Source organism: Ruegeria sp. H8 (assembly GCF_056532905.1).
On the sequence record NZ_JBQFNY010000002.1, the window covers coordinates 224,691 to 448,661 of the forward strand.

At 58.5% G+C, this 223,971-nt stretch carries 223 protein-coding genes, 8 tRNA genes and 1 other RNA gene (2 of these 232 running past the window's edge); 120 read left to right on the plus strand and 112 right to left on the minus strand.

Annotated features, from left to right (window positions below; translation table 11 throughout):
• The 7 genes from speA to ACR0A2_RS07510 all read right to left on the minus strand — a co-directional run.
• Positions 1-1,218, minus strand: the 5' portion of a protein-coding gene (gene speA, locus ACR0A2_RS07480) for a biosynthetic arginine decarboxylase (protein WP_480834614.1). 672 nt of this gene lie to the left of the window's left edge; the window shows 1,218 of its 1,890 coding nt (coding positions 1-1,218); its start codon is at positions 1,216-1,218; its stop codon lies off the left edge, out of view.
• Positions 1,219-1,319: 101 nt separating this feature from the next.
• On the minus strand, positions 1,320-2,405 hold the full coding sequence (locus tag ACR0A2_RS07485; protein WP_480834615.1) for a DUF1513 domain-containing protein: 1,086 nt from the start codon (positions 2,403-2,405) through the stop codon (positions 1,320-1,322).
• A 3-nt stretch (positions 2,406-2,408) separates the two neighbouring features.
• Positions 2,409-3,419: an imelysin family protein gene (locus ACR0A2_RS07490; RefSeq protein ID WP_480834616.1), complete on the minus strand. Its 1,011-nt coding sequence runs from the start codon at positions 3,417-3,419 to the stop codon at positions 2,409-2,411.
• A 3-nt stretch (positions 3,420-3,422) separates the two neighbouring features.
• A complete protein-coding gene (locus tag ACR0A2_RS07495) occupies positions 3,423-4,913 on the minus strand; it encodes a di-heme oxidoreductase family protein (RefSeq protein ID WP_480834842.1) in 1,491 nt (496 codons plus the stop codon).
• A gap of 16 nt (positions 4,914-4,929) precedes the next feature.
• A complete protein-coding gene (gene bfr, locus ACR0A2_RS07500) occupies positions 4,930-5,415 on the minus strand; it encodes a bacterioferritin (RefSeq protein WP_171725761.1) in 486 nt (161 codons plus the stop codon).
• Complete coding sequence (locus ACR0A2_RS07505) at positions 5,363-5,656, minus strand: (2Fe-2S)-binding protein (RefSeq protein ID WP_480834617.1); 294 nt, start codon at positions 5,654-5,656, stop codon at positions 5,363-5,365. The genes bfr and ACR0A2_RS07505 overlap by 53 nt, the downstream gene beginning before the upstream one ends.
• 86 nt (positions 5,657-5,742) lie before the next feature.
• Complete coding sequence (locus ACR0A2_RS07510; protein ID WP_480834618.1) at positions 5,743-7,014, minus strand: imelysin family protein; 1,272 nt, start codon at positions 7,012-7,014, stop codon at positions 5,743-5,745.
• Between the two features lie 249 nt (positions 7,015-7,263).
• On the opposite strand from ACR0A2_RS07510, the gene ACR0A2_RS07515 reads away from it, so the two are divergent.
• Together ACR0A2_RS07515 and ACR0A2_RS07520 are read left to right on the plus strand one after the other, a co-directional pair.
• Positions 7,264-7,821: a ZrgA family zinc uptake protein gene (locus ACR0A2_RS07515; RefSeq protein WP_480834619.1), complete on the plus strand. Its 558-nt coding sequence runs from the start codon at positions 7,264-7,266 to the stop codon at positions 7,819-7,821.
• 51 nt (positions 7,822-7,872) lie between these two features.
• A complete protein-coding gene (locus ACR0A2_RS07520; protein ID WP_480834620.1) occupies positions 7,873-8,046 on the plus strand; it encodes a hypothetical protein in 174 nt (57 codons plus the stop codon).
• Between the two features lie 253 nt (positions 8,047-8,299).
• Here the strand turns inward: ACR0A2_RS07520 and ACR0A2_RS07525 are convergent, their stop codons facing one another.
• Positions 8,300-9,250: a GlxA family transcriptional regulator gene (locus ACR0A2_RS07525; protein WP_171206193.1), complete on the minus strand. Its 951-nt coding sequence runs from the start codon at positions 9,248-9,250 to the stop codon at positions 8,300-8,302.
• 168 nt (positions 9,251-9,418) lie between these two features.
• Between ACR0A2_RS07525 and ACR0A2_RS07530 the strand changes: the two genes are divergently transcribed.
• From ACR0A2_RS07530 to ACR0A2_RS07545, 4 genes are read left to right on the plus strand one after another with little or no spacing between them, the layout of a single operon-like run.
• Positions 9,419-10,129: a GntR family transcriptional regulator gene (locus ACR0A2_RS07530; protein ID WP_480834621.1), complete on the plus strand. Its 711-nt coding sequence runs from the start codon at positions 9,419-9,421 to the stop codon at positions 10,127-10,129.
• A 7-nt stretch (positions 10,130-10,136) separates the two neighbouring features.
• Complete coding sequence (locus ACR0A2_RS07535) at positions 10,137-11,054, plus strand: dihydrodipicolinate synthase family protein (RefSeq protein ID WP_480834622.1); 918 nt, start codon at positions 10,137-10,139, stop codon at positions 11,052-11,054.
• A 5-nt stretch (positions 11,055-11,059) separates the two neighbouring features.
• Positions 11,060-12,556: an aldehyde dehydrogenase gene (locus tag ACR0A2_RS07540; protein WP_480834623.1), complete on the plus strand. Its 1,497-nt coding sequence runs from the start codon at positions 11,060-11,062 to the stop codon at positions 12,554-12,556.
• Complete coding sequence (locus ACR0A2_RS07545) at positions 12,553-13,893, plus strand: NAD(P)/FAD-dependent oxidoreductase (RefSeq protein WP_480834624.1); 1,341 nt, start codon at positions 12,553-12,555, stop codon at positions 13,891-13,893. Before ACR0A2_RS07540 ends, ACR0A2_RS07545 begins: the two co-directional genes overlap by 4 nt.
• Positions 13,894-13,903: 10 nt before the next feature.
• On the opposite strand, the gene ACR0A2_RS07550 is transcribed toward ACR0A2_RS07545, so the two are convergent.
• The 4 genes from ACR0A2_RS07550 to ACR0A2_RS07565 form a co-directional block, all read right to left on the minus strand.
• Positions 13,904-14,638, minus strand: a complete 735-nt coding sequence (locus ACR0A2_RS07550; protein ID WP_480834625.1) for an SDR family NAD(P)-dependent oxidoreductase — start codon at positions 14,636-14,638, stop codon at positions 13,904-13,906.
• The gene (locus tag ACR0A2_RS07555) at positions 14,635-15,366 is read right to left on the minus strand and encodes an SDR family NAD(P)-dependent oxidoreductase (protein WP_480834843.1); all 732 of its coding nucleotides are present in this window, start codon (positions 15,364-15,366) and stop codon (positions 14,635-14,637) included. The genes ACR0A2_RS07550 and ACR0A2_RS07555 overlap by 4 nt, the downstream gene beginning before the upstream one ends.
• A gap of 15 nt (positions 15,367-15,381) precedes the next feature.
• Positions 15,382-16,485, minus strand: coding sequence for a mandelate racemase/muconate lactonizing enzyme family protein (locus ACR0A2_RS07560; RefSeq protein WP_480834626.1), 1,104 nt, complete (start codon positions 16,483-16,485; stop codon positions 15,382-15,384).
• 72 nt (positions 16,486-16,557) lie between these two features.
• Positions 16,558-18,105, minus strand: coding sequence for a trimethylamine methyltransferase family protein (locus tag ACR0A2_RS07565; RefSeq protein WP_480834627.1), 1,548 nt, complete (start codon positions 18,103-18,105; stop codon positions 16,558-16,560).
• Between the two features lie 226 nt (positions 18,106-18,331).
• Between ACR0A2_RS07565 and ACR0A2_RS07570 the strand changes: the two genes are divergently transcribed.
• The 4 genes from ACR0A2_RS07570 (at position 18,332) to ACR0A2_RS07585 (ending at position 21,255) form a co-directional block, all read left to right on the plus strand.
• Positions 18,332-19,804, plus strand: coding sequence for a flavin-containing monooxygenase (locus tag ACR0A2_RS07570; RefSeq protein ID WP_480834628.1), 1,473 nt, complete (start codon positions 18,332-18,334; stop codon positions 19,802-19,804).
• Positions 19,805-20,791, plus strand: coding sequence for an alpha/beta fold hydrolase (locus ACR0A2_RS07575; RefSeq protein WP_480834629.1), 987 nt, complete (start codon positions 19,805-19,807; stop codon positions 20,789-20,791). It abuts the gene before it with no gap.
• Positions 20,792-20,863: 72 nt separating this feature from the next.
• Positions 20,864-20,940 (plus strand) — tRNA-Met (locus tag ACR0A2_RS07580).
• 78 nt (positions 20,941-21,018) lie between these two features.
• Positions 21,019-21,255: a hypothetical protein gene (locus ACR0A2_RS07585; protein WP_171168771.1), complete on the plus strand. Its 237-nt coding sequence runs from the start codon at positions 21,019-21,021 to the stop codon at positions 21,253-21,255.
• A gap of 561 nt (positions 21,256-21,816) precedes the next feature.
• Here the strand turns inward: ACR0A2_RS07585 and ACR0A2_RS07590 are convergent.
• The 3 genes from ACR0A2_RS07590 to ACR0A2_RS07600 form a co-directional block, all read right to left on the minus strand.
• The gene (locus ACR0A2_RS07590) at positions 21,817-22,434 is read right to left on the minus strand and encodes a DUF4329 domain-containing protein (RefSeq protein WP_152458876.1); all 618 of its coding nucleotides are present in this window, start codon (positions 22,432-22,434) and stop codon (positions 21,817-21,819) included.
• Positions 22,435-23,513: 1,079 nt separating this feature from the next.
• A complete protein-coding gene (locus tag ACR0A2_RS07595) occupies positions 23,514-24,833 on the minus strand; it encodes a hypothetical protein (protein WP_480834630.1) in 1,320 nt (439 codons plus the stop codon).
• A 344-nt stretch (positions 24,834-25,177) separates the two neighbouring features.
• Positions 25,178-25,483, minus strand: a complete 306-nt coding sequence (locus ACR0A2_RS07600) for a hypothetical protein (protein WP_480445962.1) — start codon at positions 25,481-25,483, stop codon at positions 25,178-25,180.
• 366 nt (positions 25,484-25,849) lie between these two features.
• On the opposite strand from ACR0A2_RS07600, the gene ACR0A2_RS07605 reads away from it, so the two are divergent.
• Complete coding sequence (locus ACR0A2_RS07605) at positions 25,850-27,565, plus strand: adenylate/guanylate cyclase domain-containing protein (protein WP_480834631.1); 1,716 nt, start codon at positions 25,850-25,852, stop codon at positions 27,563-27,565.
• Between the two features lie 324 nt (positions 27,566-27,889).
• Here ACR0A2_RS07605 and ACR0A2_RS07610 read toward each other — a convergent pair whose 3' ends face one another.
• From ACR0A2_RS07610 to ACR0A2_RS07625, 4 genes are all read right to left on the minus strand, one after another.
• Positions 27,890-28,159: an HlyU family transcriptional regulator gene (locus tag ACR0A2_RS07610; protein WP_152458872.1), complete on the minus strand. Its 270-nt coding sequence runs from the start codon at positions 28,157-28,159 to the stop codon at positions 27,890-27,892.
• 208 nt (positions 28,160-28,367) lie between these two features.
• The gene (locus ACR0A2_RS07615) at positions 28,368-29,642 is read right to left on the minus strand and encodes an O-antigen ligase domain-containing protein (protein ID WP_480834632.1); all 1,275 of its coding nucleotides are present in this window, start codon (positions 29,640-29,642) and stop codon (positions 28,368-28,370) included.
• A complete protein-coding gene (locus ACR0A2_RS07620; protein ID WP_480834633.1) occupies positions 29,642-31,123 on the minus strand; it encodes a GumC domain-containing protein in 1,482 nt (493 codons plus the stop codon). The genes ACR0A2_RS07615 and ACR0A2_RS07620 overlap by 1 nt, the downstream gene beginning before the upstream one ends.
• Before the next feature lie 114 nt (positions 31,124-31,237).
• On the minus strand, positions 31,238-31,852 hold the full coding sequence (locus ACR0A2_RS07625; protein ID WP_480834634.1) for a LuxR C-terminal-related transcriptional regulator: 615 nt from the start codon (positions 31,850-31,852) through the stop codon (positions 31,238-31,240).
• Between the two features lie 345 nt (positions 31,853-32,197).
• Here ACR0A2_RS07625 and ACR0A2_RS07630 point away from each other — a divergent pair, with 345 nt between their 5' ends.
• From ACR0A2_RS07630 to ACR0A2_RS07645, 4 genes are all read left to right on the plus strand, one after another.
• Positions 32,198-33,478 (plus strand): WecB/TagA/CpsF family glycosyltransferase, encoded by a 1,281-nt coding sequence (locus ACR0A2_RS07630; protein WP_480834635.1) that lies wholly within the window; start codon positions 32,198-32,200, stop codon positions 33,476-33,478.
• Positions 33,479-33,498: 20 nt separating this feature from the next.
• Entirely contained in the window at positions 33,499-34,380 is an 882-nt protein-coding gene (locus ACR0A2_RS07635; RefSeq protein ID WP_480834636.1) for a UTP--glucose-1-phosphate uridylyltransferase, read from the plus strand.
• Between the two features lie 101 nt (positions 34,381-34,481).
• Positions 34,482-34,988 carry a putative pterin-binding protein gene (locus ACR0A2_RS07640; RefSeq protein ID WP_480445946.1) on the plus strand — a complete coding sequence of 169 codons (507 nt, stop codon included), beginning with the start codon at positions 34,482-34,484 and terminating at the stop codon, positions 34,986-34,988.
• A gap of 45 nt (positions 34,989-35,033) precedes the next feature.
• On the plus strand, positions 35,034-37,571 hold the full coding sequence (locus ACR0A2_RS07645) for an ATP-binding protein (RefSeq protein ID WP_480834637.1): 2,538 nt from the start codon (positions 35,034-35,036) through the stop codon (positions 37,569-37,571).
• Between the two features lies 1 nt (position 37,572).
• On the opposite strand, the gene ACR0A2_RS07650 is transcribed toward ACR0A2_RS07645, so the two are convergent.
• The gene (locus tag ACR0A2_RS07650; protein ID WP_480834638.1) at positions 37,573-38,802 is read right to left on the minus strand and encodes a polysaccharide biosynthesis/export family protein; all 1,230 of its coding nucleotides are present in this window, start codon (positions 38,800-38,802) and stop codon (positions 37,573-37,575) included.
• Positions 38,803-38,997: 195 nt separating this feature from the next.
• Between ACR0A2_RS07650 and ACR0A2_RS07655 the strand changes: the two genes are divergently transcribed.
• The 13 genes from ACR0A2_RS07655 (at position 38,998) to ACR0A2_RS07715 (ending at position 52,737) form a co-directional block, all read left to right on the plus strand.
• The gene (locus ACR0A2_RS07655; RefSeq protein WP_480834639.1) at positions 38,998-40,236 is read left to right on the plus strand and encodes an oligosaccharide flippase family protein; all 1,239 of its coding nucleotides are present in this window, start codon (positions 38,998-39,000) and stop codon (positions 40,234-40,236) included.
• Complete coding sequence (locus tag ACR0A2_RS07660) at positions 40,233-41,147, plus strand: glycosyltransferase family 2 protein (protein WP_480834640.1); 915 nt, start codon at positions 40,233-40,235, stop codon at positions 41,145-41,147. The genes ACR0A2_RS07655 and ACR0A2_RS07660 overlap by 4 nt, the downstream gene beginning before the upstream one ends.
• Entirely contained in the window at positions 41,144-42,154 is a 1,011-nt protein-coding gene (locus tag ACR0A2_RS07665; protein ID WP_480834641.1) for a glycosyltransferase family 2 protein, read from the plus strand. Before ACR0A2_RS07660 ends, ACR0A2_RS07665 begins: the two co-directional genes overlap by 4 nt.
• A gap of 13 nt (positions 42,155-42,167) precedes the next feature.
• On the plus strand, positions 42,168-43,079 hold the full coding sequence (locus ACR0A2_RS07670; RefSeq protein WP_480834642.1) for a glycosyltransferase family 4 protein: 912 nt from the start codon (positions 42,168-42,170) through the stop codon (positions 43,077-43,079).
• Positions 43,080-44,204: 1,125 nt separating this feature from the next.
• Positions 44,205-44,735, plus strand: coding sequence for a hypothetical protein (locus ACR0A2_RS07675; RefSeq protein WP_480834643.1), 531 nt, complete (start codon positions 44,205-44,207; stop codon positions 44,733-44,735).
• Positions 44,735-45,451, plus strand: coding sequence for a hypothetical protein (locus ACR0A2_RS07680; protein ID WP_480834644.1), 717 nt, complete (start codon positions 44,735-44,737; stop codon positions 45,449-45,451). The genes ACR0A2_RS07675 and ACR0A2_RS07680 overlap by 1 nt, the downstream gene beginning before the upstream one ends.
• A 306-nt stretch (positions 45,452-45,757) precedes the next feature.
• Complete coding sequence (locus ACR0A2_RS07685; protein WP_480834645.1) at positions 45,758-46,096, plus strand: hypothetical protein; 339 nt, start codon at positions 45,758-45,760, stop codon at positions 46,094-46,096.
• 16 nt (positions 46,097-46,112) lie between these two features.
• Positions 46,113-46,808: a helix-turn-helix domain-containing protein gene (locus ACR0A2_RS07690; protein ID WP_480834646.1), complete on the plus strand. Its 696-nt coding sequence runs from the start codon at positions 46,113-46,115 to the stop codon at positions 46,806-46,808.
• A gap of 53 nt (positions 46,809-46,861) precedes the next feature.
• Positions 46,862-49,015, plus strand: a complete 2,154-nt coding sequence (locus tag ACR0A2_RS07695) for a DEAD/DEAH box helicase family protein (protein ID WP_480834647.1) — start codon at positions 46,862-46,864, stop codon at positions 49,013-49,015.
• 14 nt (positions 49,016-49,029) lie between these two features.
• Positions 49,030-49,302, plus strand: coding sequence for a hypothetical protein (locus tag ACR0A2_RS07700; protein WP_480834648.1), 273 nt, complete (start codon positions 49,030-49,032; stop codon positions 49,300-49,302).
• 14 nt (positions 49,303-49,316) lie between these two features.
• Positions 49,317-50,945 (plus strand): HsdM family class I SAM-dependent methyltransferase, encoded by a 1,629-nt coding sequence (locus ACR0A2_RS07705; protein WP_480834649.1) that lies wholly within the window; start codon positions 49,317-49,319, stop codon positions 50,943-50,945.
• Positions 50,945-52,132, plus strand: coding sequence for a restriction endonuclease subunit S (locus ACR0A2_RS07710; protein ID WP_480834650.1), 1,188 nt, complete (start codon positions 50,945-50,947; stop codon positions 52,130-52,132). Before ACR0A2_RS07705 ends, ACR0A2_RS07710 begins: the two co-directional genes overlap by 1 nt.
• Positions 52,129-52,737 carry a hypothetical protein gene (locus tag ACR0A2_RS07715; protein ID WP_480834651.1) on the plus strand — a complete coding sequence of 203 codons (609 nt, stop codon included), beginning with the start codon at positions 52,129-52,131 and terminating at the stop codon, positions 52,735-52,737. The genes ACR0A2_RS07710 and ACR0A2_RS07715 overlap by 4 nt, the downstream gene beginning before the upstream one ends.
• A 422-nt stretch (positions 52,738-53,159) precedes the next feature.
• Here ACR0A2_RS07715 and ACR0A2_RS07720 read toward each other — a convergent pair whose 3' ends face one another.
• The 3 genes from ACR0A2_RS07720 to ACR0A2_RS07730 form a co-directional block, all read right to left on the minus strand.
• Positions 53,160-53,342, minus strand: coding sequence for a hypothetical protein (locus ACR0A2_RS07720; RefSeq protein WP_480834652.1), 183 nt, complete (start codon positions 53,340-53,342; stop codon positions 53,160-53,162).
• Entirely contained in the window at positions 53,342-54,481 is a 1,140-nt protein-coding gene (locus ACR0A2_RS07725) for a hypothetical protein (protein ID WP_480834653.1), read from the minus strand. Before ACR0A2_RS07725 ends, ACR0A2_RS07720 begins: the two co-directional genes overlap by 1 nt.
• Positions 54,482-54,599: 118 nt before the next feature.
• A complete protein-coding gene (locus ACR0A2_RS07730) occupies positions 54,600-54,875 on the minus strand; it encodes a hypothetical protein (RefSeq protein ID WP_480834844.1) in 276 nt (91 codons plus the stop codon).
• Here ACR0A2_RS07730 and ACR0A2_RS07735 point away from each other — a divergent pair.
• Positions 54,792-55,076, plus strand: a complete 285-nt coding sequence (locus tag ACR0A2_RS07735; RefSeq protein WP_480834848.1) for a hypothetical protein — start codon at positions 54,792-54,794, stop codon at positions 55,074-55,076. The two genes, ACR0A2_RS07730 and ACR0A2_RS07735, sit on opposite strands and share 84 nt — an antisense overlap.
• A 426-nt stretch (positions 55,077-55,502) precedes the next feature.
• Here ACR0A2_RS07735 and ACR0A2_RS07740 read toward each other — a convergent pair whose 3' ends face one another.
• Together ACR0A2_RS07740 and ACR0A2_RS07745 are read right to left on the minus strand one after the other, a co-directional pair.
• Positions 55,503-56,510: a site-specific integrase gene (locus ACR0A2_RS07740; protein ID WP_480834654.1), complete on the minus strand. Its 1,008-nt coding sequence runs from the start codon at positions 56,508-56,510 to the stop codon at positions 55,503-55,505.
• Positions 56,511-56,622: 112 nt separating this feature from the next.
• Positions 56,623-56,697, minus strand: a tRNA-Thr gene (locus ACR0A2_RS07745).
• Between the two features lie 83 nt (positions 56,698-56,780).
• On the opposite strand from ACR0A2_RS07745, the gene ACR0A2_RS07750 reads away from it, so the two are divergent.
• The 16 genes from ACR0A2_RS07750 to ACR0A2_RS07825 all read left to right on the plus strand — a co-directional run bounded on the left by ACR0A2_RS07750 (position 56,781) and on the right by ACR0A2_RS07825 (position 66,118).
• Positions 56,781-56,936 (plus strand): hypothetical protein, encoded by a 156-nt coding sequence (locus ACR0A2_RS07750; RefSeq protein ID WP_170346170.1) that lies wholly within the window; start codon positions 56,781-56,783, stop codon positions 56,934-56,936.
• Between the two features lie 6 nt (positions 56,937-56,942).
• On the plus strand, positions 56,943-58,211 hold the full coding sequence (gene murA, locus ACR0A2_RS07755; protein WP_480445939.1) for a UDP-N-acetylglucosamine 1-carboxyvinyltransferase: 1,269 nt from the start codon (positions 56,943-56,945) through the stop codon (positions 58,209-58,211).
• Positions 58,208-58,684 (plus strand): DUF2948 family protein, encoded by a 477-nt coding sequence (locus ACR0A2_RS07760; RefSeq protein ID WP_152458869.1) that lies wholly within the window; start codon positions 58,208-58,210, stop codon positions 58,682-58,684. The genes murA and ACR0A2_RS07760 overlap by 4 nt, the downstream gene beginning before the upstream one ends.
• Positions 58,685-59,206 (plus strand): GNAT family N-acetyltransferase, encoded by a 522-nt coding sequence (locus ACR0A2_RS07765; protein ID WP_480445937.1) that lies wholly within the window; start codon positions 58,685-58,687, stop codon positions 59,204-59,206.
• 61 nt (positions 59,207-59,267) lie between these two features.
• Positions 59,268-60,569, plus strand: coding sequence for a histidinol dehydrogenase (gene hisD / locus ACR0A2_RS07770; protein WP_480834655.1), 1,302 nt, complete (start codon positions 59,268-59,270; stop codon positions 60,567-60,569).
• A 98-nt stretch (positions 60,570-60,667) separates the two neighbouring features.
• On the plus strand, positions 60,668-61,147 hold the full coding sequence (locus ACR0A2_RS07775) for a UPF0262 family protein (protein WP_480834656.1): 480 nt from the start codon (positions 60,668-60,670) through the stop codon (positions 61,145-61,147).
• Between the two features lie 3 nt (positions 61,148-61,150).
• A complete protein-coding gene (locus ACR0A2_RS07780) occupies positions 61,151-61,603 on the plus strand; it encodes an arsenate-mycothiol transferase ArsC (RefSeq protein WP_171118521.1) in 453 nt (150 codons plus the stop codon).
• A 2-nt stretch (positions 61,604-61,605) separates the two neighbouring features.
• Positions 61,606-62,004, plus strand: a complete 399-nt coding sequence (locus ACR0A2_RS07785; protein WP_480834657.1) for a ketosteroid isomerase-related protein — start codon at positions 61,606-61,608, stop codon at positions 62,002-62,004.
• Complete coding sequence (locus tag ACR0A2_RS07790; RefSeq protein ID WP_480834658.1) at positions 61,997-62,590, plus strand: GNAT family N-acetyltransferase; 594 nt, start codon at positions 61,997-61,999, stop codon at positions 62,588-62,590. Before ACR0A2_RS07785 ends, ACR0A2_RS07790 begins: the two co-directional genes overlap by 8 nt.
• A 63-nt stretch (positions 62,591-62,653) precedes the next feature.
• Positions 62,654-62,923 carry a DUF4242 domain-containing protein gene (locus ACR0A2_RS07795; protein ID WP_152458857.1) on the plus strand — a complete coding sequence of 90 codons (270 nt, stop codon included), beginning with the start codon at positions 62,654-62,656 and terminating at the stop codon, positions 62,921-62,923.
• A gap of 67 nt (positions 62,924-62,990) precedes the next feature.
• Complete coding sequence (locus ACR0A2_RS07800) at positions 62,991-63,866, plus strand: carbon-nitrogen hydrolase family protein (protein WP_480834659.1); 876 nt, start codon at positions 62,991-62,993, stop codon at positions 63,864-63,866.
• A 91-nt stretch (positions 63,867-63,957) separates the two neighbouring features.
• On the plus strand, positions 63,958-64,176 hold the full coding sequence (gene infA, locus ACR0A2_RS07805) for a translation initiation factor IF-1 (protein WP_005978431.1): 219 nt from the start codon (positions 63,958-63,960) through the stop codon (positions 64,174-64,176).
• 11 nt (positions 64,177-64,187) lie between these two features.
• Positions 64,188-64,766, plus strand: a complete 579-nt coding sequence (locus ACR0A2_RS07810; protein ID WP_480445929.1) for a Maf family protein — start codon at positions 64,188-64,190, stop codon at positions 64,764-64,766.
• Entirely contained in the window at positions 64,763-65,785 is a 1,023-nt protein-coding gene (locus tag ACR0A2_RS07815) for a ribonuclease E/G (protein ID WP_480834660.1), read from the plus strand. The genes ACR0A2_RS07810 and ACR0A2_RS07815 overlap by 4 nt, the downstream gene beginning before the upstream one ends.
• Positions 65,782-65,964, plus strand: coding sequence for a DNA gyrase inhibitor YacG (locus ACR0A2_RS07820; protein WP_480834661.1), 183 nt, complete (start codon positions 65,782-65,784; stop codon positions 65,962-65,964). The genes ACR0A2_RS07815 and ACR0A2_RS07820 overlap by 4 nt, the downstream gene beginning before the upstream one ends.
• A 79-nt stretch (positions 65,965-66,043) precedes the next feature.
• Positions 66,044-66,118 (plus strand) — tRNA-Phe (locus ACR0A2_RS07825).
• Positions 66,119-66,213: 95 nt separating this feature from the next.
• Here ACR0A2_RS07825 and ACR0A2_RS07830 read toward each other — a convergent pair.
• On the minus strand, positions 66,214-66,468 hold the full coding sequence (locus tag ACR0A2_RS07830; protein ID WP_480834662.1) for a hypothetical protein: 255 nt from the start codon (positions 66,466-66,468) through the stop codon (positions 66,214-66,216).
• A gap of 406 nt (positions 66,469-66,874) precedes the next feature.
• Here ACR0A2_RS07830 and ACR0A2_RS07835 point away from each other — a divergent pair, with 406 nt between their 5' ends.
• Positions 66,875-67,009, plus strand: a complete 135-nt coding sequence (locus ACR0A2_RS07835; RefSeq protein WP_480617888.1) for a hypothetical protein — start codon at positions 66,875-66,877, stop codon at positions 67,007-67,009.
• A 137-nt stretch (positions 67,010-67,146) separates the two neighbouring features.
• Here the strand turns inward: ACR0A2_RS07835 and ACR0A2_RS07840 are convergent, their stop codons facing one another.
• The 11 genes from ACR0A2_RS07840 to ACR0A2_RS07890 form a co-directional block, all read right to left on the minus strand.
• Positions 67,147-69,807: a molybdopterin-dependent oxidoreductase gene (locus tag ACR0A2_RS07840; protein WP_480617889.1), complete on the minus strand. Its 2,661-nt coding sequence runs from the start codon at positions 69,805-69,807 to the stop codon at positions 67,147-67,149.
• Entirely contained in the window at positions 69,807-70,139 is a 333-nt protein-coding gene (nirD, locus tag ACR0A2_RS07845; protein WP_170713628.1) for a nitrite reductase small subunit NirD, read from the minus strand. Before nirD ends, ACR0A2_RS07840 begins: the two co-directional genes overlap by 1 nt.
• Positions 70,136-72,571 carry a nitrite reductase large subunit NirB gene (gene nirB, locus ACR0A2_RS07850; RefSeq protein WP_480834663.1) on the minus strand — a complete coding sequence of 812 codons (2,436 nt, stop codon included), beginning with the start codon at positions 72,569-72,571 and terminating at the stop codon, positions 70,136-70,138. The genes nirD and nirB overlap by 4 nt, the downstream gene beginning before the upstream one ends.
• Before the next feature lie 4 nt (positions 72,572-72,575).
• Complete coding sequence (locus tag ACR0A2_RS07855; RefSeq protein ID WP_480834664.1) at positions 72,576-74,255, minus strand: ABC transporter ATP-binding protein; 1,680 nt, start codon at positions 74,253-74,255, stop codon at positions 72,576-72,578.
• A gap of 5 nt (positions 74,256-74,260) precedes the next feature.
• A complete protein-coding gene (locus tag ACR0A2_RS07860; protein ID WP_152458841.1) occupies positions 74,261-75,343 on the minus strand; it encodes an ABC transporter permease in 1,083 nt (360 codons plus the stop codon).
• 71 nt (positions 75,344-75,414) lie between these two features.
• Positions 75,415-76,779, minus strand: coding sequence for a CmpA/NrtA family ABC transporter substrate-binding protein (locus tag ACR0A2_RS07865; RefSeq protein ID WP_480834665.1), 1,365 nt, complete (start codon positions 76,777-76,779; stop codon positions 75,415-75,417).
• A 270-nt stretch (positions 76,780-77,049) separates the two neighbouring features.
• Entirely contained in the window at positions 77,050-78,219 is a 1,170-nt protein-coding gene (locus ACR0A2_RS07870) for an ABC transporter substrate-binding protein (protein WP_480834666.1), read from the minus strand.
• Positions 78,216-78,800, minus strand: a complete 585-nt coding sequence (locus tag ACR0A2_RS07875) for an ANTAR domain-containing response regulator (RefSeq protein WP_480834667.1) — start codon at positions 78,798-78,800, stop codon at positions 78,216-78,218. Before ACR0A2_RS07875 ends, ACR0A2_RS07870 begins: the two co-directional genes overlap by 4 nt.
• Positions 78,801-79,630: 830 nt before the next feature.
• A tRNA-Gln gene (locus ACR0A2_RS07880) sits at positions 79,631-79,705 on the minus strand.
• A 90-nt stretch (positions 79,706-79,795) separates the two neighbouring features.
• Entirely contained in the window at positions 79,796-80,785 is a 990-nt protein-coding gene (locus ACR0A2_RS07885; protein WP_480834668.1) for an NADPH:quinone reductase, read from the minus strand.
• A 96-nt stretch (positions 80,786-80,881) separates the two neighbouring features.
• On the minus strand, positions 80,882-81,343 hold the full coding sequence (locus tag ACR0A2_RS07890; protein WP_171205541.1) for an SH3 domain-containing protein: 462 nt from the start codon (positions 81,341-81,343) through the stop codon (positions 80,882-80,884).
• A gap of 198 nt (positions 81,344-81,541) precedes the next feature.
• Between ACR0A2_RS07890 and ACR0A2_RS07895 the strand changes: the two genes are divergently transcribed.
• From ACR0A2_RS07895 to ACR0A2_RS07920, 6 genes are all read left to right on the plus strand, one after another.
• Positions 81,542-82,528, plus strand: coding sequence for a 2-hydroxyacid dehydrogenase (locus ACR0A2_RS07895; protein WP_171167022.1), 987 nt, complete (start codon positions 81,542-81,544; stop codon positions 82,526-82,528).
• Positions 82,529-82,548: 20 nt separating this feature from the next.
• Positions 82,549-82,938: a GFA family protein gene (locus tag ACR0A2_RS07900; RefSeq protein WP_480834669.1), complete on the plus strand. Its 390-nt coding sequence runs from the start codon at positions 82,549-82,551 to the stop codon at positions 82,936-82,938.
• A gap of 110 nt (positions 82,939-83,048) precedes the next feature.
• The gene (gene ggt / locus ACR0A2_RS07905; RefSeq protein WP_480834670.1) at positions 83,049-84,836 is read left to right on the plus strand and encodes a gamma-glutamyltransferase; all 1,788 of its coding nucleotides are present in this window, start codon (positions 83,049-83,051) and stop codon (positions 84,834-84,836) included.
• Positions 84,837-84,929: 93 nt separating this feature from the next.
• Positions 84,930-86,339 (plus strand): FAD-binding oxidoreductase, encoded by a 1,410-nt coding sequence (locus tag ACR0A2_RS07910; protein ID WP_480834671.1) that lies wholly within the window; start codon positions 84,930-84,932, stop codon positions 86,337-86,339.
• Positions 86,340-86,426: 87 nt separating this feature from the next.
• Positions 86,427-86,705, plus strand: coding sequence for a hypothetical protein (locus ACR0A2_RS07915; RefSeq protein ID WP_480617896.1), 279 nt, complete (start codon positions 86,427-86,429; stop codon positions 86,703-86,705).
• Positions 86,706-86,847: 142 nt separating this feature from the next.
• Positions 86,848-89,355: a GcvT family protein gene (locus ACR0A2_RS07920; RefSeq protein WP_480834672.1), complete on the plus strand. Its 2,508-nt coding sequence runs from the start codon at positions 86,848-86,850 to the stop codon at positions 89,353-89,355.
• Between the two features lie 42 nt (positions 89,356-89,397).
• On the opposite strand, the gene ACR0A2_RS07925 is transcribed toward ACR0A2_RS07920, so the two are convergent.
• The 3 genes from ACR0A2_RS07925 to ACR0A2_RS07935 all read right to left on the minus strand — a co-directional run bounded on the left by ACR0A2_RS07925 (position 89,398) and on the right by ACR0A2_RS07935 (position 91,529).
• On the minus strand, positions 89,398-89,733 hold the full coding sequence (locus tag ACR0A2_RS07925; RefSeq protein ID WP_171329503.1) for a carboxymuconolactone decarboxylase family protein: 336 nt from the start codon (positions 89,731-89,733) through the stop codon (positions 89,398-89,400).
• Between the two features lie 72 nt (positions 89,734-89,805).
• On the minus strand, positions 89,806-90,459 hold the full coding sequence (locus tag ACR0A2_RS07930; RefSeq protein ID WP_480834673.1) for a DUF938 domain-containing protein: 654 nt from the start codon (positions 90,457-90,459) through the stop codon (positions 89,806-89,808).
• Positions 90,456-91,529: an NAD(P)/FAD-dependent oxidoreductase gene (locus tag ACR0A2_RS07935; RefSeq protein ID WP_480834674.1), complete on the minus strand. Its 1,074-nt coding sequence runs from the start codon at positions 91,527-91,529 to the stop codon at positions 90,456-90,458. Before ACR0A2_RS07935 ends, ACR0A2_RS07930 begins: the two co-directional genes overlap by 4 nt.
• Positions 91,530-91,691: 162 nt before the next feature.
• Here ACR0A2_RS07935 and ACR0A2_RS07940 point away from each other — a divergent pair, with 162 nt between their 5' ends.
• Both ACR0A2_RS07940 and ACR0A2_RS07945 read left to right on the plus strand, forming a co-directional pair.
• Complete coding sequence (locus tag ACR0A2_RS07940) at positions 91,692-92,120, plus strand: hypothetical protein (RefSeq protein ID WP_480834675.1); 429 nt, start codon at positions 91,692-91,694, stop codon at positions 92,118-92,120.
• Positions 92,117-93,349 (plus strand): HlyD family secretion protein, encoded by a 1,233-nt coding sequence (locus tag ACR0A2_RS07945; protein WP_171639030.1) that lies wholly within the window; start codon positions 92,117-92,119, stop codon positions 93,347-93,349. Before ACR0A2_RS07940 ends, ACR0A2_RS07945 begins: the two co-directional genes overlap by 4 nt.
• Positions 93,350-93,409: 60 nt before the next feature.
• Here the strand turns inward: ACR0A2_RS07945 and ACR0A2_RS07950 are convergent, their stop codons facing one another.
• The 7 genes from ACR0A2_RS07950 to ACR0A2_RS07980 form a co-directional block, all read right to left on the minus strand.
• Positions 93,410-94,555 carry an iron-containing alcohol dehydrogenase gene (locus tag ACR0A2_RS07950; protein WP_480834676.1) on the minus strand — a complete coding sequence of 382 codons (1,146 nt, stop codon included), beginning with the start codon at positions 94,553-94,555 and terminating at the stop codon, positions 93,410-93,412.
• Positions 94,556-94,622: 67 nt separating this feature from the next.
• Positions 94,623-96,005 carry an aldehyde dehydrogenase family protein gene (locus ACR0A2_RS07955; protein WP_480834677.1) on the minus strand — a complete coding sequence of 461 codons (1,383 nt, stop codon included), beginning with the start codon at positions 96,003-96,005 and terminating at the stop codon, positions 94,623-94,625.
• Positions 96,006-96,099: 94 nt separating this feature from the next.
• A complete protein-coding gene (locus tag ACR0A2_RS07960) occupies positions 96,100-97,452 on the minus strand; it encodes a glutamine synthetase family protein (protein ID WP_171231174.1) in 1,353 nt (450 codons plus the stop codon).
• 90 nt (positions 97,453-97,542) lie between these two features.
• The gene (locus ACR0A2_RS07965; protein WP_480834678.1) at positions 97,543-98,574 is read right to left on the minus strand and encodes a TRAP transporter substrate-binding protein; all 1,032 of its coding nucleotides are present in this window, start codon (positions 98,572-98,574) and stop codon (positions 97,543-97,545) included.
• 67 nt (positions 98,575-98,641) lie between these two features.
• A complete protein-coding gene (locus tag ACR0A2_RS07970; protein WP_480834679.1) occupies positions 98,642-99,967 on the minus strand; it encodes a TRAP transporter large permease in 1,326 nt (441 codons plus the stop codon).
• Complete coding sequence (locus ACR0A2_RS07975; protein WP_171114702.1) at positions 99,967-100,485, minus strand: TRAP transporter small permease subunit; 519 nt, start codon at positions 100,483-100,485, stop codon at positions 99,967-99,969. The genes ACR0A2_RS07970 and ACR0A2_RS07975 overlap by 1 nt, the downstream gene beginning before the upstream one ends.
• A gap of 16 nt (positions 100,486-100,501) precedes the next feature.
• On the minus strand, positions 100,502-101,287 hold the full coding sequence (locus ACR0A2_RS07980) for an N-formylglutamate amidohydrolase (RefSeq protein ID WP_480617902.1): 786 nt from the start codon (positions 101,285-101,287) through the stop codon (positions 100,502-100,504).
• Between the two features lie 103 nt (positions 101,288-101,390).
• Here ACR0A2_RS07980 and ACR0A2_RS07985 point away from each other — a divergent pair, with 103 nt between their 5' ends.
• The 6 genes from ACR0A2_RS07985 to ACR0A2_RS08010 all read left to right on the plus strand — a co-directional run bounded on the left by ACR0A2_RS07985 (position 101,391) and on the right by ACR0A2_RS08010 (position 108,268).
• Positions 101,391-102,263, plus strand: a complete 873-nt coding sequence (locus ACR0A2_RS07985) for a MurR/RpiR family transcriptional regulator (protein ID WP_480834680.1) — start codon at positions 101,391-101,393, stop codon at positions 102,261-102,263.
• Between the two features lie 93 nt (positions 102,264-102,356).
• Positions 102,357-102,430, plus strand: a tRNA-Gly gene (locus tag ACR0A2_RS07990).
• Between the two features lie 129 nt (positions 102,431-102,559).
• Positions 102,560-104,380 carry an ABC transporter transmembrane domain-containing protein gene (locus ACR0A2_RS07995; protein ID WP_171616118.1) on the plus strand — a complete coding sequence of 607 codons (1,821 nt, stop codon included), beginning with the start codon at positions 102,560-102,562 and terminating at the stop codon, positions 104,378-104,380.
• Positions 104,381-104,540: 160 nt separating this feature from the next.
• The gene (locus tag ACR0A2_RS08000) at positions 104,541-106,430 is read left to right on the plus strand and encodes an acyl-CoA synthetase (protein WP_480834681.1); all 1,890 of its coding nucleotides are present in this window, start codon (positions 104,541-104,543) and stop codon (positions 106,428-106,430) included.
• 12 nt (positions 106,431-106,442) lie between these two features.
• Positions 106,443-107,366: an alpha/beta hydrolase gene (locus tag ACR0A2_RS08005; RefSeq protein WP_480834682.1), complete on the plus strand. Its 924-nt coding sequence runs from the start codon at positions 106,443-106,445 to the stop codon at positions 107,364-107,366.
• Between the two features lie 98 nt (positions 107,367-107,464).
• The gene (locus ACR0A2_RS08010) at positions 107,465-108,268 is read left to right on the plus strand and encodes a class I SAM-dependent methyltransferase (protein ID WP_480834683.1); all 804 of its coding nucleotides are present in this window, start codon (positions 107,465-107,467) and stop codon (positions 108,266-108,268) included.
• Positions 108,269-108,291: 23 nt separating this feature from the next.
• On the opposite strand, the gene ACR0A2_RS08015 is transcribed toward ACR0A2_RS08010, so the two are convergent.
• The 14 genes from ACR0A2_RS08015 to ACR0A2_RS08080 form a co-directional block, all read right to left on the minus strand.
• Positions 108,292-109,128, minus strand: coding sequence for an alkaline phosphatase family protein (locus ACR0A2_RS08015; protein ID WP_171205343.1), 837 nt, complete (start codon positions 109,126-109,128; stop codon positions 108,292-108,294).
• 154 nt (positions 109,129-109,282) lie between these two features.
• Positions 109,283-110,920, minus strand: a complete 1,638-nt coding sequence (locus ACR0A2_RS08020; RefSeq protein ID WP_152458795.1) for an ABC transporter ATP-binding protein — start codon at positions 110,918-110,920, stop codon at positions 109,283-109,285.
• Complete coding sequence (locus ACR0A2_RS08025; RefSeq protein WP_152458793.1) at positions 110,917-111,732, minus strand: ABC transporter permease; 816 nt, start codon at positions 111,730-111,732, stop codon at positions 110,917-110,919. Before ACR0A2_RS08025 ends, ACR0A2_RS08020 begins: the two co-directional genes overlap by 4 nt.
• Positions 111,729-112,685, minus strand: coding sequence for an ABC transporter permease (locus tag ACR0A2_RS08030; protein WP_152458791.1), 957 nt, complete (start codon positions 112,683-112,685; stop codon positions 111,729-111,731). The genes ACR0A2_RS08025 and ACR0A2_RS08030 overlap by 4 nt, the downstream gene beginning before the upstream one ends.
• A 15-nt stretch (positions 112,686-112,700) precedes the next feature.
• Positions 112,701-114,287: an ABC transporter substrate-binding protein gene (locus tag ACR0A2_RS08035; protein ID WP_152458789.1), complete on the minus strand. Its 1,587-nt coding sequence runs from the start codon at positions 114,285-114,287 to the stop codon at positions 112,701-112,703.
• 237 nt (positions 114,288-114,524) lie between these two features.
• Complete coding sequence (locus ACR0A2_RS08040) at positions 114,525-115,628, minus strand: DUF4147 domain-containing protein (RefSeq protein WP_480834684.1); 1,104 nt, start codon at positions 115,626-115,628, stop codon at positions 114,525-114,527.
• Entirely contained in the window at positions 115,628-116,065 is a 438-nt protein-coding gene (gene dtd, locus ACR0A2_RS08045) for a D-aminoacyl-tRNA deacylase (protein ID WP_480834685.1), read from the minus strand. Before dtd ends, ACR0A2_RS08040 begins: the two co-directional genes overlap by 1 nt.
• A 42-nt stretch (positions 116,066-116,107) precedes the next feature.
• Positions 116,108-116,776 carry a nitroreductase gene (locus ACR0A2_RS08050; protein WP_480834686.1) on the minus strand — a complete coding sequence of 223 codons (669 nt, stop codon included), beginning with the start codon at positions 116,774-116,776 and terminating at the stop codon, positions 116,108-116,110.
• 101 nt (positions 116,777-116,877) lie between these two features.
• Positions 116,878-117,993: a TFIIB-type zinc ribbon-containing protein gene (locus ACR0A2_RS08055; RefSeq protein WP_480834687.1), complete on the minus strand. Its 1,116-nt coding sequence runs from the start codon at positions 117,991-117,993 to the stop codon at positions 116,878-116,880.
• Between the two features lie 147 nt (positions 117,994-118,140).
• Positions 118,141-119,289 carry an SPFH domain-containing protein gene (locus ACR0A2_RS08060; RefSeq protein ID WP_480445843.1) on the minus strand — a complete coding sequence of 383 codons (1,149 nt, stop codon included), beginning with the start codon at positions 119,287-119,289 and terminating at the stop codon, positions 118,141-118,143.
• 22 nt (positions 119,290-119,311) lie between these two features.
• Positions 119,312-120,232 carry a DUF2927 domain-containing protein gene (locus ACR0A2_RS08065; protein WP_480445841.1) on the minus strand — a complete coding sequence of 307 codons (921 nt, stop codon included), beginning with the start codon at positions 120,230-120,232 and terminating at the stop codon, positions 119,312-119,314.
• 49 nt (positions 120,233-120,281) lie between these two features.
• Complete coding sequence (locus ACR0A2_RS08070) at positions 120,282-121,472, minus strand: toxic anion resistance protein (RefSeq protein WP_171205351.1); 1,191 nt, start codon at positions 121,470-121,472, stop codon at positions 120,282-120,284.
• A gap of 29 nt (positions 121,473-121,501) precedes the next feature.
• Positions 121,502-122,416 (minus strand): 5-bromo-4-chloroindolyl phosphate hydrolysis family protein, encoded by a 915-nt coding sequence (locus ACR0A2_RS08075; protein ID WP_480834688.1) that lies wholly within the window; start codon positions 122,414-122,416, stop codon positions 121,502-121,504.
• Positions 122,417-122,591: 175 nt separating this feature from the next.
• Positions 122,592-123,407, minus strand: a complete 816-nt coding sequence (locus ACR0A2_RS08080; protein WP_171167082.1) for a pseudouridine synthase — start codon at positions 123,405-123,407, stop codon at positions 122,592-122,594.
• Between the two features lie 62 nt (positions 123,408-123,469).
• On the opposite strand from ACR0A2_RS08080, the gene ACR0A2_RS08085 reads away from it, so the two are divergent.
• Positions 123,470-123,934 carry a nucleoside deaminase gene (locus ACR0A2_RS08085; protein WP_480617914.1) on the plus strand — a complete coding sequence of 155 codons (465 nt, stop codon included), beginning with the start codon at positions 123,470-123,472 and terminating at the stop codon, positions 123,932-123,934.
• 15 nt (positions 123,935-123,949) lie between these two features.
• Here the strand turns inward: ACR0A2_RS08085 and ACR0A2_RS08090 are convergent, their stop codons facing one another.
• Positions 123,950-124,642, minus strand: coding sequence for a metal-dependent hydrolase (locus ACR0A2_RS08090; RefSeq protein WP_480834689.1), 693 nt, complete (start codon positions 124,640-124,642; stop codon positions 123,950-123,952).
• 60 nt (positions 124,643-124,702) lie between these two features.
• Between ACR0A2_RS08090 and ACR0A2_RS08095 the strand changes: the two genes are divergently transcribed.
• Positions 124,703-125,374, plus strand: coding sequence for a ceramidase domain-containing protein (locus tag ACR0A2_RS08095; RefSeq protein WP_480834690.1), 672 nt, complete (start codon positions 124,703-124,705; stop codon positions 125,372-125,374).
• Between the two features lie 71 nt (positions 125,375-125,445).
• Here the strand turns inward: ACR0A2_RS08095 and ACR0A2_RS08100 are convergent, their stop codons facing one another.
• Both ACR0A2_RS08100 and ACR0A2_RS08105 read right to left on the minus strand, forming a co-directional pair.
• Positions 125,446-126,009 carry a DUF4202 domain-containing protein gene (locus tag ACR0A2_RS08100; protein ID WP_171231191.1) on the minus strand — a complete coding sequence of 188 codons (564 nt, stop codon included), beginning with the start codon at positions 126,007-126,009 and terminating at the stop codon, positions 125,446-125,448.
• Positions 126,010-126,165: 156 nt separating this feature from the next.
• Positions 126,166-126,324, minus strand: coding sequence for a hypothetical protein (locus ACR0A2_RS08105; protein WP_171167089.1), 159 nt, complete (start codon positions 126,322-126,324; stop codon positions 126,166-126,168).
• Between the two features lie 228 nt (positions 126,325-126,552).
• Between ACR0A2_RS08105 and gatC the strand changes: the two genes are divergently transcribed.
• The 5 genes from gatC (at position 126,553) to rnpB (ending at position 130,259) form a co-directional block, all read left to right on the plus strand.
• On the plus strand, positions 126,553-126,840 hold the full coding sequence (gene gatC, locus ACR0A2_RS08110; RefSeq protein ID WP_171092525.1) for an Asp-tRNA(Asn)/Glu-tRNA(Gln) amidotransferase subunit GatC: 288 nt from the start codon (positions 126,553-126,555) through the stop codon (positions 126,838-126,840).
• Positions 126,841-126,843: 3 nt separating this feature from the next.
• Complete coding sequence (gene gatA / locus ACR0A2_RS08115) at positions 126,844-128,331, plus strand: Asp-tRNA(Asn)/Glu-tRNA(Gln) amidotransferase subunit GatA (RefSeq protein WP_171616090.1); 1,488 nt, start codon at positions 126,844-126,846, stop codon at positions 128,329-128,331.
• A 38-nt stretch (positions 128,332-128,369) separates the two neighbouring features.
• A complete protein-coding gene (locus tag ACR0A2_RS08120) occupies positions 128,370-129,074 on the plus strand; it encodes a hypothetical protein (RefSeq protein ID WP_480834691.1) in 705 nt (234 codons plus the stop codon).
• Complete coding sequence (locus tag ACR0A2_RS08125) at positions 129,025-129,735, plus strand: N-acetylmuramoyl-L-alanine amidase (RefSeq protein WP_480834692.1); 711 nt, start codon at positions 129,025-129,027, stop codon at positions 129,733-129,735. Before ACR0A2_RS08120 ends, ACR0A2_RS08125 begins: the two co-directional genes overlap by 50 nt.
• A 124-nt stretch (positions 129,736-129,859) precedes the next feature.
• An RNA gene (gene rnpB, locus ACR0A2_RS08130) (RNase P RNA component class A) lies at positions 129,860-130,259 on the plus strand.
• Between the two features lie 6 nt (positions 130,260-130,265).
• Here rnpB and ACR0A2_RS08135 read toward each other — a convergent pair.
• The 3 genes from ACR0A2_RS08135 to ACR0A2_RS08145 all read right to left on the minus strand — a co-directional run bounded on the left by ACR0A2_RS08135 (position 130,266) and on the right by ACR0A2_RS08145 (position 132,157).
• Complete coding sequence (locus ACR0A2_RS08135; RefSeq protein ID WP_152458759.1) at positions 130,266-130,598, minus strand: GYD domain-containing protein; 333 nt, start codon at positions 130,596-130,598, stop codon at positions 130,266-130,268.
• A 67-nt stretch (positions 130,599-130,665) separates the two neighbouring features.
• Positions 130,666-131,508 (minus strand): DUF2182 domain-containing protein, encoded by an 843-nt coding sequence (locus ACR0A2_RS08140; protein WP_480834693.1) that lies wholly within the window; start codon positions 131,506-131,508, stop codon positions 130,666-130,668.
• 13 nt (positions 131,509-131,521) lie between these two features.
• The gene (locus ACR0A2_RS08145) at positions 131,522-132,157 is read right to left on the minus strand and encodes a DUF1326 domain-containing protein (RefSeq protein ID WP_480445829.1); all 636 of its coding nucleotides are present in this window, start codon (positions 132,155-132,157) and stop codon (positions 131,522-131,524) included.
• 278 nt (positions 132,158-132,435) lie between these two features.
• Between ACR0A2_RS08145 and ACR0A2_RS08150 the strand changes: the two genes are divergently transcribed.
• Positions 132,436-133,143 (plus strand): DUF533 domain-containing protein, encoded by a 708-nt coding sequence (locus tag ACR0A2_RS08150; protein ID WP_152458755.1) that lies wholly within the window; start codon positions 132,436-132,438, stop codon positions 133,141-133,143.
• A gap of 127 nt (positions 133,144-133,270) precedes the next feature.
• Complete coding sequence (rpmG, locus tag ACR0A2_RS08155; RefSeq protein ID WP_037309480.1) at positions 133,271-133,438, plus strand: 50S ribosomal protein L33; 168 nt, start codon at positions 133,271-133,273, stop codon at positions 133,436-133,438.
• Between the two features lie 74 nt (positions 133,439-133,512).
• Here rpmG and ACR0A2_RS08160 read toward each other — a convergent pair whose 3' ends face one another.
• Positions 133,513-133,647, minus strand: a complete 135-nt coding sequence (locus tag ACR0A2_RS08160; RefSeq protein WP_256367471.1) for a hypothetical protein — start codon at positions 133,645-133,647, stop codon at positions 133,513-133,515.
• On the opposite strand from ACR0A2_RS08160, the gene ACR0A2_RS08165 reads away from it, so the two are divergent.
• Positions 133,646-134,152 carry a hypothetical protein gene (locus ACR0A2_RS08165; protein ID WP_480834694.1) on the plus strand — a complete coding sequence of 169 codons (507 nt, stop codon included), beginning with the start codon at positions 133,646-133,648 and terminating at the stop codon, positions 134,150-134,152. The genes ACR0A2_RS08160 and ACR0A2_RS08165 overlap by 2 nt on opposite strands.
• A gap of 136 nt (positions 134,153-134,288) precedes the next feature.
• Here the strand turns inward: ACR0A2_RS08165 and ACR0A2_RS08170 are convergent, their stop codons facing one another.
• A complete protein-coding gene (locus ACR0A2_RS08170; RefSeq protein WP_171114763.1) occupies positions 134,289-135,068 on the minus strand; it encodes a Bax inhibitor-1/YccA family protein in 780 nt (259 codons plus the stop codon).
• A 184-nt stretch (positions 135,069-135,252) separates the two neighbouring features.
• A complete protein-coding gene (locus ACR0A2_RS08175; protein ID WP_480834695.1) occupies positions 135,253-135,411 on the minus strand; it encodes a DUF1127 domain-containing protein in 159 nt (52 codons plus the stop codon).
• Positions 135,412-135,586: 175 nt separating this feature from the next.
• Here ACR0A2_RS08175 and ACR0A2_RS08180 point away from each other — a divergent pair, with 175 nt between their 5' ends.
• Positions 135,587-136,468, plus strand: a complete 882-nt coding sequence (locus tag ACR0A2_RS08180; protein WP_224853591.1) for a LysR family transcriptional regulator — start codon at positions 135,587-135,589, stop codon at positions 136,466-136,468.
• 6 nt (positions 136,469-136,474) lie between these two features.
• On the opposite strand, the gene ACR0A2_RS08185 is transcribed toward ACR0A2_RS08180, so the two are convergent.
• A complete protein-coding gene (locus ACR0A2_RS08185; protein ID WP_480834696.1) occupies positions 136,475-137,431 on the minus strand; it encodes an NADPH:quinone oxidoreductase family protein in 957 nt (318 codons plus the stop codon).
• A gap of 339 nt (positions 137,432-137,770) precedes the next feature.
• On the opposite strand from ACR0A2_RS08185, the gene ACR0A2_RS08190 reads away from it, so the two are divergent.
• The 3 genes from ACR0A2_RS08190 to ACR0A2_RS08200 all read left to right on the plus strand — a co-directional run bounded on the left by ACR0A2_RS08190 (position 137,771) and on the right by ACR0A2_RS08200 (position 140,423).
• The gene (locus tag ACR0A2_RS08190; protein WP_152458749.1) at positions 137,771-138,142 is read left to right on the plus strand and encodes a helix-turn-helix domain-containing protein; all 372 of its coding nucleotides are present in this window, start codon (positions 137,771-137,773) and stop codon (positions 138,140-138,142) included.
• A gap of 40 nt (positions 138,143-138,182) precedes the next feature.
• Positions 138,183-138,974, plus strand: a complete 792-nt coding sequence (gene hisN, locus ACR0A2_RS08195; RefSeq protein WP_480834697.1) for a histidinol-phosphatase — start codon at positions 138,183-138,185, stop codon at positions 138,972-138,974.
• A 114-nt stretch (positions 138,975-139,088) separates the two neighbouring features.
• A complete protein-coding gene (locus ACR0A2_RS08200; RefSeq protein ID WP_480834698.1) occupies positions 139,089-140,423 on the plus strand; it encodes an 8-oxoguanine deaminase in 1,335 nt (444 codons plus the stop codon).
• Here ACR0A2_RS08200 and guaD read toward each other — a convergent pair.
• A complete protein-coding gene (guaD, locus tag ACR0A2_RS08205; RefSeq protein ID WP_480834699.1) occupies positions 140,420-141,706 on the minus strand; it encodes a guanine deaminase in 1,287 nt (428 codons plus the stop codon). The genes ACR0A2_RS08200 and guaD overlap by 4 nt on opposite strands.
• Before the next feature lie 136 nt (positions 141,707-141,842).
• Between guaD and mgtE the strand changes: the two genes are divergently transcribed.
• Together mgtE and ACR0A2_RS08215 are read left to right on the plus strand one after the other, a co-directional pair.
• Entirely contained in the window at positions 141,843-143,237 is a 1,395-nt protein-coding gene (gene mgtE / locus ACR0A2_RS08210; RefSeq protein ID WP_480834700.1) for a magnesium transporter, read from the plus strand.
• Complete coding sequence (locus ACR0A2_RS08215; protein ID WP_171114779.1) at positions 143,234-143,791, plus strand: 5-formyltetrahydrofolate cyclo-ligase; 558 nt, start codon at positions 143,234-143,236, stop codon at positions 143,789-143,791. The genes mgtE and ACR0A2_RS08215 overlap by 4 nt, the downstream gene beginning before the upstream one ends.
• A 3-nt stretch (positions 143,792-143,794) precedes the next feature.
• Here ACR0A2_RS08215 and ACR0A2_RS08220 read toward each other — a convergent pair whose 3' ends face one another.
• On the minus strand, positions 143,795-144,022 hold the full coding sequence (locus ACR0A2_RS08220) for a putative hemolysin (protein WP_224853568.1): 228 nt from the start codon (positions 144,020-144,022) through the stop codon (positions 143,795-143,797).
• Positions 144,023-144,155: 133 nt separating this feature from the next.
• On the opposite strand from ACR0A2_RS08220, the gene ACR0A2_RS08225 reads away from it, so the two are divergent.
• From ACR0A2_RS08225 to ACR0A2_RS08235, 3 genes are all read left to right on the plus strand, one after another.
• Positions 144,156-144,971: a TIGR00282 family metallophosphoesterase gene (locus ACR0A2_RS08225; protein ID WP_171329562.1), complete on the plus strand. Its 816-nt coding sequence runs from the start codon at positions 144,156-144,158 to the stop codon at positions 144,969-144,971.
• 87 nt (positions 144,972-145,058) lie between these two features.
• Positions 145,059-146,837: an SLC13 family permease gene (locus ACR0A2_RS08230; protein WP_480834701.1), complete on the plus strand. Its 1,779-nt coding sequence runs from the start codon at positions 145,059-145,061 to the stop codon at positions 146,835-146,837.
• A 95-nt stretch (positions 146,838-146,932) separates the two neighbouring features.
• On the plus strand, positions 146,933-147,670 hold the full coding sequence (locus tag ACR0A2_RS08235) for a YbaY family lipoprotein (protein ID WP_480834702.1): 738 nt from the start codon (positions 146,933-146,935) through the stop codon (positions 147,668-147,670).
• 13 nt (positions 147,671-147,683) lie between these two features.
• On the opposite strand, the gene ACR0A2_RS08240 is transcribed toward ACR0A2_RS08235, so the two are convergent.
• From ACR0A2_RS08240 to ACR0A2_RS08255, 4 genes are all read right to left on the minus strand, one after another.
• A complete protein-coding gene (locus tag ACR0A2_RS08240) occupies positions 147,684-149,345 on the minus strand; it encodes an FAD-binding dehydrogenase (protein ID WP_480834703.1) in 1,662 nt (553 codons plus the stop codon).
• Between the two features lie 10 nt (positions 149,346-149,355).
• Positions 149,356-150,213 (minus strand): bile acid:sodium symporter family protein, encoded by an 858-nt coding sequence (locus ACR0A2_RS08245; protein WP_480834704.1) that lies wholly within the window; start codon positions 150,211-150,213, stop codon positions 149,356-149,358.
• A gap of 73 nt (positions 150,214-150,286) precedes the next feature.
• Positions 150,287-151,021, minus strand: coding sequence for a glutamine amidotransferase (locus ACR0A2_RS08250; RefSeq protein ID WP_480445811.1), 735 nt, complete (start codon positions 151,019-151,021; stop codon positions 150,287-150,289).
• Positions 151,022-151,037: 16 nt separating this feature from the next.
• Positions 151,038-152,810 (minus strand): SLC13 family permease, encoded by a 1,773-nt coding sequence (locus ACR0A2_RS08255; protein WP_480834705.1) that lies wholly within the window; start codon positions 152,808-152,810, stop codon positions 151,038-151,040.
• A gap of 110 nt (positions 152,811-152,920) precedes the next feature.
• Here ACR0A2_RS08255 and ACR0A2_RS08260 point away from each other — a divergent pair, with 110 nt between their 5' ends.
• Both ACR0A2_RS08260 and ACR0A2_RS08265 read left to right on the plus strand, forming a co-directional pair.
• The gene (locus ACR0A2_RS08260) at positions 152,921-153,661 is read left to right on the plus strand and encodes a YebC/PmpR family DNA-binding transcriptional regulator (protein WP_152458737.1); all 741 of its coding nucleotides are present in this window, start codon (positions 152,921-152,923) and stop codon (positions 153,659-153,661) included.
• Between the two features lie 148 nt (positions 153,662-153,809).
• Positions 153,810-155,087 (plus strand): permease, encoded by a 1,278-nt coding sequence (locus ACR0A2_RS08265; protein ID WP_171329570.1) that lies wholly within the window; start codon positions 153,810-153,812, stop codon positions 155,085-155,087.
• A gap of 11 nt (positions 155,088-155,098) precedes the next feature.
• Here the strand turns inward: ACR0A2_RS08265 and ACR0A2_RS08270 are convergent, their stop codons facing one another.
• Entirely contained in the window at positions 155,099-155,788 is a 690-nt protein-coding gene (locus ACR0A2_RS08270) for a nitroreductase family protein (RefSeq protein ID WP_480834706.1), read from the minus strand.
• Between the two features lie 34 nt (positions 155,789-155,822).
• Positions 155,823-156,716 carry a LysR family transcriptional regulator ArgP gene (locus tag ACR0A2_RS08275; RefSeq protein WP_480834707.1) on the minus strand — a complete coding sequence of 298 codons (894 nt, stop codon included), beginning with the start codon at positions 156,714-156,716 and terminating at the stop codon, positions 155,823-155,825.
• Positions 156,717-156,803: 87 nt separating this feature from the next.
• Here ACR0A2_RS08275 and ACR0A2_RS08280 point away from each other — a divergent pair, with 87 nt between their 5' ends.
• The 7 genes from ACR0A2_RS08280 to ACR0A2_RS08310 all read left to right on the plus strand — a co-directional run bounded on the left by ACR0A2_RS08280 (position 156,804) and on the right by ACR0A2_RS08310 (position 163,289).
• The gene (locus ACR0A2_RS08280) at positions 156,804-157,403 is read left to right on the plus strand and encodes a LysE/ArgO family amino acid transporter (RefSeq protein ID WP_171630864.1); all 600 of its coding nucleotides are present in this window, start codon (positions 156,804-156,806) and stop codon (positions 157,401-157,403) included.
• Positions 157,404-157,443: 40 nt separating this feature from the next.
• A complete protein-coding gene (locus tag ACR0A2_RS08285) occupies positions 157,444-158,352 on the plus strand; it encodes a DMT family transporter (RefSeq protein ID WP_171227849.1) in 909 nt (302 codons plus the stop codon).
• An 87-nt stretch (positions 158,353-158,439) separates the two neighbouring features.
• The gene (gene betI / locus ACR0A2_RS08290; RefSeq protein ID WP_480834708.1) at positions 158,440-159,012 is read left to right on the plus strand and encodes a choline-binding transcriptional repressor BetI; all 573 of its coding nucleotides are present in this window, start codon (positions 158,440-158,442) and stop codon (positions 159,010-159,012) included.
• Complete coding sequence (betC, locus tag ACR0A2_RS08295) at positions 159,009-160,517, plus strand: choline-sulfatase (RefSeq protein WP_171227851.1); 1,509 nt, start codon at positions 159,009-159,011, stop codon at positions 160,515-160,517. Before betI ends, betC begins: the two co-directional genes overlap by 4 nt.
• 70 nt (positions 160,518-160,587) lie before the next feature.
• Positions 160,588-162,246, plus strand: coding sequence for a choline dehydrogenase (gene betA, locus ACR0A2_RS08300; RefSeq protein WP_480834709.1), 1,659 nt, complete (start codon positions 160,588-160,590; stop codon positions 162,244-162,246).
• A gap of 55 nt (positions 162,247-162,301) precedes the next feature.
• The gene (locus ACR0A2_RS08305) at positions 162,302-162,949 is read left to right on the plus strand and encodes a thermonuclease family protein (protein ID WP_480834710.1); all 648 of its coding nucleotides are present in this window, start codon (positions 162,302-162,304) and stop codon (positions 162,947-162,949) included.
• Positions 162,950-163,049: 100 nt separating this feature from the next.
• On the plus strand, positions 163,050-163,289 hold the full coding sequence (locus ACR0A2_RS08310; RefSeq protein ID WP_152458727.1) for an HP1242/YdcH family protein: 240 nt from the start codon (positions 163,050-163,052) through the stop codon (positions 163,287-163,289).
• 81 nt (positions 163,290-163,370) lie between these two features.
• On the opposite strand, the gene ACR0A2_RS08315 is transcribed toward ACR0A2_RS08310, so the two are convergent.
• Both ACR0A2_RS08315 and ACR0A2_RS08320 read right to left on the minus strand, forming a co-directional pair.
• The gene (locus ACR0A2_RS08315; protein ID WP_480834711.1) at positions 163,371-164,771 is read right to left on the minus strand and encodes a helix-turn-helix domain-containing protein; all 1,401 of its coding nucleotides are present in this window, start codon (positions 164,769-164,771) and stop codon (positions 163,371-163,373) included.
• Positions 164,772-164,834: 63 nt separating this feature from the next.
• Positions 164,835-166,040: a multidrug effflux MFS transporter gene (locus tag ACR0A2_RS08320; protein ID WP_152458725.1), complete on the minus strand. Its 1,206-nt coding sequence runs from the start codon at positions 166,038-166,040 to the stop codon at positions 164,835-164,837.
• A 183-nt stretch (positions 166,041-166,223) separates the two neighbouring features.
• Here ACR0A2_RS08320 and ACR0A2_RS08325 point away from each other — a divergent pair, with 183 nt between their 5' ends.
• From ACR0A2_RS08325 to ACR0A2_RS08335, 3 genes are all read left to right on the plus strand, one after another.
• On the plus strand, positions 166,224-167,756 hold the full coding sequence (locus tag ACR0A2_RS08325) for an acyl-CoA carboxylase subunit beta (RefSeq protein WP_152458724.1): 1,533 nt from the start codon (positions 166,224-166,226) through the stop codon (positions 167,754-167,756).
• Between the two features lie 108 nt (positions 167,757-167,864).
• A complete protein-coding gene (locus ACR0A2_RS08330) occupies positions 167,865-168,350 on the plus strand; it encodes a DUF6497 family protein (protein WP_171114817.1) in 486 nt (161 codons plus the stop codon).
• A gap of 133 nt (positions 168,351-168,483) precedes the next feature.
• Entirely contained in the window at positions 168,484-168,837 is a 354-nt protein-coding gene (locus ACR0A2_RS08335) for a hypothetical protein (protein ID WP_152458722.1), read from the plus strand.
• An 86-nt stretch (positions 168,838-168,923) separates the two neighbouring features.
• Here the strand turns inward: ACR0A2_RS08335 and ACR0A2_RS08340 are convergent, their stop codons facing one another.
• The gene (locus tag ACR0A2_RS08340; protein WP_480834712.1) at positions 168,924-170,075 is read right to left on the minus strand and encodes a DcaP family trimeric outer membrane transporter; all 1,152 of its coding nucleotides are present in this window, start codon (positions 170,073-170,075) and stop codon (positions 168,924-168,926) included.
• Positions 170,076-170,725: 650 nt separating this feature from the next.
• On the opposite strand from ACR0A2_RS08340, the gene ACR0A2_RS08345 reads away from it, so the two are divergent.
• Together ACR0A2_RS08345 and ACR0A2_RS08350 are read left to right on the plus strand one after the other, a co-directional pair.
• Positions 170,726-170,929: a hypothetical protein gene (locus tag ACR0A2_RS08345; RefSeq protein ID WP_152458720.1), complete on the plus strand. Its 204-nt coding sequence runs from the start codon at positions 170,726-170,728 to the stop codon at positions 170,927-170,929.
• A 116-nt stretch (positions 170,930-171,045) separates the two neighbouring features.
• Positions 171,046-173,094: an acetyl-CoA carboxylase biotin carboxylase subunit gene (locus ACR0A2_RS08350; RefSeq protein ID WP_480834713.1), complete on the plus strand. Its 2,049-nt coding sequence runs from the start codon at positions 171,046-171,048 to the stop codon at positions 173,092-173,094.
• A 76-nt stretch (positions 173,095-173,170) separates the two neighbouring features.
• Here ACR0A2_RS08350 and ACR0A2_RS08355 read toward each other — a convergent pair whose 3' ends face one another.
• Entirely contained in the window at positions 173,171-173,617 is a 447-nt protein-coding gene (locus ACR0A2_RS08355) for a DUF4174 domain-containing protein (protein WP_152458718.1), read from the minus strand.
• A 168-nt stretch (positions 173,618-173,785) separates the two neighbouring features.
• On the opposite strand from ACR0A2_RS08355, the gene scpA reads away from it, so the two are divergent.
• The 6 genes from scpA (at position 173,786) to ACR0A2_RS08385 (ending at position 179,249) form a co-directional block, all read left to right on the plus strand.
• Positions 173,786-175,912 carry a methylmalonyl-CoA mutase gene (gene scpA / locus ACR0A2_RS08360; RefSeq protein ID WP_171227859.1) on the plus strand — a complete coding sequence of 709 codons (2,127 nt, stop codon included), beginning with the start codon at positions 173,786-173,788 and terminating at the stop codon, positions 175,910-175,912.
• Between the two features lie 105 nt (positions 175,913-176,017).
• Positions 176,018-176,620, plus strand: a complete 603-nt coding sequence (locus ACR0A2_RS08365; RefSeq protein WP_480834714.1) for a VOC family protein — start codon at positions 176,018-176,020, stop codon at positions 176,618-176,620.
• On the plus strand, positions 176,617-177,105 hold the full coding sequence (locus tag ACR0A2_RS08370; RefSeq protein WP_480834715.1) for an N-acetyltransferase family protein: 489 nt from the start codon (positions 176,617-176,619) through the stop codon (positions 177,103-177,105). Before ACR0A2_RS08365 ends, ACR0A2_RS08370 begins: the two co-directional genes overlap by 4 nt.
• 45 nt (positions 177,106-177,150) lie before the next feature.
• Entirely contained in the window at positions 177,151-177,831 is a 681-nt protein-coding gene (locus ACR0A2_RS08375; RefSeq protein ID WP_171114829.1) for a molecular chaperone DjiA, read from the plus strand.
• 4 nt (positions 177,832-177,835) lie between these two features.
• Positions 177,836-178,837: an endonuclease/exonuclease/phosphatase family protein gene (locus ACR0A2_RS08380; RefSeq protein ID WP_480834845.1), complete on the plus strand. Its 1,002-nt coding sequence runs from the start codon at positions 177,836-177,838 to the stop codon at positions 178,835-178,837.
• A gap of 37 nt (positions 178,838-178,874) precedes the next feature.
• A complete protein-coding gene (locus tag ACR0A2_RS08385; RefSeq protein WP_480834716.1) occupies positions 178,875-179,249 on the plus strand; it encodes a hypothetical protein in 375 nt (124 codons plus the stop codon).
• Between the two features lie 12 nt (positions 179,250-179,261).
• On the opposite strand, the gene ACR0A2_RS08390 is transcribed toward ACR0A2_RS08385, so the two are convergent.
• The 5 genes from ACR0A2_RS08390 to ACR0A2_RS08410 form a co-directional block, all read right to left on the minus strand.
• Complete coding sequence (locus tag ACR0A2_RS08390) at positions 179,262-180,806, minus strand: Ppx/GppA family phosphatase (protein WP_480834717.1); 1,545 nt, start codon at positions 180,804-180,806, stop codon at positions 179,262-179,264.
• 49 nt (positions 180,807-180,855) lie between these two features.
• Positions 180,856-181,545, minus strand: a complete 690-nt coding sequence (locus ACR0A2_RS08395) for a P-loop NTPase family protein (protein ID WP_480834718.1) — start codon at positions 181,543-181,545, stop codon at positions 180,856-180,858.
• Complete coding sequence (locus ACR0A2_RS08400) at positions 181,546-182,619, minus strand: AI-2E family transporter (RefSeq protein WP_171114837.1); 1,074 nt, start codon at positions 182,617-182,619, stop codon at positions 181,546-181,548.
• An 89-nt stretch (positions 182,620-182,708) separates the two neighbouring features.
• Positions 182,709-183,683, minus strand: coding sequence for an isopenicillin N synthase family dioxygenase (locus tag ACR0A2_RS08405; RefSeq protein ID WP_480834719.1), 975 nt, complete (start codon positions 183,681-183,683; stop codon positions 182,709-182,711).
• The gene (locus tag ACR0A2_RS08410) at positions 183,683-185,047 is read right to left on the minus strand and encodes an FAD-dependent oxidoreductase (RefSeq protein ID WP_437181693.1); all 1,365 of its coding nucleotides are present in this window, start codon (positions 185,045-185,047) and stop codon (positions 183,683-183,685) included. Before ACR0A2_RS08410 ends, ACR0A2_RS08405 begins: the two co-directional genes overlap by 1 nt.
• A gap of 190 nt (positions 185,048-185,237) precedes the next feature.
• Between ACR0A2_RS08410 and ACR0A2_RS08415 the strand changes: the two genes are divergently transcribed.
• Together ACR0A2_RS08415 and proS are read left to right on the plus strand one after the other, a co-directional pair.
• The gene (locus ACR0A2_RS08415) at positions 185,238-186,056 is read left to right on the plus strand and encodes a methyltransferase domain-containing protein (RefSeq protein WP_480834720.1); all 819 of its coding nucleotides are present in this window, start codon (positions 185,238-185,240) and stop codon (positions 186,054-186,056) included.
• Between the two features lie 71 nt (positions 186,057-186,127).
• On the plus strand, positions 186,128-187,468 hold the full coding sequence (proS, locus tag ACR0A2_RS08420) for a proline--tRNA ligase (RefSeq protein WP_171227868.1): 1,341 nt from the start codon (positions 186,128-186,130) through the stop codon (positions 187,466-187,468).
• 116 nt (positions 187,469-187,584) lie between these two features.
• Here proS and ACR0A2_RS08425 read toward each other — a convergent pair whose 3' ends face one another.
• Positions 187,585-187,944 carry a hypothetical protein gene (locus ACR0A2_RS08425; RefSeq protein ID WP_152458705.1) on the minus strand — a complete coding sequence of 120 codons (360 nt, stop codon included), beginning with the start codon at positions 187,942-187,944 and terminating at the stop codon, positions 187,585-187,587.
• Between the two features lie 17 nt (positions 187,945-187,961).
• A complete protein-coding gene (locus ACR0A2_RS08430) occupies positions 187,962-188,282 on the minus strand; it encodes a hypothetical protein (protein ID WP_480834721.1) in 321 nt (106 codons plus the stop codon).
• An 18-nt stretch (positions 188,283-188,300) separates the two neighbouring features.
• On the opposite strand from ACR0A2_RS08430, the gene ACR0A2_RS08435 reads away from it, so the two are divergent.
• Both ACR0A2_RS08435 and ACR0A2_RS08440 read left to right on the plus strand, forming a co-directional pair.
• Positions 188,301-189,596 carry a lipoprotein-releasing ABC transporter permease subunit gene (locus ACR0A2_RS08435; protein ID WP_171227870.1) on the plus strand — a complete coding sequence of 432 codons (1,296 nt, stop codon included), beginning with the start codon at positions 188,301-188,303 and terminating at the stop codon, positions 189,594-189,596.
• Positions 189,589-190,275 (plus strand): ABC transporter ATP-binding protein, encoded by a 687-nt coding sequence (locus ACR0A2_RS08440; protein WP_152458702.1) that lies wholly within the window; start codon positions 189,589-189,591, stop codon positions 190,273-190,275. Before ACR0A2_RS08435 ends, ACR0A2_RS08440 begins: the two co-directional genes overlap by 8 nt.
• Here the strand turns inward: ACR0A2_RS08440 and ACR0A2_RS08445 are convergent.
• A complete protein-coding gene (locus tag ACR0A2_RS08445) occupies positions 190,259-190,696 on the minus strand; it encodes a DMT family transporter (protein WP_170343675.1) in 438 nt (145 codons plus the stop codon). The genes ACR0A2_RS08440 and ACR0A2_RS08445 overlap by 17 nt on opposite strands.
• Positions 190,697-190,793: 97 nt before the next feature.
• Between ACR0A2_RS08445 and ACR0A2_RS08450 the strand changes: the two genes are divergently transcribed.
• Positions 190,794-191,201 (plus strand): c-type cytochrome, encoded by a 408-nt coding sequence (locus ACR0A2_RS08450; protein ID WP_480834722.1) that lies wholly within the window; start codon positions 190,794-190,796, stop codon positions 191,199-191,201.
• On the opposite strand, the gene ACR0A2_RS08455 is transcribed toward ACR0A2_RS08450, so the two are convergent.
• Positions 191,198-191,890, minus strand: a complete 693-nt coding sequence (locus ACR0A2_RS08455; protein WP_480834723.1) for a hypothetical protein — start codon at positions 191,888-191,890, stop codon at positions 191,198-191,200. The two genes, ACR0A2_RS08450 and ACR0A2_RS08455, sit on opposite strands and share 4 nt — an antisense overlap.
• 42 nt (positions 191,891-191,932) lie before the next feature.
• Positions 191,933-192,595, minus strand: coding sequence for a DNA-3-methyladenine glycosylase I (locus tag ACR0A2_RS08460; protein WP_480834724.1), 663 nt, complete (start codon positions 192,593-192,595; stop codon positions 191,933-191,935).
• A gap of 419 nt (positions 192,596-193,014) precedes the next feature.
• Here ACR0A2_RS08460 and ACR0A2_RS08465 point away from each other — a divergent pair, with 419 nt between their 5' ends.
• The 5 genes from ACR0A2_RS08465 (at position 193,015) to ACR0A2_RS08485 (ending at position 198,447) form a co-directional block, all read left to right on the plus strand.
• Positions 193,015-193,965: an ABC transporter substrate-binding protein gene (locus ACR0A2_RS08465; RefSeq protein ID WP_224853472.1), complete on the plus strand. Its 951-nt coding sequence runs from the start codon at positions 193,015-193,017 to the stop codon at positions 193,963-193,965.
• Between the two features lie 9 nt (positions 193,966-193,974).
• Positions 193,975-195,024 carry a quaternary amine ABC transporter ATP-binding protein gene (locus tag ACR0A2_RS08470; protein ID WP_480834725.1) on the plus strand — a complete coding sequence of 350 codons (1,050 nt, stop codon included), beginning with the start codon at positions 193,975-193,977 and terminating at the stop codon, positions 195,022-195,024.
• Positions 195,021-197,087: an ABC transporter permease gene (locus tag ACR0A2_RS08475; protein WP_480834726.1), complete on the plus strand. Its 2,067-nt coding sequence runs from the start codon at positions 195,021-195,023 to the stop codon at positions 197,085-197,087. The genes ACR0A2_RS08470 and ACR0A2_RS08475 overlap by 4 nt, the downstream gene beginning before the upstream one ends.
• 102 nt (positions 197,088-197,189) lie before the next feature.
• Positions 197,190-197,855 carry an NnrU family protein gene (locus ACR0A2_RS08480; protein ID WP_480834727.1) on the plus strand — a complete coding sequence of 222 codons (666 nt, stop codon included), beginning with the start codon at positions 197,190-197,192 and terminating at the stop codon, positions 197,853-197,855.
• A 70-nt stretch (positions 197,856-197,925) separates the two neighbouring features.
• Positions 197,926-198,447, plus strand: coding sequence for a DUF2478 domain-containing protein (locus ACR0A2_RS08485; RefSeq protein ID WP_480834728.1), 522 nt, complete (start codon positions 197,926-197,928; stop codon positions 198,445-198,447).
• An 81-nt stretch (positions 198,448-198,528) separates the two neighbouring features.
• Here the strand turns inward: ACR0A2_RS08485 and ACR0A2_RS08490 are convergent, their stop codons facing one another.
• Together ACR0A2_RS08490 and ACR0A2_RS08495 are read right to left on the minus strand one after the other, a co-directional pair.
• Positions 198,529-199,203, minus strand: a complete 675-nt coding sequence (locus ACR0A2_RS08490; protein WP_480834729.1) for a hypothetical protein — start codon at positions 199,201-199,203, stop codon at positions 198,529-198,531.
• A gap of 151 nt (positions 199,204-199,354) precedes the next feature.
• Positions 199,355-199,438: transfer RNA gene (locus tag ACR0A2_RS08495), tRNA-Tyr, on the minus strand.
• A gap of 116 nt (positions 199,439-199,554) precedes the next feature.
• Between ACR0A2_RS08495 and rlmB the strand changes: the two genes are divergently transcribed.
• The 4 genes from rlmB to ACR0A2_RS08515 all read left to right on the plus strand — a co-directional run bounded on the left by rlmB (position 199,555) and on the right by ACR0A2_RS08515 (position 201,846).
• Complete coding sequence (gene rlmB / locus ACR0A2_RS08500; RefSeq protein WP_170343685.1) at positions 199,555-200,325, plus strand: 23S rRNA (guanosine(2251)-2'-O)-methyltransferase RlmB; 771 nt, start codon at positions 199,555-199,557, stop codon at positions 200,323-200,325.
• A complete protein-coding gene (locus ACR0A2_RS08505; protein ID WP_253283489.1) occupies positions 200,309-200,623 on the plus strand; it encodes a hypothetical protein in 315 nt (104 codons plus the stop codon). Before rlmB ends, ACR0A2_RS08505 begins: the two co-directional genes overlap by 17 nt.
• 97 nt (positions 200,624-200,720) lie before the next feature.
• Entirely contained in the window at positions 200,721-201,179 is a 459-nt protein-coding gene (locus tag ACR0A2_RS08510) for a YHS domain-containing (seleno)protein (RefSeq protein ID WP_480834730.1), read from the plus strand.
• A 196-nt stretch (positions 201,180-201,375) separates the two neighbouring features.
• The gene (locus ACR0A2_RS08515) at positions 201,376-201,846 is read left to right on the plus strand and encodes a CoA-binding protein (RefSeq protein ID WP_152458690.1); all 471 of its coding nucleotides are present in this window, start codon (positions 201,376-201,378) and stop codon (positions 201,844-201,846) included.
• On the opposite strand, the gene ACR0A2_RS08520 is transcribed toward ACR0A2_RS08515, so the two are convergent.
• The 4 genes from ACR0A2_RS08520 to ACR0A2_RS08535 all read right to left on the minus strand — a co-directional run bounded on the left by ACR0A2_RS08520 (position 201,843) and on the right by ACR0A2_RS08535 (position 205,890).
• Positions 201,843-202,415, minus strand: coding sequence for a hypothetical protein (locus tag ACR0A2_RS08520; RefSeq protein WP_480834731.1), 573 nt, complete (start codon positions 202,413-202,415; stop codon positions 201,843-201,845). The genes ACR0A2_RS08515 and ACR0A2_RS08520 overlap by 4 nt on opposite strands.
• A 69-nt stretch (positions 202,416-202,484) precedes the next feature.
• Positions 202,485-202,802, minus strand: a complete 318-nt coding sequence (locus ACR0A2_RS08525) for a phosphoribosyl-ATP diphosphatase (protein ID WP_480834732.1) — start codon at positions 202,800-202,802, stop codon at positions 202,485-202,487.
• The gene (hisF, locus tag ACR0A2_RS08530) at positions 202,799-203,560 is read right to left on the minus strand and encodes an imidazole glycerol phosphate synthase subunit HisF (protein ID WP_152458687.1); all 762 of its coding nucleotides are present in this window, start codon (positions 203,558-203,560) and stop codon (positions 202,799-202,801) included. The genes ACR0A2_RS08525 and hisF overlap by 4 nt, the downstream gene beginning before the upstream one ends.
• A gap of 107 nt (positions 203,561-203,667) precedes the next feature.
• A complete protein-coding gene (locus tag ACR0A2_RS08535) occupies positions 203,668-205,890 on the minus strand; it encodes a fused MFS/spermidine synthase (protein ID WP_480834733.1) in 2,223 nt (740 codons plus the stop codon).
• 226 nt (positions 205,891-206,116) lie between these two features.
• On the opposite strand from ACR0A2_RS08535, the gene ACR0A2_RS08540 reads away from it, so the two are divergent.
• The gene (locus ACR0A2_RS08540; RefSeq protein WP_480834734.1) at positions 206,117-206,563 is read left to right on the plus strand and encodes a DUF302 domain-containing protein; all 447 of its coding nucleotides are present in this window, start codon (positions 206,117-206,119) and stop codon (positions 206,561-206,563) included.
• Positions 206,564-206,574: 11 nt separating this feature from the next.
• Here the strand turns inward: ACR0A2_RS08540 and ACR0A2_RS08545 are convergent, their stop codons facing one another.
• Together ACR0A2_RS08545 and hisA are read right to left on the minus strand one after the other, a co-directional pair.
• On the minus strand, positions 206,575-207,039 hold the full coding sequence (locus tag ACR0A2_RS08545; RefSeq protein ID WP_480834735.1) for a DUF2867 domain-containing protein: 465 nt from the start codon (positions 207,037-207,039) through the stop codon (positions 206,575-206,577).
• A 4-nt stretch (positions 207,040-207,043) separates the two neighbouring features.
• A complete protein-coding gene (hisA, locus tag ACR0A2_RS08550; protein WP_480445764.1) occupies positions 207,044-207,766 on the minus strand; it encodes a 1-(5-phosphoribosyl)-5-[(5-phosphoribosylamino)methylideneamino]imidazole-4-carboxamide isomerase in 723 nt (240 codons plus the stop codon).
• 134 nt (positions 207,767-207,900) lie between these two features.
• Between hisA and ACR0A2_RS08555 the strand changes: the two genes are divergently transcribed.
• Positions 207,901-208,302: a DUF2147 domain-containing protein gene (locus tag ACR0A2_RS08555; protein WP_152458683.1), complete on the plus strand. Its 402-nt coding sequence runs from the start codon at positions 207,901-207,903 to the stop codon at positions 208,300-208,302.
• Positions 208,303-208,305: 3 nt separating this feature from the next.
• On the opposite strand, the gene hisH is transcribed toward ACR0A2_RS08555, so the two are convergent.
• Positions 208,306-208,944: an imidazole glycerol phosphate synthase subunit HisH gene (gene hisH / locus ACR0A2_RS08560; RefSeq protein ID WP_480617961.1), complete on the minus strand. Its 639-nt coding sequence runs from the start codon at positions 208,942-208,944 to the stop codon at positions 208,306-208,308.
• Positions 208,945-209,532 carry an imidazoleglycerol-phosphate dehydratase HisB gene (gene hisB / locus ACR0A2_RS08565; RefSeq protein WP_480834736.1) on the minus strand — a complete coding sequence of 196 codons (588 nt, stop codon included), beginning with the start codon at positions 209,530-209,532 and terminating at the stop codon, positions 208,945-208,947.
• A 154-nt stretch (positions 209,533-209,686) separates the two neighbouring features.
• Here hisB and ACR0A2_RS08570 point away from each other — a divergent pair, with 154 nt between their 5' ends.
• Positions 209,687-209,926, plus strand: a complete 240-nt coding sequence (locus tag ACR0A2_RS08570; protein ID WP_170384414.1) for an Lrp/AsnC family transcriptional regulator — start codon at positions 209,687-209,689, stop codon at positions 209,924-209,926.
• Here ACR0A2_RS08570 and ACR0A2_RS08575 read toward each other — a convergent pair.
• The 3 genes from ACR0A2_RS08575 to ACR0A2_RS08585 all read right to left on the minus strand — a co-directional run bounded on the left by ACR0A2_RS08575 (position 209,923) and on the right by ACR0A2_RS08585 (position 211,047).
• Positions 209,923-210,783 carry a GNAT family N-acetyltransferase gene (locus ACR0A2_RS08575; RefSeq protein ID WP_480834737.1) on the minus strand — a complete coding sequence of 287 codons (861 nt, stop codon included), beginning with the start codon at positions 210,781-210,783 and terminating at the stop codon, positions 209,923-209,925. The two genes, ACR0A2_RS08570 and ACR0A2_RS08575, sit on opposite strands and share 4 nt — an antisense overlap.
• 81 nt (positions 210,784-210,864) lie before the next feature.
• A tRNA-Gly gene (locus ACR0A2_RS08580) sits at positions 210,865-210,939 on the minus strand.
• Between the two features lie 33 nt (positions 210,940-210,972).
• Positions 210,973-211,047: transfer RNA gene (locus tag ACR0A2_RS08585), tRNA-Gly, on the minus strand.
• Between the two features lie 150 nt (positions 211,048-211,197).
• Here ACR0A2_RS08585 and ACR0A2_RS08590 point away from each other — a divergent pair.
• The gene (locus tag ACR0A2_RS08590; RefSeq protein WP_171114892.1) at positions 211,198-211,350 is read left to right on the plus strand and encodes a hypothetical protein; all 153 of its coding nucleotides are present in this window, start codon (positions 211,198-211,200) and stop codon (positions 211,348-211,350) included.
• Between the two features lie 15 nt (positions 211,351-211,365).
• Here ACR0A2_RS08590 and ACR0A2_RS08595 read toward each other — a convergent pair whose 3' ends face one another.
• The 4 genes from ACR0A2_RS08595 to ACR0A2_RS08610 all read right to left on the minus strand — a co-directional run bounded on the left by ACR0A2_RS08595 (position 211,366) and on the right by ACR0A2_RS08610 (position 218,363).
• Positions 211,366-211,749 (minus strand): MAPEG family protein, encoded by a 384-nt coding sequence (locus tag ACR0A2_RS08595; protein ID WP_152458679.1) that lies wholly within the window; start codon positions 211,747-211,749, stop codon positions 211,366-211,368.
• Positions 211,750-211,828: 79 nt separating this feature from the next.
• A complete protein-coding gene (locus ACR0A2_RS08600) occupies positions 211,829-215,266 on the minus strand; it encodes a pyruvate carboxylase (protein WP_480834738.1) in 3,438 nt (1,145 codons plus the stop codon).
• Positions 215,267-215,426: 160 nt separating this feature from the next.
• Positions 215,427-216,548 (minus strand): alpha-hydroxy acid oxidase, encoded by a 1,122-nt coding sequence (locus ACR0A2_RS08605; RefSeq protein ID WP_480834739.1) that lies wholly within the window; start codon positions 216,546-216,548, stop codon positions 215,427-215,429.
• Between the two features lie 39 nt (positions 216,549-216,587).
• Positions 216,588-218,363 (minus strand): sensor domain-containing diguanylate cyclase, encoded by a 1,776-nt coding sequence (locus tag ACR0A2_RS08610; RefSeq protein ID WP_480834740.1) that lies wholly within the window; start codon positions 218,361-218,363, stop codon positions 216,588-216,590.
• A gap of 179 nt (positions 218,364-218,542) precedes the next feature.
• Here ACR0A2_RS08610 and ACR0A2_RS08615 point away from each other — a divergent pair, with 179 nt between their 5' ends.
• The gene (locus ACR0A2_RS08615) at positions 218,543-220,936 is read left to right on the plus strand and encodes an ATP-dependent helicase (RefSeq protein WP_480834741.1); all 2,394 of its coding nucleotides are present in this window, start codon (positions 218,543-218,545) and stop codon (positions 220,934-220,936) included.
• A 4-nt stretch (positions 220,937-220,940) separates the two neighbouring features.
• Here ACR0A2_RS08615 and ACR0A2_RS08620 read toward each other — a convergent pair whose 3' ends face one another.
• On the minus strand, positions 220,941-221,231 hold the full coding sequence (locus tag ACR0A2_RS08620) for a DUF1330 domain-containing protein (protein ID WP_480834742.1): 291 nt from the start codon (positions 221,229-221,231) through the stop codon (positions 220,941-220,943).
• A 373-nt stretch (positions 221,232-221,604) separates the two neighbouring features.
• On the minus strand, positions 221,605-221,829 hold the full coding sequence (locus ACR0A2_RS08625) for a DUF1127 domain-containing protein (RefSeq protein WP_480834743.1): 225 nt from the start codon (positions 221,827-221,829) through the stop codon (positions 221,605-221,607).
• 1,003 nt (positions 221,830-222,832) lie between these two features.
• Between ACR0A2_RS08625 and mraZ the strand changes: the two genes are divergently transcribed.
• Both mraZ and rsmH read left to right on the plus strand, forming a co-directional pair.
• Positions 222,833-223,300 carry a division/cell wall cluster transcriptional repressor MraZ gene (gene mraZ / locus ACR0A2_RS08630; RefSeq protein ID WP_480834744.1) on the plus strand — a complete coding sequence of 156 codons (468 nt, stop codon included), beginning with the start codon at positions 222,833-222,835 and terminating at the stop codon, positions 223,298-223,300.
• Between the two features lie 4 nt (positions 223,301-223,304).
• Positions 223,305-223,971, plus strand: the 5' portion of a protein-coding gene (gene rsmH / locus ACR0A2_RS08635) for a 16S rRNA (cytosine(1402)-N(4))-methyltransferase RsmH (RefSeq protein ID WP_480834846.1). It continues 329 nt past the right edge of the window; the window shows 667 of its 996 coding nt (coding positions 1-667); it begins with the start codon at positions 223,305-223,307; the stop codon falls past the right edge of the window.

Sequence of the window (223,971 nt, forward strand, 5' to 3'; positions counted from 1 at the left end):
GAACAGGGCGCGCAATTCGTTGCGATAGAAGGTGGCGTCGTTCCAGCATTCCTGAAGACGGTCTTTGCTGAGATAGCCGTGCACTGCGGCAAGGTCTGAAACCATGTGGTGATCGTCGGCTTCAACCTCGGGGCCGTTGGGCGCATCATAGAGCGTGCTTTCCAGCACGTTGAACACCAGCATCGACGACGTCGCCACCACCGCGCGGCCGCTTTCGGTGACCAGCGTCGGGTGGTCCACCGCGGCCTCGTCCATGGCATAGGCCACGGTTTCCACCACGTTGGCGCAGTATTCCTCGACAGTGTAGTTGATCGAGTTCTCGGCCGCCTTCTTCTCGCCTGTGTAGTCCACCCCCATACCACCGCCGAGGTCCAGATGGGTCAGCGGCACGCCCTCGCGCGTCAGTTCGGTGTAATAGCGGCAGGCCTCGCCCACCGCGCGGCGCACATCGTTGACGTCCTGCACCTGAGAACCCAGATGCGAATGCTGAAGCTTCAGGCAATGCAGTAGCCCCGCCTCTTTCAGCTTGTCGACTGTAGCGACAAGTTGATCGGTGTTCATGCCAAAGGCCGAGCGGTCGCCCGAGCTTTCCTCCCACTTGCCGCTGATCTGGTTGGTCAGTTTCACCCGCACGCCAATAAGCGGTTCGACCTCCAATTCCTTGTAGACCTCGATCACCGTGTCAGCCTCTTTCGGGCTTTCCAGAACGATCACCGTGTTGAACCCGATCTTGCGGGACAGGATGGCCAGCTGGATGAACTCGGCATCCTTGACGCCGTTGCAGACGATCAGCGCTTCGCTGGCCAGCCGATGTGCCAGCGCGATCACCAGTTCGGGTTTGGACCCGGCCTCGAGCCCATAGTTGTACTTCTTGCCGAATTCGACGATCCGGTCGACGACCTGGGCTTGCTGGTTCACCTTGATCGGGAACACACCGCGATAGCTGCCCCTGTAACCGACGCGGGCGATAGCTTCGCGGAAGCTTTCGTTCAGATGGGCGATCTCGTGTTCCAGATAGGAAGACACGCGCAGAACCATCGGGGCCTTGATGCCGCGGTCGTCCAGATCGCTGAGAATACCGGGCAGGCTGATCGCGCCAACCTCGGGAGCCAAGGGATTGCGCAGACCGATTTCGCCCTGCTCCGTCACCTCGATGAGGCCTTTGCCCCATTTTTCAACTCCGTAGATGGAATGCGGTGCGTCGGGCGTCTGTTTCAATCAAGTCGGTCCTTAACGTAGGGGTGCCAGTTTCGCGCCCGCCAATACGGCAGCTGTTTGATTCTTCCAAGCCTAAACTATGTGACGGAAAAATCCGAGTTTCATGCCGGTGGGGTGATCCGGACCAGATGATTGTCCCACTGGCACTTCGCGCGGGCCCGGATCTCGGGGTGTGCAGTGGCCAACGCGCCGAACACACCGGTTCCGGTGGTGAAAACCAAACCGTTCGGGCCCGATCCAAGCCCGCAGACATCCTCAAGCTCGAACGCATCGCTGAATGTGCCACTGGCCACGTCGAACCGATGCAGCGCATTGCTGCGTGAACAGGTGATGGCAACGGTTGCACCATCCGCCGAAAACGCGATGCTGCCCGCATAGCCTTGCAGCGTTCTTTGATCCTGCTCAGGCGCTGACAGAAGGTGCGGGGTTTCCCCTTGACGGTGCAGGCCCAGCAAGGGCGGATGTTCGGCCTTGCTGCCCTGCCACTGCATCGCAAAGCCCACCAGCCCGTCGCGACGGACCGCCAGATGGCGGATCGAGTTCTTGTGAAGCGCGGGCGTCAGCGACACCTGCTCCTGAACCAGGCCCGACAGGGAAAGGTAGGTCAGGTTGGGCTTCATCGTCGGCAGGTTCAGCTTCGTGCGCCCGGTTTCGGGATGGGTTTCGATCCCGCCATTGGCAATCACAAGCGTTTTCCCACCTGGCATCAACCGCATGTCATGCGGCCCGACGCCGCCGGAGGGGAATTCACCCAAGCGCGCAAAGGTTTCGGCGTCCCAGACGCCTATGATACCTTCTCCGGCTTCGAAATCGTTTTCGGTGGCAAAGAAAATCGCGCCATCGGCTGAAAAAGTACCGTGACCATAAAAATGCCGGCCTTCCGGCGCCGTCAGCCGCGCGATCGGTGATCCCGTCACGCAATCAATCACCACGGCAAAGGTGCCCGGACGGCGCGCAAAGGCCACGGCCTGTGGTTTGACCGGATGTGCCGCCGCCGCATGACCGCGCGCGGGCAGGGGCACGGAAAACAGGAGCGTTCCCTGTGCATCCAGCCCGGCCAGTCGATACGAACCATCCGGAAACAGCGCTGCGGCCAGAAACTCCGGCCTGCCCACCGAGGCCCATCCATGGATCGGAGGCAGTGAGGTTGCAGCCAGCCCTGCAAGAAAACGGCGGCGCGATGTCATGGGTCAGTCCCCGTCCAGAGAATTGAAGCCTGCGCTGATGCCCAGGGTCGGGCCAAGTTCAGTCGACGCAATGGCGCGAATATCGTGGATGGACTGTTGCAGGGCCTCGATACGGAACCGGGCCTGCGGATCCGAAACGCCCGCCAGCGCCGGGTCGTCAATGGCCTGGGCATTCTCGATGGCGCGCGCAAAGGCAGCATCTAGATCCGCGGCGATATCGGGATGATCAAAGGCCAACCGCGATGCAAGATCACGAAGGGCCACCAGTGAAAGTTCGACATGGCGCAAGGATCGCTTCGACCGCCACGCTTCGGCGCGGTTCGGGCGCGGGCGGTCGAACGTGCCCAACGGGCGACCAAGCCGAGTGTCGGCCGTGAATTCAAGACCCGTGGACAAAGCCTTGAACAGTTCCTGCATCGCTTCGTCCTGCGTTCGGTAGCGGCCGTTTTCACCGGGCCGGGTCAGGCCGGGGGCATAGCTTTGCCAGTCATCGGCCATCGCCCGCGCGTTGGCATCAATATCCGCCGCGATCGCCTGAATCAGCGCGCAGCGGTAATCTGCATTGCCCTGCTCTGCAAAGGCGGGATCGAACAGCATCCGTTCGAGCGCAAAGAACCCGCGCCCGGCTATGGATGTCTCGGCATAGGCTTCCGGGTCTTGCACGGCGTCATCCTCGGTTGCGATATGCTGGGACAGGGCTTTGGTGGTGAACCCTTTCGTGTCGGGCCAGAACGCCATGGCAAACGCACGATCATCGACCTCGGTCGGACCGAACCGCAGGTGACTGGCGGAAATCCAGCTGTCGAAGGCCGCGTCATAAGCCGCGCGCAACGCCGGTGAGGTCGGATCGCAATCCACCCGCGATGCACTGACCAGAGCCCCGGTCGTTTCCGGCAGCTTGTCGAACCTGGGCAAGATATGTGTCTCGGCAACGTCCATCAGGATGGGTGCGCGGTCCTGCGCCTGTGCGGCAAGCGGCATCATCAAAGCGGCAACATAGGTAAGAATACGCATGGGTCAGAGGCTCTCCAGGAAACGGATCAGGGCGTCGCGGTCAGTTTTCGGCATCGACACAACCGCATCGCGCGCGGCCTGGGCTTCGCCGCCGTGCCACAGGATCGCCTCGAGCAGATTGCGTGCCCGCCCGTCATGCAGAAACTGCGTGTGGCCCGAGACGCGTTCGGTCAGACCAATGCCCCACAAAGGTGGCGTCCGCCATTCGCGCCCCGTCGCGCGGGCCTCGGGGCGGTGATCGGCCAGACCTTCGCCCATGTCATGCAGCAGCAGGTCGGTATAAGGCCAGATCAGCTGAAAGCTGTGCTCGGGCCGATCTTCCAGCCGGTGCGTGACATGGGCCGGAGTATGACAGGATGCGCAGCCGATCGTGTGAAATACCTCTTTGCCGCGCAACACCTTGGGGTCGTCGACATCACGGCGGCCGGGCACGCCCAGATTGCGGCTGTAGAAATCCACCAGGTCCATGCCCTGCTGATCGATCTCGAACGCGCGGGTATCGGTGTCGCCATGCGGGGCCTCGACGCAGTTCACCTGCAAATCCGTGCAGTCCCCCTGAGGTGCCGGGTAAAGCGGGCTTGAAATACCGATATCCCCGGCAAAGGCTGCGGCGGATTGCTCCATGACCGTCGGCATGCCTGCCTTGTGCCCGAACCGGCCCATCATCGGGGCGCCGTATTCAACAGACCAGACGATGTTCGGACGGCCCGAGATGCCATCCCCGTCCATGTCATCGGGATCAGCCTGGGCCAGCAGGTCTTCGACCGGGATCGCCTCAAGCAGGCCAAGCCCGATCATCTGCGGTGCGACCCGCGGGCTCAGCATTGCATCCGGGTGCAGCGGGCCATAGCCCAGATCAGCGGCCCTGTAAGACGGGCGGCGCAGTGACGCGGTTTCGCCGTCAGAAAGTTCAACAGGGACTTCTTCGTAAGAGATATCCAGCCGATATTCCGCCGGATGTCCCGCAAGCGCGAAATCCTGCATCTGCCCGCCATAGTTGGGTTCGGGCCGGGTGGCGATGTAGTCTTCGATCCCGGCAGACCCGTCTTCCGGCGCACCGGGGATCGAGACCCGAAGGAACATCGAGACCGCATTGTCATCAGGGCCGTTGGGAGTGTGCCCCCGCCCATCCTTGATATGGCAACGCTGGCAGGATCGCGCGTTGTACAGCGGCCCCAACCCGTCAGAGGCCAAGGTGGATGATGGTGATGAAACCCAGATTTTCTTGAACAACCCGTTGCCGACCTTGAAATCCAGCTCCTGCTCGAAGCTCAGATTGCCCGAGGGTTGCGAAAACGCATCCGCGTCGTTGCGGACCCGGACAGTCGCCGCCCCGGCAGAGAGTTCTTCGAACGGCTGCGACACGCCATAATCCTGCGGGGGCGCGGTCACGGCCGCAATGCGGGCGCGTTCCTCGTCGGTGCGGGGGGTGAATTTCAGATGCAGGTCCCGCAGCTCGGCTGACAGGCAGGGGGTGGCCGCCAGGGCGACCACCGACAAGGCAAGAAGGCTATTCGCCTTCGTCCATTTTCGATGCGTTGAGTTGCGCATAATTGGCTTCGCCGATCCTTTCATACAGGTCGAGCTGCGTTTCGAGGAAGTCGATATGTCCCTCTTCATCGGACATCAACTCTTCGAACAGCGACATGGAGACAAAGTCGCCGGCCTCCCGACAATATTCGCGCGCTTCCTTGTAAAGTGCCCTGGCGTCGATCTCGGCCGCCAGGTCGCATTCCAGCGTTTCCTTCGGCGTCTGACCGATCCGCAACGGGTCCAGTTTCTGAAGGTTGGGGTGACCTTCCAAAAAGATGATCCGTTCGATCAGCTTGTCCGCGTGGCCCATCTCTTCGATGCTTTCCTCGCGGCTTTTCTTGGCCATATGGCCAAGGCCCCAGTCTTCTTGCAGGCGGTAATGCAGCCAGTATTGACTGACGGCAGTCAGCTCATGCCGCAGAGACTTGTTCAGATATTCGATGACCTTCGGATCGCCCTTCATCAGCCTTCTCCTGTGTTGCTCCGGCACGCAAAGTGCGGAGTTGCATGGGGACTTCCAGATTACTACTGGCCCGCATTGTGTCTAGGAACAGCGGCATGCACCCGCCGCAATCCGCCGATTTGCCAAGGGCATGGTAGATCTTGCCGGGGGTGATGATGGTCCGCGGATCCGCCGTGCGCATCCAGTCGATGGCCGCACGGATGTCGTGATCGGATATGTTGGTGCAGTGGCAGACAATCATTGGTCTTGGCTCGTTTCGCCGCCTTTACAGACGATCAGAAAGGGTTGCTCGGGCCGGAAAGAAACCCTCTCCGGCCCGCTTGGGAATCAATGGAAAACGGCGTCAGGGTTATCCAGGCTGTCTGACCCTTCAAACGCAACCCCGTCCAGCTCCAGTGCGGTTACGATGCGCTCGATCGTTTTGGTCTGATCGATCAGGCCGTTGACGCCGCCCATGATCAGGGCCTCACCGCCTTCATTGCCGCGCTCAAGCATCTGGTCATAGGCAAATCCCGCCTCGGCCGTTGTCTTGATCTTGCCCAGGGCCTGCATGGTGGCGGCCAGTTTCGCTTTCATCTCGGTATCCAGTGCCGGATCCGTGGCGATGACCAGATCGGCCAGAGATGCGCCCGAAACCGGGGTGCCATCGATGCGGGTATAGCTGCCCAGATAGACGTTCTGGATGCCCAACCCGTCATAGTAATGGCTGTTGTGGGTGTTGTCCGAAAAGCAGTCATGTTCTTCTTCGGGATCGTTCAGCATCAGGCCAAGGCGCATCCGTTCGCCGGCTTGCTCACCATACGAGAGAGAGCCCATGCCGGTCAGGATCGCGCTGATGCCTGCTGCTTCGTTCTGCATAAGGGCTGCGCGCGCCGCTCCGCCGTCTTTCCACTGATCCGCCATCCAGGCCAGATCGCTGACCAGCAGTTCGGTCGCAGCGCTCAGATATTGCGCACGACGGTCGCAATGGCCGCCGGTACAGTCCTCGCCCTGCGCATAATCGGTCGCTGGGCGGTTGCCGGCACCGGCGCCATGGCCGTTCATGTCCTGACCCCACAGAAGGAACTCGATGGCGTGATAGCCGGTTGCCACATTCGCCTCGATACCATCGGCTTCGTGCAGGGTGTCGCTCAGCAGTTCGGGGGTGATTTCGCTGGCATCAATGGTCTCGCCCGACAGTTGGAAGCTGGGGTTGGCGATGACGTTCAGCACGGCAAATTCGTTTTCGTCCGTCGCGCCGCCATAGGCCGCGTCGACATAGTCGATCAGACCTTCGTCCAAAGGCCAGGCGTTCACCTTGCCTTCCCAGTCATCAACGATGGCGTTGCCGAAGCGATAGACTTCCGTCTGCTGATAGGGGACACGCGCAGCAACCCAGGCCGCGCGCGCCGCGTTCAGCGTTGCGTCCGACGGATCGGCGATCAGTGCGTTGACCGCATCCTGCAATTTCCTGGCTGAAATCAGGCTGTCCTCAAATTTGGCTTCCGCAATATTGGCATAGGTGTTCAGTACATCTGCCTTGGTGGGGGCATCACCCGAGATTGCGGCGGTTGCCATGCAAAATGTAAGGGCGCTGGCAGTGGTGAATAACTTGGTCATAGGAGTTCGGTGCTTTCCTGTCAGAACTGTCGGATCGCGCGGGGATGTACCGCGGGTTTCGCGAAGAAATAACTGAGTGATTTAGTCGGCAATGTCAACCTGAGTTTTATTGTCGGATATAGCAAATGATGGTTGAATCCCACGCTTCTCCCCAAATCTGGCGAGCTCCGATCCGAGGGTTAACGTTGCGTGGCAGGTGATTCGCGGTAAAATCACTGTTGTGATTCTGTTAAAGGCGGTTTTTGGTTAATGAAGTGCTCTGTTCTGGCGTTGTCTCTTTTTCCGGCAGCTCTTGCCGCTCAGGCGACGCAGATCACGCCCACCCATCAACATGGGTCCGGTCAATTGGAAATCGTGTTTACGGACACGGAATTTACGCTGTCCCTTAAGGTTCCAAGCATTGACATAATCGGGTTCGAGACCCCGGTGGCAAGTGATGACGAGCGTACGCGTGTCGCCATCGCGATTTCCGAACTGTCCAAACCACTGGATCTGTTTGTCGTCCCGCCCGACGCCGTGTGCTTTACCGCATCTGCAAACGTGATCCTGACGCATGATATTCCGGGGCAGCAGGATAACGCGGGCGAGGGGGGCACGTCATTCGCAACAGGCGAACATTCGGAATTCCAGGCTGACTACGTTGTTCAATGTCAGGATATGGATGCGCTGACCACGATGGAATTTACGTATTTCCAGCGGTTCAGCGGGACAGAGAAGCTGAACGTTCGCGTCGGATCAGGCGCGGCGACCAGCGCCCATGAAATCACGCGCGCCGCGCCCAGTCTCGATATGACGCAATTCCGTTAGAGATGGTGCTTGAACGCCCGTTTGACGTATTGAAGCGCGCAGCCGAAGCAATTGAGCCAAGATTGCTTCGCCCATGCCTGGGGCTGCGCAGAAAACGAACGCGCTGGATTGAAGGCGGAAAAACTGCTCCTCAGTGCGGTCGTTGAATGCAGCAATGAGCGAAACCCAAAAATTATTTATTTTTCACAAGTGGTTATGGCCTTTGAGGTTGCCGGACTTCGCTGAATCAAAAGTCTCCAATTGAGGCAAAGATTAACGAATAAGGGCACAAGAATCGCATGTATGACAAGTTCTCGCAAAACTTATGCCAATATCCAAATCTATTGGTACATCATCCTGCCGATCTGTTGACTAGTCCGGTTTTAATGAGGGGGTATCTCGGCAGGGTTAGGGGGATGCCCGTTCAGGCCCGTTATGGGCCGACAAAGCGCGGCATCCCCTGCCGTATCGTTTTCGACAAGTCCACTAACCGATACTGTCAGTCGATCTTGTTGCGTTGCGCGTGCGGGGTGACGCCAAAGCTTGACCGGTAGACGCGCGAAAAATGGCCCGGGTTTTCAAAGCCGCAGGCCACGGCAACCTCGGTGACGGATGCTTCGGTCTGAAGCAACAGTTTCTGGGCGCGCTCCAGCCGCATTTCCATGAAGTATTTCTTGGGCGACGTGTTGAGGTATTTTCCAAACAGCCGCTCAAGCTGCCGGGTTGAAATGCCAAGCTCTTCTGCAATGAACGAGGGGGAAACCGGGGTTTCGATACTGTCCTGCATGATGGTGATCGCCTTGGCGAGGTGCGCATTGCGCATTCCGTTGCGTGATTGCAGGGAAACCCGTTGTTTGGCCGTGGCATTGCGTACCGCGTTGTAGACCATCTGATCCGCCACATCGATGGCCAGTTCCTCACCGTGATCGCGTTCGATCAGGTGCAGCATCAGATCCGCCGTTGCCGTTCCGCCGGATGCGGTAATGTGCTTTTCATCGGCCACGAACACGCTGCGCACCAGGTTGACCTCGGGAAAGGCTTCCATGAACGCGTCGTGATATTCCCAGTGGATCGCTGCCTGCATTCCGTCGAGAAAGCCAGCCTCGGCCAGCACCCATGCCCCCGAGCACAGGGCGCCGATTTTCGTGCCGCGCGCGCGTTCGCGGCGTAGGGTTGCAAGTAGGGGGCGGGTGACGTGGTCACGCATGTGAATGCCCGACAGAACAAACAGCTGATCACATTTGGCCAGGCCCTGAAGGCCGGAATGCACCAGCGTGATGGATCCGTTCGAGCACACGGCCTGCTCGCCATGTTCGGACACAAAGGACCAGCGGTACAGTTCTTCGCCGCTCACAAGATTGGCGATCCGCAAGGGTTCGACCGCGCATGAAAACGCTAGGTGCGAGAACTCCTCGACAAGGATGAAAGTGATGTGCCGCGTCTGAGGCATGAGCAGTACCGTTTGCAAGTTGGGACAAAGCCCAGAACATGAGTCTATTTCGCAGGCTCCTATGCTGCACGAATTTTTATTGTATACAAGTTGTATTTTTATGGAATACAAAACCGTGACCGCACGCGATTCGACCGCGTTCGCCGAACAGAAGGATGAGGCCAAAGCATGAAAGACGAAGCCAAGTCTCGTAAAAGCGCGCTGAGAGAGCACCTGAGAGTGTCCATCCTTACGCTGCGCCTGCGCCCGGGCGCCGATCTGGACGAGGCGCATTTGTCAGAGGAATTCGGCTTGTCGCGCACGCCGCTGCGCGAAGTGTTTCGACAGTTGGCTGGCGAAGGCTATCTGGATCTGCGGACAAACCGCAGCGCCCGGGTTTCCGAGATGTCCTACACCACCCTGCGCGACTTCTTCCTTGCCGCGCCGATGGTATACGGAGCGATTCTGCGTTTGGCGGCTTTGAATGCGTCGAACGCCCAGATCAATGATTTGAAAGAGGCCCAGCAGGCGTTCAAGGCGGCCCTTCGGTCCGGGTCCGGCGAGGACCGAGCCTTGGCCAACAATCGCTTTCATGACGTGACCGGCGAAATGTCCGGCAATGTCTACCTGCTGCCGTCGTTCAACCGGTTGCTGATCGATCACGCTCGGATCGGCATGACGTTTTACCGGCCACAGACCGGTGAAATGTCGGAAAACCTGTCGCTGGCCAGCCAACAGCATGATGCGATCATCGCAGCCATCGAGGCGCGCGATGAGGCGACGGCGGCCAAGCTGGCGGAAGATCACTGGAACCTGTCACGCGATCAGATCGAGATGTTCGTGATGCCTGACGCGCTGGATGTCCCGATGGGAATCCCGCCCCTTTCGAAACCTGCATGAGGACGGAATGAACCCGATTTTCAAGTTTGAGGGGATCTATACCCCTGTGGTCACGCCTTATCACGACGATGGCAGCGTGAATTGGGACGCCTTGTCCGACGTGATCGAATACCTGATCGAGAATGGCGTGCATGGCCTGATCTCGGGTGGTTCGACCGGCGAGAACTATGCCCAGACCGTCCACGAACGTGTCGAACTGGCCCGGTTCACGCATGAGCAGTTGAAGGGCCGGTTGCCATTGGTGGTTGGCACAGGCGCGATGCTGACGCCGGATTCGATTGCCCTTGCCGCCGGCGCGCGCGAAATCGGCGCCGATGCGATCCTGCTGGCCAGCCCGCCGTATTCGGTGCCGACTGATCGGGAAAACGCGCTGAATGCGCTGGCCATCGACAAGGCCGCCGATCTGCCTGTTATGCTGTACAACTACCCGCACCGCACCGGTACGATGATGGGCGAAGAGTTCCTTGACCGTGTGGGCCGCAGCCGCAACTTCTGCGGCATCAAGGAAAGCTCGGGCGATATCAACCGGGTGCATTTGCTGGCCCGCGACTATCCGCATATCCAGCTTGGCTGCGGCATGGATGATCAGGCGCTGGAATTCTTCGCCTGGGGTGCGCCGTTCTGGGTGTGCGGCGGGTCCAACTTCCTGCCTGCCGAACATGTGGCGCTGTATCAGGCCTGCGTGATCGAAGGGAATTTCAACAAAGGCCGCCGGATCATGTCCGCGATGATGCCGCTGATGCGGGTGCTGGAGCAGGGTGGCAAGTTCATCCAGACCATCAAGCATGGCGTCACCATGAACGGGATTGATGCCGGCGCCATGCGGCCTCCGTTGAAGGGCCTGAACAAGGACGACAAACGCGCGCTGGAACAGGTCACGCGCGTGCTGAAAAAGACAATCGCCGACATCGTGGCGGAAGGGTAAGAGACATGGATCTGCTGACACAGGACGAATACAAATCCATCGCCGCGGGCCTGACCCTGCCGACCGGGGCGTTCATCGACGGAGCATTCCGCCCGGCGATCTCGGGTGAGACGTTTGCAACCGTGAACCCGGCCACCGGCGCCAAGCTTGCCGATATCGCATCCTGCGGTGCGGCGGATGTGGATTTTGCAGTCGAAAAAGCGCGTGAGGCCTTCGACGATGGCCGCTGGTCGAAACTGCACCCGTCCGAGCGCAAGGACGTGCTGATCCGGTTGGCCAAGCTGATAACCCGCAATGCCCGCGAACTGGCGGTGATGGAAAGCCTCGACAGTGGCAAGACCATCTATGACTGTGAAACCGTGGACGTGCCCGAAACCATCCACTGCCTGAAATGGCATGCCGAGGCGATCGACAAGATCTACGATCAGGTCTCACCTGCCAGCGACGACCATATCGCCATGGTCCTGCGTGAGCCGATCGGGGTCGTGGGGCTGGTGCTGCCATGGAACTTCCCCCTGCTGATGCTGGCGTGGAAGATCGGGCCGGCACTGGCGGCGGGATGTTCAGTGGTTGTGAAACCCGCGGCTGAAACCACACTGACCGCGCTGCGTATGGCCGAACTGGCGATGGAGGCTGGCCTTCCCCGCGGCGTGCTGAACATCGTGCCGGGTGGCGGTGCCGACGTGGGCGAACCCATCGGGCGGCACATGGATATCGACATGGTGTCCTTCACCGGCTCGACGGTGACGGGCAAACGTTTCCTGACCTATTCGGCGGAAAGCAACGCCAAGGAAGTGGTGCTTGAGATGGGCGGCAAGAACCCTGCCATCGTCATGGACGACGCCGAAAACCTAGACCGGGTGGCGGCGCATGTGGTGAACGGTGCGTTCTGGAACATGGGCGAGAACTGCTCGGCCTCGTCGCGCCTGATCGTGCACAAAGACGTGAAAGCCGAACTGCTGGACCGCATCGCGCATCACGCCAAACAGTGGAACATCGGCGACCCGCTGGATCCTGAAACCCGCATGGGCGCGCTGGTCAGCGAAGGGCATTACAACAAGGTCTGCGGATATCTCGATCAGGCCCAGAACGTGGTGATAGGCGGCAAGGCCGATAAAGGCTTCGTCGAGGCCACCGTCGTCGAAGTGCCGGGCAATGACGCCGTGCTCGCCCGAGAGGAGATCTTCGGCCCGGTCCTGTCGGTGATCGAAGTGTCGGGCTTTGACGAGGCCATCAAGATCGCCAATGACACCGACTATGGCTTGTGTGCCTCGATCTTCACCGCCAACGCCAAACGGGCCATTCGCGGCGCGCGGGCGATCCGGGCGGGCACCGTGACCGTCAACAGCTTTGGCGAAGGCGACATCACCACGCCGTTTGGCGGGTTCAAGCAATCGGGCTTTGGCGGGCGCGACAACTCGATCCATGCGCATGATCAGTACACCCAGCTGAAAACCATCTGGATCGATCTTGCAGACGATGCCGACGAGGCCGTGGATTGACACGATACGAGACCAAAAGACTGCCGCGGCAGACCGGTCCGGCGGGCTGGAATGCCATCCTGCCGCCCCAGGAGCCTCTGCCGGTGCTCGAACAGGACCTGACCGCCGACATCACCATTGTCGGCGGAGGGTTTGCCGGGCTGACGGCGGCGCGGCGATTGCACCAACTGGACCCTTCGCTGAAGATCGCCCTGTTGGAAGCGGGCCGATTTGCCGATGGTTCGGCGGGGCGGAATTCGGGATTCATGATCGACCTGCCGCATGATCTGGCCTCGGACAATTACGCAGGCGATGAGCTGGAAGCGGATCGCGCCGCCATTGCCCTGAACCGCAAGGCCATCGCTTTCGCGACCGAGGTCGCCGCCGATTGCGACCTGCCACAGGAAATGTTCGACCCTTGCGGAAAATACAATGCTGCCGCCACACGGGCAGGAGACGCCCATAACCGCGCCTTCGCCGAGCATCTGACCAAACTGGGTGAGCCGCACACGCTGTATGACCAAAAGCAGATGCAAGAGATCACGGGCAGCCCGCATTATGTTTCGGGGCTGTTTGCGCCGGGGACGGTGATGATCCAGCCCGCAGCCTATGTACGGGCGTTGTCGGGTCAACTGGCTGGCCAAGTTAACGTATTCGAGAACTCACCAGTCGTCAGCTTTGAAAAGCAGGGCGCGGGCTGGGTGGTCAACACCGCCAAGGCCAAAGTCAGCACCGGGCGGATCGTTCTGGCCAACAATGGCCATCTGGAAAGCTTCGGATTTTACCAACGGCAATTGATGCATATCTGCCTCTACGCCTCGATCACGACCTCGCTGACCGAGGCACAGATCAAGACACTGGGCGGGCAACCGCGCTGGTCGGTCACCCCGGCGGATCCGATGGGCACCTCGGTCCGGCGTATTTCGGGCAGCTACGGGGATCGCATTCTGATCCGCACCGGATCCAGTTTTCACCCGACGATCGAAACCAGCCGGATGCGGTTGCGCAATGCCGGCTGGGTGCATGACCGGAAGTTCCGGGAACGCTTTCCGCATCTGTCGGATGTCCGGATGGAGCATCGCTGGGCCGGGATGCTATGCCTCAGCCGCAACGGATCCGCAGCGTTCGGCGAATTGGAAGACGGTGTGTTCTCTGCCTGCTGTCAGAATGGTCTGGGCATCGCCCGAGGCACCCTGCAAGGCATGGGCATCGCAGAGCTGGCGCTGCAAGGCGGATCAGAGATCGCGGATCACTTTCTGGCGCAGCCGGACCTTCCGCGATTGCCGCCCGAGCCTTTCGCCTCGCTTGGGGCGAACAGCTATCTGATCTGGAAAGAATGGCGGTCCGGCAAGGAATGACGTGTGGGCGTCAGGGCAAGCTCAGCTTGGCCATGCGCCCACCGTCCACCGTATAGACCTGCCCGGTGATGAAACCCGCATCCCCGGACGCCAGAAACGCGACGAGCGCGGCAACTTCTTCAGACCGCCCTGTTCGGGCCACCGGGTGGATCTTGGCGATGTCGCGACGGAATGCGGACGGGTCGGGCATGGATTCGATGAAATCCTCGTTCAACTCGGTATCGATCCAACCGGGCGCGACGGCGTTGCAGCGGATACCTTCGCCCCCGTGATCCACGGCGACGGCGCGGGTCAGGCCGTGCAACCCTGCCTTTGATGCGCAATAGGCGGCGTGACCGGGATTGCTGCCCAGGCCTTCGATGGATCCGGTGTTGACGATTGTGCCCTTTGTGTCGCGCAGATGCGGCAGCGCGGCTTTGATCATCAGGAACGGGGCGGTCAGGTTCACCGTCAGGTTGAGATGCCAGTCCTCAAGGCTCATTCCCTCGACCGAGGCTTCCTGCATCATGCCCGCGTTGTTGACCAGCACGTCCAGACGCCCGGCTTTCGCGATCACTTCGCCGACCACCTGTGCCGGGCTGTCGGGAAGGGTGAAATCTGCAGCGATGCCGTGAAATTCGGTGTCCTCACCACGTTGGGCGGTAAAGACCCGTGCGCCTTCGTCGTGCAAACGCCGGGCAATGGCCTTGCCGATGCCGCTGCGCCCGCCGGTGACCAGTGCCACCTTTCCGTCGAACCGTTTCATGATACCGGTTTTCCTCCGTTGACCTCGACGAGCGTGCCGCAAACATAACGCGACGCGTCCGAGACAAGGAACATGATGACATCGGCGATGTCATCGGGCTCGGCGATCCGGCCCAACGGCACGGTCCGGCCCAGTTCGGCCACGGCTGTATCGGGGTCAAAGCCGCGCTTTTCAAAGCCTGATCGCAGCATCGGGGTATTCACCTCGTTCGGGCAAACGGCGTTGATGCGGATACCCTGATGGGCGTGATCCATGCCCATGCACTGGGTCAGGGACGCGATGGCCGCCTTGGTCATGCAATAGACCGCATGATTGGGGCCGGGGCGCAGCCCCCAGCAGGACGCGGTGTTGACGATGGCCCCGCCGCCGGCGTCCGCCATGATCGGAATTGCCGCACGGCAAATGCGGAACGGGGCTTCGACATTGACACCCAGCGACAAGGACCAATCCGCATCAGACGTATCCGTGACCGACCCGCGCGTGATGACGCCCGCATTGTTGATCACGATGTCAAGCCCGCCCAATGCGGACGCCGCTGCGCCGGGCAGCTGGTCTGCATATTCGGGAACAAGCAGATCACCGGGCAGATGTGCCTCGGCCTCGATGGCATCGACAACCCGGTCGGCGACGGCGACCCGCGCCCCGGCGTTGCGCAGGCGTTGAACGATTGACGCCCCGATGCCGCCAGCCGCGCCAGTGACCAGAGCCGATTTTCCTTTCAGGTTCATAACGTCATCCATTTTTCAGAACGATGCGACAGGTGTGCCGAGCAGGCTTTCATCAGGAACCACGCCCAGCCCCGGCCCGGTTGGCAGCGCGATATGCCCGCCCTCGATCCGGATGCCGTTTTCAGGATCGTAGTTGCCTTCGATATATGGCGCAGCCAGCCAGACGCCTTCCAGCAGGTCGGGCCGAACGGTTGCACCGATATGGGTACATGCAGCGGCGATGATGTCCCCGCCCCAGCTGTCATCGCAGGTATGGGGCAGGTTGCTCGCCTCGCAGATGTCGCGGAAGGCGCGCATCGGATGCAGGCCGCCGATGCGGGTGACCTTCATGCCGAACCCGTCGACCAGACCGGTGCCCGCAGCCGAGATCACGGTGTTCAGGCTGGTGCTGTTTTCATCCATATAGATGCCATGCGTGACCTGAGGCCGGATCTTCCTGAGATCTTCGATTGTGTTGCAGGGCTGTTCCATGATGAAGGGGATTTCGGGGCACTCGCGGCTGACCCGCAGGGCGTCTCGTGTGGTCCAGCCCCGGTTGCCGTCAACGGCCAGAGGCATACCCGATCCTTTGACCACGTCCCAAACCTTTCGAATGGTTTCGATGTCGACCTCGACCGGGCGGCCTCCGACCTTGATTTGCAGACGCGGGTAGCCTTCGGCCATTTTCTCGGCAGCCAGTTTCGCGATGTCGTCGGGTGCACCGACGCCCGTGGCAAAATAGGACGGCACCTTGTCCGAAACCGCTCCGCCCAGTAAATCGGAAACCGGAACGCCCAAATGTTTGCCAAGCAGGTCGTGCACCGCAATGTCGATGGCGGCCTTGGCATAACCATGACCGTTCAACAGCCCATCCATCCGGCGATGCAAGGCCAGAGGCAGGACCTCTGTTCCGATCAGGCCCGGGGCCATTTCGACCAGAGCGGCGCGCGCCCCGGCGGCGTGCGCCTCGGCATAGGTCGGGCCAACCGGGCAGGTCTCGCCCCAGCCGATCAGACCGTTGTCCGACACGATTTTGACCAGCGTGGTGTCCAGCGCCCAGACCCGAGCGTTGGCCATGGTATAGGGCCCGTTTTTGACCGGCAGGTCGTGGCTGTAGATATGCAGTTCGGCGATCTTCATCTTGGCTTACGTGTCTTGACCGGAAAAAAGGGCCCACCCGGATGACGGGTGGGCAAGTACGGGGAGTGTGGATCAGTATGTTTGGTTCAACTCGTCCGCCGCCGGGATTTCCCTTTCGCGGCGGGCGATATAGTCCAGAAGGGCCTCGTTCTTGGCCTCGTCCAGCTTTGGTTCTTCATATTCGGCCAATAGTTTCTGTGCATGTTTCAGGGCGCGTTCGGTGATCTCAACTTCGCCTTCGGCGACCCATTGTTCGATCGAGTTGTTGTCGAACAGCTCCGGCATAAAGAACGCGGTTTGAAAGTTGTCCTGCGTGTGCGGATGACCCAGATAATGCCCGCCGGGCCCTACATCCGGAACCGCTGCCAGGGCCTGATCGAAATCGTGCCACTTTGGACCTTCCGCCATCCGGTAAGCCATCGCGCATTGTTCGGCGTCGACGATGAACTTGGCGACCGAACAATGCATGCCCGCCTCGTTCCAGCCTGCCGAATGCCAGATATAGTTGGCCCCGGCGTGAATGACCGCGCTGAGCGTCGTGGCGGATTCGTACCCGGCCTGTGCATCAAAGGTCTTGGCCCCACCCAGAGTGTTCGAAGTGCGCCACGGTACGTCGTAAAAGCGCGCCATCTGGCCGATCATGAAGTTCATAAGGCTAATCTCGGGCGTGCCCGCCATCGGCGCGCCGGATTTCATCGATACGGTCGACAGGTAATGTCCCCAGATCGCCGGGCAGCCCTTGCGGATCACCTGCGTATAGGCCAGTGCCGAAAGCGCCTCGGCGGTCAGCTGCGCCACGGTCGCGGGCACCGATGCCGGGGTGTTCGCGCCACCCAGAACGAAGGGCGAGCACAGAACCGGCTGATTGCGGCGGCAGAAGGCCCGCATCGCACCCAGCATGGTTTCGTCCCACACCAGAGGGCTGTTGCCGTTACAGTTGCCGGTGGTAACCGGATGATCGTCAATGAACCCTTCGCCGAACAGGATATCGCACATATCCATCACATCCTCGGCATTCCTGGGCGAGGTGGTCATGCCCATGAAGGTCTTGTCCGAGTATTTCATCGACGAATAGGTGATGCGCAGGTGCCGCTGGCTGATCGGGTGGTCGTAGGGTTCGACAATGTGATGGGCCGAGCTGTGCAGCGCCGGCATCATGTGCGACAGCTTGTGGAACATCGCCAGATCATCCAGCGTCGGGTTGCGGCGTACATCGTCCAGATCGCGCAGGAATGGCGCGCCGGTCATCGGCACGAAAATCGCGTGCTTGCCCCCCAGCGCCAGGTTCTTTTTCGGATCGCGCGCATGATAGGTGAACTGCGCCGGAATGGTCGAGATCAGCTCGCGCACCATATTGCGGTCCAGATAGACCAGTTCGCCGTCAACCTTGGCTCCGGCTTTTTTCCAGTCTTCCAGCGCGATGGGGTCGCGGAACTGAACGCCGACGTTTTCCAGAATGTCCATCGCCTCATTGTCGATGCGTTCGACCTGGGTTGCGTCCATGACTTCGCAAACGGGAATGCCTCGGGTCAGGCCCGGCAGCATGTCAAAATTTGGAGCGGTGCGTTGGGCTCGGCGGGCAGAACGTCCGCCGGAACGCGTGGCAGTGCGAGTGGTCAAGGGGCAATCCTCCAATTTTGAAACAAACTGACGGATTCGCGGTGCAACCACCTCTCTGATTGCGATATGTGCTTGCAATAAGCGACACGGGTCATTCCAAATAATTTTGTCCCTGCGTAACGAAAAGACGCCGGGTCATTGTTACCTGTGTGACCTACTTCACAGCCAGGCAAGTGCATACATCTGCAACAGATAAACGCAGGGTTGTTTCAGAAGGCACTCACTCATGCACCACAGAACACAGATGCTGATCGTCGGCGCCGGGTTTGCCGGGCTGACGATGGCGCTTGAGGCACGCAAGCGCGGCATCAAGGATATCGCGATTTTGGAGAAGGCCGATGATATCGGGGGGACATGGCGCGAAAATACCTATCCCGGTGTCGCCTGTGATGTGCCGTCGCATCTGTATTCCATGGCGACCCATCTCAACCCGCATTGGAGCCGCGCATATGCCGGTGGCGCGGAAATCCAAGCTTATCTGCAAAATGTCGCGCGTCGGGAAGGGTTGTATGACCTGTGCCATTTCCGGCAGGAGCTGAAATCGGCCAGGTGGGATGGAACGCGATGGCAAGTTGAAACGATGGATGGCCAGTACTGGTCGGCGCGGTTTCTGGTCTCGGCCATTGGTGCACTTCATTATCCCAGCATCCCGGATATCCCCGGCGCCGACAGTTTTTCGGGGCCCAGTTTCCACTCGGCCGAATGGAATCACGATGTCGATCTGACCGGCAAGCGCGTGGCGGTCGTTGGAACCGGCGCATCCGCCATTCAGTTTGTACCCGAGATCGCCAAGATTGCAGGCCACGTCACGATCTTTCAACGCAGTGCGCCTTACGTGATGCCGCGTCCGGATGGTCCGATTGCGCCCTGGGTGCGCAGCCTTTACGCCCGGTTTCCCATTTTGCCCCGCATTCGGCGCAAGCTGATATTCATGATCTTCGAATTTCGCCACCGCGTGTTTCGCGGTGAGGAACGCGCGGTGAATTTTGCCTTGAAAATGTGGCGAAAGGCATTGGAGCGCGCCATCACCGATCCGGCCGAACGGCGGATTCTGACCCCCGACTACCAGATCGGCTGCAAACGTATCCTGAGTTCGAACGATTGGTACCCGACCCTGGCCCGCGACAATTTCCGCGTTGTTCCGAAGGGCGTCGCTCGAATCGAAGGTGACACGGTCATCGCGGCGGATGGCACCCGGACCAAGGCGGATGTTTTGATCTGGGGCACCGGGTTTCACGTAACCGACGTGGTCGAGCGTCTGGACATTACCGGTACAGACGGGCTGACGCTGCGCTCTGCCTGGTCGGATGGCATGTGCGCGCATTTGGGTACCGCAGTTGCGGGTTTTCCAAATTTCTTCCTGCTTCTGGGGCCTCATACCGGGCTGGGGCACAACTCGGTCGTGCTGATGATCGAGGCCCAGGTTGGCCACATCGGCCGGGTCCTGAGCGAGATGCAGCGCGAAGGGCTGTCCGCAATCACTCCTGACGCCGCAAAACAGGCGGCGTTCACGCGGGAAATGCACAGCCGCCACGCGGACGGCGTCTGGCAGGCCGGAGGTTGTACATCCTGGTACATGGATGCGGAAGACCGAAACACGACCTTGTGGCCCGGCACCGTTGCCGAGTTTCAGAAACGCATGGCACAATCAGGGTTGGAGCAATACAGACCCGCCGCCCTTGGCAAGGGAGAAAACTGAATGACAACCGTTCTGATCGTAATCGCCGTTTTTGTTGCCTTCCTGTTTGTCATGAACCTGTGGACACGGAAGATTACCCGCCGCGGTCTTGAAACCGTGCCGCAGCTAGGTCAGATCACACCCGTTCGCGGCGGCAGCATCCACTATGTGGAAAAGGGAAACCCCGAGGCGCAGACCATCGTTATGATCCACGGCTTGGCCGGGCAGTTACAGCACTTTACCTATGCGCTGGTGGATCTTCTGGCCGACGATTACCACGTTATCGCGCTGGACCGGCCGGGATGCGGGTATTCAACGCGCGATACGGCCGAGCTGGCGCAATTGCCCCACCAGGCTGGCATGATTGCCGAGTTTCTGGACAAAAAAGGCGTGGACCGCGCCGTTCTGGTCGGCCATTCACTGGGGGGCGCGGTTTCACTGGCGATGGCACTGGATCATCCGGCTCGGGTCGCCGGTCTGGCGCTGCTGGCGCCGCTGACGCATAAACTGTCCGAAACCCCGGCGATCTTCAAACCGCTTGAGATCGGCTCCGAATGGATGCGCAGCCTGATCGGCAACACGCTCGCCGTTCCCCTTGCGTCCAAAACCGCGCCGCACACGTTAAGTGCCGCGTTTGACCCGGAAACCCCGCCTGATGACTTTCTGGACCGGGCAGGTGGCGCGCTTGGCCTGCGACCTTCCGCCTTTGTCACGGCCTCTCAGGACGTTGCCGGCGTCGATGCCAGTATCAACGCGCAGGTCGCGCGCTATCCGAATCTGACCGTCCCAGGGGGCATCTTGTATGGCCGCCAAGACGCGATACTGTCGCCGCCGCTGCACGGGCCGACAATGACCGAATTCGGGTTGAGTTACGAAGAGCTGGACGGGTTCGGCCACATGATTCCGATCACAGAGCCCGAAATCTGTGCCGCCTTCATCCGCAGGATGACCGAAGCGACCACATCCCCCCAGACATCCTTGCAGGACAAGCCATCAGAGCAGGCGTGAAAGAAATCTTGAGGTTGGTTGATTTCCCTCTTGACCCTCCCGGGCCCCTCGCTTAAATCGCCTCTCACTCAAGGCGGAGTAGCTCAGTTGGTTAGAGCAGCGGAATCATAATCCGCGTGTCGGGGGTTCAAGTCCCTCCTCCGCTACCAAATCTCTCAAGTCCAACATCTGATTTCAGAAGCAATTCATGTTCTGTCTTTAGGTTGCCCTGCCATCATTACCACCACTTGGGTTTTCAAAACCAATTGGAAGGAAAAATGATTCAAAATGGATCACTTAAGGAATCCAGTAGCGTAGTGCTCGGTGTGGATTATCAAGCTGCTGGTTTGGCGGTAGCGCTGGACAACGCGATTTTCCTCGACAACTGCAAGCTGCAAGACGTACACCTCCAAGCTTTAGAGGCCTCGGACGGCATAGAAAAAGCGTTGTACAGATCCACGGACGTGCTCCTCGACCAGATATGATCTTTCGATCTGGCAATCTATTGGGCAATGACAACTGATGAACGTCCACAACTGGTGAAGAACGGATAGAAGAAAGAGCCCGGACAGAGCCAAGGATAACTCGCGGCGATCTATGAATGAGCACAAGTTTTGTCGGCCCATTATCCGTGCGGCAGGACTTGTTGAAGTTTTTCATTGCTGAGATTGACGCAGCCGCTGCGAAATTTCACCTTGTCCGCGCTTTCCCTTTTCACCCAGCGGAACTGAACGTCCGAACTGTGCCGTTTGCGACTTGCTGCGCGAGGATGGAAGAAAATGTCGCAAAGGCAGTTAGTGGCTCATCCCGCCTTACACACAGCACTTCGGATGGGTGGGACGCCAACATAGCTTCAGTTTCCTCAACGATGGTGATTGGCCTTCAGTCTTCGCAAGAGCAAGAAGACCGAGTGTTGTCAGCGCAGGAAAACCCGAGGGGAAAAGAACCGTTCACGCGAGTGTCAACCGCTCTCTTCCTCGGATCCTCTTACTTGTAGTCTTCAGTATCGTAGCAAGGTAATGGTCTGGCAGGGTCTTTGCGCGAAACTAGTCACTTTCGTATTCGAGAAGATCTTCATAAGAGTAAACCGATGAGATTTCCCCTTCCAAACCCGGAACGAAACCAGGGTCTTTTGGCAAGCATCCGATATCGCAGATTTGTCTCACTTCCATTCGCTCCGTATCGACGTACCACAAACGTCCACCCGGAGTTGACACAAAGCCGTCGATGCCCTCGTCTTCATCGGCCTCAATGTCTGCAACGCTTGGAACTTCCGAACTATATTCCGGGTCGAACCTCCCGTGCGTGTGGTAAGATAAAACAAGCACCAAACCATTTTCTGCTTGATCCCAAACGCAGCTTTTGTTGTCGCCACGTTGAGCAGGAGTAGCAACAAGTTTCCCGGCCGGATCATATGCAAGGTAGCCGCAATACTCTGTGTTATTGTTGAAAGAAATACCCTGTAGGCTAGACAGTGTCGCTTTCGCTACGCTGATTTCTTCCTGTGATTGGGCCAGGGTGGCCGCGGGTGGCCAGAGTATCAAGACAACTAAGGTATAGCGAAGGCGGCGTGCGGCTTCACATTTGCCTTCTGCGAGACCAAGTTGACGAGCCGCAAAAAGAAGGCAAAGTCCTGACAACGCAATAATGCTAAACTCGATCATGTTTTGCTCCTTATTATGAACTTATTAAAGCAGCGCTAACGCTGTAGGGATAGCCTGAAGAAAGGTGCCAACTGCGACAAAGGCAATCCATCCATCGCTGTTGCATACTCTTGGACATCGTTTTGCGCCTTCCCTGTGTTTTCCAGTCCGCCTTATCGTTCGACACTAATCTATCTGCGTTGTCTTCGGTCGCTTAGGCCGCTGCGTGTACAGCGAATAAGCCGCTCTACCTGCCGCTATCAACGTTACCGTGGAACCAAACAACGTTAACAACGGCGACCTGTTTCAACCATAAATCTCAAGCCGTTCCGCTCCGTTAGTCTTTTCGAAAGAACCGGTGCAGCAGCATAGGCCAACAACACCCAACACAACCAATTGCTCGCAACCTGTGCGTTTCAGGGACAGCCAAACAAAAAACCGCTATGAAGGCGAATGCGAGCAGACAAACAAACGCGGCCACCCAAAAAACATCAAGTAAATCCTGCATCTAAGTTGCTCCAATTCTTTGCAAACGGAAGCACTATGCCGATGATCCGGTCTGTCGTGCTGCGCAAAGTGTTTGCAAGATTGATCCGATCAGCCAGCAGCGGCGTACACCTGTCACCCCGAACACTTGCCCCGCGCTTGCTCTTATCCCTCAGCAGCGCGGGTTTTTTCTTGCCTGCGGCGCTACGACACGGGGCCGGTTCAGGCCACAACGCTACATCCTTTTTACTACCACCCTTCGGGGGGCCCGCGTTGCTCTTGTCCCCTCTAGCTTGCTTGCAGCGCGGGTCTATTTCAGGCGTGATGTGAACTTGAAGTATTGAACTGTTTAGACAGCCAGCCCGTCGCTTAGGCCCTCTCCATTAATCACCAAGGTCTCTCTCGCCCAAAATATCTGGGTCTGGTATACCTCCGGCGTGACCCAGATTTTCTCGATTTCGGTTAAACAGTCTCAAAATCTCTTGGCCGGTTTTCGGTTCAAAGCGAAAGACCCCAGTTTTGAACAGCAGAATTACGCAGTTCATCCTTTGGCAAACCACCAGCACACAAGGAAATCACATCAAACTCACGCTCGCTAGATACCCGAAGTCAAATCACTCGTCATTGCCTGTGCTGGACCTAGTAAGCAGGCGTTCTCGGATGGTGCGCCAAGAGTCTGGAACAAGAAACGCAGTTCCGTTGGGAGTTAAATTGTAAATCCGGTACATTAACGCCCTGGGATTCCCTACTGATTTGCGAGCGACTAAATCGAATGCAGCTGGTTCATTGAGCGCTACGCCCTCGTCACCAACGTGAGGCACAGTCAAGAAGTTGTGCGCAATTTCGTGGGAAACTAAGGTGCCGAACGAATTGTCCATTGGAGGGTCCACATTCAGGGTAACACCCGCGATGCTCCCGTTTGGTCCAGATTGGGCACTTCCGCCAAGCGGCATTTCTCCGGGTTGTTGAGTGCGTATTGTCAGGACATGCTCGGCCCGATCCGGCCTGCCAGCAGCAGACTGCTCCTGGTTAAATGCGGCCAAGCGCTGCGCAACGGGAGTCCGATCAGGCCACGCGAAATCAATTGGTATCGGCTCAATTCGGTAGCGCAGCCCGGCTTCCTGATCCCCATCCAGAGGCGCCAAACCTGATCGAATGGGAAAAATTCGAGACAAGTCCTCCAGAGCCTGAAAGAGAATTTCCCATTTCTCTGCAGGAAAGGGAAAGATCTCAACGACAACAAGAATTCGCAGATCCTTCGTCGGATGAAACTGTGGTTGCCCAAGAGACTTTTCGCCGACAAGAGTACCGTTGCGATAAAGCCGCGCAGTAAAACGATGCCGTCCTGGCTTTGAGATTTCCCGACCGCGGATATAGAAGTTGATATTGTCGTCTTCGGCGAAACTCTTGGTATCATTTGAGAATACACCATCACCAATATCACCCGGAATAACTGTTGTCCCAGATGGGCCGGAAATCTCAAGTTCGGCGTAATCAATCCGGGCTGGATTGAAGGGCAACGAATGGATTGGAAGGGAATTCAGATCAAATCCGAGGGCTTTAGACGAATAGTCAGAGTCCGCGTCATCCAAAAGTTCTGATGCCATAACAACTACGGGTGGGCGGCGACCAACAAATATTCTTGCAAGAGTATCTTTACCCGCGACAAGCTCGTAACCGGGGATACCTTGAGTCACCTCAGAACCGAAATCTGACATATCCGCCGGAACTTGCGGCAATGGGGGCCCGCTCTCTTCACACGCCTTAAGAGCCCCCCTTTTTCGCTGAAGCAGTGACAGCGACTGCTTTCTAAATCGAAAAAGCGCAGACTTTTGTATTGGGTCAACAGTGTTTTGAATCTGAATATCGAGAAGTTCAATACTTTGCTCAAGCGTCTCAATTTCATCCCGAATACTTTGACAATGCGCAGACATGCGGCCACCTGAGGAGGTTAGTGTTGAGTAGAACCTGTTCAGAAAATTACTCTAGCACGAAAACCAAAAAAGAGACGAATCTGGCTGGTCGAGAAATGTACTTGCAGGAATAATTCGTTTGTTTGGCAAGTTTAACGCAATGAAAAATAAGTCAAAACAAAAACTTCCCGAAAGACAGGCCTTTGTAGCAGGCACAACGCGTGGAGCGTGACAAAGGTATTTTCTGTACGATCCGGATCCAAGGAGCAGGCATTAGAGGCAGGCTTTTGCTGCGGTTTCAAACTGTTTGCGGTTTTTCGAGCCAGAGAAACGAAAATCCGTTTAACTCCAGATTTGAATTTCCTTCAAATACCTAAAGAATGATTGATAAATCGGCCATTACGCCGCTTGAACGGCTTGGTGGCTTCTCCTGCTGCGAATTCAAACTCCTTTCCGACCGGCTTGCCAGATGCGTTGAGTTCGCGACGTTCTCGATTGCAGGCGCGGATGAACCCGTCGATGCAGATTGGCTTTGACAACTCTTTCCCTAGTTCCCCTGGCAGGGCGTGCCCGTTCTTGTCGATGCAAACCTTCCCATTGTTTTTGCAGGAGCCTCTCTCTTCGGTCGTCGAGCAACGGATGGCCGTCACCGTCAGGATCAGTTTGTCCAAGGTCTGATTTTGAAACTGCGCGTTTCAGCCGTTCGCTTTCATTCTTAAGCGGTTCCAGTTCCTTATATTGATCAACACCCATTCCACCGTTCTTGTTACTTCAGCGGTGGTGGGGCTGTTAAGCGCCGACAATCTGCCTGATTGCATCAAGACGGGACATGCCGTGCCCCAGATTCCTCAATGCAACCATGGACCAGATCAGTTGGGTAGGCTCAGTCAACTACGACAAACTATTCCAAACAGCGGCCGTTCAGAAAATTATAGATTGGAACAGGTTTGCCCACAAAGTGGCCGGTTGGCGTTTGTGCAGAGTCTCTAAAAATAAGATGTCTTTTCCATGCAACGCGTTATGCGTTACGAATAGACATGAACGGGAACCGCAGACTTTCCGCAGTACTCTCGGCCGATGTAGTAAACTACTCGGGTCAGATAAAGGCGGATGAGAACAGGACTCTCAGCGAACTCCGTGTCCTGCGTCGAGAGTTGTTCGATCCATTGGTAAGTGATCATCGCGGCAATATCGTGAAGAGGATGGGCGATGGATGGCTGGTCGAGTTCAGCTCGGTCTCGGACGCAGTGCGGTGCGCCCTCGATCTTCAAAGCCAAGTGTCAGCCCAGTCCTCGCTTAAACTGCGCGTGGGCGTTCATCTGGGAGATGTCGTATTTGACGAAGATGACATCTTCGGCGATGGGATCAACATATCCGCGCGGCTACAAGAGGCTTCCGACGAAGAGGCTGTGTTAATTTCAGATGTCGTCCATCGCAGCCTTGATGAGAGGCTCGCCGAGCAATTTCACCGCGCTGGTGAGCGGCAGTTCAAGAACGCCCCGTCACCAATTGAAGTATTCCAATGGTCGCCACCCGGTTCCGCCCCACCGCGAGTGACTCCAGCCAGTCATTCGAAGTCATTGCTGATCGGCGTTCTACCCTTTGACAATCTTTCTTCTGACCCCGATCAGGAATTCTTTGCCGATGGCATTACCGAAGAGATAATTACCACTCTGTCAAAACTCCCGAACTTACTGGTCGTCGCGCGCAACTCTACGTTCGTCTACAAGGGGCGTTCGGTAGACGTGAAACAAGTTGGACTGGAACAGGGCGTCGATCTTGTTCTCGAGGGAAGTGTCCGCCAAAGCGGTAGTCGTGTGCGAATTACCGCGCAGCTCATCGATGCGAAGTCCGGGATGCACATTTGGGCAGACCGGTTTGATCGCCTGATAGAAGACGTATTCGAGGTTCAGGATGAAATTGCCCTGAGAATTGCGACTGAACTTCAAGTCGAATTACTGGCGGGCGAGATGGCCCGTTTCAGAGGTTCGGGGACTAAACATCTGGATGCCTGGACTGCTCAGCTGCAAGCTGTGGAAGCCTCGCGCAGAATAACTAAGGAAGCACAGGCTGACGCTCGTCGGTTTGCTCAACAGGCAATTTCCCTGGATGCTGGCTACTCTGCGCCATATTGCACTTTGGGGTTCATTTGTACTGTCGAAGCAAGGCATGCCTTCGTAGCAGACCGAAATGCGGCGCTGGCAGAGGCGCGCGAGTGCGCTCGACGCGCTCTGGAGATAGACAGCTACAACCCAGAGGCTCACGCAATTGCGGGTTTCGCGGATGCAATCGACGGTAAACTGGAATCGGCTATCGAGAAGTTCAACAAAGCACTGCAACTAAATCCAAACCACGCTGATGTGGCTGCAAGGCTGTCGATTACATTGGCATTCAATGGGCAGGCAAAAGAAGCGATCCGCGTGGCGCGGCAAGCCATTACTCTCAACCCTCATTATCCGGGCTGGTATGCTGGCGTATTGGGTTTGGCACTTCGGCTCGACGGTCAATATGAGGAAGCCAAGAAGGCATTCACCGAATATGGTCAAAGAGTTGAAGGCTTTGGGCATCTCGACCTCGTTATCGTACATATGGAAACGGATAACGTTGAGGCCGCTCGCGATGAGGCGCGGAATGTGATGAAATACCGTCCTCAGTTTTCCATATCGGACTGGGCAAAAACTCAGCTTTTCTCTGATGCAGAACGTTTGGAGAAAGACTGCGCGTCTCTGCGTCTGGCCGGCTTGCCAGAATAAGTGCCGCGTGGATTTCCGGCAAAGCGATTTTTCCTGGAAAGTGACACCCAACGCATCGGCTATGGGTTCGAAGCTAAAGCCCGACAAATATGACCGATCTTCCGCTCTGGGGAAAAACCTGCATTCCAGTGTTTTACGCGATTGCCTGCTTTATGCGCTTTGCGATGGCAGCTAACAAAATAACAGGGCAGATAAACTGCTGCACGACGACTTCTTCGCCGAACAAAGTTTGACAAATGATAACCTATGGAATGCGTTCAGAATTATACGCATAAGCATGCTCATCGGTTCCGCTCGTAGATCAGGCTTCAAGCTAGGACCTCCCTAGCTGAAAATGCTGTCGCCTTGCTCATCAATGACCTGTTTCGCCTTTGCTATACTAAAGCTTTCGGCCTGTTCCCGACTGTCGAAGACATCCGCCCTGATCACCGTATGTGTCTTTCGATCTCCGTCGATGGTCTTTTCGATACGGGCCATCAGGCGAAATTTGCTGCCCTCGGCCATCAGGTCGGGGAATATCTCGAACCCTTTGTAAGAAACCGGATCCGGCTTGGACTTCTCAACGCCGCCGAAGAGTTTTGAGAAGAGGGACATCGGGTGGCTCCTTTCAACGTTGTTCAGGGCAGAGATTAGCGCCGCTCAAGGCCGGAGTGAAGGGCGTTGCACGGTCGGGTCACTGGTTCCAGGGTTCGGAAGCGCGCACCGTTCAGAGTCACAATGCCCCCAAAAAAGCGGCGAAGGATCCGCCCTTGAAAAGCAACGGCAAACACCGCGCTTGCGTTTCAACAAACCAGCCTACATGTCAGTTTCCCCGATTTACCGATTTGACCTCTCTGAGATGGCATCCGAGCATTAGGAGGCTTGGCCATAGCAAATAGGTCTGAATCTCAACGTTTTCTCCAAAAGTAAGGAGGACAATGGTAAGCAGTAGTCCCAGCGGAAGCTTGCCACGTTCACACTTTATTGCGTCCAGCGTGACGACCCAGAAATGAACTGACAAAGGCACAAGGAACGCTGTAAATCCCGTCAGCCCTTTGACGAATAACAGCCCGTACCAAGTGTGGTGACTGCCGATCGGCATGTATTCAACAAGATGTGCTCCGGGTCTGACTGTGCCATGCCCGAAAACCATTGCATCCGATTGCCACCGTTCATACGCAATGCGCTGCAGAGTTTCGCGCACGCGGGTACTGTCGGCGCGCGCGGATTTGAAGCTGTAGAGGGCTCTGTTCCCGAACTCGACAAAGGCGACACCCCAAACGGCAACGGCTGTTGTGACTGAAGACAATAAGACCCACCCCAAGCTGCGGGCGACAAGGGGCAAGAGGCGGGGTGACATTGAGCAGAACACCAATCCGACTAAACCCATACGGGACTTGGACATCAAGATCATCAGAACACCCGCAGCCACTCCGATGATCTTCCACCTGGCGTGTTTTTCCTCCAACGCAAACAAGACCAAGCAGACACCAAGCAGGGCGGCGAAAGGAGACCAGGGCGCAAAGAACTGCCAACGCGGCGTGCCGCTGGCTGGGTCAATTGTATAAAGGTAGACCGAGAAATATTCGGGTCCCGGACCGCCTACGGCTTTCAGCGGGGACGTAAACAAAAGGTGCGGTAGGCCCACATAGGGGGCGACAGCGAGCAACGGCAAAAGGCACAAGGTCCAGAGGCCCAGAACGCTTTGCCCTCTGACCAGAAGCTCGCGTCGGATTGGCAACACTGCTCCGGCAAGGGTGAACAACGGTATCAGCGCCCAGCCTTTGGCCCATCCGATGCTCGATTTGATCGTTTTGGTTGTGCCTAGGTTCCAATCCGCATGGCCTGCCCAAAGTGAGACCAGCATCACCAGCATGCCTGCGCTCCAGACCCAAACCACGGCAGGCACAGGGCCCGTTGCTTGCATATCCGAGCGGATCACCGGACCGAGATAGAGCGACAACCCAGCCATCGCAGCCAGTGTCCAACCCAGAACCGGGCCGACGACATAAAGCGCGCCAAGCCCGTAGAGTGGCCATGTCCAGATCAGTGTATGCCAGACGATTTTTTCGGCTGGGGTTTGAGGGGAGACGTGCATTATGCAGCGGCCTCTTTCTGGTCCTTCAACAGCTTTGAAATCAATGGGTTTCGGATCCAGGCCAGCGTCAAACCCATCAGCAGCATAAGGCTCGCAGCGATTCCGGCGGCAATCGATATTTTCTTGTTCGGTGAAGATGGGTGTGTCGGCAGCGAAGGATTCTCGAGCACTTGGATCAAGGGGTAGGAGGCATAGACATCGGTCTTTTTCGACTCGGATCGGGCTATGGCAGAGGCGAACACGGCTTCCGCCACGGCGAAATCTCTTTGCCGGTCTTCCAATTCGGCGGCGATGGGTGCGAGGTCTGACAAGCGCAGAGTATCCAGACGGACTTGTTCACGCAGCGTCGCAACATGCTTCTCCAACCCGGCACGCAAGGCGTCTTCGCGCACCAATTCACTTAGCAATTGGGCTCTTTGCCCTTCCGGCGCACGATCCAACCCGCCGAGTTGCTCGACCGCCAGACCAGTCACTTGCGACGCTCGTTGCAAAGCTACTGATCGCGCGCCTTCATAGTCGTTCTGAGCATTCACATAGATCGGGTGGCGTGCTCCGTAGGTCGCATCGGCTTGTGCCAGCTTTGCAGCCCCCACCGACACGTCCTCAAGCAAGGATAGGTACTGAGCATCGGCATAGAGCTTAAGCGTTGCCGCCGCTGCATCAGACGGCAGATCCAACGCGACCTGAAGCGCGGCGACACGTTCAGATTGCCGTGCGAGTTCGCTCTCCTGCGCACGCAATTGCTGCTTTGCACTGTCATTTGCCGCGACCTGCTCTTGGTATTGCGCGACTGATATCAGACCGCTTTGCGACTGCAGTTGCTTGATCTCGCGTCGCGTCGTCTGAATTGCACGGGTGTAGTCTTCAATCGCGCCCGTATTGCTGGCCTCGCGCGTGGCTATTTCGTCGGCGCGCAGGGCGTCAATCTCAGCGAAAAAGGCGACCACTAAGGCGTCACCATATTGCTGTGCATCAGCAGGAGAGGCCGCTTGAAGCTCGATATGAATCAGGCTGGTTTGATCAACCAGTTGTACCCGCGGCTTGCCGAACGCATCCCGATCAGCATCCACAGCCTTTGCAGCCGCATCGAGGATGCGATCTGCCGACAACAGACGTTTGTACGTCTCGGTTGGGCTGATCGACCCATTGGCAAAGGCTGAATTCGCGTAAGAGGACGCCTGACCGATATTGGCCAGATTGACCGATGCCGATGCGCCGGATCCGGGCAGGATAAGTGAGGCGTGGGAGGTGTATTTGACAGGCGCGGTTGCCAGATATCCGCTGATCGGGGCCCAGATGCAACTTGCCCCCAAAAGGAACAGCGCCACATAGCGCGGGAGGCGGCCCGCATCGCTGAGACGACCGCCTTTTACGATGCGACGCCACCCGGGCGATCTGAAGTTGGATCGGGATATGCGCGCCCAATTCAGAAATTGCGTGTCGTGCGTGGATTCAGAGGTGTTCGAAATCTGTTGCGGCATAGAAAAACCCTTTCTTGAAAGGGTGATACACCGCATCCCATCGCTGTTCAGTTGCCCAGCGGGCTAGGGGGTGAGGGGATTGGGAGCGCACCCTATCCCTTCGGATAACGAGGTTTAGAACAATCCAGCTTCGCGCGCCGCCAGGGCGGCCTGTGTTCGGTTGCTGACACCGACTTTACGATAGAGTGTTTTCATATGCAGTTTGATCGTCGGCTCGGACAGGTCCAGATCACGGGCGATTTCCTTGTTGGATTTGCCCTCAGTCAGCCCTTTCAGAACCTGCCGTTCGCGCTCGGTCAGCTTTTGGGCCATGGGATGTGAGTCTTCCGGCTGCTCTGCGTTCATGAACCCCGCAGGAAGGTACTGTTCCCCCATTGCCATAAAGCGGATCGCATTCACCAGGGATTTTGCCGGCAGAGTTTTGGGGACGAAACCAGCAGCCCCAAGTTCCAGCGCGCGTTGCGCCAGATCGCGCGAAGTATCGCCGGTAAACAAGGCCACGTGCTGGGCGCCGTCCAAGGCGATGCAGGTTTCAAGCCCGCTCAACCCGTTCATGCCGGGCATGTTGAGGTCCAGAAGGACCAGATCAAAAGCTCCGTCGTTCTCAATCAAAGATTTCGCGGCGGGAAAATCCGGCGCGGTCTTAACTTCGATCCCACCTGCGGCATCTATGAAGGCGACGAGCGTGTCCAAAATAAGCTCGTGGTCGTCAGCAATAAGAACTTTCATCTCAAATCTCCGTCTTCCCCCAACCACACTTGGATGCGTTAATAAATCATTGAACGCATGGCATGAAGCCTGCCTGAAGGACAGGTAAATATCCAATCGGATAGGTCATAGGGCCGTTTCCTCCACGCTATGTGCTGCGGGGTCGTTTGGATAGACCTATTCTCCGATCCCTCTCCGGATGCTCGCCTATCGGTTGCGCGATCACATTGGCAGTCTGATGACACAGATTGTTATCGTTGATCGGAGAGTTCCATGCAGTTCCTGTCAGTCCAAGATATGTATAAGGGCGCGCAGCCAGCACCCGGACCAACCCTTGAAAAAACCGCGATTTTGGGTTTACCAGTTGTGAATGCCCAATCCGGGCAGGTGATTTCAAAGCTGCTGGACGGGACGCGCCAGACGGTGTTTTTCCTGAATGCACATTGCGCAAACATCCGGGCCCGCAACCTTACCTACCGAGCAGCATTGGCCCGTGCAGATATAATCCTACCTGATGGAATTGGGGTAGAGGTCGCGGCAAAGTTGCAAGGTGTCCGGCTGACCGAGAACCTGAACGGCACCGATTTTGTTCCCAATCTCTTGAAACGGGCCGCACGTCTGGGGCAGTCGGTCTACCTGTTGGGGGGACGTCCTGGAACAGCGCAGGCAGCGGCGGCTCGGTTGCAGCATATGATGCCCGATTTGACCGTGGCTGGTGCGCGCGATGGTTACGAGGGGGCTGCGCGGGTTGACGAGGCGATCGTCGATATCAACCAGTCGGGCGCTGACATTCTGTTGGTTGCAATGGGCGTCCCGCTGCAAGAGCTGTGGATCACGCAAAACCGGCACCGACTAGACCCTCGCATCGCGTTGGGCGTGGGTGCTTTGTTCGACTTCCTTGCCGGCAATGTGCGCCGGGCACCGCGTATCGTTCGCCGCGCCCGGATGGAGTGGGCATGGCGGTTGGCGATGGAGCCGCGCCGTATGGCCCGCAGATACATACAGGGCAATTTTGAGTTCCTCGGGCGTGCCGCACACAATTCTCTTTCTAAGGTCACAGCATGTCGTTTGCTGGACATCACTTTGGCGGCGGTCGCGCTTTCTCTTCTGGCCCTGCCCATGGCAGCAATCGCGGCATTGGTGCGATTGGACAGTCGCGGCCCCGCCTTTTTTCGACAAACACGGATTGGTCGAAACGGGGTACCCTTCACAATGTACAAGTTCCGCTCGATGGCGCAGGACGCCGAAGCGCGGCGTGCAGATCTGCTCGCCCACTCAGATCGTGAGGGCGTGTGTTTCAAAGCCAAGAATGACCCGCGCGTAACCCGCGTAGGGCAGGTTCTTCGCCGGTTTTCGCTGGATGAACTGCCGCAAATCCTCAACGTTCTCAGAGGCGACATGTCGCTGGTTGGCCCGCGCCCGGCTTTGCCCGAAGAGGTCGCCGCGTATCCTGAACAGGCGCTGGAGCGCTTGCAAGTGCGCCCTGGTATCACCGGCCTTTGGCAGGTTTCGGGTCGTGCGGGCGTCGGATTTGACCGCATGGTCGAGCTGGATACGGCCTATGTCCGCTCTCGCTCGCCGCTATTGAACCTCATCCTCATCGCAATGACCGCGCGTGCTGTTGTGTCGGGCAACGGCGCTTACTGATCAAACCCAGGAGCATTGAAATGACACGTATTCGCAAAGCCGTTTTTCCGGTCGCTGGATTGGGCACAAGGTTTCTGCCCGCGACCAAATCGGTGACCAAGGAGATGTTGCCACTGATTGACCGGCCGTTGATCCAATATGCGGTCGACGAGGCCCGCTCGGCCGGAATTGATGAGTTCATCTTTGTCACCTCAACCGGCCAATCGACGCTTGAGTCTTACTTCGGGTGCAACTCGGTGCTGGAGCGCAAGCTGAAAGATGGGGGCAAAACCAGCCTGCTAAACCGCTTGCGCCAAACGAACCTTGAGGATGAGACATACAGCTTTATCCAACAAGACAGCCCCCGCGGATTGGGTCATGCTGTATCTTTGGCGCGCGATGTCGTCGGTAATGAACCCTTTGCGGTGATCCTGCCGGATGATGTGATCCACGCGCAGCGCTCGGTTCTGGCGCAAATGGTAAAGAACTTTGAAGGCAGCCACATGATCGCGACCCAAGCCGTTCCGTCCGATCGGATAAGTGCCTATGGCGTAGTCGATATCGCGCAGAAATCAGGGCAGGTACAGCACTTGCGGGGTTTGGTTGAAAAGCCTTCCGCCGATCAGGCTCCGTCAGAGTTTGGTATTGTCGGGCGGTATCTGCTGCAACCTACGATCTTTGATCGTTTAGATGGCCTGGCACCCGGCGCGGGCAACGAAATCCAACTGACGGATGCGATCGCGGCGGATATCGAAGGGGTGGGATGCAATGGCTTTGCCTTTCACGGAGAGCGCTTCGATTGTGGTTCGGTCGCAGGATACCTTGAAGCAACCACTGTCTTTGCGTTGGAGCGTGCCGAGCTGCGAGACGGTTTCCAATCCATGTTGCGTCAGCGCATGAACCTCCTTTCTGTCGCCGCATGAGATCCAGGCACCTATCCGTTCGGATAGGTGCTTATCCCCATGCCCATCTGTCGCCGCCGACCTCTTTCTGGTTTCTTGGGGTCAAAGAGATGGAGATTAAGATGCGTCTGTTTTTTGCGATCATTGCAGCGGCTTTCACCTTTTGCCTTACGTCTGCTCAGGCCAAGGAACTGGTGACCCCGACAGGGGAGGTCGTCTTGACCATTTCCGGCAACATCGCGCAAGCCGGACCCGATGGAACGGCGCAGTTTGATATGGAAATGCTGCAAGCACTGCCGCAACGCAGCTTTGAAACCTCGACGATCTGGACCGAAGGCAACGCCAGTTTTGTCGGCGTCCCTCTGTCGGTCTTGATAAAACGGGTCGGGGCAGAGGGCTCTGCGATCCGGGCAACGGCGATCAACGATTATGCGGTTGAGATCCCTGCGGACTCAATCTCGGCGCAGGATCCGATTGTCGCCTATGAGATGGACGGCGCGGCGATGTCCCGACGGCAGAAGGGGCCGCTTTGGATTGTTTATCCGTATGACAGTGACACCAAGTACCAGACCGAGGTGATCTACTCTCGCAGTATTTGGCAACTCGACAGGTTGGAGATCGTTAAATAGCGTGGGGTTACAATAAAGTGTGAAGTGGTTGTTGCAGGCGAAACATTGACAAGAGAATTCCAAAACCACTCGCGACGCCGGTGGGCCTTCTGGCTCATCGGTATCGCCGTTTTATGCGCCCTTGTTTTGGTCGTCTTGCTGTCGGTCAAGGTGATGTCCGACCTGCGCGACCGGCAGTCTGCCCGAACCGACAACGTCCAATGGACGCTGACGCAAGTTGAAGTTGAGTTCCTGTCCTATCTCAACGCGCTTGAGGCAGGTGTATCGGATGCGGAGTCAAAGCAAGAAACCCTGGACATTGTCCGCCGCCGTTTCGACCTTTTTTACAGCCGCATCGATATTCTGAGTACCTCGCGTCTGTTTGAAACGCTGCGTGCTGATCCGAAATTCGCCGAGCCTCTGGCGCAGGTTTCTGATTATCTTGAAGCATCGGTTCCCACAATCGATGCGGCAGATGCGAAACTGAAAACCGGGTTGCCTGATCTCTATCAAGGCGCCCGAGAAATATCTACGCAGGTGCGTGAGCTTTCGGTCTCTGCGATCTCTTACTTTGCAAGCCAGTCAGATCAGCGCCGTGAGGAAACCGCGCTAAGCCTGTTTCAACTGGCCATTTTGTCCGGTGGGTTGTTCCTGACTCTCGCCGCAGTCAGCGCCTATCTTTTGGCGGTCAACCGCAAGGCCGAAAGGCGCGGGCGGGCGATCCGGCAGGCCAACCAACGTATGAATACGATCCTCTCGACCTCATTGGATGCAGTCATCGTGGTGGATGCCGCCGGCAAAGTGCTGGAGTTCAACGCTGCTGCACAAGCGATTTTTGGATATTCCGAGGATGAGGCCAAAGGGCATTTGATCGGTGATCTGATCGTGCCCGCGCATCTTCGCGACGCTCATACCGCCGGAATGGAACGTATGCAGCGCGGAGGTGATCGCCACGTCGTTGGCAAGGGCCGTGTTCAGCTTGAGGCGATGCGCAAAAACGGTGATGTCTTTCCTGTCGAACTCGCCTTGCAATCCGCCCAGGCAGGCGACGAAGAAATTGTCATCGGCTTTGTCCGCGATATCTCGCAAAGCGTGGCGGATCAGAAAGAGCTTGTCTCGGCCCGCGACCGCGCCCTTGCCGGGGAAAAGGCCAAGTCGGATTTCCTGACCGTCATGAGCCATGAGATCAGGACACCGTTGAACGGGTTGCTGGGCAATCTGACCCTGCTCAAAAACACACGCACGACCAGGCAGCAATCCCAGTTTGTCCGCAACATGGAGATCTCGGGACAGATTCTGCAAAACCATGTGGATGCGGTGCTGGATATCGCCCGGTTTGAGGCCGGTAAGCTGTCTATTGCGCGTGAACCGACTGACCTGAATGCGATGCTGCAGGACTTGGTGGATGGCCAAAGCGGCAATGCGGCCTCGCGCGGCAACTCGATTTCGTGGCAATGGGTGGGCGGAGCGTTTCCGAATGTCGCAACTGACGCACAGAGGCTACGGCAAATTTTGCTGAACTTAGTAGGCAATGCGATCAAGTTCACCGAAAACGGCCGAATATCGATTGAGGTTGAAAGATGTGAAGCTGCGGATCAGGGAAAGGCACATATCTACGAAGTGCGTGTGATCGATACCGGGGTTGGCATCGCCGAGGATGAAATCGCCACCATTTTTGATGACTTCTACACCAGCGATCCCTCAATCGGTCGCACGGCCGGAGGGACCGGGCTTGGCCTGGGGATCGCCCGTCGGTTCGCGCAGGCGATGGGTGGCGAGCTTGGGGCAGAAAGCACATTGGGCGCCGGCAGCGTTTTCTGGTTGCGGTTGCCATTGCAGTCGTCGGCGCCCGACCAGTTGCTTGACGCTGCTCAAATCAGTACCAAGACCGTTCGCCCCCTGAACCTGCTGGTTGTCGAAGACAACGAGATCAACCTCGAGGTTATCTGCAACATGCTGGCGCTGGACGGTCACTGTGTGACGACAGCAAAAAACGGGCAGGTCGGCGTCGAAAAGGCCAAGGGACAGCGCTTTGACGCGATCCTGATGGATATCAGTATGCCAGTGATGGATGGGCCAACCGCTGCGCATCATATTCGTAACGGTCAGGGGCAATCGGCAGATGTGCCGATTATTGCGGTGTCGGCCAACGTTCTTCCAGACGCAGTTGAGGCCTTTCGCGCCGCTGGAATGACGGCTTTCATCGGCAAGCCAATTTCTATTGACGCACTGCGCAGGGCGCTTTCGATGGTAACGCAACCCGAGATGCAGGTTTCGCAGAGTGCGCAGCCTGATCCATTGGCAGAATTGAAAGACAGCGTCGGGCCTGAAGTCTTTGCCCGCCTTCATGCCCAGTTTATTGCCGAAGGGGATGAGTTCATTGGATGGCTCGAAACCCGAGCATTTGATCGGTCAGATTCGAATGAGCTCGCACGGGCCTGCCACAAACTGGCCGGTAGTGCGGCGACCTTCGGAGCGGAAGAGTTTCGAGAGGCGTTAGTTGCGGTAGAGATTGCAGCAAAAGAACACAAAGACATCACTGACAAGCTCGCTGCAGTCTCCACCGCTTGGGAGCGGGCGAAATCATCGCCCGCTCGGGATTGATTTACGGGGCCAGCAGCGCCGCAGCACCGACGATACCAACCGCACGGGCAACCTCGGTCAAGCCGGTCACCTTACTGTCGTAGCAGGCAATGGCATCACCCGGCAGAACATAGGGGTCATAATCATCCCGATCCCCGCGCCGCAGCAGTTTTTCGATATTGCGTTCAATGACGATCGAGTTGCCTGTCATTGGGTTGCGGGTGAACAGGACCGCGCTGCGATTGGCATTGGTGGTCTTGGCTCCGCCGACGCAGTTGGTGTCGACAACTGCCTGAAGATAGCGCGTGCCATAGGGAACTTCGCGCACGTCGCGTCCGATGGCCGATTCCGCGTTTCCGGTGGCTGGTTGAGTGAGGTTTGACATGTACAGCGTTACACCGGGCGGGCTGATCGGACTGGGACGCATCAAGTCATCCTGGAAACATTCCCGGCTGTTGACCACGATCTTGTCCCCGGTCAGCAGCATAATGTCGGTCGGGTCGGTGCCTTCGAACACACCGCGCAGATCCATACGATAGATCGTGCCATGACGGTGCAGTTCGACCGCTGACAGATCAGCATCCGGGCGTACGCCTCCAGCGGAACGAATGGCAACCGACAGGTTGCGCGCCTCGGTCGAGGCCCCCAACACACCCTGACGTCCTCGATCCAGCGCGTCGCCGGGGATGCCTCCGATCTCAACCGAGTGGGGTTCAAACACTGCACCTTGCACGCCGACAGTAACCGAGGCGAAGTCGCTAATGCGCGCCGTTACGCGCGGCGTGCTGTCATAGAACTGCGCCTCCACCAGAACACGGGCCACATCCCGCTCCACCTGCTCGGTTGTTCGACCCTGCGCGCGCACCGGTGGCAGGTAGGGCAGCTTCAGGTCGCCATCGCGAGACACAACGTAGGTGTCGCTGAGAAGTTCGTCACCGTCGATTGTGATCTGCACCATGTCATTGCGCGAAAGCTTTTCGCCCAACAGCGGACGAAGAGCAGGCTGTGACCATTTGGCAAAGGCGCTTGCGCCTTGATCCCCGGCCTGAGACCGACATGCGCGCCCGTTCATATGCTCCGATTGCAGCAAAGGCGCGTTTGCAAGGCGCCGCGATGGGGACCGGTACTGCGCTTGATAGCTTTCGCCTTTCGCGACGGATTCGATGTTGCGCGGGGTCTTCATGCTACTACAGCCCGACAGAGCAATTGCGCTGACGGTTCCTAAAACCAAAACTTTGAAATGTCGTATCATTTTCAACTCTCCTGAACTGCATCCACAGCTACAGCAGTGCTTTCCTATGTGTCAGACCGGCATCGGGATTGCCGCCTATCCCATTCGGATAGGTCGCTCACCGGATGGTTCGTTCGGCTGTCCACCCGCGTCTGGGACAGAGACTTCGCCGCCAATTAAAACTGAGCTCAACACTGTTTTTGGACATCTGGTGAGATGACTCAGCGATTGGCACATTCCGGTTTCTTGCAGCACCTGCTGGCTTACGCGGCGTCTGAAGTTGCGGCAAAAGCCTCGCGTCTTGTTGTGGTCGTCGTAGTGGCCCGCAATCTCAGCCCCGAGGCGATCGGTCTGGCTGCTGCTGCCCTTGCGGCGGGGGATATCCTCAAGGCGCTCACCGAGAACGGTGTAGTTCAAAGGATCATCCAAGCCCCGCGGGCCGAGCTGGAACAGCGTTGCAACTCCGCAAATCGTATTTTCTGGGGCTGGTGTGGAGGGCTATTTCTGCTGCAGCTGACTATCGCTGCGGTCCTCTACGCGATGGGGCATCAGACTTTGGCGCTGCTTCTCGCCATTCTGGCCGGAGAATATCTGTTTATGCCTGCAGGTTTGGTGCAGGCTGCGCTTGCGATGCGCGAAGGCAAGCTGCAACAGACTGCCGCCATTGCTGGAGGACAGGTGGTTGGTGCGAATGTCATGGCGGCCCTGCTGGCGCTGCTCTGGGCATCGCCGCTGGCCTTGGTGCTGCCCCGGTTGTTGGCCGCCCCGATCTGGCTGGTCATGATGCGCCGCCTGCGCCCCTGGGCGTCGGACGCGGAACACGGGTTTGCCGCCCTGCGTCCCTTTGTTGGTTTCGGCTGGGCCGTTCTGGGGGTCGAGATTGTCAAAGTTCTGCGTCTACAGGCCGACAAACTTGTTGTCGGTGTGATGCTTGGGGCTGAAAGCCTTGGCATCTACTTCATGGCTTTCAACGCCGGGCTCGGTTTGGCGACTTCTTTCACGCAGGCTTTCTCGGTTGTTCTGTTCCCACACCTTTGCGCGGCTGAGGACAAGACTAAGGCGCTGCGTCATGGGCTCGGCACGTCCCTCCTGGTGCTGAGCCCGCTTGTTCTGCTGCAAGCTGCACTTGCGCCGGTCTATGTGCCACTGCTGCTGGGCGCAGAGTGGCAGCAGATCTCACCGGTGGTCACTGTTCTTTGCCTTGCGGCTTTGCCCAGTGTCATCTGGTCCGCCGTGGCCGGCTGGCTGCGGTCCGAGAACCGCGCGATCACAGAGCTGCGGGTAAGCGCTGCACTTGCTTTTGCGCTGATCCTCAACACTGCGGTCATGGCTCCTTTCGGGCTGATGCCGGTGGCGTTCGGATACCTGCTGACCAGTACTGTCCTGATGCTTACGGCTTCTTGGGTGCTGCTGCCTCGGGATCACAAAACAACAGAAAGGTTCGGCTTCCAATGACCCGCTTTACCATCATCATTCCGTTTCACAGCGATGCGGACACAATAGCATACACGCTGACCAGCATTCGCACGCAAAGCTTTCCGAATTGGGAGGCGATCTGCGTCGGCGACCGTCCCTCGAAGGCATGTTTGTCTGTGGTGCTGGATCACATCGAGCAAGACCCACGCATCCGGGTCGCTGGCAGCCCGCTCGATGGCCCAAGTGCGGCCCGCAACTATGGGGCCGAGCTGGCCAAAGGTGACATACTGGCGTTCTGTGATGCAGACGATCTGTGGCACAAGGACAAGCTGGCGCAGCTAAACGAAGCCTTCCAACCCGCCTCTACGGATGCAGTCTTTGGGCAGATCCGGTTCTTCGCCGATCAGCCCGGAGATTCTCAGACGTGCTCGACCGTTCCTGACGCACCACTGACCATTCAGGACCTGTTGGCCGAGAACCTGGTCTGCACCATGTCAAATCTTTCGATCCGCCGCGACGTCTTCAACGCGATCGGCGGCTTGGACGCAAGAACGGTGCATAACGAAGACTTGGAACTGTTGATCCGCCTCGCAGGTGAGGGCTTTACCATCAAAGGCGTCGATCGGTTTCAGGTCTGGTATCGCACCAATGCCGGTGGATTGTCCTCGAACCTTAATGCAATGCGCGCTGGGCGGGCCTACGCGGTAAAAACTGCTGCGTCATATGGCGTTTTCCCGTCGCGGTCGTCCGAGGCCGTCTACTTGCGCTATCTCGCGCGCCGGGCATTGCGATTGGGGCATCAGAGCCAGGCTCTGTCCTATACACGCAACGGCCTGGGTTTGCATGCGCGTAGTTTCCTGCTGCCTCTGCGCCGGGGTCTGCCCACCGCGGCAGGGGCAACACTGGCCCCGATCCTGCCGCAAGTGATCAAACGCACGTTGTTTTCATGAGAATTCTGAAGGAGATCACCATGCCCACCGCATCTATCGTCGTACCTGCCTACAATGCCGAAACTACTTTGGCCGAAACACTCGCCTCGCTGCAGGCGCAGACCCATGACGATTTTGAAATTATCATCGTCGACGACGGATCCCAGGATACAACCCCGACGATTGCCCGCGCGCATCAAAGCGACCCGCGCGTACGACTTGTTCAGCAGGCCAATCGAGGGCTGGCGGGCGCCAGAAACACCGGCATCGCTGCCGCGTGCGGAACGTTCATCGGCTTTTGCGATGCCGACGATCTGTGGATGCCCGAGAAGCTTGCGGCTCATATTCACCATCTCAAGAAAGAGCCGGACGTGGGGATAAGTTACTCCGGCAGTGCCTTGATCGACGAGGCGGGGTGTATGATAGGGATCAAACAAACACCCCGCCTGAAGAATGTGACCGCAGCCCATGTTCTGAACCGTAACCCGATTGGCAATGGATCGGCGGCCGTTATTCGTAAGACTGTGCTTGAGGCTCTGGCCTATCGCCCGACTTTTGAGACCGAGCGGGATTGGGTCTTCGATGAGACCTTCAGGCAGTCCGAAGACATCGAATGCTGGATGCGGCTGATGTTGACGACCGACTGGCAGATCGAAGGCGTTCCGGGGCTTATGACCCACTACCGGATCAGCGCGGGCGGGCTGTCGGCGGCTTTGGATCGTCAACTGGAGGCGTGGGATAGGATGGTCGCGAAACTACGTCCGCTTGACCCTGAATTCTTCGCCCGGCACGAACACTCGGCCCGTGCTTATCAGCTGCGCTATCTGGCACGGCGGGCCATCACCAACCTCGACCGCAACATAGCTTGGGAGTTGTCTGAGCGCAGCTTCAACGAAAGCCTCCGCCCCGTGCTGGAAGAACCTTTGAAGTCGTTCAGTACTTTCGCCGCAGCCATTGTTTTGAAAACGTTTGGACCCGGCCCGATCAATCGAGTTGGGCAAATGAAATCCAAGCTTCTGTCGATCTAAGAAGGGCATCATCATGAAAAAGAAAAAGATTCTCCATCTGGTTGACGACACGACGGCGGGCGGAGTTATGCGGATGCTCGACCATCTTATGACGCAACCCGATCTGTCCGAGGCGGTTGAGCAAAAAGTTTTGAAGGTCAAACGTACCGCGTTTTCTTGGGGCAAACTGAAGGCGGATGTCATTGTATCCCATGTCGTGCCAAGCTGGAGAAGCCTGCCAGCGTTCTCAGCCCTTCGTGCCTTGCATGTCGACACAGAACTGGTCCATGTCGAGCACAGCTATACCCGGGCGTTCACCACCCTAAACGTCCCGCATAAACGTCGGTTTTTTGCGATGCTTCGCGTGATCTATTCCTTATTTGATAAGGTTGTCGCGGTCAGCCATACGCAGTCGGAATGGATCAAGGAACGTCGTCTGACAGAGCCGGAAAAGCTGGCCGTTGTTCCTCCCACCGTTGATCTTGAGCAGTTGGCTCGCAATACGACGCCCCCCAGATCCACGACCAAAATCGGTGCCATCGGGCGTCTGGAGCGGCAGAAAGGCTTTGACATCCTGATTCAGGGTTTCCGATCAACCTGCACGCCAGAGGCGCGTTTGTTGATCTTTGGTGAAGGCAGTCAGCGATCATACCTTGAAGAGCTGGCAGAGGGTGATCCGCGCATTGAATTTCGGGGCTACGTGGATGACCCAGCAGAGGCCTATCAAGCAGTCGATATCGTCGCGATCCCGTCGCGGTGGGAGGCGTATGGGCTTGTGCTGGACGAAGCGCTTGCAGCACAGCGGAACGTGATAGCCAGTAAAGTTGATGGCTTACGTGACCGTGAGGGAGATACGAGAGTCTCTTTCTGTAACCTTGACCCTCATGAATGGGGGCGTGCGATCAATGAATTCCTGTTTTCTGGCGGTATTGAGATAAGCAGCTGAAACAAAGCCTGAAATATAAATTTTTTGGGTTTCAACTGTTTTGGCATTCGAGGTTACAATAAATTTTTGAAGACAGAGGGGAAAATTCTGAAGTTTCAGCGATGGAAATTGGATGGTTTAGGTTTTGGGTTCGATCACCATTGGTACATGATTGTCTCAAATGATACGCAAGCCTGGCGAACAAACGCTCAGCCTGCTTGAGGGGTGCCAGGGGGTGAGTAAGACGGGTTCGACTGCCTCGCCGAGTACGAAACCAATCATAGTTTGATAGTATTGTCGTGGCGCCGAATGCGTTGAGCAAACGAATCTTTTTGCGACTAAGCTTGCGCAGTGGTCGCCATTTGGTCGCCACACAATCATTTTACCACCAAATGCGTCGCGATTTTCTGAGAAGATGGTGCTGCTGGAGAGAATTGAACTCTCGACCTCTCCCTTACCAAGGAAACGCAACGCGGCAGTGTCTGCAACTACATGCACTGCCGTGCACCGTCATCAACAAGCACTACTCCGCACGAGAACTCGCTTGTTTTTCAGTGGGTTGAGTGTCGCATACAGAACAGTAGAGTGCAACAGCCAACATGTCTTGCAACCGATGAAGGTGATGCGCTTGTGTAGCCAGTTTGTGCTTCGTTGTAATGACAAGAGTGACGACCGAGTGACGGCGAGTACACGTGATGTGTCGCAGTCAATGTGAGAATGGGACAAAACAAACGCCGATGCGATGTGTGCTGACAGTGTCAGAAGGTGCGCGACCTACGTTGCCGAATGAGCACCACCTGCCTTCTACATGACAACTCCCCCGCCCAAAACCAAAACGCCGGTATGAGTTGAACGCGACTGTCGGCGGGATGTCGGTCGTACCGCCCACTGGCAAAAAAAATGGAGTGCTTCAAGAGAACTCGAATGGCAATTTCTCGAAACAACTTGGCTCGTTTTCCAAAGCACTGTCCATCTGAAGCCCACATCTCTGTTTCGAGGATCGAAGCCGGTCTGTACTGAAAAGTGCTCGGTAATTCTGGTTGCTCAAAAGTGTTTTTGTCTACGCGTGCCGAGACTGACTGTGCCGGGTTTCAAATTGACGCCTTGCATCTCGTGGGCGCTCGAAAAAGAAGCGGAGTTTTTGAAATGACAAGCGCAGTTCTTCCATTTGTAGTCATACTTGCCATACCTCTGATGATTGGATTTGTTTTCCGAGACCTTCAAGCGAAGTGGGTAGGATTTGTTTTTGCGGGCCTTGTTGCCGCATCAAGCGCAGCCAATCATTTTGTTCTCCGGTCGCTTGAGTACTCCGGCGCACGTGGAAGTGTTCCAACGGACGAATGGTTGATCGGAATGATTGTCGCCGCTGGCTTCTGGGGAGTTGTGGGGTACGGGGTCACGAAACTCGGTAGCAAACTACGGTATGCTCAGGACGAACGGCGCAGTTCGAACACCGAAGATCACAGTGGTGCTTCTGTCCAATCCGATCACGGTCAAGACTACCTCGCGTCTCAAGCGAAAGAGATGAACGATCCAGCCTACAAATACATCCCGAAGTCCAAGAACCCCAATGCCCGAGCAGAGCAAAGAAAGGCGCAAAAACTGTCAGATGCAGAAAGTGAGCGTCAAAAACGCGACCCTGCATACAAGTACATCCCGAAGCCACGAGGTGCGTAATGGAGACACGATCCATTCCGTTGATTGTCAGTGTGGCGATTGCATTTGCAATTGCCTCCTCGCAACCAGCAGCAGCAAACTGGGTTTCGAGGCTCGCAAACAAGCTTGCAAATGAAGCCGTGGAGAACGTTCCGAATGCGACCGGTCATGCAGGGCGCGCAGCTGGTAGACGTTCCGGCCAAACTCAAGACGAGCACAGTGAAACGGATGCTGAAATTCACAACAGTGGTCCGGTTTCACAGTATGTCAGCGAGGAACATGGTTTCCGCTTCAATTTCCCGAGCAACTGGAAAATTGTGAGTGGCGGCATACCCGGTACTGAAGTCATGCTGGTGTCTGGCAGTGCTTCCGGTCTGAGTTGCAACGTAGTTTTGCAGTACATACCCGCTTTGGAAGGCATGCATCGAAAGGAGCTGGATGACGTGATCTCGAAGGAGGCATACTCCGCCGAATACTGGTCCGAATTCTTCGCAATGTACGAAAATGTACACATCAAAGAACATGATCTGGGAATGATGGCAGGAAGCAAGGCGCAATACGCTTTGGTTGATGTCGTTCACAATTCAATTGGAAAGTCCGAGCGACTTACAATTCTGCAGGCCGTTACCTACCAATCAGGCAAAGCCACATGGGTTGGTTGCTCCGCGCGTTCCGATCATTGGGAAGGCGTGTCAGACATTGCGCTGCTCCCATTTCGTACATTCATTGTAGAGTAATGCTCCAACGAGAACTGAAGAACGCTCTGCGTCGTCGCCGGATCAAGCATTAATGTTCCGTAAAATTCACTTAAAGGTAATTTTTTGAATTGACAGAGCGTGATGTGATATGTAACTCACCTTTCAGCGGTAGCGAAAACTGTCGTTGAGCAAAGGAAAAAGATGCATGTTCCGGACCGATCAAGTTGGCTTCACGCAAGCGCCGCACTCGAACCACTCGAGTTTGAGGGACTGCTGCGGCCCCGCCGAAGAGTTTGGGCGAGCGCCGAATTCTTGCTTGTCTTTGAAGCCATGCGTGGGTGGCCGATGGATCTGGATCGCTACGAAAGCCCTCGAAAACAGACCGAGGCGATGCTGCGCGAGTATTCAGAGGGTCAACGTAGAATGGTTGATGGATACGACTTCAAAAGACTTCGCAGGCCGCCGGAGGCTGTCTACGAATTTCGCCCGAGGGACGTTCGGATCTTTGGTGCAATGGTCTCAAAAGGAGAATTCTGCGCGGTTGCAGCCATGCCCAAGAGCGAACTTCGAAATGCCCAAAGCTACCAACCATTCATTGAAAAGACTGTTGAGTTCATTCGTGCGCTGGCCATCTTGCCGCCACGCTTTCATGACAGCCGCTTTGATGACGTAATGGATCACTGAAACGTAGAGAAAACTGATGAAGATCGAAACAGACAAAAACTCAACGGTGTTCCTGGACTTGTCGAAGCAAGTCGTAGGCGACATGCGGACACGAGTTGAAGAAAGCGGACGCACACATGCAGCTCTTGCTGACATTTTGCATGTGGATCGGTCCGCAATTTCCAAAACACTGAACGAAAATACAAACTTGACCCTACGTAAGATTGCGGAAATTGCGGCTGCGACTGGATCACGCTGTTACTTCCGCATGACACGCAACTCCAACCTGGAGAAAGGCAGCGATGCGATCGCGATGATGGCAACGTCATCCCAATCCGATCCTGCCCAAACCGACAAAGGGTTCAATCAAACTGGGCTTCGCAAGCGCGCAGCGGCCTACGTCAAGCAATTGCTTCGTGAAGGAACATTTTTGGACGCTGATGATTACTACGTCGGGCTCCCCGATGATCAAGAAGCTGTAGATGGTTGGCTGGAAGGTGACGTAGAGAGGGACGGAGATGCTTTCATTCTCATTTCACCAAAAGACGAAAAGCACCAGGCAAGCGTAGCGGATCTTGCAATTACGTTCGACTTTGCATTCTCTGACGGTTTCGCAGAGGTTGAATGGTCACTGATTGACCGCTACGGTTCTGAATACTTCAGAAGCCGTGATCTCCGTCAGGTCGCGCAACTTGCGTTGATTGTACTCTCGCGCGGCGGCTTCAAAAACTGACGCCTTCGAAAATTTGAACCAACACTCGCTCTTTGTGTGGGCACTGATTGAACATGACCAGAACAACAGAAGCATTCGCGAGAGCCAAGATTGACGCATTGCTGCGCGATGCCGATTGGAACCTCACAGATGGAACCAGCGTTCATTTCGAGTACACACTGAGCGACGGCACACGCGCCGACTACGTACTTTGCGATCGCAGCGGTCGCCCGCTTGCCGTACTTGAAGCAAAGCGCGCATCCGTCGATCCCATTGCAGCGCAAGATCAGGGCAAGGCATACGCAGAACTGCTCGATGTGCCGTTCGTGTTTCTCTCAAACGGCGAAGAAGTCTGGTTCTTTGATCACACCGTTGATGCACACGCGCGCAAGGTAGCAACTGTGTTTGGTCAGGAAGACCTTGAGCGTCGCACCGCGAGCCTCAGAGTGCGCCGTGACCTCATTTCCGTGCCGACCGACACCTCAATTGCGGGCGGGGGCGGACGTACTTACCAGCTTGATTGTATTGACGCTCTTTGCAGCAAAATCGCACTGGGACGGCGCAAGTTGCTTGTCGAAATGGCGACAGGCACAGGCAAGACGCGAACCGCTGCCGCTTTCATCAAACGCCTGTTCGAAGCTGGGTACGTGACGCGCGTCCTTTTTCTTGTTGATCGCATCACCCTCGCGTCGCAAACAGAAGACGCGTTCACCGACTACCTCACCGATTACCCGTGTCAGATTTTGCGCGCCGGTCGCGGCTTTGACCACGCGAAGCGGATCACAATCTCGACCTTGCAGACGATGATCAACGAGTACGATCAGCTTTCGTCAGGATACTTCGACCTGATCATCACTGACGAGTGCCACAGATCAATCTACGGAAAATGGAGCGGTGTGCTCCGACACTTCGACGGTATCCAGTTGGGTCTGACCGCGACGCCCTGCACGGTCGATCCTGAGGACATGCCCGACCCCGAAGACGGTTTGTTCGTCCGCGATACGTTGCGGTTCTTCGAAGTTGATCGCCCGACGTTCCGGTACACACTCAGCGAAGCCGTAGAAGACGGCAATCTCGTGCCGTATCGCATCTACAAAGCAATGACCGTCAAAACGGCTGCGGACGACGGGTTCAAAGTACATCGCGCCGAACTTGATTGGTCTGCAATGGATGCGGATACAACTGCCGAATTTGAAGAGTTGTTTGCGGAAGGTGATCCGATCACCGTCCACCCGAACGCATTGGAGCGAAAGTTCACAATACCCGAGCGCAACAGGGCGCTGGTTCGTGAGTTTCGCCAAACCGTCGAGAATGGGTTCAGAGGTAGCGATGGCGTCATGCGATACCCAGCAGATGGCAAAACCATCGTGTTTGCCGTTACCAAACGCCACGCAGAAACGCTGGCGACGATGTTCGACGATCACTTTGCGGACAAGAAACCCAATCCAACCACCCGCTACGCCGACTTTGTCGTGAGTGACCTCGGTGGCGGTCCATCACCTGACGCCTCAACCATCATCAAACGGTTCAAGGAAGAAGAGTTCCCGAAAATACTTGTCAGCGTGAACATGCTCGACACTGGCTTCGACTGCCCTGAAGTCGTCAACCTCGTGATGGCGCGTTTCACACAAAGCGCGATCTTGTATCAACAGATGCGTGGACGCGGCACTCGTACGGCACCACACATCTACAAAGCCAGCTTCACGATGTTCGATTTCGTCGGCGTGACAGACTTCCACGGTGACGATGATGAGAACATTCAAGGCGGCGTCACTGGAACCTCGAAACCGACTACCGGACCGGTTACACCGAACTCGTTGCTGAACCTCGACGTGAACGACCACATCGACCCTGCATCCCGCGATTGGGTGACCCTTGACGAGAACGGACGCATCATACGCACTGACGAACACGAAGCCGCCGCCGCAGCACTGGGATTGAGGTTTGAAGCGTGGTTCGAAGCACAATCATTCGATGCCGAACAAGAAAGATGGGCCCGTCTGATTGAGAGCCGCGCCAAGGCGAACGCCATGTCGACCGATGGTTTCTGGGACTACGATTTCGACGACCCGCCATTCATGGGATTGGGTGGATACGATCAAGCCGTACGTGTCTTCGGCGGACAAGACGCTCTCGACTACGTGCTCGGCAGTCTCAACATCGCGTTGTTCGACGAGACGTCCGAAGTCATTGCAGCCGGAGATACAAGCTCCGCTGTCCTTCACTGAGGAGATTTGAACCATTGGATGGAATTGACGAGTACAAAGAGCGAGAGTTCGAGTGGGCGGTCGGGACCGCGCTTGTCAACGAATACTCACTTTCCGCGCAGCACAAAGATGAAGCACTGACTGAAATTGCCGAGGACTTGGTCGATGTTGCTTGGGAGTTCATTTGCGCAACTTTCGAAGACAACGGTTTGCCGTATCCAGATCGCACGGATCTCACAAAGGCAGTCGTACTCGCACTTACCCAAGAGCGCGAAGAGATTGCGCAATTTCCAGAAGATCACTCGTAGAAAGTTGACACGAAATGCCACTCAGCCCCGAACTCAGACAGAGCCTTGACCAAATCCGCGACCAGATGTGGGCGGGCGGTTACCCAAACCCTGCACAGAACGCCGAACAACTCAGCTTTCTGATCTTCTTCTACATGTTCGAGGCCGCCGACGCGGCGCGGATCAGAGCGGCACGTCGCCCCGGCGCTGAGCCTTACACAAGTGCCTTTGACGGTCAGTGGATGTTGAAGAACCCGCTCAACGCGAAGGATCGCGGCGCTGAGAACGTCTCGAAAGACCTTCTACGTTGGTCGAATTGGGCGAACGCGCTGAACGGCGAACGGCTCGTCACTTGGGTGCGCGATGAGGTCTTCCCTTTCTACGCTGAGATTGCTGCGCAGGGCGTTACCAACTTCATGGACGGCGCACGTCTTGGGATTGATGACCCTACCGTGCTTGCGCAAGTTCTCAGCCGCATCAACGGCCTCCACCTTGAGACGATGGATGCCGACACCAAGGGTGATCTGTTCGAGCACGTACTGCGCCAAATCAAGCAAGCGGGTGAACTTGGACAGTTCCGTACGCCACGTCATGTGATCCGAACCATTGTTGAGATGGTTGATCCTCGCATCGGTGAAACCGTGTATGACCCTGCTGCTGGCACAGCAGGTTTTCTTGTCGCTGCGTACGATCACATTCGTCTCGCCAATTCATCGGACAGCGGTGCGCAAGAAACTGTTGTCGACGGAAAAACCATACAACGCGGCCTTGGTGATCAGCTCAGCCGTGACGCATTCAATCAACTCCAATCTGCTACCTTCTACGGCAATGATGTGGACCCGCAGATGGTCCGACTTGCCACAATGAACCTGTTTCTTCGCGGCTTGGACAAGGTGCGCATACTTCGGCGTGACGCTCTCACGCGTACACTGAACCGTGCAGAAAAAACTGAAATGGGATTACCCACCGACGGCTTCGATGTGGTGCTTGCCAACCCTCCGTTTTCCGGCCGTCTCGACAAAGACCGCATCGTCGAGGATGTGAAGGTCGGCACCACTACGCAGACAGAACTACTGTTCTTGCAATACATGCTGAACCAGATGAAGCCATGTGGCCGTTGCGGCGTCATCGTGCCCGAAGGTGTCTTGTTCGGCTCGACTGGTGCACACAAGGAACTGCGCCGCAAGCTGATTGAGAACAACACTGTTGAGGCGGTGCTGTCGCTGCCCGGTGGCGTTTTCAACCCATACTCTGGCGTAAAGACATCGGTGCTGATCTTCCGCAAGGGTGGAACAACGGAACGCGTGATGTTCCTGCACGCAGACAATGACGGCTACAAGCTGGACGCCAACCACGACACGCCGATCGATGCAGATGATTTGCCCATGCTCGCAAAAGCGTATTTGGAACGTGACGCGAACTGGGAGAAGTGGGAGGCGCGGGAAGAAGGCGTCGAGTGGAGCGAACAGTGGTGGTTCGCGGACACGGACGCCCTGCGAGACGCCGAGTTCAACCTGAGCGCTGGACGGTATCGTCCGCAAAGCCGCGCGCAGGTGGAGCACCGCGATCCAATTGAAATTCTGGACGAGTTGAAAGTAATTGAACGCAAGATTTTGGAGGAACTGGACGAGTTGAGTGACGCAGTGCGGGAGGCGATTGTTTGATGCCTGGACACCCCTCACTACCTCTCGGCGACGTCTGCGAGATTGTCGGCGGTGGAACTCCGAAACGAAAGAACCCCGAATACTTCGGGGGTGAAATACCATGGGCCACGCCAACCGACGTAACTGCGTTGGATGATCTACCACTCACAGCCACCAAGGAAATGATTACTGAACTCGGCTTGCAAGAGAGCAGTGCGCGTCTGTTGCCTACTGGCACGGTGTTGATGACAAGTCGCGCAACGATTGGTTACACGGCAATCGCTCAAGCACCAACTGCAACAAACCAAGGTTTTGCAAACTTGATTTGTTCGGATCGTTTGCTGCCGGAGTACGTAGCACGATGGTTGCCAACGCAACGCGATCGTTTGCTTCAAGTGGCTGGTGGCACAACGTTCAAGGAAATCTCCAAAGGTGAACTCAAGAAAATCACCATTCCGGTCCCACCGATCGACGAACAACGCCGCATCGTCGACATCCTGAACCGCGCGGCGAGCATCGAGCGGCTGCGCGCTCAAGCCAATGCTCACCTGCATGACCTGATCCCCGCGTTGTTCATCAAGATGTTCGGTGACCCCATCGACAATCCAATGGGATGGAATGTCGACGACTTGGGAAATCACATCTCTGGTGGCCCCCAAAACGGTCTCTACCGACCAAAGAGTGACTACGGCGAAGGAACGCGAATACTTCGAATTGATGGTTTTTACGAAGGTAGAACCGTCGAACAAGACAAGTGGCAACGCCTCAGGCTCGATGAGGAAGCCATTGAAAGATACGCACTCAAAAAAGATGACATCGTAATCAACCGCGTCAACAGTCGCCCCTACTTGGGGAAGTCGACCATCATACCCAAGCTTGAAGAACCTTCTGTCTTTGAAAGCAACATGATGCGGTTTTCTGCGAATTCTCAAAGCCTTCTGCCGCAGTTCTTGATTGAGCAGTTGCAGCTCAATTCAATGCGCGATTTACTCCGCAAGAACGCCAAGGATGCAATCAATCAGTCGAGCATCAACCAAACGGACGTGCGTACACTCGCAATCATTGTGCCACCCGTTACCCAACAAGCGAAGTTTGTCGAACTGATTTCGAGTGCAGCTGAGTTCGACGGAGTGTTCAATTCAGCCGGCGAGTTGGCGAAGGAACTTGGCTCGTCTTTGATGGAGCACGCTTTCGGGAGCCGCAATTGATTGAGTTTGCTTTCAAACCCGAGTGGATCAGCGCCATCTCATCGGCAATCTCGGCACTTGCAGTCAGCCTTGGTCTGTTTTTCGGTTACAAGCAGATCAGCCTCTGGCGCACAGAAGCGCGTGATCGTCGGCGCGCTGAGGTGGCTGAGGACTTGATGGCAGAAGCGCAAAACGCGGTCGATGCCATTCAGTCGCTGCGGTCGCCGATGGCACGCGTTCCCAAAGAAAATGCCTCTGATCCCGGGTATACTTACAAGCAACGTTGGGAAAGGTTGGCGGAACGAAGTGAGGTGTTCGAAAACCTGCGGCATGCGCAAGTCAGGGCGAAAGTCGTTTTGCAGAGCGATGACCTTGAAAGTGACATCGATGAGATTTTCAAGCTTCGAGTTGAGCTACTGACTACCTTGGAAATGCTGTTTGAAATGTCATCCTACGAAGACCTCACGAAGGAGGAAACTGAACAGAAAACTGCAATGAGAAGAAAGGCGTTCAGTCACAGAAAGAATGATGATTTTGGCAAGAAACTGGATGACACGCTGACAAGTATCGAAACCAGTCTTGGTCCTGTAGCGCGCCTCGAAAACAAGCGAGGAAAAGCGCGGTAGCCCATCCCAACTCAAGTCACGAAGCGCCACCAAGACCATACAAACCTGCGTAGGAGTGTGGCGAAGCAGAGTAGGTTCGGTGCAAGCGTTCGGCTGCTCGCCAGTTTTGGTCCAACCACTCCGCCAACATGATGGCCGCACTGTACCGCCCAGTCGCCTGTAACCAAATCGCCGCATCCCGTAAAGAAATCACAACACGATTGTTCGATACGCGTCGCGCAGGTGGACCCTTTCCGCGAAGACGCGACATTCGCAAAGTGTTGGGTTTGATCCCGCACACTCGACAGAACTCATGCGCGTAGATCGTGCCGTCGTAACGGATCATGCGCACAAGATCAGGCGCATTTGCCAGCTCGTCCACTACCGCATGTGCGATACCTGGGGGCGGCGTCTTCGGCGGCTGTGCCGCGTCAGGTCGAGGATCAGCGGTCATCTTTCGTGCACCCGTCTTCATTTACAACAATGCCGTGCCTGCGCGCGCAATCGATCACCATTTGCCGGATCATCTTCTTGCGCCGCAGTTCCGCCAAGCCTTTGCGCAGCTTCTGGCTCGGCGTTTCGTAGACCTTGAGCGGTCGCTGTAGTCGCAATCGATTTCGCCTCATCACGCCAACTCCTGAGCCGAGGGCACCGCGTGGCCGATCGAACCCGTGCCGCTGTCCGCATCATGATGCACGTCCGGACTGACCCCGTCAGTGCTGAGTTGCGCGGCCTCTCGTTTCAAAGCCTCATCCAGAGCAATCTCCATCATTTCATCCCGCTCCCTTTCCGTCTTGCGCTTCTCTGTGTGCAAACGGGTGATCGTCTCGGCATCGTGCTCGATTTCGCGCTGAAACTCCTGTCGCTTTCGCCTCTCAGCCGCGATGCTGTCGGCTTTCCTTTTGCCGGACTTGAAGCATCCCTCGGGCGGCGCTTTGTTTGGGTCAACTGCATGTGCTGGATTTACGCTGAAGGTGTTACCCGGCGCGGGCCTCACCATCTCAGGTAACAGCGTTCGGACAGCCGGATTGCCGTTGAAGACAAGCCTTCCGTTCAACTGTGCCTTTCCCTTCGGATCAAGCGGACCGACGATACCCTCAGCTTGGAGAGCCGCGAGTTCGTGTGCGATTGCGGCCAGCGTCGGGACCGACGAAGCCGACACTGACGCGAAGATTGCTGGATCGATTTCAAAGCCCGCGTCTGCGACCAGCAAGCGCAGCTGATGCACGACTTGGTCTACATCTGGTGTCATCACCCGAAGAAGATCTTCTGGCATCGCTTTGTTTGCAACCACCGGAGCAGACAGGATTGTGTAACGACATCGGTGCGAAGTCGGCATGTCAGTCGGCATCGCTTTTCCGTCTTCATCGATGCTGGCATGGATGGTGATGTCAGCTTGCGTCAGCGGTCGTGTCTGCATTGCGAGAGCAAACAGCACCAGCATCCGCAGTCTCGGCCAAGCAAACATTCGCATCACCAAAGCCGCATCGAATGTGATTGATGCGCATTTTGGCTTGCCGAAGTCCGAGCGCATTTTGTGGTGGGTCTCTCCATCAATCACTTCGGTGGTGACTTTCGGAAGTTGGCCGATGAATTCCAATGTTTGAGGAACTGGTTCCGTCGTGAGGGTGAGATTGAAACAATTCTCACAAGGATCATTCGCCCGCAACTGAGGTTTCTTCTGATGCAAACGAACAGCTTGAGTGAGGTTTGTTTCAAAATCTGGATTTCGACCTGTTGGGCCTGCTTGGGGTTCACTCACCATCAGCCTGCTCTTTCGGTTTTCTGGGATCGGCAACTCACCCTGGCGGCAGTTCCCGCTGGCTGCTTGTCATTTGACCATCGGTCCGATTGGTTCCACCTTACGCGCGTTCGAAGTGTGATCATTCAAATGCCTGCCTTGCTTCTTGAAGGTGCGCCCAAGTGCGGCCACTCTTGATGTTTCCGACGTGAGAGGCTGACACGTTGAACCGTTGCCCGATTTCTTCATGCGTTCCCTCAGAGTTCAGGATTGCCTGCGCGACTGCCTCTGACAGCTTGCTGCGACCGTTGCGCGAACCGCGATTTCGAGTTCCGTGGAGCAGTTTGTCAGCTTCGTTCTCTTGCTGAGTGCCAAAGGTCAGGTGGTCGGGATTGCAACAGGCTGGATTTCCGCACAAGTGCCGCGTCTGCCACTTCCAACCGTCATGGATTGGCTTTTGGTCTCGCAGCGCGACAATCACCCGGGCAATCCTCTGGGTTTGCCCGTGAAGACGCATCGTAGGTCTGTCGTTGCGCCCGGTCGCACCTGTCAGCAAAATGCAACCTTTCCCGTCGTCCGTGAAACGGTCGAAGCGCCGGGCGATGCGGTCCAAGTCTGACCGTTCATCAGGATGTACATCGATCTTGCTCAACATCTGCGCGAGAGGGTTCATCGTGCCACCTCCCGTGTCTGATGTAGAGTTCGGTCACGTAGCCAAGCGTCGACCTGGGAGGTGGGCCAGCGCAATGTGCGGTCGTCGAAGCGAACAACAGGCGGAACTGGATCACCGCGATGAAGTCGCCTCAACAAGGTGGTTTTGTGGATGCCGATACGTTCGGCGGTTTGTCGGGAAGTCAGGTAGTCTGCCATTGATGCACGAACTCCGATTGGTCATTGGGTCCGTGCCATCATCTCTTTCGTGGCATCTGGAAAAGAGTGTCGCAAATGTGTAGATGATGGTCAAGCAAGAAATCCACATTTTGTGACTGGCGAGAGGGTTTCTCCAAAATCACGCAACATGTTGTGTATGTAGTTGCATGCGGCGTCACTCAGCAGCGTGCGGCGCGTGCAGTTTCGCCACCACGTCCGCCACCTGCAAATGAACGTAGCGTTGAAGCATCTGCAACGTGCGGTGTCCGCTTACTTGCTGCACCTCTACGAGTGACAGGCCACGTTCAACCAGTCGACTGACCGCCTCATGGCGTAAATCGTGAAACCTGATGTCATCGACCTGCGCACGTTCACGCACTCGCTCGAAAGCTTGCCGCACGCAGTCACCACTCAGTGGGAACACGTGGTCATCAATGCGTGGCAACTGGCGCAGCACGTCCACAGCGGTAGGCGAAAGAGGCACTGTGCGCGCGCGTCCATTCTTTGTTCTCGCCAACAGTACCGTGCATCTGTCCAGATCAACGTGCTTCCACTCCATTGAAAGCAACTCGCCACGTCGCATCGCTGTCTCAACTGCCAGTACAAGCAACGGACGCAGCATTTTGTTGCGGTCGCGGTCGCATGCCTGCATCAACCGTTGCCACTCGTCTGCCCGCAACCTGCGTTCGCGCCGATCATCAACGCGAGGTCGCTTGATCTGTTGCACCACGTTTACAGTGCCCGTGTCGAGAGCGTTGCCAACTGCGCCTTGCAACAGTGTCAACTCACGTACCACTGTTGATGCTGCCACCTGCTTCAACCGCCTGTCACGCCACTTTGACACCTGCGCTGCCGACAACTCGGTCAGGTTGGTGCGAGTGAGCCAACCATCACGCCGCAACATCGCGTTGATGCTTGCAGTTTCGTTCACAGAACTGCGGTGCGTCGGCACAACGGTGTCTCGGAACGCAACCAGTGCTTCTGCCAGCGTGATTGATTGCACAGTGTCTGCCTCGGCGTGTGCGCGTGTCGGCAGCGTTCCACCAACTGCATCGGCTTGCGCTTCGACTGTGTTGCCCCACTTCACTGCATCGGCACGCTTTACGAACGACTTGCTCGCCGTTCTGCCATCGCGTCTGACGATGCACTGCCACTTGTTGCCGCGCTTCCTGATCGTTGCCATCTCGCATGTCTCCATTGTTGTGCGAGTGACGCAGGAGTGACAACGCTGCTGCACGTCGACACGGAGTTGGTGTCGTCCATGCTGCAACCTGTTGTGTTTGTTGATGAAGTGATGGTGCTGCTGGAGAGAATTGAACTCTCGACCTCTCCCTTACCAAGGGAGTGCTCTACCTCTGAGCTACAGCAGCGCTGTGGGCGGGTGATTAGACTCAAACGAAACGCGGCGCAAGGGTGTCTGGACGGTTTTTTTCGCCTCCTGTAGAGAAAGATCATGACGGATAAAAATTCACCCAAAAAACAAGGCAAATCCGGGGATGCGCGCGAAGAGCGGCTGAAAGCGGCGCTGAAGGCCAATATGGCGCGGCGCAAGGCGCAGGCCAAGGCGCGGGCGGCCTCTGGGGACAAAGCCGACAAGGACGAGGGATAAGAGCAGATGGATTCGATTCTGGTGACGGGCAACGGCCCGCTGAACGGTCAGATACCGATTGCGGGGGCCAAAAACGCGTGTCTGACGCTGATGCCCGCGACCTTGCTGAGCGAAGAACCGCTGACGCTGACCAACGCACCACGTCTCAGCGACATCAAGACCATGACGGCTCTGCTGCAATCGCTGGGGGCCGAGGTGTCGTCGCTGCAAGATGGTCAGGTGATCGCGATGTCGAGCCATAACCTGACCAGCCAAACGGCGGATTATGACATCGTGCGCAAGATGCGTGCCTCGAATCTGGTGCTGGGACCTTTGCTTGCGCGATTTGGACAAGCGGTCGTTTCTCTGCCCGGTGGCTGCGCGATCGGAGCCCGTCCGATGGACCTGCACGTGGAAGGGCTCGAGGCGCTGGGCGCCGAGATCGAGCTGAAAGACGGGTATCTGCACGCCAGGGCTCCGGGAGGGCTGAAAGGGGCGGTGCACGAGATGCGCTTTGCCTCGGTCGGGGCCACCGAAAACATCGTCATGGCGGCGACGCTGGCCAAGGGCACCACGGTGCTCAAGAACGCCGCGCGCGAGCCCGAGATCGTCGATCTGGTCGAATGCTTGCGCAAGATGGGTGCACAGATTTCGGGCGAGGGCAGCTCGACCATAGAAATTCAGGGTGTCGACCGGCTGCACGGTGCCACCCATCAGGTTGTCACCGACCGGATCGAACTGGGCACCTATATGCTGGCCCCGGCGATTTGCGGCGGCGAGGTCGAACTGCTGGGCGGGCGCATGGCGCTGGTTGAATCCTTCGCGGCCAAGCTTGACGCGGCGGGGGTCAGTATCACCGAAACCCAAAACGGCTTGAAAGTGGCGCGCAAGAACGGCCGGGTGCAGGCTGTGGATGTGGTGACCGAACCTTTCCCGGGTTTCCCGACCGACCTTCAGGCGCAGATGATGGCGCTGATGTGCACGGCCGAAGGCACCTCGGTTCTGGAAGAGCGTATTTTCGAAAACCGTTTCATGCATGCCCCGGAACTTGTGCGCATGGGTGCGAATATCGAGGTGCACGGCGGCACCGCCACCGTCACGGGTGTCGAAACCCTGAAAGGCGCCCCAGTGATGGCGACGGATCTGCGGGCTTCGGTGTCGCTGATCCTTGCCGGATTGGCGGCAGAAGGTGAGACAACGGTAAGCCGGGTCTATCATTTGGACCGCGGATATGAACATGTGGTTCGCAAGCTGGAAGGCGTGGGCGCAAAAATCGAACGGATCAAAGGCGAATGACGGACGCAAGTTTTGAAGACGGGCGCGAAGCCCCGCTGAATTTGGGGGCTGAGGATGCAGAAGATCTGAAGGTGATCTCGACCCTCGTGCAGGATGCGGTTTTTCCCGTGACCGAGATGAAATGGCAACCGTCGCACCGCCGCTTTGGCCTGTTGCTGAACCGCTTTCGCTGGGAAGACAAGGATGCCGCCGCCCGCCGTGACCGCCCGTTTGAACGGGTGCAGTCGGTGCTGGTCTTCGATTCCGTTCTGTCCGTGGCCAGCCAGGGCATTGATCGCAGCGAGAAGGACATGGTCATGTCGCTGCTGTCCGTCGAGTTCGAACCCGGCGAGGATGGCGCGGGCCAGGTCTTGCTGACCCTGGCGGGTGACGGCGCGATCCGCCTGAAGGTCGAGGCGTTGGATGCCACGCTCAAGGACGTCACGCGCCCGTATCGGGCCCCATCCGGCCGGGCGCCGCAGCACCCCGAATAGATGCAGAACAAGCGCGGCATTTCTCAGGCGTTTTCAAATGTGCCCGAGGGTATTGCCCTGCGTCCGGCGACGGTGTTCGATGTGTTCGACATCAGCCGCGTGCTGATCCGGTCGATCACGCAGCTTTGTGTGGCCGATCACAACAACGATCCCGACCATCTGGAACAATGGACCGCGAACAAAGACCCGGCGACCATCCGGGGCTGGTTCAAGCCGGGATCACAGATCTGGCTGGCCGAGCGTGAAGGGCGGGTGGCCGCGGTCGGTGGGTTGTTCGAAACCGGCAAGATCACCTTGCTCTATGTTGACCCGGATCACGTCGGCAGCGGGGTGGGGGCCGCGTTGCTCAACCGGCTGGAACGGCAACTAGCTGCGTGGGGCTGTACCGAGGTGCATCTGGACGGCACGAAAACCGCCCGGGAATTCTATTTGCGCCACGGCTGGAAGGTTACCGGTCAATGCAGTGACAGTCAGGATCTGACCTGCTTTGCCATGCGCAAATCGCTGCACCCCCAGGGCTGAGGGTTGAGGCCGCGCCCCGTGGGCGATATGTCCCGTGGCGCAACGCCCGGAGTGCCAGATCATGCCTGTTTTCCTTGACGCCACATCACCCGATTTCGAAACCGCCTTTCAGGCTCTGCTGTCCGCCAAGCGCGAGGACAGCCCGGATGTGGACGCGGTTGTGGCGCAGATCATCGACGATGTCCGCAACCGGGGCGACGCGGCGGTGATCGAACTGACCGCGAAATTCGACCGGCTGGAGCTGACGCCCGAAACACTTGCCTTCAGCGCGCAGGAGATCGCAGACGCGGTGGCGCAGGTCGGGGCCGAAGACCGCGCGGCGCTGGAGCTGGCCGCCGCCCGAATCCGGGCCTATCACGAACGTCAGATGCCCAGCGACCAAAGCTGGACGGATGAGGCCGGGGCCACACTGGGCTGGCGCTGGTCAGCCGTTTCAGCCGCCGGGCTTTATGTGCCGGGCGGGCTGGCTTCATACCCGTCTTCGGTTCTGATGAATGCCATCCCGGCCAAGGTGGCGGGGGTCGAACGGCTGGCCATCGTTGTGCCCACGCCGGACGGGCAGGTGAATCCGCTTGTGCTGCTGGCCGCGCGACTGTCGGGCGTGGACGAGGTCTATCGCATCGGCGGCGCGCAGGCCGTGGCGGCGCTGGCCTATGGCACCGACACTATCGCGCCGGTCGACAAGATCACCGGCCCGGGCAACGCCTTTGTGGCGGCGGCCAAACGGCGGGTGTTCGGCAAGGTCGGCATCGACATGATTGCGGGCCCATCGGAAATCCTGGTCATCGCTGACAAGGACAACGACCCCGACTGGATCGCGCTGGACCTGCTCAGCCAGGCCGAACACGACGAAAGCGCGCAGTCGATTCTGATCACGGATGACGCCGCTTTTGGCCAAAGCGTCGCGAAGGCGGTCGAAAAACGCCTCGAAACCTTGCAGCGCCGCGCCATCGCCGGGGCCAGCTGGCGCGACTTCGGCGCCATCATCACCGTCCGTGATCTGAACCAGGCTGCAATCCTGTCGAACCGTATCGCCCCGGAACATCTGGAGCTTTGCGTCGCAGACCCGGTGGCGCTGAGCGAAAAAACCATCCACGCCGGGGCCATCTTTCTGGGCCAGTACACGCCCGAGGCCATCGGCGACTATGTCGGCGGCCCCAACCACGTGCTTCCGACGGCCCGGTCCGCGCGGTTCTCGTCCGGGCTCAGCGTGATGGATTTCCTCAAACGCACCACGCTCAGCCGGATGACCCCCGAGGCCCTGCGCGCCATCGGGCCCGCCGCTGAACAGCTGGCGCAATCGGAAAGCCTCGAGGCGCACGGCCTTTCTGTCACAGCGCGTCTGAACCGCCTGAATGGCTGAAATGACGCAAAGACCGGACGTTTATGGCGCTTCTCTGCGTTGCCGACTGGATTCCGTTGATATAGGTCTGTGCTGACAAAAGGATTGTAGCCGTAAAGATGACCCGCATTTCGCATATCGAACTGGATGACCGAAACCTGCCGCCGCCGACCCCTGAGATCGAGCAGGAACGCAAGGTTGCCATCTATGATCTGCTGGAAGACAACAGCTTTTCGCTGCCCAATCGGGATGACCGCGTCATTCCTGATGGGCCTTACCACGTACAGCTGTCGATCCGCGACAAACGGCTGGTCTTTGATATCGCGACGGAACAGGCCGAAAAAGCCGCCGAATTTCACCTGTCGCTTGGCCCGTTCCGGCAGGTGGTCAAGGATTACTTCCAGATCTGCGAAAGCTATTTCGACGCGGTCAAGTCGCTGCCTCCCAGCCAGATCGAGACCATAGACATGGCCCGCCGCGGCATCCACAACGAAGGCAGCCGCGTGCTACAGGAACGGCTGGAGGGAAAGGCAGAAGTGGATACCGATACGGCCCGGCGCCTGTTCACGCTGATCTGCGTGCTGCATTTCGGGGGCTGACGGGTGAAGCCTCTGCCGCAGTCGGTCCTGTTCTGTTGCGACCACAACTCGGTTCGATCTCCGATGGCCGAGGGGCTGATGAAGAAGTTTTACGGCACGGGCACCTATGTGCAGTCCGCAGGCGTGCACAACGATCTGGAAATTGACGGGTTCTGCATCGCGGCCTGCCACGAGGTGGGTGTGGAACTGTCCCGTCATCGCTCGCGGTCCTTTGACGAGATGCAGGAATGGGGCGACGATCTCAGCTCGTTCGATCTGGTGGTGGCGCTTTCGCCCGCCAGTCAGCGCCGGGCGCTGGAATTGACCCGGGTTTTTCACCTCGATGTCGATTATTGGCCAATAATGGACCCTACCGGGTTGGGCGAGACCCGCGAAGAAAAGCTACATCACTACCGACAGACCCGCGATCAGATCATCAAACACCTGAAAGACCGCTGGGGCGAACCTACGGAGTGACCATGAACCAGACCGTCAAAACCTATTTCGAAGCCTTCAATGCCGGTGACGTGGATGCCATGCTGGCCTGCCTGTACGATGACGTGGCCCATCACGTGAACGAAGGCCAGATCCGCATTGGCAAGGACAAGTTCGCCGCGTTCTGCGCGCATATGAACCGCTGCTACAAAGAAAACCTGACCGACATCGTCGTGTTCGAAGCCGAAGGCGGCACCCGCGCAGCAGCCGAATTCATCGTCAACGGAACCTATCTGGAAACCGATGACGGCCTCCCGGATGCGCATGGCCAGACGTACCGCCTGCCTGCCGGTTCGTTCTTCGACCTGAAGGATGGCAAGATCACTCGCGTCACCACTTTCTACAACCTGGCGGACTGGACCAAACAGGTCTCGAATGGCTGAGGTCACCGCCGTCCGCCCCCTGACCGGAGCGGCACTGGAAGCCGCCCTGGATGACGTCGCCCGGCTGCGCATCAAGGTGTTTCATGCCTGGCCGTATCTTTACGATGGCGACCTCGAATACGAACGGAAATACCTGCAATCCTACCGCGACAGCGACAAGGCCATCGTGGTGGGCGCATTCGACGACGACCGCCTGATCGGAGCGTCAACCGGCGCTCCTCTGACCGACCACGCCGAAGATTTCGCGGCGGCCTTCGAGGGCGCCGGGCTTGATCTGAACGACATCTTCTATTGCGCCGAATCGGTGCTGTTGCCCGACTATCGCGGGCAGGGTGTCGGCCACAGGTTCTTCGACGCCCGCGAAGCCCACGCCCGCAGCCTGGGTTTCACCAAATGCGCGTTCTGCGGCGTGCAACGCCCGGCAGATCATCCGATGCGGCCCGACAATTACCGCCCGCTGGATGCCTTCTGGCGCGCGCGGGGGTACGAACCATTGCCCGGTGCGATCGCACAGTTTTCGTGGAAAGATATCGGGCAAGAGGGCGAGACCCAGAAGCCGTTGCAGTTCTGGATTCGTGAACTCTGAACGCCAAACGCAGATAAAATTCCCGAATCATGGTAGTGTTGGGTTTTCTGTGGGGGAATTGCCATGAAACGCTATGTTATCGAACGCGATCTTCCGGGTGTCGGTTCCATGTCCGGTGACGAACTGTGCGGCGCGTCTGCGAAGTCGAACGAAGCGCTGGCGCAAATACCCGGCGTACAGTGGGAGCATTCCTATGTTGCTGGTGACAAGACCTTTTGCATCTATCTGGCCGAGAGCGAGGACGCGATCCACAAGCATGCGGAACTCAGCGGGTTCCCGGCCAACACGATCACCGAAGTGACCACGATCATCGATCCGACGACCGCAGGGTAATTGGGCTGTACTCCGGTCTGCGTCCGCGACTAAGGTCATGCGAATTTGACCGCACGGGGACGCTGCCATGAAAGTCGCAACTGCCGCCTATGATCTCGACTGGTTGGATAGCTGGGCACAATACGAAGACAAGCTTGAGGGGTGGGTGTCCCAGGCCGCAGGGCAGGGGGCCGAATTGTTGGTCTTTCCCGAATACGGCGCGATGGAGCTGTCGACCCTGGACGGGGCCGAGGTTGCCGGCGATCTGGAGCGTTCGATCCGGGCCGTGTCCGACCGGATGGAGGATGTACAAAACCTGCACACCCGCCTCGCCAAGACGTGCAAAACCTACATTCTGGGTGCGTCCGCGCCGGTTGTTGACGGAACCGGGCGACCGGTGAACCGCGCCGCCTTCTACGCGCCGGATGGCAGTTTCGACCATCAGGACAAACAGATCATGACCCGGTTCGAACGCGAGGATTGGGACATCGCCCCGGGCGGTCCGCTCAAGCTGTTCGACACCTCGCTGGGCAAGATCGGTGTGTTGATCTGTTATGACAGCGAGTTTCCGTTGCTGGGCCGCGCGCTGAGCGAGGCAGACCTGATTCTTGCGCCATCCTGTACCGAAGCGCTTTCGGGTTACTGGCGCGTGCGGATCGGCGCAATGTCAAGAGCTTTGGAAAATCAATGCGTTACGGTCATGGCCTCGCTGGTCGGGAACAACGAGTGGTCGGAGGCGGTGGATAAGAACACCGGGACCGGAGGCGTCTTTGGCCCGCCCGACAAAGGGTTCCCGGCCACCGGTGTGCTGGCCGAAGGCACTTTGAATCAGCCGGGCTGGACCTATGCGGATGTCGACCTGTCCGCCATCGCCGAGGTTCGCGCAGACGGTCACGTGCTAAACCGAACCCATTGGGAGGAACAGGCCGCCCGAGTCGAATCGGTCACAATATCTGCTCTTTAGGTGATTCCGCCCTTGAAATAAGGCCGAAATAGGCTCATTTAAGCGCACACCCCCGCAGATTCTGCGGGTGCAACGCAATGATGGAGACAACATGGCCAAGGAAGATACGCTCGAATTTCCCGGTGTCGTGAAGGAACTCCTGCCTAATGCGACGTTTCGGGTCGAGCTGGAAAACGGCCATGAGATCATCGCACATACGGCAGGCAAGATGCGCAAGAACCGCATCCGTGTTCTGGCCGGCGACAAGGTTCAGGTCGAGATGACCCCATATGATCTGACCAAGGGTCGGATCAACTATCGCTTCAAGTAACGCCTGCCGCAATGGCGTTCATTCTCGGATCGGGCAGCCCAAGACGGCTGGACCTGCTGGCCCAGCTTGGCGTGCGGCCCGATGCCATTTGCCCTCCTGACATCGACGAAACGCCTTTGAAGGGCGAGCTTCCGGTTCCGTATTGCCACCGCATCACGCGCCAAAAAGTGCAGGCTGTTCAAGCGGATAGGGACGACGTTACCCTCTGTGCAGATACCACCGTGGCCTTGGGGCGCCGGATTCTGGGAAAGCCCGAGGATGCGGGGCAGGCGGCGGAGTTTCTGCATTCCCTGTCTGGTCGCCGTCACCGCGTGATCACCTCGGTTGCGGTCCGGCGCGGAGACCGTGTGCTACAGCGTGATGTCGTCTCACAGGTCAAGGTCAAACGTCTGTCGGATGTCGAGATCAACGCCTATCTGGCGACCGGAGACTGGCGCGGCAAGGCAGGCGCCTATGCGATTCAGGGGCCTGCCGGGGCTTTCATTCCATGGATTTCGGGGTCGTTTACCGGCATCGTTGGCCTGCCCCTGTCCGAGACCGCGGCCTTGCTGCAAGGCATTGGCTATCCACTGTATCGAGAGGCATCATGAAAGGTCGCACCATTGTTCTGGACCACATCCAAGGCCGCGAAGCGGCTGCGCTGATGGTCGACGGCAAGTTGGATGACTTCTTGATCGCCGCAGACGCACCCGCGCCCGGCACGATCTACCGCGCCCGCGCTGACCGTCCGGTCAAGGGGCAGGGCGGGATGTTCCTGACCACGCCAGATGGCCCTGCTTTCCTGCGACAAGTCAAAGGCTTGGCTCCCGGTGCCCTGTTGTTGGTACAGGTCACCGGCTTTGCCGAGCCCGGCAAAGCCATACCGGTGAGCAATCGCATCCTCTTCAAAAGCCGCTATGCGATTGTTACGCCGGACGCTCCGGGCCTGAACATTTCGCGCAGTATCAAGGACGAGGACATACGCGATCAACTGCTTGAAATCGCACACGAGCAGATGGGTGACAGCGCCTATGGATTGATCCTGCGCTCCTGCTGCGCGGGTGCGGATGCCGAAGAGATCTCGGAAGACATCTCGGCCATGTTGACGCAGGCCGAGCAGGTGATGAATGACGACGGGACCGAGCCTGAACTTCTCAGCGAGGGTGACGGCCCCCATATCCTTGCCTGGCGCGACTGGACCGACCCGGCCGAAGTCGTGACCCAGGAGGGCGGGTTCGAAACCCACGGCGTTCTGGATGCGTTGGATACCGTGCGTGGAGCGTCCGAGCCTTTGCCGGGCGGAGGGTATCTTTACATCGAACCCACACGCGCATTGGTCGCCGTGGATGTGAACACCGGAGCGGACACCTCGCTCGCGGCGGGCACCAAGGCTAATTTCGCCTGCGCCAAGATGCTGCCCCGTGCTTTGCGCGTACGTGGGCTGGCTGGTCAGATTACGCTGGACCTCGCTCCCATGCCAAAGAAGGATCGCCGCGGGTTTGAATCCGCTTTACGCGCCGCGTTCAGATCAGACCCGGACGAGACGATTCTTGCAGGCTGGACCCCGCTGGGCCACTTTGAATTGCAGCGAAAGCGTGGTCGCGTTCCCGTGATGGAGATCCTGAAATGAACTGCCCGATTTGCGGTGCCGAGACCGAGCAGAAGTTTCGTCCGTTTTGTTCCAGGCGCTGTGCGGACATTGATTTGGCCAAGTGGCTGAACGGGTCCTACTCGGTTCCGTCGCAGCGCGAAGAGGACCTTGAAGCCGAGGATGACACGCAGGACTTTACACCAAAGCGACCACATTGAAAAAATGTAAAAAAGCCTCTGGACACCGCTGGTAGCAAGTCATAGAAGGCCCCCACCCAACGACGAACGTCGTTCCCGTGCCCGGGTAGCTCAGGGGTAGAGCAGTGGATTGAAAATCCTCGTGTCGGTGGTTCGATTCCGCCCCCGGGCACCATTAAAATCAGAGAGTTAGACGACAAAGAGACTACCACTAGTCTCGCGGTAGTCTCTTGGATTTTACAGGCGCAACTTGCTGAGCAGCCTCTGACTTTAGGAGAAATCTATTTTGCAGTGACCCTCATCTAGCCAGTCTCCATAGTTCATTTTCTTTTTGGTGAGTATCAGTCGTCTTAGAAATGTTCTGATTGGGCGGTTGATGACGCCGGTAACAGGCCAGCCATCGCGGCCTACATAGACGGTTTTGTTGCGACGATTGAAACGCTCACGACGAGCGCACTCTCGACAATCTACTTCCGCTTCACGGTTGGAAACAGTGCTTCCACATAAGTTTTGAACGTCAGTCATATGGGTATCATATTACCACAAATCCGCAAAAGTCTCACTTTAGTCTCCAAAATCCGTGCATAAGTCATTGAAAACAGAAGCGTTTGATTTTGGGGGTATATTTGGTGGTATCCCAGAGGACGTTTAATCCACTTGTCGGGCGAGTGTCGGAAATTCAGCAATGATTTCAACGAACTGAGTCCGTGTTGAAAATCCTCGTGTCGGTGGTTCGATTCCGCCCCCGGCACCACTTCCTCAGGTAAACCCTTGGTTTAAATCGAGCTTTAAACGGCAGGGTGGAGCCGTGGACCATGTCAGAGATCCTTTCACCCAAGTACAAATTCGTAAAAGATGGTGTGTTTTACTATAGTGCCGCGTTCCCAAAGAGTATTGCCGCTACTATTCGTCTTCTCGAATTGCATTTTCTTTGCGTACTCATTTGGCGAACATCGTGGCGGCGAAGGCAAGAAAGGCTGCTGATCAACTGGATGAGTATTGGTTTCATCTGAGGTCGCAGGACACGAAATTGCTCAGTAAGCATATATTGGCGCTTGGAGCGTAGGACGACGCCATCCTTCCACCGAATTGCCCGAACCGGTGAATCACGCTCAACCAGGTTTTGGGTATCGAGTGAGTAGAAACCGCTCCTACCTTGATAACCTACCAAAACAGACTGCCGTCCAGCTCCAAAACCCGGGTCTATCCTAACTGTTCTTGCGAGAAACTCTTCGGTGTATTGCGTTTCAACTTCGAATGCTCCGCGACCAATTCAGCCAACTCTGGCCGGCATGAACCGCAGTTTGTTCCAGCTTGAAGGGCATCTCCGATATTGTTCACATCAATCAAACGTTTGTCGCGAATGGCGTCGATGATGGTTTTTAGTCCGACCCCAAAACACGAACAGATAATTGGTCCACAATCTTCAGAAGCAGCAGATGACCGGCCAGACAGTATCTGGATGAGCGAAACCTCAGGCAAACTTGCCAAATAGTCTCGCATCAGAGTGATAGGTTGGCGGGAGACGAAAAGCGCTGCCAAGAGGCGCTGTCCGTCTGACAGCGCGATCCTATGCGAGCCGCGCTTGGGGTCTTCGATTGAAGTCACCATGGCATCAGGTAGTCCAAACCACTCGCGGGCTTTGTGTTCCCAATCGTCGATGTCCTGCTTACCTGCCAACTCCATCCTGTAGCCTTTGTCCGTTTTGCTCATTGCCCAGTATTCTGCCGTAGGCAAGGCCGCATCGACGGAAATGGCGAAGCCGTACCAGGAAGCATTCAGACGCCGCACAGAAACAGCCGTCGCCTTGCTTTCAGGCTGTCCAGATATCGGGTCAGTCACACTTGGAACAAGCACATCCACACGGGCTGAAGGTGCCGTTTCACCCGTCCAGTGAATTGGTGCGAACACTTGCCCGGGCGCGACAGCTTCCGAGATTCGAAGGCGAAAGACACCGCTTCCAACTGAGCTGTCGAGTTGTACCAAATCTGCGGCGCTAAGGCCCAACCGATCAACGTCCGTTGGATTCATGTCAACATAAGGTTCGGAAAGGTGGGCTGATAAACGAGGCGACAAACCTGACCGTGTCATGGTATGCCACTGATCCCGGTTTCGCCCTGTGTTTAAAAGAAACGGGAATTGTGCACAGGTTTTCACTTTGGGCGGCTTGTGAGAAACCGGAACAATACGCGCTTTGCCATCAGGATGAAAAAACTGTCCATCGCCAAAGAACCGCTTGTCGGTCGCACCAAGTGTCGTTGGCCATTGTGTGGGGCTCAGCGAATCATAGTCTTCATCCCCAATGTCGGACAACTCGGTAATATCGAAGTCCTTGCCAAAAGACGCCGCAAGTGAGGTCATGCTCGCGTATTCTCTGAAAATCTGCGCCGGAGAGTCGTAGTTAAATGCCTCTTCCCAACCCATCCTACGGCCGACCTCGGCCAAGATATCCCAGTCCGAGCGGGCTTGCCCCGGAGGCCTCAAAACGGCACGTTGTCTGCTTATCGTGCGATCTGAATTGGTTACAGTCCCCGATTTTTCTGCCCATCCCGCCGCTGGCAGCAGCACGTCTGCGATACGCGCGGTATCTGTCCGCGCGGTAAGGTCGCTGACAACTGTAAATGGGCAGTTTTCGATAGCTGCGCTCACTCTGTCCGCGTCCGGCATGGTAGCCGCAGGGTTGGTGTGGATGATCCAGAGCGCCTTGATCTGACCGTCTTCGATGGATCGGAACAGATCGACAGCTTTCAATCCTTGCCTCCGAGGGATGTTGGGCGAATTCCAAAAGTGTTTCACCGCCTGACGATGGTCCTCGTTTTCTATGTCCAGATGGCAAGCGAGCGTATTGGCCAGACCACCCACCTCTCGACCGCCCATGGCGTTAGGCTGACCTGTGACCGAGAACGGCCCCATCCCTTCGCGACCAATTCGACCGGTGGCCAGATGGCAATTCAAGATCGCATTGACCTTGTCGGTACCGCTGGAAGACTGGTTTACACCCTGACTAAAGACCGTAACGACCCGCTCAGTACCGATCCACAAATCGCAAAACGCCTCAATCTCAGATGGGCTGAGCCCCGTCTCGTCAGGATCGTCAAGCTGCGCCAGTTCGAGGGCTTCAGAGAACCCATTGCTTCGTTCCAGGAATTCGGCGGATACATGGCCGGTGTGGTGAATTCTGCAAAGCAATCGGTTGAAAAGCGCTACATCGCTGCCTGGCTGAAGCGCCAGATGAAGGTCCGCCTGATCACAACTCGCTGTGCGGCGTGGGTCAATGACCACGATCTTCGTGCCACGCGCCTGACGCGCCGCCATGACCCGCTGATAGAGAACGGGATGACACCAGGCAAGGTTTGAACCAACCAGCACAACCAAGTCAGCGTGATCCAGATCTTCATAAGTTCCGGGCACTGTATCGGTTCCGAAGGCGCGTTTATGCCCGGCTACAGTTGACGCCATACACAACCGCGAATTGGTGTCGATATTGGCTGAGCCGATGAAGCCTTTCATCAACTTGTTGGCAACATAGTAGTCTTCGGTCAGCAATTGGCCCGAGACGTAAAAAGCTACGCTGTCCGGTCCGAACTCTCTGATCGTGGTCGAAAAGCGATCGGCAACCAATTGCAGTGCTTTATCCCAACTGGTGTCCTGGCCGAACGCGCGTGGGGTCAACAACCGGTGGTCTAGACCCACGGTTTCGTCCAAAGCCAACCCTTTCGAGCATAGACGCCCGTAATTCGCCGGGTGGTCCGGGTCGCCTCGCACTGTCAGACCACCGGCACCATCGGGGCGCAAAAGAACACCGCAGCCGACGCCGCAATAGGCACATGTTGACCGGACCTCTGGCAGGCTAGTTCCGTCCATCAGGCCGCACTCCGCCGGGTGACGGCGCTGTCGTCAAGCAGGATGCGCCCATCTTCCAAACGTACGGGGTAGGTGGTGATGCGACCATCATCTGCGCCCTGAGCCTCGCCCGTATTCAAGTCGAAAACCCAGTTGTGCAGGGGGCAGGTGACCGACTGGCCGTGGACGATGCCTTCAGACAAAGGGCCACCCTTATGGGGGCAGCTATTGGTTGCGGCGTACACTTCAGCCTCAGCAGTACGGAATACGGCGATGCAGCCGATATGGGTTTTCACCAACCGCGCCCCGCGCAAGGGAACCTCGTCGATATGTCCGATGTCGATCCAGCTCATTCCGCTGCCTCCAGTGTGAAATCTGCAATCGGCGCGTAGGTCTGCGCTTTTTCTTTGACGTGTTCGGCCCACGGGTCTTTACGGTAAATGCTTTGCGACAGCTCGAACCTGGCGACCAAGCCGGTGCGGTTTTCAAGGTCGTCCACGACCTGAGCTTTGACCCAGTCCATGCCGACCTTACCCAGCCATTTATACAATCGATCCAGATATTTGCCGCCTTCGCGATAGGCTTGCGTGACGGCCATCACCACCTCAATCGCTTCGCCCTCGGTCTGGACCTGACACAGCAATTCGGTCTCTTTCACGTCCATACCGGCGGCCCCTCCGATACTGATCTGATAGCCTGAGTCCACGCAGACAACGCCGATATCCTTGCAAGTCGCCTCAGCGCAGTTGCGAGGACAGCCCGACACGGCCAGCTTCAGCTTATGCGGAGTCCAAGACCCCCACAGGATTTTCTCAAGCTTGATGCCGAGGCCGGTGCTGTCCTGCGTGCCGAACCGGCAATGATCGGTTCCGACGCAGGTTTTGACCGTCCGCAGGCCCTTGGAATAGGCGTGACCCGAGACCAGACCGGCCCTGTTCAGATCCGACCAGATCGCAGGCAGGTCTTCACCCTTCACGCCCAGCAGATCGATGCGTTGGCCGCCGGTGACCTTTACGGTTGGCACGTCGTACTTGTCGGCGGCATCAGCGATGGCACGCAGTTCTTCGGGGGTGGTGATCCCGCCCCACATGCGCGGCACGACGCTGAACGTACCGTCTTTCTGAATATTCGCGTGTTTGCGTTCGTTAACGAAGCGGCTTTGTGGATCATCCTGATATTCCAGTGGCCAATCCGCCAGAAGGTAATAGTTGATCGCCGGGCGGCAGACATGACAGCCGTTGGGCGTATTCCAGCCGAGTTCCTGCCAGACTGCGGCCTGGCTTTTCAGTTCCTGCCCTTTGATCAGACGGCGTACATCTTCATGCGTCAGGTCGGTGCAACCACAGATCGGTTGTGCCGCTGGCATCTGGAACGCATCGCCCAAAGTGACCTGCAGGACCTGTTCGACCAGACCCGAACATGTTCCGCAGGAAGCGCTGGCCTTGGTACTTGCCCGCACCGCGCCCAGATCGCCAGCCCCTGAATGGATCGCCTCGACAATGTCGCCTTTGCATATGCCGTTGCAGCCGCAAATCTCCGCCTCAGGCGGCAATGCTGCAACGGCTGAGAGAGGGTCCGCGGTGTCGCCCCCCTGGTAGGCCGGGCCGAAGATCAGCGTCTCACGCATGTCTTCGATGCTGGTGCCATCCTTGATCAGGCCGAAAAACCAGCCGCTGTCGGCCGTGTCACCGTACATGACAGCGCCGATCAGACGGTCCTGTTCGATCACAAGACGCTTGTAGACGCCCCGCGATGGGTCGCGGAAAACGATATCCTCACGCCCCGGTCCATCTGCGAAATCGCCAGCGCTGAACAGATCGCAGCCGGTGACTTTCAACTTCGTTGAAAGAGTTTTTTGCTCAAACGCGGCCTCTTTATCCAACAAGGCATGCGCCGCCACTTTCGCTTGATCGTAGAGCGGCGCGACAAGACCAAAGACCTCTCCGTTATGCTCGACGCACTCACCCACAGCGTAAATATCCGGATCCGAGGTCAACATTTGGTCGTCCACATGAATGCCACGCCCGGTGGCCAGACCGGCCTCCTGCGCCAGCGCTGTATTGGGACGGATGCCAACGGCCATGACCAGCAGATCACAGGGCAGCTCGGTCCCGTCGTCCAGCAAAAGTGCGCGGACCTTGCCATCTTGCCCAAGGATTTCCTTGGAGTTCGCCTGTAGGCAAATATTGATTCCTTTGTCTTCCAGCGACTTCTTCAGCAGGTAGCCTGCGGCTTCATCCAGCTGACGCTCCATCAGGTGGCCCATGATGTGGACCACGGTGACGTCAACGCCGTGCGCGGCCATGCCCGCCGCAGCTTCAAGCCCCAGCAAGCCGCCACCGATCACGACGACCTTGTTGTCGGGGCCCATGTCCATCATCTGCTGGGTGTCTTCCAGGTCGCGATAGGCGATGACACCGTCCAGATCATGACCGGACAGGGGGATGATGAACGGGTTCGAACCAGTCGCGATCACCAGCTTGTCGTAGGGAAGGTGTCCTTGCTCGCCCTCGACAACTTTCATCTCGCGGTCGATCTTTGCAACTTTCTCACCGAACCGGCAAGCAATCCCCCGCTCGGCGTACCAGGCGTCATCATGTGTGACGATCTCTTTATAAGTCTTCTCACCCGACAGAACCGGGCTCAGCATGATGCGGTTGTAGTTCCCGCGGGGCTCGGCGTTGAACAGGGTGATGTCGAACGCATCCGGCGCGGCGTCAGTCAGGTGTTCCAGCACCCGGCCCGAGGCCATGCCTGCGCCGATCACAACAAGTCTTTGTTTCATGGTTTCACTCCGCTGCAATCGCCTTGGGGGCGGGTGTTTTTGGCTTGGCGCCGTGTTCGTATTCTTCGAGGAAATCGAGGACCTCCTGCCGGTAGGCGTAGTAGTCCGGATGCTCCAGCAGCGCTTTGCGGGTGCGCGGGCGCGGCAGGTCGACCTTGGTGATCTTGCCTATGGTCGCTTGTGGGCCATTGGTCATCATCACCACGCGATCGGCCAGCAGGATCGCCTCATCCACGTCATGGGTCACACAGATTGCGGTGACCTTGGTGCGGGACCAGACCTCCATCAGCACTTCCTGCAATTCCCAGCGGGTCAGACTGTCGAGCATCCCGAAGGGTTCATCCAACAACAGCAGTTTGGGCGATAGGGCAAAGGCGCGGGCGATGCCGACGCGTTGCTTCATGCCGTTTGACAGATCAGAGGCGGATTTATCCATCGCATCGGCCAGGCCGACGCGTTCCAGATAGTATTCAACGACATCCTGACGCTCGGCGATGCTGGCCTTGGGATAGACTTTGTCGACCCCGATCGCGACGTTTTCCTTGGCAGTTAGCCATGGGAACAGGTTGGGGGATTGGAACACCACGGCGCGTTCGGGATCAGCCCCCTCGACATGACGACCATCCAGCTTGATCGCGCCCTTGGATATATCGTTTAGCCCCGCAGCCATGGTCAGAACCGTAGATTTTCCGCAACCTGAATGGCCAATCAGCGAGATGAACTCGCCCTTGTCGATCTTCAGATCGAAGTCCTCAACAACGGTCAGAGGGCCCTTGGGCGTCGGGTAGACTTTATGAAGCTGTGAGAAGTCGAGGAAACGGCTCTCGATCATCCCCTTTTGTGCCTCGGCCACCGCCGTTGGAACTCCATGGATCGGTGTAACATCGGGCAGGATGCGCGAGCCTTCGACCTTGGCTTCGATCCCCACATCCATCAGGTACTTGGTGACGTCGGCGCGTAGGCGCTTGAACGTCTCGTCGTTGTTCATTGCACCGCGTTCGCGAGGGCGCGGGATCGATACGCGGAATTCCTGGCCCAACGTACCATCGGGGTTCAAGGCGATGATCCGGTCGGCCAGAATGATCGCCTCGTCCACGTCATTGGTGATCAGAACGCAGGTCTTTTTGTCGGCCTCCCAGATATGTTCGATCTCATCTGCCAGATTGGCACGGGTGAGCGCGTCGAGCGCCGACAGAGGCTCATCCAACAATAAAACCTCGGGGTTCATCGACAAGGCACGCGCCACGTTGACCCGCTGACGCATCCCACCCGACAGTTCCGCCGGGCGGCGCGTGGCAGCGTGGCTGAGACCCACCATCTGCACATAATGCGCGACCTTCTCGGCCTTCTCAGTCTTGCCGAGGCCCGGAAAGACCGTATCGACCGCCAGTCCCACATTGCCGCTGACCGTCAGCCAAGGCATCAGTGAATAGTTCTGAAATACTACGCCACGTTCCAGGCCCGGCCCCTTGATCGGAGTGCCTTTGAACGTGACCTCTCCGCCAGTTGGAGTATCCAGACCGGCCATGAGGTTAATCAGGGTCGTTTTTCCGGTTCCGGAAAAGCCGAGGATCACCAGAAACTCGCCCTTCTGCACGTCCAGATCGATGCCTTTCAGCACATCCGTCCGCGCAGCGCCTTCACCGAAGGATTTCGTGGCGTTTTTGAAGCTCAGTATGCTCATCGCGCTCACCGGTTGTTCGTGAATGTGAAGAGGGATTGCAGTGCGTACATCACCCGGTCCAACAAGAAACCGATGATGCCGATGGTGAAGACCGCAACCATGATCTTGGCAAGCGAGCTGGACGAACCGTTCTGGAACTCATCCCAGACAAATTTGCCCAAACCTGGGTTCTGCGCCAGCATTTCAGCCGCGATCAAAACCATCCAGCCGACACCAAGCGACAGGCGCAAACCTGTGAAAATCAGCGGCAACGCCGAAGGCAGCACCAGCTTAGTGACTTTGGTATAGGTGTTCATTTTCAGAACCTTGGAGACGTTCACCAAGTCCTTGTCGATGGTCGCCACACCCAGCGCGGTGTTGATCAGGGTCGGCCAAAGCGAACACAGGGTCACGGTGATGGCCGAGATCAGGAAGGACTTGGCGAACCAACCGTCGTTGGTGACGTAGACGGCCGAAACGATCATGGTCACGATCGGCAGCCACGCCAGAGGTGAGACCGGTTTGAAGATCTGGATCAGCGGGTTCAGCGCCGCATTGGCGGTCGGCGACAGTCCGGCAGCGATCCCAAGGGGAACGGCCACAACGGTCGCGATCAGAAACCCGAAGAACACGGTTTTGATAGAGGTCCAGATTTGCTGGTAGTAAGACGGCGCGCCGGTGTAGGCGACTTGTTTGACCTCGTCCGCGCGGCCCGTATCGATCAGCTTCTGGTTCCGTTTCTCAACCATTGCCTCGAACTTGGCGCGCTTGGCGGCCTTGGCCTGTGCGTCCTCGTTGAGGTTGACCATTTCTGCCCAGACCTGAGCTGGGCCTGGTACGGCGCCCAGGGAAGTTTGCACTTTCGGGGCGAGCGTCCCCCAAAGCAGCAGGAAGGCGCAGATCGACAGCAGGGGGACGACCAGAAGACGCCAGATTTCGGTCATCTGAGCGCGGGGGTTGTCTCCGGCGGCAGCTTTCAGGACCGGGGTGGCCCAGCTTAGGCCAAGAATCTGGAACCATTTGTCGGCGGCGTTGATGCGGGTGAACAGGCGGGTGCGACGCGCCTCTTTGGCGGCGTCTGCGTTGAATTCGGGATCGACCGTTGTCATCTGATGTGTCCTTGCGATGGCGGGGCACTTTGGGGTGTGCGCCCGACTGATACCGGGCGCGACGCATGGGATTAGCCTTGCACGTCCGAGCCGACGATCTTCTGATCGCCCTTCAGACCAATGGACAGGCTTTCGAGATAGGCGTTGGGGGTGCGGCCGTCATAGGTGATGCCGTCGATTATATCCTCGGCCGGGGTGGGCGCTTTGTAACCATCACTGTCCCAGGGGAAGTCGGCCTCATTCGCCAGGCCTTCATCGACTAGCAGGCGCGCGGCTTCCAGATAGATCTCGGGTTTGTAGACAGATTTGGCAACCTCGTCATACCAGCTGTCGGGCTTGGATTCAGGGATCTGACCCCAGCGGCGCATCTGTGTCAGATACCAGATCGCGTCCGAATAGAACGGGTATGTCGCGTTGTAGCGGAAGAACACGTTGAAATCAGGAACTTCGCGCTTGTCGCCTTTTTCGTATTCAAATGTGCCGGTCATCGAGTTGGCGATCACGTCATAATCTGCGCCCACATATTCCGCGCGGCTGAGGATCTCGACCGCCTCGGGGCGGTTGGCGTTGTCGTTCTCATCCAGCCACATCGCGGCGCGGATCAGGGCCTTGGTCACAGCCAGCGTGGTGTTGGGATACTCTTCTGCGAACTCGGCTGTGATGCCAAAGACCTTCTCAGGGTTGTTCTTCCACAGCTCATAGTCCGTGATGACCGGCACGCCGATACCCTTGAACACAGCCTGTTGGTTCCAAGGCTCGCCCACGCAGTAGCCGTATATCGTGCCGGCCTCCAACGTGGCAGGCATCTGCGGCGGTGGCGTTACTGACAGGAACACATCTGCGCCGATCTGGCCGGTTACGTTGTCAGGGCTGTAGTAGCCGGGGTGCAGTCCACCGGCGGCAAGCCAATAGCGCAGTTCGTAATTATGGGTCGAAACGGGGAAGACCATGCCCATGTTAAAGGGCTTACCTTCGGACTTGTATTTCTCGACGACTGGAGCAAGCGCCTCGGAGCTGATAGGGTGTTGGGGACGACCATCATCCATCACCGGGATGTTCGGTTTCATCTCTTCCCAAATCTCGTTCGAGACGGTGATGCCGTTGCCGTTCAAGTCCATCGAAAATGGCGTGATGATATGCGCCTCGGTGCCGTAACCGATGGTCGCGGCCAAAGGCTGCCCGGCCAGCATGTGCGCGCCATCCAGCTGCCCGTCGATCACGCCATCCAGCAGCACTTTCCAGTTGGCTTGTGCTTCCAGCGTCACGAAAAGGCCTTCGTCAAGAAAGTACCCATTCTCATAGGCGACAGCCAGCGGCGCCATGTCAGTCAGTTTGATAAATCCAAACGTTAGCTCGTCTTTTTCCAGTTCCAGTTCGGCCAGTGCCGGTGACACAAGCGCCGTCGTCGCAGCAAGGCCTAAAAGAAGCTTTTTCATCTCGTTCCCTTTCGGTTCAGCCCAACCCGTTGGGCAAACAAAAAAGCCGCCGACACAGTCCGCCGGGAGGAGGTGGCGGATGGTCGAGCGGCTTTGCTCTTGTGAGGTGCCCTGGACTATGGGCGAATTCCGTCGGTGGGCGTCGTTGCCTTCCGATGTTCCGATTTAGCCAGTCACGCAGCGGCGCGTCATCAATTTTCCGCGTTTTCACCTCGAAAATTCTGCGTCGCAGCAATAACAGATGCTGCACTGCAAAAATTTTGTGCAGACTTACCCCGCTGGCTCGAAAATGCGTCGGTCGAAAAAGACGTTCCGAGACAGAATCAGGCTGCCATTGGTCGAGGCAACCGCCGTCGACTCGGGTAACGCCCCTTCAAGTTTCTCGGACGCGCCGGGTGTTTCCACACCAAGCCCTTGCAATTCGCGACGATAGAGATCACTGCGAAAGACCTTTGCGGATTGTCGTTCCGCAGTTCCGGCGTCCAGCCCGTTTCGTTGCGCCAATTGATGCGCAACCCATTTCGCCTGACTGCGCCATGGGAAGGTGGCAGCGCCGTCAAAAAACTCGACAAACCCATCGACATGGCGCTGCTCGCCGCGGGCCGATATAGTGAATTCGCCCATCAGCGCTCGGTCAATCAGCTCGGGTGAGACGTTGAGATAGGTTTTACGCGACAGCATCTCGGATGCAGTTGTTCGGCTGTCAGTGTTCGAAAGCCAGCGTCCTGCGCGCCAAACGGCCCGCATAAGGCTGCCCAGCAAATGTGGTTCGGTTTCGGCCCAGTCGTTTCTGACCGCCAGCACCTTTTCAGGTGCACAGGACCAGATCGCCTTGCCGGGCAACAGCAGTGCACCGACATTGTCGTCTACAGCGAATGAGCCCCAGGGCTCACCCACACAGAAGGCATCGATCTCACCACCTGCGAGCGCCTGCGCCATGAGTGGAGGCGGGACGGTTCGGATTTCGACCTGTTTCGAGGCCAGTTCGGTTCCAGCGACCCAATAACGCAACAATTCAACATGCATCGAAAACGGAAAAGGTACACCGAACACCAAAACGTCGCCGGCGGCCTGTGCCAGTGCAGCCCCAGCTGCAGCAGCATCGGAGAAATCGAAGCCGTAGCCCTGGTCGGCCAACCGCCCAGCCAATTGAGTTCCAACACCTATGACATTGCCATTGAGCGACAGGACAGACACGGCGGATAACGGTGTCGCAATGCCTCCAAGACCCAAAGCCATCGCAACGGGGACGGGTGACAGCAGATGTGCCGCGTCCACGTGCCCAAAGGCCAGCATATCACGCAGAGACGACCAAGATGGAGCCGGTCGCAGGTCCAACGAGATGCCTTCGGCGTGGTCAAACCCCATCTCGCGTGCCACGATCAGTGGTGCGGCATCAACCAAAGGCATATAGGCGACAGGCAGGGTTGCCGTTCTCATGACAACAAACCTGATGCTGTGACCAAGGCTTCGGACACCTCGGCAACCCGGCGATTCTGATTCATCGCGGTTTTACGGAGCAGGGCATAGGCTTCATCTTCCGAAACGCCCTTGGCCTTCATTAACAAGCCCTTAGCTCGGTCAATCACTTTGCGCTCTTCCAGCGCACGGCGGGTTTCGGCCAGTTCGGTCCGCATCTGACGTAACACCTGAAACCGGGCGATAGCGGTATCGATTACAGGTTTAATGCGCTCGGCTTGCAAACCGTCGACGACATAGGCCGATACCCCGGCCTCAACTGCGGCTTTCGCCAACCCGCCCGCAGCGCTCGAGACAAACATCGCCACGGGACGTTCCAATGGGCCTGAAGCAACGGTGAGCTCTTCCAGCATATCCCGCGATGGATTGTCGATGTCGATCAGGACAATGTCCGGGCTATGCGTTGCAATTTTACGTGCCAGCCCGGAGACATTGCCGATTACAGAAACGTCTACGTCGCCAGCCTCTTTTAGGGCATCTACGATCGCAAAAGCACGCTCATGGTTCTGTTCAACTACAACGACAGTCAGATGTTGATTCATAGAGTCTCAATTGAAACCAAGATTCATTGATCGCAATTCCAAGGCCAATAATCTGTTCACCAGGCTGCCGGTTCGCCCATTATTTCAGCGTATTTCCACATTTAGCGGAATGCCTGCACAGTTTTTCTACATGGCATCAAAGAAGTCTGCGGTGAGCGCTGCAGTGGCGTCTCGCATCGAACCTTGTGTTTGTCACTTTCTCTAACGGTCGTAGGATTTTTCAACAACTCTGATCTGTCCGATCGCATCAAGACGGGGCATGCCTTGGCCCATCAGAAGTTCAAACTGCCGCAACTTCGAATCTACCTCTTCTGGCTTCGGTCGCTTGTTTGCCATTCGTGGTTCTTCGTTTCCTGAACATAACGGTGGACCAGTTCAGTTGGGGAGGCTCAAAGCTGCCCATACTGCTTTGTTCTGCCAGGACCCCTACCAGTTCCGCTGGGAGATCTTCAGTCAGCAGGGCTCAGGTCTTGAGAGGCGTGGGCGTCCAGGATTTCTTTCTCCATTCGCTCGTAGACCGTGAGAAGCCTGGCGGCTCGTTTCACGGCGTCAAGCGGGAGGTCGGTGCGCAGGGAAAGGTACAGAGATGAGTTTGATTGTAAGTTTGATCGCGCCCTGGGAAGGCGTTTGCGGAAATGGAATGCCCGACCCATTCGCATGAGGTAAGGGCCGGCGCAGTGTTTTGGCTTCTGATGAGACGAGCTAGAGCGCTTTCGCGCATAGTGCGCAACGGATTGTGTTACAACCTGTGTCACAGTTTCGGGCGACTGAGACACATTGTCTAAGATGAACTTGGGAAAGCTCTTATTTTCTCGACTTTTCATGGAAAGTGGCTGGGGTGGTAGGATTCGAACCTACGATACACGGTACCAAAAACCGCTGCCTTACCACTTGGCTACACCCCAACGGTGAGCGGCTGTCTACGATTGTTGTTGGCAGGGATCAAGAGCGTTTTGTCAAAAAATCTCACGTTGAACAGTTTTTTTTCAGGGCGGTCATTTGGTGTCGATCAACACGGCTCCGGTCCGGTTTCCATCCTGCACCATTGCATGAGCGGATGCGCATTCCTCAAGTGCAAAGACCCTTTGAACAGGGCAGGTCAAAGCGCCATCCGTCAAGGCCTTGTGAAGGGTCTTCACGGCATTGGTACGAAGATCCGGCGGAAGAAGATAAATCAAAATGGTCTCAAGCTTCATGGCTTTGAACATCATCGGTCCGAATGGAAACACGGGGGTCATGTCTTGGGCAGAGCCATAGGCGTTGATGCGACCGTTCTCGGCGATGACCGCGGCGTTTGTTTGAATATTCCGGCCGAATTCGACGTCGATGATTTGGCCGATTGTCTTTCCTTCATTTGCATCGAGAATTTCGGTGGAAAGATCCTCGCTGGCGTAATCAATCACGATATCTGCGCCGGCTTCCCGGACCCGGTCAAAGTTGCGAGGGCTGGCCGTCGCGATCACGCGCGCGCCTGCCCATTTGGCAAGCTGAACGGCCAGAAAGCCGACGGTGCCCGCGCCACCATGTATCAAGATCGTTTGCCCATCGGGACGGCCGCCTGAAAACACCGCGTGGCAGGCGGTAAGACCGGGAATGCCCAGAATCGCGCCGGTCTGCAACGATACTGCATCCGGCAAAGCCACGGCCTGCGCATCGGGAAGGGTGATGTGGCTGGCGGCGGTGCCGAAAGGGCGTTGCCATTGCCCGTTCCAGATCCACACGCGCTGACCGATCCGAGATGCGGAAACTCCGTCGCCAACGGCCGAGATCACGCCAGAGCCATCACTGTGCGGGATGATCAGGGGGAACGGGGGCTCCGTCACGCCCGGTCTGGTCCCGGCGCGGGCTTTGACGTCGGAAGGGTTCACCCCGGAAAAGGACAGCTCTACCGTGACCTCGCCCGGACCCGGCGGGACCGGAGGGAGGTCCTGTATCCGCAGGACATCGGCCGGGTCTCCGAAGGTGGAATATGTAACTGCGCGCATGATCGCCTCCGTTTCGGTCGAGTTTCACAGCATATCGGCGGGAAACTCAAACACCTTGTCGCGTGTCCGCAACGCGGGGGAAGGTCGGCCCTGTGGTTATTCGCGAATCTCGGACGGGTCGACCCCCCATAGATTCGACTTCAAGGTCCACCCCCGATACCCGCCAGCGGTGATCCGGCACCAGTCCAGCGAACAGGTTCCCAGTCGGGCCACGACCCCGGATTCGAAATGCGCATTCACGGGGGAGGTCGGATCGGGTCGGGCATAGACAGGCAGCATTTCAGATTCAATCAGTACTGTCCGAACACCCGACAATAGGGCGTAGTGAACCCAGCCTCCAGCGCCGTCGCGGTCCTGAACCCGTCGCCAGTTGCCGTATTCGGCAGTGACCTGAAGCGGCATTCCGCGCCGTTTGAACACCCAGTCGATTCGATGTGTCAAAGAAGGTCCGCGCCGCACGTTGCCTTCTGCTGCTTTCATCGAGACATAACGGGGCAGGGGGAGGTTGGTGACGGATCCTCGTTTCACGTCGGCATGAGCAGCCCATGCGCCGAACATGATCAGAAATACGGATAGTGCCGCCAGACAGCGGCGATTTACCGGTCGAATACCACTCACTGACTGCCTGCTCTTATGCCTGTTGATCCGGTTCCGAAAAAAGGTCGACTCAATGCCAAAGGGGTTCTTGTGCCCCGCCTTATCCTGCGCCACGATGCCATGGCGCGCGTCCGTTTGCAAAGCAGTGGGAGGGCCGAGGTGCCAAGAGAACGTTTGAGTGTTGTCGTTACGCGACGGTTGCCCGAAGCGGTCGAAACACGTTTGAGCGAGTTGTTTGATGTGCGCTTGCGCGACGATGACACTCCGATGACGCGCGAGGAACTGGTGGCCGCAGTGCAGGACGCTGATGTCCTGGTGCCTACGGTAACCGATGCGATTGATGGCGGTCTGCTGGGTCAGGCGGGCGAAAGGCTTAAGCTCATCGCCAATTACGGTGCCGGTGTCGACAATATTGACGTGTCCACCGCGCGCCAGCGTGGGATTCTGGTGTCGAACACGCCGGGGGTTCTGACCGATGACACCGCCGATATGACCATGGCCCTGATTCTGGCTGTTACCCGACGCATTCCCGAAGGTCTGAGCGTGATGCAGCAGGGAGATTGGTCCGGCTGGGCGCCCACCGCGTTTCTGGGAGGCCGTATCGGAGGTCGTCGTCTGGGCATTCTGGGCATGGGCCGGATCGGGCAGGCGGTGGCGCGGCGTGCGAACGCGTTTGGAATGCAGGTTCATTATCACAACCGCCGCAGGCTGCGCCCCGAGACCGAGCAGGAGCTGGAGGCAACCTATTGGGAAAGCCTGGATCAGATGGTCGCGCGGATGGATGTGATCTCGGTCAATTGCCCCTCAACGCCGTCGACCTTCCATCTGATGAACGCACGTCGTCTGAAACTGATGAAACCCTCGGCGGTGATCGTCAACACGTCACGTGGTGAAGTCGTGGACGAAAACGCCCTGACCCGGATGATCCGCGCAGGTGAAATTGCGGGGGCGGGGCTGGATGTCTACGAACAGGGCACTGACGTGAACCCGCGCCTACGGCAGCTGCCCAATGTGGTTCTGTTGCCTCATATGGGATCGGCAACGCTCGAGGGCCGGGTGGAGATGGGCGAGAAGGTCATCATCAACATCAAGACCTTTGAAGACGGCCACCGCCCGCCGGATCAGGTTGTACCGGCAATGCTCTAGCGCTCTGGAAAGGAGCAGGAATGGACGTCTATGAAGGAGGGTGCCGTTGTGGAAATCTGCGCATCAGGGCTTCGGGTCGTCCATTGCGGGTCGGAATCTGTCACTGTCTGGACTGCCGCAAGCATCATGGCGCAGTGTTTTATGCGGTGGCCGTTTTCCCGGACGACAGAATAGAGGTATTCGGCGAAGCGCGCAGTTATGCTGACAGGTTCTTTTGCCCCGGCTGCGGCTCTCCGGTCTTTGCGCGCAGCGGAACCGAAGTGGAGGTGCATCTTGGATGCCTTGATGCGCCAGATCAGTTGACGCCAACATATGAAAGCTGGGTCACCCGGCGTGAAGCGTGGTTGCCCGAGTTCCGCGGTATGGCCCGCTATGATCAGGATCGATTGGTAGGCGACGCAAAGGCTTAACGCGTGCTGCGGACGTCGGCCATGTGTTGATGGCGTGCAGCTTGGACTTGTTCAGAGCGTGTTCGGCGCGCAGTTTTGATAGTCAGGGATGTATTGGAGGATTTGATCAGATGAGACGTGTTTCAGTTCTACTGTTTTCTGCATTTTGTTTTGCAGCTCCGGGGTTCGCTCAGGAAGCGGCCGATGCCGTTGCACCCGAAACGGCGACGGAAGGGCAGGTACAGGCCATGACCGACGAGGTCATCGCGGCGCTCGAGGCCAAACTGGATGGCGTTCCGGTCACGTCCCAGAACTGGATGGTTGCCGCGGCCAACCCGCTGGCGGTGGAAGCCGGCGCCAGAGTATTGCGCGCAGGTGGGTCTGCCGCAGACGCCATGGTTGCGGTGCAGGTCGTGCTGGGCCTGGTCGAACCGCAATCCTCGGGCTTGGGCGGCGGTGCGTTTCTGGTCTGGTACGATGCAGCGACCGGTCGGATGACAACTCTGGACGGGCGAGAAACGGCGCCGCTGGCGGCCACACCGACCCTGTTTCAGGACGAAAACGGTGAGCCGCTGAAATTCTTCGATGCGGTTGTCGGTGGGCTGTCCGTGGGGACGCCGGGTACACCAGCCTTGCTGGAAGAGGCGCATCGCCGCTGGGGGCGTTCCTCGTGGCCCGGATTGTTTGCCGATGGAATCCGGTTGGCGGATGAAGGGTTCCTGGTGTCCCCACGTCTGGCCAGCCTTGTTGAAAACGATGCCGAGCGCCTGTCGCGCTTCCCGGAAACCGCTGAATATTTCCTGCCGGGGCGCGCACCGCTGCAACAGGGGCAGCGCCTGATGAACCCGGCTTATGCCGAAACGCTGCGTGTGTTGGCCAGTGACGGGGCGGCCGGTTTCTATGGCGGTGAGATTGCGGCAGACATCGTGCGCACGGTTCGCAATGCTCCGGGCAATCCCGGTGTTCTGTCCGGTGCGGATCTTGCGCTGTATCAGGTGATCGAGCGCGAGCCGGTTTGCGCGGAATACCGCGCCTATGAAGTCTGCGGCATGGGCCCGCCGTCGTCGGGTGCGCTGACAGTGGGGCAAATTCTGGGGATGCTGAACAGTTATGATCTGGCGGCCATGGGGCCGGAAAGCGCCGAGGCCTGGCGGTTGATCGGAGACGCTTCGCGCCTCGCCTTTGCAGACCGCGGCCGGTACATGGCTGACAGCGATTTCGTGCCCATGCCGACCAAAGGGCTGGTTGATCCGGCCTACCTGTCGCAACGAGCGGAATTGCTGAACAACGAAGGCGCGCTGGCAGATGTCGGGCCCGGTCAGCCGGAGTTCGACCACGCACTGAACTGGGCGGATGATGTGTCGCTGGAGCTGCCTTCAACCTCGCATATCTCGATTGTAGACAGCTATGGCAACGTGCTGTCGATGACCACGACCATCGAAAACGGCTTTGGCTCACGCCTGATGACGAACGGGTTCCTTCTGAACAACGAACTGACGGATTTTTCGTTCAAGACCCACAGCGATGGTGTGCCGATCGCCAACCGGCTGGAACCCGGAAAACGCCCGCGTTCGTCCATGAGCCCGACCATCGTGATGCAGGATGACGCGCCGGTTCTGGCGATTGGCTCGCCGGGTGGCAGTCGGATCATCGGCTATGTGGCCAAATCGATCATCGCATGGGCCGACTGGGGCATGGATGTGCAACAAGCCGTGTCGCTGCCGCATCTCGTCAATCGTTTCGGAACATATGATGTCGAGGCCGGGACCGCTGCCGAAGGCTTTTCCGACGGGCTGACCCAGTTTGGGTTCGAGGTAAACCCGCGTGACCTGACATCTGGCCTTCACGCCATCGAAATCGGCGACGGGCTGAGCGGTGGTGCCGACCCCCGTCGCGAAGGTATTGCGCTGGGCGAATAGGGCCTCGGTATTTGTGGGGATTGCCCGCATTTGGTGGGCCCTTTAGTCATGGACTGAACGGCCCGCAACGTGCCGGGACAGGGGAGGATGACGATGGTGCAAGCGACCGCTTTGCCTCGGAATGAAACAGGTATCGAAACCGTCATAGGCGTTCTGAAACAACGTTTTGGCGACAGGTTGCAAACGGGTGCCGCGATTCGTGAACAGCACGGGCACACCACGACTTGGATCGAAAACCAGAGCCCGGATGCCGTGGTTTTCCCGCATACTACGCAGGACGTGTCGGAAATCGTCAAAACCTGTGCCGCGCACCGGGTGCCGGTGATTCCCTTTGGCACGGGAACGTCGCTGGAAGGGCATGTGAATGCGCCAGCGGGGGGGATCTCGGTCGATCTGATGCAGATGGACAAGGTGCTGGCTGTCCACGCCGAAGATCTGGATTGTGTCGTGCAGCCCGGCGTCACGCGCGAGGCGCTGAATACTCATTTGCGGGATCAGGGTTTGTTCTTTCCGATTGACCCGGGGGCGAATGCGTCGCTGGGCGGTATGGCCGCGACCCGCGCTTCGGGCACCAATGCGGTGCGATACGGAACGATGCGGGACAACGTTCTCAGCCTCGAGGCGGTCATGCCGGACGGCCAGATCATCCGTACCGGTCACCGGGCCAAGAAGTCATCGGCCGGGTATGATCTGGCACGCCTTCTGATTGGGGCGGAAGGCACGTTGGGTATCATCACCGAGCTGACTCTGCGCTTGCAGGGCATCCCCGAAGCGATCAGCTCGGCCAGGTGTTCCTTTCCTTCGGTCGATGCCGCGTGCCGCGCGGTGATGATGACCATTCAGTATGGCATTCCGGTCGCCCGAATAGAGTTGCTGGATGAAATGTCGGTTCAGGCGGCAAACGCCTATTCCGGGCTGAGTCTTCCGGAAACGCCATTGCTGCTGCTTGAATTCCATGGCTCTGAAACCGGTGCGGCGGAACAGGCTGAAACCTTTGGTCAGATCGCCGAGGAGTTCGGCGGTACGGATTTTGCTGCGACCTCGACCACCGAAGAACGGAACAAGCTTTGGCAGGCGCGCCATGATATGTATTGGGCGTGTCTGCAATTGCGCCCCGGCGCGCGTGGTATTTCAACGGATGTCTGCGTGCCGATCTCGCGCCTGGCGGAATGTGTGACAAGTACTCAGCAGAAGGCAGCGGATCTTGGCTTGCTCGCGCCAATTGTGGGGCATGTGGGGGATGGGAACTTTCACACGCTTATTTTGATCGACATGCGGAACACCGAAGAAGTTGCCAAAGCCGAAGAGTTTGTCGGATGGTTGAACGACCTGGCAATTTCAATGGAAGGCACCTGCACAGGTGAACACGGAATCGGCCAGGGCAAACGGCCATACCTTATCAAGGAACTGGGCGCCGCCACGCAGTATATGGCCGCAATCAAGGCTGCTTTGGATCCCGAGAACATCATGAATCCCGGCAAGGTATTATCCGGCCAATCCTAGCGGTTTTCGCGTTCTGGCCCGCATTGCGCCTTCAAATCGTCCACATGTTCTGGTTTCACAATCCTCGATTGAGAACAGGTGGTCGACATGAGTGCAAAATATCTGGCAGGGTTTGCAGCAGTCTGTGGAGTTGTCGTTGCTGGGCTGGATTATTATCAGCAGGCCAAGGCATCCGAGACCGGGCTGGGCCTCAAAGGTTATGTTGCCTCGGTATCCACGCGTGTCGGGATTTCGGACGGTCGGCTTGATGCAAAGGCTCAACCTGTACAGCCAGAGGAACCTGCGGCGAAGACACCGGCAGAGGAGACTAAGAAACTCGTCTGCACCACGATCGGGACAAGCAAGCGCTGTCGCTCCAGCGGTTGAGCTCACGGGTTTCATGACCGATCTGCGGCCCGCATTCGATGATCGGGTCGTTTTTTTCATATCACTGGTCGGATGAATGTCGCGCGATCCCCCTCAAGTGCGCCATATGGTGTCAACTGATTTCAAGGGGAGACGCCCGGTTATGAAAACCCAAGTCAAAGCACTGGTCGTTGGCGGCGGCGCCGTTGGGACCTCGATTGCCTATCATCTGGCCAAAGCGGGCTGGGACGATGTGATGTTGATCGAACGGGACGAACTGACGTCCGGGTCCACCTGGCACGCGGCTGGTCTGCTGCCATTGTTCAACATGTCCTATGCGACAACGCACATCCACAAGTACTCGGTCGACTTCTACAAGACGCTGGAAGAAGAAACCGGGCTGAACGCGGGCTTCGCCGTCGTCGGCAACCTGCGCATGGCACAGACGCAGGAGCGTATGGACGAGTACATGCTCTACGCCTCCACCGCCGAAACCTGCGATGTTGCCTATGAGTGGCTGACCCCCGAGCAGATCAAAGAACGCTGGCCGCTGATCGAGACATCGGATCTGAAGGGTGCGATCTACCACACCGAAGACGGTTACATTAACCCCGCTGATGTGACGCAGGCGATGGCCAAGGGGGCCCGTCAGCGTGGCGTCGAGATCGTGCGCAAGATGCAGGCGGATGCCTTCCACTGGAACGGCACCCATTGGGAAGTCACCTGCACCAAGATGGTGGAAAAAGGCGGCAACCTTGTCGAAAGCGACGAAAAGGTCGTGATCACTGCCGAACATGTCGTCACTGCATCGGGCAACCACGCACAGCGCACCGCCAAGATGCTGGGCATCAAGATGCCTGCGATCCCGGTCGAACACACGTTTATCGTCATGGACAAGGACCCTGAACTGGTCAAATGGCGCGAAGCAGGCAACCCGGAACACCCCGTCGTGCGCGACGCCGACAACGAATCCTACGCCCGTGAAGAACGCGGCGGCTGGATTCTGGGTATCTATGAACATGGCGCCCCCGCCCGGTTTGAACACGGTGTGCCGGACAGCTTCCGCGCGGATCTGTTCCCGCTGGATCTGGATCGGATCGCGGATCAGTACATGGCCATGGCCGAGCGCGTGCCGTCCTGCGCTGAATCCGGTCTGAAAGACGACTTCAACGGCCCGATCTGTTATACGCCTGACGGCAACCCGCTGGTCGGCCCTGCGCCGGGCCTGCGCAACATGTGGCTGGCCGAAGGTTTCAGCTTTGGCATCACCGCGGCAGGCGGCACCGGCTACTATCTGGCGCAGATGATGGTCGATGGCGAAGCCGAGATCGACATGGCCTCGCTGGACCCCAAACGGTATTCCAGCAACTGGATGACCACCGAGTTCGCGGCCCGCAAGAACGAAGAGTGCTATGAGCACGTCTACATCCTACACCACCCGGACGAAGAGCGTGAAGCCTGCCGCCCGCTGCGGACCGTTCCGGCATATGATCGACAGAAAGCACGCGGTGCCCAGTTCGGCTGGGTCAACGGCTGGGAACGTCCGAACTATTTCGGCCCCGTCGATGCGCCCGAGAACTTCGACAAGGAAAGCCGCTCGTTCCGTCGTGGCGGCTGGTGGCAATATGCCGTCGAAGAAGCCAAGGCGATCCGCGAAGGCGTTGGCCTGATCGACGCGTCGGCCTTCACCAAGCACGTCGTCAAAGGCCCCGGTGCCACCCAGTTCCTGGATTGGTTCACCTGCAACAAGCTGCCCAAGGTCGGTCGTATCAACCTGACCTACGCGCTGACCTCGCACGGCACCACCCGTACCGAATACACCATCGTCCGCAATGGCGAGAACAACTACTACCTCGTCTCTGCCGGAGCCTGGACCGAGTACGACGCCGACTATCTGCGCAAGGCGGCCGAGGACAAGATGGAGGAGTTCGGATATATCGAGATCCAGGACGTGACCACGCAATGGGGCGTCTTTGCCATCGCCGGACCCAAGTCGCGTGACGTTCTGAAAGAGGTCATCAAGGACGCCGATCCGGAAACCGCCCTGTCGAACAAGCGCTTCCCATGGCTGTCGGCGCGCCAGATCGAACTGGGCATGTGCCCTGTCAACGCGATCCGCGTGGCCTATACCGGTGAACTGGGCTGGGAACTGCACCACCCGATCGAGATGCAGAACTACCTGTTCGACCTGCTTGAAAAAGCCGGCGCGAAGCATGGCATGAAGCTGGTCGGCGCCCGCGCTCAGAACTGGCTGCGGCAGGAGAAATCCTATCGCGCCTTCGGCACCGAACTGGGCCGTGACGCGACCCCGCTGGAGGCCGACCTGCCGCGCTTTGTCGATCTGTCGAAAGACTTCCACGGCAAGGCCAAGCTGGAAGAGACCGGCGTGCGCGTGAAGTGCTGTACGCTGCTGATCGACGGGCCGGAGGATGCCGACCCATGGGGCCGCGAGGCATTGTACACACCGGAAGGTGAACGCGCGGGTCGATTGACCTCGGGCGGGTATTCCGTGGTGTTCGAGAAATCCATCGGCATGGGCTATGTGAAGCCCGAGCTGGCAGTCGAAGGTACAAAGCTGAAGGTCAAGATGCAGGACAAGCTGTGGGATGCGGTCGTGACCTGCGACAGCCCCTACGACCCGAAAAACGAAACCATCCGCAAGGACGGTTGATCGAAGAAAGGCCCCGGAAACCTTCGGGGCCTTTTCTTTTTGTCATCCAGACAGTTCGTCGAAGCATTCCAGCGCCTTGGCCGCGTACATCATGGCTGGGCCGCCGCCCATCTGGATCGCCATGGCCAACACGTCGGACACTTCTTCCCGTGTCGCACCGGCCTTGATCAAAGCTTCGGTGTGCAGGGTGATGCAGGGTTCGCATCGCAGGGTGACTGACATGCCCAACGCAATGAGTTCCTTGGTCTTGTAGTCGAGCGTCCCGCCCTCTTTGACGGCTTTGCCAAGCGCTCCGAATGCGCGTGTCGTATCGGGAATGGATCCGTTCAGGTTTCGCAAACTCTTTCGTGTTGCCGAGAGTTTTTCTTGCCATGCCATTGCTGAGTGCCCTTCTTCATATCTAGTAACCGGAATATGAATTGGGACGCGGTTGTTTGACTTTGATCTCGATCAGACGTCAGGGCGTTCGGCAATGAACGCAAGATTGTTGGCAGGCATTTCGACCGGTGCCAGCGTGCGAAGCCCGACGTTTTCGAGCAGATTCAGAATGTCCGCGTCGTTTTTGTAGCCGATTTCCGGGTCTTGCTGGATCAAAGCCTTATGAAAGCGGACATCCCCGTCACTGGTGAGTTGGCCCGAGCGTTTGAACGGGCCGTACAAGATGAACCGCCCCTTTGGTGACAGGGATTGGGCGACTTCTGAAATGATGGTTTTGGTTTCCTGCCAACTGATCAAGTGAAACAAGTTTATCAGAACGATCAGATCCTGGCCGTAAAACCGCCTGTGCCAGCCCGAAAGCGTTGCATCCAGTTCTGCGACCTGCGCGACATTTGGCAGGTTACGGGTATAGGCATCGATACTCACGCGCCGCTCAGGGGCAACTTCCGAAGGCTGCCAGGCCAGCCCGGGCAGCATTTCGGCGAAGGCCCTGACATGCTGACCAGTCCCGCTTGCGATTTCCAATGCCTGGCCCTGGGACGGGCCCCATTCTTGCAACACTGCACACAGGGCGTCGGTGTTCCGGGATGCTGCCGGGGCCACCAGCTTGCCATCTTCAGACGCAGCGGCGACGCTTGCAGAAGAAGGGAGGCTGCGTTTGATCATCGTTCCAGCCTGTCAGGGGTCAACATGCCTACTATGTCAGGTTCCAGTTCGGGTGTGTTTCCGACAACAAGATCGCACAGCAGTTGCGAGGCCGCCGGTGAGGTTTGAAATCCATACCCGCCCTGACCGCCACACCAGACAAACGACGGATCCAGTGGGTCGCGCCCAAGCACCAAGGTCCCGTCCGGGGCAAAACTGCGCAAGCCCGCCCAATTCGTTTCCACCCGTGTGACAGGTTCGGTCATCAACTCCTCATACCGTGCCAGACCCTCTGCCAGCACCATATCATCGGCATAAGCATCCTGTGGCGCAACCGGATCGGCTTCGGATGGTGAGACTAGCAGCTTGCCCGCATCCGGTTTGGCGTACCATGTTTCGCCGGCGCCCAGCATCATCGGCCAGACAGAAACGTCATGCCCTCCGGGGGCGGGAAGACGCGCCATTGACCGACGGCGAGGTGTGATGCTGATACCGGGCAGCCCTGCAAGCTGTGCAACCTCATCCACCCAGGCCCCGGCTGCGTTAATCAGAGTGCGGGCTTCAAAGATCTCACCGGCCTCAACCACCCAGTGTTTTTCTTTTCGAATACCGGTGACTCTGCTTTTCGTCGAAACCGTTCCCCCGTTTTGCCGGATGGTCCGGGCGAAATCCTGCAACAGGCGATCCGTATCGATGTCAAAGGCAGCTTCGCTGATGGCTGCAAACCCGACCTTGTCCGGATTCAGGATCGGAACGCGGGATATCGCCTGTTCCATCGGTATTTTCACCATGTTGAGATCGGCGCAATCGGCTTCGAACATGTCGGGCTGGTCAATTGCTCCGACCAGCATCAATCCGCGCGGGGTCAGGTAACCGCCATTCTGCGTATGAAGAAAGGCAGCCCCCGCTTTGTTCAGTGCGACGACCGAAGGCGGTCCATAGCTTTCTTCGAGCAAGGCCGCTGACCGGCCCGACGCGTGATAGCCCAGGGCGTCTTCCGCTTCCAGAACCATCACGGTTCCGTGCCGCGACAGGCGCGCACCGGCGCTCAGCCCGGCGATGCCGCCTCCGATTATCAGAAAATCAATCATGACTTGCGATCCATCTTGAGCAAAGACGCTACAGGTTTCTTGAGTTTCATGCTGGCGCCAGAGCTCCTCATTCGCCACGCGTTCGGGTTTCCGGACTATAAGCAGCCTTGAAATTGTGCTTCAACCCGGTCAAAGAAGTATCAAAATAAACAGGAGGGTAAGGTGACCGCAGCAGACCTTCATCCAATGGCCACAGGGCATATTCCCAGATACGTTGTCGCAGCTGACGGAAGCGATTACCTTTTCTCCGCCATGGTCGTTTTTTTTGTCGTTCTGGTGGTGCTGATCGGTGTCGGATACCTGACGCTGCATTCGGTTCCTGAAAAAATGGCCCACGAAAACAATCACCCGCAATTTCAGTTGGTGGGTATTCTGGCGCTGCTGGCGTTGTTTACACATAATGGGCTTTTCTGGGTTGCTGCAATATTGGTCGCAGGGTTCCAGTTCCCGGATTTTGCCACCCCGCTTCGAAACATTGCCGATGCCATTCGTTCTTTGGGTCGGTCACCTGTGTTGGAACCAGTGCCTGAAACAACGGTGCCGGCTGCGCCAGAACCTGGACCCAGCGATGCGCAGGAGCAATCCACATGATCGAGACCATGCTCTGCGCCCTGATAACGGTGCTGCCCGACTATCTGTTCCGCCGTTTTGTACAGGGCAAGCGGATCGGTCACGAGATTACCTTGTTCACCATGTGGTACGAACTGCGTTGGGGTTTGACCACCTGTGCCATTCTGGCGCTGACCGTGATCACCACGCTGTTTTACTTTCATCCGGCCAGCAAAACCGCGGCATCCTATTTCCGGACGGTGACCATTCTGCCGCAATTGGGCGGCCGTGTTTCCGAGGTTTTCGTCAAGAACAACGAACTGGTAACTGCGGGTCAACCGATTTTCCGGATCGAGGATTTCAGCCAGACTGCCCAGGTTCAGGCGGCAAATGCGCAGATTGCACAGGTGCAGGCCTCGCTTAAGGTTGCGGAAACCGACTTGGCCGAGGCGGAAGCTGGAATTGCAGGTGCCAAGGCAGCCCTTGCGCAGTCTCTGGAGGATCTTGAACGCAACACGACCTTGCGCGACGAAGGTTCAAGCGCCGTGAGGCTGGCCGAGATTGAGAGGCTGGAAAACCTTGTCGCCGAGCGAGAGGCCCAGGTTCTTGCAGCGGAATCCAAACGTGCCGCGGTTGAGCAGCAGATCGAAGAACTGATCCCCGCGCAGCTGGCCAGTGCCATTGCGCAACTGGATGCTGCACAGACCGAGTTGGACAAAACGGTGATCACCGCGGGCGTCACAGGGCGGGTCGAACAGTTCGGCCTTCAGGTCGGTGACTACGTAAGCCCGTTGTTGCGCCCCGCGGGCATTCTTGTGCCATCGCACACAGGGCATGATCGTTTTCAGGCTGCTTTCAGCCAGCTTTCTGCCCAGGTGATCAAGCCGGGCATGATTGGTGAATTGGGTTGCATGACAAAGCCATTCACCGTGATCCCCACCGTGGTGGTCGAGGTGCAGGATGTCATCCCGTCTGGCCAGATCCGCCCATCGGACGAATTGCGGGACGTGCAGAGCAACAACAATCCGGGCTCGATTCTGGTCTATATGGAACCGCTGTACAAAGGTATGGCCGATGACATTCCGCCGGGCAGCAATTGTCTGGCCAATGTCTACACAGACAACCACGAGCGGTTGGAGCACGAGGATCTGGGCTTTTGGGAGGCGGCCTTCCTGCACGTGGTCGACACGATCGGCGTGGTGCATGCCGCGGGTCTGCGCCTGCGTTTGATCCTGATGCCGGTGAACACTCTGGTTTTGACCGGGCATTGATCTGATCTTGGCAATCCGAACGCAAAGGGCCCGGCAAGTTTCGCCGGGCCCTTTGGTTTCTTACAGCGCTGCTTTGAACAGCTGCGTCAGGTTGTCTTTCGTCAACTCAATCGGGTTGCCGCCGCATGACGGATCGATGATCGCCCCTTCGACAAGCTCTGGGATTGAAGCTTCGGTCACACCCAGGTCGGACAATCTGCGGGGGATGCCAAGGCTGTCGTTGAAATTCTGCACGAAGGCGCGGAAACCGTCGAAGCCGCCGTCGATGCCCAGATATGCCGCAGCTTGCTGGAACCGGTCTGCAATGGCCGGGGCGTTGAAGTCCAGCACCGCGGGCATGCAGACCGCGTTCGTGGTGCCATGATGGGTGTTGAATACCGCGCCAATTGGGTGGCTCATCGCGTGGATCGCGCCAAGGCCCTTCTGGAAAGCCGTTGCGCCCATGGCGGCAGCGCTCATCATCTGGGCGCGGGCCTCGATATCGGTGCCGTCTGCATAGGCACGTGGCAAATATTCCTTCACCAGTCGCATACCCTCCAGCGCGATGCCCTGGCTCATAGGGTGATAATGCGGGCTCGAGAAGGCTTCGACGCAATGCGCGAAGGCGTCCAGGCCTGTTCCTGCCGTGATGAACTTGGGCATCCCGACGGTCAGCTCCGGGTCGCAAATCACCACGGTCGGCAGAACCTTGGGATGAAAGATGATCTTTTTGGCATGGGTCTCGGAATTGGTGATGACGCTCGCGCGGCCCACTTCCGATCCTGTCCCTGCGGTGGTCGGAACGGCAATGATTGGCGCGATCACGTCGGCATCGGCTCGTGTCCACCAGTCGCCGATATCCTCAAAATCCCAAACGGGGCGCGTCTGACCGGCCATGAAAGCGACCATCTTGCCCAGATCCAGCCCCGAGCCGCCGCCAAAGGCGATCACCCCGTCATGGCCACCTGCGTTATAGGCCGCAACTCCGGCTTCCAGGTTCTTCTCATTCGGGTTGGGGTCCACATCGCTGAACAGGCCGCGGCCCAGTCCGGCGGCTTCCATGATATCCAGTGTCGCGGTGGTGATGGGCAGATCGGCCAGTCCCTTGTCCGTGACCAGCAATGGTTTCTTCATACCGGCGGCGGCGCAGGCTTCGGGCAATTCCCCGATGCGCCCGGCTCCGAATTTGATGGTGGTCGGATAGGACCAGTTTCCAACAAGTGTCATGTCAGGTTTCCTTTGCAAAATAAGGCCTGCTTCGGCGAGGGGGTGGGTCCGAAGCAGGCCGTCGTCCTTAGCCCGTTACCTTTTTGAGGTGGTAGGATTTGGGACGTGTCAGGTTGTGATATCCGATGACGGACAGACCGCCGCCGCGCCCGGTATTCTTGCAGCCCGTCCAGCACAGGCCGGGGTCCAGATAATCGGCGCGGTTCATGAACACAGTCCCCGTTTCGATCCGGTCACCCACCCGCGCCGCACGATCCACATCGCGGGTCCACAGGCTGGCGGTCAGGCCAAACTCACTGTCATTCATCAATGCGATGGCCTCCTCGTCCGAAGACACTTTCATGATGCCCACCACGGGCCCAAAGCTTTCGTCCCGCATCACGCGCATGTCATGAGTGACATTGGTCAGGATTTGCGGTGTTAGGTACGCGCCACCATCGTCTTCTGCGAAGGTGTCGATATGCGCGACCGCACCGGCTGCAACCGCCTCGGCGATCTGGGCTCGCACCTCATCGGCAAACCGCACATTGGCCATCGGGCCAATCGTCGTCTCGGCATCCAGCGGGTTGCCCAGCTTGTAACCCTTCACGATGTCCACCGCCTTGGCGACAAAGTCATCAAAAAGGCTCTCGTGCACATAGATCCGCTCGATTCCGCAGCAACACTGGCCCGAATTGAACATCGCACCGTCAATCAGCGTGTCGACCGCTGCATCCAGGTCGGCGTCGTCCATGACATAGCCGGGATCCTTGCCGCCCAGCTCGGTGCCAACGCCGGTAAACGTGCCCGCCGCGGCACGTTCCATCGCCTGACCGCCGCCGACTGATCCGGTGAAGTTCACGAAGTCAAATGCATTGCCCGCGATCAGGTCGTTGGTGACGTCGTGGCTCAGGAACACATTCTGGAATACGTCCTCGGGCACACCTGCCGAATGGAACGCCTTTGCCATGCGCTCGCCCACCAGCAACGTCTGTGTCGCGTGTTTCAGGACGACCGTATTGCCCGCGATCAGCGCCGGGGCCACCGTGTTGATCGCCGTCATGTAGGGATAGTTCCAGGGCGCCACCACAAAGACCACCCCATGAGGAATGCGCTTGATATAGCGCTTGAACGTATCGTCCTCGCCGACGGCGATATCTGCCAGGGACGTCTCGGCAATCTCCGCCATATGGCTGGCGCGTTCGTTGAATCCACCGAATTCGCCGCCATAACGCACAGGGCGACCCATCATATGGGCCAGTTCCGGCACGATCTCATCGTTCATGGCGCCAATGGCGGCCACACCCGCCATCACAAGATCGATCCGCTCCTGCAACGGACGGGCCGCCCATTCCGCCTGAGCAGCCCGAGCACGCGCCGCGGCCCCGAACGCGGCCTCTCGCGACAACACTTCACGTTCGGCATAAACCGATCCGTCGATCGGCGAGACACATTTCAACATCTGCCCCATTTTCGCTCCATTTCCGAAAGAAACAGGATCCCTGCTTCATCTGGCCCAAAATATCCCGGGGGTCTGGGGGCAGAGCCCCCAGCGTGACCCGACCTCACGCCCGCTCGAATCCGCGGGCGATTTCCCAATCCGTCACCACGCGTTCGAACTCCTCGATCTCGACCTCCGCGGCACGGGTATAGTGGTCGACGACGTCATCGCCCATGGCCGCGCGCAACATGACCGATCCGTGCAGTGCATCCCGCGCCGCACGAAGGTTGCCCGGGATCATGGCAGTCTCACCCTGATAAACGTCGCCCTTGGTCGGCGGTTGCAGATCCAGCCCTTCCTCGATGCCCGCGATCCCTGCCGCCAGCATGCCAGCCATCGCCAGATAGGGGTTCATATCCGAGCCCGGAATCCGGCACTCGACACGCACGGCCTTGGTGCCGTCACCGCACAGGCGGAACCCGGCGGTGCGGTTGTCCACGGACCAGATGATCCGCGTCGGCGCGAAGGTGCCTTTCATGAAGCGTTTGTAACTGTTGATGTAAGGCGCCATGAAATAGGTGTAATCAGGGGCATATTTCAGCAGCCCAGCCATATAGCTTTTCATCAGCGCCGACATGCCCAGATCGTCCCCGGCGTCATAGAAGGCAGGCTGTCCATCCGCCCACAGTGACTGGTGCACATGGGACGAACTGCCGACTTTCTCGTGGTGCCATTTCGGCAGGAACGTCGCTGCGTGACCATGTTGCCACGCGATCTCTTTCACAGCGTTCTTGGCGATCGAATGATACTCGGCTGTTTCCATCGCGGGTGCGTATTTGATGTTCAGCTCTTCCTGCCCGGTCTCGGCCTCACCTTTGGAGTTCTCAACCGGTATGCCCGCATCCCACAGATGGTTGCGGATCGGGCGCATCACATGCTCTTCCTTGGTGGTCTGAAGGATGTGATAGTCTTCGTTATAGCCCGAGATCGGCTCCAGATTCCGGAAACCTTCCTTGCGGATCTGGTCAAAGCTTTTCTCGAACAGGAAAAACTCAAGCTCGGTCGCCGTCATGGCGTCATAGCCCATGGCTTTCAAACGGCTGACCTGTTTTTTCAGGATTGAACGCGGCGCGTGCGGCACTTCCTCGTGCGTGTGATGATCCAGCACGTCACACATCACCATCACCGTGCCTTCAAGCCACGGCACCGGGCGCAGGGTGCTGAGGTCCGGTTTCATGACATAGTCGCCATAGCCCCGTTCCCAACTGGTCGAGGCGTAGCCATCGGGTGTCGCCATCTCCAGATCGGTGGCCAGCAGATAGTTGCAGCAATGGGTCTCTTCCCATGCGCCTGCCACGAAATGGCCCGCGTGAAAACGCTTGCCCATCAACCGGCCCTGCATGTCCACCATGCAGACCAAAACCGTATCAACCGAACCTTCGGATACCTGCGTTTTCAGATGTTCGAACGTGAGCATGTGCCACCTTTGTCTTTGCCGAAATCCTTCATCGGCCATTCGTCCTGTCAGACCCGCCCCCAAGCAAGGGGCGGGTCGCTTGGCCAAGTCTTAGCCGTAGCGGTAGGGCCGTCCAGCCTTGAGCATGTCGGCGTTGTACTGTTTGAAGATTTCAACAACCTTCGCCTTGGTTTCGGATTCGGCTGCGATCTCGTCCCAGAAGGCAACGGCCGCGGCTTCGACAGTTGCCCATTCTTCGTCCGGAATCGTCGTCAGCTGCATCTTGTCTCCGTTGACGCGCAGGCTGGCCTCGCCGCCCCAGTACCACCATTGACGATAATAGTGGGACTGATCGGTACAGACGCGGAACAGGGTCTGCAAATCTTCGGGCAGCTCGTTCCAGCGGTCCATGTTGGCAAAGAACGAACCGGCCCAGGCGCCCGAGATGTTGTTGGTCAGGAAGTAGTTGGTCACATCCGCCCAGCCGACGGTGTAGTCTTCGGTGATGCCGGACCACGCGATGCCGTCCAGCTCGCCGGTCTGCACCGCGACTTCGATGTCTTCCCAGGGCAGGGTGACCGGCACAACGCCGAACTGAGACAGGAAGCGGCCCGCGGTCGGGAAGGTAAACACACGTTTGCCCTGAAGGTCCGCCAGGCTGTTGATCGGGTCCTTCGTTGCAAAGTGGCACGGATCCCAGGCACCGGCCGAGATGTGCTTGACGCCGACTTTCGAGTATTCCTCGTCCCAGATCTCGTTCAGCCCGTACTGGTTGAACAGAACCGGCACGTCCAGCGAGTAGCGCGAGGCAAAGGGGAAATAGCCGCCGAACACGGTGACCTCGGTGGGCGACGCCATCGAGTCATCATCCGACTGCACGGCATCAATCGTGCCGCGCTGCATGGCGCGGAACAGCTCGCCCGTGGGAACCAGCTGGTCGGCATAGAACAGCTCGATCTGCATCCGGTCACCGGCGATCGTGTTGAACATCTTGATGGCCGGGTCGATCACGTGTTCGGCCAGCGCCGGGCCGGCATAGGTCTGCATCCGCCATCTGATGGTCGATTGCGCCAGTGCAGGCGTCGCCAGAGCAGCGGCGGGAGCGGCCGCAGCACCTTTCAGAAATGTACGTCTGTTCGTCATTCTCTCTCTCCGTTGGTCAGTTTCGATTGTGCGGGGATTGCCCGCGAAGCCCCGGTTTGATCCGGGATCATTTGTTGTAGATGTATTCAGGCAGCCACAGTGCGATCTGCGGGAATGTCATGATGATCGCCAGCGCCAGTGTCATCACCATCACGAAGGGCAGGATCGAACCGTAAATGTCGCGCAGCGATATCTCTGGCGGCGCCATCGCGCGCATCAGGAACAGGTTGTAGCCGAAGGGCGGCGTCATATAGGCGATCTGGGTGGTGATCGTGTACAGAACCCCATACCAGATCAGGTCGAACCCCAATGCACCCACGAGCGGCACGTACAAAGGCGCGACGATCACCAGCATGGCCGTATCGTCCAGAAACGTGCCCATCAGAATAAAGCTGAGCTGCATCAAGATCAGGATCACCCAAGGGTTGAGGCCCAGCCGTTCGGTAAACAGGTTCTCGATTGCCCGAACGGCGCCCAAACCGTCGAAAACAGCGCCAAAGGCAAGCGCAGCCAGAATGATCCACATGAACATACAGGTGATGCCCAGCGTTGACCGTACAGACGTCTCGAAAACCTTACGTGTCATACGGCCCTTGAGGATGGCCGCGGCGAACGCCGTCAACGCACCGATGGCCGAGCTTTCGACCAGCGAGGTCCAGCCGTTGACGAAGGGCACCATCATCGCGGCGAAAATGCCCAAGGGCAGCAGGCCCGCACGCAACAGGCGCAGTTTCTCTGCCATGGGCACGTCGCGCTCCTCGGCTGACAAGGCGGGCCCCAAGGCCGGGTTGATGCGGCAGCGGATCACGATGTAAAGGATGAACATGGCGGCCATCATCAGCCCGGGAAGCAGCCCTGCAAGCCAGAGCTGCCCGACAGGCTGGCGCGCGATCATCGCGTAAAGAACCAGCACGACGGAGGGCGGCACAAGGATGCCCAATGACGATCCGGCTTGTATCACACCGGTCACCATTTTCTTGTCATAGCCACGTTTCAGCAGTTCCGGCAGCGCAATGGTCGCGCCGATGGCCATGCCCGCGACACTCAGCCCGTTCATGGCCGAAATCAGCACCATAAGACCGATCGTGCCGATTGCGAGCCCACCGTTCAGGCCGCCCATCCAAACGTGGAACATCTTGTACAGATCGTCTGCAATTTTGGATTCGGCCAGAACATAGCCCATGAAGATGAACATCGGCAGGGTCAGCAGCGGATACCATTTCATCAGCTTCATGGCGGCCGAAAAGCCAATGTCATAGCCGCCGCGATCCCCCCACAGAAACAGGGCGGCCATCACGGCGACAAAACCAATCGCGCCAAAAACGCGCTGCCCGGTCAGCAGCATCAGCATCATGGTCGAAAACATCAGGATGGCGATCAATTCGTACGACATCAGATCACCTCGCGCGGGATGTCATCGCCCCTGAGGCGCAGAATATCTTTGAACAGTTCCGAGATCGCCTGAAGCAACATCAGGAACAGGCCCACGACCATGATGACCTTGATTGGCCACAGGTATGGACGCCACGCGGTTGGGCTGCGTTCGCCATATTGCAGCGAATAGCTCAGCGAGTCGTATCCGCCGTAGATCATCACGCCCAGGTAGATGATCAGGAAAAGGACGGTGATCGCATCCGTCCACGCGCGACGACGGTCGGACCATTCGCCGTACAGAAGGTCCATGCGGACGTTGGACCCCATCTGGATCGAATAGGGGCCGCCCAGAATGTAATAGGCGACCATTGCGAACTGGGCCATTTCCAGGGTCCACAGCGATGGCAGGAAAAAGGTTTTTGAAATCGAGGACCAGAGCAGGATGCCCATCATGACGAAGATGCCGTACATGACGAAGCGTCCGACCCAGCGGTTCGTGCGGTCAATGACCGCCACATATCCCCGCATGAAATTCATCCCGATACCTCTGCTCTCATGGTTTCGCCTCTGCGTGCGATAAGTCTTGGATGACCGATTGCAGAATTGGCGTAAGCAATCCCGCAATGCGGTTCACGCCGTCTGCTGTGTCGATCAGATCGTTTCGAACCTCGATCATGACATTTGGAAGCCCGCGCCGGACCGCGTGTTCGCGCAACGTGTGGGTGACGCCATCCGTCGCCGAGTAAGGTTCGTTCAAAGCCACGCGCAATCCCGAGCTTTCCGCGTGGCTCAGCATCAGCTGCGCGGCGCGGTCGTCTTCGTCATGAAGAATCCCCAGCTCTACCGTTCGGGGGGCTCCCTTGTAGACGGGCGTGAAACTGTGGATCGTGATGACAACCGGAGGTTCAGGCCGTTCGTCCAAAGTGGATGAAACCAGCGTTTTGAAAGGCTCATACACGTCGCGTACCCGCTGGGCGCGCTGAGCATCTGTCAGGTTCATGTTGCCGGGAATGGAAAACACTTCGCTGACTTGCGGCATGGCATCTTCGCGTTCGGGCGGGCGGTTGCAGTCATAAACAAGGCGACTGACGCGCGAGTGGACCAGCGGCGCATCCAAAGCGCCCATCAGCTCCACCGACAGGTCCAGCGCGCCGATGTCCCAGGCCGCGTGAGAGCTGGCCGCCGCTTCATCCAGCCCCAGTCCATCCAGCGCGGCCGGAATAAACCGGCTTGCATGTTCGCATATCAGCACGGCAGGCGCGCGACCGTGCGCATTGAGCACGCGGGCTGCCGGGGCTTCGGTCGGCAAAAGCAATGATGACTCGGTCTCGTGACGCATAGGTAGCATTTGTTACAGCAACTTCTCACCTGTCAAGAAAATTTCTGTAGACAAAATTTCAAACGAACATATTCTGTAACAAATTCAAGAAACGAGGGCGCCGATGGCCACCGTTGCCAAACTTGTCAAACAGAGGATTCAGGATGAGCTGGACGATCTGACACGGTCTGAACGTCAATTGGCCTCGGTCCTGTTGCAGGATTATCCGATGGCCGGTTTGCAATCGATCACCAAGCTGGCCGCTGCGGCGCAAGTTTCGACCCCGACCGTCATTCGCATGGCGCGCAAGCTTGGGTTTGACGGGTTTCCCGACTTGCAGGATGCGCTGCGCGAAGAGGTTGCGGCGCAGATCAAAAAGCCGATCTCAAAACGGGACGCCTGGGTTGTGGATGACGAGGCAGAACATCCGACGACGCGTTTTGCCCAAGCGGTATGGACCAACATGCGCCACACGCTGGAACGTCTGGACAAAGACATGTTCGATGCCGTCGCGCGTCTTTTGGCCGAGACAGAGCGCCATCTTTACGTCGTTGGTGGCCGCATCACTCGGTCAAATGCGGATTACCTGTTCAATCACATGCAGATCATCCGGCCCAACGTGACGATGCTGGGCAATTCGGCGAATGTCTGGCCGCAATACCTTCTGGATATGGATGAATCATCCGTTCTGGTGATCTTCGACATCCGCCGTTACGAGGCGCACCTGGAGAAGCTGGCACAGGTTGCCTCGGGCCGCGGCGTCACCGTTGTTCTGTTTACGGACCAATGGGGTTCGCCGATCGGAAAGACTGCCAATTTTTCTTTCCACGCACTGGTCGAGGCGCCATCCAGTTGGGATTCGACCATTGCCTTGCAGTTGATCTCGGAAACGCTGATTGCCGAAGTGCAGGAGGCACGTTGGGAAGAAAGCAAGGAGCGGATCGAAGAACTGGAGCGGTTCTTTTCCTCGACCCGGATATTTCGCAATCAGGACTGACGGGCCGAGCAGTGTCGGAAAAATTGCGCCACTAAATTTGCCACTTCCGGCTTGACGATCCCGAAAGCATGACTTAACCAGCGCAAACCATTTGCGGGTATAGCTTAATGGTAAAGCCCCTGCCTTCCAAGCAGGCTATGTCGGTTCGATTCCGTCTACCCGCTCCACGCCTTCCTTGAAATTCTGCGTCAAATGGCCCTTTCGACCTGCCGATTGCGGTTGTGATGCTTGACCATACCTGCCGCTACCTCCAAGAAAGCGGTCACTCAGTACGGTTCAGGATACAAGGGCCAGACATGGCAAGACAAGCCGCCAGCAAGCCAACGCATACCGCCGCGCCCGGAGCCTCCGAGGAACGCGCCCGTTCAAAGAAGATTGGGGTTCTGGCCTCGCTTTGGCCGTTCATGAAACCCTACAAATTCCTGATGATCGGCGCGACGCTGGCGTTGATTCTGACGGCCAGCATGACCCTGACGCTGCCATTGGCGGTGCGGCGCGTGGTCGACAATTTCCGAATTCAGGATGGAGAGCTTCTGGATTGGTATTTTCTGGCCGCGCTGGTCATTGCTGCCGTTCTGGCCGTGGGCACCGGTATTCGGTATGCGCTTGTGACCCGTCTGGGCGAACGGGTAGTGGCCGATATCCGCAAGGCGGTGTTTGATCGGGTCATCGGTATGAGCCCGGAATTCTATGAGCGAATCATGACCGGTGAGGTGCTAAGCCGGATCACCACTGACACGACGCTGATCCAATCTGTTCTCGGCTCGTCCGTGTCCATTGCCCTGCGAAACATACTGATGTTCGTCGGTGGGCTGGTTCTGATGCTGCTGACATCCGCCAAGCTGACCGGGCTGGTATTGTTGCTGATCCCGGTGGTCATCGTGCCGATCCTTGTACTTGGTCGCCGTCTGCGCGTGATCAGCCGCGAGAATCAGGACTGGATCGCGGCCTCGTCCGGCAACGCGGGTGAGGCATTGGGCGCGGTACAGACTGTTCAGGCATTTTCTCATGAACAGGCCAGCCGCCAGCAGTTCAGTGAGATGACCGAGACATCCTATGCCGTCTCGCTGCGCCGCATACAGACCCGCGCGGTGCTGACGGTGATCGTGATCTTCCTGGTTTTCTCGGGTATCGTGGGCGTTCTGTGGATGGGTGCCAATGACGTGCGAAATGGCGTGATGACCGAAGGCGTTCTGATCCAGTTCGTCATCTATTCGATCATCATGGCGGGCTCGGTCGCCGCCCTGTCCGAAATCTGGAGCGAACTTCAGCGTGCCGCAGGGGCCACCGAACGTCTGGTCGAGCTGCTGCATGCAGAAGATACCGTTACCGACCCTGCCAATCCCAAAGCGCTTCCCAAGAACATTCAGGGCGAAATCCGGTTTGAAGATGTCAGCTTCCGCTATCCCGCGCGGCCCGATACGGTTGCACTGGATCATCTGTCACTTCTGGTGAAGCCAGGCGAGACGGTCGCATTCGTCGGGCCATCCGGGGCAGGAAAAACAACCGTGATCCAACTGATCCAGCGGTTCTATGATCCGAACTCGGGCCGCGTGACGCTGGACGGTCTTGATCTGCGCGACATCAACCGGTCAGATTTCCGCCGCCACATGGCTCTGGTGCCTCAGGATCCTGTGATCTTTGCTGCATCCGCGCGGGAAAACATCCGCTTTGGCCGTCTGGATGCCTCGGATGCTGAAGTCGAGGCCGCCGCCCGGGCCGCTGCCGCGCATGATTTTATTGCGGCCTTGCCCCAAGGATATGACAGCTTTGTCGGCGAACGCGGTGTCATGCTGTCTGGCGGGCAGAAGCAGCGTATTGCCATTGCCCGGGCAATCCTGCGCGACGCGCCGGTTCTGCTGCTGGACGAGGCGACTTCGGCGCTGGATGCGGAAAGCGAACGCGCAGTGCAGGGCGCGGTGGACAAGATGCGTGCCGGCCGCACGACCCTGATCGTCGCGCACAGATTGGCGACCGTTAAGAAAGCCGACCGCATCGTCGTGCTGGAGGAAGGCCGCATCGTGGCACAAGGCCGCCATGAGGATCTGGTGTCTCAGGACGGGCTGTATGCACGCCTTGCCCGGTTGCAGTTCACCGATGGTGTCGCCGCAGAATAAGAGTGACGCTCCGGCACTTGCGAATTCGCCGTAGCGTCATTCTACATTTTACTCCCCCTGACGGCTAAGGCCTCGCTTGCGCGAGGTTCGTTTTGCTTCCATCTTGGTTGCGAACAACAAGCCCGCGCAAAACGCGGGAGAATAATACGGGAGGAACCACATGGCCTTTGTGGGTTTGGAAGACAAGAAGCGCATGGAACAGGAAATGCCGTGGGAGGATCGGGATTTGCCCGTCACCTTCCATCAGCTTTTGTCGCGCACCGCAGGGAAGTTCCCCAACCACAATGCCATGAGCTTCCAACTGTTCTCGGGCCCGAAGGACAAGGCCGAGACCCTGACCTGGTCGCAACTTCTGGGTCAGGTCAACCAGGCAGCAAACTTGTTCCGCTCGCTGGGTGTGGGTGAAAAAGACGTGGTCGCCTATGTGCTGCCCAACTGCAACGAGACACTGGTCACGATGATGGGCGGCGCGGTTGCGGGGATCGTGAACCCGATCAACCCCTTGCTTGAACCGGAACAGATCGCCGCGATCCTGCGCGAGACCGGCGCCAAGGTCGTGGTGACGCTGAAATCTTTCCCGAAAACAGATGTCGCGCAGAAGGTCGAAGAGGCGGTGCGCCACGCACCCAAGGTCAATACCATTCTGGAAATCGATCTGAACCGGTATCTGACCCCGCCCAAATCATGGCTGGTGCCGTTTCTGCGCCCCAAGATGGGCGACAAGGAAAAGCTTGCCCATGCGGATTACAAGAACTTCCACACGGAACTGGCCAAGCAACCGACGACGCTGACGTTTGAAGACAGCAAGGAAGATCGTGTCGCCTGTTATTTCCATACCGGCGGTACCACGGGTATGCCGAAGGTGGCGCAGCACAAGTATTCTGGCCTGATCTACAACGGCTGGTTGGGAAACACGCTTCTGTTTGACGAAAACGACGTCATCATGTGCCCGCTGCCCATGTTCCACGTTTTTGCGGTGCATGTGATTGTGATGGCGGCCGTATCATCCGGTGCCCATGTGGTTTTCCCGACGCCACAGGGATATCGCGGCGACGGGGTGTTCGACAATTTCTGGAAGCTGATCGAGCGTTGGAAGGTGAGCTTCATCATCACCGTGCCAACCGCGATTTCAGCCAAGATGCAGCGCCCGGTCGATGCCGATATCTCAAGCGTAAAAACGGCCTTCTCGGGCTCGGCCCCGCTGCCGGTGGAACTGTTCCGCCGCTTTGAAGAAGCGACTGGCGTCACCATTGTCGAAGGGTACGGTCTGACAGAGGCCACATGTCTGGTTTCGTGCAACCCGGTGGATGGTGAGAAAAAGATCGGATCGATCGGTATTCCGTTCCCCTATACAGACGTCAAGATCTTGCAGGATGGGCCAGACGGACTAACCGAGTGCGAAACTGATCAAATCGGTGAGATCTGCATCTCGAACCCGGGTGTCTATGCGGGCAATACCTATACCGAGGCCGACAAAAACGTTAACCTGTATCACTTCGACAAGTACCTGCGCACGGGCGATCTGGGGCGCTTCGACGAAGATGGATATCTATGGATCACCGGTCGCGCCAAGGACCTGATCATTCGTGGCGGTCACAACATCGACCCTGCCGAGATCGAAGAGGCTTTGCTGGGTCACGAGGCCGTTGCTTTTGCCGGTGCCATCGGCCAGCCGGATGCGCATTCCGGTGAAGTTCCCTGCGCCTTTGTCGAACTGGTCGAGGGCGCGTCTGTCACCGAAAAAGAGCTGATGGATTACTGCAAGGTTCACGTGCATGAACGTGCGGCGCAACCCAAGCACATGACCATTCTGGATGAGCTGCCCAAAACGGCCGTTGGCAAGGTGTTCAAGCCTGAACTTCGGAAACAGGCCATCACTCGTATCTACAACGGCGCCCTCGAGGATGCCGGTTTGGCGGCGCGGGTGGTTTCCGTCATTGATGATAAGAAACGCGGCCTTGTCGCGCAGCTTGACGCGAACGGATCTTCGGAAGACGATGTTGCAAAAGTGCTGGGCGTATACACCCGGCCATGGGAGTGGTCTGAATAAGCCGGAGGGACAATGGACTATGAACGCCTGATCGACGAAGAAACCTGGGCGTTCATACGTCGCACGGCCGAAAGCTATCCCGATGACGCGGTCGAGCTGTCGATCGAGGATCAGCGCCGTGTCTATGACACCATGTGTCAGGACTTTTGCCAACCACGCCCGGCTGGCGTTGAAACTCAGGACCGGGCGGCCGATGGTGTTCCGGTTCGAATTTACTCTGCCGGGCAACCAACCCGAACCGTCATCTATTTTCATGGTGGCGGTTTCGTTGTTGGTGGTCTGGAAAGTCACGACGATGTTTGCGCTGAATTATGCGCCCAAACCGGGTACCGGGTCGTCGCCGTCGATTACCGGCTGTGCCCTGAACATGTGCACCCGGCACAGTTTGATGACTGTTGGAGCGCTGCGAACTGGGCGGCAAATGAATTCGGAGACCCTTTGATTTTGGCCGGTGACAGCGCCGGTGGAAACCTGGCCGCTGCCGTATCCCACTACGCGCGCGGGCGTTTGGACGGTATCCTGGGGCAGGTGCTGATCTATCCGGGCCTCGGAGGGGACCGCAGTCAGGGGTCCTACCAGGAACATGCCCAGGCCCCCTTGCTGACGTTGGATGAAATCAGGTTCTATGAAACCGTCCGATGCGCGGGCGATCCGCCCCAGGGCGATCCGACCTATGCGCCATTGCAAGACAGTGACTTTTCAAACCTGCCGCCGACCGTCGTTGTATCGGCTGATTGCGATCCGCTGCGTGACGACGGGCAAGTTTATTGCAATCGGATCAATGCGGCGGGTGGGCAGGCCCACTGGATCAATGAATTCGGTCTTGTGCACGGATATCTGCGCGCACGAACCGCGGTGAAACGTGCGGCCGACAGTTTTGAACGTATATCGGTTGCGATAGAAGCGCTGGGGCAGGGGATCTGGTCCTACGACTGATGCCGTGATTTGAAGGCTCAGGTCCTTTTGGGGCCTGTATGCCGAAAACCGGCTGGCTGTGGTAAGCTCACTCAAATTTTCCTAGGAGATATTACCTTATGGCCGACCCCTTTCAGAACGTCGATGCCGCAGGGCCTGAATTCATCAAACTGTTTGCGGATTCGATGGACCAGCGGCAAGCGGACCCGACGATGGAGCGGATCGTGGCCGCGTATCTGGGTAATCTGAACCTGACGGATGCATCGACGGTTGTCGAGGTCGGCGCCGGTGCAGGCGCCGTCACACGTCGCATCGCAACACACTGCCACCCGGCGAAGGTCATAGGTTTCGAACCTTCGAAAGGATTTGTCTCGGAAGCCAACATGCGGGCCAAAGAGTATTCGAACCTGACTTTCAAGGTTGCCGACGGTGCCGCGCTTCCGCTGGAGGATGATGCCGTCGATGCGGTCGTCATGCACACGGTGCTCACGCATGTAGAAGACCCCAAATCGTTGGTTGCCGAGGCCTTCAGAGTGCTGAAACCCGATGGGATCTTGATCGTCTGTGACGCTGATTTCTCAAAAGCGACCTTCAGTGCCTTTCCGAATGATCCATTGGATATATGTGCAAAGGAATTTGTGCGCGCGTTTGTGACCGATCCTTTTGTCGTCGCAAAACTCAGGTCAATGATTTCCGATGCCGGACTTTCCGAGCAACATTTTGACGTGCAGAGCAGAGTTGTCTCGACAGCCGAGCAGATGTTGCCTTGGGTCGACCTGACCACCAAGCAAATGTACGAGCGGGGTGATATCGGAAAAGAACTGGCAGAAGGGCTTGTGGCCGAGCACGAAAGACGTGCTCGAAACGGGTCTCTTTATGGATATCAGGTGTTTGCGACAGTGGTAGCTGCGAAGGCCGCATAAGCGGCCCCGAAGCTGCTTGCGTGTTACCGCAGAAACGGTTCGGCCTTCATTGTCTCTGCGATGGGGGCGCCCATTCGGCTCAGGATGGTCGGGGCCAATTGCAACTGGCTTATGACGGTATCGGAGTCCGGCCCTTCGGCGTCGCCGAAATAGTACAGCGCCGTTTCCTGTTGCAGCGAGCCGCGCCCGCCGTGGTGCCCACGTTCGTCCTGGCCGTGATCCGCGGTGACGATCACTTCATATCCCAACTGGCGCCAGCGGGGGATGAAAGGGGCCAGCATCTCGTCGGCGACAAAGCAAGCGTGATCCATTTCTTCACAATCGTGGAAGAAACGGTGGCCCATACTGTCCAGCGTGCAGGTGTGCAGAATGCCATAGTCCAGCCCGAAACGAAGGCACAGATTGGTCAGAGTGGCATACAGGTCGACATCGGATGGCGTCATCTGATTGGCTTTGCCATAGCCCGTCATGCTGTGAAAACGGCCATGGTTGATCGTCGCGCTTTCGGGCTCGTCATATTCGATGTCGCGGACGTAATCGAAGGGATGACGGTTGAAGAACTGCGACCAATAGCTGTGTGTCACCGCCCCGGTCACACCACCGGCTTCACGCACCTGGCTGAACACGTCCTTGTGGCTCAGCCGGAAGACGTTTCCATTTCCGGTACAGCCATGCTCTTGCGGCGTCACGCCGGTGTGGATCGAAGCATAGCAACTGGCCGATGTCGAGGGCAGCACCGCGCGGAGTTTCCAAAGCCGTGCTTCTCCGCTGTCGACCCAGCCTTCGAGATTGCCGAACAGGCGGCGAAAGTTGCGATAGGGGACACCGTCCAGAATGATGAGAAGTAGCTTGCGGTCCATGTCGAGGCCCTTTGAGAGACATTGCGTTCCGGCGACCCTAAGAGATTTGACGTCCTCGGGCTGCCACTTTGCGCCCCCAATAGCAAAATCCCGACACCTGTCTTCAAACAAGGTGCCGGGATTTCAAACCTTCATCGAAATGTCACGAACCGGATCAGTTGCCGGCGCTTTCCATCTTGCGATGGGCGACAACCTCTTCCAGCCAGCCCAGATGCATTTCAGGCACCGAACTGAGCAGCAGGTCGGTATAATCGTCGAAGGGCGGGCTCAGCACCTGGCTCTTCGAGCCATAACGGGCCACGCGACCCTGATACATCACCGCGATGCTGTCGCTGATCGCGCGGACCGTCGCCAGATCATGGGTGATGAACAGATAGGCCACATCTTCGATCTTTTGCAGGTCCAGCAGCAGCTTGAGGATCCCGTCTGCCACCAGCGGATCCAGAGCCGAAGTGACCTCGTCACAGATGATCATCTTGGGCTTGGCTGCCAGTGACCGGGCGATACAGACACGCTGTTTCTGACCTCCGGACAGTTCCGCAGGATAGCGGTCGATGAACTTTTCGCCCAACTCGATCTCATCCAACAGCTCGATGATCCGCTTGCGCTTTTCAGCGCCACGCATGTTGAAATAGAACTCCAACGGGCGGCCGATGATGGTGCCGACGGTCTGGCGTGGGTTCATTGCCACGTCCGCCATCTGATAGATCATCTGCAACTCGCGCAGATCCTCGCGAGAACGCCCCGCAAGGTCCGGCGACAGCGTGCGACCGGCAAAACGGATCTCGCCATCGCGCGGCGGCAACAGGCCGGTGATCACCCGGGCCAGCGTGGATTTGCCCGAACCGGATTCGCCCACGACCGCCAGCGTCTGCCCCGGATGAAGCTCGACATTGACGTTATGCAGCACGTCGAAGTTCAGCCCCTTGTAGCGCGCGGTGATCCCGTCAACGGTAAGCAGCGGTTCCGGTGTGGGCTGCTTTTCTTCGTGCTCGATCGAACGCACCGAGACCAAAGCCTGAGTATATTCTTCCTGTGGGTTGTTGATGATCTGATCGGTGCTGCCGTATTCGACTGTGTCACCCATCCGCAAAACCATGATATCGTCGCTGACCTGCGCAACAACCGCCAGGTCATGCGTGATGTACAAAGCGGCAACGCCGGTATCGCGTATGGCATCCTTGATCGCCATAAGAACATCGATCTGGGTGGTCACATCCAGCGCCGTGGTCGGTTCGTCGAACACCACCAGATCGGGCTCAGGACACAGTGCCAATGCGGTCATGCAACGCTGCAACTGACCGCCCGAAACCTGGTGCGGGTAACGGTTGCCGATGTTGTCAGGGTCAGGCAAACCCAGCTTTGCGAACAACTCACGCGCGCGGGCCTCGGCCTCTTTGCGCGAAAACTTCTTGTGCTCGACAGCCGCTTCGACAACCTGATCCATGATCTTCTTGGCCGGGTTGAACGACGCGGCGGCAGATTGCGAGACATAGGCAACCTCACCCCCGCGCAGATTCCGAATATCGCCATGCGATGATTTCAGGATGTCGCGCCCGTTGACCCAGACTTCGCCGCCGGTGATTTCAACGCCACCCCGGCCATAGGCCATCGAGGCAAGACCGATGGTGGATTTCCCAGCGCCGGATTCACCGATCAGACCCAATACTTTGCCGCGCTCGAGGTCAAAGCTGACCCCGTGCACGATTTCGATGTCATGGGGTTTCTCACCCGGTGGGTAAACGGTCGCACCGATCTTGAGGTCACGGACCTTGAGAAGGGTATCACTCATCCCCGACCTCCTTTCAGCGATGTGGTTCGGTTCAGGATCCAGTCAGCCACAAGGTTGACCGAGATCGCGAGCGTCGCGATGGCCACCGCGGGGTACAGGGCCGCGCCAATGCCATACACGATGCCGTCCTTGTTTTCCTTCACGATGCCACCCCAGTCGGCCAGCGGCGGTTGAACGCCGAGACCCAGGAAGGACAGGGTCGAGATGAACAGGACCATGAAAATGAACCGCAGGCCGAACTCGGCCACCAGCGGTGACAATGCGTTCGGCAGGATTTCCCGGAAGATGATCCACGTCCGCCCCTCACCACGCAATTTGGCGGCTTCGACATAGTCCATCACGTTGATATCCACGGCGACGGAGCGCGACAGGCGATAGGGGCGTGTCGCATCCAAAAGCCCCATGACAAGGATCAGGATCGGAACAGTGACAGGAACGATGGCCAGAATGACCAGCGCAAGGATCAGGGTAGGGATCGACATGATCAGATCGACCGTCCGGCTTAGCGCCTGATCCGCCCAACCGCCCAGAACGGCGGCCAGAAGACCAAGCGATGTACCGGTCAAGAAGCTGAGCAATGTCGCTGCGGCGGCAATGAAGATCGTCGTGCGACCGCCATAGATCATGCGGGTCAGCAGGTCGCGGCCGATATTGTCGGTGCCCAGCAGGTGTTCGGCGCTGGCCGGCTCCCATACATCGCCCACCACTTCTGCCATCCCGTAAGGCGCGATCAACGGGGCCGCAATGGCCACGAAGAAATAGGCGCCGGTGAATATGAGGCCAATCAGTGCCGAAATAGGGATGTTTTTCATTTCGGATGCCTCAGTCTTGGGTTGGCGAGGATCGAGACTATATCCGCGACCATGTTCAGGCCGATGTAAACAGCCGCGAACACCACGCCGCAGGCCAGTACAACCGGCACGTCACGCTTGGTCACGGCGTCCACAAGGTACTGCCCCATGCCGGGATAGACGAACACGACTTCGACCACGACGACGCCGACAACGAGGTAGGCGAGGTTCAGCATGACAACGTTCACGATGGGCGAAATTGCGTTGGGAAAGGCATGCCGCGCGATGACCTGAAATGTGCTCAGGCCCTTGAGTTCGGCCGTTTCGATATAGGCTGATTGCATGAGGTTCAGAATTGCAGCGCGGGTCATCCGCATCATCTGCGCCAGGACCACCAGTGTCAGAACAAAGGCAGGCAGCGCAATCGCGTTCAGCTTTTGCCAGAACGACATCGAGTCGTTGATCATCGCAAGCGAGGAAAACCATCCCAGCTTGACCGAGATGTAGTAGATCACGACGTAGCCGATCAGGAACTCGGGGATGGAAACCGTTGTCAGCGTGACGGCGGAAATCAGTTTGTCGGGCCAGCGATTGCGGAACCGGACAGCCAGCAGACCCAGAAATATCGCAAGCGGGACGGATACGATTGCCGCGACACAAGCCAGGAACAACGTGTTCCCGAGGCGTTTTCCGATGCTCTCGGCAATATCAAGCTTGTTGGTCAGCGATTGGCCTAGGTCGCCCTGAACGATGCCGCCCAGCCATTCAAAATAACGGGTCAGGGCCGGGCGGTTCAGGCCCATTTCTTCGCGAAGGTTGGCCAAGGCCTCGGGAGTTGCGGACTGCCCCAGGACGGCTTGCGCGGCGTCTCCGGGAAGAGCTTCGGTCAGGCCAAAAATCAAGGCCGAAGCGCCGAACAGCAATAGAATTCCCAGCGCGAGGCGCTGGGAAACCAGTTTTATGATAGGATGCATTATCCGAAGCCCGTATCAGACGAACCACATTTTGCGGGACATGTTGCCGTTCATCATCTCTTGTGTCGGGTCGCTTTCCCAACCATCCAGTTGGTTGCTGACACCTTCAACAAAATCGTTGAACATCGGGCAAATCAGACCGCCTTCATCACGGACCATGCGGCCCATCTGGCTATAGATGCCCTTGCGTTTCTCGACATCCAGTTCTGCACGAGCCGCGAACAGCAGGTCGTCAAATGCCTGAACTTTGAAACGTGTATCGTTCCAGTCAGCCGTCGACAGATACGCGGTCGAGTACATCTGGTCCTGCACCGGACGACCGCCCCAGTAAGAGGCACAGAAGGGCTGTACGTTCCAAACCTCGGACCAGTAGCCGTCATTCGGCTCGCGCTTGATTTCCAGCGGAATTCCAGCCTGGGCCGCCGTCTGTTGGAAAAGGGCTGCGGCATCCACGGCACCCGGGAAGGCACCGTCTGCAACACGAAGAATAATCGGCGAACCGTCATGACCGGACTTCTTGTAGTGCTCGGCTGCTTTTTCCACGCTGAACTCGCGCTGTTCGATGGTCTCATCAAACAGTGGATAGGCTGCGTTAATCGGCATGTCGTTACCGATAGAGCCATAGCCGCGCAGTACTTTGTCCACCAGATCCGCACGGTTGATGGCATATTTCAGCGCGGTGCGCAGTTCGTTGTTGTCGAACGGTGCGGTATCGCAGTGCATGATAAAGACATAGTGGCCACGGCCAGCGGTCGAGTGCACGGTCAGATTGGGCGCGCGCCCCAGCAGGTCAGCGACCTTTGGTTCAACACGGTTGATGGCGTGGACCTGACCCGATTGCAATGCAGCGGTACGCGCTGTTGCGTCATTGATAACCACGACTTCAACACTGTCGAAGTTGCCAAAATCAGAGTTCCAGTGGTTCTCGTATTTTGTGAACAAGTGGCGCACACCGGGTTCGTCTACTTCCACCTTGTACGGTCCGGTTCCGATACCTGCTCCGGGATTGTCCATGCCGCCATCGGGCTGAATGATCAGGTGGTAGTCGGCCATCAGATACGGAAGGTCAGCGTTTGGTTCGGACAGAGTGACCTGGAAATTGTCGCCATCGGCTTTCATTGACTCGATGCCCTTCATGATACCAAGGGCACCAGACTTGGAGTCTTCGTTCGAGTGGCGCTGCATTGTCTTCAGCACGTCCTCGCTGGTCATGGTTTTGCCGTTGTGGAATTCGACACCCTGACGCAGTTTGAACGTCCAAACCTTGGCATCCGCGCTGCCTTCGACGCTTTCCGCCAGACGCGGTTCGATGGACCCATCGGGTGCAACTTCCACAAGCTGGTCGCCAAACTGTTTGCCGTTCTGGAACGGAACCGAGCTTGCATAGGTCGCTGGATCCAGCGAGTTGGTGGATTCGCCACCCTGAAGGCCAAATTTCAGGTCACCGCCTTTTTTCGGGCCTGCCGCGCGTGCTGCGTCTGCGAACATCGTGCTGGCCACCGCCGCCGAAACACCCAGGGCCGCGGCTTTCCCCATGAATTCGCGGCGAGTCATCTTCCCGGCTGTGACCTGACCGGCCATATGCGTTATTTGTTCATTCATTGAGTGTTCTCCCTATTGAGTGGTTCCAGCCCCTTGGGGGGCTTTTTGTTGACGCATGAGTCAACGTTGGCTTATTTCCGCGAACCGGGCAAGGTTATTTCTCCTAAATGCCGAAGGCCGAAGCCTTCGCTTTGTTGTCCGGTGTGCGGCAATTGCTGAGTGGGTGTTCAGGTATATTATGCATTTTCGGGTAGTTTCTGGTCGATTGCGGGCCAAAGCGGCATGATAAGCGTCAATTCATCCACGTATCGCGACAACCAGATCCATGACATTGGTGCCGGTTGGCCCGGTTGTCAGCAGGCCGTGGGCTTTTTTCAGGAATGACCCGCTATCGGCTTTGCGAAGGGCGCGTTCGGCGCCATCACCCCAGGTTGTCCCTGTTATGATTCCACCCGCCGCATTTGTCGGGCCATCCGTGCCGTCGGTGCCGCCCACAATCACCGCAAGATCCGTTTGTCCCGCGATCTCTTTTGCCAAAGCAAGCGCAAGGGCCTGATTTCTACCGCCACGTCCCGGGTGATCAGGCAAGACCACGGTCGGTTCTCCGCCAAAGATCATCACGCCCTTTTCCATTCCACGCAGCATGGGCCCAAGACGCGCCGCGACCTGCAAATAGTCGTCGTGCAGGGCCTCATCATTGGTCAATACCCTCAGCCCCATTGTTTCCGCTGCTTTGGCGGCGGCATTGCGGGCATGCGCGTTCGAAGCGACGATCCGGGTGCTGGCGGCAAAGGAATGAGTGTCGGGCAATGCTCCGATTCCTGATCCGATGACGTTCAGATCGTCTCCGGGCACATCCGAAATCGCCAGAACGGTGGCGCGGTCTCCGGCGAAATGGGACAGCAGGCCGCCGCCCTTGATACGCGACAGCTTGCGCCGCTCGGCATTCATGGCGAGGATATCCAGCCCTTTGGACAGCAGTTCGCGGTTCAACGCCTCGAGATCCGCCAGCGATGTTCCGGGAAGCAAGTCCTCGGCCAGGGATGACGCGCCACCCGAGACCAGCAGCAGAACATGTGATCCGGGCCCCATCTGTTCCATGGCCAGGCGCAGCGCCCGCCCGCCCGCCAGGCTGCGGTCGTCCGGAACGGGGTGTGATGCTTCGATCACCTCGACCCCGGCCGGCAGGTCGTGGCCATGCCCGTCTTTGGTGACCACAAGCGTGGGGATGGCGCCGAAATGCTCCAGCGCAGCCCGCGCCATGGCTGCGGCGGGTTTGCCCACGGCCAGAATACGGTCTGGTTTCGGGACATCAGGCAAGGCGGCCAGGGTGGCCTTATACCCGCCGACGGCATCAACACCGGCCTGCCACAACCTGACAGCTTGCTTTTCAATATCCATCAATTCTCCACCCAGATCGTGACCGGCCCGTCATTTACAAGCTCAACCGCCATGTCCGCGCCGAACTGTCCGGTTTCCACCGCGATCCCCTGCGCGGCAAGGTGCTCTGCGAAGACCTTGTACAACTGCTCTCCCAACTCGGGCGAGGCCGCGTTTGAAAATCCGGGGCGATTGCCACTGGAGGTGTCCGCCGCCAGTGTAAACTGGCTGACCACCAAAGCAGAGCCTTCAACATCCAGAAGCGAGCGGTTCATCTTGCCGGCGTCATCCTTGAAAATCCGCAGTTTCGCGGTTTTCTCGGCCAGTTTTTCTGCCTGTGTCTTGCTGTCGCCCTGCATGGCGCAGACAAGAATCATGAGCCCGGGACCAGTTTTGCCGATGACGGTGCCTTCGACCGACACTTTGGCCTGTGTCACCCTTTGCAGCAATGCGCGCACTTGGTTCCTCCCCCGAAACGTTGAGCCTGCCTGAGCGATGGTTTAGCCGCGCCAGTCCACAAAGTCACCCAATGCCGCGCGTTCCGTACGGAAGCTGTTTGCAGGATGATCCATATCCGAATAGCCAAAGGAAATTGCGCACAGGATCAACCGGTCATCGGGGATCTGAAAATACTGATGCAAAAAAGGGCTGTACGCCGCCAATGCCGCTTGCGGGATGGTTGCCACGCCCAAAGCCTGAGCGGCGAGCGCAAAAGCCGTGACAAAGCCGCCGCAATCCATTGCGCCATAAGGTCCCAGCTCTGCCGGGCTTGAGATGATGGCACAATGTGGTGCGCCAAAGAGGGCAAAGTTCTGCATCATTTGCTGCGCCGATCCTTCACGGTCCCCTCGTTCTACGCCAACCGCCATGTAGAGCGCCCAGCCACACGTCCGGCGGCGGTCTTGATACACGCCGGAGTAGGAAACGGGAAAAGGAAGATCGGGGGCCGGCGTGCCGTTCCTGGCTTCGTTTGACATCGCGTCGCGGAACCTGTCGGTTTCGTCTTTGCTGGTGATGACCAGTTGCCAAGGTTGTGCATTGCACCAGCTTGGCACCCGGGACGCGCTGGCCACGATCTGTTCGATGTCACCACGTGGCACCGGGTCGGGCCGAAAGGCGCGGCAGGAATGGCGCGCGGTCAGAAGCGTGTTCAGGTCGGCCAGGGTCACGTCGTCTTCTCCTCCGGGGCAGCCGGCGGCAGGATGGGTGAGAAGCCGGGGATGTTCAAGGGGTTCCGCCGCGGAGTTTTCGGCGGAGGAACCCCCGAAGGTCATTGCTGTCCGGTCGCCATCAGGTATCCGATGCCCGCGGCAACCAGCAGGCCAAGCACAACGGCGATCGTGATCTTGATTGCCGACCAAGGGCGCTCTCCCTGAACCCGGCCTGTCCGGCCGTTCACCACGAAACGATACGTCTGACCGCGATACTTGTACGCCGCCAACCAGACCGGCAGCAGGATATGTTTGAACGTGACATCGCGCACATCGGTGTCCACTGCATGGATGCGTTGCCTGTCGCCCCCAATATCAAAACGCACGTCCCGCTCGATCACGCGGGCCATATATGCGCGTGCTTCGGCATATCCATCTTTCAGCTCGACCGTATAGGCCTCGGCCCGAAAACCGGCGAGGTACTCTGGCTGGTAAGGTTCCAGAGCCGGGAGATCCCAAGGCTCCAGAGCATCCGTGTAAGCCTTGGGCAGGGACCTTGAGGCCAATACCAATACGTCGTCAAAAAATCGCGCCACCCGGCCTGACTTGGGCGTCCAGCGGATCTTGGGAACCTGTTGTTGCACCCGTTTGCCATCCCGCATGACGGTGCGGGTTTCATAGTAGACTATGCCGCGCTCTCCGCGATAGGCCGACTTCGTATCGGCGTCGAAGGTCCAGTAGGGCACATAGATGCCCTGCATCCTGCGGCCCTTGCGGGCATAATCCTTCAACCCGTTCGGCGCGAACCACAGCCGCCCCAGCCAGTCGCTCATGGCTTTGTGGGCGGCGCGCTCGTCCAGCGCAAAGGGCAGAACGCCCTTCGGTTTGATATGCCGGTTTATCCCGGTGCCCGTCACGACCGGGGTTGCGCAGAACGGGCATTCCGCAGCATGGGTGTTGGGATCGAATTCAACCTGCGCTGCACAGTTCGGGCAGGACAGAACCCGCGTCTCTTCGATTTCGCTGTCGGGCAGGCGGTCGGCGATGGCAGCGTCGAAATCCAGCTCGCGCAGGCTGGCGCCGCCCCAGGGGCCGGCACCGATCGGTTCGGAATGGCCGCAATGGTCACAGGTCAGAGTGCCGGATTGCGGGTCGAATCGATAATCCGCGCCGCAATTGTCACATGGAAAACGATGTTCCGCAGAACCGGATGGCGGGGCAGGAGGCTGGGTCATAGGTGGTCACTTGTCGAGGGGATAGTGAAGATAGGCCCCGCGCTCGGCTAGGGTGACATAGTCGCAGCAAGGGCAGATGAATTGCGGCTGCGGCGCTTTGCGCCCGCCTGTCTTCGAGCGTTTCCGCGATGCGGTCATGCCGATGCCTCACGCCCCGGGCGGCGGAGGCGGCAGGATCGTGAACAGCTGCGCCAGTTCCTGCACCTCACCCGCCTTCTTCCAGCCGTCCTGACCGGGCGTCCACACGTAGGTGTCGCGCGTGATCTCGCCCTCACTGGCCATGCGACCCATCTTGGCCTTCGAGAACGGGCCGCTGGTCTGTCCGTCCACCGCGATATGCCACACATGCTCCACCGGCGGGGGAGGCGGCGGGGCCACATGCGTGGATGGTTGCGGGGCAGCGGGCGCGGGCGCGCCCCACGGGCCTGACGGCCGACCCGCTGCCATGTTTGACATCTGGTTCGCCATCGCCATGCCCATTCCCATACCAAGGCCAGCGCCCATGCCGCCGCCTCCGCTCGGGGAACTGGCGGCCGCCGTCATCGCCTCGGCCGCGGAATACTGGGTGAACTTGCCCAAATCCCCCGCCAGCCCCATCGAGGTGCGTTTGTCCAGCGCCGCCTCGACCGCCGGCGGCAGTGAGATGTTTTCGATGTAGAATTCCGGCATTTCCAGCCCATAACCGTCGAGCACGGGCGAGACCTCGGCCGCGATCAGCTTGCCCAGATCGGCGGTGTTTGCAGCCATGTCCAGAACCGGGATGCCCGAGCCCGCGATCACCCGGCTGAATTCCTGCACGATGATGTTGCGGATTTGAAAGCTGATCTCGTCCATCGTGAATTCACCGTCGGTGCCCACGATCTCGACCAGAAATTTGGCCGGGTCCTTCACCCGGATCGTGTAGGTGCCATAGGCGCGGATCCGGGTGGGGCCGAATTCGGGATCGCGCAGCATGATCGGGTTCTTGGTGCCCCATTTCAGATCGTTGAACCGGGTCGTGTTGACGAAATAGATCTCGGATTTGAACGGCGACTGGAACCCGTGATCCCAATGTTGCAGCGTCGTCATGATCGGCATGTTGTTGGTTTCAAGCATGTAGAGGCCCGGTGTGAACACGTCGGCCAGTTGGCCTTCGTGCACGAATACGGCCGCCTGGCCCTCGCGCACGGTCAGCTTGGCGCCATACTTGATCTCGTGGCCTTCACGCTCGAACCGCCAGACCATCGTGTCGCGGGTGTCGTCCACCCAATGAATGACATCAATGAATTCTCCGGTCAGAAAATCGAATATTCCCATTTGGGTTCTCCTGTCCTTGGGGTCAGAGCGACTGCCCCATCAATTCATGTGCGATTATTCGTACGATGGGCCGCGCTTCATCAACGCCTACGCCGGGCTGCAACCGTGGGTCATACAACATCGTCAGCAGCTTTTCGTCGTGACTGGTCAGCAAGGCAAATTCGTCATCATCGTTGAAAATCGAAGGTCGCGCTGCCGGGCTGTCATTGGACAAACCAAGACCCTGAGCAATTTCTTCGTGAATGCAGCTTTGGCGACCCAGATCCGTCAATTCCGCCCGAATGAGGGATACGGCACGTACGTATCTGTGTGGTGATGAAGTCGTTGCCGATGCAAACACCAGACAGTCGAAATTAGCACGTGGATTGGCCACCAGATTCAGCGAGTCCTGACTGATATTCGGGATCAGCTGCTTCAGGCGGGACACGACATAGGCGCTGTCATCCTTGCCTGCAAAAAAGACATGGAAATTGGCGTTGCGAGAGACGACGGAAACCGGATGATCGGTCAATCTGGCCAGTCGGGTGGCAAAGGACCGCACCTGATCTGCATCTTTCTGCCGTGCAGAGGGTAGCACGGAGGGCCCGAACTCGGTCTGTATGCGGACAGAGCCGGACCATCGGCTGAGTTGCCCGTCCGTCTGACGCGAGCCTGCCGCGACGCTTTGCGTCGGATATTCGCTGTAGAACGCAATCGCTTCGAAATTCCGCGCCAGATCGTCGGCGTCATAGGGGGTGTCCGGGCCACCCCCATCGGTGCGCAAAAGCCCCCGCACCAGCAAATCCCGTTCAACCCGCTGATAAAAACGCGCCAGATCCTGACTTGCGGCCGACGGCGGCACATAGGCATTGGCTGCCACGGGTGCGGGTGTCGGGCGAGGTTGCGGAACAACGGATGACGTCAGGGTCTCATCGCAATTGGCCAGAGCCAAAAGCGATACCATCCCCAAGGTCCCTTTCAAGTAACCGAAGACCCGCACGCCGATCCCGCCCTCAGCCGGGAACCGCCGTACCGGCAGTGTCGCCGGTTCCGTCGCGGCGCGCTTTGGCGGCCGCCAAAGTGTCGCGCAGTTCCTTTTCCATCTTCTGCAACTCAGCTTCGGCTGCGGCGCGTTTGGCCTTGCCTTCATCGGCAATGGCAAGGCTTTCGTTGATGGTGCCAATCAGGTCGGCATTGGCCTGCTTGACCGCTTCGATGTCGAACACGCCGCGCTCCATCTCTTGGCGGATCATCTTGTTCGATTCGCGCAGGTTGGCCGCATTCGACGTCAAAAGCTCGTTCGTTAGATCGTTGGCATCCCGCACCGCGGCGGCGGCTTCGGCGCTGCGTTGTATCGTAACCGCCTGGGCCAGCTGCGTTTCCCACAGCGGTACCGTGTTCACCAGTGTCGAGTTGATCTTGGTGACCAGCGATTTGTCGTTTTCCTGAACCAAGCGGATCGACGGCAGGGACTGCATCGTGACTTGTCGTGTCAGTTTCAGGTCATGAACCCGGCGTTCAAGGTCGTCACGCGCCGCGCGCATGTCACGCAGCTCCTGTGCCTTCATCACTTGCTGGTCTTCCGGAGCGGCCTGAACTTCGGCTTCCTTTTCAGGGATGTCGTGGCTGTCCAACTCGGTCAGCTTCTCTTCGCCCGCAGCGATGTACAGCGCCAGTTCGTCATAAAAGTCCAAGGTCTTCTCATAAAGCAGATCCAGAGATTTGATATCCTTGAGCAGCGTATGCTCATGCCCCAGAAGATCGTCGGTAATGCGATCGATCTGGCCCTGAACCTCTTCGTATTGCGCTGTGAATTTTGCAAACGGTGCAGCCCTGCCCAACAGTTTCTCCCACCAGCTGCGCTCGCGCCGCACGTCAAGTTCGCTGACCGAGAAACCGCGGATTGTGGTCACGATATTGCGCAGGCTGTCTCCGGCCGGGCCGACATCCTTGTTGCGCACATCCGCAAGCATGGCCTGGCTGATTTCCTGCAGCTCGGCCTGAGCGGACGAGCCAAACGCGACAATCGAATTGGTGTTGTCCATGTCGATTTCATTCATCCGCTTGCGAATTTCGGCGCTGACGGGTTCGTCGGCTTCCTCCAACGACACGACTTCGGCTTGCGGTTCGGGTAGGGCAACTGCGGTGACTTCCTGTACCAGAGTCTCGGCCTGAACTGCCTTGTTCTTGATCTCATCGGACATGGGTATGTTCCTCGCTCAAATATGGCCGGTCAGTCCAGCCGGACGCCTTCGCGCTGCAATCTTTCACGCAACACGTCGATTTCGACCGTCAGATCACTGCGGTCATCCAATAGCATTTTCCGCGTACGCGCGGCAAAATTCTGTTCCAGATCGTCCAGAAGGGCGGAATAGCCGGCCAGTGCCTGCGCGTCGCGGGTGCGCGCATAGACATCAGCAAATTTGACAGTCGCATCACGCGCGCCCTGTAGATACACAGTCAGATATTTTCTGGCACCGGCCAGATCGCGGGGGTCTTCCTCGACCGTGCGGAACAGGTCACGTGCGGTGTCCTGAAATCGCTCGACCCGGGCTTCGATACGTCGATCGCCAGCGCGTTTTATGGCATCCGTCATTTCCGACAAGTGTTTCTCGGCATCATCGACCACGCGCGCCACGCGGTCTTGCTGAAAGGTATCGACTCCCTCCATGCCCTTGTTCTTCATCGGATCAAGCCCGAATGAGACAGAATGCAGAACGGTCGCTGCAACACCAAACAGCACGGGGGCCAACAGACTAACCTGCGCTGCCGCTTCAGCGTCCAGAAACTCGGACCTGCAAGACGCAAGGCCAGCACCAAGGCCGGTGAGAACACTGGCAAATATCTTCCGCGGAAAAGCAGGGCGTCGGGCGGTTTTGCGGGCATTGTACGCGGCCTCAGCTCTCAGACCTTCTCGCAGCAAGAATGCGGCCGCCGTCAGAAAACCAGCGGCGACCAGCCCCAGTGTCATACCAATCGCGCCGTCGTTCAGGGACAGAAACACCAAAGGAATGGCGGGTAGAAACAGAATATTCGCACGTGCGCCAGCGGGCTCGACCCGTGCGCCGTCAAACTGACCCCTCGGCAGTGGGGCGTTTTCCGATTCATCTCCCTGTGGGCTGTATTTGCCGCCGAACCGCTTTGCCATGGCTTAAAGACCTCCGAGCAAACCAGTGCAGACGCCAAACAACAGCACCAACAGCACAGCGTAGGCCAGTTTTTGCACTCCGCTTCCGGACATCACGCCCCCCAAATAGCAGCTTTCACTGAAAATTTAGGGTATGCGCGGGCTTAGCGCTAGGGGGAAGGTTGCCGAACCCACATCACTTACGGGGATTCTTGCCGATCTGAGGTCGTTTTCTTTTGGGCCGCGACGGGCGTTTGGGCGGGTTGCCGGGTTTGTCTTCGGCGTCCAGCCCCAGCTGGTCCCGCATGACCCGGCGACGGACTTCTTCGACCTCGCCCTGTTTCAACGTCCCAAGCTGGAAGGGGCCGTAGGACACGCGCAACAGACGATTCACGGTAAAACCAATATCTTCCATCGCGCGGCGGATTTCGCGGTTCTTGCCTTCGCGCAAACCGATCGTCAGCCAGGCATTTGCGCCCTGCTGGCGATCCAATGAGACGGTCATTGGCTGGAACCGTTCTCCCTCGATTACCAGCCCCTTGCGCAGCGGTTCGAAATCTTCGTCCTTCGGGCGACCGTTCACCCGTACGCGGTACTTCCGCAACCAGCCGGTCGAGGGCAGTTCCAGCTTGCGCTTGATGCCGCCATCGTTGGTCAACAGCAGCAATCCTTCGGAATTCAGATCCAACCGACCGACGCTCATTACCCGTGGCATGTCGTCGGGCAGCTTGTCGAATATGGTCTCTCGTCCTTTTTCGTCGCGGGTTGTCGTCACCAACCCGGCGGGCTTGTGATACAGCCACAGACGCGATGGTTCCGGTTCCGAGACCGGCCTGCCGTCGACTGCGATCTTGTCTTTCGCGGTCACGTTCAGGGCGGGGCTGTCGATGGTCTTGCCATTCACTGCCACGCGGCCCGCTTCTATCATGCGTTCAGCCTCGCGCCGGGATGCTACGCCGGCGCGGGCCAGGACTTTGGCGATCCGATCGCCGGGGGGTGGGGTCTTGTTCATGTCAGGGCCATACCGCATCCCGGGCGCTTGCGAAAGGCGGGTTTCTGCGGCAGTCAGGGGGCATGGTGTTCAAATCGCATATGCAACAGGCCCTGGCCGAGGCGCGCGCAGCCGCTGACCGCGGCGAGGTGCCCGTGGGGGCCGTTGTCGTCGGACCGGACGGAACGGTCGTGGCCGCGGCCGGGAACCGGACGCGCGAGTTGAATGACCCCACGGCCCATGCGGAAATCATGGCCTTGCGTGCAGCCTGTGCGCAGGCGGGCTCTGAACGGCTGCCGGATCACGATCTCTACGTCACGTTGGAGCCTTGCGCGATGTGCGCCGCGGCCTTGGCGGCCGCGCGCATCCGGCGGATCTATTACGGTGCGGCAGACCCCAAATCCGGGGGCGTGGCGCATGGCGCGCGCGTGTTTTCGCATGCACAGGCGCATCACGTGCCCGAAGTCTATGACGGGATTGCAGGCGAAGAGGCTGCCGCGCTTTTGAAGGCCTTCTTCGAAGCGCGCCGCCAGGACAAGCCGTGCTGACGCGCTGCGCTGTCGTCAGACGGTGATGGCTTTCATAACCTCAGGTTCGATCACGTCGACCCCGGGCAACCCGTCGATCAATGCCTGTGCGGATTGTTCCAGAATGGGGAACGTCTTGTAGTGACATGGGATGACCGTCTTGAAGTCAAAGTACCGTTTCGCGGCATAGGCGGCGGCTTTCATATCCATGGTGAAATGCCCGCCGGCCGAAAGGATGCCGATATCGGGCTTGTAGTAATCCCCCATCCAATCCATGTCCGCCATGATGTCGGTATCGCCCGAAACATAGAGCATACGCCCCTCGGCCGCGATCATGAAGCCGACCTCACTGCCGCCGGTGCGCAGACCATCCGGTGTTGAAAAAGTTGAGCTGTGAGAGGCCGGAACCATTGTCACCTTGACGCCGTTCAGGTCGACGGTGCCGCCTTTGTTGAAACCGATGGTCTCGATGCCTTCCGCTTCGCTCCAGTATCCCATCAGGTCATACTGTCCGACAACGGGGATTTTCAGGTGTTTGGCCAGCGGCAGAATATCAACCACGTGGTCGAAATGCGTGTGGGTCAGAAGGATATGACTCGCACCATCCAGCGCTGCATCATGCTGATTTTCTGGCAAGACCGGGTTGCCGGTCAGCCACGGGTCGATCAACAGAACCTGCCCCTGAGTTTCAATGCGAAAACTGCCATGGCCCAGCCAGATAATGTTCATTCCGGTTTTCCTCCCATAAGGTCTCTTGGCAGCAGCCTAGCATCGGCTATGTAAAATTCCATGGACTGGATTCGAGAAATTGATGGCTATTGCGAACGCGTGTCGGCGGACTATTGGGCCGAGCCGATCAATGCGATCACGAACGCTGCTTTTCTGATTGCCGCATGGATCATGTGGCGGCGCGTGCGCGATCAGGACATGCCGCTGGCCAAGGGTCTGGTCGTGATTTTGGCCATGATCGGGGTCGGAAGCTATCTGTTTCACACCCATGCCCGGGTTTGGGCTGCTTTGGCGGATGTGGCGCCGATCCTGCTGTTCATATTGGTCTATATATTTGCGGTGAACCGCGACATCTGTCGCATGTCGTCCGGAATGGCGATCTGCGGTACGATTCTGTTTCTTCCCTATGCGGCGGCCGTTGCGCCCCTGTTCCAGCTTGTGCCGGGGATTGGTGGGTCGGCGGCTTATGCGCCGGTCCCTTTGTTGATCCTGATCTACGCGTTCCTGCTGCGGGGCAATGATCCGAACTTGGCCAGAGGGATGACGCTCGGGGCCCTGATCCTGATTCTATCGATCACGTTCCGTGCGCTGGATTTGCCTATTTGCGGGCAATGGCCAATGGGGACGCATTTCATGTGGCACATCCTGAATGCCATAATGCTGGGATGGATGATCGAGGTGTATCGCGCAGCTCTTGTCAGGGGCCGTTTCTGCAAAGGCCCGGCGTCTTGAGGCGCGGGAGGATCGCTTGTGTCCTCCGAGCCTCGTGACAAGGAGGTCAACGAAACCGCCGTGGTCCGATTCTAGTTCTGAAAGGCTGCGGCCAGATGGTCGGGCAGATCAAATTCGTTCAACACCCGAGCGCGGCCTTCGGGCGACATCTTGCGGGCGGTTTTTTCAACGATGCTCTGGATTTTCTCGGCCGAGTGTTTTGCGGCAAAGGGCTGGAAATACCATTTCAGAAACACAAAGCAGATCACGTCTTCCAACGCCTGCACTTCCGCGTCCCGCTTGATGCCCTGTTTGCGCAACATGCGCCCTGCGGCCTCGACCTGTTCTGAATCGTAACCTTCGCGGGTCATCAACCCCATGACCACGTCGGCATGGTGTTCGCCCTGCGCCTTGCGCCATGACAGATATCCAACCCGGCCTTCGGGATATTCACTGCGGGCAAGTTTCCAACGTTCCACATGCTGCCCGCGCGCGGCGATTTGAAGGGCGTCAGAAGCGTCCGGAAACAGGCGGCCCAGCTCGGCACTCATGCGTTCGCCATACAACAGCGCCGCGGGGCGGCCCTCGTCTTGGTTGGGGTCATTTGCATTGGCTGCGTCGATTGCGTCCAGAACCGCTTGTTTTTGCGCGCTCATCATCTGCTCCACTGGCTTGCCTGAACTACGAAACCTTGGCGCAGTTCTGTTCTGTATTCGACGTCATGCTAGCGGCTTGCTCTGGGATGTGCATCCTCGAAAATGCAAAACAGCCGGGTCAGAGAGGGGATATCTGACCCGGCTTGGACCTGCGCGTTACTTGGCAGGTTTGACCTGATCCTGCGTGACCGGTTCCGTGATAGGGGACGGGAAGGTCAACGTGCGTGTCAGGTTGCTTGTGTCGATACCCAAAGCCATGGCCGGTGCGGCCAAAATCGTGGCGGACAAGACTGCGGCTGTTATCAGGGGTTTCATGTTTTTTCTCCGGTTTGCGTTATGTCGCATAAATAAAATGAACAGTACAGTTTAGTTTTCAAGATCGATAATGAACTATTCGGTTTACTTTTTTGCATACCAGTCATTCAGTTTTGAATAGCCTCAGAAAAGGGGGGAGTTCCAAACTCGGACCTGCCCAAGGCAGCCCGGCCTTGCGACTGCCGCTACAGACGGGTAAACGCCCCCTAACATAGATGAGGGAAGCCGATGTCGATTGACCAAAGCACCGCCGCCAAAGTGGCCAAACTGGCCCGGATTAAGGTCGAGGATGACGCGCTGCCGGCGCTGGCATCCGAGTTCAACACCATCCTTGGGTTCATCGAACAGCTGAACGAAGTGGATGTGGAAGGTGTCGAGCCGATGGTTTCGGTCACACCCATGCGCCTCAAGCGCCGTCAGGACGAAGTCACCGATGGCAATCAGCAGGACAAGGTTCTGGCCAACGCCCCCGACGCCCGCGAAGGGTTCTTCGCAGTCCCCAAAGTGGTGGAGTAAGACATGAGCGATCTGAACAAATTGGGCCTGGCCGAGGCCCGCGACGCGTTGCGAGCCGGCGACGTCACCTCTGTTGAGCTGACAGAAGCCTGCTTGAAAGCCATTGATGAAGCAGATGCGCTGAACGCATTCGTCCACAAGACGCCCGAGATCGCGATGGAGCGCGCCAAGGCCGCGGATGAACGGATCAAGGGTGGGGACGCTCCGTCAATGTGTGGCCTGCCGATCGGCATCAAGGACCTGTTCTGCACCAAGGGCGTGCCGTCACAAGCCGCGTCGGGCATTCTTGAAGGCTTCAAGCCGGAATACGAATCCACCGTGTCACAGCAACTGGCCGACGCAGGCGCGGTGATGCTGGGCAAGCTGAACATGGACGAATTCGCCATGGGCTCGTCCAACGAAACATCGGTCTATGGCAACGCGGTCAGCCCGTGGCGTCGTGGCAACGATGATGCGCAGCTGACGCCGGGCGGTTCGTCGGGCGGATCTGCGGCCGCCGTTGCTGCCGATCTGTGCCTTGCAGCAACGGGTACCGATACCGGCGGTTCCATCCGGCAGCCCGCGGCTTTTGTCGGGATCACCGGCATCAAGCCGACCTATGGTCGTTGCTCGCGCTGGGGCATTGTGGCGTTTGCGTCCTCGCTGGATCAGGCCGGTCCGATGACCAAGAATGTCCGCGACGCCGCGATCATGCTGGAAACCATGTGCGGCCATGACGCCAAGGATTCGACCAGTGCGGATCTGGCCGTTCCGAATTTCGAAGCGATGCTGACTGGCGACATCAAGGGCAAGAAGATCGGTATCCCCAAGGAATACCGCATGGACGGCATGCCCGCCGAGATCGAAAAGCTCTGGGCCGATGGTGCCGCGATGCTGAAGGATGCGGGGGCCGAGATCGTCGATATCTCGCTGCCGCACACCAAGTATGCGCTGCCTGCCTACTATGTGATCGCCCCGGCCGAGGCGTCTTCGAACCTCGCCCGCTATGACGGTGTCCGCTATGGGCATCGTGCACAGTTGGCGCAGGGGGATGGCATTACCGAGATGTACGAAAAGACCCGCGCCGAGGGCTTTGGCCACGAAGTGCAGCGCCGGGTCATGGTCGGCACCTATGTTCTGTCGGCTGGTTTCTACGACGCCTATTATAATCGTGCCCGCAAGGTGCGCACGCTGATCAAGAAAGACTTCGAAGACGTGTTCGCGGCCGGTGTCGACGCCATCCTGACCCCGGCAACCCCATCGGCGGCCTTCGGTCTGGGCGAAATGACCGAAGCAGATCCTGTTCAAATGTATTTGAACGATGTCTTCACCGTGACCGTGAACCTGGCCGGACTGCCCGGTATCTCGGTCCCCGCAGGGCTGGACACACAAGGTCTTCCGCTGGGATTGCAGCTGATCGGGCGTCCCTGGGAAGAAGGCGACCTGCTCAATACCGCCTATGCGCTGGAAAACGCGGCCGGTTTTGTGGCCAAGCCCGGGAAATGGTGGTAAGCCTCGGGCAACTGAAGCACTAGAAACGGAGCCAAACAATGCGCGTTTTGCTTTTGGTGCCCGCTCTGACACTGGCAGCTGCGTGCACGGATGTCGCGCCGCTGACCAGTACGGGTTTCAACACGCCTGAATACCAGGCGCAGCGCGAGGCTCAATTGGCAGGTCAGGGCGTGGCCGGCAACCCTCTGCTGGCCCCGGTCGAAGTTTCACAACAACCGCTGGGCGCCCCGGGTACGGCGCCTGTTGCCACGGGTGAAAACGCGGATATCGCCAACCAGGCCGCGGCGGCATTGGCCAGCACATCTGGCCAAAACTCAGCCGCGGTTACGGCGGTTCCCGTGGCGAACACTGGCGCGATTTCGGATGAACAGGATTTTGCCGCCGTGTCCGAACGCCGTAGCATCGAATCCGACGCCGCCCGGATCGAGCAGAACCGCCAGACGTATGAACTCGTGGCCCCGACGGCAGTGCCCGAGCGCACGGCGAGCGGCCAGACAAACATTGTGCAATACGCGCTGAGCACGTCCAATCCGGTAGGTGTGCAACTTTACAGCCGGTCCGGTTTCAACCTTCAGGCCAAGGCTCAGAGGAACTGCGCGCAATTCCCATCCCCTGATCAGGCTCAGATCGAGTTTCTGTCCAATGGCGGCCCCCAGCGCGACCGCAAAGGTCTGGACCCGGATGGGGATGGCTATGCGTGTGGCTGGGACCCGAGCCCGTTCCGCAGTGCCGTCAGCAACTGACCCCCTGAACCCGATCTGGCATCCGTCACCCAATTTTGGTGAGCGCCGAGATGGTCTGACACCATCCTTGATCGTGATCCATTACACGGCGATGGACAGCGCTCAGGCGGCTTTGGATCGTCTGTGCGACCCAAAGGCCGAGGTCTCGGCCCATTACCTGATCGGCAATGATGGCACGCTGTGGCAGATGGTGCGCGAAGAAGACCGGGCTTGGCACGCGGGTGCCGGAGAATGGCACGGTCAGACCGACATCAACTCGCGTTCCATAGGCATCGAGCTGGACAACGCTGGCAAGCATCCGTTCCCTGAACCCCAGATGCACCGGCTGGAACAGCTGTTGCGCCAGATAATGCACCGTTGGGCCATCTTGCCAAACGGTGTCATCGGCCATTCGGACATGGCGCCCGGGCGCAAATTTGACCCCGGTCCGCGATTTGACTGGTTGCGGCTCGAGCGCAACTTGCTGGCCGCGCCCCGTGGATATGCCGCTGGTCCGCAAACTGCATCAAAGGGCCAGTTCCGAAGCCTGGCTCGGGCCGCCGGTTTCAGCGCTAATGCGGACGATGATACACTGTTGCATTCCGTCCGCCTTCGATACCGCCCATGGGGCAGGGGGCCTTTGCAGCAAGCCGACCTTGCACCGCTGATCCCGCACTCCTGATCCGCCCTTCATCTGGCTGAAAATATCCCGGGGTTGAATTGGCCGCAGGCCAAGAAGGGGCTGGCCCCTTCTCTGAACCATCCACCCTTGACGCCGCCGACCGCAGAGCCTACCCAACCCACGCGCGGAGGGCCGGATGGCCGCTGGGGTCGCAAGGCCCGAGAGGAAAGTCCGGACTCCACAAGACAACGGTGCCGGGTAACGCCCGGGCGGGGCAACCCGACGGAAAGCGCCACAGAAATCAGACCGCCCGGAACCTTGGTTCAGGGTAAGGGTGAAACGGTGGGGTAAGAGCCCACCGCGCCCCTGGCAACAGGGGCGGCACGGCAAGCCCCACCGGGAGCAATGCCAAATAGGGTCCCCGCGCGGGCCGGTCGGCGCAAGCCGATACCGCCGCTAGGCACGTCTTGGCCGAGAGGGACCGGGTTGGCAGCTTGAGCCGCGCAGCAATGCACGGCCTAGAGGAATGGTCATCGAAGGGGGCGACCCCGGAACAAGATCCGGCTTACAGGCCCTCCGCGCGTATCCGCCTATCCTCCGGGAGGTGTGTAGGAACCGGTCAGCGCCGCCGCTTTCTCGGTTATCGACGTGAACTCGTCCGCGGTCCAGGCGCGAACGGTTTCGATGTTCGTCACTGCACCCGACGCGGCGACAGCCATGCCAACGGCCACGGCGTCTGTCCCATCTGGGGCTTCGCTGATCACAACCACGTCGTTGCTGCCGGTCGTCATGTAAAAGGACAGCAGCCTGCCGCCTACTTTTTCCAGCAGAGCCTTCACCGGACCGGTACGGTTCTCGGGCTTTTGCAACATGCCTTTGACACCGGCTTGTGAGTAAGATGCGTAAGTAATGAAAATGGGCATTGATACCTCCTGTTGCGTCAAATCGTTTTTGGGTCTTCAAGTCAGCCGACCCCGGGGCCGTTCAAAATCAGGGGCCGGAAAACAACGGCGCCGTGATGAACCAAAGGCCAGCGCCAATCAGCGCAAAACCTGTTACCGGCACAAGCCACCGGGCCCCGGGCAAAAGTTTTTCCAGCGCGACATAGGCGGCAATTCCAACAATCCAGTAGAGGTTCATGATCCCTCCGACGAAAAGCAGCAGCATCAGTGCCCAGCAGCACCCCAGACAATACGTGCCGTGCAGGATACCGGTGCGGAATGCACCGAATGTTCCGGGCCGGTTGTGATCGGCCAGGAAACGTGCGGGGCTCTGACAGTGGCGCAGGCATGCGTTTTTCAAAGCTGAAAACTGATAGGCGCCAGCCGCCAGCAGAACGCTTCCTGCGAAGACACCCGAACTGATTGTCATCATCGGTCCGTCGGACAACCCGATTTGTTCCAACCCCCATTGCAATGCGGTTGCAATCAGGCTGAACGCCCCCCAGGCCACCAGATAGCCGGATAAAAACCACAGGCTGAACGCAACCGTCCGATGCGTTTCAGGCCCTGTCCGCTTGACCGCGATAAACAGAAGAACGGCAGGCGCAGCGCTTGGAGTCATCATGGCGATCATCATGATCCACCACATCAGAAAGATCAGCAAAGCATAGCTTGCGCTCCACGCTGCTGCCGGGCCCATTTGCATGGGGTCGCCGACCGGGCCGGCCATCCGGGTCATCTCGACCGCGGACATGTTCATCCCGACGCCGGCTATCGTGTACCAGGTTGCACCGAGGATGATCAGAAGGACACTTCCCAGAACAATTGCGCTGTCCTGTCTCAGCAACCACTCAACCGTCCCGCCCTGGGGCGATGCGTTCTGTTTGGTCATGGGTGTTCTCTGCTTATGCGCCCAAGACGCCATGGCCCGAGATGTTCAGATGCGCCAGATGAGCATGGGTTGCGTCAAAGGTCAGCTGGATCTGACCACCCGTCGTAGTCGCACTGCCTGATGCCGCTTCGGCATGGCGGTATTCAAAGCCGTTTGGCAACTGTATCGACGCGCGGTGAGGCGCGCCCGATACGATATGAGGGATCGGATTGACCTCAACATCAAAAACTCCGGCAACTTTGGCGTATCCGCTGCGTTCTTCGCGGTTCCAGTCCAGTTCAATCGGAACAAACAGAGTTTCATGTTTCAAAGGCGCCATGGCGCTGAAGACATACCAGAACGTGGCCATTTCATCCGTATCCTGACCGGTCATGATCGCTTGCAACGCGGCACGCTGTTCAGCTGTTGCACTTTCATCAATGATCAGCTGCATCTGACCGTTGCCCTCATGAATTGGTCCCGGCCAATGATAGACCCCTGCCGCCCGAAGACCGCCCAGATCAGTGTCACCGTAGTGACCGCTTTGAATGTCAAAGACCACAACCGCCTCGCAATTGCCGTGTGACGGCAGTACGCTGAACTGACACGGGCAACCGAAGTTGCAATTGCAATTGGCCAGTTCTTCGGCCTGAATAGCCCATTCTGTCATGATAGCCCCCCAAGAAAAGTCGCATAAAACAGCTCTGCTCGTTGCAGGTTGACCCCATTCACGCTGCCTCGGCCTTCGAGCCTGAATTCGGCTTCTTGGATGGGCGAACCTATCACGAATCCGTGATATGTACAAACAAGACCGCAAATTAAATGCCTTCTTTGGGCTTTATCATGTGCCGGGCTATGGGCCGGTCGCGTTCAGGTTGAGCACGGTATTCGGGATTGCATTCGGCTGTTAGACTTTCGGAACCAATTTGAAGATATGGGAGGTTGATTATGAGCTTTATGAAAACGCTGGCGTCCGTGGCCATTGGTTTTGCTGCGGCCAAGGGCATGGAAAAATATCAGAAGATGGGCGGCATGGCTGGGCTGCAAGACATGATGCAGGGTGCGGGCGGTGGTTTTGGCGTGGATCAGCTGGGCAAAATGGCAGAACAATTTGGCCTGCCCGGTGGCGCGTCAGGCTTGCAGGACATGATGAGCAAGATGGGGGTTGGCGGCAGCACAGCCGGAGCCGCTGGTTTGGGTGGGTTGTTGAACGCCATGCAAGGGGCCGCCAAAACTGCCAATCAACACACAGGTGACATGATGGAAACCGTGTTCGGCGGCACGCCTGCGGGTGCAGCGATGGAAGAGCAGGCAAAACTCATGCTGCGCGCAATGATTCAGGCCGCCAAGGCTGATGGCGAACTGGACGAACAGGAAAAAGAAATCATCCTGGGTGAATTGGGCGATGATGTCAGCGAGGAAGAGCGCGCATTCGTGCAAGAGCAGCTGAACGCACCGATTGACGTCATGGGGTTGGCGGCTGATTCTGGTGCGCCGCTCAAGACGCAGATCTATGCAACTTCCCTGGCTGCGATCCGTCTGGACAACGCGCGCGAGGCGTCTTACCTGCGGCAATTGTCCACCGCTCTGGGTCTTTCCGACGCGGAAAGGGACCAGATTCACACGTATATGGGCGCGCCAACCTTGCCTAGTTGAACCTGCACCAGATTCCTGTGCCTGTATCATCCGATTAGCCTTGACATAGGCGGTGCAGCGCGTAAAAGCGCACGCTCATAGGAATTCAACCGAAAGGCCCCTGCCTTTTCGGACGCAGGAGATAACCATGGCGAAGCCGACGACAATCAAGATCCGTCTGAACTCGACCGCGGGCACGGGCCACTTCTATGTGACCAAGAAGAACGCGCGCACCATGACTGAGAAAATGACCATTCGTAAATACGACCCGGTCGTTCGCAAGCATGTCGAGTACAAGGAAGGCAAGATCAAGTAATCTGCCATTCCATTTGGAATTCCGAAAAAGGGCTCTGTTGTACAGAGCCCTTTTTCAGTTCCGGTTTCCTGATTTCAGCGGATGGCAAGCTGCGGCAGTCCGTTGCAGTGGCGCATCAGCGTTTGGGACAATCGCATCCCCTGCGGCTTGCTTTTTGTGGGAACCTGCAAGTACGCTTCAGCAAACCGCCACAAAATGTTGACCGCCATGAAAAAAATCTTGTTATCCACAATTGCCGTTCTGACCCTAGCGGCCTGTGAAGACCCGTTTAACCGCGAAGGTGTCGGGTTTACTGGAATCGATGGCGAACCGCGCACGATTTCGGACGTACCCGGTGCCGTCGCCTTTCTGCCAGACGCGACCAACGTTCCGGCAGAGCTGGCGGAACTGCGGACAGTCACGCTTTTGAGTGATGAGGTTGAGCCGTCCAAGGTGGCTTCGGTTGCAATAGACAATGGCGGGCAGACGCCAAACACTGCTGTTCAACTGCAAGGAAGCGACACAAACCTGTTCCTCAGCACTGTCAGTGTCAACGGCACCTTGTTTGGTGTGCTGCGCACGAGTTCGAACAGTGTGAAGGTCGACAATTCGATCGGTGTAGGCTTTGCGGAAGAAGCAGAGCGGTTTACCGGCTGTCTGCCAGCTGGCGGTGTATTCCGCAAAGGAACTTCCGAGAAAAGTTCCGGCTTCGCCATACCGCTGAACTGTAGCTGAACCCGATTACGTTCCAGCATCTCAAAGCCCCGCCTCGACCGCGGGGTTTTTCATTTCCGGGCAAAAGAAACCCTTCGCGCATAAGATAAGGGCCGGTCGATGACCGGCCCTGAACCAATTCGGTCGTCGGCAAGGCTTATTCTTGCTGACCCATGAACATCAGCAGGAACTGGAACATGTTCAGGAACGAGATATACAGGCTCAGCGCGCCGTCGAAGGCAGCTTTGTCCAGCCATTCCTGATCGCCATGTGCAGCGTGGGCGACATAAGTGTTCTTGATGTCCTGCGTATAGAACGCGGTCAGACCGGCAAAGATCAGGATGCCGATGGCCGAGATGGCCAGCATCATCACGCCGGATTGCAAGAACAGGTTGATGATCATCGCAACCAGCAGACCGATCACACCCATCATCAGGAAGGTGCCCATTCCGCTGAGGTTCCGCTTTGTGGTGTAGCCATACAGGCTGAGGCCAGCAAAGGCGATCGACGTCACCAGGAAGGTCTGGGTAATCGAGTAGGGCGTGAAGACCAGAAAGATCGAGCTCATCGAGATGCCCATCACGGCGGCAAAGACGAAGAAGCCAAGCTGAACTGTCGCGGCTGAGCCACGGCGCATCAGGGCACCCCACCCAAACAAGATGAAGGCCAGCGGAGCAAACATGACCACCCATTTCAGCGGCGACAGGAACAGCGCGCCGCCCAGGCTCGTCAGATAGCGGTCTGCGCCGATCTGTGCGACCGCGTTGCTTGGATCGCTGGTTACTGCCAGACCGGCAATAGCCCATGCCGCCAGTGCAGTGATCAGCATGCCGACGGACATCGTGCCGTAGACTTTGTTCATGTGGGCGCGCAGGCCCTGATCAATCTCGGCGGCGCGCGCGCCGGATGCCGTCCGGATCGTGTCGAATTGTGCCATCAAAGGGTCTCCCTAGTCGTCAAGTTAGACCGCCCCGGCAGGGCGGGGCGGTTTTCCCTCTAAATATCGGCAACAAGGGGCTGTGTTTCAAGAGATTCCGGGCGAAAACCGACTAAAACACGCAACAAAAATGCCAACAGGCGACTCAAGGTCGCCCATCGCCATAAAAATATGAGAGTCACAGTCACCTTTTCCAGAATTGAGGTGCATCCCAGAAAAAGCGTTTTGCTTCTGCGGATGCTTCCTCGGGGGTGACTCCGATATCGTCCAGCACGGCAGCATCCAGCTTTGCCAGATTTCGCCGCTGTCTGGACAGTTCGAACGCTTGAGAGATCAGGGACACCAGGGAGCGTTTGGCCGGTTTGCAGGGATTATGGATTGCGAGTTGCGTCATAACTTGTCCTTTCTGTATTCTCGATGGTTTCGCTGGCTGTCATCAAATTCCTTGATTGATATGGGCGAGTGTGACATATTTTAAAAACGAATATTTTTGATGGAACGTATAAGGAATCGTGAAGATGCGAAATCTGGACATTACAACCCTGCGGTCTTTCGTGGCGGTGGCGGATCAGGGCGGTGTGACCCGCGCCGCAGGATTTCTGCACCTGACGCAGTCTGCGGTGTCCATGCAGCTGAAGCGGCTGGAGGAGCTGCTGGGCCTGGAGTTGCTGGATCGAAGCGGCAGGACAATTGCCCTGACCGCATCCGGTGAGCAGCTGTTGGCCTACGCGCGCCGCATGATTGCCCTGAATGACGAGGTGATCTCAAAACTCACCGATCAGGCCTTTGAGGGCGAAGTGGTTCTGGGCGTTCCCCATGACATCGTCTACCCCGCGATTCCCCGGGTCCTGCAACGGTTCAACGCCGATTTTCCCCGCGTCAGGGTGCAGTTGGTGTCGTCCTATTCACTGCAACTGAAAGACATGTACAAGCGGGGCGAATGTGATGTGATACTGACGACCGAACCGTCTTCGGCCGATGGCGCAGAGACCATCGCAGAGCTGCCGCTGCGCTGGATCGGCGCGCCGGGCGGGTCTGCATGGCGCAAGCGTCCGTTGCCTCTGGCACTGGGGCGGCGCTGCTTGTTCAGACCGCAGGTCATATCGGCGCTGGATGCGGCCGGAATACCGTGGGAGCTGTCCGTGGAAACCGAAAACGACCGGACAATAGAAGCCACGGTCAGTGCCGATCTTGCGGTTCACGCAATGCTGGACGGAACCGAGGCCGCACATCTTGAACAGATCGACTCGGCTGGGGCCCTGCCGGATTTACCTGCGCATATGATCAACCTCTACGGTGGCGAGCAGGGCCGGGATGCGGTTGTCGAAGCTCTGGCGCAGTTGGTGCGTCAGAACTTCAGATTGCTGGGCGGTACCCAGTTGCGGGCCGTGGTCGGATGACCGCAATCAGGGCGTGATCACGATCTTGCCCGTTGATTTTCGCTCTTTCAGCAACTGCATTGCATGCGCGACATCTTCAAGGGGCAGGACGTGACTGATGTGCGGTTTTATCCTGCCCTCTGAATGCCACTTGAACAGGGTGTCAAAACTGTTGCGCACAGCTTCGGGGCGGAATTTCAGATAGCCGCCGATATACACCCCGATCACGGTCAGGTTTTTGACCAGCAGATGATTGGCCGGAATCTGCGGGATGTCGCCCCCGGCGAAGCCGATAGGCAGCAAACGCCCTTCGGGATTGGTGGCCCTGAACGCGGCCTTGAACACATCCCCGCCGATGACGTCATAGACGACATCCGCGCCACCCAGCGATTTGACCCGCTCGCGCAGGTCTTCGGAAGCATCGATCAGATGATCGGCGCCAGCGGCACGGGCAACGGCAAGCTTGTTCTCGCCGCGCGCCTGCGCGATGACCGTGGCGCCCATGAGCTTGCCGATTTCGACGGCAGTCAGGCCGACGCCTCCCGCTGCGCCGGTGACCAGAAGGGTTTCACCCGGTTGCAGGCGTGCCCTGTGATCAAGGGCCATGTGACTGGTGGCATAAGCGATCTGGATGGCGGCGGCCTCTTCGAACCCGGTGTCGTCCGGCAGCACGATCGCACGATCCGCGTCGAATACACCGTACTCGGCCAACCCACCCTGACCGGAATAGACTGCGATCCGGTCGCCTGGGCTGAGCGTTGAAACGCCGGGCCCGACTGTATCCACGATACCGGCGATCTCCATGCCCAGGGTGAATGGGGCAGGTGGCGTGTCCTGATATGTCCCCGTCTGCATCAGCAGATCGGCGAAATTCAGGCCGCAAGCTTTTATCGCGACCCGCACCTTGCCTTCGCCCGGCTCGGGTATTTTCACGTCACAAAGCTGGGCAGACGCCCCGTCGGATGGAATGCAATAGGCCCGCATATTGTTCCTCAAGAGTTTCCGACATAGGCGCGTGTGCCGTCAGAAAAGTCAATCCGTTTGCTGCGCGGGCGAAAAAGGCACCCGATTTTGAAGGAGGATTCAGTTGCAGGAATACGGTTCTGTAAAGGCTTTGGGCAATACAACCACAAATCCCTGTCAGGGGCATTCGACTCAACCAGCTTGAAAAAAATCTCAAAACCGGCATTATAAACAATCAGTGCTGTAAACGGGGGGCGGTACAGTCCGTATTAGGGAGCGGTTAAGGGGAGCTCTCTAAAACTGCGATATCGGACGTCGCAAAATCCCGTGCAGATGTTTGTGTAGTATAGGAGAATACCAATGACTCATCACGTCGATGTCCATGTGGGCAAGCGCGTTCGGCATCGCCGCTGGCTGATTGGGATGACCCAGCAGCAGTTGGCGCAGCAAGTTGGTATCAAGTTTCAGCAAATCCAGAAATATGAGACTGGTGCCAACCGAATCAGCGCATCCCGCTTGTGGGACATCGCCGAGGCGCTGGATGTTCCGGTCAGCTTTTTCTTCGAAGGTCTGGAAGAAGCCCAGAAAGGCGATGCGGACAAGAAATCCGTCCCTGCCGACCTGATGGGTGACAAAGAGGCTTTGGATCTGGTGCGCTCTTACTATGCGATTCCGGAAAACCAGCGTCGCCGCCTGTTCGAGCTGGCGCGGGTTCTCAGCGACGTTGCCTGACTGACTTGACTTTGTCGCGGATTGCTCGCACCTCAGGGTCATGCAACCGACGACACAGAGCGATATCGAAATTGCCGAAGAAATGGCCGAAGCTGCGCGTGAGGCCATACTCCCCTTTTTTCGTCAAACAAATCTGGAAACCACGAACAAGCTGGCCGATGGGTTCGACCCGGTCACAGTGGCAGATCGGGCCGCTGAACAGGCGATGCGGGACGTTCTGGCGCGGCGGCGCCCGGATGACGGTGTGCTGGGCGAAGAGTTCGGCGCGCATACGGGCACCAGTGGCCGCACCTGGGTACTGGATCCCATCGATGGGACCCGTGGGTTTATCAGCGGCACGCCAACCTGGGGTGTTCTGATTGCGCTGAGTGATCAGGACGGGCCTTTTATGGGGGTAATCGATCAGCCGTATATCGGAGAGCGCTTTGTCGGATCGTCTTCCGGTGCTCACATGACCGGTCCGCAGGGCACCAGAAGAATGCAAACGCGCGATACCAGGGCGCTGGATCAGGCGACCTTGTTCACCACGTTCCCCGAAGTTGGAACCCCGAAGGACCGCGCAGGGTTTCAGGCGGTGTCCGAGCAGGTGCAGCTGACGCGCTATGGAATGGATTGCTATGCCTATGCGCTTCTGGCTGCCGGGCAGGCGGATTTGGTGATCGAGGCGGGCTTGAACTCCTATGATATCCAAGCGCCGATTGCAGTTATTCAGGCGGCCGGCGGTATCGTGACCGATTGGCAGGGCGGCCCGGCACATCAAGGCGGCCGGGCGCTGGCTGCGGCAAACGCTGACCTTCACGCCGCAGCGCTTGAGATACTCCGCCACTTCTGAATTCTGTTGCCCGGCGCATCAAAGGCAACTAAACCGGTGATGGCCGGTTCTTGCGCCCGTTTTCCACCGGCCGTCGCACTTCTTGCATGAGACGGGCAGATGCAGGAGCGCGATATGACGGAAATCCTACTCAAGAATGCTGATCTGATCCTGACGATGGACGAGTCCCGGCAGGAATTGTCCAAGGCCGATATTTTGGTCCGCGACGGGCAGATTGCCCGGATCGGGCAGCGACTGGAAACACAGGGTGAGGTGCATGATGTTTCGGGCTGTCTGGTGACGCCTGGCCTGGTGAATACCCACCATCATCTTTACCAAACCCTGACACGGGCGGTGCCGGGCGGGCAGGATGCGTTGCTGTTTGGGTGGCTGCAAACGCTCTATCCGATCTGGTCGCGTTTCGGGCCGGAGGAAATGTTCACCTCGGCCCAGATCGGTTTGGCCGAACTGGCGCTGTCGGGGTGCACGCTCAGTTCCGATCACCTTTACCTCTATCCCAACGGCGCGCGGCTTGAGGATACGATCGCGGCCGCGTCCGAGCTGGGGATGCGGTTTCATCCGACACGCGGCGCGATGAGCATCGGCGAGACCGACGGGGGCCTGCCGCCGGACCATCTGGTGGAAAAAGAGGCCGCAATTCTGGACGACATGGTACGTGTCGTGGATGCGTTTCACGACCCGTCGGAGGGGTCCATGTGCCGCGTTGGCCTTGCCCCGTGTTCACCGTTTTCAGTCAGCCGGGACCTGATGCGCGATGCGGCGTTGCTGGCGCGGGACAAGGGCGTGATGCTGCATACCCATCTGGCCGAGAATGATGAGGATATCGCCTATTCGCAGGCGCAATTCGGCTGCCGCCCGGGGCAATATGCCGAGGAATTGGGATGGACCGGCCCGGATGTCTGGCACGCCCATTGCGTCAAGCTGGAGGGGGCCGAAATTGATCTGTTCTCGCGCTCGGAAACAGGCGTGGCCCATTGCCCCTGTTCAAATTGCCGCCTCGGATCGGGTATCGCACCGGTGCGGGCGATGCGCGATGCGGGCGTCAAGGTCGGCCTCGGCGCCGATGGATCGGCCAGCAATGACAATGGCAACCTGATGCTTGAGGCGCGCCAAGCCATGTTGCTGCAACGGGTCGCCAATGGTGCAGATGCCATGTCGGCCCGCGAAGCGCTTGAGATCGCGACGCGCGGCGGCGCGGATGTATTGGGGCGTCCCGATTGTGGACGGCTGATGCCTGGAAAACGTGCCGATATTGCGGTGTGGGATACCCGCGGCATCGAAAGCGCGGGCAGTTGGGATCCGGCGGCGCTGCTTCTGGCGGGGCCGATGTCTGTGAAACACCTGTTCGTCGAAGGCCGCCAGATCGTGCGAGACGGGCACATAACGACCATCGATCTGCCCCGCGTGATCGAACGCCAGAACACGCTTGCCCGGGCGTTGCAGGCCTAAGCCGCCTGCTGTCCGCCGATCCAGACCTCTGCCACGGCGCGATCATCGCCCATCATGATGGTTGGGAAGATCGCTTCCCAAACATCTTCTGCATGAGCCTCGCGCTGGGCGATGGCGGGGGTCGAGGCGAGGTCGATCACCACCAGATCCGCCTCCATTCCTTGAGCGATGTTTCCGATGCAGTCGTCCATGCGCAGGCTTCGGGCCGATCCGACCGTGCCCAACCACAGCAATTGCGCCGGATGCAGGGGACGGCCGCGCAATTGGCCGATCTCATAGGCGGCGGCCATGGTGCGCAGCATCGAAAAGCTGGACCCGCCGCCGGTATCCGTGGCCAGACCGATCCGGTGGCCATCATGGATCAGCCCGTTCATGTCAAACAATCCCGATCCGATGAAGGTGTTCGACGTGGGGCAATGGATCAAAGAGGCATCGACCTCGCGCAGCCGATCCCGTTCCCGGTCTTCCAGATGGATGACATGGCCATACAGGCCGTTCTGGCCCAACAGGCCGAATTTCTCGTAGGTATCCAGATAATCCCTTGCATCAGGGAACAGGGATCGAACCCATTCGATTTCATCCGTTTGCTCGCTCAGGTGCGTTTGCATAAGACAATGGGGATGCTCGGCCCAAAGCGCGCCCATGGCCTCGAGCTGTTCCGGGGTCGAGGTCGGTGAAAAGCGCGGCGTGATCGCATAGGACAAGCGGTCGACGCGATGCCATTTTTCCAGCAGGGCGGCGGATTGGTCGTAAGCCGTCTGCGCAGTGTCGCGCAGCCCTTCGGGCGCGTTCCGGTCCATGCAGGTCTTGCCGGCGACGACACGCTGCCCACGCTGTTGCGCCGAGGTGAAAAAGGCATCCACGCTTTCAGGGTGAATCGTGCAAAAACTGCACATGGTCGTGGTGCCGTGGGCGGTCGTCAGGTCCAGATACCGGTTGGCGATCTCGGTCGCATAGTCGAAATCGCCGAACTTCATCTCTTCCGGGAAGGTGTAGGTGTTCAGCCAGTCGATCAGCCGTTTGCCCCAGCTGGCGATCATCGCCGTCTGTGGATAATGCACATGCGGATCGACGAACCCAGCCATGATCAGGCGCGTTCCGTGATCCTTCGTGACTGCGTCAGGATGGGCTTGTTTCAGCGCATCGGCGGTGCCGACCTCTGCAATTCGCCCGTGTTCGATCACGACCGCTTCGTCCAGCCGGGTCGCCTCGGTCGGCTCTCCGTCGAAGGGTGATCCTGTGAAACTCAGAACACGCCCCTTCAAAAGCGTCTTTTGCGCCATTTTCCCTGTTCTCCACCTGTTTGGAACCGCACACCAGCATAGGCGGACGAAAGAAGTGGGTAAATCGGCGCATTGTCATTGTTTTCCGGTAGCTGCTTCTTCTATTTAGGGGCAAATCGCAAAAAAGGGGCAGAGCATGACGACGGGCAGAGACGAAGCCGGACACGATCAGCCCCGGGATGAAGACGCCTATGCGTTGGACCCCAAGGCAGTTGCGGCGATCCTGTACGCGGTGGATATAGACGACCGCGACAAGCTGGTTGAGTTGATGGAGCCGCTGCACTCGGCCGACATCGCCGACCTTCTTGAACAGATCAATCCGTTTGACCGGGCGCGCCTGATCCGCCTGTACGACAAAGAGTTCGACGGCGACATCCTGTCTGAACTGGATGAATCGGTTCGTGAAGAGGTGATCTCGGTTCTGAACCCGGATGTTCTGGCCGAAGCCGTGCGCGAGATGGAAAGCGACGATGTCGTTGACCTGCTGGAAGACCTTGAGGAACCGCAGCAGGAAACCATTCTGGACGCATTGGAGGATTCCGAAAGGATCGCAGCCGAGCAGGCACTGTCCTATCCCGAGAACTCGGCCGGTCGTCTCATGCAGCGGGAAGTCGTCATGGCGCCCGAACATTGGAGCGTTGGGCAAGCCATCGACTTCATGCGCGCCAATGATGATTTGCCCGAGCAGTTCTATCACGTCGTTCTGGTCGATCCGCGCCTGAAACCGGTTGCTCAGGTGACGTTGGGCAAGCTTATGGCGGCGCGGCGTGAAGTGCCGCTGATTGATCTGGCAGAAGAAGAGTTTCACATCATCCCCGTCGATCAGGATGAGGAAGACGTGGCTTATGCTTTCAACCAGTATCACCTGATCTCGGCCCCGGTGGTGGATGCGGATGGCCGTTTGGTCGGTGTCATCACCATTGACGACGCGATGGTCGTTCTGGATGAAGAGCACGAAGAGGACATCCTGCGTCTTGCCGGTGTAGGCGACGAAAGCTCGTTGTCCGACAGTGTGGCGGCAACCAGCCGGAGAAGGTTGCCCTGGTTGGCAGTGAACCTGTGCACGGCGATCTGTGCCTCTTTGGTGATTTCGCAATTCGAGGCGGCGATTGATCAACTGGTCGCGCTGGCCATCCTGATGCCGATCGTTGCGTCAATGGGCGGCAATGCGGGAACACAATCGCTCACCGTGGCGGTGCGTGCGCTGGCGACGCGCGACCTGACAAATTCAAACGTGATGCGTGTGATCAGGCGGGAACTGCTGGTGGGGATGCTGAATGGGCTTTGTTTTGCCATCGTGTTGGGGACCGTGGGGATGCTGTGGTTCGATTCCCCGCTGCTGGGTGTCGTGATCGGGTCGGCCTTGGTCGTGAATATGATCATTGCCGGGTTCGCAGGTACGGTAGTACCTGTCTTGCTGGACCGCTTGGGCATCGACCCTGCGCTGGCATCGGGAACCTTTGTGACAACCACGACGGATGTCATGGGTTTCTTCATATTTCTTGGGCTTGCCAGCGTGGTGCTACTGTGACCGATCTGACCGACATCAAAGCCGCAGCGCGCAAAGCGGCCTTTGCCCGCCGCAAGGCCGCGTTTGATGCCCGCCTGCCGGGTGCAGCCGGGCGCTTGTCCGAGGTTCTGGCAGGACATCGCGGCGTGCCCCTGTCAGGTTACATGCCGATCCGGACCGAGATCGACCCGGTGCCCGCGATGGCCGAAGCATCGGCTTATGGCCCGGTGGGTGTGCCTGTCATCCAGGCAGCCGGTCAGCCGCTGAAATTCTCTCGCTGGACGCCGGACGGTGTGCTCAAGGATGGCCCGTTCGGTGCAAAAGTGCCCCAGGTGGATGACTATTTCGACCCCGAAATTCTGATCGTTCCGCTGGTCGCCTTCGACGCAAATGGTGGCCGCCTGGGGTATGGCGGCGGGTTTTATGACCGAACGCTGGAAGGCTTGCGCGCCAAACGCCCGACGCTTGCCATCGGTTTTGCTTTTGATGCGCAAGAGGCTGCGGACTTGCCGCTCGAGCCAACCGACCAACCGCTGGACATGGTTGTCACGGAAAGCCGCGTGCTGACCTTCTAGCTGCTACTGTTCGAAATGGCTGCGCAAATAGTCCCAGGCATCCACCTCGGTGCCGTCCTTCAGGATGCAGACGCCATAGACACTGCCGTCTTCGTTTTTACGAAGCTGGTAGGTCCCGTCGTTTTCAATGCAAAAGGTCGCGGCGGGGTTGGGCATAGATGTCTTGGTGCCTTCGGCAGCGGCAGCAGTTGCCGCTAGAAGGCAGCCGGTCAGAACAATTGACGACTTCACGAAGAATTCCTTCTGTATTCAAGAGGCGTATCGAAACATTGCCACGGCAGAATTTGATTTCAACCCCCAAGTCTCCCGTTAATTTCACGCTTCCGCCTTGTTATTGCCCAGTACAGCCCCTACGACCCGGATCATGAGGATTCTGTTTCTTGGTGATGTCATGGGGCGCGCGGGACGCGCTGCCGTTCAGCAGCATTTGCCGCGCCTGCGCGACGAATGGCGGCTGGATTTTGTCGTGGTCAATGGCGAAAACGCGTCGAACGGCATGGGGCTGAGCGGAGATCACGCCAGGCTGTTGCTCGACGCCGGAGCGGATTGCCTGACGCTGGGCGATCATGCGTTCGACCAGAAAGACATGCTGCAATTCATCGAGAAGGAACAGCGCATCATACGACCCGTCAATTTCGCCAAAGGCGCGCCGGGGCGGGGTCATCGGCTGTTCACGGCGCCGGGGGGGCGCAAGGTTCTGGTGGTTCAGGTGCTGGGTCAGGTCTTTATGAAACGCCCGTTCGACGATCCGTTCTCGGCTATCGAACCGATCCTGAAATCTCATCCCAGAGGCGGGCAGGCGCAGGCGATCATCGTGGACATGCATTGCGAGGCCACGTCCGAAAAGATGGCGATGGGGCACTACTGCGACAAACGTGCAAGCCTTGTGGTGGGAACGCATACCCATGTCCCGACGGCGGATTCCCAGATTCTGCCGGGTGGCACCGCGTATTTGACCGATGCGGGCATGTGCGGAGATTACGATTCGGTCATCGGCATGGACAAGCAGGAGCCCATGCGACGGTTCATCACCGGCATGCCCAAGGCGCGCTTTACTCCTGCAAACGGCGAGGCCACACTGAGCGGCGTGTTCGTGGAAACCGATGATCGTGACGGACAGGCTAAAACCGTGCGTATGGTGCGCGTCGGAGGGCGCCTGGAACAAGCCGGGCCCGAATAGTCATCGTCAGGCTTGCTCTGTCGAGCGCAATGCGTGAAACTGCATGTCATCAGGCGCTTGGGCCCGGGTTCGGACAGAATACCACGAATGAATTTCCTTTCACTGACAGACACCGGAAGCGCAGTTCTGGCGCTGGTCATCGTTGCGGGCATGTTCATCATGTTCCTGCGCGAGGTTTATCCGACCGAGGTCGTGGCCATTGGTGGTGTCTCACTGATGCTTGTGACCGGCATTCTGCCCTATCAAAATGCGCTTGCAGTTCTGTCCAACCCGGCACCCTGGACGATTGCCGCGATGTTCATCATCATGGGTGCTTTGGTGCGGACCGGAGCCCTGGATTCGTTCACCTCGACCGCGCAAAAGCAGGCTCAGGTGAATCCGCGTATCGCCATCGCATTGCTCATGGGGTTTGTCGTGCTGGCCTCGGCGGTGGTTTCGAATACGCCAGTGGTCGTGGTGATGATACCGGTCTTTGTGCAAATCGCCCGCACCCTGAATGTTCCCGCGTCCAAATTGCTGATTCCGCTGAGTTATGCGGCTATTCTGGGCGGCACGCTGACATTGATCGGCACGTCTACCAACCTGCTGGTCGATGGTGTGGCCCGCGCGCAGGGGATGAAACCCTTTACGATTTTCGAAGTCACGCCGCTGGGGATCGCGCTGGTGATCTACGGCATGATCTATTTGCGGTTCATCGCGCCCAAACTGTTGCCCGAGCGGGACAGCATGGCGTCGCTGCTCAGTGATCGGTCCAAGATGAAGTTCTTTACCGAGGCCGTCATTCCGCCGGACAGCAACCTGATCGGGCGCGAAGTGACCGGCGTGCAGTTGTTCAAACGCCCCGGCGTGCGCCTGATCGATGTCATCCGGGGGGATGAGTCGTTGCGGCGCAACCTGAAAGGCGTCGAACTTAAGGTTGGCGACCGGGTGGTTCTACGAACCGAGATGACCGAACTTCTGAGCCTTCAGCGCAACAGGGAACTCAAGCGCGTGGATCAGGTATCGGCCGTTGAAACCAAGACGGTTGAGGTGTTGATCACGCCCGGATGCCGCCTGGTGGGTCGGACCCTTGGAATGATGCGGCTTCGTCGTCGTTATGGCGTTTACGTGCTTGCGGTACACCGTCGCAACCAGAATATCGGCCGTCAGCTGGATGACTTGGTGGTCAGGGTTGGGGATACGCTTCTTTTGGAAGGTGCCCCGGCAGATATCCAGCGGCTGGCGGCGGAAATGGACATGGTGGACGTCACCCAGCCGTCGGCTCGTGCCTTCCGTCGCAGCCATGCGCCGATTGCGATTGGGGCTCTTGTAGGGATTGTTGCCCTTGCCGCGCTGGGTATTGCGCCCATCCTGTTGTTGTCGATTGTTGCCTGCGCCGTGGTTCTGCTGACCCGCTGTATCGATGCGGATGAGGCGTTTTCTTTTGTGGAAGGTCGCCTATTGGCGTTGATCTTCGCGATGCTGGGCATAGGGGCTGCGCTTGACAGCTCGGGCGCGGTTTCTCTGATCGTCGAGGCCGTTGCGCCGGGGCTCAGTGCCTTGCCGCCATTCCTCATTATCTGGGCGATTTACCTGCTGACCTCGGTGCTGACGGAACTGGTTTCCAATAACGCCGTGGCGGTTGTGGTCACCCCGATCGCCATCGGATTAGCGCAGGCGGTCGGAATAGACCCGCGTCCGCTGGTCGTCGCGGTCATGGTGGCGGCCTCGGCATCTTTTGCAACTCCGATCGGATACCAGACGAACATGATGGTCTATGGCCCCGGAGGCTACAGGTTTACCGACTTCATGAAGGTGGGTGTGCCGCTGAACCTGACGGTCGGATTGTTGGCGTCTCTGCTGATCCCGTTGATCTGGCCGTTATGACATCGGCACAGATTTGCCGCTTTGTTCGCGGCGTACTTGTAAATGTCGGATGAACAGCAATCTTTTGTAGAAATATTACTTTAAGGGGTACTGCCATGCTGACATTCGGCCGCACCATGTTTCCTGCGGTTGCTTTCGCCACCGTTTTGAGCGGCGCATCGCTTGCCGGAACCGTCGAAGGAACTGCAACCTACCGAGAGCGTATTGCGCTTCCGCCTGACACGACCTTGTTCGTCGAGCTTCAGGATATCTCATTGGCGGATGCGCCGGCCGAAACGCTTGCCGCGCAGAGATATGCCCTGACCGGTGTGCCGGCGCAGTTCGAACTGACCTATGATGACGCATTGATTCAGGACGGGCGCAGATACGCCGTGCGTGCTTCGGTCATGCAGGGGCAAAACCTGTTGTTCACCACCGATACCGTTTATCCGGTACTGACACATGGGGCCGAGAATTCTGCTGACCTGCTGATGATACAGGTGCAACACCAAGGTGCTGCGATGCTGGAAAACACCGAATGGGTCGCTTCGGGCCTCAATGGTGCGCCTGTCGAGACAGAGAAACGACCTGAACTTGCTTTTGGGCAGGGCGGGGCATTTTCAGGCAGCGGCGGTTGCAACCGGTTCAGTGGCCAGGCCGAGATTTCTGAAAATCGGATTGCGTTCCCGGACAATATGGCTGCAACGCTCATGGCTTGCCCACCCCCGCTGGATGAGGTCGAGCGGCAGTTTCTCAAGGCGATGCAAAGTGTCACGACCTTCGCGATGCAAGGCAACGCGCTGGCCTTGCTGGATGCTCAGGGTGAGCCGGTGATCAAAATGATGCGCAAGTAATAGGGCAGGGCTGTCACGCGATGGCCCTCGATCGTCCGGCGTTGCGACCCGAAAAGATGCAGCCGCCCAGGAAAGTTCCCTCAAGCGCGTTGTAGCCGTGATAGCCACCGCCACCGAACCCGGCGACTTCGCCGGCTGCGAACAGGCCCGGCACAACCTGACCATCGGTGCCAATCATCTGACTGTCCAGATTGGTCTGCAAACCGCCCAGTGTCTTGCGGGTCAGCACGTGCAGCTTGACCGCGATCAGCGGGCCATTCCTGGGGTCCAGGAACTTGTGCGGTTTGGCGGTGCGGATCAGCTTGTCGCCGCGATAGTTGCGCGCCGCCAGGATCGCCATCATCTGCGCATCTTTTGAGAACGGATTGTCCACCTGTGAATCCCGTGCTTCGATCTGGGCGCGCAGATGCGCCTCGTCGATCAGACCCCCGCCCAGATGGTTCATGCCGCTCACCAGTTCGGTCAACGTGTTGGCGACCACGAAATCCTCGCCCTTTTCCTTGAACGCCTCGACCGGGCCGGTGGCTTTCGACCCCGACAGGATGCGCTGACGGATGACCTCCTTCCAACTGCCCGAGGTGAAATCGGGGTTCTGTTCAGACCCGGACAGGGCGAATTCCTTCTTGATGACCTTCTGGGTCAGGACGAACCAACTGTATTCATAGCCGGTGTTCAGGATTTCGCGCAGGGTGCCCAGCGTGTCGAAGCCGGGCAGGCAGGGGGGCTGCAACCGGTTTCCGCGCGCGTCGAACCACATCGAGCTGGGGCCGGGCAGGATGCGGATACCATGGGCGGGCCAGATCGGATCCCAATTGCGTACGCCTTCGGTGTAATGCCACATGCGGTCGCCGTTGATGACATGGCCACCGGCCTTTTCGCTGATGGCGATCATCCGACCATCCACATGGAAGGGCACACCCGCCACCATGTCCTTGGGCGGTTCGCCCAGGCGGTCGCGGGGCCAATTCTGGCGCACCATTTCGAAATTGCCGCCGATCCCGCCCGAGGTGACGATGACAGAGGGTGCATAGACCTCGAACTCGCCCACCTCGTCACGGTTGGTCTTGCCGCCGCGCGGGGCCGTGTCATCGGCCAGAACCTCGCCCGAGACGCCCTTGGCCTCGCCGTTCTGCATGATGATGTGGCTGACCTGATGGCGGAACTTCAACTGGATCAGGCCGGTGCTGACATGGTTGCGGACCCGGCGGATGAAGTGCTCCAGCACGCCGGGCCCGGTGCCCCAGGTGATGTGAAAGCGCGGGACGGAATTGCCATGCCCGTTTGCATAAGACCCGCCACGTTCAGCCCAGCCCACGACCGGAAACCAGCGCAGGCCCATGTCATGCAGCCAGGGTCGCATTTCACCGGCGGCGAACTCGACATAGGCCTCGGCCCATTTGCGGGGCCAGGTGTCTTCTTCGCGGTCAAACTGCGCGCTTCCCATCCAGTCGCGCAACGCCAGATCGTGGCTGTCGCGGATACCCATGCGGCGTTGTTCCGGCGTGTCGACCATGAACAGGCCACCCAGGCTCCAGAAGGCCTGACCGCCCAGAAAACCTTCTGGTTCCTGATCGAGTATGATTACCTTTTTGCCTCGGTCGCCCAGTTCGGCCGCGGCGGCCAATCCGGCCAGACCGGCACCGATTACGATCGCATCAGCAGTGTTGTTTGTCATAACGGTCCTTTCAGCGCCTGCGGAACCAGACAAGAAACGGCAGAACCACGGCGTACATCGTAATGCCATAAACTGCCGAGGGCAGGGCCAGCGGGCTGAACCCGCTTTCGGTATTCGTGATCAGCGCCGCCAGTGTAATGCCCAGCGTGGAATTTTGAATTCCGGTTTCGATCGAGATCGTCTTGCACTCATTCCAGGACAGGTTTGATATCCGCGCCAGTCCCAGCCCAATGAACAGCAGGGCGATATTCAAAGAAATCAAGCCTGCGCCCATGATGCCAAGATTGTCGACGAACAATTGCCAGTTCCCGGCCAGTGCCGCGGCAACGATCAGCACGAACAAAACGGTCGCGAGCGTCGACAACCCCGGCTCTACGCGGTTTGCAAACCCTGTTGCAAAGTTGCGAATTCCGACCCCGATGGCCACAGGAAGCGTTGTTATCAAAAACAATGCAACAGCCAGCCCGGTGATCGAAACCTCGGGGGCTTCGTCGCCCATGAAATGCGCGATCGACCACGCGGCCAGTATTGGCACGGTCACCATCGACAAAAGGCTGATCACGGCGGTCAGGCTGACCGAAAGCGCGACATCGGCTTTGGCGAGCTTGGAGAGGATGTTGCTGGTTACGCCGCCCGGGCAAAAACTGAGCAGCATGAAACCAACCGCGATCTCGGGGGGCAATGCTAAGACTGTGACCGTCACGAAGGCCGCGACTGGCAAGAGAACAATCTGGCTTACCGCCCCGATGGCAAAGGCGCGTCGTCGGCTCAGGACACGACGGAAGTCTGCCACTTCCAGCCCGATGCCCAGAGACAACATGATAATGGCAAGCGACACCGGCAAGCCGACATTCAAAAGCAAATCCAAGGACAACTCCTCCCAAAGTTGCGTCAGATCAGCCTATGCGAGGGGGCAAGGCGCAGGCAACCGCGCCGTTGGGTCATTCGTATCGTCGGACGAACCGGCGCAGGATCTCGCCCGGCTGTGTGACATCGGCCGAATGGCAGTGATCGATCAGTTTTTGCGCGTCTTCAGGCGGGAAATAGCCGTGGTTCTTGTAGATATTGATGCGCTGTTCAAAATCCCTGGCGTCGGCTTCGGGGTGGAACTGCGTGGCGTATACGTTCTGCCCCCAACGGATCATCTGGAACGGGCAGGGGTCTGACGCGACAAGGTGCACGCATCCCTCTGGCAGAGCCTGAACCGCTTCCTTGTGGCCAACGAAAGCGTCGAAGGTTGGTTCCAACCCGGCGGTCAACGGATCCCGCTGCCCTTCCGGGGTCAAATGGCACGTGGATGGTCCGACGGGTTCGCCATACCGGGCCTTGCTGACGTCGCCGCCCAGATACGCCGCCAGAATGCCAAGGCCATAGCAGCAGCCCATGAACGGGTGATCTTGTGCGATGATCTGCGGCATCAACCCCATGATCGCAGCCTCGATCCGGGCATCCAGCGGGGATTTGGTCGCCGGGTCGTCACTGACGCACCCCGGTCCGCCGCCTACGATGACACCGGCATAGTCCGTGACATCCAGCCCTTCTGGCAGGTCGTCGCAATCCAAACGAATGCGATGCGTCTGTTCAGGAGACAACCCGCTCCGGTTCAGGATCGAGGCATATTCGGCGTCGGACGCATCTGTTTCGGGGCGCAGTTGCAGGATCAAAAACGGTTTCATGCGCAGCCTTTACCCGTCACAGCGGCCAGAATACAAGGATGGCGGGAACAGAAACGGCTATGATCAGCACTTCCAGCGGCAATCCCATGCGCCAGTAATCTCCGAATCGATAGCCTCCGGGACCCAGAACCAGCGTGTTGTTCTTGTGCCCGATGGGGGTCAGGAACGCAGCCGAGGCCGCAACGGCCACGGTCATCAGGAACGGGTCGGGTGACACCTCAAGCGTGCGTGCCATTTGTATCCCGACCGGCGCGGCGACAATGGCGGTGGCGGTGTTGTTCAACACGTCCGACAAAGTCATCGTGACAACCATCAATACGGTCAGAATGGCCCAGGCGGGCAGACCATCGGTCAGCTGGATCAGGGCGTTTGCGATCAGTTCGGTGCCGCCCGAGGTCTCCAAGGCGCTGCCCAGCGGGATCATAGACCCCAGCAGTACGACCACCGGCCATTCGATGTGATTGTAAATGTCGGTGATCGGCATGATCTTGGTCAGCACATAAGCAATCACGACCAGCCCCAAAGCAATGGGCAGATAGATCAACCCAACACTTGCGGCCAAAACAGCGGCGGCAAACAGACCGATGGCCAGCCATGCCTTGTCATTTGCCGTTACGTTCAGCCCGCGTCCGGCAAGGGGCAGGCAGCCCAGCCATTCCGTGACATCCGCAGCGCGGTCGCGGGGGCAGAGCAGCAGCAGGATATCGCCCGGTTCCACCTCGGTCTTGCGGACCTGTTCGGTAATCCTGCGCCCCTGGCGTGAGATGCCCATCAGAACGGTGCTTTGCCGCCAGGCCAGCCCAAGCCCTTGTGCGGTGCGGCCTGTGATGCGCGCGCTTTCCGGCACGACGACTTCGATCACTTCCAGCCCGTCACCCTCGGCCGTCAGCAACTCCTGCCGGCGCGTGTCCGAGAAGTCGAGATTGAGCGCCGCGCGAAACTCGTCCAGCGCCTCGGGTCGGGCTTCCAGAACCAGCGCGTCACCTTCCTGCAAAACGGCGTGCGCCGACCGGCCATAGCGCCGTTTGCCATCCCGGATCAAACCGATGATGGCCACGTCCGATTTCTCGGCCACCTCATAAAGTTCACTGACCCGTTTGCCGATATGGGCGGATTCTGGGGGAACGGTCAGCTCGGCGATGTATTCGGCCAAGGTTTCCGATGTCTCGGCCTGCGGTCCGCGATCGGGGATCAGACGCCAGCCTACCAGTGCGACAAAGGCAAGACCGGCGATCGCGGCCAGCCCACCGACCGGGGCAAAATCGAACATGTGAAACGGCTCGCCCAGTGTTTCGGCCCGGATCGACGCTATGATGATGTTCGGGGGGGTCCCGATCAGCGTCGCCATCCCGCCGAGAATGGTGGCAAAGCTCAGCGGCATCAGCGACAGGCCCACCGATCGTCCGGCCTTGCGTGCGGTCTGGATGTCCACGGGCATCAGCAACGCCAGCGCCGCCACGTTGTTCATGAAGGCCGACAGAACCGCGCCGATCCCGCCCATCAGGGCGATATGCGCACCCAAGCCCCGCGAGGCATCAACCAGCGTGCGGGTGATCAGGAACACTGCGCCTGATCGGACCAAACCGGCAGAAACCACCAAAACCAGCGCCACAATGATGGTCGCGGGATGGCCGAACCCGGCAAAGGCGCCATCCACGGGCACGACGCCCAGCACAACGCCGATCATCAGCGCGGCAAAGGCCACGAGGTCGTATCGAAACCGGCCCCACAACAGCATTCCGAAGACGGTGATGAAAAGCGCAAAAAGAATGATCTGGTCTGTCGTCATGTCGTCACCATACTAGCCGGTGAAGCCGTCGCAAGCCGCTCTCTTGATCCTGCCCCCTGCAAACGTCTATATGAGCGCCGAACACGCAATCACGATGACGAGGACGCATTATGGCAGGCCACTCAAAATGGGCCAACATCCAGCACCGCAAGGGGCGTCAGGACGCCGCGCGGTCCAAACTGTTTTCCAAACTGTCGAAAGAGATCACCGTTGCCGCCAAGATGGGCGACCCCGATCCCGACAAGAACCCGCGCTTGCGTCTGGCCGTGAAAGAGGCCAAGTCGAACTCGGTTCCCAAGGATGTGATTGACCGCGCGATCAAAAAGTCCACCGCCGGTGAAGGCGACGATTACGAAGAAATCCGCTATGAGGGCTATGGCCCCAACGGCGTGGCCGTGATTGTTGAAACCATGACGGACAACCGCAACCGCACTGCGTCGACCGTGCGTTCGACCTTTTCCAAGAACGGCGGTAATCTGGGCGAGACGGGCTCGGTCGGGTTCATGTTCGAGCGCAAGGGCGAAGTGATTTACCCGGCAACGGCGGGTGACGCAGACACCATATTCGAAGCCGCCATCGAGGCCGGCGCGGAAGATGTCGAAAGTTCAGAGGATGGACACATCATCTGGTGTGCGGATACGGATCTGAACGACGTTTCGAACGCGTTGGAAGCTGCGCTGGGTGAATCGGAATCCACCAAATTGGTCTGGAAGCCGACCACCACGACCGAGCTGGGTCTGGAAGACATGCAAAAGCTGATGAAACTGGTGGATGCGCTGGAAGACGATGACGACGTACAGCGCGTCACGACCAATTTCGAGGCCTCGGATGAGGTGATGGCACAGCTCTGAGCTGTGGCGGATCTTGACGGCGAAACCCGGCTCAACCGCCGGGTTTTTCGTTTTCGGACAGTTTCGAAGAGTTGTTGGCTGAACCCTTCGAAACGCATAGGCTGGAAAAACCCGGAATTTCCGAGACAACGCCACCGAAAGATCCACGATGGATGCGACTGCTGAAAAGGCCAAGCGAAACGTGCCGGTTCTTGCTGGGCAGAGTATCGTGTCTCAGGTTGCGTGGACTCTGGGCAGCCCATCGGTGGTTTTGCCGTTTCTGGCCGTGTCATTCGAACTGCCGATGTTCGTGGCGGGCGCGCTGGTTTCGGTGCGAATGATTGGCAGCATGATTTCCGATTTCTTTCTGGCGCAATCCGTCGCGGCGAAATCGCAAAAGAAACGCGCAATCGCTCTGACCGAAGCGATCATCGGATCCTGTCTGGTCCTGGCAATGGTGGCCGCCGCGACCGGGGTCGTTCCGTTGATCGCAGTGGTTTTCGTGGCGGTCTTTTTCGTGATCGGCCTTGTGGACGAGGTGCAGAACCTGATGTTCACCGATCTGCTGGGCGATCATGTCCACTCGCGTTCGCGCATGGTCCTGCATTACCTGCAACTTGGGGGCGGGGGCCTGTGCGCCATCGGTCTTGCCATGTTGGTGCATCAGATCACCAAGGAAAACCCACCTTTTTCGCGCCACTCAACCATGATCGGTGTATCGGTTGCGTTTTTCATGCTGTCAGGGCTTTTGATGCTGGCCATGACTGAGAATGCCCGCTCGGCGGAGCCGGCAAACAAGACCGGACCCAAAGCAAAGCTGTCGTTCAAGGCCAATGCCCGGGGTATTCTTGGCATGTTCGAATACTCGTGGTTTCGGCGTTACATGGTCATGCGAATGCTTTTGGTGGCTGTTTCGCTCTCTGTCCCATTCTTTGCGCTGATCGCGGCCGAAGCGCATCACAGCTCGGCCAAGGGACTGACCGCGATGATTGTTTCATCTGCTTCGGGCTATCTTGTGTCCGGGCCTTTGTGGCAGGTCGTGAACATGAAGTCTCATCGTGCCGTCATGGTGGTCGGGACACTGATGGTGGCCGCAACCGGCGGTGTTCTTCTGGCATTTCACTACTTGGGTATCGATCACGATGTGCATCTGCACGCGATCGCGCTGTTTGTCGTCACCGTTGCGGTGACCGGGATCAGCAGCGCGCGCAAGCTCTATTTCCTGGACGTCGCGCCCAAGGAACAGCGCGTTCAGGGATCAGCCGCGATCAAGTCTTTTACCCGTTTGTTGGCGGTGCTGCTTTCGGCGGCCTTGGCCGCAGTCGCCCATATGCACGAGGTTGTATTGGCCGTCGCGTTCATAGTCGCAGCCAGCCTGGTGGCCTGCGTGACATGCTACCTGACAATGTTGCCGGACCGAAAGGACGCCTCTGGCACACAGGGCTGATGCGGCTCCGCTTAGAAAAAGGAAGAAATCTCGCCCAAGGGCTTTTTCAGCTTTGCAACGGACGGCACGGTCGCGGTTTCCGAGGGATGTCCAACTGCGATGATCATTGTCGGTTTCTCTGAAGCGGGCCGACCCAGCGCATCGGTCAGAAACCGCATCGGATTCGGGGTATGTGTCAACGTGCTGAGACCGGCGTGATGCAATGCCGCCAGCAGAAAGCCGGTGGCAATGTTCACACTTTCCGGCACGTAGTAATTCTTGTACCGCGTCCCGTCTTCGAATTGCCCCCAGCGTTGGGCAAAGACCACGATCAGCCACGGGGCGACGGTCAGATGTTCCTTGACCGCGTTTGTCCCGATGGGTTCCAGAGCCTTGATCCATTCATCGCCCGCCCCTCCCGCGTAAAAGCGACGCTCTTCTTCTTCGGCTTCCTCACGGATGCGCAGTTTCAGCTTGGGGTCCGAGACGGCAGCAAAATGCCAGGGCTGGTGGTTTGCACCTGACGGGGCCGTTCCCGCGGTGCGCAGGCAGGTTTCGATCACATCACGAGCCACCGGGCGCGTAGAGAAATCCCGAACGGTATGACGCCGCCGCATCTTTTCAAAGAAAGCCACAGCTGCGTCCTGCATGTCCGCATCACTGATCTCGCATCGGTCGGGCAGGGGAATGGGGTCATAACTGAGGGCGTCGCGCGAGAACATTGGTTCCTCCAATCGAATGAGTCTGACTATTTGCCTATTTGCCTTGTGACGGTAGCAAAACCCGTTGCGCAGCATGCTGGACCGCTTGTGTAAGGGGTTTGAGCGCCGGGGCAAGAACCCGCCCGACCTGCCAGCTGAGCGCGATGTCCAGTGGCGCATCGGGAACGATCGGGCTCAGCAGCCCACGCTCCATGGCGTCTTGCGCAAGGGCTGCGGGGTTCATGCCCCAGCCAATCCCGGCGATTGCGGCATCAACGAACCCTTGCGAAGATGGCAGGAAGTGGAAAGGCGGTGACAGATGTTTGCCGGTGTGATTTGCGATCCACGCTTTTTGCAGACCGTCCTTCCTGTTGAAGACAAGGCAAGGCGCTTTGCTGAGGGTTTCCTCGGTCACGCCGTTCTTGAACCAGGTGTTGACAAATTTCGGGCTGGCGGTGGGCAGATATCTCAACACGCCCAGCTCAATCGCGTCGCAACCGCTCACTGTTTGTCCGCCGACGGTGACGGCGGCGCTGACCTCGCCGCGCCTCAGCCAGTCCGCCGAATGGTCCTGATCGTCGATCACAAGGTCGAACAGCATGTCGGGCACCCGCGCCATCGCGTCAATGAACCAGGTGGCCAGAATGTCGGCGGGTACCGCAACGCGAACCCGCGCGGACCCGGGTTCTTGTGCCAGAGTCAATTCCCGAGCCAGCTGCGCTTCCAGCAAACCGACATCTTCGGCGTAACGTGCGATGCGCTGCCCGGCTGGCGTTCCGGTGCAAGGGGTTCCCCGATGTATGAGCGAGGCGCCCACGCGATCCTCCAGCGCTTTTATCCGCTGGGATATCGCCGAAGGGGTTACAGCCAGTTCCGCCGCCGCCGCATCAAAGCTGCCATGGCGCAGGATTGCTGACAAAGCGGCCAATTGGTGAGGGTCCAGTAGCATTAGCAGAACTTAACTGAGGGCAGCATCTTTAATTTGATAGATCGTATCGCGGCCATTAGTCAACGCAATGGCAACGCAGGAGATACCATGCCTACATCCGTGATCGCCGGTTTCGCGCTGGGTTTCAGCCTGATCCTCGCCATCGGGGCGCAGAACGCCTTTGTTTTAAGGCAGGGCCTGCGGCGCGAGCATGTGTTTTTTCTGTGCCTGACCTGCGCGGTGTCTGATGCCATCCTGATCGGAGCAGGCGTGGCAGGTTTTGGCACACTGGCACAGGCCGCACCTTGGTTCGAAACCGTGATGCGATACGGTGGGGCGGCATTCCTGACCTGGTATGGCCTGCGCAGTCTCCGGTCGTCCTGGCTGGGTGGTTCGGTGATGGAAATCGGCAATGGCAAGCGAACCAGCCTCAAGGCCGCGCTGCTGACGGTATTTGCGTTCACCTGGCTGAATCCGCATGTATATCTGGATACGGTCGTGCTGATCGGTTCGATCTCGGCCCAATATGACGACCGGCTTGGTTTCGCCCTCGGCGCGATGACATCCAGCTTTGTTTTCTTCTTTTCGCTTGGCTATGGGGCAAGCATCCTGTCGCCTGTTTTTGCGCGCCCCAGGGCGTGGCAGGTGTTGGATGCAGGGATTGGCGTGGTCATGTTGGGTATCGCGCTGAAACTTGTTACCATGTGAAGGGTTGTTCCCGGCCGGGTTTCGGTGTTCAACCTTGAACATGACTTCATCCACCGTATCATCCCGCCCGCTTGCCGGCATGTTCTGGATGTTCGCCGCCGGCTTGTCCTTTGTTGTGATGACCGCGCTGGTGAAGTCGCTGGGCACATCGATGAATTCCATCCAGGCCGCCTTTCTGCGATATGTGCTGGGGTTGGTGTTTCTGTTGCCGGCCATGCGGTCGATCATGGCGACGCATCTGACCCCCCGCCTGCTGACGCTGTTCGGCCTGCGAGGGGTCGTGCATGCGGTTGCGGTCATGCTCTGGTTCTTTGCGATGACACAGATCCCACTGGCCGAAGTTACAGCCATGAATTACATGACACCGGTTTACGTCACACTGGGGGCGGCCCTGTTTTTGGGCGAAAAGCTGGCCTTTCGCCGGATTGCTGCGATTCTGGTCGCTCTGGTTGGCGTCCTGATCATCCTGCGGCCCGGGTTTCGCGAAGTGTCATCAGGCCATCTGGCCATGCTGGGAACGGCCCTGACCCTTGGGGGGTCGTATTTATTGGCCAAGATTCTGGTGCGTGACGTACCGCCCGCCGTCGTTGTGGCACATCTGTCGATCTGGGTGACCATTGCCTTGATACCCTTTGCGATCGCCGTTTGGACGCAGCCAAGCCTGCGGGATATCGGGGTTCTTTTTCTGGTGGCCAGTTTTGCGACCGCCGGGCACTATTTCATGACCCTGGCGCTTCAGGCGGCGCCGGTGGCCGTCACGCAGCCGGTGACGTTTCTTCAGTTGATATGGGCCACGATCCTGGGCGCCGCGGTTTTCCATGAAAGCGTTGACGTTTGGGTTGTCGCAGGCGGCACGCTGATCCTTGCCGCCGTAAGCTTTATTTCATGGCGCGAATTCGTGTTGAACCGCAAGGACTTGACGCCTCCGAGTATTGCGCCGAAGCTGTAACAACATCGCTCCCTGATTTTTCATTAATTGACGAGTCAATAAAAACCCCCTAGCGTGGTCCCGTGACACCTGTTCAAGGGGAGAACGATGCCAAAAGTCGGAATGGAGCCAATCCGCCGGGATGCGATTGTTCGCGCGACAATCGCTGAGCTGGGCGTGAAGAAATCCCTTGATGTAACAGTCAGTCAGATTGCCAAACGTGCCGGCATGTCCAGCGCGCTTGCGCACCACTATTTCGGCGGCAAGGATCAGATCTTTCTGGCCGCCATGCGCCGGATCCTCTCGGACTTCGGCGAAGAAGCAAGGGGCGAGCTGAAAGCGGCTGCGGCGGACGAAAGGGCGCAGGCGATCGTCAGGGCGTGTTTTGCGCCTTCTTGTTTCACACCCGATGTGATCGCGGCCTGGATGACCTTCTACGTGCTGGCTCAGACCAATGATGACGCCCTGCGCCTGTGGCAGATCTATCAGGCCCGCATCAAATCCAATCTGACCCACGCCCTGCGGCACAAGTTAGCTGACCCGCAAGAGGCGGCCGAGAACATGGTTGCCCTGATTGACGGGCTGTACATCCGCGCCGCACTCAGCGCCCCTGAAGAACCGCAACTGGCCGTGAGCCACGCGATGCGTGTGCTCAACACTCTGCTCGAGGCTGAAAAATGACAAAACCGAACATTCTGATCCTGATGGTGGATCAGCTCAACGGGACTCTCTTTCCAGACGGTCCCGCTGATTGGCTTCACGCTCCGAACCTGAAGAAACTGGCGGAACGGTCAACCCGATTTGCCAACGCTTACACGGCGTCGCCCTTGTGCGCGCCCGGGCGGGCCAGCTTCATGTCCGGTCAATTGCCGTCGCGCACCGGCGTCTATGACAACGCGGCCGAGTTTCGCAGCGATATCCCCACATACGCACATCACCTGCGCCGCGCGGGCTATTACACCTGCCTGTCGGGCAAGATGCATTTCGTCGGTCCCGATCAGCTGCACGGGTTCGAAGACCGCCTGACCACCGACATCTACCCGGCCGATTTCGGCTGGACCCCGGATTACCGCAAGCCGGGTGAACGCATCGACTGGTGGTATCACAACATGGGGTCCGTCACCGGCGCGGGTGTTGCCGAGATTTCCAACCAGATGGAATATGACGACGAGGTCGCCTACAACGCCAAGGCCAAGCTTTATGATCTGGCACGCGGCAAGGATGACCGCCCGTGGTGCGTGACCGTCAGCTTTACGCACCCCCATGACCCGTATGTTGCCCGCCGCAAATACTGGGATCTTTACGAGGATTGCGCACATCTGCTGCCCGAGGTCGCCGATCTGGGTTATGACAATCAGGACCCCCACGCCAAGCGCATCTTCGATGCCAATGACTGGCGCAGTTTCGACATTACCCAAGAAGATATCCGCAAGTCGCGTCGCGCCTATTTCGCCAATATTTCCTATCTGGACGACAAGATCGGCGAAATCCTCGAAGTGCTGGAAACCACCCGGCAAGAGGCGATCATCCTGTTCGTTTCGGATCACGGCGACATGCTGGGCGAACGCGGGTTGTGGTTCAAGATGAACTTCTACGAAGGCTCGGCGCGTGTGCCGCTGATGATCGCCTCGCCTGATCTGCCCGCCGGCCGGATAGATGCTCCGGTATCGACAATAGACGTAACGCCGACCCTGGGGGCGCTGGCCGGCGTAGACATGGCCGAGATCGCCCCCTGGACCGATGGCGAAAACCTCGTGCCGTTGGCACTGGGCGAAGAACGAACCACACCAGTGGCCATGGAATACGCGGCCGAGGCATCCTACGCGCCGCTGGTCTCGCTGCGATATGGCAAGTGGAAATACAACCGCTGTGCGCTGGACCCTGATCAGTTGTTTGATCTTGAGGCCGACCCGCACGAACTGAACAATCTGGCAGACAGCCCCGAACACGCAGGCACGTTGCAAACACTGCGTGCCAAATCCGAGGCCCGTTGGGATCTGGATCGCTTCGATGCCGAAGTCCGTGCCAGCCAGGCTCGGCGTTGGGTTGTGTACGAAGCGCTGCGGCAGGGCGGATACTACCCGTGGGATTATCAGCCGCTGCAAAAAGCGTCGGAACGCTACATGCGCAATCACATGGATCTGAACATCGTCGAGGAAAGCGCCCGGTTCCCGCGCGGCGAATAACCTCTTCATCTTTTCGAAAATACTCCCGCCGGAGGCATCCAACCTTCTCGGCGGGGCAGGAGTTGTGGAAATGGAAGCAGATTTTGTCATCGTCGGCGCAGGGTCCGCAGGCTGCGCAATGGCATATCGTCTGAGCGAGGCCGGGGCCTCGGTTCTGGTGATCGAACACGGCGGCACCGACATGGGGCCTTTCATTCAGATGCCGGCGGCGCTGAGCTATCCGATGAACATGTCGCGCTATGACTGGGGCTATCAGTCCGAGCCCGAGCCGCACCTGAACAACCGTCGCCTGGCCTGTCCGCGCGGCAAGGTGATCGGCGGGTCGTCCTCGATCAATGGCATGGTCTATGTTCGCGGCCACGCGCGCGATTTCGATACCTGGGCCGAGATGGGGGCTGACGGTTGGTCTTACGCGGATGTTTTGCCTTATTACAAACGGATGGAGACGTGGCATGATGGCGGCCATGGGGGCGATCCTGCGTGGCGCGGCACTGACGGTCCACTGCACGTGTCGCGCGGCCCGCGCGAGAACCCGTTGTTTCAAGCCTTTGTGGACGCCGGTCAGCAGGCCGGTTACGAAGTCACGGGCGATTACAACGGTGAAAAGCAGGAAGGCTTTGGCCCGATGGAGCAGACCGTCTGGAAAGGGCGGCGCTGGTCTGCGGCGAATGCCTATCTGAAACCCGCGCTCAAGCGCGACAATTGCGATATCGTGCGCGGTCTTGCGTCTCGGGTTGTCATGGAAAACGGCCGCGCCACAGGGGTCGAACTGATCCGCGGCGGCAGGAAAGAGGTCATCAAGGCCCGGCGCGAAGTCGTTCTTGCTGCATCGTCGATCAATTCACCCAAACTGCTGATGTTGTCCGGTATCGGCCCAGCGGCGCATCTGGCCGAGCATGGGATCGACGTCGTGGCGGATCGCCCGGGGGTCGGTGCCAACCTACAGGACCATCTTGAGCTTTATATCCAACAGGCGTCGCTGCAACCGATCACGCTCTACAAGCACTGGAACCTGTTCAGCAAGGGCCTGATCGGGGCGCAATGGCTGTTTACCAAAACGGGATTGGGCGCATCGAACCAGTTCGAAAGCGCGGCGTTCATCCGGTCGAAGCCGGGCGTGGAATACCCCGACATTCAATACCACTTCCTGCCGATAGCGGTGCGCTATGATGGGCAGGCCGCTGCCGAGGGGCACGGGTTCCAGGCGCATGTCGGCCCGATGCGGTCGCCGTCACGCGGGACGGTCACATTGCGCTCTGCCCAAGCCGCAGACGCGCCGGTGATCAAGTTCAACTACATGAGCCATGAAAAGGATTGGGAGGATTTCCGCACCTGTATCCGGCTGACCCGCGAAATCTTTGGGCAAGCCGCCTTCAAGCCCTTTGCGGGCAAGGAAATTCAGCCCGGTTCCGCTGTCCAAACGGATGAAGATCTGAACGCCTTTATCGCGGAGCATGCGGAAAGCGCCTATCACCCCTGCGGTACGTGCCGGATGGGGCGCGCGGATGACAAGAATGCGGTAGTCGACCCCCAAGGCCGTGTCATCGGCGTGGACGGGTTGCGCGTTGCGGACAGTTCAGTCTTTCCGCAGATCACCAACGGCAACCTGAATGCGCCGTCTATCATGGTGGGTGAAAAAGTGTCGGATTCGCTTTTGGGCAAAGATCCGTTGCCGAAGGCCAATGATCGTCCGTGGATTCACCCCAACTGGGCAACCGCTCAACGTTAACCTTTCCAAACGGCCCCCGGTTGAATGCGCGTGAAATACCGCGCATATCGGGGGCATGTTAAGGATTTGTTTAGCCTTTGTTCTTCTGCTTCCAGGTCTGACCCATGCCGCAGAGCAACTTGCAGGTCGGGTTCACGTAATCGATGCGGACACCTGGAATGTCGGTGGTGTTCGGGTGCGGCTGCACGGTATCGATGCGCCCGAACTGGATCAGACCTGTCAGGATTCCGACGGATCAAGCTGGCCGTGCGGGACGTGGGCCACTCATGTGGTTCGGGAACAGTTTCAGGGACGGATGACCACTTGTGTCCCGTTGGATCGGGATCGCTACGGTCGCATCGTTGCTCGGTGCAGCGTGGAGCGCGAAGACGTCGCCGCCCGGATTGTAGAGCAGGGCTTGGCCTTTGCGTACCGCAAATATTCGGACACGTATGCAGGTGCCGAACAGGTCGCGAGGATTGAAAACAGGGGATTGCACAAGACACAGATACAGGTGCCTTGGGTCCACAGGGCACGCAAGAAACCGAAATCCTCTGAAACATGCCTAATCAAAGGAAATGTTTCGTCAAAGGGCGAAAGGATCTTTCACGAACCGGGCCAGAGGTACTATGCCAAAACCCGGATCAGTGCAGCCAAGGGCGAGCGATGGTTCTGCTCTGCTGCCGAAGCACGTGCAGCGGGTTGGCGTGCTGCGCGACGCTGAATTCTGAATTTTTCCTGTATGAAATTGATCCGCGTCAAAGTGGGCGGCGCGTCACGCTTCTACCACTGATATGCAACGACATATGAAGGAGCGAACAGACATGTCCCACACCCCGCATGAACTGGCCGAAGAGTTTCCGGACAAGGTTGAACTGATGAGCCAGCTCAAGCAAACGGACGCGCATTTTGCCCGTCTGGCTGATGAGTATCACGAGGTCAATCGCGTTGTGCATCGGGCTGAAACCAACGTCGAGCCCATGGAAGACCTGGCCGAAGTTGATTTGCGCAAGAAACGGGCAGCGCTGAAAGACGAAATCTGGGCGATTTTGTCCAAGGCCTGAACATTATGGCTGGGGGATACTGTCCCTGTCCTTTCCCGGCCCGGGTCGGGGCTCCCCCCGTTAATTTCTGGCCATACGAAATCAGGTGACTTCGTATGGCAGGGTGCCGCGCGTATGGGTGTCGATGCTGAGACGGCGTTCCAGCGGCGGGACTGAACGCTGATGGCAGTTTTGCCGCTCGCAGATGCGGCAGGAAATGCCGATGGGCTCGTAAGCGCTGGCGTTGTTTATGTCGAGGTTGTCGGCATACACGAGCGCCGGGGCGTGGCGCACCTCGCACCCCAGCGCAATTGCGTACCGCCTGACCGGTGCGCCGAATGAACCACCTGATTTCGACACATCCCGAGCCAGCGAGATGTAACGCACACCATCCGGCGTTTCTGCCAGTTGCCGAAGGAAATGGCCCGGCGTTTCAAAGGCCCGATGCACGTTCCAAAGGGGGCAGGCGCCACCGAACCGTGCAAATTGCAGACGCGTGGCCGAGTGCCGTTTCGTGATCGTTCCGGCCTGATCCACGCGGACGAAAAAGAACGGGATACCTTTTGCACCGGGGCGTTGCAGCGTCGACAGTCTATGCGCAACCTGCTCAATCGATGCGCCAAACCGGTTGCTGAGTAGCTCCAGATCGTGGCGCTCTTCCTGAGCAGCGGTCAGGAATGCGGAATAGGGCATCAAGGAAGCGCCGGCGAAATAATTGGCAAGGCCGATCTTTGCGATGGACCGTGCCTCGTCGCTTTGGAACTTGGCAAAATCCAGTGTCGCTTCCAGCAGTTTGTCCTGACTGATCAATGCGACCTGCAACAGCAGTTGAAACACTTGCGTTTGCGGGGTCGAGCGGGAGGAAAGGCGCAGGATTTTGCTTTCGGCGTCATAGGTGCGCAAAAGGGCGATGTCAGAGAACATCACTTGAATGCCACGCTCAGTCAGGCTGTTCAAAGCCGCCTGCCGGATGCTGCCCGGGTTTTCCGCGCGATTGGCGAACAGCTCTGCCGCCCGGTCCACGGCGTCGATGTAGTTGTCGCAATAATGGAAGAAGTCCCGCACCTCTTCCCAGGGGCTGGCCTGCATTCGGGCGTCCTCTCGCCCCAGGGCTTCGTCCAGTGAGGCGAGGCGTTCATGCGTTTGCCGGTAGGTTTTGTGCAGCTCGATAAATGCGCGGGCCAATGCCGGAGCGTTTGATGCCGTCAGGCGTAAATCGGCAAGTGGCGGCAGAATATCCGCAAAAACCGGGTCGGCCAAAGCTTCGCGCATATCCGACACCAGTCGCTCGCTGTCGCCGGTGCTGAGCTCGGTGACATCCAAGCCGAATTCTTGTGCCAGAGCCAACACAACCGTGGTCGATATCGGCCGGTTGTTGTTCTCCATCTGGTTCAGGTATGGGAGTGAAACACCCAGTTTCGCCGCGAATTCGCGTTGTGTCAGGGCCAGTCGCGTGCGCATTTCACGCAGTTTCGCGCCGGCATAGAGCTTTTGGGTGGCCATGAGGTGCCTTTGCAAGTTTTCTGTTTTGGAAGATTAACTTTGCAAAGTTTTCGGAGCAAGTCGTTACAGCCCCAATTGACGCTCTCGCCGAATGACGGATCCAATTGCGAAAATCGCCAGAACTGCAGAGGTTAGCATCAGCCAGAGCAAGGGCATGGCGCCGGTTTCCCGGGTCAGCAGGGTGCCTGCCAGCGCGCTCAGGCCCGCGCCGCCGCCCAGCATGATTGCGCCGCTCAGCCCTGAGGCGGTTGCGGCCAGATGCGGACGAACGGACAATGCGCCGGAGGTGGCATTGGGAATGGCCATGCCGTTTCCGACGCCCACAAAGGTCATCAAGCTGAAAAAGCTGAGTGCGGTGCCCAGACCTGTGAGGAACAAGGATGCCGAAAGCGCAACGCCCAAGGCGTTCAGCAGGCTGCCCCACAGCACCATCCGGTTGATGCCAATCTGTACGGAAAAGCGACCGCTCAGAAAGTTGCCAACAAAATAGCCCACTGCGGGGGCGCCGAAGTATATGCCGACCTGTGCCGCGCTTAGTCCGAACAGTTCGGTTCCAATAAATGGCGCGCCACCGAGATAGGCAAAGAATGTGCCCGAAGACAACGCGCAGGACAGTGAATAGCCCCAGAACCGTGGCGAGGTCAGAAGTTCAGGGTATTCCTTGAACTGCTGAACAAGGGTCTTGCCGCTTTTGGCTGACGTTTCGCCAAAATCCGCGAAGGTCAAGGCAAGCGTCAGGGCGCCCAGGGCGAAAGGCAGCCAGAAATTCGCTTTCCAGCCAAAGCTTTCCTCCAGCAGGCCGCCGATCGCCGGGCCGATCATCGGGACCACGGCCATACCCATTGTCACGTAACCGATCATCGATGCCGCCTGATCCTGATCGTACATATCCCTGACCGCAGCCCGGCTGAGAACCATGCCGACAACCACGACCGCCTGGCACATTCTGAACGCCAGAAAGATTTCAACGTTGGGCGCATAGATGCATCCAAGGGTGGCCAGCAGGAACAAGCCGATCCCCCACAGCAGAACAGGCCTGCGACCTGCCTTGTCCGCGAGCGGACCAATCAGGATTTGCAGAACGGCATTGACCAGAAGATACAGCGCGATCGACAGCTGCATGACCTTGTAATCGGCGCCAAAATACGCGGCCATGTTCGGCAGGCTCGGCAGAAACAGGTTCATGCTCAGCGCAGACAAGCCCGCGAGCAATACAAGTGTCGCCAATGTGGGTGGTGTGCGGCGAACCGCGCGAGAGCTGAACTGCATAGTTCACATGTATAGTCATGGAATTTTGGATTGCCAGCCATCCAGCGATCTCAACAAGAGACTTTGCAAGTTTACAGTTATCCAGATTGTTGTTGCTGGATATTTGCAAATTTGCCGAAAAGAGCTTTGGATGAGAGGCGCGAAAGGGTAGGGTCCCGGCAAATTTTACAGGGGATAATCGTCATGAAAGACATCCTTTCCGAGTTGGAAAACCGCCGCAACGACGCACGACTGGGCGGCGGGCAGAGGCGGATTGATGCCCAGCATGCGCGCGGAAAGCTGACGGCGCGAGAGCGGATCGAGTTGCTGCTGGATGAGGGCAGCTTTGAAGAATTCGACATGTTCGTCAGTCATCGATGCACCGAATTCGGAATGGAAAATCAAAAACCTGCGGGTGATGGTGTTGTCACCGGCTGGGGCACCATCAACGGCCGCATGGTCTATGTGTTCAGCCAGGACTTTACGGTCTTTGGTGGGTCGCTGTCCGAGACGCATGCCCAGAAAATCTGCAAGATCATGGATATGGCGGTGCAAAACGGAGCACCGATTGTCGGTATCAACGACTCGGGCGGTGCGCGAATCCAGGAAGGCGTGGCTTCGCTGGCCGGGTATGCCGAAGTGTTTCAGCGCAACATAACGGCCTCGGGTGTGGTTCCGCAGATCAGCGTAATCATGGGCCCATGCGCCGGCGGAGCGGTTTACAGCCCCGCGATGACGGACTTCATTTTTATGGTCAAGGACACGTCTTACATGTTCGTGACGGGCCCCGACGTGGTCAAAACGGTCACCAACGAGGTTGTAACAGCCGAAGAACTGGGTGGCGCCTCGACCCACACCAAGAAATCCTCGGTCGCCGACGCCGCGTTCGAAAACGATGTGGAAGCATTGGCAGAAGTGCGCCGACTGGTGGACTTCCTGCCGCTCAACAACCGCGAGAAACCTCCGGTGCGTCCGTTCTTTGATGACCCTCACCGGATCGAGGATTCGCTGGACACTCTGGTTCCGGACAATCCGAACACGCCCTACGACATGAAGGAACTCATCACAAAAATAGCCGATGAAGGCGATTTCTACGAAATTCAGGAAGATTTCGCCAAGAACATCATCACCGGCTTTATTCGGCTGGAAGGTCAGACCGTTGGTGTCGTGGCGAACCAACCGATGGTTTTGGCGGGATGTTTGGATATTGACAGTTCACGCAAGGCGGCGCGGTTCGTGCGGTTCTGCGACTGTTTCGAAATTCCGATCCTGACGCTTGTCGATGTTCCGGGCTTTCTGCCGGGCACACAGCAGGAATATAGCGGCGTGATCAAGCACGGCGCAAAGCTGCTTTATGCATATGGCGAGGCGACCGTGCCCAAGGTCACGGTGATCACGCGCAAGGCGTATGGCGGTGCCTATGTTGTTATGGCGTCCAAACATCTGCGCGGCGATTTCAACTATGCCTGGCCGACAGCCGAAATCGCGGTGATGGGTGCCAAGGGTGCAACCGAGATTATTCATCGGGCAGATCTGCATGATGCGGAAAAGACCGCACAGCATGTCGCCGATTACGAAGATCGGTTTGCAAACCCCTTTGTCGCGGCCGAACGCGGCTTCGTCGACGAGGTGATCATGCCGCATTCGACCCGCCGGCGCGTGTCCAGAGCCTTTGCCAGTTTGCGCGGCAAACAGCTGAAGAACCCTTGGAAAAAGCACGACAATATTCCGCTTTGACCCATTCGGGGCGGCGTTGTCCGCCCCGGTTGTTGGTACTGGCAGTCCGATTTTTAGCGAAAATGCTCAAAATTGCGGCGGAATTGACAAAAAGCGACAAATAGTTGAATGATCCGACCCGTCAGACATAGAACCGCGCAGGCCAAAAGCACTGCGCGCGCGATCCCGGAAGGAGGAGCCTGCCTTCGGTGGGTCCGGGATCGTGCCATATGTCTGGTGTTGTGTGCGCTCGGCGTTCCTGTTTTTGCCCAGACAGACAGTTCATTGCCGGTGCCGTCCGGTCAGCCGGTGCATCTGAGCGATGTCCTGCTGGACAACAACCCTGGTGAGCTTTGGGTGCGCTTTCGATTTGTCGCCCCGAAGATCGGAGCGTCAGTGGGACGGATCGGCTATGACGTGGCGTCCAAGGATATGGAGCATCTGTGCCAGGTTCTAGCCGTTCCTTATGTGGCTCTACACGAATTGCAGCCATCCAGAGTTGTCATTTCCCTGTCTGATCGCCCGGTGGAATTTGGCGACACCGCTCCGGACGCGACACAGTATTTTGAAGCCTACCGGCTGGAGCAGTCCCGGTGTATCTGGGAAGGGCTTTGACCATGAACTTACGCTGTCATGACGTCAAAACTTCTCAGACCAACGGTGCGGCTTTGGAGGTGCGCAACATGATCCCATCCAAGTTCGGGTTCGAACTATTTTTGTCTGCAAAACAAAGCTGTGGAGTGTCGCCATGCTGAAACATCGCGGGTTTCCGGGGCGTCTTTCAGGCACCGATTTTCAGTTCACTATTCGCCGCGCCAATCCCAAGGGTGTGACGCCGCTGACACGGCGGGAACGGTTCCGGGATCGCAAACCGGCGGACAAACGCGCCGATGCCGCCTTCATGGAGGCCCTTTGGGCGCATTTCGGCGATCAGCCGTTCGAGCGGGGCAATCTGGATGCCGGACGTCTCAGCTGGCTTTTCGGGCGCGAAGTCATCCCGGCGGAAGATCCTTTTGATCCGGCCAGCTATGACGCAATGCTGGTAATCGATGTGGACGCCGCCCGTGCGTCCTTTCCCGACGTAATCGACGGGACAGGCTAATCGTGATCCAAGCCGCCGCATATCAGCCCATCAAGACCGGTTCCGGGATGACCCTGCCCGAAACCGGGCAGGATCCGTGTGCGGCATCAGAAGTTCAACTGAGCGGCCAGCTGAACGCGGTTTCCGTCAAAGGTTCTGCCAGTCGGCGCGTCGTTCCGTTCGCCATAGATGTACTCGGCGCTAAGTGTCAGATCCTCGGTTGCCTTGTAAAATGCGTTGACGTGGATCGTTTCCAGTTCGGTGAACGACAGGGTTCCGGTCGAGGTCGGCAGGTCATAGTCTTCTTTGCCGTATGCAATGCCAACATTCCATTTCGGGCTCAGATCCTGCCGGAATTCGATGGTGTATCCATCCACGTCATTGGCCTGGCCGTTCACGATGGGATCACCAAGGCCGATCAGGTACGGGCCGAGTGCCTCGCCGTTCACGTAGTTGACCTGGAACAGGCCGCCCTGCCATGGGCGAACCGAGCCGGATATCGTGAACCCGGTCTGATCAACTTCGACATTGCCGGATTCCGCCTTGCCATAAAGGCCGGACAAACGTGCGACATAAGTCCCGTCATTGTATTCGGCGGATGCGGTCAAAACCGGATCGTCCGAATTCGAACCGCCGACATTCTCTTCGATCGAAACGGCGAAGGACGTGTTCGTTCCGAAAGAGTTGGTATAGCGAACCTGCGGAACCCGCGCGAAAGGGATACCAACGGAGCCGTTGAATTCCACCGAGGTCGGGTAGGTGTCCAGCGGCATGAAGTTGGTCCAGGTCTGTCCGATCAGCCAGTTGTCACCGATGGTGATATTGGCGTGGCGTACACGCAATTCGGCTGTTCCGCCGGAACCGAACAGATCCAGTTCCAGTTGTCCGCCGATATCGCCGATACCGCTTGGGGTGGTGGTGCGCAGACCGATCCGCGATTGGCGGACGGTGGCACCAAATGTGCCATCGGTCGCGGCCGACGGTTCCCCGATGACATTCACGAACGCCGTGTCGCCCTGATCGAACTCGAAATCGTAGAAGAAGTCGGCCTTTACATATCCGTAAACGTCCAGAACGGTGTTGCCGATGCGGAAGTCACCGTTGGCAGGGCCGGCACTGGCGGATTCCAGCGCCTCGACCCGGGCGCGCAAGGCATCCAGCTCGGCTTGGGTTTGGGCATCCTGGGCAAATGCAAGCGTGCTGGTCACACTGAGCGCAGAGGCAGCAAGCAGGAGTGCCTTTTTTCTAGTCTTCGTCATGTGGGTATTCCTTTGAGTGCGAGTGTGCACACGGACCGTTTCACGAGGTCCAAACCTTGGGAAATCACGAGAATGGGAAGTGAAGATATTGATTTTTCAAGCAAATGTGTGTTTTTCACTGCGCTGAAACACGACGTCTTGAGCCGCTTGGATAACGCATTGGCGCAAAGCGGTTCTGTATGTCCAACGCTGACCGAGAGTCGTGATGCTGCAACCGCGCAACGCGCGGAAAGCGGCTTGATCTGTCACGAAACTGTGACGGCAAAGAGGCCTCAAACGCCCGAGCAGTATCGAACCGGTATCGGCGCGAAGTTGCGCGGCATTTCCGGGTGTGGGCAGATTCCAGCCGAAATCCCGATTGGAAACAATACTGTGTTTGCCGCCAATATTGTGCTGTGCAAACTGGTTAAGCCGTGCGGCTCTACTTTGCCTGCGCCGCACATGCACCTACTATTCCGTACCCCTTCCTTGCGCGGGCAGGCTTGTGTTCCCCACATAGTCCTGTCCGCGTTTTTCTTTTTGCCTGTATCGGACAAAAAAAGGCAAAATCCCGCACAAAAATCGCCTGCGCACCCGTTGATATTGAATAACAGGGCGTGTTTCGCGCATCTGACCCGAAAAGGACCAAGAAACCAAAAAGGGCAGATACTATGCGATTCTCACGCTTCATCCTTGTTGCGACGACCTGTGCGGGTCTGGCCGCCTGCGGAGACACCACGGGCGAACAGGCAATCCTCGGCGGCGGTGCCGGGGCAGTGGGGGCGGCCGTCCTCAACGCGGACCCGTTGTTTGGCGCAGCCGTCGGTGCGGCGGGCAACGTGCTGTACTGCAAGACACAGAACACCTGTAACTAACGCATATTTTGCGGGGCGCATGTCGTCCCGCCCGTCATCGCGCATCACGCCGTCGTGGGGATTGTTCCCTGCGGCGGCGTTTTGCGTTTCCAGAACACCAAGCCAAAGGACGTTCCATGTTCAATAAGATCCTGATCGCCAACCGGGGCGAGATCGCCTGCCGGGTTATCAAGACCGCCCGCAAGATGGGTATCGGCACCGTAGCCATTTTCTCGGACGCGGACAAGAACGCGCTGCATGTGTCGATGGCGGACGAAGCCATCCATATCGGCCCGCCACCTGCAAACCAGTCCTATATCGTGATCGACAAGGTTATGGACGCCATTCGCCAGAGCGGCGCGCAGGCGGTCCATCCCGGTTATGGTTTCCTGTCCGAAAACGCCAAGTTTGCCGAGGCGCTGGAAGCCGAAGGCGTGGTTTTCGTCGGCCCCCCGAAAGGCGCGATCGAGGCGATGGGCGACAAGATCACCTCGAAGAAAATCGCGCAGGACGCGAATGTGTCGACGGTTCCCGGATATATGGGGCTGATCGAAGACGCCGAAGAGGCGGTCAAAATCTCGAACGAGATCGGCTATCCTGTCATGATCAAGGCCAGCGCCGGCGGCGGCGGCAAGGGCATGCGGATCGCGTGGAATGACGACGAAGCGCGCGAGGGCTTTCAGTCGTCAAAGAACGAAGCCGCAAGCTCGTTCGGGGATGATCGGATCTTCATCGAGAAATTTGTGACCCAACCGCGTCACATCGAAATTCAGGTTCTTTGCGACAGTCATGGAAACGGCATCTACCTGGGCGAGCGCGAATGCTCGATCCAGCGCCGGAACCAGAAAGTCGTGGAAGAGGCGCCGTCGCCGTTTCTGGACGAAGCAACACGCAAAGCCATGGGGGAACAGGCCGTGGCCCTGGCCAAGGCCGTGGGCTATTCCAGCGCGGGAACGGTAGAGTTCATCGTTGACGGTGAAAAGAACTTCTATTTCCTGGAAATGAACACGCGTTTGCAGGTGGAACACCCTGTCACCGAACTGATCACCGGCGTTGATCTGGTCGAACAGATGATCCGCGTGGCAGCGGGTGAAAAGCTGTCGATCACGCAGGGCGACGTGACACTGACCGGATGGGCGATCGAAAACCGCCTGTACGCCGAGGATCCGTATCGCGGCTTCCTGCCCTCGATTGGCCGTCTGACCCGGTATCGCCCGCCTCAGGAGACGGCAGCCGGGCCGATGCTGGCCAACGGCAAATGGCAGGGGGATGCGCCCGAAGGCGATGTTGCTGTTCGAAATGACACCGGCGTTTACGAGGGCGGTGAGATCAGCATGTATTACGACCCGATGATTGCCAAACTGTGTACCTGGGCCCCGACCCGTGATCAGGCGATCGAGGCGATGCGCGTGGCGCTGGACAGTTTCGAGGTTGAAGGCATTGGCCACAACCTGCCGTTCCTGTCCGCCGTGATGGATCATCCGAAATTCATCAGCGGCGATATGACCACGGCCTTCATCGCCGAGGAATACCCCGACGGGTTCGAGGGCGTCGAACTGGCCGAGGCAGACCTGCGCCGGATTGCGGCCTCCTGCGCGGCCATGCATCGCGTCGCAGAAATTCGCCGGACCCGCGTGTCGGGCCGGATGGACAATCACGAACGCAAGGTCGGCACCGATTGGGTTGTCTCCTTCGGGCGCGAGATCCAATGGCCCGTCGAGGTCAACGCGGATCAGGATGGGGCCACGATCAGGTTTGACGACGGTCAGGAAATGCGGGTGACGGGTGATTGGACACCGGGTGATCAGCTTGCCGTCATGACGGTCGATGACGCGCCGCTGGTCATGAAGGTGGGCAAGATCTCGGGCGGGTTCCGCATCCGTAACCGCGGCGCGGATCTCAAGGTGCAGATACGTACCCCGCGTCAGGCGGAACTGGCGCGGCTGATGCCTGAAAAACTGCCGCCCGACACCTCGAAAATGCTGCTGTGCCCGATGCCCGGCCTGGTCGTGAAGATCGACGTGGAAGTGGGGCAAGAGGTGCAGGAAGGTCAAGCGCTGTGCACCATCGAGGCGATGAAGATGGAAAACATCCTGCGCGCCGAGAAGAAGGGCATCGTTGCCAAGATCAATGCAGGCCCCGGCGACAGCCTCGCCGTGGACGAAGTGATCATCGAGTTCGAGTGATCATGACCGCGCTTTTGCCATACCCGTCAAAGCCTCCGGCATTCTGTGCCGGGGCCTTTCGGGGTGGCGAAAGCGGTCAGCCGCCTTCGCGCCGATCGCGGATTTCGCGTTCGCGTAGGGGGGTCTTGTCGATGGACCGGCCAATCTCGCGCACGCTCCACGGAGAAGGTTTGCGCAGTTTGACCACGCCGTCCTTGTCGACGAATACCATCTGGAACCCGCGCGGGCGCAGCTGTGACCGGATCGGAGACCGCGCCGATGGGTCGGTATCGGTCAGAACCACCACGTCACGCTCACGCATTGCGGCTTCGCCTTCGAGCAGCATGTCGATCTGTTGCTGGAACCGCGGGTCCGCTGGCGTGTCGGCAAAGACCACGATGGGTCGGTTGACCCAAAGAAACTCGCTGAGTTCGCTGTCACCCACCGGGCGGACAAAACTGTCATCCGTCGTCGCCGTGCCATCCGCCGCCCAGACAGACATCGGGATTAGTGCCAAGAAAACAAAGGCAAGCGTGCGTGTCATGTGGCCTCCTGTTCCTTCGAATATAGCCTCTGTGACACCGATTGCGACCGACGATTTGTACCAAACACTCAAAATGTCGCGCTTGCGGCTGCATGAAACGGCCAAGCGCAAGACCTCAATGCGGAAGCTTTCGACTGCCGCCATCCGAATTGACAAGAGGAAACCGAAATGACCGACACCAAGGATTGGAAAGCGCTGGCCGAGAAAGAGCTGCGCGGACGTCCGCTGGACGACCTGACCAAAGAGACGCTGGAAGGCATTGCGGTCAAACCGCTCTATACGCAGGAAGACACCGCCGGTTTGCCGCATATGGGTTCACTGCCGGGCTTTGGTCCGTTTACACGCGGTGTGAAGGCCACGATGTATGCGGGCCGCCCGTGGACGATCCGTCAATATGCGGGCTTTTCGACCGCCGAAGAATCCAACGCCTTCTATCGCCGCAACCTGGCGGCGGGCCAGCAGGGCGTTTCGGTCGCCTTCGATCTGGCCACCCACCGCGGCTATGACAGCGACCACCCGCGTGTCGTCGGTGACGTGGGCAAGGCCGGTGTGGCCATCGACAGTGTCGAGGACATGAAAATCCTGTTCGACGGCATTCCGTTGGATCAGGTCTCGGTCTCGATGACCATGAACGGCGCGGTCATCCCGATCCTGGCGAACTTCATCGTGGCAGGAGAGGAACAGGGGCACGACAAATCGGTTCTGTCCGGCACCATTCAGAACGACATTCTGAAGGAATTCATGGTGCGAAACACCTATATCTACCCGCCCGAGCCCTCGATGCGGATCATCTCGGACATCATCGAGTATACTTCGAACGAGATGCCCAAGTTCAACTCGATCTCGATCTCGGGCTATCACATGCAAGAGGCCGGCGCGAACCTGGTGCAGGAGCTGGCCTATACCCTGGCCGACGGGCGCGAATATGTCCGTGCAGCGACACAGGCCGGGATGGACGTGGACAAGTTCGCAGGCCGGCTGTCGTTCTTCTTTGCCATCGGCATGAACTTTTTCATGGAGATCGCCAAACTGCGCGCCGCACGCACGCTGTGGCACCGGGTCATGACCGAGTTCGGCGCGAAATCCGAACGGTCAAAAATGCTGCGCACCCACTGCCAGACGTCAGGTGTTTCGTTGCAGGAACAGGACCCTTACAACAACGTGATCCGCACCGCCTATGAGGCGATGAGCGCGGTTCTGGGCGGGACCCAATCGTTGCACACAAATGCGCTGGACGAAGCGATCGCGCTGCCCACCGACTTTTCGGCGCGTATCGCCCGGAACACGCAGCTAGTGTTGCAGGAAGAGACCGGCGTGACCGATGTGGTCGACCCGCTGGCGGGGTCTTATTACATCGAAAGCCTGACCAATGAGCTGATCGAAAAAGCCTGGGCCCTGATGGAAGAGGTCGAGGAAATGGGCGGCATGACCAAGGCCGTGGCCAGCGGCATGCCCAAGCTGCGCATCGAGGAAAGCGCCGCGCGCCGCCAGGCCATGATCGACCGCGGCGAAGAGGTGATCGTCGGGGTCAACAAATATCGCAAGGAACAGGAAGATCCGATCGATATTCTGGACGTCGACAATGTGGCCGTGCGAGAAGCTCAGGTCGCGCGATTGGAACGTATCCGTGCAACCCGTGACGAGGCTGCTTGCCAACAGGCGCTGGACGCTTTGACCAAGGCTGCCCAAGAGGGCGGAAACCTGCTGGCTGCTGCGGTCGAGGCCGCCCGCGCCCGCGCATCCGTAGGAGAGATCAGCATGGCAATGGAAAAGGAATTCGGCCGCCACCGCGCCGAAGTGAAAACCCTGGCCGGCGTTTATGGCGCGGCCTATGAGGGTGATGAAGGCTTTGCCGCGATCCAGAAATCCATCGAGGAATTCGCCGAGGCCGAAGGCCGTCGCCCCCGTCTGCTGGTGGTCAAGATGGGGCAGGACGGTCATGACCGTGGGGCCAAGGTGATTGCCACCGCGTTCGCCGATATCGGGTTTGACGTAGACGTTGGCCCCTTGTTCCAGACCCCGGCCGAGGCCGCGCAGGACGCGGTGGACAATGACGTGCATGTGGTCGGTATTTCCTCGCAGGCGGCAGGGCACAAGACATTGGCCCCGCAACTGGTGGAAGAGCTGAAAAAAGCCGGGGCCGAGGACATCATTGTGATCTGCGGCGGGGTGATCCCGCAGCAGGATTACCAGTTCCTTTATGATCATGGGGTCAAGGCCATCTTTGGCCCGGGCACCAACATTCCCGAGGCCGCTCAGGACATCCTGCGCCTGATCAGCGAAGCGCGCGGCTGACGAAGGTCGGGTTATTCGTCGAAACATCTTGTGATCGCGCCTCTTTGGCGGAAACATACGGCCAGATCCGCAAGGGTCTGGCCGTAAACTTGCAGGAGGTGGCACATGTTACTGGATCATCTGGCCGTCGCGGGTGAAACATTGGAAGACGCATCTGCCCATATCGAACAAGCGCTTGGCGTTGCGCTGCAACCCGGCGGCAAGCACGAGACGTTCGGGACATACAACAAGTTGCTGGGCCTCAGGGGCGGGCTCTATCTGGAGGCGATTGCGATCGACCCGCAGGCGCAAACACCTGGCAGAACGCGGTGGTTCGATCTGGACCGTTTCGAGGGCAGCCCGCGTCTGACCAACTGGATTTGCCGGGTCGAGGATATCGAAGCCTCGCTTGCGGTGTTTCCCGATGGTGTCGGACAACCGATCGATCTGACCCGGGGCGCGCTGCGGTGGCGCATGGCGGTTCCACCAACCGGGCGCCTGCCGTTCGACAACTTGTTTCCCGCACTTATCGAATGGCAGGGCGACCTTCACCCGGCCGACATGCTGCAAAACAGCGGCTGTCGGCTGCGGCGCTTGGTTGTGTACCACCCGGATGCGTTGACGCTGGCCAGACATCTTGGTGCATTGGATCAGGTGGTGTTCGACACCGGTCCGGCCGCGCTCAGGGCGGAGTTCGAGACACCTCATGGGGTCCGGGTGCTGGAATGATCATTCGGCCGGCCATGGCGGCGGATGCGCCCGCAATCGCCAGGATCACCAATGCGATCATCCGCGAGTCCTTGATCACCTTCACGACCGATGAGCGCAGCACGACGCAAATCACCGAGGATATTACGGCGCGGGGCACCGGCTTCCTGGTCGCCGAACATGATGGGCACGTTGTTGGTTTTGCCACCTATGCCCCGTTTCGTGCGGGCCCCGGATACGCGCAGACGCGCGAACACTCGATCCAGCTGTCACCGGACGCGCGCGGAAAAGGCGTTGGGCGGGCTTTGATGCAAGCGCTTGAGGCGGCCGCACGAACCGACGGGGCGCATGTGCTGGTTGCAGGCATTTCCTCGGCCAATCCGGGCGCCGTGGCGTTTCACGCGGCGCTGGGCTTTTCACAGGTTGGTCGCATGCCCGAAGTTGGGTTCAAATGGGGTCAATGGCTGGATCTTGTGCTGATGCAGAAAATTCTTTCGCCTGAATGATCTGTCGCACCTGACAGTCCTGAATTGTGACGCTAGTGTACGCCCATGTCGATCTGGACCCGCATATCCGATGCCCTCAGCGCGCTGGCCCAAGGCGAAAGCCTGGCCGCAGTTTTTGAAAAGCTGCGAACACCGCCGGAACGATCGGTGGCGTTCACGATTGCGGTGATTGCCCTGGGCGCAAAAATGGCCAAGGCAGATGGTCAGGTGACACGAGATGAAGTCACCGCATTCCGCGATGTGTTCCAGATCGCGCGCGAAGACGAAGAAGATGCCGCGCGGGTCTTCAACATGGCACGTACGGATGTGGCGGGGTATCAGGACTATGCCCGCAAGATCGCCCGGATGTTCGCCGAAGACAGCACCACGCTTTGCGACCTGATGGAGGGGCTGTTTCACATCGCCATGGCCGATGGGTTCTACCATCCCAATGAGAACGCGTTCTTGGAGGAAGTGAGCAAGATCTTCGGGCAGTCCGACGCTCAATTCAAAGCATTGCGGGCGCGATTTGTGCCGGATGCGCCAAAAGATCCTTACACGGTTCTGGGCGTGCCGCAGGACATGCCCTTGCCCGATATCCGCAAAGTCTGGCGAAGGCTGGTCCGCGAAACGCATCCGGACGCCATGATGGCGCGCGGTGTCCCGGAAGAGGCGATCAGACTGGCCGAGAAAAAGATGATCGACATCAACCGCGCCTGGGATGAGATCAACGGCGCGCGGGCCTGACAGGATGCGGCTGGCGACCTACAATATCGAATGGTTTGCCAATCTTTTTGATCAAAACGACAATCTGATCGTCGATGACACCTGGTCCGGTCGGCATGATGTCACCAAGGCGCAGCAGGTCGAGGCGATTGCAAAAGTGCTGATCGCGATTGACGCGGATGCGGTATTGATTGTCGAGGCTCCGAACACCGGCAAACGCCAGAACACGGTGCGGGCCCTGCAAACCTTTGCCGAGGCGTTCGATCTGCGCATCTCTGACGCGGTGATGGGGTTTGCCAACGACACCCATCAAGAGCTGGCGCTGCTCTACGACAGGACCATTCTCACTGTGCGCCATGATCCCAAGGGTGACATCGACGACCCCTTGGCCCCCCGGTTCGATGGTGCGTTCAGAATCGATCTGGATATTGATGCGACCGAGGATGTCGTGCGGTTTTCCAAACCACCGATGGAATTGGCGGTGACGACGCAGTCGGGACACGGCGTCCGGCTGATCGGAGCTCATTTGAAATCCAAGGCTCCGCATGGGGCCGGGTCGCGGGATGAGGCGATCCGGATCTCGATTGCCAACCGCCGCAAGCAACTGGCGCAGGCGGTCTGGCTGGCCAGGCGGGTCGAGATGCACGTTGCCAGCCAGGAGCCTGTCATTCTGCTGGGAGACCTGAACGACGGCCCCGGGCTGGATGAGTTCGAGCATCTTTTCGGCCGCTCTTCGGTCGAGATTTTGCTGGAGGCAGGGTTGTTCGACCCGCACGCGGTGACGGCTCATGGTTTTCGGCCGGGATCGATACCTTCCACGGCGCGTTTTGCCCGCCCGGAAGAAGGCAGGTTTCTCGAGGCTCTTCTGGATTACATAATGATAACCCAGGATCTGCGTGCATACCGCCCGGCCTGGCGCATTTGGCATCCGTTTCGCGACGCGGCCTGTTGGTCCGCACCGGACCTGCGACAGGCGCTGCTGACGGCGTCGGATCATTTCCCGGTCACACTGGACATCGACCTGTGACCTTTCACGCCTGCGGCTGGGGCGCTATATTCTAGGTATGAAACACGTTTTGCTGATCAGCATGATCACTGCCGGCATCGCCGCGCCCGCCCTTTCGCAGGAAGACAACAGCAAATCCCTGGTGGAGCAGGGGGCCGAGCTGTTTTTCGAAGGTCTGCGCAAGGAGATGGAACCGGCGCTGGATGAGCTGCTGGGCCTTGCGGATGAGTTTGGCCCGGCAATGCAGTCATTCTTGCGGGAAATGGGCCCCGCACTGGCCGAACTGGGGGCCGAGATCAAGGATTGGAGCGCTTATGAAGCGCCCGAGATCTTGCCCAATGGCGATATCATCATCCGCAGGAAACCGGCCGAGGATCCGCCAGAGCCTGAAAATGAAGGTGAAGAATTGCCCGAAGGGGCAACTGATATCTGATCGGATCGAGGGTCAGCCCTTGATGATCACGCGCGTATCGGATTTCAGGGCGTTCGCCAGTGAATTCAGGCGCGCTTCGGCAACTTCGCTGAACAGGGGGGCTGCTGCTTCGGGCAGGTACAGCTCCAACTGCCGCTTTTTGGGATAGAATTTCAGGCGCCCCATATTGGCGTCGTTGTGCATCCACAGCATCGCGCCAAATCGCATGGCCTTGCCCAGAATCTCGGCGTCTTTCTGGCCTTTTTCGTCCAGCAGTTCATACAGGGGCGCAAAGCGGTTGCCCTCGCGTTTGTTGCGATACCGGTGCTGCAAGGCCAGCCCGATAAAGACACGTTCGGAATGCTTCAAACCGCCCAGATTGGCGCGGGTGACGTTGTCGAAACAGACTTCGGCCCGGTAATCGGGATGAGCACGCCAGCTGACATCGTGCAGCAGGCACGCAGCCTTGATCAGTCGAACGCTGCTGGGGGGCGCTGATTTGAACAGCGGCATCACGAAATCATAGAGGTTTCGGCCAAATCCGGGCAGGCGGGCATCCTTGGATTCGGCAAAAAGGCTGGCTTCGATCAGCGGGTCCCGGTCGCGCAACTCCTGCGACATCTGTTCATACAGCAATCCCTCACGGATCCCATAGCTGGATATGGCGATGTCCTTCGGTTTGAACGTTCGGATCAGCCGGGCCAGAACATCCATCGCGTAGGGGATGAGCGACATCCGCGAGCTGGATACACCGGCCTGGCTGCGCAGCTTTTCATGATCGTTCTTTTCAATGAACTTGATCGTTTCACGAACCTGTTTTGTCGTCATCCGGTATTCATGCAGCACGTTCAGCGGATAGCCCCGCCGCAGCATGTCCAGCCGGGCAAAGGCCCGCCAGCTGCCGCCAACCAGAAACAGACGATCCCGCTGCGGACCCATTTGATCGCGCAGCTGTTCCATCGTGCTTTTGATATGGGCCTTGCGTGCGCGCCGTCCGCCCTTGATATCGCGCAGTTTCAGCGGCCCGAGGGCCGAAGTCAGGCGGCGGCCGACCTGACCGTCTCCGATCTCGGCCAGTTCCATCGACGACCCGCCGATGTCGCAGATCAGGCCATAGGCTCCAGGCCATCCCAGCAGCACTCCCTGAGCTGATAAACGGGCTTCTTCTTCCCCGTCGATGACTTCCACGTGCAGCCCGGTCTCTGCCTTGACTTGATCGCAGAAATCCGGCCCGTCCTTGGCCTCGCGCACCGCTGCCGTGGCCACGACATGCAGGCCCGGCAATTCCAGATCAACCGCCAGATTCTGAAACCGTCGCAGCGCCGCCAGTGCCCGTTCGCGCCCACGCGGGTTCATTCGCCCGGTCTCGGACAGGCCCGCGCCCAATTCACACATGACCTTTTCATTGTAGAAATAGGCCGGCGATCGGGCCGCACCGTCAAAGATGACCATCCGGACCGAGTTGGATCCGACATCGACAACTCCGACACGCGACAATGCCCGGGTTCCAGGCTCGTCGAACAGTGGCTTTCCGAAAGGCCCCCAATCAGGGATGTCGGTTGCAGCGGTCTGATCCATGTGTCTTCCAGATAATGCTGTGTGAGGATGCGAAATTGGCGGGTGCGGGTCAATCACCCGTCTCGATCTCGTCCGGGCTCATGTTCAGAACCCGCACGGCCAGGGAGCGGGTGATGTCGCGCTTTTCCATAAGCGCCAATTGATCCAGCTGCGCCACTACGTCGGCCGCAGTTTCAAATCGACGATCCATGTGTTTGACCAGATAGGCGATTACCTCGGGGCCGGGGTTCAGCTGCCGATCTACGAACAGTTTGGCCAGAACCGCACCCAGCAACGCATCGTCTGGCGGATCCAGCGCCACGTGATGGGCGCCTTCGACCCGGCTTTGCAGGTCGGCCAGTGGCAATTCCCAGAATTTCGGGGCCAGCCGACCAGTCATCAGCAGGGCGTTCCCCTCGGCCAGAACCAGATTATGCAGGTGAAACAGCGTTTTCTGCTGGTCGGGATCGTCGGCGATCATGGGCACGTCTTCGACGGCAATCGGCCTGAGTGCCAGATCCGGCACGTCGTCATACCGCAAATCCGCAGCCTGAATGATGCGCCCGCCGGTTTCCGCGGCCCAGACATGCGCCAGATGGGTTTTGCCCGAACCGGCCGGGCCGGTCAGAACAAGCTTGTTTCCCGGCCAGGATGTGGCCGAGATCATCGCCACGGCCAAGGCATTGGCAGGCGACACAAAAAAGTCCTCTCGCCCGAGCGCAGTTTTGGCGGGCAGATCAAAGCTGAGTTGTCGGGCCATTTACTCGGTTTCCTGATCCTGACGTTCAAGACCGGTATAAAGTCGGCTGTCCAGGTACAGCGATGTGGCAAATCGGGCCAGCACGCCCAATGCTGCGGCCACGGGCACGGCGATCAGCATGCCGACAAAGCCGAACAAGGCCCCAAAGACCGACAGTGCCAGCAGCAGCCAGACCGGGTGCAGCCCGACAGAGCTGCCTACCAGTTTGGGTGTCAGGAAATTCCCCTCGGTGACCTGCCCGATCGCAAAGATCCCCGCGATCAGTCCGACATGTGCCCAATCTCCCCAAAACTGAAACAGCGCCAGCCCGATGGCCAATGAGCCTCCGATCAGGGCGCCCAGATAGGGGATGAACGTGACCAGCCCCGCGATGAACCCCACGATCAGGCCGAATTGCAGACCGGCAAGCATCAGCGCGACGGCATAGTAAGTACCTAGGATCAGGCAGACCGTTCCCATCCCGCGCACGAAAGAGGCCAGCACGGCATCAATCTCACCGGCCAGCCGCCTGATGGTGGGGGCGTGGTCACGCGGCAGGAGCTCTCCGATGCGAGCGACCATGCGATCCCAGTCCAGCAGCAGGTAAACAGCCACGACGGGCACGATTACCAGAAGGACAACAATGTTTATCGCGGACCCGAGTGAGGCAAGAACCGTTTGCAGAACATCCCCGGTCTTGGATTTCAGCATGTCGCCGAAGGACACCAGCATCTGATGAGTGTTTGATTCCCGGTCCAGCAGCGACGGGAATTGTTTTTCAATGAACCCGCGCAATTGCTTGAACAGGTCAGGCAGAACGTCGATCAGATCCAGCAATTGAGTAATCAGGGCGGGCACGACCATCAGGATCGCCAAAATAAACCCCAAAATCCCGACGACGGTGATGATGGCTGTGGCTGCGATGCGCGACAGGCCCAACCGCTCCAGCCGATCCGCAACGGGATCAAGGAAATACGCAATTGCTCCGCCTATGACGAAGGGCAGCAGGACATCCCCCAAAGCCCAGAGGATCAAAACAAAAACCGCAGCGGCGACGCCCCAGTATCTCAGCTGATCCTTTACCGGCAAAGCCATCGTGATCCCCTTGTTCAGGCCTTTGCAGGCGTTCTTGGCGCATCAAAGCCCATGATGCAAGCGCTTCATGGGCACGGGCTTTGCCCGTTTCAATCGTGCAACGTCCCCAGTTCAGGGGTGTCTTCTTCTGCGGCTTCATCGGGCCAGTTGGTGCGCCAGATTTCTGCCGACCAGTGCCCACAATGAACCGCCGGGCGGTCGAAACCGGGCAGGGCGGGCAACAACGGTTCAACAATGACGTCATGGCGGGGTACGGCGAAATAAGGGAAAGAATACCGTTCCTTGCCCGACCGGTTGACTACCCGGTGAGGCGTGGATTTCAATCGCCCGCCTGACCACAGCTCCAGCATGTCGCCGATATTCACCACGAAGCCACCGATTGGGCAGTCCGGTGAAATCCACTTGCCGCTGCGGGTCTGCACCTCGAGCCCGCCCACCGGATCGGGCGCGATGATGGTCAGTGCGTCCGTATCCTTGTGCGGATGGATGCCATAGCCCGCTTCTTCCGCGGCCTGCGGGGGATAGTGCAGCAATGTCATATTGGTCATCGGGTTGCGGAACGCGTCGCGCAAAATGCCAGGGGTCAAGTTCAGGCCGGATTCCAATGCGCCCAACAACACATCAGTGACCTGATCCAATTGACGCCAATAGTCCAGGATGACCTCTTTGGCGATGGGAACTTCGGCGGGCCACAGGTTCGGGCCGTACAGGGCACATTCAGCGCGCACGGGGTCGGTGGCGGCAACCTCGTGGTGCAGCTTGTACCCCTCGTATTTGTCGGCCTTGCCGGATCCGTCATTCGGTGTGAAAAAACCCATCGGGATATAACCGCGATAACTCTCGCGCGTGATGGCCTGATCCCATTTGCGGGATTCATTTATGGCAAAGATCTCTCGTGTGGTCTGACGGACCTGATCCACCGTCTGCTGGGACACACCTGTCCCGGTGATGGACAGAAACCCGATTCCTGTGCAGGCCTCAATTATACCTTGTACCGTTGCGGCAAAGGCTGCGCTGCCGGGATCGGACAGCGGCGAGATGTCTATTGTCGGAATCCTATCCATCAGTGAATCCTGACCCCCTGACGCTCTAGTTCCGTGTGAACAGGTGCCAGGTTCAATTGGTCCAGGCTCTGATTGCTTTTCAGTGCCATGGCCGCCGCAATGCCCGCACCCTGGCCCATGACGGCGCAGCAGGCCATGTTGCGCGTTGCGGCATGGGCCACCCGGTCCGCACCATGCGACCGCCCAGCGACCAGCAGGCCCTTGACGCCCCTGGGCAGCATCGAGCGGTAGGGGACCTGCATGTACCGCCCCGTGGTCGGCAGGATCAGAATGCCATAGCCGTCGATGAATTCGGGATAGATGCCGATCGTGTCCTCGAACCGGCCCTGATGGCGGGCGTCGTTTTCGGTCATGTTGTAGACCGCATCGATCTTGCGGGTGTCGCGAATACCGATGGTCATCCCGAAATTCCGAAGCCGCGCGTTCTCGCATCCCGGCATGAACCGGCGCAGCGCCTCGATGGCCAGCATAGTCTGACGGCGGCCTTCGATCTCGCCACGTGTCAGGCTGTCGGGGTCGGTCCCATCAATCTCGGCCAGATGGATGAGGTTCATGTAGGTCAGCTCGCCCGTGTCATGCATCGCGCCCCAGGTGCCGGCAATGGTATTCAGATGGGGCGGGATCAGCCCCTGATCGATGGCCTGCTGGAAGGGCTTGTGCACGAAGGGCGAAAACATGTCGTCCTCTTTGCCGCTGGTTTCGATGTTCCACTCACCGCCGCCGCCCCAGTCCTTGTAGGTCTGCGGATCGGCTTTGACGCCTTCCATAAAGGCGCGCTTGTCCACCCCGGCCAGATGGAACATGACAGAGGCCGCCATCATGTCTTCTCGTGGTGTTTTATGCGTCGGGGCCCCCGCGCGATGGGCCACATCGGCGTCGCCGGTGGCATCGATTACCACCTTGGCCAGTATCGCCTCGCGCCCGGCCTTGGATTCGGTGATGATGCCAGTGATCCGGTCCCCTTCCATGATGGGGGCGACGAATTGCCGGTGCAGCATCGGGTGAACACCCGCCTCTTCGACCAGCTTGTCCGCCACCAGCTTGAACCCTTCGCTGTCCAGTTCATAGCTGAGCGACTGGCTTTCGGGCACCGCCGCGCCCATCTCTTTGGCGCGGGTTTCGAACTCCGTCCCGACGCCGCCGGCCTCGACGGTTTGCTCGTGCCGATACCAGGCGAATCCTTCGACGCCGACGGCAGTGATGTTGCCGCCCATACAGCCGAACCGGTCAACCAGCGACACGTCTGCGCCTGCGCGGGCCGCTGCCAGGGCTGCTGCCAACCCGGCCGGGCCAGAGCCCACGACCAGAATATCGGTCTGGTGGATGACAGGTATCTGCCGGGCGGGTTCCTGAATTGTCTGCAACAGCGCCTCCTGGTGTTTGTGTTCCCGCCACAATTGAAATTCCCAATTGGCGGGTCAATCAAAAACCCGACTGACCTTGGGTCGCAAACGCGCCATTGCCGGGCGTCGCGTTCACAGTCCGCCAGCGCAGAGAGCCGACGTGCCGGGCCGAAACGTGCTATACTGACGCTCTGCCTTGGGGGACGGAGCAATGCCCGACATCTATCAGAGCCTGGATCAACAGGGGGAAGACACGGTTCGCGTCGTTGCGGACCGTCTGGAGTTTCGCGGCGAAATGCCGGATTTCGTGAAAATGCGCGAACGCTATTTCGACCGGCTCGACTGGGCCTCGTGCCGCCGCATTGTCGATCTGGGCTGTGGCACGGGCGTCGTGACGCGGGCGCTGGCTGACCGGGTCGGCCCGGAGTGCGATATTGTCGGGTCGGATCTGGCGGCGGAACTGATCAAGGTAGCAATGGAAAAGACGGATGCCGCGGGGTTGGCGGGGCGCATTCGGTACGAGGTTGCGGATTCCCGAAACACCGGTGACGGCCAAGGCAGCTTTGATATCGTCATCGCGCATACGGTGATCAGCCACGTGGCGGACCCGGCGGCGATGCTGGAGGAAGCCGCGCGGCTGACGCGGCCCGGCGGCACGATCGCCATTTTCGATGGCGACTATGCGTCGTTGACGATCGGCGCTGGCGACCCTGACGCCAACGCGATGGCGGTGGACGCAATCTTGCAGACGGTTGTCGGCAATCCGTTCGTTCTGCGGCATCTTCCGTTCCTGGCCCGGCAGGCGGGGCTGGAAGTTTCCGGTTTCATCCCGGAATTGCTGGCCGAGGCTGGCCAGACCTCGTTTTTCGGAAACATGATCGACGCCTATGTCGGCCCGTGCATTCAGGCAGGCGCGATCGACGCCGAGACCGCCTTGAAATGGGCCGAAGGTCAGAAAACAGCCGCGCGAGAAGGCACGTTCTTTGGTTCGTGCAACTATTACACTTATTTGCTGCGCAAGCCTGAATGATGCGCCGCCTTGCCTAGCCTTTGTGGATCGCGTAGAGCATTCGGGCTTTCGCTAGACAAATAGGATCGTTCATGCGCCTCAGCCGTTACTTTCTGCCCGTTCTCAAGGAAAACCCGTCCGAGGCCCAGATCGTTAGCCACCGGCTGATGCTGCGTGCCGGGATGATCAAGCAGGCCTCTGCGGGGATTTATTCTTGGCTGCCGCTGGGTTTCAAAGTGCTGCGCAAGCTGGAAAACATCGTCCATGAAGAACAGGCCCGGGCTGGTCACATCGCGATTCAGATGCCCATCCTCCAGTCGGCGGATTTGTGGCGCGAATCCGGGCGCTATGACGATTACGGGCAGGAAATGCTGCGCATGAAGGACCGGCATGACCGGGACATGCTGTTCACGCCCACGGCCGAAGAACTGGTGACCGATATTTTCCGCGGCCACGTGAACAGCTACAAAGACCTGCCGCTGACTCTCTATCAGATCCAGTGGAAATTCCGCGACGAAATCCGCCCGCGTTTCGGCGTGATGCGAGGCCGCGAGTTCTATATGAAGGACGGCTACAACTTCGACCTCACCAAGGAAGACGCGCTGCACGCCTATAACCGCCATCTTGTCAGCTATCTGCGCACCTACGAACGTATGGGCCTTCAGGCGATCCCGATGCGCGCGGATTCGGGCCCCATCGGCGGCGATGACACCCATGAGTTCCTCGTGCTGGCTGACACTGGTGAATCCGAGGTCTTCTATGACAGCGCCGTCACCGATCTGACCTTTGGTGATCGTGAGATTGACTATGACAGCCGCGAACAGTGTCAGGCGATCCTGGAAGAGTTCACCTCGAAATACGCACGCACGGATGAAACGCATGACGAGGCGCTGTTCAATCAGATCCCCGAAGAACGCCGCCGCGTGGCGCGTGGTATCGAAGTTGGACAGATCTTCTATTTCGGCACGAAATATTCCGAGCCGCTGGGCGCCACCGTGCAGGGCCCGGATGGCAAACCGGTTCCGGTGCATATGGGCAGCCACGGGATCGGCGTCAGCCGTCTGGTCGGCGCAATCATCGAGGCCAGCCATGACGACAAAGGCATAATCTGGCCCGAGGGCGTGACCCCGTTCCATTGCGGCATCGTGAACCTGAAGCAGGGCGATGAAGAAGCGGATGCGGCCTGTGACAAAATCTACAATGCTCTGACAGCCTTGGGGCTGGAGCCGCTTTATGATGACCGCAACGAACGGGCAGGGGGAAAGTTTGCGACCATGGATCTGATTGGTCTGCCCTGGCGGATCACGGTTGGGCCGCGTGGCCTGAAGAATGGTGTCGTTGAACTGACTTGCCGCCGGACCGGTGAAAGCGAGGAACTGAGCCCCGAGGCGGCCGTTACCAAAGTTGCTGAAATCTACCAGCAGATTGCCTGAGCACCGTCACCGGTGACGGGTCTTGCTGTCACGCAACACAGATCCATTTCGCGAAGGTGGCCATGCGATTGGCTTGGCCACCAAATGTGAACTGACCAATTTGAATGGTAGAGACGTCAGTCTTGGTCTGCCGTCGGGCGCGTTGCAAGGATATCTCCGTTGGCGCCATCGCCGCGTGCGACCACGATCGGACGGCCCAGCCGGTTGACCAGGTCACGAAACTCAAGACCCAGAAACCGCAACCCGCAAACCCGCGCGTCCGTAGTGCGATCCGTGATACACAGACGCCCTTGCCGGAAAACCAGACGGTACCCTTTGTCTTTCAGAATATCCGTCAGATTGCCCCAGCTTGCCGCGCTGGCAAAGATCGGCCGAATGGCCGCACGCAGCAGCGCCGCTGTTTCACAATCCAGTTCTTTTGATGCTTGGCGAGACGGAATAACCCCCGCACCGTTGGTTGAAATTTGAAAATTCATTGAGCGACCCCCGCTCCTTAAATGTGTTCCCCCACATACAGGGTGACAAAGTTTCTGAAAATAATCAAAAAGAGTAATAAAATTTCGCGCCCATTGTTGCTTTTTCGATTCAGGAGCTCACAAAGCGCGATGATTAACTTCATACATGAAACAATACCGGTTTGTCTGTGATGCGCTTCACAACTCATGGTGTAGCACCAGATTTCCAAGTCATCCGTTTGGCCCAGCCGCCGTGCTGGGCAACCGGATTGATTCGGCTCGTTCAGGCTGACGAACGGGTTCAAAGCGACAACCGGCTTGACCATCGGGTGAAATGCCGAAACTGTCCCCGCGAACATGAACACCCCGGAGCAGGCATGGCCAAGACACCCCCGCCCTTTGCCCCTTTTGAATGGAAAATCGCATGGCGTTATCTGCGGGCCCGCAGGGCCGAGGGCGGCGTCAGTGTGATGACCTGGATTTCTCTGATCGGGATCACATTGGCAGTGTTTGCCCTGATCGCGACACTGGCGGTCCGGTCCGGCTTCCGTTCCGAATTCGTCGGCACCATTCTGGGCGCCAACGCGCATGTGACGGTCTATTCGTCAGGCGAGATTGACGCGCAGGGGCGGGTGGATCGCACGATTGCCGACTACGAAGAGCGCGCGGCCCGGATCGCACAAGTGCCCGGAGTTCAACGCGCGGCTCCCTTGGTGAAGGGGCAGGTGCTGATCACCAACCGCGACCGCAGCAGCGGGGTTGAAGTGTTTGGAATCCGACCCGACGATCTGCGTGATCTGCCCGGAATTGCCCAGGCAGAGCAGGCTGTGGGGGACTTGTCTGAATTCCAGACGGGTGAGGATGTCATCGCAATTGGTTCAGGCGTGGCGCGCAGCATCGGGGCAACGGTCGGGGATGTCGTCAAGTTGACTTCGCCCAACGGCGTCAAAACCGCCTTTGGTACGTCGCCCCGCGTGAATGCCTATCGCGTTGTCTATGTGTTCTCGGCCGGGCGCTATGATATCGACCGCACGCGCGTCTACATGCCGTTTTCGCAGGCGCAGGGCTTTTTCAATCGCGAAGGTGTGGCCGATGAAATCGAAGTGATGGTGGACAACCCCGAAGACCTGGGCCCGATCCTGATTTCGATTCTCGAGGCCTCGGGCGAACGCAGCCAGATCTGGACCTGGCAAGATGCATCCGGAGGCTTTCTGCGGGCGCTGGAAGTTGAAGACAACGTGATGTTCATCATCCTTTCGATCCTCGTTCTGATCGCCGCGATGAATATCGTTTCGGGCCTTATCATGCTGGTCAAGAACAAGGGGCGCGATATCGGCATCCTGCGCACCATTGGCCTGAGCGAAGGGTCGGTTCTGCGTGTGTTTTTCATCTGCGGCGCTTTTACCGGCCTGATCGGAACGGCAATGGGGGTCATCCTGGGGTGCCTTTTTGCGATCTATATCGATCCGATCTTTTCCTTCGTGAATTACGTGATGGGCGGTGGCGTCTGGGATCCGTCGATCCGGGGCATCTATGCCTTGCCCGCCGAGCTGCACCTGAGCGACGTGCTCAAGGCGATCGGCCTGTCGCTTGGTCTGTCCTTTGTCGTCACCTATTTCCCTGCCCGTCGAGCGGCGCGGCTGAACCCGGTCGAGGCGTTGCGCTATGAATGATGTCACATTGCGTCTGAAAGGTCTGACTAAGACCTATCTGAAAGGCAAACCGGGCGAGGTGCAGGTCCTGCGCGGAGTTGATCTGGATCTGCGCGCGGGTGAGGCCGTAGCTATGGTTGCGCCGTCTGGGGCAGGTAAATCAACGCTTCTGCATATCGCCGGTCTGCTGGACATGCCCGACGAAGGAACCGTTGAAATCGGCGGGCAGAACGTATCGGGCAAGGGCGACCGGACCAGAACCGCACTGCGTCGGCAGGATGTCGGGTTCGTGTATCAATTCCACCACTTGCTGCCGGAATTCACCGCGTTGGAAAACATCACCCTTCCACAACTGGCCAATGGTGTGCCGGACAAGGCCGCACAGGCCCGAGCGCTGGATCTGCTGGACCGTGTCGGCGTGGCCGCACGCGCCAGCCATCGCCCCGCCGCACTGTCTGGTGGGGAACAGCAGCGGGTGGCGTTTTGCCGGGCTTTGGCGAATGCGCCCCGTGTTTTGTTGGCGGATGAACCGACGGGCAATCTGGACCCCGAAACCTCGGATCAGGTCTTTGATACACTGATGAAACTGGTGCGGGACGAGGGGTTGTCGGCGTTGATAGCAACGCACAATCTTGACCTGGCGGCGCGCATGGACCGGATGGTCCGGCTTGAGGGCGGGGTGCTCAGGCCAGTTGAGTGATCGCAACGCCAATGGCCATGACGGCGATCCCGCCCATCCGCATGAGCGTAAGCGGTTCGACCTGTGCGCCGAACAGGCCGAAATGGTCGATGGCCGCAGCGCTGATCAATTGCCCGAGCAGCACAAAGAACACGGCATTGCCCACCCCGAAATGCGGTGCGACATGGGTGATCGACAGGACATAGAAAGCAATCAGGACACCTGCAAGCAACAGGTGTTTCGGCGCATTGGCAATTTTGGACAAGGCCGCAAATCCGGGAAACAGCGCCATGACCAAGGCCGAGGCGACGAAGGCAATGGCAAACAACACAACAGCCGCCGCAGTTGGCGACCCGATGACTTTTCCCAGCGCCGCGTTGAGCGCGGCCAGGATCGGAATTCCAAATCCGGCGGCCAGCATGATGGCGGCGTATTGTGTCATTGCCCGAAACCTCTGTACCTTTTTCGTTGATCTGGATCATTGCGCCAAGACGGTCATCGGGCAACCCTGCAAATGCCAATCCAGGCAGGAGGATACGATGTTCAAGGCAACAATCAGTGTAATGGTTCTTGGGGTTTCGGCTGCTGCCTCGCAGGCCGCCTGGGCACAGGACGCGAAGACCGGAGAGGAACTCTATATGCACCATTGCGCGACCTGCCACGGAATCGATGCGATGGGTCAGGGCCCGATGGCAGCCGTGTTGGTGGTTCAACCGAGCGATCTGACCGCTTTGTCCGACGAAGAGGGCATGTTCCCGACGGCCCGCGTTGTCTCCCGCATTGATGGTCGGGATCCGCTGGTCAGCCATGGCAGTCCGATGCCGGTTTATGGTCCTTATTTTGATGGGCAGGACACATCCATGAAAACGCCGCAGGGTCAGCCGATTCTGACGAGCCAGCCCATCGTGGATCTGGTGGCCTATCTGGAGACCTTGCAGCAGAATTAGGTTCCGCTGCAAATCCCGTCGGTCTCGGCCTCGCTCCAGGGAAGCAGGATTGCGCGCTCTCGCCCTTTTTGCGGAAGCGGGGACAAATCAAAATGCGCGCTCAGCATCCTGTGCAGCCGTTTGGTTCGGGTGGCCTGAGGGTCCAGCGCACGGCAGCAAACGTATTCCTCGACGATGGCGCCCTGCTGTTCAAACCCGTAGGACAGGAAGTCCGGCGAGGTTTCGAGGTCAAAAAGATACGGGTCGCTGCGCCCACCATGTTCCGCCGCTGCTCGCAACGGGTGGTAACCGGTGGTCCGGCGATTCTGCCACTGCCAGACATGCGTCAGTTCATGGGCCAGCAGCATCGCAGCCACCAGGTTCATCTGATCCGGAAAATCGGACATGTAGTCTTCCAGATACCAGTCGCGCGCAAAGTAGACCTTGTTGAACAGGGCCACGGCGGCTGGCTTGCCTGTCACCGGCCCGGGGTCTACCGGAGGAAGGATGCGCTCGCGGCACGCCAGACGTGGCCGCTCTTCGCGGAAATACGTCACATTGGCAACCGGCGCACCCTGGACCAATCGCACGCTGTCAAGATTCAGGGTTTCGCCCTGAATGGCATCCGCAAAGTCGCGCTCTTGCTTTGTCAACGGACGGCCGCAAGAGGACAGCAACAAAAGAGCACACAGGAATACGCGCAGAACCATGAGGTGAATCCTAGTCCTCTGCTTGCGATCCGCAAACCGTTTTCACAGGCTCATGGCCAGAACCCGGCTGATTTCCGTCAAAGACCGCCCGGATTGATCCATCCAGGAATTGAAGGCCCGTTGCACCGCCGCCATGGCTTTTTTTGACGTGGCGGGTTTGTCGATCACACCTTCGGCGATCAGACGGGCGGTGACGTCCCGCGACAGAATGAAACTGTCGCGGCCCGCAAAACGCATCGCATATTGCGCCGAAGCCCCGCCAAGACGAGACCCGCGTTTGGCCAGCATGGCTAGAAGGCTGACATAGTCATCAGAGGGCCAGCCCCCCAGAACCTGGCCCGCGCCGCCTTCGTCGCGCAGTTCCAAAAGGAACGCCGCGTTGTCCCGCACTGCTGCGATCTTGGTTCCATTGCGGACAATGCGTGTGTCTTGCAGCAGGGAATCGAACTTTTCATCATCCATGAACGCACACCGGCCCACATCGAAACCGTCAAAGGCGGCCTCGAATCCATCCCATTTGTTTTCGATGACTTTCCAGTTGAAACCGGCCTGAAAGACGCATTTCGCGATGATCGATAGCCACCGGTCGTCGGGCATCGCCGCCAGTTCTTCGTGGCTTTTGGGCTTGGTCAGCTGTGCTTCAAAGGCTTCGACCCCACCGTGGCGAGAGGCGGCAATATCAAAGATTTCGTCAAATGAACGCATGAACCCAACCTCAAAGCTGTCATGTCAAGAGTGATTTGTTTTGCCTTCCTTTTGCAATGGGAATTTTCGGTGTTCGAAAGCCGCCCGACCGAAAATGAAACTCGGCCCGAACAAGAAAAAACACTGAACTGTCAAAGAAATCCTCGACAAACGGTCTTAAAACAGTTTGTGATTGACTCGTCAGTCAACATTCCGTGCCCCGGGGCGGGGAAAAATGGCGGGTCGGGCAGGGGTCCTTGCGGCGCCTGCGGGGGAAAATCTACGCATCAGCGGCAAGAAAGCTGCGCTGTTACAAACTGATCACTTTCCTTTTCCGACCAAATTTGTGCATGTTGCGGCATGGTATTGTCATCAGACAAAGATACCGGCGGGAAACCCCTGCCGGGGTGGGCAAAACAAATAAGACAGGGAGAAAATCCATGAAAAAACTGAGTGTAAGCCTTATGGCCCTGACCGTTGCCGGTGCGGCGCATGCGGCGGATATGGGGGCCGTGGACGAGCCGATCAAACTGGCGATCAACGAATGGACCGGTCAGCACGTGACCACGCATGTGGCGGGTGAGATGCTCAAGGCCGCCGGTTACAAAGTGGAATATGTAACCGCCGGCATGATGAACCAGTTCCAGGCGCTGGCCGATGGAGACATCGACGCGACGCTGGAAATCTGGTCGTCCAATGTTTCGGATGAATATGCCAAGAAGATCGAGGAAGGCACGGTTGTCGAAATCGGCGATCTTGGCCTGGATGCAAAGGAAGGTATCGCATACCCGGCGCACGTCGCTGATCTGTGCCCCGGCTTGCCTGCGTGGGAAGCGCTGAAAGACTGCGCGCAGGTTTTTGCCACGGCGGAAACTCTGCCCGGTGGCCGTCTGGTCGACTATCCGGCCGACTGGGGCACACCTGGTGCGGATCGCATGGCCGGCCTTGAGCTGCCGTTCAAGGCTGTCCCCGCCGGTTCCGAAGGTGCCCTGATCGCTGAACTTCGCGCATCGACCGAGCGCAAATCGCCGCTGCTAATCACATTCTGGCAGCCGCACTGGGCGATGTCTGCCTATGACGTGCAGTTCGTTGAACTGCCCGCAGGTGAAGAGGCGTGCTTTAACGATCCGGCGTGGGGTCCGAACCCGAACGCGGTAAACGATTGCGACTTTTCACCATCTCGCATCTTCAAAGCCGGCTGGAGCGGCCTGGAAGAAAAGTGGCCCGCCGCCTATGAAATCCTGTCCAACTATCAACTGGCGGTCGAAGACCAGCAGCCGATGATGGGTGCGATCGATGTTGACGGCGGCCAGGTCGAAGAAGTTGTCGCTGCATGGATGGCCGAGAACGAAGACAAATGGCGTCCTGTTGTCGACGCGGCGACCAAGTGAGCCACTTAGGTGACTGACACGACTATGCCAGCCATTGCCTGCCGGAATCTCTGGCAGGTCTTTGGCCCGGGCGCTGACAAAGCCCTGACCGACGCGCTGTCTCGGTCAGGGAATGACGCTGACAAGGCCGCCGCAGACCTGCGGGAAAACGGGTTTATTCCGGCGGTTCAAGATGCCAATTTCGAGGTCAGGGAAGGCGAATTGTTCGTCATCATGGGCCTGTCGGGCTCGGGCAAATCCACGCTGATCCGCTGTATCTCGCAACTGCTGCCCGGCACGGGTGGTGAAATTCGGGTGGATGGCGAGAATGTCATAGGCGCCTCAAAAAAGGCCCTGACCGAGCTGCGCCGGAAAAAACTGGGCATGGTGTTCCAGCATTTCGGCCTGTTCCCCCACATGACCGTAGCTGAAAACGTCGCATATCCTCTGCGCGTTCAGGGCGTGGGCAAAAAGGAACGGCTGGACCGCGCGCAGGAAGTGATTTCGCTGGTTGGTCTGGAAGGGCGCGAAGACAGCTTCCCGCGACAGCTTTCCGGCGGGCAGCGGCAGCGGGTGGGTATCGCCCGCAGTCTTGCCGTAAACCCTGACATCTGGTTTCTGGACGAACCGTTCTCGGCGCTTGATCCACTGATCCGTCGCCAGTTGCAGGATGAATTCCTGCGCATTCAAGCGACGTTGAAGAAATCCATCGTCTTCATCACGCACGATATTCAGGAAGCGCTGAAGCTGGCAGACCGCATCGCCATCATGCGGGATGGCAAGATCGTGCAGATCGGCACGCCCACGGATATCGTCCTGCGACCCGTCGATGACTATGTGCGCGAATTCTCGAAGGATGTCGCCAAGGGGCAGCATGCCAAAGTCGCCTCGGTCATGCGAAACGAGGCAGAGTGTGGCCCGGATGATCCCGGCCTGACTACGTCGATGACACTGGACGCGGCCCTGGCCCATTGCATGGAACTATATGAACCCGTGCCGGTGCGGGATGCCGATGGCAATCTCGTTGGCACGGTGCACCCGTCCGATCTGGCTGCCGCGCTTCAGGTGGACGAAACATGACCGCCTTAACTGAGGTTCCGACGCAGCACGGCGCGCGGCTGACGGCGGGCGCCAAGGCCGCCCTGATTACGGTTGTCGTCGGTGCGGTTTGCCTTGCACTCGAGGGCATCGCCCCATGGCTGGTCAAATGGCCCGCCGCGTGGGAACTGCCTGCAACCCAATGGGTGGGCGCGTTTCTGGATTGGTTTCTGAACCTGATCAAACCGGCGATGCGGTTGTTCTCGGATATGATGACCTATCCGATGAACTGGGCGAATTTCGTTCTTGGCAACACGCCATGGCCCCTCCTGATCGGGATCGTGACCGCTCTGGGCTGGTACTTGGGCGGTTTGCCCATGGCGGCGCTGGGCTTTCTGGGCCTTAGCTTTGTCCTGGCGTCGGGTTACTGGGCTGAGAGCATGAACACTCTGGCCTTGGTCGCAGTATCCGTTCCGGTGGCGTTGATTTTGGGTGGTGGCATAGGCATCCTCGCCAACGAGGTGCCGCGGGTGAAATCCTTCGTCCAGGCGGTTCTGGACGTCATGCAGACCGTGCCGACCTTCGCGTATCTGACGCCGTTGTTGTTGCTTTTTGGCTTTGGCCCCGTCGTCGGTCTGATCGCCTCGGCCATCTATGCCGCGCCGCCCATGGCGCGCAACGTGATGCTGGGGCTGGAACGGGTCGAGCCCGAGATCAAAGAGGCCGCGATCATGTCCGGAGGCACGCGGTTTCAGCAATTGTTTCAGGTCGAAATTCCCGCCGCTACGACGCAGATCATGGTCGGTGTGAACCAGTGTCTGATGGCGGCCTTGTCGATGGTCATCATTGCCGCCGTCATCGGTGGGTTCAACGATATCGGCTGGGAGGTTCTGCTGACCATGCGCAAGGCGCAGTTCGGGGAGTCTCTGATGGCTGGTCTGGTCATCGTGGTCTTTGCCGTCGTCATAGATCGCATGAGCGGCACCTTGGCGACCGAGCGCAAACGTTATGACAGCCGGGTTGTCTGGGCGATGTTGGGTTTCGCCGTGGTCTTCACCGCCGCCTTCTGGGCGTGGTTGCCGAACCCATCCGAACTGACCTTGCTGGATCCGATGGCCGAGGCTGTGGACAGCGGCCTGACCGCGTTCACTCAGGCCAATGGCCCGTGGTTGGATGCGCTCAAGAACAACTCACTTTTCTATGTGCTGCTGCCTTTGCGGATCGGTCTAGATCAGGCGGTCCTGCCCTTCACCTGGGGCTTCCAGTGGACGGCGGGCATGAGCTTTGGCCTGTTTGCCGCAGGTGCCGGGATCGCGCTGTTGATGGCATGGCGTGGGCGGCTGACGGATGGTCTGATCGTCATGATCCTGATTGGGATGCTGGAAACCGGCATTGCCAACCTGCCATGGCCTTTCGTTCTGACCGGCGCCGCTGCTCTGGGCTGGGTCGCGGGGGGCTGGCGCCTGGCGGCGCTGTGCGTGGGGCTGCTTTGCACCATCCTCGTTTCGGGCCTGTGGGAGAGAGCACTCTTGTCGCTTTACCTGAGCGGTGCGGCGGTGTTTTCCTGTGCCGTGGTCGGCGGCCTGATCGGCCTTGCCAGCGCGGTCTGGGAGCCGGTGTGGAAAGTGGTCCGTCCGATCTGCGACATGTTGCAGACAATCCCTCTGTTCGTGTTCCTGATCCCGGTCCTCATGGTGTTCCAGATCGGCGAGTTCTCGGCCTTTCTGGCAATCTGTGCCTATGCTATCGTGCCCATGATCCGCTACACGCGGCACGGGCTGGTCAACACGCCGGACGAGATGATGGAGGCCGCGATCTCAAGCGGTGCGACCGAATGGCAGATCATGCGCGACGTGCGCGCGCCCTATGCCGCGCCCACGATCCTGCTGGGGCTGAACCAGACCATCCTCTATGCCTTTGCGATGCTGGTGATCGCCGCCCTGATCGGCACCACGGGTCTGGGGCAGTCGATTTATCTGGCGCTGGGCCAGGCGGATGTGGGGCTTGGCATTTCGGCCGGGGCCGCGATGGCGATTCTGGCGTTGATTGCCGATCGCATCGTGCAGGGCTTTGCCGAAGAACGCCGCGCGGCGCTTGGGTTGTAAACAGGGCAGAGGCGATGCATCGCCCCTGCGCCGAACTTGATTTTGGACAAGGATACCCGTGCCGTCCTGATCTAGACCGATCCCAATAAAGCGGAGATCACCATGACCGGTTGGGTCCTATTCCTTGCAGCGCTCGTCACATTCCTTCTCAGCCACGCGATTCCGGTGCGGCCTGCCATACGCGGGTGGCTGATCGATACACTCGGGCGCCGGGGGTATTTCACGGCCTATTCGGTTCTGTCGCTGGCCGTCCTGGCGTGGTTGATCATTGCCGCTGCCAACGCTCCTTATGTCGAGGTCATCCCGCCATTTGCGTTTTTGCGCTGGGCGCCGGTTCTGATCATGCCGGTGGTCTGCTGGCTGGCTGTCGCGGGGCTGATCATTCAGAACCCGTTTTCGTTCGGAGGGCTGGGCAATCGGCCCTTTGACCCAGAACAGCCCGGTATCCTGCGCACAACTAGACACCCTATCCTTGCCGCGCTGATGCTGTGGGCGGTGGCACATCTTCTTGCCAATGGCAGCCTGTCACATGTGATTCTGTTCGGCCTGTTTGCCGGTTTCGCAGCCATGGGCATGGCCCTTGTCGACCGGCGCAAGTCGCGGGAAATGGGCTTTGAATGGGTCCGCTTGTCCCGCAACACGGCGCGGTTCTCACTGCGCGCACCGCGCCCCTGGCCGCGTCCCGGGGTGTGGCTGGCCGCACTTGCCGCCTATGCGGTTCTGCTTCACTTGCACGCTCCTGTGATTGGCCTGTCCCTGCTTCCGTGAACGAGGGAGTGGCCGGGCGGTGCCTTGCGTGCTATTTGAAACGTCACAAACGAATTACAAGAGGTCCAAGATGCATCTGGCCTATGTCACCACCACCGATCGCGGCGCGACGGACCGCCTGCTGAGCGCCGTTGCGGAACGCCTGCTGGCGTCCGGATCAAAACTGGCCGGTGTCGTGCAAACAAACACGGAGTGCGCCGACAGCAGCAAATGCGATATGGACTTGCGCGTGCTGCCCGACGGTGAAACCATCCGCATTTCGCAGTCGCTGGGCACCCAGTCGCGCGGTTGCCGTCTGGACCCGGCAGCGCTGGAACAGGCGGTGGGATATGTGACCGCCTCGCTGGAAGGCGCGCCCCAATTGCTGATCATCAACAAATTCGGCAAGCATGAATCCGATGGACGGGGGTTTCGCCCCGTGATCGGCGAAGCGCTGGCGATGGATATCCCGGTGCTGGTCGGCGTGAACGGTTTGAACGAAGAGAAATTCCAGACCTTCGCGGATGGTGCAGCGGAAGCCCTGCCGGCGGATCTGGATGCAATCGAGGCGTGGTTCAACAAGGTCTCGGAACTGCGTCAGGCGGCGGAATAGAAACTTCCAAACTCTTGGTTAAGAGACAAAATGCGGCGCTGAAAAACAAATCAGCGCCACTTTTTTTAATGTTGGGTGCACTTAGGTTGTCTTAAGCCTGCGGTACCCGAACAGGCCCAGAACGGCACCGAACAAAAGCAGCCCGCTTGCGGGCAGGGGGACCGGTGCAACCTGCAAATTATCCACGTTGAATTCGCCACACCATTGGTCGCACCAAACGGTGTTCGACCCAAGGCCAAAGGGGAATTTGACCGCGTTGGGGACGTTCAGCGTGATCAACAGTTGATCAATGGCCGTGAACCCACTGGAGAAACCAAAAGTGTTCAAAGCCGAAGGTCCGAACGTCTGCGTCGCAACTGTGGCACCGTTCAGAAGCCCCGAAAATGTCAGGGTTGGAACTGTCGCAGTACCCGCCTTGAGCCACTGGTTGTAGGCCTGCGTTCCAAGTGCGGGTGCAGGGCCGGATCCGGTCTTGAACACACGCGACAATCCTGACAGATCCACGGATTGTGCCGTAAACTTCGTCCCGTTTACGGCCTGCACCACCGTTGACAGCACACCGTTGTCGTCGTGCAAGTTGATCTGATTTCCAAAGTTGTAGACGGGTGCATAGTCAAAAGTGAAACCTTGGCTGGTTCCTTGAAACGTTGTCAGCCCGCTTTGAGGATCATTCGGAAAGTTATTGTCAAATGTAATAGTCAGCGCATTCGCTGCGCCCGCGACACAAACGGCAAGCGCCGCCAAAAGCAGTCTCATAACAAGTCCCTCGCAAATACGTGAACAGACTAGCGGGCGATGCCCGGTTTCGCAACTTTTACGAGTCTTTGTAGCCGTCATTGCGCATAAGCATGCACGTAAGCACGCGCGGGCAATGCAATCTGACCATCTTTGAAACCTGCTGGAAAGATGGTGGGCGACCCTGGAATCGAACCAGGCGTGCGTCTCCGCGAGGGAGTTACAGTCCCCTGCCACACCTTGCGGCCTGTCGCCCACTGTCAGGCGTTGCACCTGACGTGGAGGCGTGATTACTAGCGCACCAAAGAAGCGTCAACAGGAAAATTTCGCTTTGGCGCAGGAAACCGAACTCTTGGCCCGGAGGCCTGAAAAATGAAGAAACCCAAATGGGTCGTTGAGAAGGAACAGGCGCGTAAAGCTGCGGCTGCTGAAACCGTTTGGCTGTTCGGTCTGCATGCGGTTCGCGACGCTTTGATGAACCCCAATCGGCAGAAACTGCGCCTGATCGTAACGCGCAATGCGCGGGATAAACTGGCGGAAGCGATTGAATTCTCTGGTATCGAGCCCGAGATGGCTGATCCGCGCAAGTTTACGGCGCCCATTGATGCAGGCTCGGTGCACCAGGGGGCCGCGCTGGAGGTGAAACCACTGGACTGGGGCGGTCTGGCCGAAAATTGCATCGGTCGGGAAAACCCGCGCGTCATTCTTCTGGACCGTGTCACGGACCCGCACAATGTCGGCGCGATTCTGCGCTCGGCCGAGGTTCTGGGTGCCAGTGCCGTCATCGGCACGCGCCACCATTCCGCGCCCGAGACCGGGGCACTGGCAAAAACCGCCAGCGGCGCGCTGGAGCGTCAGCCTTACCTGCGGATGCGCAACCTTGCCGACACAATTGTTGAACTACAGAATATGGGATTTCTGGTCCTTGGGCTGGACGGAGAAGCAGACGTGACGATCGAAGGCGCGCTGAGCGACGGTCGGGACCGCCCCGTCGCACTTGTTCTGGGGGCGGAAGGCCCGGGATTGCGCCAAAAGACGAAGGAAACCGTGGATCAATTGGTGAAAATTGACGCAGCCGGGGGATTCGGATCGCTGAATGTCTCAAATGCGGCGGCAATCGCCTTATATGCATCCCGGCCCTGACAAAAAGGAGAGCGTTATTTCCGGTCCATCCAAAATTGCGACCTGCTGCTACTGCGGGACCCGGGCTGCGCTGGTCCTGAGGGGCAAAGAACGGCACGAGCTGAGCTGTTCCAGTTGTGGCGCACCTTTGCATGATCTGAAGATGCTACCCAAGCGGAAGGCTGCGCCTGCCAAAACGGTGCGATCTGCGGTCTCTCATGCCCCTCCGCGGAAGACCAAGCGAAAAAAGAAGAAAAAGAGCATGTTCTCGCGCGTGTTCGATGAAGCCTGGGATGTGATCGAAGACATTTTCGATTGACCGTTTTTGGGTGAAGATCGTTCACATCCACGTCAACAGGGGTTCCGCATGCAGCAAAAAATTGCATCTTGATACCCCAGTGATTTCAGATTCTGACATGGCAATGCTGACCCGACGTTCCACACTTGGCGCGCTGTGCGCTTTTTTTCTGGCGCCTTCCACGTATGCGCAGGAAAGGCCCGTTTACTACACCACCGAAGGGGTGGCGTTGGCCGGGTATGATGCCGTGTCCTTTTTCGACGGTTCTACGCCGATCATGGGCATGCCCGAGAATTCCGTGATGTGGAAAGGGGCGCGGTGGCATTTCACCTCGCAGGAAAACCGCGAGCTGTTCGAAAGCAATCCCCGTGCTTTCGCACCGCAGTTCGGCGGGTATTGTTCATATGCGATGGCGATGGGAGTTCTGAAGAGCTCGGACCCCAAGGCCTGGAAGGTCGTGGATGGTCGTCTGTACCTGACGCACTCGATCGAGATCGAAGAAATCTGGCAGCAGGATCAGGCAGAATACATTGAGTTGGCTGAAGAAAACTGGCCGGCAATCCTCAATCGGGAATGAGTGGGAATCAGCTAATTGTGAAGAGTCATCACAAAAATGCGCTGCCCCTCTTTTTTTTACCAAATATATGCCTAAATGTCACAATGACCGCGGAATGGAACTGCCGCGGGTCATTTCACTGTCCCTCGTTCCAACAACTGGCGCCCAAGGCTTCTTGGGCGCTTTTTTCTTTTTGGAACCCTGCTAAGGATAGGGTATGCCAGACTATTCCGATCAGCAGCTGAGAGCTATTCTGCAACGCACCAAGACCGTTGCCGTTGTCGGAGTGTCCATGAACCCGGTGCGGCCCAGCTATTACGTCGCCCGCTACCTGTCGCTGAAAGGGTTCAACGTGATCCCGGTCAATCCGGGCCATGCCGGGAAAGACCTGTTTGGCCAAAGGGTACGCGGCAGCCTTTCGGAGATATCCGAACCCGTGGACATGGTAGACATCTTCCGACGGTCCGAATCCGTGCCGCCCATTGTGGACGAAGCGTTGGAGGTGTTCCCGTCCCTCGGAACGATCTGGATGCAAATCGGGGTTGAACACCCTGAAGCGGCAGCCAAGGCCAAGGCCCGCGGTGTGGACGTCGTGATGAACCGCTGTCCGAAGATCGAGTATCAGCGCCTGTTTGGCGAGCTACGCATGGGTGGGTTTTCCACCGGGATCATCTCGTCCAAGCTTTAGGGCGTTGCTGGCTGATAGGGTTTCAGGCGGGCAACCTGTTCCTGTCGTCGTTTTTCCAGCACCACGTCCCGAGGGACCCACTCATATCGGGTATCCTCGACCAGAGGTGACCAGAACAACACCCCGCCATAGCGCCACGGGTCCAGCACGACGCCCTCATAGAGCGATTCTCCCTTGCGACTGATAATCGCGGTGCTGTGGTCGATCCTCAGCGGATTGTCGGCGTTGGCGATGGCGCGGTGCAATTCCAGCGTCTGGAAGTTTTCCTGTTTCAGACGACGCTCGATATCCTCGGCCCAATGCCAGCACAGACCACGCGGGCGCAATCCCTTGTTGACCTTCGCATTGTGGATCAGCGGCGGGTCGGTGATCTGGTATTCGTCCACCAGTTGCGCGGTATAGGAATAGGCGACTTGCGCTGCCCGGCGGGCTTCTTCCGGATCGATATCCGGGCCAAGACGCTGAATCTCGGCTGTCAGGCGTTGTACCTCATCCCCGGTCGAGGGGGGAGGCGCCGCACATGCCGCAACGATGGCAAGCGTTGCCACAAGCATCAAAATTCGGATCATGTCGCGCCCTCGGCCTGCCATTCTGACGCCCGAGTATAGCGGGCGTTGCGGCGGCGCGGAACCCGGCCGTTACCCTTTGGGGCGGGCGGCCTTTTCAGCAATGCCGCTGATGCCCTGACGGCGCGCAAGTTCGGCCAGAACATCCTCCAGCGCCACTTCTCGGGCGGCCAGCATGACCAGCAGGTGATACAGCACGTCTGCTGCTTCGGCGGTCAGCTTGGCCTGATCGCCCTTCGTGGCTTCGATGATGGCTTCGATGGCTTCTTCACCAAATTTCTCGGCGCATTTCTCGGGACCCTTTGCAAGCAGCTTGGCTGTCCAGCTTGAATCGGGGTCAGCCCCTTTACGCGCCTCAATCGTTTCAGCAAGGTCGTGCAGAATGCTCATGTCAGCCTCATCGGAATGCCAGCGGCGGCCATATGCTCTTTGGCTTCGCGGATCGTGTATTCTCCGAAATGGAAGATCGAGGCTGCAAGCACCGCACTTGCGCCACCTTGGGTGACGCCTTCGACCAGATGATCCAGATTGCCGACACCGCCGCTTGCGATTACGGGCACGTCCACTGCATCGGAAATCGCTCGGGTCAGGGGCAGGTTGAAGCCAGCCTTGGTGCCGTCGCGGTCCATCGAGGTCAGCAGGATTTCTCCGGCGCCTTTGGCGACAACGGTTTTTGCGAATTCGACCGCATCAATACCTGTTGGCTTGCGGCCGCCATGCGTGAAAATCTCCCACTTTCCGGGGCTGACCGTCTTGGCGTCGATGGCGCAGACGATGCACTGGCTGCCGAATTGATCTGCTGATTCCGCGATCACGTCGGGATTGGCAACGGCTGCCGAGTTGAAGCTGACCTTGTCTGCCCCCGCCAGCAACAGGGCGCGGACATCATCCTTGGTGCGAACCCCGCCGCCGACTGTCAGAGGTACAAAGCACTGCTCGGCCGTGCGCTGTACCACATCGAACATGGTGCCGCGGTTTTCGTGGGTTGCGTGGATATCCAGAAAACAGATTTCGTCCGCGCCTGCGGCGTCATACGCCTTGGCCGATTCCACGGGATCGCCCGCATCGCGCAGACCGACAAAATTCACGCCTTTGACCACGCGGCCATCGGCAACATCAAGGCAAGGAATAATCCGGGTTTTCAGCATCTGATCGTCCTTCGTTGCCGGACCTTTACCGACAAAGCGCCGCCGATGCCACAGACGTTTTGCCGCCCATGGCCCTGGTAGCATGGGCCATGGGCGGAGCGGGGGGCTTAGTGATCCCGGTTCTTCAGCAGCTTCAGTGCCGAAAGCAGGTTTGCCTTGTCATCGGTCCATGGCAGCGCACCGTCGGTTTCGACGATTTGCCAGTTTCCATCCTGCGCAAAACTCTCAATTCGGGATTTGTCGGGGCTCAGGATCACAACGCTGCTGGTGGCGGCTCCGGTTTCAACCTGCTCTTCACCCACGGCCAGCCGCTGATGCGCAGCGGTCAGGTTCAGGCTGTCGGCAATTCGGGCCAAAGGCTGGACCAAATCGTAGAACCGGTTTGTGATGTGGAACACCAAAACCCCATCATCGGCCAGGCGGCTGGTATACATCTCTACCGCCTCGCGTGTGATCAAGTGAAGCGGAATCGCGTCCGAGCTGTACGCATCCAAAACCAGGATATCGAAGGCAAAAGGCTTTTGCTTCAGAACGATTCGGGCGTCACCCAGATGGGTTTCGGAATCGGGCGTGCATTCCGACAGATAGGTGAACAGCGAAGGGTCGCGTGCGATCTGGTCAACGGTCGCGTCGATCTCGAAGAAGTCCCAGTTTTGCGCAGGCTGCCGATAGCAGGCCAGTGCACCTGTTCCAAGACCTACAATTCCGATGCTGTCGGATTGCTTGCCGAAGTCCGACGTGATGACCTGCGCCATCGGTCCTTCGGGGTGATAATAGGACAGCGGAGTGGGTCGAGTGCCATATTCGGATTCGCGTTGCCAGCCATGCACCGTGGTGCCGTTCTTGTAGACACGGTAGCCCTCGCTTGAATACACCGAATGCACGCCGAAAAAGCTGCGATCTTCGAACACCGGATTGTTCTTTACCGCAAATGCGGGCAGCAGAACGACGGTAAGAACCACGGGGATACGCATGGCCTGTGCCCGGAACAGGTACAGCACCGCGAATATCAGCGCGAACAGGGCACCTGCACGCGGGATGTCCGCGCTCAGCGCCGCGACGCCGCGTGTCGCACCTGCGATGACGAGGATGAAAACACTTGCCGCGATGCCCATGATGACATGGCGAAGGGCAAATCCCGGCGCGCGGACAAGAAACAATCCTCCGGCCAGGATCATGGTGATTGGCGCCTCCAACTCACGCGTGAAGGCAATCGGCGCAACGATCGAGTTGAACAGCCCGCCAATTGCTCCACCCACGGAAAGGGCGATGTAGAACACGGTCAATTGCTCGGCGGATGGGCGCATGTCGTACAGCAGGCGGTGCGCAAAAAGGGCGATGATGAACAACACCGGGACATAGAGCAGAATAACCACCGGCGCGTCATGCTCGCTGACCACCTTGGACACCAGTACGACACCCGCCGCCAGCGCCGCCAGCATGGGCAGGTTCAAGGCGTCAAGCGTCAGGTGTTTCCATTTGGCAAACGCGATGATGAAGGACAGGATATAGACCGCCAGCGGAACAACCCAGATCAACGGGAGAGCACCCAGATCCGTGCTGACCCGCGTTGTGAAGGACAGCATCAAGGAAGAGGGGATGAAAGCGACGAACACCCAGACAGCGATCTGCCGCAGGGTCGGGAAACTGGCCTTGAGCGCCGTTTGGGCCGACGGCTTCGTGTGCCGTGATCCCCGCAAGGCGATCATGCCACTGCCAAGCAAAAGCGCGCCGAACAGCACGAAGCCGACCAGCCAGGCACGGCTGATCTCGGCCGCGCCAAAAAATGGATCCGCAACCAGGGGGAAGGCCAACAACGCCAGCAAGGATCCGACATTGCTGGCGCTGTAAAGGAAATACGGATCATCCGCCGAAGGCCCGCCCGACCTGGCGTACCAGGCCTGCAACAGGGGCGCATTTGCCGACAATACTGCAAAGGGTACACCCACACCCACGGCGAACAGGCCAAGCGTTTGCAGCGCGGTCGAGGTCGAGGCGTCATAGCTCCAGCTTTCGCTGGTGGACAGCGGCAGGAAAGTCAGCGCCGCCACCCAAAAGGCAAAATGGGTGATGATCTGCCAGCGCAAAGGCAGAAACTTGGTCAACAGGTGCGCGTAAACATACCCGAGTATCAGCACCACTTGGAAAAACAGCATTGCGGTCGTCCAGACCGCCGGGGCACCGCCGATCTTGGGAAGAACCAGTTTGGCAAAAAGCGGCTGGACAAAGAACAGCAGACTGGCGCTCGTGAAAATCGCCGCGCAGAAGATCGCAATGGTTGCCGATCCGATTCTGGACGTCTTGGGAACGTCTAGGTTGGAAATACTCACGTTTGCCACCCGGGTTGTTGTGTTTGACGAAGGGGGTAAGCGGAGATTCCGCCCGAATTATGGCTCAACACAGTAAAATGTTTGGCTTCTGGCCGGATTGTTCTCGAAAGCAAGGTTAAAATGGGCGTCTTCAATTCTGGCAAAGCTTTGCTGATGCCAGACTTGTGATTGTCAGATTTTCAAAACCTGTGAGAATTGGAGTGAATATTACGGAAGGAATACCGATATGCGTAGCTTGATACTTGCTTCAGTTTTTTCGCTCGGAGGGGCATTGGCCGCCATGGCTGACGACATCATCAAAGTTCAAACGAACAAATCCGTAGCCGAGGCGCTGGATGCGCTGGAAGCGGCGGTTGGCAACGCAGGGGCCACCGTCTTCGCCCGCATCGACCACGCGGCCGGGGCGGAAAAGGTCGGCACGCCCATCCCGGCCAATCAAGTGCTGATTTTCGGCAATCCTGCGCTGGGCACGCCGGCCATGCAGATCGATCCGCGTGCAGGGTTGTTCCTGCCGCTCAAGGTGCAGGCGTATGAGGATGGGAACGGTCAGGTCTGGTTGGCCTATGAAGACCCCAAGGAAACGATGGACGAGCTGGATGACGTCGAAAAGTCACCTGTAGTCGAGAAGATGCGCGGTGCGCTCGCCAAGTTGACCGCTGCGGCCGCGGGTTAAGACCTTTTGGGTCATGTGCTTGCGCTTTTCACACGCGCAAGCGCGTTTCGCGCGATCAGGATGTGAAATGGCAGGATCGCAGCCAGGTAGAGGCGCCCGCCAAGGTTATGGCGTCGGACCCACGTGGCCAGCGAGATTCGGCCGTTTTCCGACAGGACGGAAACCCGGAAATCCAGGTGGCGATCGTTGAATCCTGCGATCACCTCGGTCCTGTCATCATGTTCGACCGGGAAGATCCCTAGCTTGTCGCCAGCATCCGGGCCGGTCGTGCTGAGGCCAAACGGTGTCACCAGCAGGCCGCGCAGCCGAACCAGTGCCATCGCCCATCCGGGGAACGCGGTAATGATTTCCGCGGCCCGGCGCGGCGGCAGATTGGACTCAACACTGAAGCAGTCCAGAAAGTCGCCGGTTTTGAACCGTTCGTTCAGCAGGCTGTGCGCGGACAGTTCGGAGCGCTTTACCGGCGAATGAAACATAAGGCTATCCTCTGAGCGTGGTCAGAGCCTCTTTCAGATCAATCGCCCCATCATAAAGCGCGCGGCCGGAAATGGCACCGTTCAAAGCTGCGCCACAATCGCGCAGGGCGATCAGATCGGCGATCGAAGACACGCCGCCAGATGCGATGACCGGAATATCGACTGATTTGGCAAGCTCTGCGGTGGCCTCGACATTGGGGCCCTGCATCGCGCCGTCCCGGTTGATGTCGGTGTATATGATCGCGGCGACGCCCGCGTCTTCGAAGCTGCGGGCCAGATCGGTTACCTGAACGTCGGTTTCTTCGGCCCAACCTTTGGTGGCAACCAGACCGTTGCGCGCGTCGATGCCCACGGCGACCTTGCCGGGAAAGGCTTTGGCCGCTTCGCGCACCAGATCGGGGTTCTCGACCGCGACCGTGCCCAGAATCACGCGGGCCAGACCTTTGTCGATCCAGGTCTCGATAGTGGCCATGTCGCGGATGCCGCCACCCAATTGCACGGGCACGTCGCAGGCTTTCAGAATCGCTTCGACCGGGGCGGCGTTGACCGGCTCACCTGCAAAAGCGCCGTTCAGATCGACCAGATGCAGCCACTCGCACCCGGCCTCGACAAAGGCGCGGGCCTGCGCGGCGGGGTCTTCGTTGAACACGGTGGCCTTGTCCATTTCACCACGCAGCAGGCGCACGGCATTGCCGTCTTTGAGGTCGATGGCGGGGTAGAGGATCATGTCGGGCGGCCCTATATCTGTGTTGCACGCGCGGGATATCGCACAGGCGGGGCAGGGGATGCAACGCGACGCTGGGTCATTCTTGCCCGCAGCTGGCTGCCGGGTCAGACTGCCATCAAAACAGGGAGACAATCATGAAGAAATTTACGTTTGCAGCGGGTTTGATGTTTCTTGCGACCAGCGCGATGGCTGCGGATCCCGTCGACGGTCTGTGGAAGACTGCACCCGGTGATACCGGCGGCTATCTGCACGTGACGATTTCCGGATGCGGCAGTGCGATCTGCGGAACCATCGACAGCGCCTTTGATGCGGATGGCAACGAGCAGCTGGAATATGAAAACCTGGGCAAGCAGATCATTTGGGACATGGTGCCCGATGGCGGCGGAAGCTATGACAGCGGCAAGATCTGGGCACCGGACCGGGACAAAACCTACAATTCTAAAATGTCACTGGACGGCCAGAACAAACTGACCGTCAAGGGATGCGTGGCGGGCGGTCTGATCTGTCGCGGTCAAACCTGGACGCGTGTTCAGTAAGCCTCAGGGTTTCCAGGTCAGGAAGTTGCCCAGCATGCGCAGGCCGACGTCTTGGCTTTTCTCGGGGTGAAACTGCATTCCAACCATCGTGTCACGGCCAATCACGGCCGTGACCTCCTGCCCGTAGTCCACATAAGCCAATCGCTGTGCCGGGTCGGACACCCGGAAATGGTACGAGTGGACGAAATAGGTGTGATCGCCGGTTTTCACCCCGTCGAACACCGGGTGATCGCTGTCCAGAACAAGATCGTTCCAGCCCATATGCGGCACTTTCAGCGATGTGTCTGACGGTTCGATCCTGACGACATCGCCGGCAATCCAGCCCAGACCATCCGTTTCGCTGTATTCATGGCCTTTGGTTGCCATCAACTGCATGCCCACACAGATGCCCAGAAACGGGCGGCCTTTCTGTTCGACCGCCTCGACCATCGCGTCATAGATGCCCTTGTGCCCACGCAATTCGGCAGCGCATGCCGGAAACGCCCCGTCGCCGGGCAGAACCAAGCGATCGGCGCGTGCCACAACATCCGCGTCCGAGGTGACGACAACCTCACCGGCGCCGACCTCTTGCGCCATGCGCTGAAACGCTTTTTCCGCCGAGTGCAGGTTGCCGCTTTCGTAGTCGATAATGGCGGTCAGCATTTACAACGCGCCTTTGGTCGACGGAATCGCGTCTGCCTTGCGCGGATCGGTTTCAACGGCGTCGCGTAGCGCGCGCGCGACGGCCTTGAAGGCGGACTCGGCGATGTGGTGGCTGTTGAAACCGTGCAACTGGTCGATATGCAGCGTGATGCCGCCATGGGTGCTGAGCGCCTGAAAGAACTCGCGCACAAGTTCTGTGTCGAACGCACCGATTTTCTGCGTCGGCAGATCCACATTCCAGATCAGATAGGGGCGGCCCGACAGGTCCAGCGCACAGCGCACCTGAGCATCATCCATCGGCAGGTGGCATTCTCCGTACCGCCGGATCCCTTTCTTGTCGCCCAGAGCCTGCGTCAAAGCCTGCCCCAGCGCGATGCCGGTATCTTCGACCGTGTGGTGATCATCAATGTGGTAATCGCCCTTGGCGCGGATCGTCATGTCGATCAGAGAATGGCGCGCCAGTTGATCCAGCATGTGATCAAAAAAGCCAACTCCGGTCTGGTTGTCATACATGCCGGTGCCATCCAGATTGATCTCGACCGAAATTTCGGTTTCGGCAGTCTGGCGGCTGATCTTTGCGCTGCGCATGGGCGAATTCCTTTTGCTACAGGCGCGCTTATAGACGGGGAAGGTCGGGGTTTTCCAGACCGCGCGTTGCGATCGCTGCAAACTGTTGCAGGGGATTGCACCCGGCTTGGCCCCGTGTCAGCTTGCAAGCAACACGAACCGATAGGGTCAAACCATGTCCACCTGCGTTTTCATCCAGATCCGTTGCAAGCCCGGAACCACCTACAAGGTCGCCGAGGAAATCGCCCTGCGCGAAATCCACTCTGAACTGTATTCCACCAGCGGTGAATATGATCTGCTGCTCAAGCTCTACATCCCAGAATCCGAGGATGTCGGCCATTTCATCAACGAACATCTGCTGGTGATTCCCAATATTGAACGCTCGCTGACCACAATGACGTTCAAGGCGTTTTAACCCAGTTCGAATGAGGTGACGCCAAAGACACGGCTCAGATCGATATCCGGCGCGCGGCCGGAATACATCCGGGCCGTTTCAAACACCTTTTCCAACCCGAGCTTTGCGGCCAGCGCAAACGCGGCCGTGTTGGGCAAAGGCATGTCGATGAAAACGGCGTCCTGTGAATGTTGGGGTGGCACGGTTTCCAGCAAACCGGCCAGCAGGGCTTCGGCGATGCTCTCGCGATCTGCAAAAAGCGGCCCGATCTTGTACCCTGTCCGGCAGGGGCGCAACGTTGCGTACCCCTTGATCTGACCATCCTCGGAATACACGCGGGACATATGGCCCGGCGCGCTGATCCAGCCCTGCAAGAACGCGTCGCGGCGGGCCGGAAAAAGGTGCCGGTCGTAGGCGAACAAAGCCTTGGACGCCGCCGTCAGGGGCTCAACGCCGGTTGATGGGGTCAGAGCCTGCTGCAACTTCTGCACGGTCGCCGTGAAACGATAGTTGTTATAGGCGAAAGAAAACCCCGAGCTGCGGTAGTTGTGTTGCTGGTCGACGACCCCATCCAGGCCGATATTGCCCGCTTTGCAGTTTTCCAAGGCGTGCTGCCAGATTTTCAGCCCATGGCCCGATCCGCGAAACGCGGGCCGGACGATGTAGAAGCCAAGGAACGCAAACGCGTCATCATACTGAACGACCGAGATGGAAGCGATCATTTCGCCATCCAGGAATCCCCCGAGAAACCCGCGAGTATCCGTGCCGTGGAAGCAACGAGCATCGTGATGCCCCGGGTTCCACCCTTCGCGCCCGGCCCAATCAACGGCCTTTTGGACCTCGTCAACGGTAAGAGGGCGGATGACGTAATCAGACATGGGTGAATCCTGCGTTGGGCAATGCAACCAGAATGACGCAATGTCTTGTGAAGAGCCAGCATGTCTGGAGAGTTTGGTATCTGGAGCGGGCGAGGCGATTCGAACGCCCGACCCTAACCTTGGCAAGGTTATGCTCTACCCCTGAGCTACGCCCGCATCAGATACAAACTTGGTCCGAAGACCTCTCAATGGAGCGGGCGAGGCGATTCGAACGCCCGACCCTAACCTTGGCAAGGTTATGCTCTACCCCTGAGCTACGCCCGCGCCGTTGAGTGAGGAGGGATTTATAAATTCCCACGCGGGGCTGCAAGCGGAAAAACACAAAAAAGAGGAAAAATATTTCGACGGAACTGGGCATCCGGCCCGTTCAATCTCAAACACGGATCAAAAAAGGACACAGGCAGAGGGGCTTTCATGATTTCTGTTGCAGACATGAAGATAATGGCGCTGGCCGCAATGATCTTGCTGGTCACCGCGATGCCGAAATCGGACGATCACGAACACGGTCAGATCACGCCCGTTTTGTCGAAAGCGCCCCATGTGATGATTACGGATCTGACGGGATAACACCCGCCAACCGAGCTACAGCGCCAGAATCAGGTTGGCGATGGCCGCAACCAGAATGGCCAGGAACGTCAGGCTCATGCCAGCCTGCCGCAGGATGACGATCTGGGGCGTGCGCCCGAATCCGTAAGCGTGCAGCAGACGCCCGGCCAGCAACATCAAACCCAGTATATGCACAAGCAACCCTCCGGCGCCCTGTAATTCCACCATGGCGATCAGCAAAAGGGCGATAGGGGCGTATTCGGCGCAATTGGAATGTGTCCGTATCGCCTTGATCATCAATTTGCTGCCCCCATCCCCGACCGAGATTTTGTCGCTGCGGCGCTGAAGGATCACTTTGACGCTGAGTGCCACATAAAGAATAGCGATCAGGGCCGCATAGATCGGGGTGATAGCAAGCATGGTGGGTCTCCGTTCCAGCATAGAAAAAGGGCCGCGCGGTTTCCCGCGCGGCCCTTTGAACTGTAACCGGTTCGGCAGGTTATTCCAGCTCGACCAGAAGGTCCTTTGCGTCAATCTGGCCACCGGGCTGCACATGAACGGCCTTGACGGTCGCATCGCGCTCGGCGTGGATGCCGGTTTCCATCTTCATCGCCTCGATGGTCAGCAACATGTCGCCTTCCTTGACCTGCTGGCCCGCTGTTACGGCGACGGTGGCAACAACACCGGGCATCGGCGCACCGACATGATCCGGGTTGCCGACCTCGGCCTTGGGCCGCGCCTGCGTGGTCGAGGTGACCAACCGGTTCGGAACCCGGATCACGCGCGGTTGGCCGTTGAGTTCAAAGAACACTTTGACCTCGCCCTTTTCATCCGTTTCGCCGATGGCCTGACACCGGATTTCCAGCGTCTTGCCGGGGTCGATTTCCGCGGTGATCTCTTCGCCCGGCTCCATGCCGTAGAAGAAGGTGCGCGTTGGCAGGGTACGAACCGGGCCGTAGATCCGGTGGCGACCCATGTAGTCCAGGAACACCTTGGGATACATCAGATAGCCGTTCAGATCCTCGTCATCGACCTCTTTGCCTTCCAGCTGCTTGGACAGCTCGGCGCGGGTGGCTTCAAGATCGACCGGGGGCACGTCCTTGCCGGGTCGCTGCGTGTTGGGAACCTCGTCTTTCAGCACCTTCTTGATGATGGTCTCGGGGAAACCGCCCGGAGGCTGACCCAGATTGCCGCGCATCATGTCCACGACCGAATCGGGGAAGGCCACGTCGGTATTCGGGTCCTCGACCTGTTCACGTGTCATGTTCTGGCTGACCATCATCAGCGCCATGTCTCCAACGACCTTGGAAGACGGCGTGACCTTCACGATGTCACCGAACATCTGGTTCACGTCAGCATACATCTGGGCCACTTCGTGCCAGCGTTCTTCCAGACCCAGGCTGCGTGCCTGCGCCTTGAGGTTGGTGAACTGACCGCCCGGCATCTCGTGCAGATAGACCTCGGACGCAGGGGCCTGAAGACTGGATTCGAAGGCCGCATACTGGCCACGCACAGCCTCGAAGTAATCGCTGATTTCACGAATGGCCTTGATGTCCAGCCCGGTGTCGCGGTCGGTATGGCGCAGCGCCTCGACCACGGTGCCCAGCGTCGCCTGGCTGGTATTGCCCGAGAAGCTGTCCATCGCGCAGTCAACTGCGTCCACGCCCGCCTCGGACGCGGCCAGAATGGTGGCGCTGGCAATACCGGCGGTGTCATGGGTGTGGAAGTGTATCGGCAGCCCGACCTCTTCTTTCAGCGCACGGATCAGGATCTTGGCCGCGGCCGGTTTCAGCAGGCCCGCCATGTCCTTAAGGCCCAGAATATGCGCGCCGGCGTCGCGCAGCTCTTTCGCCATGCCGACATAATATTTCAGGTCATACTTGGCGCGATCCGGGTCAAGAATATCGCCAGTGTAACAGACGGTACCTTCGCAAATCTTGCCGCTATCGACGACCGCATCCATTGCTACACGCATGTTTTCGACCCAGTTCAGCGAGTCGAAGACACGGAACACGTCAATTCCTGTCGCCGCCTGACGCACGAACTCCTGCACCACGTTGTCAGGATAGTTCGTATAGCCCACGCCGTTTGCGCCGCGCAGCAGCATCTGGGTCATCAGGTTCGGCATCGCCTCGCGCAGGTCCCGCAGGCGCTGCCACGGGCATTCCTGCAAGAACCGATACGCCACGTCGAAAGTCGCGCCGCCCCAGCATTCGACCGAGAACAGCTGCGGCAAGTTCGCCGCATAGGAGGGAGCCACCTTGATCATGTCGATCGAGCGCATCCGGGTCGCCAGCAGAGACTGGTGCCCGTCGCGCATGGTGGTGTCGGTGATCAGCAGTTGGCGCTGTGCCTTCATCCAGTCGGCCACCGCCTGCGGGCCCTTCTGCTCCAGCAGGTTGCGGGTGCCCATCTGCGGTTCGGCCTTCAGCGCCGGAGGCCTGGCCTCTTTCAGGTCGGCGCGCGGGCGCGGGCGGTCCTTGGTTTCGGGATGCCCGTTCACGGTGATGTCCGCGATATAGGTCAGAACCTTGGTGCCGCGGTCGCGCCGCTTCTTGAAGGTGAACAGCTCGGGCGTGGTGTCGATGAACTTGGTGGTGTATTCGTTCGACAAAAAGGTCGGATGCTTGAGCAGGTTGATGACGAAATCGATGTTGGTGCTGACACCACGAATTCGGAATTCTCGCAAGGCACGGTCCATTCGGCTGATCGCTTTTTCGGGCGTCGGGGCCCAAGCGGTAACCTTGGTCAGCAGCGAGTCATAATACCGTGTGATCACACCACCCGCATAGGCCGTGCCGCCATCCAGACGAATGCCCATACCGGTTGCCGAGCGATAGGCGGTGATGCGGCCATAGTCGGGGATGAAGTTGTTCTGCGGGTCTTCCGTCGTGATCCGGGTCTGCAACGCGTGGCCGTTCAGATGCACGTCTGCCTGGCTTGCAGCGCCGGTCGCCTCTGCCAGAGGTTTGCCCTCGGCGATCAAGATCTGCGCCTGCACGATGTCGATGCCGGTGACTTCTTCGGTGACGGTGTGTTCGACCTGCACGCGGGGGTTCACTTCGATGAAGTAGAACTTGCCGGTGTCCATATCCATCAGGAACTCGACCGTGCCGGCGCATTCATAGTTCACATGAGCGCAGATACGGCGGCCAAGCTCGCAGATCTCGGCGCGCTGTTCGTCGCTCAGATACGGGGCAGGGGCGCGTTCCACGACCTTCTGGTTCCGGCGCTGGACCGAGCAGTCGCGTTCATACAGGTGATAGATTTCACCGTGCTTGTCGCCCAGGATCTGCACCTCGACGTGGCGCGCACGAATGATCATCTTTTCCAGATAACCCTCGCCGTTGCCAAATGCGGCTTCGGCCTCGCGACGGCCTTCCAGCACTTTCTCTTCCAGCTCTTCTTCCGACTGGATCGGGCGCATGCCGCGCCCGCCGCCGCCCCAGGACGCCTTGAGCATTAGCGGATAGCCGATTTCGGCGGCCTCCTTGCGGATCGCGTCCATGTCATCGCCCAGAACTTCGGTGGCAGGAATGACCGGAACGCCGGCTTCGATGGCTACGCGTCGCGCGCTGGCCTTGTCGCCAAGCGCGCGCATGGTTTCCGCCTTGGGGCCGATGAAGGTGATGCCGTTCTTGACGCAGGCATCGACGAAATCCGGGTTCTCGGACAGCAGGCCATAGCCCGGATGAATCGCGTCGGCACCACATTGCTTGGCAACACGGATGATCTCGTCGATCGAAAGATATGCGGCAACCGGCCCCATGCCTTCACCGATCTGATACGCCTCGTCCGCCTTGAACCGGTGCAGGCCCAGTTTGTCTTCTTCAGCGTAGACGGCGACGGTTCGTTTTCCCATCTCGTTTGCTGCGCGCATGACGCGGATGGCAATCTCGCCGCGGTTGGCGATCAGGATCTTGTTGAAGTCTGTCATGATAGGTCCCGGTCTTTTGTGTATGGGCGTCTTATTGGGCGGAGAATACGCGCAGGTATATCCGTTCTTCTGGGTAGAACCGGCATGTTATCGCTCGCAAACGCCCTATGATCGCAGCGCCCTTATACTTTTGCTGCGCCGCAGCATCAAATGTTTAACGTTAACTCTCAATCTGACACAGGCTTGCCAGGCCCATCTGGCCCATATTTGCATGCAGGTCCTGCCTGAGAATCTCGATGACATGTGCAGGCCCCCGCGCGCCAAGTGCCGCAAGACCATACAAAAAAGCCCGCCCGAGCATGACGAAGTCTGCGCCCAGCGACATGGCCCGCAAAATATCCAGGCCGCCTTCGACACCACTGTCGAAGATCAGGGGCAGGCGGGTTGCATCCCGGACAGAGGGCAGAACCTCGATGCTGGCCGGGGCCGCGTCAAATTGCCGACCGCCATGATTCGACACCCACAAAGCATCGACACCGACCTGTTCCAGCCTGCTCGTATCCTCTGGTCGCAGGACACCTTTCAGGACAAGCGGACCGTCCCAATGGTCGCGCAGCCATTTGACATAGTCCAGATCCGGCGAGGTTCGAAGCAGGTAACCGATATGAGCCGTGGGCGGCAGATTTCCGGGGTTTTCGATATATTTGTCCAGCGTTCGCATATGCGGCACACCGTTGCGCAGCATGCCCATCGCCCAGGCGGGTCTTTGGCCGATCTGCGCCAGAATGCGCGGGGTCAGCTTTGGCGGTTGCCGCAGGCCCGATCGTGTCTGCCTTTCCCTGCGCGATGCGACGGGAACATCCGCGGTGAGGACCAGGGTTTTGAACCCGGCTTTGCGGACCCGGTTCAGCAGGTCTTTTCGAATATCCGAATCCCGGGGCGGGTAAAGCTGGAACCAGGCATGGTCCCCAAGATGCGGTGCCATGTCTTCGGGGCTTTGGCTGGCTACGGTCGACAGGGTATAGGGAATACCCGCCTCTGCGGCCGCGCTGGCAAGCAGTTGCTCGGCGCGGGGCCAGACCAGCCCGGACATTCCGATCGGCGCGATTCCGAACGGCAGCGGATACGAAGCGTCGAGAAACGACTTTGACGTATCAAAGTTCAGCTCGCCATGCAGGATCGACGGGCAGAGGCGCACCTCATCCAGCGCCTGGCGGTTCCGGTGCAGTGTCGTTTCAATCCCGGTTCCACTGTCGATATACTCCCACACGAAATGCGGCAGACGACGGCGCGCACGGTGTTTCAGATCCGGTATGCTGGGATAGGTGCTGTGCAAGTCCATGCAGATTGATCCGACCTGCCATGCGATTCGGCAAGTTTTTTAAGCTGCATCCTTAGGTGGTTGCCGGTGTTCAGGCGGCGCATTTTTGGTCTGGTTCCTGGTGCCGCTTGCAACATGCACCTGGTTGCGCCCCTTGTCCTTGGCGACATAAAGCGCATCGTCTGCCGCGCGCATCAGGTCCTGCGGCATGGTGCCGTGGGCCGGGTAATGTGCGACCCCGACCGATATCGTAATGCGCGGCAATGCCTTCTCGCCATATCGTACGGTTACGGCTTCAACCGCCTGGCGCAGTTGTTCGGCTCGGGTCACGGCATCTTCGGGGCTGTTGTCAGGCAGGATCAGCATGAACTCTTCACCCCCGATGCGGCAGGCGACTTCGTCCCGGTCGCACCCTTGTTCCAGGGCGGCGCCGACGGCGCGCAACACCATGTCGCCCGCGTCATGCCCATGAGTATCGTTGAACTTCTTGAAGTGATCCACGTCCACGGCGATCAGGCTTAGCGCGGCGCCCGTCTGCTGGCTGCGGCTGATGGACTTGCGCAGCGTCTCGGTCATGTGGCGGCGATTGAACAGCCCGGTCAGGGGGTCTCGTACCGATTGGTCGTGAAGCTGATCCCGCATGCGGACATTGGCGATCGCCATACTGATCTGTTCGGCGCATAATTGGGCCAGCTTGCGGCTCTTGTTGAAGCAGTCTTCGCGCCCCTCAAGTGCCCGCAGATGCAAAAGACCGACGGTTTCGCCATGGGCCAGAATGGGAAAGCAGAAATAGGGCCGCCCGTCATGCGGTTCGGCGTGTTCGCAGACAAAATCAATCTCGGATGCGCCGAACTCGTAGGTCCGGCCGCGCCGCAAGCCCCAGCAACCTTCGGGGTGAATGTGGGATTTATGAGTTCCACCGTTCCAGCTGGCGCAGCCATCCAGCACATCGCGTGAGTTTGAATAGACATACACGCTGCCTTCGGCCTCTGGCAGGATGTGGGTCATGAAGCGAGACACCATGTCGAACAGTTCATCCAGCGACCGGCTTGATTGCAGCCATTCGTTCAATTCACCCAGCAGACGGACCTCTCGGGCCAGGCGCAGCTGCTCGTCCATCAGCTCCCTCTCTTTCTGGGCCCGTTTGCGAAGGTCGCGAACCTGACGGCGGTTGGTGCGATGGACAATCAGGATGACAGTCGTCAGCGCCAGCAGGGCGACCCCGCTCAGCAGCGCCAGAGACAGGCGAACGCGCGTGATGAACAGGTTCCGAAGGTCGGTTATGTCGGAATAGAACTCGATCGCGCCCAGGAACGTCGCATCCTTGATGATCGGCGTGTAGACCTCGGCCACATGGCGACTGCTGAGTTCTGTATCCTTGGGGTCATCGACAACAAAGGACTCAACTTCGGTAATCGGCTTTTCTTCGTGTTTGAAATAAAGGCCCCCGGCGGCGACGATCGACTGGAAATAGGGTTTCGTATTCACGAAGCCAACGTCACTTGCGCGGGTCGACCAGAACACCTGCCCCGAAGCATCAAACAGCTTGAAGCGGTAAATGTCCGTGGTTTCGGGCAGTAGCTCCAGAAACTGCCGGTCATGATCGGTCAATGCGTGAAAACGGAATGTCTGTTCAAGATCGTTCAGATGGCTTTCGACCTGGCGGCTCATCCGCATCGCGTTCTTTCGCAGGTCTGCTTCCAACATGCGGTCAACCACTGGCGCCGGGGCGGCATAGATTCCCCAGCCCGCTGCTGCCGTCAGCGCGAGCAGCATCAGGGCCACGCCCATCATCTTAAGCCTCGAGGACTGACCCGTCAGTTCCGCCTGTTTCATTTGTCCGCTCCCACTACACTGTGCCAAACATCCCAGTCAGGATTTGACAGAGAGTTAACGGGGGTACGGGGCGGTGGTGTGTTTGTTTAGAATTGAATGCAAAAAGAAGTGCGGAAAGTCTGTGAACAAGCCGTGAACAAACCCTTTCCCTTCGCGCTTATCCGGCGTAGTTTGGGGCCATGAGCAGTTTTGACGAAATGGACGCCTTCGAGGGCGCATCGCTGTCGGCGCGGGCCATGGCCGTGCGCCCTTCGCCCTATCTGGATGAGCTGAACCCGGCGCAACGGGACGCGGTCGAGCGTCTGGATGGCCCGGTTCTGATGCTGTCAGGTGCCGGGACGGGCAAGACCAAGGCTCTGACCGCCCGGATCGCACATCTTCTCAACACCGCGCGCGCACGTCCGAACGAAATTCTGTCGGTAACCTTCACCAACAAGGCCGCGCGCGAGATGAAGGAACGGGTGGGCCGCCTGTTGGGGCAGCCTGCTGAGGGGATGCCATGGCTGGGTACCTTTCATTCGATCTGCGTCAAACTGCTGCGACGCCATGCGGAACTGGTCGATTTGAAATCGAACTTCACCATACTGGATACCGACGACCAGCTGCGCCTGCTCAAGCAGTTGGTGCAGGCCGCAAATATCGACGACAAACGCTGGCCTGCACGGATGTTGCTGGGAGTCATCGACGATTGGAAGAACCGTGCGCTGACACCCGACAAGGTGCCAGCCGCCGATGCCGGGGCCTATGACAACAAAGGCATTGAGCTGTATGCCCAATATCAGACCCGCCTGCGCGAACTGAATGCGGTGGATTTCGGCGATCTGCTTCTGCACATGGTTACGATCTTCCAGACCCACCCGGATGTGCTGGAGCAATACCAGCGCTGGTTCCGCTATATCCTGGTGGACGAATATCAGGACACCAACATCGCCCAATATCTGTGGCTGCGCCTGCTGGCCGGGGGGCACAAGAACATCTGCTGCGTCGGCGATGACGATCAGTCGATCTATGGCTGGCGCGGGGCCGAGGTGGGCAACATCCTGCGGTTCGAAAAGGATTTTCCCGGCGCGTATGTGGTGCGGCTGGAACAGAACTACCGCTCGACCCCGCATATTCTGGCGGCCGCGTCGAACGTCATTCGCGGCAATGAAAACCGTCTGGGCAAAGAACTGTGGACCGAAGCCGAGGAAGGCCACAAGGTCCGCCTGATCGGCCATTGGGATGGCGAGGAAGAGGCCCGCTGGATCGGCGAGGAGATCGACGCGATGCAGGGCGGTACGCGCGGTATTCGCCCGATGAACCTTGATGAGATCGCGATCCTCGTGCGCGCCAGCCACCAGATGCGCGCCTTCGAAGACAGGTTTCTGACCATCGGTCTGCCCTACAAGGTGATCGGCGGCCCGCGATTCTATGAGCGGATGGAGATTCGCGATGCCATGGCCTATTTCCGGCTGGTGGTCAGCCCCGAGGATGATCTTGCGTTTGAGAGAATCGTAAACACGCCGAAACGCGGCCTTGGCGACAAGGCGCAGCAAACCATCCAGATGACCGCGCGCGAAAATGGGGTGTCATTGGTCGAAGGGGCTCGGATTGCGGTCGACAACGGGCTGATCAAGGGCAAAGGCGGCAAAGCGCTGCGCGAACTGATCGACGGTCTGGCGCGTTGGAATGCGATGACGCGTGGGCCGCGGATCGAGGTGGACGACGATTCGGTGATCGATGACGGTTCGCCCCTGCGGTTCGGCGCACCCGAGCATACGCATATCGAACTTGCGCAGATCATTCTCGACGAATCCGGCTATACGGCCCACTGGCAGAACGACAAGACGCCAGAAGCACCGGGGCGCCTTGAAAACCTCAAGGAACTGGTCAACCAGCTGGACAATTTCGAAAACCTGCAAGGGTTTCTGGAACATGTCAGTCTGGTCATGGACAACGAACAGGACAGCGACGGCGCCAAGGTTTCGATCATGACCCTTCACGCGGCCAAGGGGCTGGAATTTCCCGCCGTCTTCCTGCCGGGCTGGGAAGACGGGCTGTTCCCCTCGCAGCGGTCAATGGACGAATCCGGGCTCAAGGGGCTCGAGGAGGAACGGCGCCTGGCCTATGTCGGCATCACCCGCGCCGAAGAAGTTTGTACCATTTCTTTTGCCGCCAACCGGCGGGTGTTCGGGCAGTGGCAGAACTCCATGCCATCCCGGTTCATCGACGAATTGCCGGAAGATCACGTTGAGGTCCTTACGCCTCCGGGGCTCTATGGTGGCGACCAGCCCGCTGCGGGCATTGAAACCCGCGCGGCCGAAGCGAATGTCTACAACTCGCCGGGCTGGAGGCGGATGCAGGCGCGGCAGGGGCAATACGGCATGTCGCAGCCGCGCGAATCCCGCAACACGGTGATCGACGCGACCGCAGTGGCCAGTTTCACGCTGGGGGAACGGGTGTTCCACCAGAAATTCGGCTATGGCGCGGTTGTCGGGATCGAGGGCGACAAGGTCGAAGTCGAATTCGACAAGGCAGGCACAAAGAAAGTGGTCTCGCGTTTTCTGACCAACAAGGATGACGTCCCGTTCTGAGGCGTCATAGCCCTTCGACCAGAACCAGGTTGGTCGAGGCGGTGGCTTGCCGGATCTTCGCCAACTCGATGTAATCAGGGTCATCCTTCCAGGCTTTCGCCGCGGCAAGGTCCGGAAACTCCATCAGCACAATGCCACCTTCGGGCCAATCGCCTTCGATCCGTTCAACCGGTTTCGATGAGACCGTGAGCAGGCGGCCTTTGTGGCGGTCGAAGATTGGCATGAAACCCGCCAGATAATCCTGATACCCATCCGGGTCGTGGATGTCGATCTGCGCGATGAAATAGGCGGCCATTGTTTCCTCCGGATCAGAAATCAGAGGACCATCTTACACCTATGTCAGAAAAACAAAAAAACGGCGGTTCCCAGGGAGGAGGAAGGGGAACCGCCGTCTTGTCAACATCAGAGCAGGGAGGAGGAGAGCCCCGATGTATTCGAACCCGGGTTTGAGCCCGGTATGGAGAAGACGCGGCGACGTCAGGGAGGAGGAAGGCGTCGCCGCGCGCTTTCAACATCAAGGCAGGGAGGAGGAGAGCCTCGATGTATCAGGATCCGGCGGGTTGAGGCCGGTATTTGGTGCGGCAACGTCAGGGAGGAGGAGAGACGTTGCCGCTGATAACAGACCCTAAGGGAGGAGGAAGGGCCTGATCTCGGTATTCGTGGCGCGCCTATTGCGCGATTTGATCGTTTGCGGCCTGCATGGCCACCCGACGGATCATGGACCGATGCAGGCCCAGATCGGCCAGTTCACGGTCCGACAGTCCTGCCAACTCATTGACGGTCTGGCGATACATACGATAGCGGGCAAAACGCGCCTTTGCGTTTTCGATCAAAGTTGCGATTCCGAACGCCGGTGCGCTCTTCGAGGCTGTATGTGTGCTTGCGACTGCCATGCTCATCATCCGTATTTATCTGCTTTGCCGATTACGCTCGGCCCTTGCTTGAGGTTGAAAATAGGCAAATGCTGCGATTGCACAATAGGTCGCGTCGTCAATGCTGCTATGCAGCAAGCGCATAGATTGGTTCAGTTTTTTCCTTCAACTCGAAATGCGCCTTGAAACATTGGGCCTTCCCTTGGGTCATGGGTAACAGCGGAAACATGGCCTTCTGATGGCTTGCCCTTTAATTGAGCGGTGTTGGTTGGAATTTGTGCGCAACAAAACAATTCTAGACGTGCGTGTGACCGAAGCGTCAGGCAAAGCACGGCGGTTCAGCTGTTCCTTTATGCCCAGTTTGCCGGTTTCGCAGGTCGCAGGGCCTATTGCCTGAACGCCACGGGATTTCATGGGCTGATGTGGTTGTCGGGGGCGAAGTCCCGTCGGAATTGCGCTCGAAATGCGAATGATTCTGCGAGATCGCTGCCCAAGGATGCCGGGTTTTTCCATCCAGAATGGCAGTTTTTTAGATTTTCTGGGAAATCATGGGAAAAAAATTGCAACTTCAAATCATCTATATATAGGGGGTGTTGTGTTGCATGGATCTACAGTTGGTGCTGTTGCGCTCAAACTTCATGGTGATATTGTGCCTGGAGCGTGATTCATGGAACACGGTCGGCAAGATTCCTATTGATTTCCATGAATTCCCATGGCATCCCTAATACATCCGATGAGGACGAGGCAGCAGGGGCGCCAAACGACCCCGACCAAAAATAATCAGGTTTCATACAGGCATCTCGCTTTCATCAATCAAGAGATCCGGCGCGCGGGCGAGCAGACATCCCCCCAGGTGGCGCGTGCAGCTGGACATCCCGCAAAGCGGGTCAATGCGGCGGGTTGATCAGTGGCAGCAGATCAACCCGCCGTTTTTCATCCGGGGGGAACGCGAATTTCAAGTGGGGCGCAAGCGAAAGGGACAGTCGTCTTGGCGCGCAGGTTTAGAGGTGAAAGCCACCATAAGGTGGATGCGAAAGGCAGGGTGTCGATCCCGGCCTCGTTTCGCCGCGTGCTTGAATCCTCCGATCCCAACTGGCAACCCGGCGACAATCCAGAGCTTGTGATCGTCTACGGGGATCATCGCCGCAAATACCTGGAATGCTATACCATGCAGGCCATCGACGAGGTCGATGCCAAGATCGACGCGCTGCCACGCGGTTCGATGAAGCGCAAGATGTTGCAGCGCCTGTTCCACGGGCAGTCCTTCCCGACCAATGTCGACGAAACCGGGCGGCTGGTCCTGCCCGCAAAGCTGCGCAAGAAGATTGGTCTTGAGGCAGAGGCGTTTTTTATCGCCGCCGGGGATACTTTTCAGATCTGGAAGCCCGAGACCTACGAATCCGAGGAATTGGCGGCGACCGAGGAATGGCTCGACGGCCTCGGCGACGATGTTGATCCGCTGGAATTCCTCGATGAAGTCGAGGGCGGGTGACGGCATGGCGGCCGCGGATCACCCACAACCGGACGCGCCTCACATCCCTGTCTTGCTGCGCCCGCTCCTGGCGGCGGTGGCGCCGGTCACGGGCGTGTGGCTGGACGGAACCTTTGGGGCCGGGGGCTATACGCGCGGCTTGCTGGAGGCCGGGGCCGACAAGGTGATCGGCGTGGATCGCGACCCGCTGGCTTTTGAGATGGCGTCAGACTGGGCGGGCGCCTATGGTGATCGGCTGGTGATGCAGCCCGGCGTGTTCTCTCGTATGGATGAATATGCGCAGAACCTAGACGGCGTTGTTCTGGACCTTGGCGTTTCCTCGATGCAGCTGGATCAGGCCGATCGCGGGTTTTCCTTCATGAAGGATGGGCCTTTGGACATGCGCATGAGCCAGGATGGCGAAAGCGCCGCCGATCTGGTCAATACCGCGACCGAGGCGCAACTGGCCGACATCCTGTTCCACTATGGTGAAGAGCGCGCCAGCCGCCGGATTGCCAAGGCGATCGTCAAAGCGCGTGCGGAAGAGCCGATCACCACGACCCTGCGTCTGGCCGAGATCATCGAATCCTGCCTGCCGCGTCCTAAACCGGGTCAATCCCACCCGGCCACGCGCAGCTTTCAAGGGCTGCGGATCGCCGTGAATGCAGAATATGAAGAACTGTTTCAGGGGC

What these genes read in the sequence shown, in the direction of transcription:
- hisF (WP_152458687.1), bottom strand. Translation starts at nt 203,560, where the DNA reads ATGCTGAAAACCCGGATTATTCCTTGCCTTGATGTTGCCGATGGCCGC.
- gatC (WP_171092525.1), top strand. Translation starts at nt 126,553, where the DNA reads ATGTCGATTGACCAAAGCACCGCCGCCAAAGTGGCCAAACTGGCCCGG.
- ACR0A2_RS07665 (WP_480834641.1), top strand. Translation starts at nt 41,144, where the DNA reads ATGAGAATTCTGAAGGAGATCACCATGCCCACCGCATCTATCGTCGTA.
- ACR0A2_RS07760 (WP_152458869.1), top strand. Translation starts at nt 58,208, where the DNA reads ATGACGGACGCAAGTTTTGAAGACGGGCGCGAAGCCCCGCTGAATTTG.
- ACR0A2_RS08320 (WP_152458725.1), bottom strand. Translation starts at nt 166,040, where the DNA reads ATGCAGTTCAGCTCTCGCGCGGTTCGCCGCACACCACCCACATTGGCG.
- ACR0A2_RS07750 (WP_170346170.1), top strand. Translation starts at nt 56,781, where the DNA reads ATGACGGATAAAAATTCACCCAAAAAACAAGGCAAATCCGGGGATGCG.
- ACR0A2_RS07815 (WP_480834660.1), top strand. Translation starts at nt 64,763, where the DNA reads ATGAAAGGTCGCACCATTGTTCTGGACCACATCCAAGGCCGCGAAGCG.
- murA (WP_480445939.1), top strand. Translation starts at nt 56,943, where the DNA reads ATGGATTCGATTCTGGTGACGGGCAACGGCCCGCTGAACGGTCAGATA.
- ACR0A2_RS07800 (WP_480834659.1), top strand. Translation starts at nt 62,991, where the DNA reads ATGAAAGTCGCAACTGCCGCCTATGATCTCGACTGGTTGGATAGCTGG.
- ACR0A2_RS08405 (WP_480834719.1), bottom strand. Translation starts at nt 183,683, where the DNA reads ATGGATAGGATTCCGACAATAGACATCTCGCCGCTGTCCGATCCCGGC.
- ACR0A2_RS07530 (WP_480834621.1), top strand. Translation starts at nt 9,419, where the DNA reads ATGAAAGACGAAGCCAAGTCTCGTAAAAGCGCGCTGAGAGAGCACCTG.
- ACR0A2_RS07690 (WP_480834646.1), top strand. Translation starts at nt 46,113, where the DNA reads ATGAAGATCGAAACAGACAAAAACTCAACGGTGTTCCTGGACTTGTCG.
- ACR0A2_RS08610 (WP_480834740.1), bottom strand. Translation starts at nt 218,363, where the DNA reads ATGAAACAGGCGGAACTGACGGGTCAGTCCTCGAGGCTTAAGATGATG.
- ACR0A2_RS07650 (WP_480834638.1), bottom strand. Translation starts at nt 38,802, where the DNA reads ATGATACGACATTTCAAAGTTTTGGTTTTAGGAACCGTCAGCGCAATT.
- ACR0A2_RS07515 (WP_480834619.1), top strand. Translation starts at nt 7,264, where the DNA reads ATGAAGTGCTCTGTTCTGGCGTTGTCTCTTTTTCCGGCAGCTCTTGCC.
- ACR0A2_RS07710 (WP_480834650.1), top strand. Translation starts at nt 50,945, where the DNA reads ATGCCTGGACACCCCTCACTACCTCTCGGCGACGTCTGCGAGATTGTC.
- ACR0A2_RS08510 (WP_480834730.1), top strand. Translation starts at nt 200,721, where the DNA reads ATGGCAATGCTGACCCGACGTTCCACACTTGGCGCGCTGTGCGCTTTT.
- ACR0A2_RS08135 (WP_152458759.1), bottom strand. Translation starts at nt 130,598, where the DNA reads ATGCCCATTTTCATTACTTACGCATCTTACTCACAAGCCGGTGTCAAA.
- ACR0A2_RS07900 (WP_480834669.1), top strand. Translation starts at nt 82,549, where the DNA reads ATGGACGTCTATGAAGGAGGGTGCCGTTGTGGAAATCTGCGCATCAGG.
- ACR0A2_RS08185 (WP_480834696.1), bottom strand. Translation starts at nt 137,431, where the DNA reads ATGCGGGCCTATTGCATTCCATCCGACGGGGCGTCTGCCCAGCTTTGT.
- ACR0A2_RS07790 (WP_480834658.1), top strand. Translation starts at nt 61,997, where the DNA reads ATGGCTGAGGTCACCGCCGTCCGCCCCCTGACCGGAGCGGCACTGGAA.
- ACR0A2_RS07725 (WP_480834653.1), bottom strand. Translation starts at nt 54,481, where the DNA reads ATGGTGAGTGAACCCCAAGCAGGCCCAACAGGTCGAAATCCAGATTTT.
- ACR0A2_RS07660 (WP_480834640.1), top strand. Translation starts at nt 40,233, where the DNA reads ATGACCCGCTTTACCATCATCATTCCGTTTCACAGCGATGCGGACACA.
- ACR0A2_RS08225 (WP_171329562.1), top strand. Translation starts at nt 144,156, where the DNA reads ATGAGGATTCTGTTTCTTGGTGATGTCATGGGGCGCGCGGGACGCGCT.
- ACR0A2_RS08555 (WP_152458683.1), top strand. Translation starts at nt 207,901, where the DNA reads ATGAAGAAATTTACGTTTGCAGCGGGTTTGATGTTTCTTGCGACCAGC.
- ACR0A2_RS08070 (WP_171205351.1), bottom strand. Translation starts at nt 121,472, where the DNA reads ATGTCCGATGAGATCAAGAACAAGGCAGTTCAGGCCGAGACTCTGGTA.
- ACR0A2_RS08485 (WP_480834728.1), top strand. Translation starts at nt 197,926, where the DNA reads ATGCATCTGGCCTATGTCACCACCACCGATCGCGGCGCGACGGACCGC.
- ACR0A2_RS08345 (WP_152458720.1), top strand. Translation starts at nt 170,726, where the DNA reads ATGCGATTCTCACGCTTCATCCTTGTTGCGACGACCTGTGCGGGTCTG.
- betC (WP_171227851.1), top strand. Translation starts at nt 159,009, where the DNA reads ATGACAAAACCGAACATTCTGATCCTGATGGTGGATCAGCTCAACGGG.
- ACR0A2_RS08480 (WP_480834727.1), top strand. Translation starts at nt 197,190, where the DNA reads ATGACCGGTTGGGTCCTATTCCTTGCAGCGCTCGTCACATTCCTTCTC.
- ACR0A2_RS08140 (WP_480834693.1), bottom strand. Translation starts at nt 131,508, where the DNA reads ATGACCAAACAGAACGCATCGCCCCAGGGCGGGACGGTTGAGTGGTTG.
- ACR0A2_RS08570 (WP_170384414.1), top strand. Translation starts at nt 209,687, where the DNA reads ATGTCCACCTGCGTTTTCATCCAGATCCGTTGCAAGCCCGGAACCACC.
- ACR0A2_RS08125 (WP_480834692.1), top strand. Translation starts at nt 129,025, where the DNA reads ATGCGTGTGGCTGGGACCCGAGCCCGTTCCGCAGTGCCGTCAGCAACT.
- ACR0A2_RS07970 (WP_480834679.1), bottom strand. Translation starts at nt 99,967, where the DNA reads ATGTCGTACGAATTGATCGCCATCCTGATGTTTTCGACCATGATGCTG.
- ACR0A2_RS08285 (WP_171227849.1), top strand. Translation starts at nt 157,444, where the DNA reads ATGACTTCATCCACCGTATCATCCCGCCCGCTTGCCGGCATGTTCTGG.
- ACR0A2_RS08615 (WP_480834741.1), top strand. Translation starts at nt 218,543, where the DNA reads ATGAGCAGTTTTGACGAAATGGACGCCTTCGAGGGCGCATCGCTGTCG.
- mgtE (WP_480834700.1), top strand. Translation starts at nt 141,843, where the DNA reads ATGACGACGGGCAGAGACGAAGCCGGACACGATCAGCCCCGGGATGAA.
- ACR0A2_RS08240 (WP_480834703.1), bottom strand. Translation starts at nt 149,345, where the DNA reads ATGACAAACAACACTGCTGATGCGATCGTAATCGGTGCCGGTCTGGCC.
- ACR0A2_RS07795 (WP_152458857.1), top strand. Translation starts at nt 62,654, where the DNA reads ATGAAACGCTATGTTATCGAACGCGATCTTCCGGGTGTCGGTTCCATG.
- ACR0A2_RS08520 (WP_480834731.1), bottom strand. Translation starts at nt 202,415, where the DNA reads ATGATCCGAATTTTGATGCTTGTGGCAACGCTTGCCATCGTTGCGGCA.
- ACR0A2_RS08505 (WP_253283489.1), top strand. Translation starts at nt 200,309, where the DNA reads ATGCATCCCGGCCCTGACAAAAAGGAGAGCGTTATTTCCGGTCCATCC.
- ACR0A2_RS08085 (WP_480617914.1), top strand. Translation starts at nt 123,470, where the DNA reads ATGGTGTTCAAATCGCATATGCAACAGGCCCTGGCCGAGGCGCGCGCA.
- ACR0A2_RS07785 (WP_480834657.1), top strand. Translation starts at nt 61,606, where the DNA reads ATGAACCAGACCGTCAAAACCTATTTCGAAGCCTTCAATGCCGGTGAC.
- ACR0A2_RS08105 (WP_171167089.1), bottom strand. Translation starts at nt 126,324, where the DNA reads ATGAAACCCCTGATAACAGCCGCAGTCTTGTCCGCCACGATTTTGGCC.
- ACR0A2_RS08525 (WP_480834732.1), bottom strand. Translation starts at nt 202,802, where the DNA reads ATGAGCATTCTGCACGACCTTGCTGAAACGATTGAGGCGCGTAAAGGG.
- ACR0A2_RS08440 (WP_152458702.1), top strand. Translation starts at nt 189,589, where the DNA reads ATGAATGATGTCACATTGCGTCTGAAAGGTCTGACTAAGACCTATCTG.
- ACR0A2_RS08310 (WP_152458727.1), top strand. Translation starts at nt 163,050, where the DNA reads ATGTCCCACACCCCGCATGAACTGGCCGAAGAGTTTCCGGACAAGGTT.
- ACR0A2_RS07685 (WP_480834645.1), top strand. Translation starts at nt 45,758, where the DNA reads ATGGATCTGGATCGCTACGAAAGCCCTCGAAAACAGACCGAGGCGATG.
- ACR0A2_RS08305 (WP_480834710.1), top strand. Translation starts at nt 162,302, where the DNA reads ATGTTAAGGATTTGTTTAGCCTTTGTTCTTCTGCTTCCAGGTCTGACC.
- ACR0A2_RS08365 (WP_480834714.1), top strand. Translation starts at nt 176,018, where the DNA reads ATGTTACTGGATCATCTGGCCGTCGCGGGTGAAACATTGGAAGACGCA.
- ACR0A2_RS07610 (WP_152458872.1), bottom strand. Translation starts at nt 28,159, where the DNA reads ATGTCCCTCTTCTCAAAACTCTTCGGCGGCGTTGAGAAGTCCAAGCCG.
- ACR0A2_RS07960 (WP_171231174.1), bottom strand. Translation starts at nt 97,452, where the DNA reads ATGCTCACGTTCGAACATCTGAAAACGCAGGTATCCGAAGGTTCGGTT.
- hisN (WP_480834697.1), top strand. Translation starts at nt 138,183, where the DNA reads ATGCAACCGACGACACAGAGCGATATCGAAATTGCCGAAGAAATGGCC.
- ACR0A2_RS07915 (WP_480617896.1), top strand. Translation starts at nt 86,427, where the DNA reads ATGAGTGCAAAATATCTGGCAGGGTTTGCAGCAGTCTGTGGAGTTGTC.
- ACR0A2_RS08370 (WP_480834715.1), top strand. Translation starts at nt 176,617, where the DNA reads ATGATCATTCGGCCGGCCATGGCGGCGGATGCGCCCGCAATCGCCAGG.
- ACR0A2_RS08385 (WP_480834716.1), top strand. Translation starts at nt 178,875, where the DNA reads ATGAAACACGTTTTGCTGATCAGCATGATCACTGCCGGCATCGCCGCG.
- ACR0A2_RS08355 (WP_152458718.1), bottom strand. Translation starts at nt 173,617, where the DNA reads ATGACACGCACGCTTGCCTTTGTTTTCTTGGCACTAATCCCGATGTCT.
- ACR0A2_RS07740 (WP_480834654.1), bottom strand. Translation starts at nt 56,510, where the DNA reads ATGGCAACGATCAGGAAGCGCGGCAACAAGTGGCAGTGCATCGTCAGA.
- ACR0A2_RS07540 (WP_480834623.1), top strand. Translation starts at nt 11,060, where the DNA reads ATGGATCTGCTGACACAGGACGAATACAAATCCATCGCCGCGGGCCTG.
- ACR0A2_RS08190 (WP_152458749.1), top strand. Translation starts at nt 137,771, where the DNA reads ATGACTCATCACGTCGATGTCCATGTGGGCAAGCGCGTTCGGCATCGC.
- ACR0A2_RS08445 (WP_170343675.1), bottom strand. Translation starts at nt 190,696, where the DNA reads ATGACACAATACGCCGCCATCATGCTGGCCGCCGGATTTGGAATTCCG.
- ACR0A2_RS08180 (WP_224853591.1), top strand. Translation starts at nt 135,587, where the DNA reads ATGCGAAATCTGGACATTACAACCCTGCGGTCTTTCGTGGCGGTGGCG.
- ACR0A2_RS07485 (WP_480834615.1), bottom strand. Translation starts at nt 2,405, where the DNA reads ATGACATCGCGCCGCCGTTTTCTTGCAGGGCTGGCTGCAACCTCACTG.
- ACR0A2_RS07535 (WP_480834622.1), top strand. Translation starts at nt 10,137, where the DNA reads ATGAACCCGATTTTCAAGTTTGAGGGGATCTATACCCCTGTGGTCACG.
- ACR0A2_RS07595 (WP_480834630.1), bottom strand. Translation starts at nt 24,833, where the DNA reads ATGTCTGCGCATTGTCAAAGTATTCGGGATGAAATTGAGACGCTTGAG.
- ACR0A2_RS08150 (WP_152458755.1), top strand. Translation starts at nt 132,436, where the DNA reads ATGAGCTTTATGAAAACGCTGGCGTCCGTGGCCATTGGTTTTGCTGCG.
- ACR0A2_RS07820 (WP_480834661.1), top strand. Translation starts at nt 65,782, where the DNA reads ATGAACTGCCCGATTTGCGGTGCCGAGACCGAGCAGAAGTTTCGTCCG.
- ACR0A2_RS08625 (WP_480834743.1), bottom strand. Translation starts at nt 221,829, where the DNA reads ATGGCAGTCGCAAGCACACATACAGCCTCGAAGAGCGCACCGGCGTTC.
- ACR0A2_RS07985 (WP_480834680.1), top strand. Translation starts at nt 101,391, where the DNA reads ATGGCCACCGTTGCCAAACTTGTCAAACAGAGGATTCAGGATGAGCTG.
- ACR0A2_RS07975 (WP_171114702.1), bottom strand. Translation starts at nt 100,485, where the DNA reads ATGAATTTCATGCGGGGATATGTGGCGGTCATTGACCGCACGAACCGC.
- ACR0A2_RS08035 (WP_152458789.1), bottom strand. Translation starts at nt 114,287, where the DNA reads ATGAATGAACAAATAACGCATATGGCCGGTCAGGTCACAGCCGGGAAG.
- ACR0A2_RS08200 (WP_480834698.1), top strand. Translation starts at nt 139,089, where the DNA reads ATGACGGAAATCCTACTCAAGAATGCTGATCTGATCCTGACGATGGAC.
- ACR0A2_RS08335 (WP_152458722.1), top strand. Translation starts at nt 168,484, where the DNA reads ATGCTGAAACATCGCGGGTTTCCGGGGCGTCTTTCAGGCACCGATTTT.
- ACR0A2_RS07955 (WP_480834677.1), bottom strand. Translation starts at nt 96,005, where the DNA reads ATGGGGCAGATGTTGAAATGTGTCTCGCCGATCGACGGATCGGTTTAT.
- ACR0A2_RS07865 (WP_480834665.1), bottom strand. Translation starts at nt 76,779, where the DNA reads ATGAAAAAGCTTCTTTTAGGCCTTGCTGCGACGACGGCGCTTGTGTCA.
- ACR0A2_RS08280 (WP_171630864.1), top strand. Translation starts at nt 156,804, where the DNA reads ATGCCTACATCCGTGATCGCCGGTTTCGCGCTGGGTTTCAGCCTGATC.
- ACR0A2_RS07855 (WP_480834664.1), bottom strand. Translation starts at nt 74,255, where the DNA reads ATGAGCATACTGAGCTTCAAAAACGCCACGAAATCCTTCGGTGAAGGC.
- ACR0A2_RS08575 (WP_480834737.1), bottom strand. Translation starts at nt 210,783, where the DNA reads ATGTCTGATTACGTCATCCGCCCTCTTACCGTTGACGAGGTCCAAAAG.
- ACR0A2_RS07840 (WP_480617889.1), bottom strand. Translation starts at nt 69,807, where the DNA reads ATGGACGGAACTAGCCTGCCAGAGGTCCGGTCAACATGTGCCTATTGC.
- ACR0A2_RS07885 (WP_480834668.1), bottom strand. Translation starts at nt 80,785, where the DNA reads ATGCGCGCAGTTACATATTCCACCTTCGGAGACCCGGCCGATGTCCTG.
- ACR0A2_RS08455 (WP_480834723.1), bottom strand. Translation starts at nt 191,890, where the DNA reads ATGGTTCTGCGCGTATTCCTGTGTGCTCTTTTGTTGCTGTCCTCTTGC.
- ACR0A2_RS08325 (WP_152458724.1), top strand. Translation starts at nt 166,224, where the DNA reads ATGAAAGACATCCTTTCCGAGTTGGAAAACCGCCGCAACGACGCACGA.
- ACR0A2_RS07870 (WP_480834666.1), bottom strand. Translation starts at nt 78,219, where the DNA reads ATGAGAACGGCAACCCTGCCTGTCGCCTATATGCCTTTGGTTGATGCC.
- ACR0A2_RS08425 (WP_152458705.1), bottom strand. Translation starts at nt 187,944, where the DNA reads ATGAATTTTCAAATTTCAACCAACGGTGCGGGGGTTATTCCGTCTCGC.
- ACR0A2_RS07695 (WP_480834647.1), top strand. Translation starts at nt 46,862, where the DNA reads ATGACCAGAACAACAGAAGCATTCGCGAGAGCCAAGATTGACGCATTG.
- ACR0A2_RS07490 (WP_480834616.1), bottom strand. Translation starts at nt 3,419, where the DNA reads ATGCGTATTCTTACCTATGTTGCCGCTTTGATGATGCCGCTTGCCGCA.
- ACR0A2_RS07590 (WP_152458876.1), bottom strand. Translation starts at nt 22,434, where the DNA reads ATGATCGAGTTTAGCATTATTGCGTTGTCAGGACTTTGCCTTCTTTTT.
- ACR0A2_RS07605 (WP_480834631.1), top strand. Translation starts at nt 25,850, where the DNA reads ATGAACGGGAACCGCAGACTTTCCGCAGTACTCTCGGCCGATGTAGTA.
- ACR0A2_RS08340 (WP_480834712.1), bottom strand. Translation starts at nt 170,075, where the DNA reads ATGACGAAGACTAGAAAAAAGGCACTCCTGCTTGCTGCCTCTGCGCTC.
- ACR0A2_RS08170 (WP_171114763.1), bottom strand. Translation starts at nt 135,068, where the DNA reads ATGGCACAATTCGACACGATCCGGACGGCATCCGGCGCGCGCGCCGCC.
- ACR0A2_RS07945 (WP_171639030.1), top strand. Translation starts at nt 92,117, where the DNA reads ATGATCGAGACCATGCTCTGCGCCCTGATAACGGTGCTGCCCGACTAT.
- ACR0A2_RS08100 (WP_171231191.1), bottom strand. Translation starts at nt 126,009, where the DNA reads ATGAGCGCGCAAAAACAAGCGGTTCTGGACGCAATCGACGCAGCCAAT.
- nirD (WP_170713628.1), bottom strand. Translation starts at nt 70,139, where the DNA reads ATGAGCTGGATCGACATCGGACATATCGACGAGGTTCCCTTGCGCGGG.
- ACR0A2_RS08075 (WP_480834688.1), bottom strand. Translation starts at nt 122,416, where the DNA reads ATGGCAAAGCGGTTCGGCGGCAAATACAGCCCACAGGGAGATGAATCG.
- ACR0A2_RS07925 (WP_171329503.1), bottom strand. Translation starts at nt 89,733, where the DNA reads ATGGCATGGCAAGAAAAACTCTCGGCAACACGAAAGAGTTTGCGAAAC.
- ACR0A2_RS08590 (WP_171114892.1), top strand. Translation starts at nt 211,198, where the DNA reads ATGATTTCTGTTGCAGACATGAAGATAATGGCGCTGGCCGCAATGATC.
- ACR0A2_RS07890 (WP_171205541.1), bottom strand. Translation starts at nt 81,343, where the DNA reads ATGTTCGGCGCATGGGCTGCTCATGCCGACGTGAAACGAGGATCCGTC.
- hisA (WP_480445764.1), bottom strand. Translation starts at nt 207,766, where the DNA reads ATGATCCTCTACCCCGCCATCGACCTCAAAGACGGCAATGCCGTGCGC.
- ACR0A2_RS07950 (WP_480834676.1), bottom strand. Translation starts at nt 94,555, where the DNA reads ATGACACTTGTTGGAAACTGGTCCTATCCGACCACCATCAAATTCGGA.
- ACR0A2_RS07995 (WP_171616118.1), top strand. Translation starts at nt 102,560, where the DNA reads ATGGCAAGACAAGCCGCCAGCAAGCCAACGCATACCGCCGCGCCCGGA.
- ACR0A2_RS08400 (WP_171114837.1), bottom strand. Translation starts at nt 182,619, where the DNA reads ATGGCTTTGCCGGTAAAGGATCAGCTGAGATACTGGGGCGTCGCCGCT.
- ACR0A2_RS07635 (WP_480834636.1), top strand. Translation starts at nt 33,499, where the DNA reads ATGACACGTATTCGCAAAGCCGTTTTTCCGGTCGCTGGATTGGGCACA.
- ACR0A2_RS08060 (WP_480445843.1), bottom strand. Translation starts at nt 119,289, where the DNA reads ATGGGAATATTCGATTTTCTGACCGGAGAATTCATTGATGTCATTCAT.
- ACR0A2_RS08515 (WP_152458690.1), top strand. Translation starts at nt 201,376, where the DNA reads ATGCCAGACTATTCCGATCAGCAGCTGAGAGCTATTCTGCAACGCACC.
- ACR0A2_RS08040 (WP_480834684.1), bottom strand. Translation starts at nt 115,628, where the DNA reads ATGGATATTGAAAAGCAAGCTGTCAGGTTGTGGCAGGCCGGTGTTGAT.
- ACR0A2_RS07720 (WP_480834652.1), bottom strand. Translation starts at nt 53,342, where the DNA reads ATGAGGCGAAATCGATTGCGACTACAGCGACCGCTCAAGGTCTACGAA.
- ACR0A2_RS07560 (WP_480834626.1), bottom strand. Translation starts at nt 16,485, where the DNA reads ATGAAGATCGCCGAACTGCATATCTACAGCCACGACCTGCCGGTCAAA.
- ACR0A2_RS08020 (WP_152458795.1), bottom strand. Translation starts at nt 110,920, where the DNA reads ATGAGTGATACCCTTCTCAAGGTCCGTGACCTCAAGATCGGTGCGACC.
- ACR0A2_RS07765 (WP_480445937.1), top strand. Translation starts at nt 58,685, where the DNA reads ATGCAGAACAAGCGCGGCATTTCTCAGGCGTTTTCAAATGTGCCCGAG.
- ACR0A2_RS08025 (WP_152458793.1), bottom strand. Translation starts at nt 111,732, where the DNA reads ATGAAAAACATCCCTATTTCGGCACTGATTGGCCTCATATTCACCGGC.
- gatA (WP_171616090.1), top strand. Translation starts at nt 126,844, where the DNA reads ATGAGCGATCTGAACAAATTGGGCCTGGCCGAGGCCCGCGACGCGTTG.
- ACR0A2_RS08055 (WP_480834687.1), bottom strand. Translation starts at nt 117,993, where the DNA reads ATGACCCAGCCTCCTGCCCCGCCATCCGGTTCTGCGGAACATCGTTTT.
- ACR0A2_RS08465 (WP_224853472.1), top strand. Translation starts at nt 193,015, where the DNA reads ATGAAAAAACTGAGTGTAAGCCTTATGGCCCTGACCGTTGCCGGTGCG.
- ACR0A2_RS07810 (WP_480445929.1), top strand. Translation starts at nt 64,188, where the DNA reads ATGGCGTTCATTCTCGGATCGGGCAGCCCAAGACGGCTGGACCTGCTG.
- ACR0A2_RS08415 (WP_480834720.1), top strand. Translation starts at nt 185,238, where the DNA reads ATGCCCGACATCTATCAGAGCCTGGATCAACAGGGGGAAGACACGGTT.
- proS (WP_171227868.1), top strand. Translation starts at nt 186,128, where the DNA reads ATGCGCCTCAGCCGTTACTTTCTGCCCGTTCTCAAGGAAAACCCGTCC.
- ACR0A2_RS07510 (WP_480834618.1), bottom strand. Translation starts at nt 7,014, where the DNA reads ATGACCAAGTTATTCACCACTGCCAGCGCCCTTACATTTTGCATGGCA.
- ACR0A2_RS07875 (WP_480834667.1), bottom strand. Translation starts at nt 78,800, where the DNA reads ATGAATCAACATCTGACTGTCGTTGTAGTTGAACAGAACCATGAGCGT.
- ACR0A2_RS08235 (WP_480834702.1), top strand. Translation starts at nt 146,933, where the DNA reads ATGCTGACATTCGGCCGCACCATGTTTCCTGCGGTTGCTTTCGCCACC.
- ACR0A2_RS08595 (WP_152458679.1), bottom strand. Translation starts at nt 211,749, where the DNA reads ATGCTTGCTATCACCCCGATCTATGCGGCCCTGATCGCTATTCTTTAT.
- ACR0A2_RS07860 (WP_152458841.1), bottom strand. Translation starts at nt 75,343, where the DNA reads ATGACAACGGTCGATCCCGAATTCAACGCAGACGCCGCCAAAGAGGCG.
- ACR0A2_RS08250 (WP_480445811.1), bottom strand. Translation starts at nt 151,021, where the DNA reads ATGAAACCGTTTTTGATCCTGCAACTGCGCCCCGAAACAGATGCGTCC.
- ACR0A2_RS08165 (WP_480834694.1), top strand. Translation starts at nt 133,646, where the DNA reads ATGAAAAAAATCTTGTTATCCACAATTGCCGTTCTGACCCTAGCGGCC.
- ACR0A2_RS07930 (WP_480834673.1), bottom strand. Translation starts at nt 90,459, where the DNA reads ATGATCAAACGCAGCCTCCCTTCTTCTGCAAGCGTCGCCGCTGCGTCT.
- ACR0A2_RS08015 (WP_171205343.1), bottom strand. Translation starts at nt 109,128, where the DNA reads ATGGACCGCAAGCTACTTCTCATCATTCTGGACGGTGTCCCCTATCGC.
- ACR0A2_RS07670 (WP_480834642.1), top strand. Translation starts at nt 42,168, where the DNA reads ATGAAAAAGAAAAAGATTCTCCATCTGGTTGACGACACGACGGCGGGC.
- ACR0A2_RS08260 (WP_152458737.1), top strand. Translation starts at nt 152,921, where the DNA reads ATGGCAGGCCACTCAAAATGGGCCAACATCCAGCACCGCAAGGGGCGT.
- ACR0A2_RS07525 (WP_171206193.1), bottom strand. Translation starts at nt 9,250, where the DNA reads ATGCCTCAGACGCGGCACATCACTTTCATCCTTGTCGAGGAGTTCTCG.
- ACR0A2_RS08000 (WP_480834681.1), top strand. Translation starts at nt 104,541, where the DNA reads ATGGCCTTTGTGGGTTTGGAAGACAAGAAGCGCATGGAACAGGAAATG.
- ACR0A2_RS07615 (WP_480834632.1), bottom strand. Translation starts at nt 29,642, where the DNA reads ATGCACGTCTCCCCTCAAACCCCAGCCGAAAAAATCGTCTGGCATACA.
- betI (WP_480834708.1), top strand. Translation starts at nt 158,440, where the DNA reads ATGCCAAAAGTCGGAATGGAGCCAATCCGCCGGGATGCGATTGTTCGC.
- ACR0A2_RS08255 (WP_480834705.1), bottom strand. Translation starts at nt 152,810, where the DNA reads ATGACGACAGACCAGATCATTCTTTTTGCGCTTTTCATCACCGTCTTC.
- hisH (WP_480617961.1), bottom strand. Translation starts at nt 208,944, where the DNA reads ATGCTGACCGCCATTATCGACTACGAAAGCGGCAACCTGCACTCGGCG.
- rpmG (WP_037309480.1), top strand. Translation starts at nt 133,271, where the DNA reads ATGGCGAAGCCGACGACAATCAAGATCCGTCTGAACTCGACCGCGGGC.
- ACR0A2_RS08030 (WP_152458791.1), bottom strand. Translation starts at nt 112,685, where the DNA reads ATGCATCCTATCATAAAACTGGTTTCCCAGCGCCTCGCGCTGGGAATT.
- ACR0A2_RS08600 (WP_480834738.1), bottom strand. Translation starts at nt 215,266, where the DNA reads ATGACAGACTTCAACAAGATCCTGATCGCCAACCGCGGCGAGATTGCC.
- ACR0A2_RS08540 (WP_480834734.1), top strand. Translation starts at nt 206,117, where the DNA reads ATGCGTAGCTTGATACTTGCTTCAGTTTTTTCGCTCGGAGGGGCATTG.
- ACR0A2_RS07920 (WP_480834672.1), top strand. Translation starts at nt 86,848, where the DNA reads ATGAAAACCCAAGTCAAAGCACTGGTCGTTGGCGGCGGCGCCGTTGGG.
- ACR0A2_RS08090 (WP_480834689.1), bottom strand. Translation starts at nt 124,642, where the DNA reads ATGAACATTATCTGGCTGGGCCATGGCAGTTTTCGCATTGAAACTCAG.
- ACR0A2_RS07675 (WP_480834643.1), top strand. Translation starts at nt 44,205, where the DNA reads ATGACAAGCGCAGTTCTTCCATTTGTAGTCATACTTGCCATACCTCTG.
- ACR0A2_RS07575 (WP_480834629.1), top strand. Translation starts at nt 19,805, where the DNA reads ATGACAACCGTTCTGATCGTAATCGCCGTTTTTGTTGCCTTCCTGTTT.
- infA (WP_005978431.1), top strand. Translation starts at nt 63,958, where the DNA reads ATGGCCAAGGAAGATACGCTCGAATTTCCCGGTGTCGTGAAGGAACTC.
- hisB (WP_480834736.1), bottom strand. Translation starts at nt 209,532, where the DNA reads ATGCGCAGCGCAAAGATCAGCCGCCAGACTGCCGAAACCGAAATTTCG.
- ACR0A2_RS08350 (WP_480834713.1), top strand. Translation starts at nt 171,046, where the DNA reads ATGTTCAATAAGATCCTGATCGCCAACCGGGGCGAGATCGCCTGCCGG.
- ACR0A2_RS07550 (WP_480834625.1), bottom strand. Translation starts at nt 14,638, where the DNA reads ATGAAACGGTTCGACGGAAAGGTGGCACTGGTCACCGGCGGGCGCAGC.
- betA (WP_480834709.1), top strand. Translation starts at nt 160,588, where the DNA reads ATGGAAGCAGATTTTGTCATCGTCGGCGCAGGGTCCGCAGGCTGCGCA.
- ACR0A2_RS08605 (WP_480834739.1), bottom strand. Translation starts at nt 216,548, where the DNA reads ATGGACTTGCACAGCACCTATCCCAGCATACCGGATCTGAAACACCGT.
- ACR0A2_RS08375 (WP_171114829.1), top strand. Translation starts at nt 177,151, where the DNA reads ATGTCGATCTGGACCCGCATATCCGATGCCCTCAGCGCGCTGGCCCAA.
- ACR0A2_RS08315 (WP_480834711.1), bottom strand. Translation starts at nt 164,771, where the DNA reads ATGGCCACCCAAAAGCTCTATGCCGGCGCGAAACTGCGTGAAATGCGC.
- ACR0A2_RS08490 (WP_480834729.1), bottom strand. Translation starts at nt 199,203, where the DNA reads ATGAGACTGCTTTTGGCGGCGCTTGCCGTTTGTGTCGCGGGCGCAGCG.
- ACR0A2_RS08330 (WP_171114817.1), top strand. Translation starts at nt 167,865, where the DNA reads ATGATCCGACCCGTCAGACATAGAACCGCGCAGGCCAAAAGCACTGCG.
- ACR0A2_RS08275 (WP_480834707.1), bottom strand. Translation starts at nt 156,716, where the DNA reads ATGCTACTGGACCCTCACCAATTGGCCGCTTTGTCAGCAATCCTGCGC.
- ACR0A2_RS08430 (WP_480834721.1), bottom strand. Translation starts at nt 188,282, where the DNA reads ATGTTCGCGGGGACAGTTTCGGCATTTCACCCGATGGTCAAGCCGGTT.
- ACR0A2_RS08095 (WP_480834690.1), top strand. Translation starts at nt 124,703, where the DNA reads ATGGACTGGATTCGAGAAATTGATGGCTATTGCGAACGCGTGTCGGCG.
- ggt (WP_480834670.1), top strand. Translation starts at nt 83,049, where the DNA reads ATGAGACGTGTTTCAGTTCTACTGTTTTCTGCATTTTGTTTTGCAGCT.
- ACR0A2_RS08395 (WP_480834718.1), bottom strand. Translation starts at nt 181,545, where the DNA reads ATGGCCCGACAACTCAGCTTTGATCTGCCCGCCAAAACTGCGCTCGGG.
- ACR0A2_RS08065 (WP_480445841.1), bottom strand. Translation starts at nt 120,232, where the DNA reads ATGGTATCGCTTTTGGCTCTGGCCAATTGCGATGAGACCCTGACGTCA.
- scpA (WP_171227859.1), top strand. Translation starts at nt 173,786, where the DNA reads ATGACCGACACCAAGGATTGGAAAGCGCTGGCCGAGAAAGAGCTGCGC.
- ACR0A2_RS07625 (WP_480834634.1), bottom strand. Translation starts at nt 31,852, where the DNA reads ATGAAAGTTCTTATTGCTGACGACCACGAGCTTATTTTGGACACGCTC.
- ACR0A2_RS07935 (WP_480834674.1), bottom strand. Translation starts at nt 91,529, where the DNA reads ATGATTGATTTTCTGATAATCGGAGGCGGCATCGCCGGGCTGAGCGCC.
- rlmB (WP_170343685.1), top strand. Translation starts at nt 199,555, where the DNA reads ATGAAGAAACCCAAATGGGTCGTTGAGAAGGAACAGGCGCGTAAAGCT.
- ACR0A2_RS08120 (WP_480834691.1), top strand. Translation starts at nt 128,370, where the DNA reads ATGCGCGTTTTGCTTTTGGTGCCCGCTCTGACACTGGCAGCTGCGTGC.
- ACR0A2_RS07980 (WP_480617902.1), bottom strand. Translation starts at nt 101,287, where the DNA reads ATGCGTCACGAGACCGAGTCATCATTGCTTTTGCCGACCGAAGCCCCG.
- ACR0A2_RS08010 (WP_480834683.1), top strand. Translation starts at nt 107,465, where the DNA reads ATGGCCGACCCCTTTCAGAACGTCGATGCCGCAGGGCCTGAATTCATC.
- nirB (WP_480834663.1), bottom strand. Translation starts at nt 72,571, where the DNA reads ATGAAACAAAGACTTGTTGTGATCGGCGCAGGCATGGCCTCGGGCCGG.
- ACR0A2_RS08475 (WP_480834726.1), top strand. Translation starts at nt 195,021, where the DNA reads ATGACCGCCTTAACTGAGGTTCCGACGCAGCACGGCGCGCGGCTGACG.
- ACR0A2_RS08160 (WP_256367471.1), bottom strand. Translation starts at nt 133,647, where the DNA reads ATGGCGGTCAACATTTTGTGGCGGTTTGCTGAAGCGTACTTGCAGGTT.
- bfr (WP_171725761.1), bottom strand. Translation starts at nt 5,415, where the DNA reads ATGAAGGGCGATCCGAAGGTCATCGAATATCTGAACAAGTCTCTGCGG.
- ACR0A2_RS08005 (WP_480834682.1), top strand. Translation starts at nt 106,443, where the DNA reads ATGGACTATGAACGCCTGATCGACGAAGAAACCTGGGCGTTCATACGT.
- ACR0A2_RS08380 (WP_480834845.1), top strand. Translation starts at nt 177,836, where the DNA reads ATGCGGCTGGCGACCTACAATATCGAATGGTTTGCCAATCTTTTTGAT.
- ACR0A2_RS07705 (WP_480834649.1), top strand. Translation starts at nt 49,317, where the DNA reads ATGCCACTCAGCCCCGAACTCAGACAGAGCCTTGACCAAATCCGCGAC.
- ACR0A2_RS08450 (WP_480834722.1), top strand. Translation starts at nt 190,794, where the DNA reads ATGTTCAAGGCAACAATCAGTGTAATGGTTCTTGGGGTTTCGGCTGCT.
- hisD (WP_480834655.1), top strand. Translation starts at nt 59,268, where the DNA reads ATGCCTGTTTTCCTTGACGCCACATCACCCGATTTCGAAACCGCCTTT.
- ACR0A2_RS07640 (WP_480445946.1), top strand. Translation starts at nt 34,482, where the DNA reads ATGCGTCTGTTTTTTGCGATCATTGCAGCGGCTTTCACCTTTTGCCTT.
- ACR0A2_RS07570 (WP_480834628.1), top strand. Translation starts at nt 18,332, where the DNA reads ATGCACCACAGAACACAGATGCTGATCGTCGGCGCCGGGTTTGCCGGG.
- ACR0A2_RS08265 (WP_171329570.1), top strand. Translation starts at nt 153,810, where the DNA reads ATGGATGCGACTGCTGAAAAGGCCAAGCGAAACGTGCCGGTTCTTGCT.
- ACR0A2_RS07505 (WP_480834617.1), bottom strand. Translation starts at nt 5,656, where the DNA reads ATGATTGTCTGCCACTGCACCAACATATCCGATCACGACATCCGTGCG.
- ACR0A2_RS08230 (WP_480834701.1), top strand. Translation starts at nt 145,059, where the DNA reads ATGAATTTCCTTTCACTGACAGACACCGGAAGCGCAGTTCTGGCGCTG.
- ACR0A2_RS08545 (WP_480834735.1), bottom strand. Translation starts at nt 207,039, where the DNA reads ATGTTTCATTCGCCGGTAAAGCGCTCCGAACTGTCCGCGCACAGCCTG.
- ACR0A2_RS08460 (WP_480834724.1), bottom strand. Translation starts at nt 192,595, where the DNA reads ATGCGTTCATTTGACGAAATCTTTGATATTGCCGCCTCTCGCCACGGT.
- ACR0A2_RS07775 (WP_480834656.1), top strand. Translation starts at nt 60,668, where the DNA reads ATGACCCGCATTTCGCATATCGAACTGGATGACCGAAACCTGCCGCCG.
- ACR0A2_RS08145 (WP_480445829.1), bottom strand. Translation starts at nt 132,157, where the DNA reads ATGACAGAATGGGCTATTCAGGCCGAAGAACTGGCCAATTGCAATTGC.
- ACR0A2_RS08080 (WP_171167082.1), bottom strand. Translation starts at nt 123,407, where the DNA reads ATGAACAAGACCCCACCCCCCGGCGATCGGATCGCCAAAGTCCTGGCC.
- ACR0A2_RS08435 (WP_171227870.1), top strand. Translation starts at nt 188,301, where the DNA reads ATGGCCAAGACACCCCCGCCCTTTGCCCCTTTTGAATGGAAAATCGCA.
- ACR0A2_RS08390 (WP_480834717.1), bottom strand. Translation starts at nt 180,806, where the DNA reads ATGGATCAGACCGCTGCAACCGACATCCCTGATTGGGGGCCTTTCGGA.
- ACR0A2_RS07680 (WP_480834644.1), top strand. Translation starts at nt 44,735, where the DNA reads ATGGAGACACGATCCATTCCGTTGATTGTCAGTGTGGCGATTGCATTT.
- guaD (WP_480834699.1), bottom strand. Translation starts at nt 141,706, where the DNA reads ATGGCGCAAAAGACGCTTTTGAAGGGGCGTGTTCTGAGTTTCACAGGA.
- ACR0A2_RS08620 (WP_480834742.1), bottom strand. Translation starts at nt 221,231, where the DNA reads ATGGCCGCCTATTTCATCGCGCAGATCGACATCCACGACCCGGATGGG.
- ACR0A2_RS07655 (WP_480834639.1), top strand. Translation starts at nt 38,998, where the DNA reads ATGACTCAGCGATTGGCACATTCCGGTTTCTTGCAGCACCTGCTGGCT.
- ACR0A2_RS07910 (WP_480834671.1), top strand. Translation starts at nt 84,930, where the DNA reads ATGGTGCAAGCGACCGCTTTGCCTCGGAATGAAACAGGTATCGAAACC.
- ACR0A2_RS07965 (WP_480834678.1), bottom strand. Translation starts at nt 98,574, where the DNA reads ATGACGAACAGACGTACATTTCTGAAAGGTGCTGCGGCCGCTCCCGCC.
- ACR0A2_RS07830 (WP_480834662.1), bottom strand. Translation starts at nt 66,468, where the DNA reads ATGACTGACGTTCAAAACTTATGTGGAAGCACTGTTTCCAACCGTGAA.
- ACR0A2_RS07620 (WP_480834633.1), bottom strand. Translation starts at nt 31,123, where the DNA reads ATGCCGCAACAGATTTCGAACACCTCTGAATCCACGCACGACACGCAA.
- ACR0A2_RS07555 (WP_480834843.1), bottom strand. Translation starts at nt 15,366, where the DNA reads ATGAACCTGAAAGGAAAATCGGCTCTGGTCACTGGCGCGGCTGGCGGC.
- ACR0A2_RS08270 (WP_480834706.1), bottom strand. Translation starts at nt 155,788, where the DNA reads ATGTTCTCGCGCGACGCCCTCAGTTATGACCCCATTCCCCTGCCCGAC.